We start from the raw sequence: 230,686 nt of genomic DNA, 5'->3' as shown, positions 1-230,686 counted from the left end.
AAACTTGTACAAAATTTGTTGACTGTTTGTGCATATAAAAGTCTTCAACTTTCTCAAAGGATTCAACATACCAGTTCTAAATCTATACGTGGGAGATTAATGTCCTATTTTTCAGAATGTGTAAAACAATTTGGAGGGAATTCTTTTCTCATTCCATATAATCGCCAACAGCTGGCTGATTATTTGAATGTTGACCGTAGTACCATGTGCAACGAACTTTCCAAAATGCAAAAAGATGGACTCATTGAATATAATAAGAATCAGTTTTTATTAAAAGACAGATTAATGCTTTGAATGGATGTCGTAAGTGCTTAGTATGGCTGGTTATTCAAAGAAAGTTGAAAATATTTGACAAGGGGTTATTATATGAACATTAGAAAAGCAAGCAGAGAAGATTTATCAAGAATTGGAGAAATCTATGTCTTTAATAATCGTGCAAATTATTATCCGGTATTTAAAGACAAAATTTATTCATTTAGTAAGTTGCAAGTTATTTCAATAATTGATGAGTATTTTAAATTTGATGAAGTCTTAGAAAGTATTTATGTTTTTGATGATGGTTTGGTAAGTGCATTTATGGAAATAAAAGAGACAGAAATTTGCAAATTATATGTTGATCCTTTTTTTCAAAATAGCGGAATAGGCTCAGAATTAATTGAATTTGCAATTAAAGAATTAAAGACCAATCATTTATGGGTACTTCAAGAAAATGATAAGGCAATTTCTTTTTATCAAAAACATGGATTTCATTTGACAAACACTACGATGGATATAGAAAATACTAACAAAAAAATCGTAGAAATGAAAAGATGATGGTATAAAAAGATTATTTTCGATGTTGTATTAAGGTTGACGGGCAGTATACTGCCCGTCAGATGACTATCCTTTTAGTTTATTATCCTATCATGTGTCAATATTTTATACCCTTGCCGGATGCTGGGTGCACTGTCGCCGTAGATTTGATGAAGCCTTAAAGCTGATCCCAAAATCCTATCAAAAGGAATCCAATACATTTCTTCTGATGAAACAGATTCAGGCGATCTATCGGGAAGAAGGGAAACTGAATGCCCTTTCTTCTGATGAACGGATTAAACAGCGGCAGGCGGTTATCAAACCTCTTGTGGATGCTTTTTTTTTCGTACCTGAAAACCATAAATGTGTCTAAAAAGGACAAATTTGGTGATGCCGTAAGATATGCACTAAATCAGGAAAAATATCTCCGGGTATTTCTTACAGACGGAGATGTTCCGATTGATAATAATGCATCCGAAAGGGCAATCCGAGGCTTTTGTATTGGAAAAAAGAATTGGCAGATGATCGATACGATTCATGGAGCCAAATCTTCCGCAATCATTTACAGTATTGTAGAAACTGCAAAAGCCAATAATCTGAAACCTTTTGATTATGTGCAGCATCTCTTGGAAGAGATTCCGAAACACATGAATGATAAGGATTGTTCTTTTCTGGAAGATCTTCTGCCCTGGTCAGAAAAACTTCCGGCAGGGATCCGCAAAGCTTAAATATCGGTGGCTGCAAAGCAGCCGCCTAAAAATGTCAAGGTACTCGCTATTTTGCGTTTACGATGTATTGAAATGGGAGAAAAGACCAACGCGGCGATGGTAAAACCGGCGATAAACTACAACATGAGATATATTTAATCATATTGAATAGAAAGAGCATGTAGGATGTTTTATTAAGGAGCGTCACGAGCCTCGTGGGGAATAGAGAAAATATTTTAAAACGAAAAATAATATACAAAGAAAAAAAGTACAAGCTCTGATGGATTTGTAAAAACTGGTGTGATATGATTAAGTATATAAGGAGTGATAGCATGAAAAAAGGGCAGAGATTACTTTGTAGCGATGCGTTTATTAGTACAAGCAACGACAAGTTATTTTATAAAATTTTGTCCGTACAAAACAGTGTGGACAACAATATGGATTGTCAATGGAATTATACAAAGCATATCAAAAAGGGGCATTGAGCCGTTTGCTATCTCATTTGTAATCATGTTAATGCCATATATTGTGCAAGCGATTATTAAAGGACTAGATGGATTAGATGATAGGTGGAGAGTAAAGCAGTGCCTGGAAAAGAAAGAAAAAGAGAAATATTCAAAAGTATATAGAAGATTACCTACAGAAAAACTTGAAGAAAAGGTAACAAAGAAAAATAGGGGGTACACGAAAGATGAGTGATAGCATTACCTTACATGAAATTTTAAGTCAATATCGGAAGAGCGATCTGGTGGAGATTGCAAAGCTTCATCATTTACATGGATATTCGCAATATAAAAAGGCGCAGATGGTTGAATTTTTGTGTCGTGCACTTCTTGATGCAGATGTGATGAGGAAATATTTTATGTATTTGAACGAAGCGGAGCTAGAATTATTGGATTCCGGCGAGAGTCAGGTTTGGATTGAATCAAACGAACATCAGTATGATTATTTGGCGGAAGGCGCCTATATCGGAATCGGTTATGACTGGGATGGAGGAGTTGTTTGTGTACCGGAAGAGGTGCGGAAGGCATATTTGAAAAATTGTGATACGATCTGGAAGCAAAGTCTTAACACGGATAAAAAGCTGTTAATGTATTTGAATGTATTGTCGGAACTATATGGTATGTGCTCAATTGAACAAGTGATAAATTTGTATGTGAGAGATGGCGGAAGTAAGAAGGAACTATTTGAAGTTATTTCTTTTTGTGAAGCGATACCGGAGAATAAAAAGTATTTTGAATTAAGAGGAGAGAAGTTGATTTTAAAACTTTGGACCGACGGAAATATGTATAAGGAGCTTCAAAAAAGACAAGGAGGCTGTCCGTTTTATGAGCCGACGAAGGAAGAAATTGAACATTTGGGGACGAAAGGCTATCTTCCATTTAACAAATATATGCTGGAACTGAAGGATTTCTTTATAAAAGAAGGACATGAAGAAGAGCGCGAGGCAGAATTGCTTTGTAAAACCATTCAGATGATTATCCGCACCGGTGGTACATATGAGCATATTCGGGATGTGCTGGAAGTAGGATTTATGGACTTTGATTATGTTTCAACGAATGAAAAGCTGCGGAGACAGCTATTGCAGAGAATCGACAATGTATGGGAGCATACGAATACCGTGATGAGGCGTGGGCATATGATAAAAGAAATGGTTGCGGAAGAACCGAAGAGTAATATTATTGTATTTCCGGGCAAGCGGTAAGAGAGAGGTAGATGTTTATGGCAAGTGTTGTGAAGAAAATGGAATGTTATAACATTCGAAAAAGTGTAAAGGATTTGGGGGAGGATTTAAAAGAAAAAATCAAAGCAGAGCGGGTGTGTGACGATTACAAAGTATTGGGGAATGCATTTGTAATGCTACTAAGTTTTGAGAGATATTATTGGAGAAATGGAAGCTATGCGAGTTTGACAGTGATGCTGACGGATGACGGGCAGATGCAGACGGCGGATATCGTTGGTTCCGGTGGTGGCGAAGGACTGTGGAATTTTAGTTATGGAGCAAATGCAGAGTTCGCAGATATGGCAGTAGAAGTTCTGCAGGAATATGGTTTTCAGGAGAAAAATAATGAGTGTAATAGAAATTGAGCACCTCTCGCGTGACTTTGGAGGAGGAAAGGGAATTTTTGATGTATCTTTTCAGGTTGGAGAGGGCGAAGTGTTCGGCTTTCTTGGACCGAATGGCGCCGGGAAGACAACCACGATTCGACATCTTATGGGATTTTTGAAAGCAAAATCAGGAAGCTGCACGATCAATGGTCTGGATTGTTGGAAGGAAAGTGACAAGATCCAAAAGCAGCTTGGTTACATAGCCGGAGAAATCAGTTTTTTTGAGGATATGACTGGGACGGAATTTCTTAAATTTATGCAGAAATATCGCAAACTTGGTTTCGAGAATCGCCAAAAGGAGCTTTTGGAGCGATTTGAGGTAAACCCGCGGGGAAAGATCAAAAAGATGAGCAAGGGAATGAAGCAAAAAATCGGGATTGTCGCAGCGTTTATGCACGATCCGACGATTCTTATCTTGGATGAGCCGACAAGCGGACTGGATCCATTGATGCAAAGTCGGTTTGTGGAGCTGATAGAAGAAGAGAAGAAACGTGGAAAGACGATTTTGCTGTCTAGTCATATGTTTGAGGAAGTGGAGAAGACTTGCCAGCAGATTGGGATTATACGCAATGGGAAGCTGATGGCGGTCGATTCGGTGGATGAACTTCGCAAATGTCATGTGCATTCTTATACGATTACACTAGATAATGTGGAGATGGCGAAACAGTTTGCCAATGATTTTGACGGAATTCGTGATGGACAGAACGTGACAGTTTTCACCAAACCAAGTTTGGAGCAAATCTTTATGCATTATTATGGAGGTGAGAGCGATGATTAGTCTTCTGTTGTACAAACGAGAAATGAAAGGCAGTATCAAGGTGTTACTCATTTTTGCGGCAGTGATCACGCTCTATGTCACTGTGATTATTCGGATGTATGATCCAGAGATGATGAAAACATTGGATGATTTTGTGAAGGTGATGCCGGAACTGATGGCGGCAGTCGGAATACATGCGGGAGCTACGAGCCTGATTGGATTTATGATATCATATTTATATGGATTTATTTTGATTGTATTCCCGATGGTATTCTGTATTCTGCGAGGAAATGGTCTGATTGCCAAATATGTTGACCGAGGTTCTGTGGTTTCTCTTGTGGCGGCGCCGGTAAAACGGCAGAAGATTGCGTGTACACAGGCGAGCGTACTTATCAGTGGAGTGATTCAGTTACTTGGCTATGAGACAGTATTGGAAATCGTGGTGGCACAGGGGAGCTTTCCGAATGAATTGGAGATCGCAGAACTTTTGAAACTGAACTCTGGATTGTTTTGCCTGTTGTTATTTATTGCAGGAATCTGCTTTTTGGCATCGTGTCTGTTCTCGGATACGAGATACAGTATTGGGTTAGGTGCAGGAATTCCTGCATTGATGTATGTTCTGCAGATGCTTGCAAATGCAGGGGAAGATGCAGAGAAAGCGAAATATTTTACGTTTTTTACATTGTTTCAGCCGGAAAATCTTGTGGCTGGAAAGAGCAGTGCGCTGATGGGAGTTACTATTTTACTTATCGGTGGAATTGCGCTGTTTGCAGCAGGAATTTTCCTGTTTTGCAAGAAAGATTTATATATCTAAAAAGAGACACTGATGACGGATTTCCGTCATTTCAGTGTCTCGCTGTGATTTAAGACCGATGTACTGTAGAGAAACAGGACATCCTGATTTTTAAAATCAATCAGTGATGGCAGCGAATAGCTTGAAAGATAGCGTACATCCAGCAGTGTAATCTTTTGGTATCCGGTGGCAAGCAGAGGTGCAATGGCACTGCCGAAGGAATCGCGGAAAATAACAAGTTCAAGGTCTGTCTGTACGGCAGGATTTTCAATTGTGATATAGGACAAAGAGCCGGACAAAAAGAGCTCGTAAGGGTCTTTTCCGTCGCCTTTTACAAAATCATACATGGAAATTTGACGGTCGTTTTGGTGGTCGAATACAGTGCACTGTTCTATTGCAGGACTTGTCAGGAACCAAAGTGGTTCGCCGGAAAGATTCTGAGCCGCCTGCCCTGCATAAGCGCCACGAAAATCGTTTGTAAATACCTGCTCTTGGAAATCATCTGAGACAAAAGTACCCATGGAGTCTGCGAGATGATTTGCAACATCGATGATTTTTTCCTGCCGCCAGTGGGGATCGGTCTGATAATAGTCGGTTAACTCCAAAAGCGGTGCAATATCGATATAATGCATCTGCGGATTTGCATCTTGCATCGTCTGGAAGAAATCATCATAGTCCATTGTCAGTGCAGAGTCATCGTCCTGTAAAAAATAGTTCTTATCCGGAATGATGGAAAGATAGATATTTTCCGCATTCCCTTTTAGACAGGTCTCATAAATTCTTTGAAACACTTTCGAGGCGTGCTTCAAAGAGTCCTCGTGCATCGGATATTCCATTGCGATTGCCATATCATCTTTTAAGTACAGTCCTTCTATATCTGATTTTCCAAGTAAATCGAGAGAAACAGTTGAATACAGGTGGCGGAATGCTTCTCGCATCGGAAACTGATCGACCGCATATTTATCAAATTTTTCCATAAAGCTTCCGGAGAGCAAGCTTCCTGTATCCGGCGAAGGAAACTGTGTGAGCGGGCGCCTTTCGCTGAGGGAAACCTCATCGGACGGCTTCAGAAGACAGGCGATGGAAAAAGAAAATAAGAGAATACCTGTGGTAACAATTACGATTCTGTTTTTCCATTGATCTGACATTGAAAATACCTCCTTCTAAAAGCGAAAATATAAAAACGGGTTATAAGAATCCTGAATAAGATAAGCAGTCACAGTAAGCATTAAAACAATCAGGACAGCCGGCTCTAAAATATTGAGGAGCTGTTTCGCCGTTTTCTTTGTACGGAATCTTTCAATCAGCTGCGCAGCAAAGGGGGTGGCGCCGACCACAGAAACGGTGAGGATAACACCATAGCTTTTGAGATAGTATAAGAATTCTTTTGAAACAAGTGGCAAAGAGCCGCCGCTAAACATGACCTTGAGCGTTTCGAGAGCATCTTTGGTGGAGACTGCATTGAAAATGACAAAGCTTACGGTCACTGCGAGCAGGACATACATATGGGAAAATAAAGAATGTTTTTGCAAAAATGCAGAAAATCCTTGCTTTTCTAATACAAGCAGAACCGCAAAGAACATTCCCCACAGGACAAAATTCCAAGATGCACCGTGCCACAGTCCGGTCAGAAACCACACGACTGCGATGTTAAAAAACCAGCGGCTTTTTTTCACGCGGTTGCCGCCCATCGGGATATAGACATAGTCACGGAACCATGACCCCAGTGTAATGTGCCAACGTCTCCAGAATTCCGTGACACTTCTTGACAAATACGGGTAATGAAAATTATCCGGAAAATGGAACCCGAAAATATTGCCGAGACCGACAGCCATATCACTATAACCGGAAAAATCAAAATAAATCTGCAGCGCAAAGGAAAATGCATACAGCCAATAATAGAGAACAGAACGGTCTGTGGAGGTTTGGAAGGTACTGCAAAGCGCGCCGAGAGAGTTCGCAAGAAGTACTTTTTTGGATAATCCCAATATGAATTTTCGGATGCCAAGTGCTGCTTTCTCAACAGAATGTTTCCGCACTTCAAGCTGTGCTGCAATGTCTTTGTACCGCACGATCGGTCCTGCGATCAACTGCGGGAACATCGACACATATGCTCCAAAAGAAATCAGATTTGTCTGCGCCGTACAGTCTTTTCGATACACATCGATGAGATAACTCAAAATTTGAAAGGTGTAGAAGCTGATACCGATTGGCAGAGCAATGTGGAAAAGCGGTATAGACAATCCAATTGCATTCAGGTTTCCAATCAAAAAATCAATGTATTTAAAATACATTAAAAGTCCAAGATGAATGCAGCAGGCGCCTGCCAGAATCAGTCGGGAATGCTTCTTTCTCTCGATGAGGATACCTTCGATATAACCCAGTAAGATGGAGAGAACCATCAAAAAAATATATCGTGGTTCTCCCCAGGAATAAAATATGAGACTGAAGAAAAGCAGAATGAAATTCTTCCATCGAAAAGGCACGCAAAAGTAGCAGACTAAAACAAGCGGTAAAAAGTAGTATAAAAAAGGAATGCTTGAAAATAACATACTATAGGTTCTCTTCCGTCAAGATGACTGCAGATGGATATTGGTCTGTCAACTGTGTTTTGAAATAGTTGATCAAGTCTGTATTTCCAAAAGCAGAGACAACATAATCATCGCCAATTTGAGCGAGAAGCAATACTTCCGGGAATCCACACATCCACTGGTTGCCAAGTATAGATTCTTTTAAAGAATCGGCAAAGGTATTGAGCGTTTTGGGGTCAGACAGATGAAATGCAGATCCCGTAAATGTATTCGCATTCATTGCATGAATCAGGCTTGCTGCATCGTCGATCAGACCTGCTGAATCCTCAGGCACAATCAGCAGAGAGCGTAAACTTTCCGTGTCGCTGACATCGAATTTCCCGGGCTTATTGTCGGTCATATTGTTGTAGTCACCGCCCATAGCCTGAAATTTGTTGTCGTCCGAGTATGAGGACCAGACAGTTGTGAGAATCTCCAAGGCATCTTTTGGTGAGGTGTCTTCTTTTGAAGATTGTTTTTTTGTACAGCCTGCCAGTGAGAATGTTAAAAGGAAGGCTAATAGAATTGATAAAAATTTTTTCATAAGATCTCCTTTTTCTTGAATTTATTTTGTGGCTATATTGTATCAGAGTCCGGGCAGAATAGCTAGGAGGAGAGACACAAAATTTCTCAATTGCAAGTTCGGTACAGAAATGATATAAATAAAGACAAAGGGAGGCGTTTAGCATGGATTTTGAGCAGGCAAAACAGGCTTTTGAATTGTACCTTAACGGGTATGACAGAAAGGATGAAAAAGTTTATTTAAAAATTGTACATACATATGGTGTTGTAGACTGCAGTGAGGAGATCGCAAGGAGGATGGGATTGGGAGAAGAAGATATTTTTCTTGCGAAAATCATTGCCCTGCTGCATGATATAGGAAGATTTGAGCAACTTAAATTATATGATTCATTTGAACCGGGCATTTTTGACCATGCACAGTATGGTGCAGATATTTTGTTTCGGGAGGGGCGGATCAGAGAATTTCTTCCGGAGACAACGTGGGATGAGACAATCGAGACGGCAATCCGTTATCACAGTGCATTTCAGCTTCCAAAGATTTCGGATTCAAGAACTTTATTGCATGCCGAACTGATTCGGGATGCGGATAAGCTGGATAACTGCCGTGTGAAATTAGAGGAGCGGGTGGAGGTTCTGCTTGGAGGAGCGAGTGCGAAAGAAGCAGGAGCGCAGGAAATCAGCCAGAGAGTCTGGGAGGCATGTCTCAATGAACGCTCCGTATTGTCTGAGGATAGAAAGACAAATCTGGATTACTGGGTATCTTATATAGCATATTTTTTCGATATTTATTTTACGGAAACGCTGCAGATTATTCAGGAACACTCTTATGTGGAAAAGATTGTGGACAGGATCCCGTGTGAAAATCTTATCAGTAACGAACGGATGCAGGAGTTGAAAAACCATGTCATAAAATATATAATGAATCGTGTAACGAAAGCGAGCAAAAAATAATAGGAGGAAATGCGAAATGAAGGTTACGAACGACATTATTTATGTAGGAGTCAATGACCATCAGACCGATTTGTTTGAAGGGCAATATGCGGTACCGAATGGAATGGCTTATAATTCTTACGTAATCAGAGATGAAAAGGTCGCAGTTGTAGATACTGTAGATGTAAAATTTGCACATGAGTGGCTGGACAATGTTGGAGCCGCACTTGGAGGAACAAAGCCGGATTACCTGATCATTCAACATATGGAGCCGGATCATTCTGCGAATATTTATAACTTTATGAAAATTTATCCGGATACAACAATCGTAGGAAATGCAAAGACATTTACGATGATTGCGAATTTCTTCCGTGATATGGATTTAGATGAGAAAAAGCTGGAAGTAAAAAATGGAGATACATTGACACTTGGAAAGCATGAACTGCAATTTCTGTTTGCCCCGATGGTGCATTGGCCGGAAGTGATGCTGACTTATGATTCTTATGAAAAAGTGTTGTTTTCAGCAGATGCATTTGGAAAATTCGGCGCACTTGATGTGGAGGAAGATTGGGACGATGAGGCACGTCGCTACTATATCGGTATTGTCGGAAAATACGGAATGCAGGTGCAGAACGTGCTGAAGGCGGCACAGAATTTGGATACTCAGATGATTTGTCCGCTGCATGGACCTGTTTTGAAAGAAAATCTTTCACATTATATCGGAAAATACAATACATGGTCTTCGTATGAGGTGGAATCAGAGGGCGTGATGATTGCCTACACATCGATTTATGGAAATACAAAAAAATCGGTGGAAGTGTTGGAGAGTAAACTGCGCGAGAAAGGATGCCCTGAAGTAGTTGTATGTGACCTTGCCCGTGAGGATATGTCAAAAGCAGTGGAAAATGCATTCCGTTACGGAAAACTTGTGCTGGCGACAACGACATACAATGCTGATATCTTTCCGTTTATGAAGACATTTATTGAGCATTTGACAGAGCGGAATTACCAAAATCGCACAATCGGACTGATCGAAAATGGAAGCTGGGCGCCACTCGCCGCAAAAGTGATGAAGGAAATGTTTGAAAAGAGTAAAAACATTTCCTGGCTTGAGCATAATGTGAAGATCATGTCTTCGCTTAATAGTGATAATATGGATCAGCTCGAAGGTATGGCGGAGGAATTGTGTAAAGAATATGTTGCACAGTCTGACACAAAAGCGAATAAAAATGATCTGACAGCATTGTTTAAGATAGGATATGGACTTTATGTTGTGACTTCCAATGACGGGGAGAAAGATAACGGACTGATCGTCAATACAGTGACACAGCTTACAGATAATCCGAACCGTGTGGCAGTGAATATCAACAAAGCAAATTACTCACACCATGTCATCAAAAAGACGGGCGTGATGAATGTGAACTGTCTTTCTGTGGAAGCACCATTTGAAGTATTCAAGACATTTGGATTTCAGAGTGGTCGTCTGGTCGACAAATTTGCAGGATACCAGACACTTCGCTCAGACAATGGATTAGTATTTCTTCCGAAATACATCAATGCATTTATGTCCTTGAAAGTGGAGCAGTATGTGGATCTCGATACACACGGCATGTTCATCTGTACGGTGACAGAGGCGCGGGTGATGAGCGATAAAGAGACGATGACATATACGTATTATCAGAAAAATGTAAAACCAAAACCACAGACAGAAGGAAAGAAAGGATTTGTCTGTGTCGTTTGCGGATACATCTACGAAGGAGATGTCTTGCCGGATGACTTTATCTGTCCGCTTTGCAAACATGGAGTGGCGGATTTTGAGCCGATATCGTGAGAAGGAGGAGTCGAAGAAATTCGGCTCCCTTTTTATGTCTGAACATTCTTATTTTATTTCATAATCAAATGATAGTTGCTATTGTAATACAATCCGAGATCATCGCAGATTCTTTTATTTATCGCTGTGAGTGCATCGTGGTATTCTTTATATTTTGGCGAAAGCGCAATCATATTTGGGATAAAAATATCGTTGTACCCTTGATTTTGGAGTTCTCGCATAAATCGGCGTTGCGAGATGAACGCAGGGTGATATTTGCAAAAGAAGCTGTTGCGAAGTTTTACATTTTTTCGGGTCTGCTCTAAAAGTCTCTGATACTCCTCGTCTGTAGGATTTAAGTACTGATAAGAGACTGACCTGTTTTGCCACTTCGCTTAATAACATAAACGGTATGCTCCTTTCCTTGTGATGGGTATATTATAAGGGGGTACGCAGCGTACAGGTCAAGGAAAATCAGAAAATATATCAACTTTTTTCTTGTGTGGGTAAAAGAGTTATCGTATGATTGGTATAGACAGGTTACAGAAATGGGAAGAAAGAGTGAGAAAAACAAATGAGGATTTTAAATATTACAGCTCAGAAACCGCACAGCACGGGAAGTGGAATTTATCTGACGGAGTTGGTAAAGAACTGGAATGCCCTTGGATATGAGCAGGCAGTTCTTGCGGGAGTTTATGAGGAGGACAGTGTAAATTTCCCAGAGGGAGTTATATTTTATCCGGTGAAATATTTGTCGGAGGAACTGCCGTTTCCAATTGCAGGAATGTCGGATGAGATGCCATATAAGAGTACGAGATATAAGGACTTTACAGAAGAGATGTTTCAAGCGTACCGGAGTGCATTTCAAATGGTGGTGCGAAAAGCGGTCGAGGAGTTTTGCCCGGATTTGATTGTGTGTCATCACCTGTATCTTCTGACTGCGTTGGTGCGGGAATGGTATCCGAAGAAGAAAGTCATTGGAATTTGTCATGGCTCTGATTTGCGTCAGATTTGTAAAAATCCATTACAGATGGAATACATTCAGAAGTGGATTCCGCAGTTGGATGGCATTGTGGCATTGCATGACGGACAGAAGAAAGAGATTATCCGGATTTTTAATTGCGGCGAGAAGCTTGTGCACACTGTCGGGGTTGGCTACAATCAAAACCTTTTTTATCGGAAGAAAACAGAAGAAAAACCTTATAGACAGTTGGCATTTGCGGGGAAAGTGACAGAGAAGAAGGGGATTTTCAGTCTGCTTCGGGCATTGGAGATGCTTTCGGTCAAACCGGAAAATCTGGTTGTGAAGATTGCAGGAGGGCATGGCAGCAGAGAAGAGTATGAAGAAATTTGCAGGCTTGCCAGAGAATGCAGATATCCGGTGATATTTTTAGGCAGTTTGCAGCAGGAAGCTTTAGCAGAGGTATTTCGGCAAAGCGATGTGTTTGCTCTCCCGTCATTTTTTGAAGGATTGCCACTGGTGACAATGGAGGCAATGGCATGTGGATGTAAGGTGGTCTGTTCGCAGATTCCTGGGATGGAAGAGTGGTTAGATGAGCATGTGCCGGGGCAACAGGTGGAGTTTGTTCCGTTGCCTGAGATGACTCGGGTAGATGAGCCGAAAGAAGAAAAATTGCCAGAGTTTGAAAAGAAATTGGCGGAGGCAATAGAGAAGAAATTAGAACAACAACAAGAAGAATGTCCCGATTTGAACGGTGTCTCATGGGAAGGCATCAGTCGGACTGTTCTGGAAATGATAACGTAGAAAAGAGGAAAAAACATGTTTATAGATATGCACATGCACGAATCGACATTTTCAAAAGATAGCTTTTTAAAATTGGATGAGATGGTGGAGCTTGCAAAGGAGCGGGGACTTGGAGCAATCTGCATTACAGATCACGATGATATGGGATTGAAAGAGTACGCAAAAGAATATTCGGAAAAAACCGGTTTTCCGATTTTTGTGGGAATTGAATTTTTTTCTCTGCAGGGGGATATCGTGGCTTTAGGAATCGAGGAATACCCGAAAGAGCGGGTGGATGCACAGAAGTTTATCGATATTGTGAAAGAGCAGGGTGGAATCTGTTTTAGTGCACATCCGTTTCGCAATAATAACCGGGGATTGGAAGAAAATCTGAGAATTGTAAAGGGACTGGACGGTGTTGAGGTGCTCAACGGAAGTACACTTCCTGAGGCAAACAAAAAAGCGGCAGATTATGCAAGAGAACTTGGACTGGTCACTGTTGGCTCAAGCGACTGTCATATACCGGGAAAGATCGGCTTTTTTGCAACTTATTTTCCGGAGGAGGTGCGCACGATGGAAGACCTGATTCGTGTGTTTAAAAGTGGTAAGTGTAAGCCGGCTTACTACTGGAATGGAGAATACAAAATATGGGATATGGAAACACCGATTCACAAACCATTTGAGATTGAAAGATAAGAGGGAACTATGACATTACAACAGTTGAGATATGTGGCGATGGTGGCGGAGAAGGGAACGATGACCGAAGCTGCAACAGAATTATATATATCACAGCCAAGTCTCACCAAATCAATTCGAGAGCTGGAAAAAGAGCTGGAAATTGTAATTTTTGAGCGAACAAACAAAGGGATTGTTGTCTCACATGAGGGGGAGCAGTTCTTGGCATATGCAAGACAGGTGATTGAACAGGCAGATCTTTTGGAAGAAAAGTATATGCATAAATCCGGCAGAAAGCAGCAGTTTTGTGTCTCCACACAGCACTATTCGTTTGCGGTGAATGCGTTTGTGGACTTGATCAAGGAGCATGGAACCGCCCAATATGATTTTTCTCTTCGGGAAACACAGACATATGAGATTATAGAAGATGTCGCGGCGATGAAAAGTGAGATAGGGATTCTGTATCTGAATGATTTTAATGAAAAAGTGCTGCGAAAAATTATGAAGGTAAAGGAACTTGTGTTTACAGAACTGTTTGTTGCAAAGCCGCATATTTTTATAAGCAACAGACATCCGCTGGCGAGTCGAAAATCTGTGACAATGGAAGAGCTTCATGAGTATCCATATCTTTCGTTTGAACAGGGAGAACATAATTCCTTTTACTATTCGGAGGAGATTTTCAGTACAGTACAGAGGATAAAAAATATCCGGGTGCGTGACAGAGCGACACTGTTTAACCTGCTGATTGGGTTGGACGGATATACTGTCTGCAGCGGAGTGATCGATTCGGAGCTGAACGGGGGAAATATTGTTGCAGTGCCGCTTGAAAAAGAGGGGGATATGCATATCGGATATGTGAGCCATCAGAAGTCACATTTCAGCCGTTTAGGAATAGCATATATAGATGCACTCAAACGAAATATCGGCGAAAATACAGAGTTGATATAACTAAAAGTTATAGCTAACAGATATTTTTGGATATTTTACGTATTTATTGTGTCCCGATATAATACCTTCATAGATTACCGGAGGGTAAGACAAAAGTATTTGGAGGTAGAAGATATGAGTAAGAATGCACCGTTTCGATATGATTTTGTAGGAAGTTTTTTAAGACCTGCACAGTTAAAGCAGGCGAGAGCAGATTTTGAGAGTGGAAAAATATCGGAGAAACAATTGGAAGAAGTTGAGAATGAGGCGATTCGTGATCTGGTAGAAAAACAAAAGGCAGCAGGATATCATGTGATCACCGATGGAGAATTTCGCAGAAGCTACTGGCATTTGGATTTTATGTGGGGATTAAATGGAGTTGAGCATATTGAGCTGGATCATGGATATTTCTTCCATGGAGAAGAGACTACGCACGGCTCCGTTGCTGTGAGCGGAAAGATCAGTGGAGAGGGTCACCCGTTTGTAGAACATTTTAAATTTGTGAAACAATTTGAAGATGAAAACACAGTGGCAAGACAGACGATTCCTGCCCCGGCGCAGCTGCTGGCAGAGCTATTTCGAGAAGAAAATGGAAAAAATACAGTGAAATTTTATCCAGATGAGGAAGTGCTCATTCAGGATATTGCGAAAGCATATCGCACTGTGATCAAAGAACTTTATGAAGCAGGCTGCAGAAATATTCAATTTGACGATTGCACATGGGGTATGTTTTGTGATAAAAAATATTGGGAGGCAAGACAGCAGGATTGTGTTACAATAGAAAGCGAGGCAGAAAAATATCTTCGCCTGAACAACCTTGCGATTGAGGGAAGACCAGAGGATCTTGTGATTACAACTCATGTATGCCGGGGAAACTACCATTCTACCTGGGCATCATCAGGCGGGTATGAGCCAGTGGCAAAATATCTGTTTGCAAATGAGAACGTGGACGCATATTATCTGGAGTTTGACGATGAGCGCTCGGGAGGATTTGAGCCGCTTAGATTTGTTTCAGATGATAAAAAAGTTGTTCTTGGGCTTATTACAACAAAATCACCGGTTCTTGAGAGCGAAGAGCTAATCAAAGAAAGAATTCGGCAGGCGGCTGAGTATGTACCGCTGGAACGTCTGTACCTCAGTCCTCAGTGTGGATTTGCATCGTGTGAGATCGGAAATAAACTGACCGAGGAGGAGCAGTGGGCAAAGCTTGCGCTTGTTAAGAAGATTGCCTCAGCAACTTGGAAAGAATAGAAAATTGAAAGAAGTGGTACTGTGAAACGATCAAGACAAATGTCGGAGTCCATTCGGCTTGGAATTATACTTGCGCTTTCGGGAGGGTTTATGGATGCCTATTCCTATATGTGCAGAGGAAAGGTATTTGCGAATGCCCAGACGGGAAATATCTTATTATTTGGTATCTATATGTCGGAAAGACAGTGGGATATGGCAATCAGGTATTTAATTCCGGTCATTGCATTTGTGACCGGAATCGGAGTTGCAGATCTTGTCCGAATGAAGATTAAAGAAAAAAGTATTTTCCACTGGAGACAGCTGTCGGTGTTAAGTGAAGCAGTTGTATTATTTGTAGTCTGTTTCATACCGCAAAAGTTCAATCTTCCGGCAAATAGTCTGACGTCACTTGCCTGTGGGATACAGGTTGAGAGTTTCCGGAAGATACATGGAAATGGAATTGCGACGACGATGTGTATTGGAAACCTGCGCAGCGCGACACAGCAGATGTGTGAGTATTTGGGCTCGAAAAGAAAAGAGCATCTCAAAAAAGGGTTTTTATATTACGGAATTATTTTTTGTTTTGTAATTGGGGCAGTTTTGGGGAATATCTGTGTGAAATACTTGTCTGAAAAAGCATTGATAGTCTGTGTGGTGATGTTAGGTATGGCGTTTGTCATGATGTTCATAGATGGAGAAAAGCAATAAAAATGCCGGCGTTTGCCGGCGTCTTTATTTTACATGTCTTTTAATCGCTTCAAAGCTTTCTGCACTGATCACGTGTTCCATACGGCAGGCGTCTTCGTTCGCTGTCTCTTCCGACACGCCGAGGCGAATCAACCAATCGGACAAAAGACGGTGCCGTTCATAGATCATCTCTGCTATTTCACGTCCGGATTCTGTTAGATATATAAATCCGGCATCTGTGACTGTAATATGATTCTTTTCACGCAGGTTTTTCATTGCAACGCTTACACTTGATTTTTTAAAATCCAATTCGTTTGCGATATCTACAGAACGGACAACCGGTAACTTTTTGCTCAACATTAAAATCGTCTCGAGATAATTCTCAGCGGATTCATTTACAAAAGGTTTCATAGGCTTCCCTCCTTCACTCTATTATGCATAGACATAATGCCTAACAGCATTATATCATATCCCTGTAAAGATTGCCATAATGGAAAAAAAATAGAGAAATTATATTGACATCTAATAAACGTTAGAGTATACTAACCATGTGAAATGAAATTGTTTATCATTATCAGAAAGAAGAGGTGTGTATGATGCCGTTAACGATGGTGAATCCAGGAGAAGAAAATGTAATTAAAAAAGTCGGTGGAAAAGAAGAGACAAGACGATTTTTAGAAAATCTTGGCTTTGTTACCGGCGGAGTAGTTACCGTAATCTCTGAAATCGGAGGTAACATGATTGTGAATGTGAAAGATTCCAGAGTTGCGATTGGGAAAGATATGGCAAACAAGATTATGGTTTAGTGATGAAAGAGGGCGAAAAGAGATGAAAACGTTAAAGGAGGTAGCCTGCGGTAAGACCGTCAAGGTAAAGAAACTGACTGGTGAGGGACCGGTGAAGCGAAGAATCATGGATATGGGGATCACAAAAGGAGTAGAGATTTTTGTGAGAAAAGTAGCGCCGCTTGGTGATCCGGTGGAAGTAACAGTAAGAGGATATGAATTGTCGTTGAGAAAAGCAGATGCTGAGATGATAGAGGTAGAATAATTTTTTTTAGCAAATGGTTAGTTAAAACTAATAAAAACAAGATTCGACAAACATAAAAAAGGAGAGAGAAGATGTCAGTAAAGATAGCACTAGCAGGTAACCCAAACTGCGGAAAAACAACGTTGTTCAATGCTCTGACTGGTTCAAACCAATTTGTAGGAAACTGGCCTGGAGTAACAGTAGAAAAAAAAGAAGGAAAACTGAAAGGTCATAAAGATGTTATTATCATGGACCTTCCGGGAATTTATTCTTTGTCACCATATACATTAGAGGAAGTAGTGGCGAGAAACTATTTGATTGGCGAGAGACCTGACGCCATTATTAATATCGTAGATGGTACAAATATTGAGCGAAACTTATATTTGTCCACACAATTGATGGAACTTGGCATTCCGGTAATTATGGCAGTCAACATGGTAGATGTACTGCAAAAGAACGGAGACAAGATCTATACAGATAAGCTGAGCAAAGAGCTTGGCTGTGAAGTTGTCGAGATTTCAGCATTAAAAGGAACAGGAATTCAGAAAGCTGCGGAGAAGGCAGTAGGGCTTGCGCAGAAGAAAAAAGCGATGACGCCGGTACATGCATTCTCAGAAGATGCTGAAAATACGATTAAGACAGTTGAAAACATGCTGACGGGAACTGTTCCGGAAGAACAGAAGAGATTCTTTGCAATCAAGCTGTTGGAAAAAGATGATAAAATTCAGGCACAGATGAAATCTGTTCCGGATGTATCCGCAGAGATTCAAAAAATGGAAGAATTGTTTGACGATGACACAGAAAGTATCATTACAAATGAGAGATACGTATATATTTCTTCTATTATTCATGACTGTGTCAAGAAGAATAAACAGAATAAGATGACAACATCAGATAAGATCGACCATATCGTGACGAACAGATGGCTTGCGCTTCCGATCTTTGCGGCGGTTATGTTCCTTGTATATTATATTTCGGTCACAACGGTTGGAACTTGGGTGACAGATTGGACTAATGATGTATTGTTCGGAGAAATCATTCCGCCTGCGATTGAAAAATTCCTGGTCGGTATCGGCTGTGCAGGATGGCTTCAGGGATTGATTCTTGACGGTATTGTGGCTGGTGTAGGAGCAGTTCTTGGTTTTGTACCTCAGATGCTTGTGTTATTCTTGTTTCTTGCATTTTTGGAAGCGTGTGGATATATGGCGAGAGTTGCGTTTATCATGGATAGAATTTTCCGCAAATTTGGACTTTCCGGAAAATCATTTATCCCGATGCTGATCGGAAGCGGATGTGGTGTTCCGGGTATCATGGCGTCGAGAACGATTGAAAATGACCGTGACCGTAAGATGACAATCATGACAACAACATTTATTCCATGTGGAGCAAAACTTCCGATCATTGCATTGATTGCGGGAGCGTTGTTCGATGGCGCATGGTGGGTTGCACCAAGTGCTTACTTTGTTGGAATCGCAGCAATCATCTGTTCCGGTATCATTTTAAAGAAAACAAAGATGTTTGCGGGAGATCCGGCACCGTTTGTAATGGAACTTCCGGCGTATCACTGGCCAACAGTTGGAAACGTACTTAGAAGTATGTGGGAAAGAGGCTGGTCATTTATCAAAAAAGCAGGTACAATTATTCTGTTATCTACAATTGTATTGTGGTTCTTGATGAACTTTGGATGGGGTGACGGTACATTTGGTATGTTGGAGGCAGAACAATTGAACGACAGTATTTTAGCTCACATCGGAAGTGTGATTGCACCGATCTTTGTACCTCTTGGATGGGGCGACTGGAAAATGGCAGTTGCGGCAGTTACAGGATTGATTGCTAAAGAAAATGTAGTTGGTACATTTGGTATTTTATTTGGATTTGCGGAGGTAAATGCAGACAACGGTATCGAGATCTGGGGACAGCTTGCAGGAAGTATGACAGCGGTTGCGGCTTACTCATTCTTAGTGTTCAACCTTCTTTGTGCGCCTTGCTTTGCGGCGATGGGAGCGATTAAAAGAGAGATGAATAATGCAAAATGGTTCTGGTTTGCAATCGGATACCAGACAGGTCTTGCATACATTGTTTCACTTTGCATCTACCAGATTGGAACATTGATCAGCACCGGAACATTCGGCGCTGGAACTGTAGTAGCGTTTATATTAGTAATTGGGTTTATTTATCTGCTTGTCAGACCATACAAAGAAAGCAAGACATTAAATGTCAATATGAAAGGTATGGTAGGAGCAAGATAATTGATAGACCGATTGATTTTGAAATGGAGGCGGTAATATGGGAACAGCAGTTGTTGGCATTGCGTTAGCTGGAATCGTAGCACTGATTATCAGAAAAATGATTCGAGATAAGAAGAACGGAAAATCAATTCAATGTGGTGGAGACTGTAAACACTGTGGAGGACATTGTCACTAAAGATGAGGAGTGAGACTGGATGCAGAAGGAGGCTATCATTCAAAAACTGAAAGAACGAGGATGCAGAATTACAAAGCAGAGATTGATGTTGCTTGATATTATTATGGAGGAAGATTATTCCTGCTGTAAGGAAATCTATTACCGCGCATCGCAGTTAGATCCTCAGATTGGGATTGCGACGATATACAGAATGGTAAATACATTAGAGGAGATCGGAGCGATCAGCAGAAAAAACATGTATAGGATTTCGGATGTATGTGAGTGTGACGGTCAGAATGGATGTGTGATTGAGTTTGAAGATCATTCTGTGTGCCGGCTGTCATCAAACAAGCTTCAGTCGGTGATGCTTGCGGGACTGAAGGCATGCGGTTATGTGAATGAACAGAAAATTAAACACATTGCCTTGCAGCCATGCCCACATATGTAGGAGAAAAGGAGAATGACACAGTCTTGGAGTACTGGACGGTGGCATTCTCCTTTTTGCTGTAGAGAAAATAAATGATAAAATTTATCGATAGTGTAAAAAAAACTGGAATTTGTCGAATCATGGGAATATAATCAATGGATAAAATTATTCTAGGAGGTATTTATGATGTTAGATTGTTTAAAAGGTATCAATTTTAAGAAAACAGGTATTTTTGCAGCAGGTGTGTTATTTGGGACAGCAGGAATCAAGCTATTATCAAGCAAAGATGCAAAGAAACTTTATACAAATGGAACGGCAGCGGTGCTTAGAGCAAAAGAATGTGTCATGAAGACTGCAACTACTATTCAGGAGAATGCAGAAGACATCTACGAAGAGGCAAAAGCAATCAATGAAGAAAGAGCAGTAAAAGAAGAGCAGGAGTTTGAAGAGACACAGACAGAAGAAATTACGGAAGAAGCTGTGGAAGAGACAGTGGCAGAATAGAGGCGACAGCAAGTGAGATTTATCATAAAACATGAGATGAAAGGCAGAATGCGAATTCATCTTCTGCAAAACAGAATGACTTATGAGCAGGCAGATATTTTGCTGTATTTTTTAACCAACATGAAAACGGTTTCATCAGCGAAAGTGTATGAGCGCACGCAGGATGCTGTCATTCGCTATACCGGTGACCGAGAGGTCATTATAGAAGAAATGAAGAGATTTTCTTATGAAAAGACGGAGGTGCCGGCGGGACTTTTAGAAAATTCCGGCAGGGCGTTAAACGCTGCTTATCAGGAAAAGTTAATCAATAAAGTTTTGTTCCGGTATGCAAGAAAATGGTTTCTTCCATATCCGGTAAATGCCCTTTATACGGCGGCAATATCGTTAAAGTATATTTATAAGGGTTTAAAGGTGTTGTGTAAAGGAAAGATTGAAGTTCCGGTTCTTGACGCAACAGCGATTGGGGTTTCCATTTTACGAAATGATATTGATACGGCAGGTTCGGTCATGTTCCTGCTGGGAATCGGAGAAATTTTAGAAGAATGGACACATAAAAAATCAGTGGATGATCTTGCGAGAACAATGTCGTTGAATGTGGGGAAAGTATGGCTTAAACAGGGGGAACAAGACATTCTTGTTCCGGTGTCTGATATTCAGGCAGGAGATCAGGTTGTTGTACATATGGGAAATGTCATTCCGTTTGACGGCACAGTGGCAGATGGTGAGGCGATGGTCAATCAGGCGTCTCTTACCGGAGAATCTCTACCGGTAAGAAAAGTACAAGGAAGTTCTGCGTATGCAGGAACCGTGGTGGAAGAAGGCGAAGTGACGATTACGGTCAAAGCAGTGGGCGGCTCCAGCCGATTTGAAAAAATAGTCACAATGATCGAGGAGTCGGAGAAGCTGAAATCTGCATTGGAAGGCAAGGCGGAGCATCTGGCGGATAAACTTGTGCCGTATACACTTGCGGGCACAGCGCTGACCTATCTTTTGACACGTAATATCACGAAAGCACTGTCCATATTGATGGTCGATTTTTCCTGTGCATTAAAGCTTGCGATGCCGATTTCTGTCCTTTCAGCGATTCGAGAAGCAGGCGTGCATAATATTACAGTAAAAGGCGGTAAGTTTTTAGAGGCAGCGGCAGAGGCGGATACGATTGTGTTCGACAAGACAGGAACACTCACAAAAGCAAAGCCTACTGTAGTGGATGTCGTTTCGTTCAATGGAGAAGATCCGGATGAACTACTTCGGATTGCAGCATGCATGGAAGAACATTTTCCGCATTCTATGGCAAAAGCAGTCGTGAACGCTGCCAAGAAGAAAAAATTGGATCATGAGGAAATGCATTCGAAAGTGGAATACATGGTTGCACACGGAATTTCCACGATGATCAATGAGAAAAAGGCAATTATCGGAAGCTATCATTTTGTCTTTGAGGATGAAAAATGTATGATCCCAGAGGGGAAAGAAGCGCTTTTTGCATCACTTCCGGTGGAATACTCTCATCTGTATCTTGCGATTGAAAAAGAATTGGCAGCAGTCATCTGCATTGAAGACCCTCTCCGAGAGGAGGCGGCAGATGTCATTGAAATACTGCGAGAATCAGGCATTTCAAAGATCGTGATGATGACAGGGGACAGCGAGCACACTGCGGCAGCGATTGCAAGAAGAGTCGGTGTAGATGAATATTATTCAGAAGTACTTCCGGAAGATAAGGCTGATTTTGTGGAAAAAGAAAAGGCAAAAGGCAGAAAAGTCATCATGATCGGAGATGGCATCAACGACTCACCGGCGCTTTCGGCTGCTGATGTAGGAGTCGCAATCAGTGACGGAGCAGAGCTTGCAAGAGAAATTGCGGACATTATGATTGGTGCAGAAAACTTATATGAACTTGTAATATTAAAGCAGTTGAGCGATGGACTGATGAAACGAATCAAAAGAAATTACCGATTTATTGTTACTTTTAATGCAGGACTGATTTTACTTGGGGTGAGTGGAATCTTACAGCCGACTACGTCAGCATTGTTCCATAATATGTCAACACTTGGAATCAGCCTGAAGAGTATGCAGGATTTGCTGTAGTCACATACCAGGAGGCGAAAAGATATGAAAAAACATAGATTTTGGGCATGGGCAATGATAGGATGCCTTTTTATGACACTGTACACAGGATATAAACACAAATAGTGGTGCAAGGGGGCTGTCGGTTAATCAATGTCAATAAGTTAAGATAATCTTGAAAGAGTGGGTAATACAAAAATGTATGCTCACTCTTTTTTTGTAATAAAATAGAAAAAACGCTTGACAAATCTTCAAAAATTTGCGGCGAAGCCACTTGAATATATTTTTTATTTAAGGAGGTTCCCGTATGTTTTATGACTCACCTACTATGTTAAAACAGAATCTGCTTCGCACAATCTCGAATATGCAGGAAGTATCTCAACTGTTTGTAAAGCAGCCCGAAAAAGACTTTTCTAGGAAACGGAAGATTTCTTTTGCAGACACGATCCGTTTTCTTTTGTCTATGAATGGAAACACGGTTCCAAAAGAATGGATGGATTATTGGGATTTTTATCCTGATATGCCCTCTGTTTCTGCCTTTTCACAGCAACGACAAAAGCTGCTCCCTGATGCAATGGATTTTCTATTCCATACTTTTACGGATTCCTTCTCAACTCTGAGTACTTACCGGGGATTTCGTTTAATTGCCTGTGACGGTTCAGACCTTGCCATCGCCTGCAATCCGAAAGACAAAGAGACCCATAGACGGCATAATTCTATCGAGCGAGGTGAAAAGGGGTATAACCAACTTCATTTAAATGCACTGTATGATCTGAAAAACCGCATTTATATAGATGCTGTCATACAACCCGGCCGTCATCCAAACGAGGCACAGGCGCTTATTGAAATGCTGAAACGCTCTAAGGTGCAGGAGCCGGTTCTGCTGATTGCAGACAGAGGATATGAAAGTTATAACATCATGGCTAACGCACAGGAAAAAGGGTGGAAATTTCTGATCCGTGCAAAAGATCTGGGAAGCCGCGGTATTCTTACACATTTACCGATACCGGAAGATGGAACTTTTGATTGTACTTTGTCCTTAATCCTTACCAGGAAGCAAACAAAAGAAATAAAAAGCCAGCCCCATAAATATCGCTTCCTCACAAACAAAACTGTATGTGATTTTCTGGATCCAATCGAAAATCCCTTTTATACACTTCATTTTCGTGTCTTACGGTTTCCGATTACAGAAAGTACGATGGAATGTATCATTACGAATCTAGAGGAAGAAGATTTTCCAATGAAAGAAATCAAAAAACTGTATGAATGGAGATGGGGAATTGAGCGTTCTTTTCGAGAATTGAAATATACGATTGGATTAACGAATTTCCATGCAAAAAAGGTGGAGTATATCTTGCAGGAAATTTTTGCCCGACTGATCATCTACAACTTTTGTGAAAGGATTATCACAAAGATCGTAATCCAACAGAAAAACAGGAAGTATATTTATCAGGCCAACTTCACTGTTGCGGTGCTGATATGCCGGGAATTTTTTTCGGGCAGGGTTCCTCCACCAAATTTAGAAGCACTTATTCAAAAGAATATCCTGCCTGTAAGAGAAGGGCGTAAGGCTCCTCGGAAAATCCGTCCTAACTCAGCAGTGAGCTTCTTATATAGAATAGCATAGAAAGAATAAAAAAATATATATAATCTTACAGCCCATGGGACTGTTTTATTTGCTATGCGCAAAAATAGCCAAAAGCAGAAATATCTGCTCTTAGCTATTTGATCATTCATAATGAAGTTGTTGGGACAATCCTTAACTTATTGACATTGATTTCCCGACAGCCCCTTCTACTCATTTACTCGTTACAAGTATCGTTTTTCATGCTACCAGCATTCATCGAAATAACCCTGTTAAAGCTACGGTTTTCAGAATAATCACCATGAGAAGCTACTATAATGTAAGCGCAAAATAGTATTCTTTTCATAGGCAGTGGTCTCTTTCTGTATTGGCTTGCCTAAGTCGTATAACTTCAAAAGCCTATATCTTGGAATTTATTGGAAATGATAGACGAATTGAAAAACAGTAACTTATTAACTATAGCTGAGCTACGCTCAGTTTAAAGCGGAACAGCACTCCGTTCTATTGGAACGTATGTGCAGTTCTTGCAGAATATGCATTCTTATCGGAAACACTTTGTTTCTGATAGGTTCATTATAACTTATATATATAATTTCAATAGTGTTTTGAGCAAAAGAAATGAGGTGTCGTTTTTTACTAACACCTCAATTTTCTTAACTTATTCAGTTTTGTTTCATTTCTTAAATCGTATACTTTCACAAATCATAACCATTGGATAACTAACTATTACTTTTCCTCAATTTCCACCATTTGTTCCTCAGACTCTATGTTTACAAGCGAAAAGGATAAATACCCTGCTGCATCGATAAACAATTCAATTTTCTGCTTTCGAAGTAAAAGTATATTTTTAGTCAATACATGAAGAATACCTTTATCAATGTTTCTTACCTCATCTCCAAACGAAGCAACGATCTCCGACACAGCTTGAATAAATACATCCTTTTGTTTATCTGGAAAGTTATCAACTCTACTTAATAAATCATCCCACATCAAATACATTCTCTGTTTAGAAACACTATCTTTCTTTGATGCTTCTAATGACATGTAATCAATCACATCTTTAGTAACAGACATTAAGCAACCTTCATCCAGTAAAGATTGCAAGTACCCAATTAATCTCGAATCATCCATTTGCTGTCTAACCAACCAATCTGAAACTGAAATAACATTTAGATTGACTAACTCATTTTGTGACAAAGATGCTAATATTGCTTCAATTATTACCAAAGAATACTCTTCATTATGTTGAACAAATGCTATAGCATCATAATCACAAATCCCGAATAATTCCTTGCTATCAAATTCCCCAAAAAACTCTCCGGATAAATCCTGATCACTCTTGACGGTAGGTATAGCTTCACAATACTTTTTAAAACCTCCGGCTTCTTTTAGCCAATAATCTTTACCGGCCTCATCTACTTGATTAATAAAAAGCTTCTCGTCCATAACCCCTAAAAAAGCTACAGTATCTCTATTATATTCTTTAATGACCTCTGCAACATCTGAATCAGCTTGTACCAATGTGGATTCCATAATGGTTCCGCCAGATTCACCTATTTTATCTGCCGGATATCCCGTTTTATACAAAGCAACTAACGCCGAAAAGGAAATTACATATTTCTCTGCTGGTTTAGATGCATGAATCATCTGCCTAACAAAATAGTCATGAGATGAAAGAATCACATCTACAAACTGAAAATATGTAAGACGTGTAAATCTTTTATACGTATACAGTGGTAACGGAACATCTTGAATGTTATTATACTGTTCAAGCCAATCAACTGACTGTCTTTCATCAGGGATGATTTGAGAAATCATTTCTGTAAAAGCAGAAGAATCCATTTTTCCATTCTGTACTGGAATAGATAGTTCCTTAGCAAATCCATTCTGAGTCATTTTCGCTGTACATGTTCTAAATAAGTAACAATCTAACGGCACTATGTCTGTAATTACATATAAATCATTATCTATAGTAATTTGATTACCGGTATGCTTTCTTAAAAAGCCTAGCCTAGCAGCATCATCAATATGCATATGATAATCATTATTCCAAACATATGGAGATGTTGGGAGAATACAATCCTTATATACACATAACCAACGTTGACTACCATTATTTTTTTTACAGCATGCCGCAGTATCGGCCTCGATTCCTGTTATTGTTATTACTTCATTACTGTGTATGGATGTCGAAATTGCTATATATTGTCCAAACGCAGGATTATAGCTTTCTCCGGACATTAAAATAGCACGTATATTTTCACTCTTCGCTCTTGATATGTCGCCCTCATTCAAATAGCAGGCAGCCGCAAGCATATGTAGTCGTGATGTATCTGTCTTTATTGCTGCATTTAATACCTCTTTACTGACTTTTCGCTTGTTCATCAGTGATAATGTTATCAATGAATCTATAACCAATTCATCGGTGCTATTATCTTCAAACGCTGCTCTATACCACTTCAAAGCTTCTACATCATTCTTTTTACCTTGAAGGATAATCGCTTTATATTTTTTTATTCTAAAACCTTTTTCACCTATTTTTTCATGTTTTTTCACATACAATTCAGCAAGATCATATTCATGAAAATTGAGTAAACGCTCAATTATAAGATAAGCTGAATGGTTAAACAAGCATGTCATTTTACCATCACGACACGCTTCAACAAACGCCTTCTGATTTTCCTCTAAATCTGACAAATTCAACAGTTCATTCCAATATTCATATACATTACTTAATCCATCGCTATGTTTTTTTAATTGAAATTCACGTTCATCATTGAGCCCCAAAACCTTCAACGCACCTTGATACATGAAAAACAGCGACCAATCTTTTTCAAAGATTTCCTCATGTTCCCTACAAAAGTCTATTATTTCCTTTTCGTTTTTACTTGATACAAAATAATTGTTTAGCAACCAATATGCTTCATTTCATACCGAATAACCGTAAATCTCATTTAACCCTACTTCCCTTTTCTCAATTTTTATGGCATAAACATAATCAGAAAGGGGACGTTCCTGCATCAAATCCTTGGGAACATACTTTTCTGCTACGTCAATTTTATCCATTAACAAATATGCTTTTACTAACACAGCATAGTAAAAGTTTCGTTTTTTTTTGCATAATCCGTCATAGATCTCCTTATACTGCAGTATTTGAGTTATTACAGTGGTTAATTCTTGCGAATTATCATCTGCATTATCGCTTATTAAATCCTCTATCCTCTTATCCGCTATTAAGATATCCGTGAACCGAGTTCCCTTTCCTTTTCCTACCTCTTCCATGGCAAAATGAATATTTCTTATCGGCTTCTCATATAAAGATAAAATGACAATCAACTTTATTAGTCTTTCTTCCTCATAGACCAACTTTTTATTGAGCGTAAAATTGTGAATTTCAAGACCGCCATCAAGAGTAATCTCTTCTGAAAAGATTCTTTCATTATTGCCACTTATCAAACTATCTACAATATTCCGCAGTGATTCCACAGTTGTGGCTTCCATCAGTCCATCTATAGCTTCGTCTCTAAACAGAAGTAAAGGAAGCACTGTTCTAACTGCGTTATCCCTAATTCTCGCATCAGAAATATCAGCTATTCTTTTGACCGCGTCTGCACATCTCTCTGAACGTAGGATTTGAGACAAACAGTCGTAGAAAACCGACAAATCATCAGATTTATCTTTTACCGCAATTGCAAGATCACCAAATTCCTGAATCCGTCCTTCGTACAGCTCCTTCGATAACAAATCGGCTATCAATGCCGCTTTTGTATTGCTAAGTTTTCCTCCCTCTTTTATTGCATTAAGAATTTCTCTATGCTCTTTGCAATCTTCTTTATGATTAGCATTTACTGCTTCTTCTAATTCCGCAAATTGATTCAGGCATATAGACACCATATGTCGCTGTTCAACAGACAGACTATTACGATAATAAGTACCTACCCTATCCATTATTAAGTGATATAAGTCTTTTATCACACGCTCTTCACTGTTTGCAAACATAACACCTTCTGCGACTGCTATTTCTCTCGCTTTTTTAATCTCATCTCTAAGGAATTCTTTATTTCCCTTTTCAAGTTTGGTTGCAATCGACCGCTCGATTACCTTGTTCAAAAAATCTGTATTACGAATGAAGTAATCAAAAGCACTCGAATCAATATACATGCTCTCATTTTTCTCGCAAAACTTACTAATATCTTTTCTAAGCATCTTGAGAAAACGTTTCAAGTGATACCTGTCTAGCCGCTTCTTTATGACGGAAGTAGTAATATCATATATTAAGTTCTCCAACATAGTCGACAATAATTCTGTCATAACCTCTTCAGATCCTTTCTCTCTCCAATACCCTAAATACTGCATCCCCCGGAGAATTGTATAATATAATCTAGAATGTCACAAACGTACCATCCATGTAAAACAACACACTTCTAGTCACTTGTTCTTTTTGATAATTTACTATTTTTTCCAGTTGATGTAAGCTCATAACTTAATGTTATGAGTTTCTGAATCTCATCCCTCGACACCGATCCATCCAGAAGGATACTAATCCAATTTTCTTTATTCATATGATAAGCCGGAAAATATCCTGTCCTATTTCTCAAAGAACCAACTAATGCCGGATCACATTTTATATTCACAACATCTGTCATTCTTTCATCAGATAATCCCAATTTTTTTGTATTCACTTCCAAAATGACAGCATACCATTTTTGATTCTCTGAATGACGCAATACTGCATTCCAATCCTTCCACGGATAATCTGGCTTCGTTCCATAGACTTCTTTTACCCAGCAAAACAATTCATTTCGTTCCAATTCTGCATCTCTCCTGCTACATTTATTTACCTGTAATAATAATCCATATCAATATTATAAAATTCTGAAAAGCACTGCACAATAATTTTTTATTATTTTTCTATCTTACCTTGTATTTTATATTCCCGCAAATTCTATAAGTGAGAGGGTTTGAATCTTCAAGAGCAAGATCCACTCATGTTAAACAGTATAGCCTTTTCAGGCATCTGTTTATCTTCTGAGTTTTATCTTGATGGGGATTTCGTTTTCCCCATACCCTCGATATCAGACGTATTCTACGTCAACCGGCTTCCACCAAATGGTGTACGCATCAATAATTCAAATATCGGAAGGGACAGCCGATATTCATTAGTGGCATCACTATGTGATGAAAAATCAATGCGAAAGGAGGAATATGAACGCAAGTAAAAAACAATCAGAGCTGCTTCATCCACATTTTGTGGCTGTACGATTATCGGATATTGAAATAGAACTTTTAGATCAGAACGCTTCCATTTTGGGTGTCTCCCGGTCAGAGTATCTTCGCAAACTTTTAATAGAAAAAGAAATTTGTAATCGTATAGAAATTGTTGCAGATATAAAAATACTTCGCAAGCTAGTCAGCGAATATGGCAAGATTGGTTCTAACCTGAATCAGATTGCCCGGTATTTTAACAGTGGCGGAGACCGTTCTCGTGCTGTCGAAGAAGAAATCCATCAATGTATTTCCGCTCTTTTTCTCCTGAGAAAAAAAGTGTTGAGAATGGCAGGTGAAACAAATGGCAATCTTAAAACATATTAAAAGCCGAAATGCAAATTACACAGATGCAATTGATTATCTGCTCTTTCAGCACGGTGAAAACACAGGGAAAAAGATCAGGGATGAGTTAGGCAGAAGTATTCTTAGAGAACACTATTATATGGACGGCATCAACTGTGATCCCATGTCTTTTGATAAGGAATGTGAAATAACAAATTCAAAATTCCATAAAAATAAAAAAAGTTCCGATATCAAAAGCCATCACTACATCATCAGTTTTGATCCTGCCGATGTAACAGAATGCGGGCTGACCGGGAAAAAGACACAATCCTTATGTTTGGAACTTGCCAGAAAAATATTTCCCGGATACCAGGCCCTTGTGGCACGCACACGGATGGACACAATCAATCCGGAAATATTCATACACACATCGTAATAAACAGTGTCCGGAAATATTCCGCTGACCGGGAACCTTATATGACGCAACCTCATGATCATGAAGCAGGATATAAACACCGTTCCACCGACAAGTTTTTGGAACATTTCAAAAAAGAAGTTATGGATATGTGTCTTCAGGAAGGCCTGCATCAGATCGATCTGCTGTCACCGGCAGAGAAAAAGATCACACAGAAAGAATATATGGCTCAGCAGTCCGGACAGGAAAAACTGGAAAAGACAAATAAGAAAATTCTCGCAGATGGACTGGAGCCATCGTCATCCGTTTTCCAAACGCAAAAGCAGGAATTACGGACTGCCATCAAAGCCTGTGCTGCACAATCCAAAAACTTTGAAGAGTTTCAAGTCAGGCTTTTGGACGAATACCATATTTCTGTGATTGAACAAAGAGGCCGATACAGTTACCTCCATCCAGATCGTGATAAAAGGATTACGGAACGTTCTCTTGGAACCCGTTATGGGAAAGAACGACTGGAACAGATCTTTTTACATAAGGATCCTTTCCTGATTTTCCGTATCCAATCTCATCTACGGCTGGTTGTAGATCGCCAGACAAATGTAAAAGCAATGCAAAGTCAGGCTTATGCTCATCGAATAAAGATTACCAATCTGCAACAGATGGCAAATACGATCATCTATATTCAGGAACATGGATATAACTCGCAGCAAGATCTGAAAAAACAACTTTCCCAAATGACCAACGAACTTGAAAAAACGGAAAATCTGCTCAAACAATATACAGCAGAATTAGAAACCGTAAACCTTCAGATCCGCTATACCGGACAATACTTTGCCCACAAAGAGCTTTATTCCCAATTTTTAAAAAGCAAGAATAAAGGAAAATTCCGTAAAGAGCATTCTACAGACATTCAGGCATATGAAGATGCAAGAGACTGGCTGAAATCATTTTATCCGGATGGAAAAATGCATTCCATGAATATTATGAAATCTCAGAAAAAAATATTGTTGGACAAGATACAGTCTCAAAAAATCTCCGTTCAATTTTTAAAGGAAAAGCAAAAAGAACTGGAAACTGCAGATAAAAACGTAGATGCAATTCTTCAGATGCAGGTTCCAAAAGTACAATCCTGCATGATGGAATCGGTCATAGAAAGATCCAGATACCAAAACTGTACGATATAATCCCAGGTACTCTTAGGAAGGGAAAAAGGGTCGGGATAAAATTTAAGAAACTCGGATACGAAAGTATCCTGATAGGCGGAGTGTCCGCCGATATTAACAGGTAACATAAAAATCGCCTCCAGTCGATTGAAATAAACTATAATCAATCGGCTTCGCCGCAAATTTTTGACGATTTGTCAAGCGTTTTTGTAAAAAAAGTGGGTGATTTTTTGAAACAGGGGTCTGGAAGCCTTGTAAAATCAGGGCTGAAGATTCCGAGAAGTTATGCATTAGTAAAGGAGGAACAGGCCTATGGATCACATTGAAACAGAAATCTTAAACTGCATTGCCATCCGGGAAGCAGAGCAACATATGGTCTTTACTGCAAGACTGACGCAGCATGGACATACCATTCGTGACATGAAAGACCTGTTAAAACTCTATCAGAAATCATTCAGTAATGAAACGCTGAAAAACATTGCACCCCTTCCGCATCCTACGGTACAGAAATTTACTGTATTCACGGTTGCTGTAGTAGGTGCCAGCAGACGTTTTCTGACACAGATAACCAGACACTAAAATGAAGTAAAATATATGAGCGCTTCTTTACAGTACAGTAATTATTCCGGAAAGGCAATGTTCGCAGTGCCATATGAAATTTTAATAGCAGGAAAAGAAATCAAAGATTTGTATATGAAAAGCTGCCAGTCTGATCTGAGTTGTTATGAACAGCTCTGTAACACAGGAATCAGCCATGATGCTGCCGCATATGCTACTCCCCAGGGATTAAGGAATGTTTTAGTCATCAGTGCAACTCCTTATCAGTGGAAGCATATGATCGGACAGCGCACCTGCAGGAGAAATACAGATGAGACCAGAATCGTCATGTTAAATATCTGGCAAAAACTTTACGAACTCAGTCCTGCTTTATTTGCTCCAAATCTTACCAGTCCATTTTGTCAAAAGGGAGCTTGTAGAGAAGGCAAAATGTCCTGTGGACATCCGATCCCATCCTTATGGTTTCCGATCGATATTTTAAAAGTAGATTATCCGATTCTTTCAGAAAGGGGAACGCTCTCATGAAAATAAAATTGATTGATTTTGGATTGAAAAAAGATCATTTTCCATTCCGTCCACATGCCAAGGATGCCGGCGCTGATGCTTTCATGCCTTATGATCATACATTAAATCCCGGTGAAATTATTCGGATACCCCTTGGATTTGGGCTTATCATTTCGGACGGATTTGCAGGATATGTGTTTCCGCGAAGTAGCATGGCAGCCAAAGGCCTGGTATGCGAACTTCTGCCAATCGCTTCCGGATATCGCGGAGAAATCCATGCCATTATCAGCAACGTAGGAACAGAACCACAAATACTGCGCAAAGATAGCCGCATAGGCCAATTAATCATTACCCCTATCCTAATTGCAGATTTTGTTTCAGAACTTGGAGAAACTAGAAATAAAGATTCCTTTGGAAGTACTGGTCAATAGCGAAAATATCAAAACCGGTGTCTTTTTTATCACTTGACACCGGTTCACTTCATTAGCAAATGAAACGATAAAAATACTATGATTATATTTGGAAAGAAATATCCAAATGATATAAGTATAATTCCATGTAATCGTTTTTATAACCGTTCTATAGTCAACGATTGAAATGCTGCTATATTACCTTAAGCTCACCAGTTAGCCACTACAAATTGGAAGATTTTGCAAATTATCAAATAGTAAATAAACTTATTCCTTATTTTTCTTGTATTCTCAATCGGTTCGCGCAATATTGTCCAACTTTTTTTGTATTTATCATTATTTATTCATTTATAATATACTATTCTGTTAAATATATAGTTTTTTTAACATTTATACCAAAAATTGTCCATCAATACATTGATATTTTAGGAATAAAATTATATACTATTTATAAATAAGAATTGCAATTCTATCTGTAAAACATGAAAATAATAATATTTAAGCCTACAAATAAAAAGTCATGGCTAAATTGATGAACATTGAAAACTTTATACAGGTTGAAAATCAGGCAGCAAAATAAAACTTTCACACTTATGCCGGTTAAGGAAACTGCTATACAGCTGTTCAAATTCTAGAAATAATAAAAAGATATCCTTTTACACAATACCATATAATCTGCAAAATTACGGTTATGTAAACGTAAAAAGGCATATTTTAGACTCGTTTCCCATCGAAAAACTGTTAAATAGGATTATCCTGAGGCATTGTTTCACTCAAAACATCCATTTTTTCATAAAATCTAGATTCATCTATATCAATATATTATAATCATAGCTTTTATGGATGAAACGCTCCCCCCCCCTAATTGCAGCCATTAATTGCTAATCAAACAAAGGAATCTTTCATCATATAACAATAGGGTGTGGGGAAAGTTTTAAAGCAGTTTTATTCATGAGTGCGTGTACTGACAGACTCCACGATTGCAGAATATTTATTGAGTTTGATTACAGCTTAATTGGTAATGGGTGTTTACTGCTATCCTTTTGAAATACGAAAATTTGATTAATGGATATGTACTAGATTTATTCATTGCCTATTCAAGCTCCTGTGGTGTGATAAGAATACGCTTACGACAATTCAACCTGCATAAAACGAACGCTGCAAATGAAGAGTTGGTTATTAGTCTTTTTTTACAGGCATGAAGTTCAAGAAAGAAAGCCGACATACCTATTACTCTATCATTATACAGCTCAAGCAACAAGATGGGAATTTTCTTATTGGCTGCAAGAAATATTAACCATCAATATATTGTAGAAAGGAGCATTTATGAGGGAAAAAACAAAAAAATTATCAAGCATTCTTTTATGTTTAGTATTTTGCTTTTCTTTTTCTACAGCTGTATATGCCGCATCATATATATATTATGATGGAGGTTTGAAAAGTGCAACTGTAGATGTAGAAAATCGACTTTCAAATTCTAGTGTTTACAAGAATAGTGTAAGTGCTTGGAATAGCACAAATACACCAGTAAATATTAAAACTGTACCTGGATCTGGCCATAGTTATGTTATTGATGGTGTCTACAATGATACTTGGTATGGTCTATATACTCCCAAAAATCGTCAATGGATTATTTCAGGACGTGCTGGTAAGTTTACTATTGAATTAAATCGAAAAGAATTAGTAAGCGAATCAGATAATTTTTGGCAAAGTGTTTTGGTTCATGAATTAGGTCATGCTTTCTGTTTAGATGATAATCCATCTAGTGGTAATTCTTCAATCATGAATTATGATAGGAATAGAAACACTCTGATTAAACCTACAAGTAATGATATTGCGGGTGTCAATAGTGCTTATTAATGGATTTAAGGAGGTGAGTTTATGAAAAAAATATATAATAAAAAAATCATAATCTGTTGTACTATATTTTGTTTAGCACTTACCTTTGGAATTGTAGGGCATTTTGCATCGTCCCCAAAAGTTCTTGAAGCAGACTATCCATATTATCCAGAAGTTAGTAATATCACAGAAGCTGCTGATGTAATTGTTGTAGGCAAAGTTCTTGAAGCAGAAGATGTACAAAACCTTAATATAAATACTGATCCTCAAACTCGAAATAGTACAGATTCTATACCATATACCATTTCTAAAATTGAGGTAACTAATGTAATTAAGGGAAATGTTGAAATTGGTGATATTTTAGAAGTGAAACAATTAGGAGACTTCGAAAACATGCCAGAAGCATTTTTAGCCGAAACCGATGGGTATTTTAACACAAATGATTCCGAATTGCTATTTTTAGCATCATTTGAAGGTACTCCATACTCTCCACTAAACCCAACGCAAGGAGCTGTGAAAGTTTTGGAGGATCAAACATTATACTCTGCAAGTAAATATTCTTTATTTGGATATGAAGCAAAAACTCGTTCTACTCCTCAAACTTTGGATGATGCAATAGCTGAAATTTCTAAATACGTTCAATAATAAAAAAATCAGGCGGCTGTCGGGAAATAGATAGTTCCAAACAGGGGCAGCTTTGACTCGCATGAGTCAAAGCTGCCCCTGAAATTTTTCCGTAAAAAGAGAAAAAGATGGCTAACGACAACCATCTCTTCTCCGTTACATGTTATAATGTAACTATGCAAAAACAAGATTATTATAACGAATTTTTTGAATTAGGGCAACAGAAAATTAACTTTAGTTTCTTTGAATTGAGTTTACCTGATGACGATCCAGTCTATACCCTGAAAAAAGTGATGGAGGAGTTAGATTTTTCTGGCTTGTTAGCCAATTGTTCAGATAAGGGAAGAATCGGGTACAATCCAATTATGATGTATGCTGTAGTTACTTACGCAAATATGCGTGGGGTAAGAGCTGTTGACCGTATCGTAGAATTATGTGAAAGAGACCTTGCTTTTATCTGGCTTACCAAAGGCCAAAAACCGAAAAGGGATGCTTTTTATGAATTTAAAAACAAAAAACTAACCGCTGATGTATTGGATGAACTGAACTATCAGTTTCTTCGTCGTCTGCAAAAAGAAGGATTCATCACGTTAAAATCTCTATTTATTGATGGAACAAAAATTGAAGCCAATGCAAACCGCTATACGTTTGTATGGAGAGGAACACTGAACTACCACCTTGCAGGATTATTAGATACCGTTGATTCGGTATATCAAAAGTATAATGCTCTGATTGACGAAAATGAATATGGCATCAAATATGACCTTCCCCATGCTCATATGTTTGTGATAGAAGGAATGGAAAAAGTAAGAGATGTCATTGAAAAGAACCGGACAAGGAAACTGACAAAACATAAAAAGTTATCAAATAATACAATCATCGAAATTGACAACTGTTCTCCGCTGGAGATTCTGAAACTTCAGAAAAATCTAATGCAGATCGCAGAGCAGGAACACATTACGTTTGTTTATGGAAAAGGAAAGAGAAAATCGGAAATCCAGCAGCTATATGAGGAACTGGAAAGCTGCGGTGAACGTCTCATGGGATATAAAGAGTGTTTTGAAATCATGGGAAAGGATCGGAACAGTTATTCCAAAACAGATTTAGAGGCCACCTTTATGCGGATGAAAGAGGACCATATGAAGAACGGACAGTTAAAGGCCGCATATAATGTCCAGATTGCAGTAGAGAATTATTTCATTGTCCAGACTTATGTAAGCAATGACCGGACAGATTATAATACATTGATTCCTGTGTTAGAAAAGCACAAAAATGCGTTTGGAGAAATTTTGGAGGAAGTAACTGCCGACAGCGGTTATTGTAGTGAAAAGAATCTTCTGTACTTAAAGAAACATAAAATCTCCAGTTATATCAAGCTGCAGAATCATGAAAAACGGAAAACACGTGCATACACGGAAGAGATTGGAAAGTATTACAACATGAAAACGCAGATATTTGAGGATGAACTTTATTATATCTGCCATGATGGAAGAGAACTTCATCATATCAGGACAGAGAAAAAAGAACAGGCTGGTTATACACAAAACCTTTGAGGTGTATGGATGTTCCGATTGCAGCGGCTGCAGACATAAAGAAAAATGTCTCTATAAATATGATGCCGAAAAAGATGCAGAGAAAAATAAGGTCATGAAGATCAATGAACAATGGGAAGCTTTAAAGGAAGAATCCCATGCGAACATCCAGAGTGAGAAGGGAATATTAAACCGTCAGATCCGTTCTATTCAGACAGAAGGACATTTCGGAGATATCAAAGAAAATGATAACTTTCGAAGATTCAACTGCCGAACAGCAGAGAAGGTTTATAAAGAATTCATGCTGTATGCGATTGGAAGAAATATCAATAAATATCATCGTTTTCTTCATGAAGAGATCAAAAAATTTGAAGGAAAAACTAAGGAAAAGACTGCTTAGAAAAAGAGTGTTTTCGAAAATGCAGTTGAGGGGTTTTTGCGTGTATTTGCAGAGAAACTCCCGGATAAATGGAATAGCCAGATTGGAGAAAATGGATGTGAGCTATCAGGCGGAGAATGCCAGTGAATGAGAATTTGATTCACCTGCATTGTTACGTTTGATTCAAGATAAAACGGTTCTTGTAATTGTTCAAGAGTATTCATGTTTTTACGTTCTGCCGATAGTGGTTTAAAGCATAGAACAGCCACCATTGCGGAAGGCTGTTCTCTTTGTATTTATGAGTTACAGAATCGATTAAAGTGTTCGATAGAATATTTACAACACTTCATCTAAATCTTTTTGCATTCGCAATCCTTCATGAATCAAACAACCGAAAATGATAATTAGAATTCCCAGTGTTAGATTTATACCATCGATCAGAACAAAACTTCCATAGCTAAAAATCTCAATTCCAGAAGAATGATAACCTGGAAGACGCGGAAACAAAACGGAAGATGCCAGGAACAGCCAACCAATCATCTGAACACAGAGGCCCAACGATTTGTATAATGCCGACTGTGGAAATAAGTCCGGTCATGAATAGCGCAAGGAATAAAAGAATACGCATGCGTGTTGAAAATGTTTTCGAATGTTTATAAGAAATATTTGTATCAAAATCATTTGGTTTCATCTTTCGGTTCTCCTCCCTGTGTTTTGTCATCTTTTATAAATTCCAATATGCCACCGGGCTGGCAGTCTAATACGTCACAAATCGCATTGAGTGTAGAGAAGCGTATTGCACTGATCTTCCCGGTTTTTATTTTTGAAAGATTTAAAATTCTTGACATGAAATAAAAGTTAGCATATACTAATCCATGTATTTTAAATGAAAATGCTTATCAATATCAAAAATGGAGAACGAAATGGTGGACATAAATAAGAAGAGAGAAAAGGAAAAGAAAACGCTACGTGTGATGATTGGGGTGTATTGTCGCGGAAAACACAAGCACAAGGGAGAACTCTGTCCGGAATGTCAGAAACTGTTGGACTATGCGTTGCTCCGAACGGAAAAATGTCCGTTCATGGAGACAAAGACATTTTGCAGTGCCTGCAAAGTGCATTGTTATTCAAAAGAGATGCAGGAAAAGATCAAAGAAGTTATGAAGTATGCAGGACCGAGAATGTTGTTTTATCATCCGCTTCAGGCGCTGGATCATATGTGGGTGACAATGAAAGGAAAAATGAAAAAGAGATAGGAGAAGAAAAATGAATAAGAAGAAAATTATTGATAAGTTGTTGATTGTTTCGATTGTAGTGATGGCGGTCAGCGGTTTTTTGATAAGACCGACAGGAGAGATGATGGCAGTCATTGTTATGCATAAGCTTTCGGCGGTTATTTTTTGCGTATTGGGGATAGCCCATGCTGTGCAATATAAGACTAAGAAAAGGAGGGGAAAGCAATATGTTTCATAAGAGGTTGATCAAAGAATTTAGAGAAAATCAGAAAAACATTTGGGGGATGGTTCTTACACAGTGGGTCATGCTCATTGCAAATGTTGTGCTGATGCTCCAGACAGCTACATTTATAGCTGGAATGGTTCGTGGAGAAAATCTGCAAAACCAAAGTATCAGGCTGCTTGTGACGTTGGCAGTTGTTGGGGTTGTACGAAGCTTGATGTCGCTGCTCAACAGCAAGCTGTCATTTGAGGCATCGAAGCAGGTGAAAGCGAGACTTCGAACGATGGTGTATGAGAAAATGATGCGGCTTGGGAGCAGTTATAAAGAATATTTTCAGACATCTGAGGTGGTGCAGATCACCACGGAAGGTGTGGAACAGTTGGAAATTTATTTTGGAAAATACATGCCACAGTTTTTCTACAGCATGCTTGCACCGGTCACACTATTTGTCATTGTAGGAACGATGAGCCTGAAAGTGGCGGTCGTGCTTTTAATCTGTGTTCCGTTGATTCCGCTTTCAATTGTAGCAGTTCAGAAATTTGCGAAAAAGATGCTTGCAAAATATTGGGGAACATACACGGAGATGGGAGATTCCTTTTTGGAGTGCCTTCAGGGACTTACGACATTGAAAATTTATCAGGCAGATGAGCGTTATGCAAAAAGAATGGATGAGGAAGCGGAAAAATTTCGTAAAGTAACGATGCGCGTGCTCATCATGCAGTTAAATTCCATCAGTATTATGGATTTGGTAGCCTACGGTGGGGCAGCAGTCGGTATCATCTTGAGTATTTTAGAGTATCAAAAAGGTGTAATCGGACTGGCGCAATGTTTCTTCATTATTATGATCTCAGCCGAGTTTTTCCTGCCGCTTCGTTTGCTTGGTTCCTTCTTCCACATTGCGATGAATGGAAATGCTGCAGCGGATAAGATTTTCCGGTTGGTAGATTTGGAAGAAGATCAAGGAGAAAAATCTGCCCAAATGGAAGGAGAATCTGATGAGATTGCGTTTTCAAATGTAAGTTTTTCCTATGAGGCAAAGAAAAAGGTGCTGGAAGGTATCAGCTTCCGGGCAGGTCATGGATTGACTGCATTGGTCGGGGAATCCGGTTGCGGAAAGAGTACCACTACGCTGCTTTTAATGGGAGACAGAAGGGCAGATGAGGGACAGATTTTTATCGGAGATATGCCAATTGACAAAATGGACTTGAAAGCACTTCGAAGAAAGATTACCCGTATCCGACATGACAGTTATCTGTTTGCAGGAACAATTCGGGAAAACCTTCTCATGGGAAAAGAAGATGCGACAGAAACACAGATGAAAGAGGCGCTTCGCGAGGTGAATCTGTCGGATTTTGTGGAAAAAAGCGGAGGGCTGGATTTTGTTCTCCTTGAGAAAGCGTCTAATCTTTCGGGCGGGCAGAAGCAAAGGCTGTCTCTTGCAAGGGCGCTTTTGCATGACACGCCAATCTACATATTTGATGAGGCAACTTCTAATGTAGATGTGGAAAGTGAAAATGATATTATGGCGGTCGTGAGAAAACTGGCAAAAACAAAAACAGTTCTTTTGATCTCACACAGACTTGCGAATGTTGTGTCTGCGGATCAGATATATGTACTAAAAGACGGAATGATTGTGGAAAAAGGACAGCACGAAGTGCTTTGCAAAGAAGATGGATACTATCACAGATTATTCAGACAGCAGAGCGCATTGGAGCAATTTGGAAAGGGGGCGGTTGCCAATGAATAAAAACAGAAATGGATTTCAGGTGATGCTTGGTCTGATTGGTATGATCAAACCCCTTCTCGGAGTGATGTGTATTGCGATCATCATGGGATGTATCGGAAATTTGATGGCGATTTTTATTACGATTCTCGGAGGAGCGGCAATTGGAAATCTGCTTGGAGAAGTGACTAGCATTTCCATGAAAATGATATTCGTGCTGCTTGTTGTATTTGCGGTATTGCGAGGAGTACTTCGCTATGCGGAACAGGCAAGCAACCATTATATTGCATTTAAATTACTTGCCAGAATCCGTCATCAGATATTTGCCTCTTTGAGAAAATTGGCTCCGGCAAAGCTGGATGGCAAAGAAAAGGGGAATCTGATTTCGATTATCACAAGCGATATTGAACTTTTGGAAGTGTTCTATGCACACACGATTTCACCGATTGCAATTGCGGCGATCACGTCGCTTGTGATGGTTGTATTTATCGGACAGTTCCATGTGGGACTGGGAGTATTGGCGGCGGTGTTCTATCTGCTTGTCGGAGTGGTTGTTCCGGTGGTGAACAGTAAAGCAGGACAGAAACACGGGCAAAAATACCGCAGTATTTATGGAAAATTAAATACAACTGTTTTGGATAATCTGTATGGATTAGACGAAATTTTACAGTATGAAAAGCAGAAAGAACGTCAGGAAAAAATGGATGCGTTCACGGAGCATCTGGAGCAGGTGAATGCAACTTTGAAAAAACAGGAGGCAGTACAGAGAATCAGTACAGATACGGTTATTCTTGTCGCAGGAGTGTGCATGACATTATATAGCGGTCTTTTGGCATCGAACGGGGTGATCATCACCGGAAATGCAATTATCTGTATCATCGCCATGATGAGTTCATTTGGACCGACAGCGGCATTGTCCGCACTTTCAAACAACCTGAACCAGACGCTTGCAAGTGGAAATCGTGTATTGAACCTGCTTGCCGAGGAACCGGTTGTGATGGATGTGGAAAGTAATGTGGGAGTTCCGGATGAAGATATTCGTATTTCAAATGTGACGTTCACATACCCGGAAGACAAAAAAGAAGAGAAACCAATTTTGAAAAATTTCTCATTGGATATCCGCAAAAATACGATTCATGGTATTCTCGGAAGAAGCGGATGTGGAAAATCAACGTTGTTAAAGCTGCTTATGCGGTTTTATGAGACAGATTCCGGCAGTGTCAGCTATGGAACGCGCAACGTAAACGAGATTGACACAGGGCATTTGCGAAATCATATTTCCTATGTGACGCAGGAAACCTTCTTGTTCCAGGACACAATTGAAAATAATATCAAGGTGACGAAGGCGGATGCGACAAGAGAAGAGGTGATTGAGGCTGCGAAAAAGGCAGCAATTCATGATTTTATCGATTCCCTGCCACAGGGGTATGATACAAAGCTTGGGGAACTCGGAGATTCGGTATCGGGAGGAGAACGCCAGAGAATCGGAATTGCGAGGGCATTTCTTCATGATGCCAAGACTATTCTGCTGGATGAGCCTACAAGCAATATTGACAGCCTGAATGAAGGAATTATCTTGAAAAGCTTGTTGGAAGAGCGGAAAGATAAGACAATTGTACTTGTGTCTCATCGCAAATCGACAATGTCGATTGTGGACGAAGTGACACAGATGTAAAAAAGATTGCGCAGTAGCGCAATCTTTTTTAATACCTAGACTTGTGATTCGCTCTTTATAATTTTCTTGAAATTAATATAAAACAACGTGGCAGTTGTGAGAATTGCAATGGCATCTGCAATTGGTTCCGCCAAAAAGACTGCTTTGACATTGTCCTCCATGAATGCCGGCAAAATATAAATAAGTGGAATCAGCACAAGTATCTTTCGGAATACGGCAAGGAATGCACTGATTTTAGAATTTCCGAATGCGATAAATGTTTGCTGGCAGGAAACCTGAACGCCCATAAGGAAGATACATGCCAGATAAATGCGAAGCGCCCATTGTGACAATTCTGCCAACTGCGGATCGCTTGTGAATATAGATACAAATATCGACGGCGCAAACTCGGCAATGAGCCAAATGATTGTGGCATAGACAACACACGAGATGGTCTGCAGTTTGAATGCCTGCTTGATTCGGTCTATTTTTTTCGCACCATAATTATAGCTGATAATCGGTTGACCACCCTGAGTGATTCCCTGCAGTGGAAGCATTGCAAACTGCATGATGCTTGATAGAATCGTCATGGCGCCGACTGCCAGGTCACCTCCGTATTTCAGCAGAGAAGAATTAAAGCAAAGAACAAGCACACTTTCAGTAGCCTGCATTGCAAATGGAGCAATTCCGAGTGCTGCGCAAGGTAAAAAGACAGAAGCTTTTATTTTTAAATTTTTCTTCTTGATACGAAGAATCGTGTTTTTGCCACATAAGAATTTCAGCGCCCAGACAGCACTTAACGCCTGTGAGAGAACGGTGGCGACAGCAGCGCCTTGTACACCCATGTTGAAACCGAAGATGAAAATAGGGTCCAAAATAATATTTGTGACAGCGCCGATAATGACTGTCATCATACTAATCGTAGAAAATCCCTGTGCGGAGATAAAGGCATTCATTCCTAAAGTAAGCTGTACAAAAATCGTACCGATAGCATAGATTGTCATATAACTTTTGGCGTAGGAAATTGTATTTTTACTGGCGCCAAATAAATAAAGCAGCGGTTCTTGAAAAACCAGCACAGTGACCGTTAGAATAATGGAGGCAATGACCAGCGCCGAAAAACTGTTTCCCAAAATCTTTTCGGCAGTGTCATTGTCTTTTTTTCCCATGTAGATACTGGCTCTTGGCGCACCGCCCATTCCCATCAGATAAGCGAATGCGGAGATGATCATAATAATCGGGAAACAGACACCGACCCCTGTAAGTGCAGTGGAACCAACTTCCGGAATGTGTCCGATATACATACGGTCAACCATATTGTAAAGTGCGTTGACTACTTGGGAAGTAATAGCCGGAACTGCCAGAACAAGTAAAAGATGTCGGACCGGTTCATTCCCTAAGTCTACTTCTCTAGACATTGTTTTTTTCATGTTGTGTTTCATTCCTTTCTTTAAAACGTGTCAAAATTTTCGTCATTGTAGTTTCAACCTGTTGAAGTTCTTCTTTGGAAATACCTTGTAAAACTTCATTGTTCATCTTTGTGAGTTCCTCGTTCAGCTTTTGAATGACAGGAGCTGCCTGAGGAGAAAATGAAAGTCGCTGGATACGTTTATCAGCGTCATCTTTTGCACAAATAATGTATCCTTTCTCAACTAATGCATCAATACTCCTGCTGATCAGCCCTTTGGATACGCCGAGAATCGTACATAACTGACTGCTTGTATTGATGGAGGGATTATTGGAAAGAAGAATCAGGATGGAAATTTCATTTGGAGAAAAATTCTCATTTGTAAATTTCAAATTCAATTCATTTGCATATACTCGGCGAATTTGATTAAAGTATCCGAGCATCTCTTCCACGGTTTGTCTCATATCCACCTCCGATTTCAAAATAGTTTACTTGTAAACAAAATATAGTATAGAACTGAATGCAAAACGTGTCAATGCGTTATTGAACAATTTTATTGATAATTTGTCTTGACTTATAGGATAAAATTAGATATTATAAACACAGGTTAGAAATAACTAACTCAAGGAGGAAATATGAGCAGAGAAATATTTGAAATCGTTCAGGGAATGGATTTGAAAAATATCGAGACGCAATTGGCATTACAATGTGCGCCGCTTATCACAGGATTAAAAATTTCTAATATGTTGATTGTTTCAAATGAAGATGAAAAATTAGTGCGGGCAATTTTAAAAAGAACAGGTATTTCTTGCTATCGTCTTTTACAGAATGAAAAGAAGATCACGCTTCTTTTGTTCCGCAGAAATCAATTGGAGAAATTTTTGGAGAGAGAGGATGTAAGCGAGGTACTCCGCGAAGAAGGGTATGTCGAAATCCAGCTTGGAAGAATCCTCAGTATTTTTCAGATGCGCTATCGGGCATATATGAATGGTTCAAAAATATTTCCGCATGAGATGGGGCTGCTTTTAGGGTATCCGGTGGAAGATGTGACTGGTTTTATGGTGCATGGAGGAAAGAATTCTCTGTATTCCGGATATTGGAAAGTTTATGCAGACGTCGCAAAAAAACTTGAGATTTTCAAGCAGTTTGAGATGGCAAAAGAGATGCTCATCCGGCTTGTTTCAAGCGGTGTCAGTATGGAAGAAATTATAGGATATTATAATGAAAATATACTGCAGACAGCGGTGGTATAGGAGGTATGAAAGATGAGCAGAATCAATGTTGTATATTGGTCACAGACAGGTAACACAGAAGAGATGGCTGAGGCAATCGGAAAAGGAATCACACAGGCAGGAGGAGAAGCAGTTGTATCTGAAGTTAGCGCAATTTCTCCGGATGCTTTGAAAGATGAGAAGGTGTTCGCTCTTGGCTGCCCGGCAATGGGAGCAGAAGTGCTTGAGGAAGCTGAGATGGAACCGTTTGTCGAAGCAGTAGAAAGCTTTGCGGCAGGCAAGAAAATCGCGTTGTTTGGTTCCTACGGCTGGGGAGACGGAGAATGGATGCGTGACTGGGTAGAGCGTATGCAGAATGCAGGAGCAGAGATTGTAAACGGAGAAGGTTTGATCTGTCAGGAAGCACCGGATGATGAAGTGCTTGCCGCGTGTGAAGAACTTGGAAAGCAGCTTGTGCAATAGAGGGAAAACAGGGCGTCGCAAGAGGTGACGACGTCCTCTTCTGAAAAGAAAGGAGATTTCTATGAGTGTTGTGATTGTTGGCGGACATGACCGTATGGTCTGTCAGTATAAAAAAATATGTAAAGGGTATAAATGCAAAGCGAAAATATTTACGCAGATGTCGGCAAACTTAAGTGAGCAGATCGGAAGTCCGGATTTACTGATTCTGTTTACCAACACAGTGTCGCACAAGATGGTAAAATGCGCGATTACCGAGGCGGAAAAATGTAATGCAGAAATCGTGCGCTGCCATACAAGCAGCAAAAGTGCGTTGAATGAAATTCTTCAAAATGCATGCGTGGGATAATGAAAATCTAACATGAGAGAGTTGTTAGTTGAGTGAATGAAAATGCTCGGACGAGGTGAAACGGTCCGGGCATTTTGCTGTACTTAAGGTAGAAAAATTTACAACGTTATGGTAATATTGGGGTGACTGGTTTTAATGAAAAATAGAGGTGCAGATATGGAAGAAACAGGAATTGACGGAGAAGTTTTGAGAGAAATTTGTGATTTGGCAGAGAAATATCATATTCAAAAAGTGATTTTGTTTGGTTCACGAGCAAGAGGCGACTTTAAGAGAACAAGTGATATTGATTTGGCGGTAGAAGGTGGCGAAGTGGAAAGTTTTGCGAATTGAAAAGAGAAGTGGAAACAAGATGGCTTTAGATTACACATATTTTTCCGGCGTAGAAGATGGCATCTCATCTGCATTTGAAAAGTTAGCAGAAGTTTTTGAATATCAGGTGTTTGAGCTGTGTGTCGGTGAAGAGTATCTGATTCCTTATATGATGAATGACGCGGTGGAGAATTATTTGATTTTAAAAGGCTGTCAGATGACAGGAAGCTATCTGCGCGATGATGCGCTTGAAGTGAGTGGAAAACTTGCAATCGAGGAAGACAGGTATGTCTTGAGTGTGAGGCAAGGGGAGGAAAATGCATTCACGCTCTGTTTTCAGGAACTTGAAGAAAAGATACAGTGTTTTCAGTATCACAGGATTGGTCATTTCTGGGTAGAGGGGCAGGAGCATTGGAGACAGCTTGTCTATATCATTGGGACAATTTATGAGAAATACAGTTATCTGGGAGAGCGCTATTGCAATGAAGGAGAGAAAGCACTGATGCGGCTTGTTGAATTTCCGCCGTTTCGAATGTGGTCACCAGTTCACGAATCATTGGAGGATAAATATCCGGCGACTTATGAGGGGATTGACTGTATGGAGCGGCTTGCAAGAAAAGCGGATGACCGTGGATATATAAAGTGGATTCGTCTTTACCGGAGATTTCCGAGTCGAGTACTCGAGAGGCTGCTCGGGAGGAGGCTTTTGAGCCCGAAGAGGCAGAAACTATATGAGACCATTTGTCAGGAAGTGCAAGCGGCATCGGAAATTTATCCGCAGCGGGATTACGGTGAGGAGTTGAATTGTAGGATTCAAAAGAAGAGAACAGAAATTCATGCGAAAATGCTTGAAGATGGATTTGAGGGAATGTATCCGGAATACTATAAGAAACAGATGCAGATTACTGTCACGGAAGAACATCCATTTACCGTATCGATGTTGGAATTTGAAGATTTTGTATTTCGTGTGCAATTCATGGTATCAAAATGTGGAAAACATGTTAAAATAGGAAAAAACTGTGGATTTTTTCGCGGATTAGGAAGAATAGGACAGATTGAAAGGGAAGAAACATGAGAAAAAAGGAATTAGCCTTGGAAGTAATAGAACGTTTGAAAAAGGAATATCCGGATGCAGACTGCACACTTGACTATGATGAAGCGTGGAAGCTGCTTGTCGGTGTCAGGCTGGCAGCGCAGTGTACCGATGAGAGAGTTAATATCGTTGTGGGAAAATTATACGAGAAATACCCGGATGTGAACGCATTGGCGGCTGCAGATGTGGATAAGATTGAAGAAATTGTAAGACCGTGTGGATTAGGCAAGAGCAAAGCGCGGGATATCAGTGCGTGTATGAAGATTTTGCGCGATGAATATGATGGAGGAATTCCGAATACGTTTGAAGAGTTATTAAAATTGCCGGGCGTCGGAAGAAAAAGCGCGAACCTGATTATGGGTGACGTATTCGGGGAGCCGGCGATTGTGACAGACACACATTGTATTCGTCTTGTAAATCGCATCGGGCTTGTCAAAGATTTGAAAGAACCGAAAAAAGTAGAGATGGAATTGTGGAAAATTATTCCGCCGCAGGAGGGGAGCGATTTCTGCCACAGACTTGTCTATCACGGGCGTGATGTCTGTACCGCAAGGACGAAGCCGCACTGCGAGAGATGCTGTCTGGAAGATATTTGTAAAAAAGCAGGGGTAAAGTAGCAGGGTGTCTTGCAAAGAATGAGTGAAATATAGTATCATCAGAGAAAAGCGGTTTAGCAGCCGATAATTATGAAAATAAGGAGAAAATAATATGAGTCAGGAAGTTTTAGCAGTAGTAGCAGGAGAAGAGATTACACAGGCAGAGTTTGATGCGTTTTTACAGGGGGTGCCAAGAGAGCAGCAACCGTATCTTTCCAACCCACAGTTCAGAGAACAGTGCTTGGAACAATTGATTGCATTACATATGTTTGCGAAAAATGGCGAAGAGATGAAGTTAGAGGAAACGGAAGAGTTCAAAAAACTGGTGGAAAATGCAAGAAGAGATATTCTTGCACAGATGGCTATGAGAGAGACTTTGAAAGATGTTGTGGTATCGGAAGAAGAAATCGAAGCTTACTATGAGGCAAACAAACAACACTTCACAAAAGGAGACACTGTCAGTGCAAAACATATTTTGACAGATTCTGAGGAAAAATGTAACTCTATTTTAGAATCCATCACAACCGGCGAGAAAGAATTTGAGACAGCAGCGAAAGAATTTTCAACATGTCCATCAGGAGCGAAAGGCGGAGACCTTGGAGAATTCGGACGAGGACAGATGGTAAAAGAATTCGAAGATGCGGCATTTGCAGCGGAAATCGGACATGTAGTCGGACCGGTAAAGACACAGTTTGGATACCATTTGATTAAAGTGGAGAAGAAAAATGAAGCTGCGGTTGCGCCACTTGAGGAAGTGAAAGAGACAATTAGAAGAACTTTGCTTCAGCAAAAACAAAATGAAGCATACAATGCAAAAGTAGAAGAGATGAAGAAAAAATATGTAAAATAGCAGATATTGCTGTTTGGGGTTGGGACGTAGTAAAATTGAATTTTATTACGTCCTAATTTATTGTAATTAAGCATTATTTGTATTATAATAAATAATACTTAATTTGACATAAGAGAGGTGATTATATGATTTTGTCATTGGACATGGGAAGCGAGGTTCCAATCTATGTGCAGCTGCGGAATCAGATTGTAACAGGGATTGGGAAGGGAGAACTGGCAGTAGGGGAGCGGCTTCCGACAGTCCGTCAGCTTGCGCAGGATGCAGGAGTGAACGTGATGACAGTCAATAAGACTTATCAGTTGTTAAAGCTAGAAGGATTTATCGAGATTGACCGGAGAAAGGGTGCGACTGTTTGCCCGATAAGGGAGACTCAGGATTACTTTCGGGAGAAATTGGAGTCTGAGTTAGAACTACTTTCGGCAGAAGCAAGTATAAAAGGAATGAGTGAGGATGAGTTTCTTAAGGTTTGCAAGAAAATGTTTCAGATGATGCATCCGGTACTGATGGAGGAGGTATGATTATGGAAGTGGCAATTATCATGTTAGTTATTTTCCTGTTTATGGACATCATGGTCGTCGGGATTGGTATGCTTGCATATGCGGGAAAAGAAGAGTATAGTGAGGGAATGCTTTTTGGTGTGCATATTCCAAAAGAAAAAGTGGACGAGAAAACAGTGCGGGACATGGCGGAGATATATAAAAAGAAGTACAAAAAATTTCAGCACTGGAACATGATTTTGGGGATATTGGTGTGTGGGTTAGCATTTGCCGGTATAGGGATTTTTGTGATTGTCTGGACTGTCTGGCTTACGGAATATATTGTCGGTCTCTATTGGATTGTCTATGGGACACATCGGAGAATGTATAATCTGAAAGTGCAGAATGGATGGGTTATGGAATCGGCAAAACAGATTATTTATGTGGATACGGAAGTGTCTGCTCATGTAGACAAAATGCCGTTGCCGAAAAAGTGGTATCTTGTATTCTTTTTCCTGACTTGTGCAGTCATGCCGTTTCCTGAGATGAAAGCATATCTGAGAGAGGAGAACATCGCTTGGGTGTTGTTTGGGAGTGCAATAGCTGTGAATCTGTGTTTCTTTGTCTTGCACTGGTGGATTGAGTGCAGACCCACTGTTGTATACAGCAAAAATAGTCAGGTGAATATGACACTGAATCAGTTGATAAAACGGACTTGGACAATATGCCTGCTTGTGTGCACCGCAGTAAATACGGCAGCATGGCTGTATGTTTCTGTCCGTATGATGCAAAATCAATGGTTGACATCGGCTGATTTTTGCATATACATCTTGCTGCAAGTAACTGCCGGTGCAATTTTACTGGGAGGTTTATGTTGGATTTTACAGAAGAAGAAAGAAATAATGTCAATCGATACCGAAATAATTGAGACGGATGACGATGTGTATTGGAAAAATGGCTGGTACAGCAACCCGCATGACAAAAGGTTGTTTGTTCAGGATCGTATGTGTGGTATGAATTATTCGATGAATATGGCGAAGAACTCGGCAAAAATTTTCACAGCGGTAATTAGCGCTGTACTTATAGGGTGTGTTATATGGGTTGCGGCTATTTTAGTAGAGTTTGCTACTACGGAGGTGACAGTCCGCATGGCAGGTGGTAAGATGGATATACGGGCAGCCTCCTATGACTGCCAGATTCAATCGGAGCAAATTCTTTCTGTAAAACTGCTTGATGAGATGCCGGAAGATAATTTTTACAGAAGCAATGGAGGAGATACAGAAAAATTTCTAATAGGGCATTTCAGAGGAAAAGAAACCGGAAAATGTATGATGTTTTTATATAAGGAAGAAACTCCGATTATAGAGATTCAATTAGAAGATATGACCGTATTTTTAAATAGTGAAAATAAAGAAGAGACAGAGGAGTGGTATGATTATGCGAGAAACAGTATTGTTGATTAATTTTCAAGATGAAAAGCAGTTACGTGATTTAAAAATGATTTTATTTACGTTGAAAATTCGAATGAAGAAGGTAGAAAAGAAAGAGTATTTGCAGCAGATAGGATGTCTTGCAGGGCTGAAGGACATGGAAGCGACAACAGAGTGTTATGAGGGAGAAGAACTGCAAAAAGAGATGATGGTATTTGCGGGAATTCCAAATCAAAAGCTGGATCAGATACTTTTCATGATGAGAAAAAATGGTGTGAAGCGAGTAGATTATAAGGCGATTCTGACAGAGACAAATAAAACATGGACGATTCCGGAGCTTTATGAGGAAATTTCAAAAGAGCATGAGCAGATGCACAAACAATCATAAGCAGCACAAAAGGCAGCCTATTCGGCTGCCTCTTCCGTTTCTGATGTGACATCTGCATTTACACGTGGTTCTGTCACAGTGACAACAGTGGAATCTAAATCTGTCATCAAATCTATATTCTGATCTTTGGCGATTTCGAGATCTTTTACTCGAATGGTATCCCCGACTTTTAAGTCACCAACATCAAGTTCAATTTTTTCAACTAAAGATGCAGGCAGGGCTTTGTAATTGATTTCATGAAGCATCTGTTGTGGAATTCCTGCGACAAGCTTACTTTCGTTGATGAGATGAATTTCAGCAGAAGAATGTACCTTTTCAGAGCTTACAAGTGCCTGAAAATCGATTTCTTCCACGAAACCTTTCAGTGGATTGTAATCTACTTCTTTAATGAGGGCATCATAAGTTTTGCCTTCCAGTTGAAGTAGGACTCTTCCACCTTTCCCTTCGGATTTCAGGAGACGTTCGACTTCGCCTTTTTCCATTTTCAAAGGAATGGATTCTTTCAGTTCACGGCCGAAAATACATCCGGTCACAAATCCTTCTTTTCTAAGTGCTTTGGCTTTGATTGACATGTTACGTGTTTCAGCTTTTAAAGTATTCATTTACCTTTTCCTCCAATCACTGAATCGTACTTAGCAAGCCTTCAACTTTGTAGTTCATATTGCAAAGAGGTTTTGTTAAGTGTATTTCCTTGTTACAGTTTCAGTATACACCTCTTGTCAAGAGGAAGAGAAAAAACATAGTGATAGTTGATGATAAAATTGCTGAAAGTATTTTGAGGTTTGGTTGAAAAATACGAAAAATTGTTGTGTTGGAATTGACATGAGTGGTGGAAATAGACTATAATCATAAAATGTATCTATTGACATTAGTACATGTTATACCAAAATATGAAAAGGAGAAATGTTATGAAGAAGAAACAAGTGCAAAGACTGGCTGCTTTTTCAATGGCAACAATGATGGCGCTGCAGGGATTTCCTGTAAATGCATCAGGACAAGTTCAAGTTCGCACAGATTCGGACACACAGATGAGCTCAGACAAAGAAGTTGTGTATGTCAATACATATGACACGTCAAAAAGAGTTCATGATTTTGATGCGAACTGGAAGTTCTATTTAGGTGATGCGGAAGGCGCAGAACAGACTAATTTTGATGATTCTTCCTGGAAGACAGTATCAGTTCCGCATGACTACAGTATTGAGCAGGAGTATACACAGTCAGGAGAGGCTGAAAGTGGATATCTTCCGGGTGGTACAGGTTGGTATCGGAAACATTTTACATTGACAGAAGATATGAAAGACAAAGAAATCCGGCTTGATTTCGGCGGCGTTTATATGAACGCAACTGTGTGGGTGAATGGAACACAGGTTGGAACGCATCCATATGGATATACTCCATTCTCATTTGATATTACAGAGCATGTAAAAGCGGGAGAAGAAAATGTTATTACAGTAAAAGTTGATCATCAGACACCATCCAGTCGTTGGTATTCAGGAAGTGGTATTTATCGAAGTGTTGATCTTACTGTAATGGATAAAGTTCATGTGGATTTAAATGGGACAAAAGTTACAACACCAAACCTTGCGAAAGAAAAAGACGGCAATGTGAATATGGATGTTGTGACAACGGTTGCAAACGAAGGACAAGATACAAAAGAGGTTACACTTGTACATACTTTGCGTGAAAAAGGTGGAAAAGATGCAGTGGCAACAGTTACTACAGAAAAACAATCTGTAGAAGCTGGAAAAACAGCAGACATTTCTGCAAAATTGCAAGTAAACAAACCAAAACTGTGGGGTCTGGGTGAGAAAAACGCACATTTATACACAGTAACAACAGAAGTTAAAGTAGACAATAAAGTAGTGGATACTTATGAAACAGATTATGGTTTCCGCTATACAGAACTTGATACAAAGACAGGATTTTCTCTGAATGGAGAAAAGGTGAAATTAAAAGGTGTATGTATGCATCATGATCAAGGAGCTCTTGGTGCAGAAGCACAGCGTCGTGCAATTGAACGTCAAGTAGAGATTTTGCAGGAAATGGGATGTAATTCTATCCGTGTAACACATAACCCAGCTGCAAAAGAATTGATTGAAATATGCAATGAAAAAGGTGTGTTAGTAATCAATGAATTATTTGATGGATGGCATAAAGCGAAGAATGGTAATGTAAATGATTACGCAAAATGGTTCAATCAACAGATTGGAGCAGAAAATCAAATTGTTGATGGCAAAGCAAATATGACATGGGCTGAGTTTGATTTGAAATCAACAATCGATCAAGGGAAAAATGATCCATCTATTATTATGTGGTCACTTGGTAATGAAATTAGTGAAGGCGCCAGTGAAGGTGGTTACTATGATATTTCCAAAAATCTTATTAAATGGGCACGAGAAGTAGATACTTCAAAACCTTTGACAATCGGAAGTAACAGAGTAAAAGGTGTTATTGGACAAAGTAATAATGAGCACATTAAGATTGCAAATGATTTAACAGCTGTTGGAGGAATGTCAGGAACAAACTATTCAGGTGGCAACAATTATGATGCGTTGCATCAGGCATATCCTGATTGGTTCTTGTATGGTTCAGAGACAGCATCAGCAGTAAACAGTCGAGGTGTATATACAACGAAAGCCAATGCGTCTCTTGATAAGGACAAACAGCTTACATCTTATGATAAATCGAAAGTAAACTGGGGAGCCTTGGCGAGTGAAGCTTGGTATGATGTTATTAAAAGAGACTTTGTTGCTGGTGAATATGTATGGACTGGATTTGATTATATCGGAGAGCCAACACCGGCTAACAAAATCAATGCAGGAGCTGCAACATCATGGCCATCACCAAAGAACTCTTACTTTGGTATTGTAGATACAGCAGGTCTTCCAAAAGACAGCTATTACTTCTATCAGAGCCAGTGGAATGATGATGTGAAAACATTACATATTTTACCAACATGGAATGAAGACAGTCTTGTAAAAGATAATCAAGGTAACGTGGAAGTTGTTGTATATTCAGATGCGGCAAAAGTAAAACTTTACTTGAATGATAAGTTGATTCAAGAACAGACATTTGAAGAACATACAACAGGTGCTGGTTATAAATATCAGACAGTTAAGGGCGGAAATGGACATCAAAGTATGTATATGACATTTAATGTTCCTTATAAAGCTGGAACGTTAAGAGCAGAAGCATATGACAAAGATGGCAGAAAGATTGAGAACACAAAAGGTCGTTCTTCAGTAACTACGACAGGTACAGCGGCTAAATTGGATGCAACTGTAGATCGCAACAGTATTACGGCAGATGGAAAAGATTTATCGTACATCACGGTAGATGTGAAAGATGCAAATGGAAACATCGTTCCGACAGCAAACAATAATGTAAGATTTACAGTAGAAGGTGCTGGTACATTAGTTGGTGTGGACAATGGAAAACAGGCAGATCATCAGTCATATCTTGATGACAACAGAAATGCATACAATGGTTCACTTGTTGCAATTGTACAGTCAACAAAAGATGCCGGAAAGATTACAGTAAAAGCAGAATCTGAAGGTTTGACATTAGACACTGTTGAGATTACAACAACAGAAGTGAAAGATGAAACAGTAGATAAAACTCAAGTTGACAGCTTCTATATGTCAAAACACTATTATGTAAAAGCAGGAAACAAAGTAGAGCTTCCGGCAACGATTAAAACTCGTTTCAAAAACGGGACAGAACAAGATCTTTCTGTGAAATGGGATGAGGTTACAGAGACAACGGGAAGCTTTGTTGTGAACGGTGTAGTAGACGGAAAATATAAAGTGTCTGTTACAGTAAATGTCATTGATCAATTAGGTGGATTGATGAACTATTCTGCAACAACACCGAAAGGAACAGAACCAAAACTTCCAACAGCAAGACCTGCAATTGCACAGGATGGAACAGTTCTGAACGTTTCTTTCCCTGTTACATGGGAGACAGTGGACAAAGCAAAATATAATGAAGTTGGCATTGTTACAGTAAATGGTACATCGAATGTTTTAGGAACAGCGATGAAAGTAACAGCATCTATCCGCGTTCAGGAAGAAACTTATGAAATTGTGGGTTCTGTAGATAATCCTTCTAAATTAACGCAGGATATTGAAGAGGGAAAACAATCCGATACATTGGAAGCGGTTTGGGATGGAAAAACAGAGATTGCAGATAATACAAATGGTGGACCAAATCCAACTGCATGGACAAACTATGCAAACTCTCAAGCTGGAGATACTACAGCAGAAATTACATTCCAGTATGCAACACAGCAAGTAATCGGAGAAGTAACAGTTCACTTCTTTAAAGACAATGCATCTGCACGTTATCCAAAAGCGAACACAACAAAACTTTATGTGAAAGCAAATGACGGTGATGACTGGCAGGAAGTTGTGGCAGAAGAAACAATTGGAAATGAGAACGGACGCGTCAAACCGTATACATATAAGTTTAATCCGGTGGGAGCAACATTATTTAAAGTTGCAGTTACAAACAGTGATGAAGTATTGACAACAGGGCATAAGCCATGTACAGGTATTACTGAAATCGAAATTAAAAAAGCGGTTGGTTCTTATAAAACAAATGCAACTGCAAAATTTGCTTCACTTGAAGTAAATGGAAAAGCGTTATCAGCAAAAGAACTTGAAGCAAATGCATACTACACATTAGATGAAACAGCTACAGTAAAAGCGGTTGGGGCAGATAATGCGGCAGTAACAGTATTGCCAGTAAACAACAAACAGATTCCTATTTTAATAGAATCAGAAGACCATAGAACAAGAAATACCTTTGTTATTTATTTGGGACAGGAAAAACCATTATTACCAGATGATGACAGTAAAGATTATCCAGTTGAGAAATTGACAGCAATTTCAGGAAGTCAATATTTGCCAGGAACTGCAAATGAAGGTCCGGATGATTTCATATTAGATGGAAGAGCAGACACACACTGGCATACAAATTGGAGCACAACAGAAGGACAGGATATTAATAAACGTTGGGTTGGAGTAAGCTTGAAAGAAGCGGCAGAAGTAAGTGCTGTTCGTTATTTACCAAGAAGTGGAAATGGTGCTGTTACAGAGTACAAAGTGCAGTATCGTGCAACGGATGATGGTGAGTGGAAAGATTTGGCGAACGGCAGATGGGATAATCCAACAACAGGCTGGAAATTAGTAACATTCCCAGCGGTAAAAGCAAAACAAGTTCGTCTGATTGGTGTCCATACTGCAGCGGATAGTGGTGCTGACGCTCATATGGCAACAGCGGAATTCCGTGTCGTTGCAACTGGAGAAGTAACTCCTCCAGAACCAGAAAAACCAGAAGTGAAACCGGGAGAAGATTATCCGGTAGCAAATATTACAGAAACAGCCGGAAGTACACAGGTTGGAAACGAAGTAGAAAAAGCATTTGACGGAAAAACAAATACATGGTGGCATACATCATGGAATCCGGCTTCTACAGCAGATCAATTGTGGTTTACAATGGAATTAAAAGAAGCAGCTACATTGGATCAGCTTCGTTACTACCCAAGATATGAGGGTGAAGATTTATTGCAAGGACAGCAGAATGGATTTATCAGCAAATACAAAGTAGAAGTCAGCATGAATAACAAAGAGTGGACAAAAGTTGCTGAAGGTACATGGGAAGCGAAAAATGGCTGGTTAACAGCTGACTTTAAGAAACCTACAGAGGCAAAATATGTTCGTATTACAGGTGTTGAAACATTGTCAAACGGCGAAGCAAAGACATCTGATATGGCGATTGCGGAACTTCGTGTTCGCGTAGCGAAAGGCGAGGAGCCTGAAAAAGTAGATAAGACAGCGTTAAATGAAGCAATCAAAGCAGCGGGAAGCTTGGAAGAATCTAACTTTACTCCAAATAGCTGGAAAGAATTCAAAAAGGCATTTGATGCAGCGAAAGCAGTTGCTGACAATAAAGATGCTACACAGACGGAAGTAAATGAAAAGCTGGCAGCTCTGAATGCAGCAAAAGAAGCACTTGTGAAGAAGGCAGATAAAGCAGAGCTTAACAAAGCAGTTGAAGAAGCTGGAAAATTAAAAGAAGCTGACTACACATCAAGCAGTTGGAAGGCTTTCAAAGAAGCATTAGAAGTTGCTAAAACAGTACAAAAAGATGAAAATGTATCTCAAGATTCTGTGAAAGCAGCGGTGGATGGATTGAAAGCGGCAAAAGAAGCACTTGTGAAGAAAGCTGATAAGACAGTGCTTAATAAAGCGATTGAAGAAGCTGAGTCATTGAAGGAAGCTGATTATACAGTAGAAAGCTGGAAAGCTTTTGCACAAGAATTGGCAGATGCGTATAGTGTAAGCAGAAACGATGATGCGACACAGGCAGAAGTGGATGAAGCATACAAAGCATTGACAGAGGCACAGAGTGCCTTAGTTGAAAAAGAAGAACCATCTGTTCCGGAAGATGTTAATAAAGATGAAGCACAAAAATATTATGATGCTTGTCTTGGACATTATGTGAAAGATGAGTACACAGCGGAAAGCTGGAAGGTTTATGCAAATGCTATGGAAGGTTTAAAAGCAGCGCTTGCTGATGAGAATATTTCAAAAGAAGATCTTCAGGCAGCAGTTGATGCGGTGGAAAAAGCGGTGAAAGGATTGGAAAAAGTTGGAACACCAACACCAGAACCAACACCGGATAAGAAACCTGGACAAAAACCACAGCAGAAACCAGAACAAAAACCTGCAAAGACAGGTGATAACATGTCAACAGGTGCAATTGTAGGAATCGTTGTTGTGGCAGTTCTTGCAATCGGAGTAATTGTTGGAGTAATTATCAACAAGAAACGAAAAAAATAGAATATTAAAAAAATATTAAAAAAAGAGTGGTAAGCACAATGGAGTGTTTGCCATTCTTTTTTATTGTGGCTATATTGATGGAGAAGGCGAAGAACGATAGGTAAATTGGATAAAATATGAAAAAATATTCTTGTTAAATTGACATAAATAGTGAAATGATACTATAATGAAAAAAGATACAAATTCATATTCGTATATTATTACAAAAAAGGAAAGGAAGTAGGCTATGAAAAAGAAAAAAGTGACAAGTATTGGTGCGGTCGCTATGGCAACGATGCTCGCTGTTCAAGGTATGGGGCTTCCAAGTTCAGTACTTGCAGCAGACAAGCCGGTTGTTATGAGTTCAGACTCGAACACACAGATGAGTTCTGAGAAAGAGATTGTTCATGTGAACCAATATGGAAGCAAAACAGAACGTTCTCAAAACTTTGACAGTAACTGGAGGTTTTATTTGGGCGATGCTTCGGGAGCAGAACAACCAACATTTGATGACTCGCAGTGGAGACAATTATCATTACCTCATGATTATAGTATTGAGCAGGAATACACACAGGCAGGAGAAGCTGAGAGTGCTTATCTCTTAGGTGGAACAGGCTGGTATCGCAAGAACTTTACGCTCGATAAAGCAATGGAAGGAAAAGAGGTAAGACTTGATTTTGATGGTGTTTACATGAATGCGACAGTTTATGTGAATGGTCACAAAGTAGGTACACATCCTTATGGATACACAGCATTTTCTTTTGATATTACAGATTATGTCAAAGTTGGAGAAGTGAATACAATTGCGGTAAAAGTAGATCACAAAACTCCATCTAGCCGTTGGTATTCAGGAAGTGGTATTTACAGAAGTGTGCATTTGACAACGATGGACAAAGTACATGTGGATTTGAACGGAGTAAAAGTTGAGACTCCAAAATTAGCTGAAGGAAACCAAAACACAAACATTAAAACGAAAGTTTTGAACGAGTCTGGTGAAGAAAAGGCTGTTACTGTGACTCACACAATGTTTGAAAAAGGAACGGATAAGAGCGTTGGAACAGTAACTACAGACAGCAAGACGGTTGCAGCAGGACAAAGTGTTGATGTTGAAGCCACGATGAATGTAACTGGTGCAAAATTATGGAGTACAGAATCTCCAAATCTCTATACAGTTCGCACAGAAGTGAAAGTGGGAGATGCGGTAGTAGATACATACGAGACAGATTATGGATTCCGATATTTTGCGTTTGATACAGAGACAGGATTCTCTTTGAACGGCAAAAAGGTAAAACTGAAAGGTGTATGTATGCACCATGATCAGGGAGCATTAGGTGCGGAAGCCAATAGACGTGCTATTGAACGTCAGGTTGAGATTCTTCAAGAAATGGGATGTAACTCAATTCGTGTGACACATAACCCAGCGGCATCTGCTTTGATCGATGTTTGTAATGAAAAGGGAATCATTGTAATCGATGAGTTCTTTGATGGCTGGATGTTCCACAAAAATACGAACTCCAACGATTATGCGACATGGTTTAATCAAGCGATTGAAGAAGGAAATGAAATTCTTGGTGCAGAAGATGGAATGACATGGGCTGAATTTGACTTGAAAGCAACAGTTGGAAGAGGACAGAATGCGCCTTCTATCATTATGTGGTCTCTCGGAAATGAAATTCAAGAAGGAGCCGGTGGAAGTGGATACGATGAAAAAGCGGCAGAATTGATTCAATGGGCGAAAGAAGTTGATGATACAAGAATTCTTACAATTGGAAGTAACGCTGTAAAGAACGGTGGTTATGAGCATGTTCAGATTGCAAACCAGTTGACAGAAGTAGGCGGTGCATCTGGAACAAACTATTCTGGAGGAGCTAGTTATGATAACTTGCATAGACTATATCCAAAGTGGAATTTATACGGCTCTGAGACAGCATCTTCGGTAAACAGCCGTGGTGTGTACACAACGAAACGGAATAATACTTTAGATTCAGACAAGCAGTTGACTTCTTATGATAAATCAAAAGTTGGCTGGGGAGCATTGGCAAGTGAAGCTTGGTATGATGTTATTACAAGAGACTTCGTTGCCGGTGAATATGTATGGACCGGATTTGACTATCTCGGAGAGCCAACACCTGCAAATGGTACAGGACCGGGAGCGGTAGGTTCTTGGCCATCTCCAAAGAACTCATATTTCGGTATTGTAGATACAGCAGGGCTTCCAAAAGACAGCTACTATTTCTATCAGAGTCAGTGGAACGATGATGTGAATACATTGCATGTACTTCCTACATGGAATGAAGATAGCTTGATAAAAGATGTAAGTGGAAAAGTTGAAGTCGTTGTATATTCTGATGCTGCTAAAGTTGAGTTGAAACTGAATGGAAAAGTAGTTGGAACGCAGGAATTTGAAAAGACAACAACTGATGCTGGATACACTTATCAGACTGTAAATGGCAAGAGTGGACATAATAATATGTATATGACATTCCAAGTTCCATATGAAGCAGGAACATTGGAAGCAGTTGCTTACAATGAAAAAGGCGAAGTAATTAAAAATACAAAAGGACGTTCTGTTGTAAAAACAGCTGGAGAAGCGAAAAAATTGCAAGCAGCAGCTGACAGAAAAGAAATTTCTGCAGACGGAAAAGATCTTGTGTATGTTACAGTGGATGTGACAGATAAAGATGGAAACATTGTTCCAAAAGCAAAGAACAATGTGAAATTTGATGTAAAAGGCGGTACATTAGTAGGTGTTGACAATGGTAAACAGGCTGATCACCAGTCATATCAGGATGATAACCGCAATGCTTACAATGGTTCTTTAGTTGCAATCGTTCAGTCAGACAAAAAAGCGGGAGAAATCTCAGTGACTGCAAGTGCGGAGGGATTAGATCCTGCAACTGTAAAAGTGAATGAAAAGGCATCTGCAGAAACAGAAAAATATATTGAAAGTTTTGAATATGCAAAAGCATATTATGTAAAGACAGGTAAAAAACCGGTTCTTCCAGCTAAGGTTAAAGCAAATTACTCTGATGGAACATCGGCAGAAGTTGATGTGAAATGGGGAGAAGTGACAGATGAACAGGTAAGTAAAGCAGGAAGCTTTGTTGTAAGCGGAACAGCAGAAGGTTGTACGGTCTCAGTTGTAGTGAATATGATTGATGAAGTTGCGGCACTGTTGAACTACTCAACAACAACTGTTCAGAATACAAAACCGACACTTCCGGCTTCAAGACAGGCGGTTATGGCAGATGGAACAATCCTTTCAGCAGCATTCCCAGTAACTTGGGAAGATAAGGAAGCATCTGCATATGCAAACAAAGGAGAAGTTGTTACTGTAAACGGAACTGCAGATGTATTTGGAACAGAGCTAAATGTAACAGCATCTGTACGTGTGGCTGAAGAGACAATTGAGATTGGAGACAGTGTATCCGGAGCAGCAAAATTAACACAGGATATTGCACAGGAAGACCAATCTGATACATTAGATGCAATCAAGAACGGAAGCACAACAATCGGTAATAACAGTGATGGCGGTCCGAATGAAGACTGTTGGAGTAACTGGGCAAACAGTACTCAAAAAGGTGATAAAGATGCGGAAATCACATTTGAATATGATACACAGCAGAGAATCGGACAGATTGTGATTCATTTCTCAAGAGACAATGGAGCAATGAAATTCCCAGCAGCCGGAACAACAGAGATCTATGTTTCTGAGACAGGAAAAGAAGAAAGCTGGACGAAAGTAACAGCTACTGAAACAATTGGTGCAGAAAATAATCGTGTGAAAGCATATACATATGAGATTGCACCTACAACAGCAACATTTGTGAAATTCAAAGTAGTAAGTCCGGCAGATAATCAGTGTGTTGGTATTACAGAAATTGAATTAAAGAAAGCGGTTGGTGCATTTACAACAAACACAACTGCAAAACTTGCAGAAGTGAAAATTGCTGGAAAAGCAATTCCGGAAGCTGCACTTGCGTTGAGCAGCTACTCTACACCAGAGACAGATGCAAAGAAAGTGGAAGCGAAGACAGCAGACAATGCAGCATTGACTGTATTGCCGGTACAAGATAACGTAATCCGTATGATTATAGAATCAGAAGATCATAATGTAAGAAACAGATTTGAAGTAAGACTTGGCGAAGCAGAGTCAATTCTTCCGGGAGATGACAGTCGTGATTATCCAGTGGCACAGATGGCAGTAACAGCTGCAAGTGCATTGGAACCGGCAGTGGGAAATGAAGGACCAGCAAGATTTGTATTAGATAATAATACAGCTACATACTGGCATACAAATTGGAATACAACAGAAGCAACAGATGTTGCAAAACGTGCCATTACATTAGAGATGCAGCCAAAGAGCAAAGGAGACTATCCAACTGTAGATGCACTTCGTTATTTGAGAAGACAAGGAAATTCTCAAAACGGTGCTGTTACAGAGTACAAAGTAGAATGCAGTATGGATGGAAATGCGTGGGAAGTTGTTTCTACAGGCAACTGGGACAAAGATAATGCGGATTGGCAGCTTGCATTATTTAACAAACCGGTAAAAGCAAGATATGTACGTCTGACAGGTGTTCATACATATGCAGATAGTGGAAATGATGCGCATATGTCTGCATCAGAACTTCGTGTCAGAACAACAGGTGTAGCAGTAGATCCAGAACCACAGCCAGGAAAGACAGAAATTTATGATCCAAGCAAAACAACTGCAACAGCAGGAAGTACACAGGCAAACTTTGGACCTGAAAAAGCGTTGGATAATAACATGGGAACATGGTGGCACTCATCATGGAATCCAGAAGGTGGAAGCCTTGCTGAAAATCTTCGTTGGTTCCAATTAGAACTCGAAGAACAACAGACAGTAACAAAATTAATCTATACTCCAAAAAACGGTAATACTCAGGACGGTGGAGAAAAGAATGGAACAGTAACAAAATACCGTGTAGAGTGCAGTGATGACGGAGAGACATGGAAGTCTGTTTCGGAAGGCGAGTGGCCGGTAGAAGACGGAGCAAAAGAGGCAGTATTAAAAACTCCTACAACAACGAAATTTATCCGTTTGGTAGGTGTAGAAACATATGGCGTTGGAAACCAGACAAATAAATTTATGAGTGCAGCTGAGGTTCGAGTAGAAGTTCAGACAGCTGAGACACCGGATCCGACACCGAAGGAATTCTCGGTAACATTTAATATTGACGGAACAACTCAGGTTGTGAAAGTAGAGGAAGGAAAAGCAATTGGTGATAAACTTCCGGCAGACCCAACAAAAGAAGGTTACACATTTGCAGGATGGAATACAAAAGCAGACGGAACAGGCGAAGCAGTGACAAAGGATACTGTAGTGAGTGAAGATATGACAGTATACGCGGTATTCAAAGAAAATGCAGCACAGTTCACAGTTACATTCAATGTAGATGGAACAACACAGGAAGCTGTAGTGGAAGAGGGAAGCGCAATCGGGGATAAACTTCCGGCAGATCCGACAAAAGACGGATACACATTCGTAGGCTGGAATACAAAAGCAGACGGAACAGGCGATGCAGTGACAAAAGATACAGTCGTAAACGCAAATATGACAGTATACGCAGTGTTTGAGAAAAACGAAGAGCCTGAAAAAACAGACAAATCAAACTTGACTGCATTGATTGAATACGCAAACAGCCAAAAAGAACAAGAAAAGTACCAGTGGGTTGTTAAAGCTGTAAAAGAAGCGTTTGAAAAAGCGCTTGCAGATGCTGAGGCAGTCAATGCAGATGAAGCTGCAACACAGGAACAGGTAGATGCAGCTTACGAATTACTTCTTAGCAGAGTACATCTCCTTGGATTTATCGGCAACCCGACAAATCTTAAAGTGACACTGGATCTTGCGAAAAAGACTTCGACAGAAGGAAAGACAGAGGAATCTGTAGCAGTATTGAATGCGGCAATCGAAAAAGCAGAGGAACTGCTTGCATCAGGAAATGCACTTCAGGAAGAATTAGACGCAATGGTTGCAGAACTGAAGGCGGCAATTGAAGGTTTGAAGGATGAAGCTGTAGTGGAAGTTGATAAAGCGAAGCTTCTCGAAATGATTAAAAAGGCAGAAGGCTATGACCTTACAAAGTATACACCTGTCACAGTAGAAGGATTGAAAGCAGCCCTCGCAGGAGCGAAGACAGTATACGACAATCCGAAAGCGACTCAAAAAGAAGTGGACAGCGCGTATACAAGCTTGCAGCAGGCAATCTTTGCTTTGAGACTGATTCCGAATAAGGATGCTTTGGAAGACTTGCTGAAAGAGACAGAAAAACTTGATTTCTCATTGTATACAGCAGAAAGTGCAGAGGCAGTGCAAAAAGCATACGACAAAGCATTGGCAGTATTTAACGATGAGAATGCAGATCAGGCGGCAGTAGATAAAGCGGCAAAAGATTTGAAGGTTGCAAAGGATAACTTGAAAGCGAAAGCCGAGCCGGACAAAAAGCCTTCAGAGGATAAAAAATCAGATCAGAAGGCTGCAAAAACAGGAGATAACATGTCAACAGGAGCAGTTGTAGGAATCGTTGTTGTAGCAGTTCTTGCAATCGGTGCAATTGTTGGTGTGATTATCAGCAAAAAGAGAAAAAAATAAAAAATAAATCGGCATATTGAGAAAATCGATATAAAAAAATAAGACTTGACGCCCATTCGCTGGTATGGTACACTGTACTAGCGAATGGAAGTAGGTCTTTTTTTTATGCCTAAAATTGGGCAGTCTCGCAAACTGCCATGTAACACGTAAAAGAAATAAATAAAGCGAGGTGGAAGTTGTGCGCACAAGAATCACATTGGAATGTACAGAATGTAAACAGCGTAACTACAATATGACAAAGGATAAGAAAACTCATCCGGAACGTATGGAAACAAAAAAATATTGTAAGTTCTGCAAATCACACACAATGCACAAAGAAACAAAATAGTTTGTGGAAAGGAAGTGAACGGAATGGCTGAAAAAAAAGAGAAAGCCAAAAAGACAAGCTGGTTCAAAGGTCTTAAAGCAGAATTTAAAAAGATCATTTGGCCGGATAAAAAAACACTTGCTAAGCAGACTGTGGCAGTTACGGCGTGCTCGATAGTATTAGGAGCAATTATTGCGGTTGTTGATGTCATTGTAAAATATGGTGTCGACTTCTTAGTGAAGTAATGGCTGCCAGCAATTATGAAAGGTGATTTTATGTCAGAAGCAAAATGGTATGTAGTTCATACTTATTCTGGGTATGAAAACAAAGTAAAAGCAAACATTGATAAGACAATTGAAAACAGACACCTTGAGGATCAGATCTTAGAAGTAAGAGTTCCTATGCTGGAAGTTGTTGAGATGAAAAACGGAACGCAGAAAGCAGCTCAGAAAAAAATGTTCCCTGGATACGTGATGATTCATATGATTATGAATGATGACACCTGGTATGTTGTAAGAAATACCAGAGGGGTAACGGGATTTGTAGGTCCGGGGTCTAAACCGGTTCCGCTTACAGAGGCTGAGATTGATGCTCTTGGAATTATGGATGCAGATATTGTTGTAGACTTTGAGATTGGTGAGGTTGTAAAAGTTACCAAGGGAGCATGGAAAGATACGGTTGGAGTAATCCAGGAAGTGAATGCTCAAAAACAAAGTCTTGTAATCAATGTAGAATTGTTTGGTCGTGAAACGCCAGTAGAAATAAGTTTCTCAGAAGTGAAAAAAATGTAACAAGTAAAAGTGGGAGGGAAATCCCCGCGAATACCACAAGGAGGTACACAAAATGGCAAAAAAAGTACAAGGTTATATTAAATTACAGATTCCAGCTGGAAAGGCAACTCCAGCACCACCGGTTGGTCCAGCGCTTGGTCAACATGGTGTAAACATTGTTGAATTTACAAAACAATTCAATGCTAAAACTGCAGATCAAGGTGATTTGATCATCCCTGTAGTTATCACAGTTTACAATGATAGAAGCTTCAGCTTCATCACAAAGACACCACCGGCAGCAGTTTTGATTAAAAAAGCATGTGGTTTAAAATCGGGTTCAGGAGTTCCGAACAAAACAAAAGTAGCTACAATCACAAAAGCTCAGTTACAGGAAATCGCTGAATTAAAAATGCCAGACTTAAATGCTGCAACAGTAGAAGCTGCTATGAGCATGATCGCAGGAACATGCAGAAGTATGGGTGTAACAGTAGAAGAGTAAAATTGTAAACATGTAACGTGGGAGGGGCTCTCCCGATATTACCACTAGGAGGTTATTGAATATGAAACGAGGAAAGAAATACGTAGAAGCTGCGAAATTGATCGAAAGAGGAAATCTTTACGACAAAGAAGAAGCAGTTGCATTAGTTAAAAAATCTGCAGTAGCAAAATTCGATGAGACAATTGAAGCTCATATCAGAACAGGTTGTGACGGACGTCATGCAGACCAGCAGATCCGTGGTGCTGTTGTATTGCCACACGGAACAGGTAAAAAAGTTCGTATCTTAGTATTTGCAAAAGATGCTAAAGCTGAAGAAGCAAAAGCAGCAGGAGCAGATTACGTAGGAGCAGAAGACTTAATTCCGAAGATTCAGAACGAAGGATGGTTTGAATTTGATGTTGTAGTTGCTACACCAGATATGATGGGTGTTGTTGGACGTCTTGGTCGTGTACTTGGACCAAAAGGTTTAATGCCAAACCCAAAAGCTGGTACAGTAACAATGGACGTTACAAAAGCTGTTAACGATATCAAAGCTGGTAAGATCGAATACAGATTAGACAAGACAAACATTATCCATGTGCCACTTGGAAAAGCTTCTTTCACAGAAGAACAATTAGCGGACAACTTCCAGACGCTTATTGATGCAATTATGAAAGCGAAACCAGCAGCTGTTAAAGGACAGTACTTAAAGAGCGTTACTTTAACATCTACAATGGGACCGGGTGTGAAAATTAACCCAGCTAAATTAGTATAATTGATATTCAAAAATATACAAAAAGAATTATTGCCTTACTAAATTTTAGTTTGGCAATAATTCTTTCTATTTTACAGCCATTCGGTTGAATCAGAGGAAATCCCTCGAAATTACCATTGGAAAATTACAAAAATAGCTTGACATATAGAAAAAAATATGATAACTTATATTAGAAAACTGCCGAAGACAGTAGGTGCCGTAAGGCATAAGTAGTGAAACGCCTACCGAGGAGATTTGAATTCGATGAATTATGTGAATTTACTGTCCTCTTGTCGTGTGGCGAGAGGATTTTTTATCTTTATTCGAACGGCGGTACACAATAATCTATAAGGAGGTGCACCATTCGTGGCAAAAGTTGAATTAAAACAACCAATCGTTGCAGCAATCGCTGAGGACGTAAAAGATGCAGCATCAGTTGTATTAGTTGATTATCGTGGATTAACTGTAGCTCAGGATACAGAATTACGTAAACAATTAAGAGAAGCAGGAATCATCTACAAAGTTTGCAAAAACACAATGATGAAAAGAGCGTTCGAAGGAACTGATTTTGCAGGATTGAACGAATACTTAGAAGGACCAAGTGCTATTGCTATTTCTAAAGATGACGCTACAGCACCAGCTAGAATTATTTGCAAATTTGCAAAAGGAGCTGAAAAATTAGAAGTAAAAGCAGGTGTGGTTGAAGGAACAGTATATGATGTTGCTGGAGTTCAGGAATTATCAAAAATCCCTTCAAGAGAAGAATTACTTTCCAAATTCCTTGGAAGCATTCAGTCACCTATTACAAACTTCGCTCGTGTTCTTAATCAAATCGCTGAAAAAGGTGGAGAGGCAGCAGAAGCTCCAGCTGAAGCAGCAGAAGAAGTAACAGCTGAGTAATTGTAAGACTCAGAGAGGATTCTAAAAGAATCATACAGGATACAGTCCTGAAAATCAAAGCATTTAAAACAATGGAGGTAAATAAAATGGCAAAATTAACAACAGCTGAAATGATCGAAGCGATCAAAGAATTATCAGTATTAGAATTAAATGAATTAGTAAAAGCATGTGAAGAAGAATTTGGTGTATCTGCAGCAGCAGGTGTTGTAGTTGCAGCAGCAGGTGGAGACGCAGCTGGAGCAGCTGAAGAAAAAGATGAATTCAACGTAGAATTAACATCTGCAGGAGCATCTAAAGTTAAAGTAATCAAAGTTGTTCGTGAAATCACAGGACTTGGATTAAAAGAAGCTAAAGAAGTTGTAGACGGAGCTCCTAAAGTAATCAAAGAAGGTGTTTCTAAAGCAGAAGCTGAAGAAATCAAAGCTAAATTAGAAGCAGAAGGTGCATCTGTAGAATTAAAATAATTCATAGAGAGCATTTAAAAGCCGAGAGAGTTATCTCTCGGCTTTTTTGCGATGAAAAGAATTGGATGTTATAAGCATAGAAAATAGGCAGGATGTGCATACGTGCATCCTGCCTATTTGCACAATATATACATTTTTTTGTACAAAAAACCGTAAATGCGAAAAGTGTATTGCCAAAAATTGGTGATTTGGTATAATCAAATATGAAATTCAATATAACTGGTTGTGAAAACGACCAATTGAAAGACAGGAGGTAAAACATGAAGAAGAAAATGGTCTTAAGACTATTGAGTCTGGCTATGGTTGCATCTATGACAGGTACAATGCTTCCGTCTAATCTTCAGCTTGTATCAGCAGAGGAATCTGTTGCTACAGAAGAAAAGACAGAAAAAGCAGAAGAGACAGCAGTACTGGAAGATGGAATCAATGATGCTTGGACTCTGGAAAACGAAGCTGGCGAAGACGCAGTATGTGCAGTAGAAAACGGATGGCTTAATTTAAAATCAGGAGCACAGAATGACAATACTCCTAACAGTGGAAAACAATTGATGGTTGTGAACCCAAACAAATTTGATTTTACAAAAGCGGGATATTTCTCATTCACAATGAAATCAAACAATGCAAATACAAGTCAGGATAATAGTGACAGATTTGGTGTATATCTTGGATATAATACTGCAAAGAACGGTATGTTTATCGGATATGATAACCAAGGATGGTTCTGGCAGAAATATAAAGATGGTAATGGAGCTTATTTTACAGGCGGAAGAACAGCTGCGCCAAAAGACAATGCGGAAGTGAATGTACGCATTGAGTGGACAGCAGATCAGAAGATGACATTGAAATTAAATGATCAGGCTGTATTTACAAATGAAGAGTTTGGTTCTATCAAAGATGTTCTTGGAACTCAGATTGCATTCAAGTGTACAAGCTGGTCAGGGCATGTGTCTGATGTCCTTATCAAAGACATTCACTACACAGGACAAAAAGAAGCAGCTACATATGCAGTAACAGGAACAGTAACTGACGCAGATAACAAAGTTTTGGAAGGTGCTACAGTCAAAGTTGGTGATAAAACAGCAACAACAGATAAGTCAGGTGCATATTCTTTGGAATTGGCAGCTGGAACATATGATATGACAGTTGCAAAAACAGGATATCAGACAGCAACAAAATCTGTGACAGTAGCAGATGAAGATTTGAAAGTTGAGACTGTAAAATTAGAAAAAGTTGCAGAAGTAGAGACAGAAGTACTTTCTACAGATTATATGGATGTTCATGTAGCAAAGAACTTCCCAAGCGTTGTGAGATACGAGATGAAAAAAGGTGATCTGAAAGGAAAGACATTCTATGGACAGACTTCAGAGATCAACACAATCCGTATCAACGGAACAGACATCAAACTTTCTAAAGATGATGTGAAAGCAACGTTTAAAGACAACAAAGCTACTTATGAGCTGACTGTAAAATCAGGTGATACAATTGATGCAGTTCTTACAGCAGAGTTAGTTGCAAAAGATGATACAGTTTCATTTGAGATTACAAAAGTAAAAAATAATTTGGATGAAACAAAAATAGTAGATAAAAGACATGTGTATGCAATACAGAGCATTGAGATCCCAAATCACAGCTTGATTTCTGTAAATAGCACACAGGAAAATGCAAACTTAAAAGGCGCATTAATGTCTTCTAATACAACAATCAGCGGTGATGAGTATCATGAGATTACAGCTAACACAGAACTTTCACAGGATTATATGTATGCATTTATCTCAAACAGCGAGATGAGCGCCGGATTATGGAGCAACTCTGAGAATGAAGGTTCTGCAAAAGCGGTTGGCGTATCTGGAGGAAGCCATAACACAAGAGTCATGGCAACTACAGAAGAAAAAGACGGTTATGTATCTTTGGGGCTTGGAAGTACAAAATGGTACTGGCACAGAGAAGAACAAGATTCGAAAGGAACATGGCATCTTGTAGATGAGACAGATACTCCACAGGCAAAAGTTACAATCGCCGGAAATGTGAACGGTGATGAAGAGATTGACTGGCAGGATGGTGCGGTAGCATTCCGTGACATTATGCACAATCCATATAAGAGTGAAGAAGTGCCGGAATTAGTTGCATATCGTATTGCAATGAACTTTGGTGGACAGGCCCAGAACCCATTCCTTACAACATTGGATAACGTAAAACGTGTGTCAATGCATACAGATGGACTTGGACAGTCCGTATTATTAAAAGGATATGGTAATGAAGGTCATGATTCAGGACATCCTGATTACGCAGACATCGGAGAGAGAATCGGTGGAGCAGAGGATATGAACACACTGATGACAAAAGGTGCTGAGTATGGAGCAAAATTTGGTATCCATGTCAATGCAGGTGAGATGTATCCAGAAGCAAAAGCATTTAGTGAAGACTTAGTAAGACGTGATGCAAACGGGAACCTTCGTTATGGATGGAACTGGATTGACCAAGGTATCGGAATCGACAGTGTATACGATCTTGGAATGGGACTTCGTGAAAAACGTTTTGATGAGTTAGAAGAAAAAGTCGGACAGAACTTAGACTTCGTATATGTAGATATTTGGGGAAATAAGACAGGTGGAAGCGATGACTCTTGGCAGACACGTAAGTTATCAAAAGAGATCAATGATAATGGATGGCGTATGGCTACAGAGTGGGGATCAGCGAATGAATATGATTCCACATTCCAGCACTGGGCAACAGACCTTACATATGGTGGATATAAATTAAAAGGTGAGAACAGCGAGGTAATGCGTTTCTTACGTAACCATCAGAAAGATTCATGGGTAGGTGATTATCCATCATACGGCGGAGCTGCAATGGCACCACTCCTTGGTGGATACAACATGAAAGACTTCGAAGGATGGCAAGGACGTAATGATTACGATGCTTACATCAAGAACCTTTATACACATGATCTGACAACAAAATTTATTCAGCACTATGAAATCACAGACTGGGAAGATTCTGAAAACTCATTTACCAAGAATGATCCGGATGGAAAAGCTTACACATGGACACCGGAGATGAAGATCACATTAAAAGATGGTGACGATACACTTGTTCTTGAAAGAGGATCTGACAATCCGGATGAAGCGGCATACCGTGACAGAACAATGACATTGAACGGTAAGGTAATCGCAACAGGTGCTGTTGCAAGAGGCGATAACGGAGAAGGCGGAACAGAAAAATATCTGCTTCCATGGATCTGGGATTCTGAGACTGGTGATGAAGTAGATGCAAAAGATGAAAAATTATATCACTGGAATACAAAAGGTGGATCAAGCGAATGGGAACTCCCAGACAGCTGGTCAGGTCTGAAGGATGTCAAAGTATACAAATTGACAGACCTTGGTAAGACGGATGAAAAGACTGTTAAAGTGGTAGATGGAAAAATTACTTTAGAGGCAGACGCTGAAACTCCATATGTAGTATGTAAAGGTGATGAAGCAAACCTTGAGATTACATGGAGTGAAGGAATGCACATCGTAGATGCAGGATTTAACAGTGGTAACTTTGATGCTTGGAAACAAGACGGAGAAGGAAAAGCTGAGATTGCAAAGAGTCAGTATAGCAACCCAATGATGAAATTATCCGGAAAAGTATCTATGACACAGGAACTGACAGACTTAGAGGCTGGAAAACAGTATGCAGTTTTAGTTGGTGTAGATAACAGAAGTGATGCAAAAGCATCTATGACTGTAAAAGCAGGCGATAAAGTATTGGCAACAAACTATACGACTCGCTCAATTGCAAAGAACTATGTAAAAGCATATACACACAGTAACTCTAGCGCAACAGTAGATGGAAGCAGTTACTTCCAGAACATGTATGTATTCTTTACAGCGCCAGAAAGCGGTAAAGTAACACTTACACTTTCAAAGGCAGCAGGTGAGGGAGATACATATTTCGATGATGTACGTATCGTTGAAAATGACTCTAAGAACATTACAACAAACGAAAAAGGTGAAGTTGTAAAATTCGAGCAGGATTTCGAAAAGAGCGTACAGGGACTTTATCCATTTGTAGTAGCTGGTATTGAAGGTGTTGAGGATAACAGAATTCACTTATCAGAATTACATGCTCCATATACACAGGCAGGCTGGGATGTGAAGAAGATGGATGATGTTTTGGACGGAAAATGGTCAGTGAAGATCAACGGATTGACACAGAGATCTACATTGGCATACCAGACGATTCCACAGAACTTCCGTTTTGAACCAGGTGTGACATACAAAGTAAGCTTTGATTATCAGGCAGGAACAGATGGAATCTATGCAGCAGCAGTGGGAATCGGTGAGTACAATGGTAATGTACAACTTGAAGAGCTTCCGATGGCAATGGGCAAAGATGCTGATGGTCACTATACTACTCAGATCACAGGTGACTCTACAGGACAGACATGGTTCGGTATCTATTCTACAGATAAAGCAGCAGATCTTCAGGGAACATCTGGATCAGCAGCAAACTTTGGTGGATACCAAGAGCTTGTTCTTGATAATCTTGTAATTGAAAGAGTAGATGAAGAAGTTACAGCAGATACGTTGAAGGCATTGATCGAAGACGCAAAAACAAAATATAGCGAAGACGATTATACAGCAGAAGTATGGAACAACTTCCAAAAAGAAATCGCAAAAGCACAGGTTGCTCTTGACAAAGATAACTCAACACAGGAAGATATCGAAAAAGCATACTATGCATTAAAAGGTGCGATGGTTACAATGGATAATTCCAAAGGTCTTGATGCAACAGATGACTCAAGAGATATCTCTACAGAGGGTATGACTGCGACTGCAGGAAGCCAGCAGGGAACAACAGGAAGCGAAGGACCAGCAAGTAATGTATTAGATGGAGATGCGAATACAATCTGGCATACACAGTATTCACCATCTGTAGATAGTTTTGATAAACAATGGATTGATATTGCAACTGCAGAACCGACAACAGTAGGTGGAGTGAGACTTCAGCAGAGATCTGGTAAAAACGGTGTGATTAAAGAAGCAGAAATCTGGGTTAAAACGACGGATGCGGATTATGTGAAAGTAGCAGATGCAAGTTTTGGAGGAAGCGGATGGCAGGTAGTTACATTTGAAAATATTGAGAATGTAACAAATGTTAAGATTGTGCCAAAAGCTACATTAGGAGATCAACCGAACAAGTTCTCAGCAGCAGCAGAAATTCGTCTGATGGGAGCAAAACAAGACGTTACAATCGAAGTTGACAAATCTGGATTACAGACAGCGATTGATGCAGCAAAAGCATTAAAGGCAGAAAATTATACAGCAGAGACATGGGAAGTATTAACTACAAAACTTGCGGCAGCAGAGAAAGTTTATGCTGATCCAGAAGCAACAGATTATGAAGTACTTCTTGCAATAGCGAACCTGACAGAGGCTATCGAGGGCTTAGAAGCAGTAGAGACACCAGAAGCAGGTGACAAAACAGAATTAAATAACTTGATCACACAGTACAGTGGATTAAATGAAAAAGATTACACAGCAGAAAGCTGGAAAGTATTTGCAAATGCATTAGAAAATGCAAAAGCAGTTTCAGCAAAAGAAAATGCAAGTCAGGCTGAGATTGATCAGGCAATTGCGGCATTAACGTCTGCACGTGCAGGTCTTGTGAAAGCAACAGATCAGACAACACAAGCGGATAAGTCTAAACTTCAGAAATTCTATGATGAATGTGTTGGATTCTACAAAGAAGCAAATCATTCAAAAGAAAACTGGAAAGCATATCAGGAGGCACTTGTTGCAGCGAAAGCAGTGTTAAATGATAAAGATGCAACTCAGGAGGAAGTAGACAATGCGTTGAGCAAATTAATCAGTATTACAGCTAAGATGAATGCTGAGTTAAAAGATGTGTCAAATGCACCGAAAAATCCAGTGACAGGTAAAGATAATGTCATTAAAACTGGCGACACAACATCTCCAATCGGATGGGGTGCGGCAGGAATGGCAGCGGTTCTTGCGGTAGTTGCAGCATTTTTGGCAAGAAGAAAAAAGCGCTAAAAATACAGTAAAATAGACTGTGACGGAGAAGGGGCACGTAAGTGCCTCTTCTTTTTTGCTTTCCATATAGGTCAATTAGTGGTATAATAGGATTTGAAACTTTAGGATTTTGAGGGCAAAGAGATGAAAAAAGACGTACATTTGAAAGGAATGCTGAGGCTGTATATGCAGTGGCCGGCAGTGATGTCAATTTTATTGATTGCAATGAACCTGTGGATATATTCTGTGGACAAACGTGCAGGGGTAATTATGAGTTTGTTTGTTGCGGTGTATATTGTAATAGTCGGGGTGTTATATTTCTATAATAAGTCGATTATTTTTTCAGATCTGGTTGATTTTGCGGCGCAATATGGATCGGTACAGAATGTATTGTTAAAGGAATTGCAGTTTCCGTATGCCATTCTTTTGGAAGATGGACAGATTATATGGAATAATACCTGTTTTTCAGAAGTGTTTGGGAGCGAAGCGAAGACGGGAACCTATCTTAGCAAATACATTCAGGAGCTGAATCGAAGCGTATTTCCAAAAGAGAAAGACAAGCCAATTGAAAAAGAAGTAAGCTATAATGGAAGAGATTACCGTGCGATTCTGTCTAAAGTACCTGTGCAAGATTTGCAGGAGGCAGAGAATATCTTACAGATGAGAAAAGGCAGAGAATATTTTGTGACAGTTACTTTGAGTGATGTTACAGAGATGAACGAGTATATTCGTGCAAATGAAGAGCAGAAGCTTGTTGCAGGGTTAATTTACATCGATAACTATGATGAAGTTATGGAAAGTGTTGAGGAAGTTCGACAGTCTCTTTTGGTTGCGTTGATTGACAGAAAGATCAATCAATATATGTCAGTCAATGACGGTATTGTGAAAAAGCTTGAAAAAGATAAATACTTTTTCGTGATCAAAAAGTCCTATTATAAAGAGATGGAGAAGAATAAGTTCGCGGTGCTTGATGAGGCGAAAAGTGTTAATATCGGGAATACAATGCCAGCCACACTGAGTATCGGTATAGGGATTGCAACAGATACATACGCGCAAAGTTATAACTATGCCCGTGTGGCGATTGACCTGGCACTTGCCCGCGGCGGAGATCAGGCGGTTGTGAAGAGCAACAGTGGAATTACTTATTTTGGTGGTAAGAGAGAACAGACATCGAAGAACACAAGGGTTAAAGCCAGAGTCAAGGCTGAGGCTCTTCGGGAGTTTATCACGGCGAAAGACCAGGTTATTGTCATGGGACATAAGATTGCAGATGTGGATTCATTTGGCGCGGCAGTTGGAATTTACCGTGCAGCGTTGACGATGGAAAAGAAGGCTTACATTGTGCTGAATGATATTACATCTTCCGTTCGTCCGCTGTATCAGTCGTTTTGTGAAAGTCCACTGTATCCGGACGATATGTTTATCAGATCGGAGGATGTGGATGAGATCATTAATGACAGTACGGTGGCGGTTGTTGTTGATACGAATAAGCCGGAGATGACGGAATGTCCGGATCTGCTTAAGATGACAAAGACAATCGTGGTGTTTGACCACCACAGGCAGAGCAGCAATATGATTGAGAACACGGTGCTTTCCTACATTGAACCTTATGCGTCATCTTCGTGTGAGATGGTATCAGAAGTATTGCAGTATATTACAGATGATGTGAGAATTACAAATGTGGAAGCAAACAGTATGTATGCCGGAATTGTGATCGACACGAACAATTTTATGAACCGTACAGGAGTGAGAACATTTGAGGCGGCCGCATTTTTGAGAAGATGCGGAGCGGATATTACCTATGTGCGGAAGATTTTCCGTGATAATATGGAATCTTACCGTGCAAAAGCGGAGATTGTAAGTAGTGCAGAGGTGTTCTGTGATGAGTATGCAATCGCAAGATATGAGAATGCGGAAATAGACAGTCCAACGATCATCGGTGCACAGGCGGCGAATGAACTTCTGAACATTGATGGAATTAAAGCGTCGTTTGTATTGACCAAGTATAACGGAAAAATCTATGTCAGTGCGCGTGCGATTGATGAAGTGAATGTTCAGATTATCATGGAACGTGTCGGCGGAGGCGGACATATGAATACTGCCGGAGCCCAATTCCAGCACACCAATATGGAAGAGGCAATTGAGACGTTGAAAGAGACGATCTATACAATGAAAGAAGAAGGAGATATTTAGTTATGAAAGTAATTTTGTTAGAAGATGTAAAAGCGCTTGGTAAAAAAGGACAGATTGTGAATGTGAATGACGGATATGCAAGGAATTTTATTTTACCTAAAAAATTGGGAGTGGAAGCAAACAACAAAAATCTGAATGATCTGAAACTGAAAAAGGCAAATGATGAAAAGATTGCACAGGAACAGCTGGAAGAAGCGCAGGAACTTGGAAAGAAGATTGAGGCAGGAAAAGTGGAGCTTGCAATTAAAGTAGGAGAAGGCGGAAGAACATTTGGCTCGGTGTCTACAAAAGAAATTGCAGCAGCTGTAAAAGAGCAGATGGGATATGATATTGATAAGAAAAAGATACAGTTAAAAGAAGCGATCAAGACGCTTGGAACACACAATGTACCTGTAAAACTTCACACGAAAGTAACAGCAGAATTAAAAGTGGTTGTGAAGGAAGCGTAGGAGGCAGACAATGGAAGAAGCACTCATAAAACGAGTTCTCCCACACAGCATTGAGGCGGAGCAGGCAGTTATCGGAGCTATGCTGATGGACAAAGAAGCAATCTTGACCTCGTCAGAGATTATCAGCGGTGAGGATTTCTATCAGTCAGCTTATGGAATTCTGTTTGAGACTATAGTGGAATTGTTCAATGAAGGAAAACCGGTTGATCTGATCACATTGCAGAATCGTCTGCGGGAAAAGGATGTCCCGGCAGAGGTCAGCAGTCTGGAATTTGCAAGGGATCTGTTAAGCGCGGTACAGACATCTGCGAATGTAAAATATTACGCAGAGATTGTATCAGAGAAAGCGATGCTGCGTCGACTGATTAAGTTAAATGAAGAGATTGCCAATATCTGTTATCTTGGAAAAGAGCCGTTGGAGGCGGTGCTTGAGACAACGGAAAAGAAAGTATTTGAACTTGTTCAGCGGAGAAATACCGGAGACTATGTGCCGATAAAAGATGTTGTGCTGAGCGCGCTGGAAAAGATTGAGAAGGCATCGAAAACGAATGGAAGTGTCACCGGAATCCCGACAGGTTTTTTGGATCTGGATTATAAGATGTCAGGACTTCAGCCTTCTGATTTGATTCTTGTGGCGGCGAGACCGTCCATGGGAAAGACGGCGTTTGTGTTGAATATTGCGCAGAATGTGGCGTTTAAAGAAAATAAAACAACTGCTATTTTTAGTTTGGAGATGTCAAAAGAGCAGTTGGTAAACCGTCTGTTTTCTTTGGAGTCGCAGGTAGATTCTCAGTCGCTTCGTACAGGTAATTTGAAGGATTCGGATTGGGAAAAGCTGATTGAAAGTGCGGGAATTATCGGGAAGTCCAATCTGATCATCGATGATACACCGGGTATTTCGATTTCGGAACTGCGTTCAAAATGTAGAAAGTACAAGCTGGAACATAATTTGGAATTGATTATTATCGACTATTTGCAGTTGATGACAGGGCGTGTCGGAGGAAGAAGTGAGTCCAGACAGCAGGAAATTTCGGATATTTCGAGATCGTTAAAAGGTCTGGCGAGAGAGCTGAATGTGCCGGTGATCGCATTGTCGCAGTTGAGCCGTGCGGTAGAACAAAGACCGGAGCACAGACCGATGCTTTCGGATTTACGTGAATCAGGGGCAATCGAGCAGGATGCCGATGTGGTAATGTTTATTTACCGTGATGACTATTACAATAAAGATACAGAATTGAAAAATGTAGCAGAGATTATTATTGCAAAACAGAGAAATGGTTCGATTGGAACAGTCAATTTGACATGGCTGCCGAACTATACAAAGTTTGCAAATTATCTGAAACAGGATTGATGAATCTGGAATGTGGTATAAGCAGATACTGCATTCTGGATTTTTTATTGCATAAAAATTATGACCTATGCAGTAAGAAGTGCGCTGCAAGGATCGAACTGCTGCGAATAGTTATTTTTGAGAAAAAAGCAAAAAAAATAGTGTTTCTTTTGGAAAAATATGCTAATATAAAAAACGGGAGAAAGGTACAAAACAAAAAATAATATGCGTTTGTACGGAAAAAGAAAGGAGAAATATGAAAAAGTTTATGAAAAAACTTTCGGCAATTATGTTAGTTGCTGCCATGGTGTGTACGACATTTTTGAGTTATATGCCATCGTTAGATGTATTGGCAGCTCCGAAGATGATGGCACATCTGAAAGCCGGAAGTGGGAATGCAAACGAGCACTTTGGCGGTGCAAAGCCGGAGGCATTTGTCTTATCCAGCCAAAAGTTTACGGGAGAGGATTTAAGTGCTACGGTTCAGCTTGTAAGTGAGAGTAAAGACACGAGGTTTCGTTTTGTAACGAAATATGTGGATGATACTCATTGGAGTTATATCGCTTACGATACAGGAAAATGGCTTTATGAATTTAAAAATGGAGATGGGTCTTATGCAGCGTTATCAGGATTGCCAGAAGTCAACAAAGATGATGAGATTACGATTTCAACATCTTATAAGGACAATGGCTTGAATGTGACAGTTGAAAATAAGACAATAAACAAAAGTGGTTCAGCAGTTGTAGCTAATGAAAAATTTAATGAGCTGAAAACAGAATCAGGAGAGATTGGATTTGGTGCAGGTACTTTTGGAGAAGCTTACACAGAAATTTATTTCTCAGATGTAAAAGCTGGTGAGACAGCTTATAGCGACTACAGTGGCTGGCATGTATACAAGACTCTTTCAGGACAGGTTTGGGAACCATCTGTGGAAGTACCGGATGGAGGAGACACAGATCCGGAAAATCCTTCTGAAAACGGAAGAGCTTGGATTGAGTTAAAGGGTGGAAGCAACAATGGTGGTGGACACTCCTATGGCAATGCAAATGCAAAAGCGCCAGTACTGCTTCTTGATGATGACAAGAAGATGGAAGAGTCAGGAGAACTTTCTCTTGCTGTGAAGCCAAGCAATAACTGGGGTGTATTTTATACTTATGTGAATGACAATAACTGGTTATATGTAGGTCATGATACGAGCAGTGGCTGGTACTATCAGTATAACTTGAATGGAAGTGGATCTTATCCGAAAATCTCAGGACTTCCGGATCCGGTTGAAGGGGAAGAACTTCAGATGTCTATCTCATTGAACAGAGAGACATTGTCTGTGACAGTAAACGGAGTAACTTCGCGTGTGACAAATCAGGCATTGATCGATTTCAGTGAGGAGAATGCAGGTAAAGGCCGTTTCGGTGTGAAAACAAACAGTGCAACAACGATTTCTTTTGCGGATGTGATGTACGGAAAAGATAACTGTATGGAAGATGACTGGGTATTTTGTGCAGACCGTGACGGACAGTCGTTTAAAAAGACATATTCAAAACTTGTGCCGCTTACAGGTACAGTTACGGAAAAAGGAGAAGGCGGATTGGCAGATGCGACAGTTCGCGTTGGAAACAAGTCTGCAAAAACAGATGGAAATGGTAAATATCAGTTTGATGCGTTGGAACTTGGGACCTATACTATGGCTGTTTCCAAACCGGGATATCAGGCATTCTCAGGTGAAGTGACAATTGAAGATAAAAAAGATAATGTCAAAGATATAACACTGGAATTAAAAGCTCCATTGGATTTGTCAAAATACGATTCTATTTCATCTGATGAAATGAAAGTATATATCGGAAAAGAATTTCCGGTTGTGGCAAGATACCAGATGCTTGCGAATGGACAGGAGATTACAGATACATATTTCCGCGGAAATGAAACAGAACTTGATGAAGTTGCAATCAATGGTGTCGCTATAAAACCGGAAGTGGAAGTGACAGAGACAAAAGCAGACTCAAGAACATATGCAATGCATGTGGAGAAAGATGACATCAATCTGGATATGGATGTCAAAGTCAGTGTAAAAGAAAATGAACTGACATGGGAAGTAACAAAATTAGAAAAAGCAGAAGGTTGTGCAGATATTGCAACAATCGATGTTCCTGGATTGAACCTTCTGACTGTGGATGCAGTGGAGACAGGAGCCAATTTCGCAGGAGCAAAGGCTTCGACAACAACAACATCTTCCGGAGATGTATTTATTGATTTTGAAGATGGATTTGTACCATCTGAGACAGACGGATACCTGTATGGATTCCTGACAAATGGGAAATTAAGCGCAGGTCTTTACAGCAATTCCGAGGTGGAAGGAGACAAACGTGTCATTCGCAATAATGGGGCGGATACAATGAGTCTCACAAGTGCTGCATGGTACTACGAGTTGGGAGATGCAAACGGACAGAAGAATGCTTCAAAGTATGATGATTATCCGGTGAGTGAACTTCCATGTACAAAAGTGGCAATCGCAGCAGATGCAAATGGCGATGAGACAATCGACTGGAATGACGGTGCGCTTGCATTCCGTGATATTATGAACATTCCATACGGTTCTGAAAATATCAAAGATTTAGTAAACTATCGTATTGTTATGAACTTTGCAAGTATGGCATCAAATCCATACCATACAACAGCAGACAACATTAAAAAAGTGTATCTTGCAACAGATGGTCTTCCACAGGCGGTTATGCTCAAAGGATACGGTAACGAAGGACATGACTCTGCAAACTCTGAGTATGCTGATATTGCAGAAAGAGAAGGAGGAGTAGAAGATTTCCAGGAATTGATTAAGATTGCACATGACTATAACACAGAGATTGGTATTCACGTCAATGCACAGGAAGCTTATCCGGAAGCGGCATCTTTCAATGAAGAGATGCTTCAGAAACCATTTTCAAACGGATGGGGATGGCTTGACCAGTCACAGGTTATCGACAAACTTTGGGATTTGTCAAGTCAGGCAAGATGGAAACGTTTTGTACAGCTGTATGACAGAATCAACGGAACGGATTTCTATAGCAGAAAATGGCCGGATGCAGTTGAAAATTCTTTGGGTGAAGTAAACGCTACAAAAGAAGAAATCAAAAAAGATGCAGAATCCCGTGAAGATAATATGGATTTCATTTATCTTGACGTATGGTATCAGGATGCATGGGAGACAAGACAGATTGCGGATGAGATCAATTCTTTGGGATGGAGATTCTCTACAGAGTTCAGTGCGGAGGGTGAATATGACTCTACATGGCAGCACTGGTCTACAGATGCCGCATATGGCGGGGCAACATCAAAAGGATATAACAGTGATATTATCCGTTTCATCAGAAATGACCAGAGAGATTCTCAGGTATTGAACTATCCACAGTTCGGTGGAACAGCAGACAATCCGTTACTTGGAGGATACCGTCTGTACGGATTTGAAGGATGGGGTGGAGACAAAGATTATGACAACTACATTCTTCAGACATTCAATCAGAACTTACCTACAAAATTCTTACAGCACTACTATGTGACAGATTGGGAGAATTATGAAGAGGGAGAGTCTCCGGTTGGAAACCATGAAAAACAAATCACATTGAGAAATGACAGCGGTGATGAAGTTGTTGTCACAAGAAACGAAGAACAGCGCAGCGATGATAACATTGAGCGCACAATTACATTAAATGGGAAGAAAGTATTAGATAATGTCACATATCTGCTTCCATGGACAGATAATCAGGATGGCAGTGAAAAACTGTATCACTGGAATCTGGACGGTGGACAGACAACATGGGAACTTCCAAATGGATGGGAAGGTCTTGCGAATGTTGTGATGTATGAACTTTCTGATCAGGGTCGTATCAACGAGACAAGTGTTGCTGTGTCTGGAAATTCAGTGACATTAGATGCAAAGGCTGCTACAGCCTATGTGTTGGTGAAAGGTGATGCGGCAGGCGTAAAAGAACTTGCAAATGACTTTGGTGAGTATGACTATGTGACAGATCCGGGATTCAACGGATATGCCGCAGGGGAAAAACTATCTGCAGATGAATGGTCTGGCGATATCAACGATGATGCAGTTGTAGTAGAAAAAGCAGATACAGGAGATCAAAGACTTGCATTCAACAGTCCTCTTGACGGTGTGTCAGTGACAACTACAATCAAAGGTTTGACAAAAGGAACAGACTACGTAGCAGAAGTTTATGTGGAAAACAATAGTGATGCAAAAGCTTCTATTGAAGTGAATGCAGGAGAAAAGAAAGTTTCTAATTATACAGAGCGTTCGATTCTCAATAACTACGTAAAGAGTGACCAGAAAAACGGAAGCAAGATGCAGCGTATGCAGGTTTCATTTACAGCAGAGAGTGAGACTGCACAGCTAACACTTTCAAGAGGCTACGGCGATGGTTCTACTTATATGGACGATATCCGTATCGTTGAGAAATCTTTGAATAACTTCCAGGAAGATGGTGTGTTCAAACAAGATTTCGAGACAGTAGTACAGGGCTTGTATCCATTTGTGTTAAGCTCTGCACAGGGTATTTCTGACCCGGCTACACATTTATCGCAGCTGAACGCACCATATACACAGGCTGGATGGAATGGAAGAGTCATCGATGATGTTATCGATGGAAACTGGTCATTAAAGCATCACGATGGAAATACAGGAATTATTTATCAGACAATTCCTCAAAACTTCCGTTTTGAACCTGGGAAAGCGTATACAGTAGAGTTTGACTACCAGTCAGGACCGGATAAAGCGTATGCGATGGTAGTTGGTGATGGAACAACTTACACTACTCCTTCAGATGATGAGTATCTGGCTCAGGCACGTGGTGAAGATGAGAAAAAACATGTAAAAATGCAGGTAGTTGGTTCGGGAAGCGGACAGACATGGATTGGTCTGTACGAAAACGGAAGCAAAGCCGGAACAGGAAGCATGGGACAAAGAGACTTCGTTCTCGACAATCTTGTGATCACAGAGGAGAAAGATGCAACATCTGTGACATTGGAATCTACAGAGCTTTACAAAGGTGAAACTGCAAAAATTTATGGAAATAATCTGGATCAGATTACATGGGAAACAAGCAATGATAAAGTTGCAGTAGTGGACAAAGAAGCAGGAGTTGTAAAAGCACTTGCAGCAGGAACAGCAACTTTGACAGCGACGCTTTCAAAAGATGAGAAGATTACATTTGAGATCACGGTTACAGACGGTGTAGTGACAGAGATTCCAAGAGAGGAATTTGATGGAATCACATCTTCTGCAAACACAGAACAATCCTCCGGAGAACCGGCAGGAAGCGGTGTTGCATCAGCAGCAACAGACGGTGACTCTTCCACATACTGGCATTCACAGTGGAGTGGATTTACTGTGAGCAAAGAAAATCCTGCAATTCTCACAGTCGATCTTGGAAAAGAAATGTCAATTGGAGGATTCAAATTCCAGCAGAGACCGGGAACGAATAATGGTATTGTTTACAAATATCACTATGAAGCCTTTGATGCAGCAGGAGAGAAAGTTGCTTCCAGCGATACAATTTCTGTTGATAATGCGCAGAGAGCAGGTGGACAGTGGATTACATCTCTGTTTGAAAATGTAGCAAATGTAAAAACAATTAAGATTTATGTAGAAGAAGGAAAAGGAAACTTTGCGGCAATCGCAGAAGTAGTTCCGCTTCGCATACAGAAGGTTGCAGATTCGGCGACATTAGATGATGTTACAATAAAAGTCGGTGAAAAAGTCAGATTGGAAGCTAAACACGATGAGGACACCATTTTGACAGGAATCGTATGGAGTTCTTCTGATAAAGAAGTTGTAAAGGTAAATCAGAATGGAGTCGTAACAGGTTTGAAAACCGGAACAGCGACTATCACGATTAAAAATGCGATCGGGAAACTGGCATCATGTACAGTGACAGTAACAAAAGACGAAGTGATACTGGATAAAGAGGATCTGCAAAAGGCGATTGACAAAGCAGAAACATTAGACTTGGATAAGTACAAAGACGGTGTGGAAAAAGATGCATTTAAGGCAGCTTTAAGTCAAGCGAAAGACGTTTTGGCGAATGCTAAGACACAAGATGAGATTGACAAAGCGACAAGCGAATTAAATGCAGCGATAAATGCATTAAAAGAGGTGGAAAAACCAGTAGAGCCATCTGCAGATAAATCAAAATTAGAGAAATTCTACAAAGACTGTCTTGCTTACTACAAAGAGACAAATCATTCAAAAGAAAACTGGCAGAAATATCAGACAGTACTTGCTTATGTGAAAGCAGTACTTGAGAATGAAAATGCAACACAGGACGAAGTTGACAATGCATTGAAAGTATTAGTTGAGATTACAGGTATTTTGAACAAAGAGCTGGAAGATGCAGGCAAAGAGCCGACAACACCGCCAACACCAACAACGCCTAACGGAGAAGGAAATAATGGTGGAAATGGCAATGTGACAACTGGAGATATGACAACATGGGGAATGACAGCAGTTGTAATGTTATTGGCAGTCGGCGCGGTAGTAGTTGTAATAAGAAGAAAAAGAGAAACAAGATAAGAGATAAGCTTACTAAAAAGGCACAAATCCATTTGGGTTTGTGCCTTTTTGCAAGTTTACATATAAAAAATGGGAAAATATATGCAAAAAGAATGAGAAATATGGTATAGTAAGAATGTATATGTGCGAAATGTTTAAAAGAAAAGGAGGATAGAAAGAAATATTAGTAAAAATATAAAAAGGAAAGGGAAATTATGAAAAGAAAACATTTAAAACGTGTAGTGGCAGGTGCGTTTGCAGCAGTGATGGCAACATCTGGAATATCATTTCCACAGGCAAATGTGCATGCAGAAGAAAAAGGGAATGAATTAAGGCTTTGGTACGATGAGCCAACATCGCAAGGCACGAATATTCTTGGTGCCGGTTCTGGGTATGATACAGACGAAAAAAACAGATGGCAGCAACATACATTGCCGATTGGTAATGGTGATATGGGAGCGAATGTCTACGGAGAAATTGCAAGTGAACATTTGACATTCAATGAGAAGACACTTTGGACAGGCGGTCCGAGTGAAAGCCGAAAAGACTATATGGGTGGAAACTCAACAGAAAAAGGGCAGGACGGAGCGTCACTGAAAAATATCCAGAAATTATTTGCGGAAGGAAAAACTTCTGAAGCGACTGCGGCATGTAATAATCTGCTGGTTGGAATAAGTAACGGATACGGCGCTTATCAGCCGTGGGGCGATATTTATTTTGATTACAAAGATATCACAGAGAAAAATGCGACAGAATATCAGAGAGATCTGGATCTTAAGACAGCAATCTCGACTGTTTCGTTCAAAGAAGACGGTACACAGTACACAAGAGAATTTTTTATGAGCCATGACGATGATGTCTTAGTTGCACGTTTGGAAGCAAAAGGCTCAGAAAAATTGAATTTGGATGTACGTTTTCCTTCAAAGCAAGGCGGAAAGACCGTGGCGGAAGGAAATGATACATTAAAATTATGCGGAGCACTGACAGACAATCAGATGAAATATGCATCTTATCTGACGGTGAAAGCGGATAATGGTTCTGTGACAGGTTCAGGGGACAAATTGACGGTAAAAGATGCAAGTGCAGTTACTGTGTATTTGTCAGCAGCTACGGATTACAAGAATGCATTTTATAATGAAGACAAGACAGAAGATTACTATTACCGCACAGGTGAGACGGATGAAGCGTTAGCAAAACGTGTAAAAGAAACTGTGGATAAAGCAGTAGAAAAGGGATACAAAGAAGTAAAAGCAACACATTTAGAAGATTATCAGGAACTGTTCAACCGCGTATCTTTAAATATTGGACAGACAGTGTCTGAAAAGACAACAGATGACTTATTGAAGACATACAAGGACGGAAGTGCCAGCGAGCCGGAAAAACGCCAGTTGGAGAATATGTTATTCCAGTACGGCAGATATTTGACAATTGCCTCTTCAAGAGAAGATTCACAGCTTCCATCCAATCTACAGGGAGTATGGAATAGTCTGACAAATCCACCATGGAGCTCAGATTATCATATGAATGTAAACCTTCAGATGAACTACTGGCCTACATATTCTACAAATCTTTCAGAATGTGCATTGCCATTGATTGACTATGTGGATGCTTTAAGAGAGCCTGGACGTGTAACGGCAAAGGTTTATACAGGAGTGGAAAGTAAAGAAGGAGAAGCCAATGGTTTTATGGCACATACACAGAACACACCATTTGGATGGACTTGTCCGGGATGGGCATTTAGCTGGGGATGGTCTCCGGCGGCAGTGCCATGGATTCTTCAAAACTGTTGGGAATACTATGAGTTCACAGGCGATACTGAATTTATGGAAGAAAATATTTACCCAATGCTAAAAGAAGAAGCTACATTCTATAATCAGATTTTGACAGAAGATAAAGATGGCAAATTAGTATCTTCTCCATCTTACTCACCGGAACACGGACCATATACTGCAGGTAATACATATGAGCATACATTGATTTGGCAGTTGTATGAAGATGCTGCAAAAGCGGCTGAGGTACTTGGACAAGATACAGAGCTTGCAGCAAAATGGAAAGAGAATCAGTCAAAATTAAAAGGACCAATTGAAATCGGTGACGACGGACAGATTAAAGAATGGTATGAAGAGACAACGTTGGATAGTATGAAGCCACAAGGAGCTGATCCGGCAGGACACAGACATTTATCACATATGTTAGGACTCTTCCCGGGAGATTTGATTGCACAGAAAGAAGAATGGGTGCAGGCAGCAAAAGTTTCGATGGACTATCGTACAGACAACAGTACAGGCTGGGGGATGGGACAGCGCATCAATACATGGGCAAGACTTGTAGAAGGTAATAAAGCACATGAATTGATCCAGAACCTGTTCAAAGGTGGAATTTATCCAAACCTTTGGGATACACATGCACCATTCCAGATTGATGGTAACTTCGGATACACATCAGGTGTGTCTGAGATGCTGCTGCAGAGCAATATGGGATATCTCAATCTTCTTCCGGCAATTCCGGATGTATGGGCAGATGGAAGTGTAGACGGACTGATTGCACGTGGCAATTTTGAAGTGGATATGGATTGGGCAAAGACAAGCCTGACAAAAGCTGAAATTCTTTCTAAAAATGGTGGAGAATGTGAGATTGGATATCCTAGCATCGCGAAGGCGAAAATTGTAGACAGTAAAGGTGCAGAAGTAACAGTTGAAAAAGTAAGTGAGGACCGTATTAAATTCAATACGACAAAGGGCGAGACTTACACAATGACTGAGATTCCGGAAAGACCGGTAAAAGCTCCGGCAAATGCATCTGCGATTTATAAAGATAACACAGCAATCGTGACATTTGATGCAGTGGCAAACGCAGAAAAATATGTTGTATATGCATCAACAGACGGAACAACATACAACAAGGTCGGCGAAGTGGACGGGACAGAATACAAAGCAGAAGATTTCGCAGAAGGAACAACTTATAAAGTAGCAGCAGTGGTAGAAGGAAAAGAAGGAGAGAAGACTTCGAAAATCACACCAGAGCAGTTGGCTGTAACCAATAAGATTGATGATCGTGACAGCAGAATCGAGTATTCTTCCGGCTGGGGCAACTGGGGACCACAGGAAGGTCAGTATGAAAAAACAGAGAAATACTCTAATACAGTAGGCGATACAGCAGAACTTTATTTCTATGGAACAGGAGTTCGTGTGATCGGTATGAAAAATACAGACTGCCGGACATTTGATTTATATGTAGATGGAGAGTTGAAGAAAAAGGATGTGAGCACAACCTCTAGTACATGCCAGAGACAGCAAGTACTTACTGAAATAACTGGTTTGGACAAAGGGATTCACAAAGTAAAATTAGTTGTAAAACAGGGGAAGATTTCTCTGGATGCATTTGAATTTGATGCGGCGGTGGAAGCAACAGGATTACAAATTACAGGTGCTGACTCTTTGAATATGAATGCATCGAAGACATTACAGCTGGAAGCAGTGTATACACCAGAAGGTGCAGCAGGTGCAGGAGTGGATTGGTCTGTAGATAAACAAGAGGTTGCGACAATCGATGCAAATGGTCTTCTGACAGCAGTGAAGGCTGGAACAGTCGTTGTGACAGCAACAGACAAAGAAAATGAAAAACTGACGGCGACAAAGACAATCACAATCACAAAAGAAGCGACAACTGTAAAATATGATGACCGTGATTCTAGCATCAAATATGATGCGAACTGGACAAAGTGGGATGAAGAAAAACATTACAATGGCACAGAGACTGAGACTACAACAGATGGTGCAAGCTTCTCATTTGAATTCAACGGGACAGGCATTGGCTTGTATGTGATGAAATTAGAAAAATCCGGAAATACAGGAGGAGCGCAGCTTAAGATTGAAATTGACGGTCAGGAAGCTGGAAAAGTATCTACTTTCACGACCGTAGCAGGAAGTGAGCCACAACAGAAGGTATTTGAAAAATTAGATTTGACAGATGGAAAACATACTGTCAAAGTGACCGTAGATGGTCTGGCACAGGATGCAAAAGACGCCGGTGTTACAAGTCCGAAAGTATGCTTTGACTACTACGAAGTGACTGTAGGCGGAGAAGAAAAACCAGATTGTGAGCATAAGAACACAGAGGTTCGGAATCAAACAGATGCCACATGTACAGAGGCTGGTTACACAGGTGATACAGTATGTAAAGACTGTGAAGTGATTGTGAAGGCAGGAACAGTTATAGAAGCAAAAGGTCATGATGCAGAAACACGCAATGCCAGAGAAGCTACATGTACAAAAGATGGTTATACTGGTGATGAGGTATGTAAAGTTTGTGATACCGTAGTAGAAAAAGGAACTGAAGTGAAAGCTTTAGGACACGATTTCACAGAGTGGACAGTAGAAAAAGAGCCAACTGAAACTGAGGAAGGCTTGGAAGTCCGGACATGTAAACGTGATGGCTGTGAAGTGAGAGAAGAACGAGCAATTCCGAAACTTCCGGTTACACCTGACAAAGTAGATAAATCCGCATTGGAAAAATACTATAACGAATGTCTGGAATACTACAAAGAGGCAAACTACACAGCTGACAGTTGGAAGGTATATCAAGCGGCTATGGATCAGGCAAAAGCAGTACTTGACAATGAAAAAGCAACTGAGAAGGACGTAAAAGATGCGGTCCTGGCAATCAAAGCTGCAACGGAACAGTTGAAAAAAGTTAGCAATAGTACACAGCCAGAAAATCCGGACAAAGATAATACGGATAATAAAGGTGATAACAAGAAACCGGTAACTGGCGATAACGTGAATGCGGCTGTTTGGTCAATTGTAGGAATTACTGCAATTTTTGCAGTGGCAGTTGCTGTGTTGAGAAAGAGACGCAGAGCATAAAGGCTGAATAAAACAAGAGCAAAAAAAGAGATGGAATCTGAATAAAAAAACAGATTTCCACTCTCTTTTTTTGTGCAGAACAATGTTTGGTTGTGAGAGAAAAATGTCAAAATATAACAATAAAGCATATTTTTTGGAAGAAAATTGTTGTATTTGACATATGAAGTGGCTATAATAGAAAGGAAAAAGAAAATTATATAAAAAGCATTATTTTTAGGAATGCGGAAAGTGAGAAAAGCATGATGAAATGGAAAAAACATGGGAAGACATGTGTCAAAAAAGTGCTTGGTGGGACGATGGCAGCAATGCTTGCAGTTTCCGGAGTAAATTTTCCTGATGCGACTGTTGCACAGGCGGCATCCACAAAGCCTGATCAGGATCCAATGAAGATTCGTTTTGGCGAGCCATTGTCAAAAGGAAAATTGACAGGATCTTCAGGTAATTTTACAAAACCAGGAAGTGATACAGACTGGTGGCAGCAGTTATCTCTTCCAATCGGAAACTCGTATATGGGAGCGAACATATATGGTGAAGTAGAAAAAGAGCACCTGACATTCAATCAGAAGACATTGTGGAATGGCGGACCTTCTGAGACACAACCTTATACAGGCGGAAATATCAGCACAGTGAATGGGCAGTCAATGTCTGATTATGTGAAATCCGTGCAGAATGCATTTTTGACTGGGGACAGCAATGCATCAAACATGTGTGAAAAATTAGTTGGTACAAGTTCAAGAGAATATGGCGCTTATCAGGGCTGGGGCGATATTTATCTGGATTTTGACAGAGAAGAACCTCAGGAAGAAGAAAAGATCATCAGTGATACAAGCGATGAGATCAAATATGAATCTATGTGGCATTCATATCCACAGCCTGATTGGGAAGGCGGTTCAGAACATTATACAAACGACCCGGGAAAATTCACTGTATCGTTTGAGGGAACCGGAATTCAGATGATCGGTGTAAAATACAATGAGATGGGGAATTTCAAAGCGACGGTAGATGGCAAAGAGGTTACCGGAAGTATGTATTCCGCTACGAAACAGACAGGAGTTGTTTTGTTTGAAATTTCAGGTTTGGAGCAGGGAACACATACACTAACATTTGAATCAATAAGAGATGATGCAGGCAGAGCGAAAACATCTTTTGATTATTTGAAAGTATTAGAAGGGGAGACAATTGACTGGAACCCGACAGTAGAAAGCGAAAAAGTAAAATTTGAAGGAAGCTGGGCGCGCTGGGATCGTGCGGCAAATAACGAAAATGATGCAGATTCCTGGTTTGGAAAAGACGAAGTATATGTAGATGCTGCCAATGCAGAAGGAGCAACTCTTACATGTAAGTTTACAGGAACAGGATTTGAACTCTTTGGAGCAAAGAGCAGCGGATTGGGCAAGTTCCAATACAAAGTAGACGATGCGAAGGAGTGGACAGAGGTAAACACACACGCATCTGCTTTTTCAAGAGCAAGTCTTGTGAATGTGGCAGGGCTGACAAAAGGTGAGCACACACTTACTATTAAGGGTGTAAAAGGCAATAAAGTCTCTTTTGACGGTATTGTAACTACAATGAAGGAAGAGGATCCTGATAAAGAGGAACATACAGAGACAACAAACTACGAGAGAGCATTGGACATCGATACAGCGCTTGCGACAGTGTCTTATGACAGAGATAATACACATTACTATCGTGAGTATTTTGCAAGTTATCCGGACAATGTGATTGCGATGAAACTGACAGCGGAGGAAATCAAAGGCTCTGAAGGCGAGATGCGTCCATTGGAATTTGAGGTAAGTTTCCCTGTAGATCAGCCGGGCGACAAATCTCTTGGAAAAGAAGTTACATATACAACAGAGGACGATTCGATTATTGTTGCAGGTAAGATGAAAGACAATGATTTGAAATTAAATGGGCGGTTGAAAGTTGTAACAAAAGACGGTGAGGTCACTCCGGTAGAAGGAAAAGAAGGAACACTTCTTGTCAGTGATGCGACAGAAGTATATATCTATGTCACAGCGGACACAGATTATGAGATGGTACATCCGGAATACCGTACTGGCCAGACAGATCAGCAACTTGCAGATGAAGTTAAAAAAGTGATGGATGATGCAACAAAACAAGGGTATGATCAAGTAAAAGAAAATGCTCAGGCTGATTATAAAAACATCTATGACAGAGTAAAAATTGATTTTGGTCAGGAGGCGTCAGATAAGACAATTGATGAATTGATCAAAGCATATAAAGATGGAAATGCAAGTACAGAAGAAAAAGCTTATTTGGAGACAATGATTTTCCAGTATGGACGTTATCTGCAGATTTCTTCTTCAAGAGAAGGGGATAAACTGCCGGCAAACTTGCAGGGAGTATGGCTGGATTGTACAGGTGCAGCGAATAGTCCGGTCGCATGGGGAAGTGACTATCATATGAATGTAAATCTTCAGATGAACTATTGGCCGACTTATGTGACAAATATGGCAGAGTGTGCAGAACCGTTGATTGACTACGTGGAAGGATTGCGTGAACCAGGACGTATCACTGCATCTACATATTTCGGAATTGATAATTCAGATGGTAAACAGAATGGCTTCATGGCAAATACACAGAACACACCATTTGGATGGACTTGTCCGGGATGGGCGTTTAGCTGGGGATGGTCTCCGGCAGCAGTTCCGTGGATTTTGCAGAATGTATATGAAGCGTATGAGTATTCAGGCGATGTGGAAAAATTAGAGTCTGAGATTTTCCCAATGATGGAAGAAGAAGCAAAATTCTACATGTCTATCTTAAAAGAAGTAACAGATGCAGATGGAACAAAACGTTATGTAACAGTTCCGGCATATTCACCGGAACATGGTCCATATACAGCAGGAAACGTATATGAAAACGTGCTTGTATGGCAGCTGTTTAACGATTGTATTGAGGCAGCAGAAGCTTTGAATGCAAATGAGGCAGGAACAGTTTCAAAAGAACAGATTGATGAATGGACAAAATACCGTGATGGATTAAAACCAATCGAAATCGGTGACAGCGGGCAGATTAAAGAGTGGTATGATGAGACCGAATTTGGTCAGACAGCAAACGGTGCAATTCCGTCATTTGACGCGAAACATCGTCATATGTCACATTTGCTTGGCGTATATCCAGGAGATTTAGTAACTGTAGATAATAAACAGTATATGGATGCGGCAAAAGTTTCTCTGACAGCGCGTGGAGATAATGCGACAGGATGGGGAATCGCACAAAGATTAAACACATGGGCAAGAACAGGTGATGGAAATCATTCTTATCAGATTATCAATCAGTTTATTAAAACGGGTATTTATTCAAACCTTTGGGATTCTCATGCACCATACCAGATTGACGGAAACTTTGGATTCACAAGTGGTGTGGCTGAGATGCTTTTACAGTCAAATGCAGGATATATCAATCTGCTTCCAGCTATGCCGGATGAACAATGGACAACAGGATCTGTAAGCGGGCTTGTTGCAAGAGGCAATTTTGAAGTGAGCGAGAGCTGGAAAGATGGAGCGCTGACAGAGGCTAAGATTGTTTCAAACAATGGCGGAACATGTACAGTACAGGCTGGAGATTGGAAATATGTCGATGTAAGAGACAGCAAAGGAAACAAAGTAGCTGTATCAGGTGTTGAAGGGAAAGACGGCCGCGTGACATTTGAGACGACAGAAGGTGAAAGCTATGTGCTTACAGAAACAGACAAACCATCCATTGTTGTAGATAAGACAGCATTGAAAGACAAGTTAGACGAAGTAAATGCTTTTACAGATGCTTTGACAGACACAGAGTATACAAAAGAGTCAATCGAAGCATACAAGGCAGCTTTGAACGATACACTTGAAGATGCAAAAGAAGTCTATGGAAATGAGAAAGCGACACAGGATGAAGTTGATAATGCTGTGAAGGCATTGAACAGTAAGTTTAAAGATGCGCAGAAACTTTTGGAGAAAGTAGCAGTAGACCCGGATCCAGAGGAAGTAGATAAGACAGCATTGAAAGACAAGCTGGCTGAGGTAGACAAGTTTACAGAAAGTCTGAAAGATACTGTTTATACAGAGAAGTCAATCGAGGCATATAAGGAAACATTAAAATCTATTCTGGAAGACGCACGGAGCGTATACAATGATGATAAGGCGACACAGGACGATGTAGATGGAGTTCTTTCTAATCTCACAAGTAAGTTCGAGGAAGCGAAAAAACTTTTGAAGAAAGTAGATACTCCGACACCAGGAAAACCGGAAACGGGAAAACCAGAAGCGGAAAAACCGGATAAAAATCAACCGGATAAAGAGACACCAGTAACAGGAGACAGCAGTACAGTTGTCTGGATGATGTTAGCTATGGTTGTAGCGGGATTTGGAATTGTAATAGTCAGAAGAAAAAGAAGATATTAAAATGAAGTGAGGCGGTTCAAGGATGAACCGCCTTTATTCACATTTCAAACAGTTTTCTTAATTTCCTGATAGGAGCGGAACGTGCAGATTCTTTGCGATAAGTCTGCTGTTGACGGATTAGATGATCAAGTTTTTTATAACGGTCCTCTTCCTGCCGGTCCTGAGCTTGAAACAGGTAATTCATTTCTTTGATAATTGCTTGAGAAATGGACTGGCTTACAGATTCTTCCAGAATCTTATTGTTTTCAAGCATCGCATGTTGAAAGATTTCTTCTATTTGCAGTTGAATCTTTTCTAATGATGCATTAGAAGCCATGTCCAGTTGCTCCTCGGAAACCGAATTTGAAACGGTTGGATCTTCTTTAGGTTCTTTTTGAAGTTTAAGTTTGTCTCTCGTTCGCAGCATATCAGGGATGAGTCCCTTTAACTCCTTTAACTGTATCCCTTGTTCTTTTAGTTCTTTGATACAGCAAAAAAGCTGTATGTCATCTTCTGTATAGTATCGATGTCCCATTTCTGTGCGCCCTATAGATAGTGAAAGTTCTTCTTCCCAATATCTTAAAACATGGGTTTCAACATTTACACGTTTGGCAGCTTCTGAAATCATATAATGAACTTCGCCCATACAATATTAACCCCCTATTAAATTAGAATGAATATGTAACATATATATCATACCATAAGATTGTCCATAAGCTGTAAAAAAACGCTCATCAAATTTCGACAGAACTTTTCATTGTATTTAAAGTATCGGTGTGCTATGATGTCAATAAGAATTCCTCTGTAGAAATGGAGGGAAATCTGGAGATGGTTTTAGGATTTCCGATTGCCCGCGTTGAAATTAGCAAGGAGAAGAGTGTTGTCTATCATCCGGAGTATAAAGGGGTGCGTCTTGACATTTATGCCCAGGATGAAGAACAGACATGCTATAATGTTGAGATGCAGGCGGCAAGCACACCGCATTTAGGAAAGCGAAGCAGATATTATCACGGTCAGATGGATATGGATTTGTTGCTTTCCGGAAGAGACTATGAGGATCTTCCGCCGGCGTATGTCATTTTTATCTGTGACTTTGATCCGTTTGGAGATAAAAAATATAAATATACGTTCTGCAATATCTGCGAGGAGGAGAGCGCGGTCGATCTTGGAGATGAGAGGTATACCATTTTCCTGAGTACACGTGGGGAGAATCCTCAGGAAGTATCTGAAAGTCTGGTCAACTTTTTGAAGTTCGTAAAAGCAGACTTGAAGGAGAGCAAAGAAGAGTCGGAAGATCCATTTGTAAGACAACTTCAAAAAACGATTGAAAAGATTAAAGTCAACCGGGAAATGGGGGAAAGATTTATGGTTTTTCAAGAGATGCTGAGCGAAGAAAGAGTTGTTGGAAGAAATGAAGGAAAGCAAGAAATGCAGAAAGAAACCATTGTGAGATTGTTGGGCAAACTCGGAAGTTTATCAGATTCTCTGCGGAAGCAGCTCGTGTTTTTGCCACAGTGAAACAATCATAGAACAGGTCTTTTATGGCAGATAATTTTTATCTGCCAGTCTGTTACAAATCTAAATCAAGTCAAATATTCGAGGCTAAAAATCATATAGTATTTTATATACAGAGGAATTCTTAAAAAACTTATTCAGGCATGAGTGTAATATAAAAAGTGCCACAGACTAAAAATCTGCGACACTTTTAAACTTTGTGATCACTTTTCGATTATTTATTATTCAGCAGAAATTGCTCCTGTTGGGCATTGTGCTGCACAAGCGCCACAGTCAACACATGCATCTTTATCGATTTCATAGTGGTCAGCACCCTGAGAAATAGCTCCTACAGGACATTCAGCTTCGCAAGCTCCACAGCTTACGCATTCATCACTAATTACGTGTGCCATAGTATGTATCCTCCTTTTTGTACATTTGATAGATATGAAATATATCTACCCTTTCATTTATTTTAATACAAACAGACTAAATATACAAGCGATTTTATGCTTTCAATTTAGTACATTTATAGGCAGACAAAATGATATTTTTTGCTGCTGCTGCCTCTTCCTTAGTTGCTTCCGGTGTATCTTTTAAAGGATAATCCATATTAAGATTTTCATATTTTACTTTTCCCATGGAATGATACGGAAGCACGTCCAGTGCATGGACATTGTTCAGTGTGCCAAGAAAATGTCCTAATTCTTCTAAATATTCTTTGTATAAAGTAATCCCTGGAACTACAACATGACGAATCCAGACTGGAATATGCTTTTCATCAAGATATTTTGCAAATGCAAGAATACGCTCATTCGAATGAGCGGTAAGCTCTTTATGTTTTTGAGGGTTAATGTGTTTGATGTCAAGCATGATTAAATCTGTCACTTCAAGAAGAGTATCCAGTTTATTCATAAATGTCTCATTATCTGGTTGAAACATAATGCCGGAAGAATCAATACAAGTGTGAATTCCATCTTTGTGAAGTTTGGTAAATAGTTCAATGAGAAAATCCATCTGCATCATAGGCTCTCCGCCGGTCACAGTAACACCACCGTTGTGATAGAATGGCATATTACTGTAGAAACCTTCTAACACTTCATCTACGGTCATCTGAGTGCCTTTGTTTGGTTCCCAAGTGTCTGGATTATGACAATAGAGACATCTCATAGGACAACCTTGGAAAAAGATTACATAACGGATTCCGGGACCATCTACTGTACCACAGCTCTCGATAGAATGAATATAACCTTTGGTCATAAAAAAGTCTCCTTTTGCAACTATGTTTGCTCATATACGTTCGTCCATCTCATTAGTAGAAAACCGGCCAGGTTTCCATGCGAGCATGACCCTGTCCGGCTTTTACTAATGTGTGAACTTTATCGCTTACATACCTTCGTGGAATGTACGTGAGATAACGTCGTCTTGCTGTTCTTTTGTCAATTTGATAAAGTTTACAGCGTATCCTGAAACACGAACAGTTAATTGTGGGTAGTTTTCAGGATGTTTTTGAGCGTCTAATAAAGTTTCTCTTGTAAATACGTTAACGTTTAAGTGGTGTCCACCTTGTTCTACGTATCCATCTAACATGTTTACTAAGTTATCTACTTGTTGTTGATTTACTGCCATCTTAAATTCCTCCTTCGATCTTATTCGTTGTCGATGCTTTCCATGATGTTTGGAATATTGCAAGCCTGGTTTCCGCATTCTTCGATTCTGTCAAGATCTAAGTCTCCAGCGAATACCTGGTCTTCTTTTCCAAGAGCACCCGGAATGATTGAGAATGTATTTGAAATACCGTCTTGTGCGTGTCTGAATGGAATCTTAGCAACAGAAGCAAGTGATGCTAAAGCACCGTGAGTATCACGTCCGTGCATTGGGTTAGCACCTGGAGCTAAAGGCTCTCCCATTTTTCTACCATCTGGTGTATTACCAGTTTTCTTACCATATACTACGTTAGAAGTAATTGTTAAGATAGAAGTTGTTGGCACACCTTGGCGGTATGTATGGTGTTTTCTTACTTTGTCCATGAATGAACGAACGATTTCAACTGCGATTTCGTCAACACGATCGTCGTTGTTACCGTATTTAGGGAATTCACCTTCTACTTTGTAGTCTACAACTAGTCCGTCTTCATCTCTTACTGGTGTTACTTTTGCGTATTTGATAGCGCTTAATGAGTCAGCTACAACAGAAAGTCCTGCAATACCTGTTGCGAAGTAACGTTTTACTTCTCTGTCATGAAGAGCCATCTGAAGTTTTTCGTAGCTGTATTTGTCATGCATGTAGTGGATGATGTTCAATGTATTTACATAAAGTCCTGCTAACCATTCCATCATGTCATCGAATTTTTCCATTACATCATCGTAATTAAGCACATCGCCTTCAACCGGACGGTATTTTGGTCCAACTTGAACTTTCAGTTTCTCGTCAACACCACCGTTGATTGCGTATAATAAACATTTTGCAAGGTTTGCACGAGCTCCGAAGAACTGCATCTCTTTACCAACTTTCATAGAAGATACACAGCAAGCAATTGCGTAGTCATCTCCGTGAGTCTGACGCATTAAATCATCATTTTCATATTGGATAGAAGATGATTTAATTGACATCTTAGCACAGTATTCTTTGAATGCTTTTGGTAAACGTGTTGACCAAAGTACTGTTAAGTTTGGTTCTGGAGCTGTACCTAAGTTATCTAATGTGTGAAGGTAACGGAAAGATGTCTTTGTAACAAGCGGACGTCCGTCAACACCAACACCACCGATAGACTCTGTTACCCATGTTGGGTCACCTGAGAATAATGCATTGTACTCTGGTGTACGAGCAAATTTAACAAGACGTAACTTCATGATGAAGTGGTCAATGTATTCCTGAGCCTGTTCTTCTGTGATCAATCCTCTGTCTAAGTCACGCTGGATATAGATATCAAGGAATGTAGAAGTACGTCCAAGACTCATTGCAGCACCGTTTTGCTCTTTAACAGCTGCAAGGTATCCAAAGTATAACCACTGGATAGCTTCTTTTGCGTTAGCAGCTGGTTTAGAAATGTCATATCCGTAGATCTGACCTAATTTTGCTAAATCTCCAAGTGCACGGATCTGTTCTGATAATTCTTCACGAAGACGGATATTTTCACCAGTCATTCTTACTAAAGAAGTAGCAAGCTGTTGTTTTTTGTCTTCGATCAACCAGTCTGTTCCGTATAATGCAACACGACGGTAGTCACCGATGATACGTCCACGTCCGTAAGCATCCGGAAGACCTGTGATGATAGCTGATTTTCTGGCTAATCTCATCTCTGGTGTGTAAGCATCAAATACACCCTGATTATGTGTCTTTCTATATTCAGTAAAGATTTTTACAACTTCAGGATCTACTTCGTATCCATTTTCATGGCATGCATTCTGAGCCATACGGATACCACCAAATGGCTGAAGAGAACGTTTGAAAGGTTTATCTGTCTGGAAACCAACGATCTGCTCTAAGTCTTTGTCTAAGTATCCCGGTCCGTGAGAAGTAATAGTAGATACGATCTTTGTATCCATATCTAATACTCCGCCAGCTTCACGCTCTTGTTTAGAAAGGTCCATAACCTGAGCCCAAAGTTTTGTAGTAGCTTCTGTAGGTCCTGCTAAGAAAGAGTCATCTCCTTCATATGGAGTGTAGTTCTCCTGAATAAAGTTGCGGACATTTACAGATGTACGGTTCCAACGTCCTGGTTTGAACCCGTCCCAATTAGAATTCCAATTTTTTTCCATTGGTAAAATCCTCCTGTTAGATATAATTTATTAAATAAAAAATGAATAGTATTTCAATCGAGCTTATTATAACATTAGATAATAATTTAACGCAAGGCATATATTGTACAAAAACGGATACAGTATACAATTTTTGATAAAAATTTATCAAAATATTGGGTTATGCAGAAAAATTTAAGAAATAATTTATCCCATTTTTGAAGATTTTGGTGTATAGTGATAAAGGATAAAATTAAGAATTGACTTAGGAGAACTATAAATATGAAGAAAAGATGGAAAATAATCGCAGTGATTCTTTGTATTACTTTAATGGGAACTGCGTGCTCAAAAAAAACAATAAACGACGGGGAAGAGCAGCAGACAACAGTGGATAAGACCGGGAAGGAAGAGAATGAGAATCAGAGTAAACTTGATGTGCTCCGCCCAATTGCATATTCCAATGTTGAGAATCTGAATTTAGAACCGGGATCATATATTTCTATTATAGGAAGAAACAGCAATGACAGTTATTGGAATGAAGTGAAAGAGGGAGCGGAAAGAGCAGTTGCGGACATCAATTCTATGCTTGGGTATAAAGGGGATGACAAAGTACGTCTGAATTACAGTGGGCCAAGCGAGAGCGACGATGTGGATGAACAGGTTAATATTTTGGATGAAGAGCTTGCCAGATACCCGGTTGCGGTTGGAATTTCAGTAGTAGATGCGACAGCATGCGAGGTACAATTTGATCTTGCGGCAGAAAATGATATTCCGATTGTTGCATTTGATTCGGGAAGTGAGTATCAGGGAGTGGTAGCGACATGTTCTACGAACAACCAAGAGGCTGCAAAGACGGCAGCGTCAAAACTTGCTTCTATTATGGATGAAAATGGGGAAGTGGCATTGATCATGCCGGATTCTCAGGCTATGAATACACAGGAAAGAGAAAAAGGGTTCCAGGATGAGATTGCAGCATCGTATCCGAATGTGCAGATCGTAGATGTGTATTACATGGATCAGTTAGAGGAGAAGGCAAAGGCAATTGCAGAAGAAAAGAATGCAGCTAAAGCAGAAGGAGAAGAAGAGATTCAGGCGGAATCACTGACACAGGAAGATGTTATAAAATATATTTTAGAGCAGCATCCGAATTTGAAAGGGATTTGTGCGATGAATCTGAGCGCGACAAAACTGGTGACAGATGTGTTGACTGAGGTGGATCGGGATGATCTGAGTGTGGTTGGATTTGATGGTGGAAACGATCAGATGAAGCTGTTAAAAGAAGGAAAGGTGAATGGGCTGATTGTACAGAATCCGTATGGAATGGGATATGCGACTGTTGTTGCAGCGGTAAGAGATGTGTTGGGGCTTGGCAATGAAGCGGTGATCGACAGTGGATATACATGGGTGACAAAAGATAATATGGATAAGAACGCAATAAAAAGGATGCTTTATTAAGGCATCCTTTTTTGTAATGAAAACGTAAATTCTGTCCCGACACCTTCCGTGCTCACAACGTTGATATTTTGTTTGTGAGCCTGAATGATTTCTTTTACAATGGAAAGCCCAAGTCCAGTTCCTTTTTTATCTTTTCCGCGGGATAAGTCTGTCTTGTAGAAACGTTCCCAAATTTTATTGAGACTTTTTTTCGGGATTCCAATTCCGTGATCCTTGACTGAAACAAATACTTTTTCATTGTGTTCGGTTGTCTCTATTATGATTTCAGAATCATTTGGACTGAATTTGATAGCGTTATCCAAAAGGTTGTATAAAACCTGTTGGATTTTTCGTTTGTCAGCTGAGACATTAAGTACTTTGGTGGCAAAGAGTAATTTGATAGAGATTCTCTTGCCAGTGCAGGTTCCTTCAAAAGTTGCAGCTGTATTTTTGATGACTTCATGGATGTCAAATGATGTTTTGTCCAAAAGCATATTCTTTGTATCAAATTGATTGAGTGTCAGAAGATCCTGAGTCAGATCGGTCAGACGCTCGGTTTCAAATAAAATAATCTTAAAATATTTGTCCTGCATTTCTACAGGAATGGTTCCATCTGCCATCGCTTCCAAGTACCCTTTGATAGAGGTGAGCGGAGAACGAAAGTCATGGGATACGTTTGCAATAAATTTTTTCTGATAGTCGTCCATATCTTTCAATTGTGTGGACATATAATTTAACGAAGCGGACAAATATCCAATCTCATCCTGTGTAGTGACTGGTATCTCATACTCCAGATTGCCGGAGGCATATTGCTTCGCCGCCTCTGTGATTTGCCGAAGAGGGCGATAGACGAAGAATTGAAATGCCGCCAAAATGGAAAATGACAGAAGATAGATGACAAAAGCAGTAATATACACCGGTAATAAAAGTGTCTTACATTCTTCATCCAAGTGGGAAACAGGCTTATGGATGAGTAAGTATCCCTTCACAAAATAGCTGTTTGTCACTGGTGTGATGATTGTGATCATATCTTCGTCAAAATAACCGTGATAATCACTGATCTGATAGGTACTGCTTCCGTTTTCCGCCGGATTAAACTCTTTGATCTTCTCAGGAGCAGAAGGTTGTCCGGATAAAATAGAAGACGTGATCAGTGTTCCGTCGGATTCCACGAACCACAAGTTTGCAGAAGTGTACTCCTGCATTCCATTCAGCTGCGCATGGATATCCGAAAGAGAGATGTCCTCCGAAAAATATCTTGGCAGATATTCGGAAGAGATCATAGTAGCATCTGTGTAAAGCTTTTTGGCGGTTGTGTTTTCCAAACGATACGAAAGCATCTGAGGTGCAATCGCAGATACGGAAAATAAAACCAAAAATCCAAAGGCAATGTAGACAATAAAAAATTTTAAATGCAATGTGCTTCGCATATTATTTTACCTCAAATTTATAACCGATTCCCCAGACGGTGGCAAGCCCCCAGGTGTCATGGTTCTTGATTTTTTCACGAATTCGCTTAATATGAACATCAACAGTACGGGTATCTCCGATGTATTCATATCCCCAGATCTGATCTAAAAGCTGTTCTCTTGTAAACACCTGATTTGGAGAAGATGCCAGAAAATATAATAGTTCCAATTCCTTTGGAGGCATCTCCACCTGTATATTGTCAACTACGACAGAGTAATTTGTCAGATTGATTGTAATTCCAGGATATGAGACACATTTTCCTTTATCATCTGAAGCAGAATCAGATTTTCCAGGCTGATATCTTCGAAGAACTGCTTTTACCCGTGCAATCAGTTCTTTTGCGTCAAACGGTTTGATGATATAATCATCTGCTCCCAGTTCTAATCCAAGTACCTTGTCAAATACTTCTCCTTTGGCAGAGAGCATGATAATCGGAGTGTTGGATCTGGAGCGAATATCCCGACAGACCTGATAGCCGTCAATTCCCGGAAGCATTAAATCTAATAGAATCAGATTCGGAGCATAGGTATCGAATGCAGACAGTGCATCTTCGCCATCATGTACCATCATTGTATCAAAGCATTCTTTTGTAAGATACAGTGAAATCAACTCTGCAATATTTTCATCATCATCAACGATCAATATTTTTTGTTTTGTTACCATTGGCTTTCTCCTTTAAATTTGTGAGTGAACATCTACTTGAATTCTACGATTGTAACACCGGCATCTCCTTCACCAAAAGCGCCGAGACGGTAGGATTTCACATGTTTTTGGCGTTTCAGGTAGCTGTGGATTCCGTTGCGAAGCGCTCCGGTTCCCTTTCCATGGACGATACGAACAGGACTCACATGTGCAATGTATGCATCATCCAGATATTTATCCAGTTCGGCGATAGCCTCATCCACAGTCTTTCCAAGGAGATTGATCTCCGGGCTTACTGCAAGCGATTTGCTCATCTTCATCTTGCCGGTGGAGGTACGTCGCATCTGTTTGGCTGTGATGGTCATCGGTTCCTCGATGATCTCTAAATCCGAAATGTTCACTTGCGAACGAAGGATTCCCATCTGTACAAAAAGATTTCCTTTGGCGTCTGGGAGGGAGCTTACCGTTCCGGTCAGATTCATGCTGAGAACTTTCACGGACTCCCCTAATCTGAAATCGCTTGGTTTGTGCTGTTTCTTTGGTTTTTTCTTTTCCAATGTCATGCCGGATTGTGTCTTTGCCATTTTTTTTCGTAAACGTTCCCGTTCTCGTTCCATATCGGCTGCAGAGATATTTTCTTTTCCGAATTTTCGGAACTGCTTCATCGTCTCATCGGCAACTTCTTTTGCTTCACGCAGGATGGCATTGGCTTTTTCGTTTGCTTCTTTTATAATACGTTCTTTTTGTTCGGTTAATTTCTCCTGTTTGGCATCAAGACTATGTTTTAGCTTTTCAATCTCGCGTTTGTAAGAGGCAATCTCAGCCTGCTCCTTTTCGATTGTGCGCCGGCTTGTCTCTAAATCGGCAAGTAAGTCTTCAAAAGATTCGTCTTGTTCAGACAGATGACTTTTCGCACTTTCAATAATGTAATCTGGAAGTCCAAGCTTGCTGGAAATGGCAAACGCATTACTTTTTCCCGGAATACCAATCAATAAATGGTAAGTCGGACGCAGCGTCTCTACATCAAATTCACAGCAGGCATTTTCGACACCTTTAGTGGAAAGTGCAAATACTTTTAACTCACTGTAGTGCGTTGTTGCCATTGTTCGGATTCCTCTTTCATGCAAATAAGAAAGGATTGCAATTGCAAGTGCGGCTCCTTCTGTTGGATCGGTTCCTGCACCGAGTTCATCAAAAAGTACAAGAGAACGGTCGTCCACATCCTGCAGGAAAGATACGATATTCGTCATGTGTGAAGAGAATGTACTGAGACTCTGCTCAATACTCTGCTCATCCCCGATATCGGCGTATACATTTTCGAATACAGAAAGCTTGGAGCGGTCAAGTGCAGGAATATGCAAACCTGCCTGCCCCATCAATGTGAATAATCCGACTGTTTTTAAGGAAACAGTCTTACCGCCCGTGTTCGGCCCGGTTACGATGAGGAGGTCAAATTCCTTGCCGAGCATAATCGTAATCGGTACGACTTTTTTCTTGCCCAAGAGTGGATGGCGCCCTTCGCGGATATGAATATATCCGTCTGTATTAAAAATTGGACGGCTTGCATTCATCGAAAGTGCCAGAGCACCTTTTGCAAAAATAAAATCCAGTTCTCCGAGAATTATGTAATTGCTGCGAAGTTCTTCGATGTATTCTGCAGCATCCACACTGAGTCTTGCCAGAATAATCTGAATTTCCTCCTGTTCCTTTCCGTAAAGTTCTTTTAAGTCATTGTTAAGTTTTACGACATCCATCGGTTCAATAAAAAGTGTGGAACCGGTAGAAGACTGATCGTGAATCATTCCGCTTACCTGACTGCGGTATTCCGCTTTCACCGGCAGGCAGTAACGGTCGCCCCGCATTGTAATGATTGGATCTTGTAAATAGGAACGAAGAGAACCATTGACAAGGGAGGTCAACGTGGAATGTACCTTATCGTTGATCATTCCGATACTTCTGCGGATATGTTTTAAATTGCTGCTTGCATCATCACTGATCTCATCTTCTTCGATAATGCATCTTCGTATCTCGGTTGTAAGTGGAGTAAGCGGAGTTAACTGCTCGAAATAGCTGTCGAGGCAGTCGGCAAGTTCGTCCACGGTATCATGACGTCCGTAAGATTTGGCACGCCCCGCAGTCTCTGCTAATTTGCAGATGCGAAGAAGTTCTGCGCTGCTAAGAGCGGCGCCGATCTCAAGGCGTTTCATAGAGTCTTCCACGGAGTAACATCCACTAAAAGAAGGCCGTCCTTTTTTCACGATTCGTGTAAATGCGGCGGCAGTCTGTTCTTCTGCTGTATTGATTTCTTCTAAGTCAGTCATAGGCAACAAAGTCTTGCAGCGTCTTTTTCCGCTGTCTGAAGATGCCTGATCTGCCAAAAGATTGATTATTTTGTCATATTCTAATTTTAATAATGTTTTTTGATTCATTTTTCTCACCCTGAGTATATTTTAACCTATTTGAGTTGCAAAGGAAAGAAGAAATATTGTATACTATAAAAAGGATTAGAAATAAGGAGAAATGAGTATGTCTATGGAAACGGATCACGGACCAGATCAGGAGCCGGAGAAATATTCTTTTTTACAAGAAAAAATCAAGGATGAAGCATTTAGCAGGAAAAAGGTGTTATATAAGATATCTTGGTTGGTTGGAAAAGGACTTCTCTTTGGAGTTGCTGCCAGCATTGGTTTTTTTGCGTTAAAACCATGGGCAGAATCAACATTTCAAAAGAATCCAGATAAGATAGAAATTCCGAAAGATGAAGATACCCAGAATACGCCATCAGAAGATACCCAGACAACGCAGGAAGAATTTACGATCGAAAAGTACAAAGAATTGAATTCACTTCTTACGCAGACCGCTCTGGAAGCGAAAAAGAGCGTTGTGGAAGTGAGTGCGGTTCATGAAAATGGAAATTTACTTGAGGAAGATAGGGGCGCTGATCATAAAGTATCGGGAGTGATTGTTGCAGATAACGGACAGGAGCTCCTCATATTGACAGAGATGGATGCGCTGTCAGATGTATCAGAATTGCAAGTGAAATTTGTAGATAATACAACGTGTACGGCGACAGTGAAAAAGAAGGATGCAAATATTGGCATGGCGATTGTCGGAGTGGACAGGAGTCTGATAAAAGATACAACATGGGACAGAATCAAGGTCGCCGAACTTGGAAATTCCAATGTGCTGAGTCAGGGGAAAACGGTAATCGCACTTGGCAATCCGTTTGGATATAGTGATGGAATGGGAATTGGAATCGCAAGTTCCGTTCAGGAAAGCGTTATGCTTGCGGACGGAGAATACAAAGTGATTGTGACAGATATGCCCAAATCAGCAGAAAGCAGCGGAATATTGTTTAATATTGATGGCGCCGTTGTCGGAATTATTGCACCAGATTTGGGGGCAGACACAGGTGTGCTGTCTGCGTATGGAATTTCGTCGATCAAGAGCGAGATTGAACTGATGTCGAATGCGAAAGAAGTTCCGTATATCGGAATAGTTGGCACGATGATTACAGAGGATATCGCGACAGCTCAGAATATTCCGGAAGGATTTTGCGTGACAGAGGTGGAGGCGGACTCACCGGCAATGAAAGCGGGAATCCAGAATGGAGATATTATCACTCATATAGATAAAAAGAAAATAGAGTCTGTCATTGGGTATCACAGTACCATGATCACACAGGATGTGGGCACGGAAGTTACGCTGACAGGGCAGCGCCGAGGTGCTGAAGAATATGTGGAGATTCATTTTACTGTTACAATCGGAATAAAAGAATAGAAAGAGGAAAGATATGAGATTTATTAATACATTACATGAGGGAGAGACAATCAGAGGAATCTATTTGTGCAAGACAAAACGTACAGCGGAGACAAGAAATGGGAAACCATATGATAATCTGCTGCTTCAGGATAAGACAGGAACTTTAGATGGGAAGATTTGGGATCCGAATTCAGGTGGGATCGCTGACTATGATGAGATGGATTTTGTGGAAGTGCTCGGTGAGGTAATCAGTTATAACAATAATTTACAGTTGAACATCAAGCAGCTTCGTAAACCATATGAAGATGAGTACAATCCAGCAGACTATATGCCGACGACGGAAAAAAGCGTAGATGGCATGTATGAAGAACTGTTATCTTATATTGGGAAAGTAGAGAATACATACCTGCATCAATTGCTTGAATATTATTTTGTAAAAGATGAGGCGTTTATCAAACGTTTCAAAAATCACTCGGCAGCAAAGAGCGTGCATCATGGATTTGCAGGCGGACTTTTGGAGCATACGCTGAGCATCCTGAAAATGTGTGAGTATTATGTCAGCGCATACGAGATTTTGAATAAGGATTTATTATATACGGCAGCAATTTTTCACGATATTGGGAAGACAAAAGAGCTGTCAACATTTCCGGAGAATGATTATACAGACGACGGGCAGTTGCTGGGACACATTGTGATCGGTGTTGAGATGATCGGCGAAGGTGTGCGTACGATTGAGGGATTTCCGGAGAAACTTGCGAGCGAGTTGAAACATTGTGTAATTGCACATCATGGCGAACTGGAATACGGTTCTCCGAAAAAACCGGCGCTTGCCGAGGCGGTTGCATTGCACTATGCAGATGCGACAGATGCGAAATTGCAGACATTGACGGAGATCTTTAAAGAAAAAGAAGGAAATAAAGATTGGCTTGGATATAATCGGTTGTTTGAGTCAAATTTAAGACGGAGTAGTATTTAATTTATTTATTTGGGGACGTAGTAAAATTCAATTTTACTACGTCCCCAAATTGAAGTTGAAGGGAGAAAATATGAAGAAAAACGAGCTGATAACGTTGAAAATAGAGGATATTGGAGTAAATGGTGAGGGAATTGGAAAAGTAGATGGCTACACTTTATTTGTCAAAGATGCGTTGATTGGGGACAGGGCTGAAGTGAAGATTACGAAAGCGAAAAAGAACTATGGTTATGCGAGGTTGATGCAGGTGTTGGAGCCGTCTTGTGACCGTGTGGAGGCGAAATGTCCGGTTGCAAGGCAGTGTGGTGGATGCCAGATTCAGGAACTTTCTTATGAAAAGCAATTGGAGTTCAAGGAAAAGAAGGTGCGTGGCAATCTGGAGCGAATTGGAGGATTTGCACCAGAAGAATTAGATGAGGTGATGGAGCCAATTTGCGGAATGGAAGAGCCGTTCTATTATCGTAACAAGGCGCAGTTTCCGTTTGGAACAGACAAACAAGGGCATATTGTGACAGGATTCTATGCAGGACGGACCCATCAGATTATTCCAAACACAGAGTGTGCTCTTGGCGTAAAACAGAACAGAGAAATTTTGGAAATGATTGTGGATTTCATGAACATACATCACATTACAACATATGACGAGACTACCGGAGAAGGACTTCTTCGCCATGTGCTGATCCGCTATGGATTTCGGACTGGGGAAATCATGGTCTGCCTCATCATAAATGGGGATAACTTCCCAAAATCAGAAAAATTGGTGGATAATTTGCGTGAGATTCCGGGCATGACAAGTATCACATTAAATGTGAACCGCGAGCGCACGAATGTGATTCTTGGGCGGGAGATAAAGGTGCTTTGGGGACAGGCGTATATTACCGATTACATCGGCAATGTAAAATACCAGATTTCGCCGCTTTCATTTTATCAGGTCAACCCGGTACAGACAGAAAATTTATATGGACAGGCTTTGGAGTACGCAGGACTTCACGGAAATGAGACTGTCTGGGATTTATATTGTGGAATCGGCACGATTTCCCTCTTCCTCGCACAGAAAGCAAAACAGGTGTATGGCGTGGAGATTATCCCGCAGGCAATAGAGGATGCAAAAAGAAATGCAGCGTTGAATGGTATTGAAAACGCGCAATTTTTTGTAGGGAAATCAGAAGAAGTGCTTCCGCAGTATTATGAAAACTATGTAAAAGAGCATGGTGGTGAGAAGGCTTATGCAGATGTGATTGTTGTGGATCCACCGCGAAAAGGATGCGACGAGACGCTGCTTGAGACGATGATACAGATGCAGCCTGAACGGATCGTGTATGTGAGCTGCGATTCAGCGACATTGGCAAGAGATCTGAAGTATCTGTGTGAGAATGGGTATGAGCTGAAGAGAGTCAGGGCGGTGGATATGTTTGCGAATACGGTACACGTCGAGACGGTTGTTCTTTTGTCCCAACAAAAACCAGATGACACGATAGAGATCGACTTAGACCTGGACGAGCTGGATGCCACCAGTGCCGAGTTGAAAGCAACCTATCAGGAAATCAAAGATTATGTGCTGAAAGAATTTGGCTTGAAGGTTTCAAGTTTATATATTTCTCAGGTAAAACGCAAATGTGGAATTGAAGTGGGAGAAAACTATAATCTTCCAAAATCAGAAAATGCAAGAGTTCCACAATGCCCGAAAGAGAAAGAAGATGCTATCAAGGCTGCCCTGAAATATTTTGCGATGATCTAAGGACATCGCTGATTTCAAGGAGGAATAACACATGAAAAGCACATTTGAAAAAATGGGTGGAACCTACACACTTGGCGCAGACGGAATTTACTATCCGAATCTTGTCAGTACAGATGAAGAACCGCATTATGGAAAATATGGAATGCTACGGAGAACATATCTGAAAGAGCATCGTCCGGTAATGTATTCACTGTATATGTTGGAAGACAGACTGACAGAACATCTGAATACTGTGGACGATGAAGCACAGGAGAGAATGGATATTCTGGTGTGTCAGATGATGGAGAGGCAGGGCATTACGGAAGAATTGAAAGCTTGTGACCAGATGGAATGGGTCAGAGCGGTAAATAATATCCGGAATGCTGCAGAAGAGATTGTGTTGAAAGAATTAGTGTATATTTAAAGCGTGGAAAGCTCCTTCGGGAGCTTTTTGCTGTTTATAAGATAAATTCTGTCGGAGATTTTGACTTAATGATTTGATTTATAAAACTGGCAATGATACAATTAGCGTAATTTGTAAGAAAGCAGAGAAAATATGAGTGAAAAGTTACTGATTGTTGAAGATGACAAAAAATTAAATGATGGAATCCGTCTGGCTTTAAAGAATGATGCTTATTTCTTTTATCAGTGCAGAACTTTGCAGGAAGCTAGAGAAATCTTGAAAAAGGAAGATATCACATTGGTTTTATTAGATGTGAATTTGCCGGATGGGAATGGGATTGATTTTGTAAGAGAAATAAGGAAAAATAGTCAGGTGCCGATTATTCTGCTTACAGTAAATAACATGGAAGTAGATATTGTAACAGGATTGGAAGCTGGGGCAAATGATTATATTACGAAACCGTTTAGCTTGATGGTTTTGCGTGCAAGAGTGTCTGTGCAGCTTAGAAATAAAGAGGTAGCAGCTAAGAATTCTATGGAGCTTGATGGATTTGAGTTCTATTTCGATAAAATGGAATTTTTCAAAGATGGAGAACCTATTGAACTTAGTAAGACAGAACAAAAGCTCCTTAGAGTGCTGTGTGAAAACAGAGGAAAAGTATTGAAACGGGAATATCTGATTGACGAGGTATGGCAGGAAGATACAGAGTTTGTGGATGCCCATGCCTTGACTGTTGCTATCAAACGCCTCAGAGACAAATTAGAAGATGATACGCAGAAACCTGAATATATCAAGACGGTTTATGGAATTGGTTATACATGGGCGGTGAATGGATGATAGAAACAATTATGTTGATTGTAGTTATATTTGTCCTGAGCGGAGTTTTTTGGTACAGCTTTTTTTATCAGAAAGAAAAAAAGCTTTTGAACCGGTTGCAGCAAATGTTGGATTGTGCAATAGATGGAGAACTGGAACGGACAGAAATATCAGAAGAAAAGTATTCTGCTCTTGAAAACAGCATGAAACAATATATAGACAGTAGCTTTCTGGCAGGAAAAAATCAACAGGAACAGAAAGAAGTGATACAAAAACTTATTTCAGATATTGTGCATCAGACACTGACTCCTATTTCAAATCTGAAAATCTATGGAGAAATACTCTCTGAAGTGAGTAATGAAAATCAGGAGGAGATAGCTACCATTTTGGAGCAAACAGAGAAATTAGATTTTTTGATACAATCATTGGTCAAATTATCACGGATGGAGAGTGGAATTATCGCAGTACATTCGGAGGATACTACTATTAAGCAGATGCTTGAATCTATACAGCAGCAGTTTAATGTAAAAGTAAGGGAGAAGAATATTACTCTGAGCCTATGTGACACGGATTTGCATATTCGATGTGATTCAAAATGGACCGTGGAGGCACTCGGAAATATTGTAGACAATGCGATTAAATACACAGCATGTGGGGGAAATGTTCAGATAAAAGTCGAGCAGTATTCTTTTTTTGTAAAGATTGATATCATTGATGATGGCATTGGAATAGAAAAAGAAGAAATACCAAAGATATTTGGAAGGTTTTATCGGAGTCTGTCAGTGGCAGACCAGCCAGGAGTAGGAATTGGCTTATTCCTTGCAAGAGAGATCATTCAGGCACAAAAGGGGTATATAAAAGTGACATCAAAGAGAGGAAAGGGTTCTACATTTTCTGTGTTTCTCCCGATATCAAAAAAGGAATAGTATCAAAACTGTGATATTTCAGAAACCAGATGGAGACATTGTTATGATAAAGTCTGTATTGTAAAGATCAATACAGACTTTTTTGATGGGAGGATGGCATGAATATATTAAAAGCAGTGAATTTAAGAAAAATATATGGACAAGGAGAAACAGAAGTCAAAGCCCTTGATGGTGTAAATTTAGAAGTGGAAAAGGGGGAGTTTGTAGCGATTGTTGGAACTTCTGGGAGCGGAAAGTCTACGATGCTTCATATGATTGGAGGATTAGATAATCCAACATCTGGGCAGGTAATTGTGGATGGACAGAACTTAAGCCATATGACAGATGAAGAGCTTACCATTTTCCGACGTAGGAATATTGGTTTCGTATTTCAACAGTATAACTTGGTTCCGATGTTGAATGTATGGGAAAATATTATTCTTCCTGTGAAACTGGATGGAAAAAAGGTAGAAAAAGGTTATGTAGATAAAATTATTGATACACTGGGTATTCGGACAAAATTGGAAAACCTGCCAAGCGCTCTATCCGGTGGACAGCAACAGAGAGTGGCAATTGCAAGAGCCTTAGTTGCAAAACCTGCCATTTTGCTCGCTGACGAGCCGACTGGAAATTTGGATTCGAAAACAAGTCAGGATGTATTAGGGCTTCTGAAAGTAACCAGTAAGCGTTTTCACCAAACCATCGTTATGATTACCCATAATGAAGAGATTGCCCAGATGGCAGACCGGATTTTACAGATAGAAGACGGAAAAATTGTTTCAGACAGTGGTTTGGTATAGTGAGGACGATTATATGGTAAAAGTAGAGAATAAAGAAACGTTACGATTATTGACGAAACGTTTTATGAAAATGAACCGAGCAAGAAATATTATTGCTGTTATTGCAATCATGTTGACATCACTGTTATTTACAAGCCTATTTGTGGGGAGCGTATCCATGATACTTTCCAAAAGAGCAACAGAAATTAAGCAATTTATGGATTCATCCCATGCTATTGCGCAGAATTTGTCAGAAGAAGATGCGGAGAGATTGCAAAAAACAATAGAACAGGATGAAGATGTGGAACGATATGGTTCCGGTATTTTTCTGGGAGCTGGAATGGACGAGCGGTTTGGATTTTCCGTAGAGGTCCGATATGCAGATGAAAATATGGCAGAAAGTTTTAATTGTCTGCCGACTACAGGAAGATTGCCGGAGAAAAAGAATGAGGTAGCGCTTAGTAGCATGGTACTGGAAGCTATGGGTGTTACACCAAAGATTGGGGAAGAAGTAACGCTGACCTGGGAAGTAAATCCCATGCTGAAACAATATAAGACAGATACGTTTCAGATATGTGGATTCTGGCAGGGTGATAAGGCTGTTTTAGGACAGATGATCTGGGTATCCGAATCCTATGCAAAGGAAAATCGTTATCACGTTACACAGGATGAGTTACAAAATGGTATCTATAATGGCTGTAAAGAATATTCGGTCTGGTATAAGAATCTTTGGAATCTGGAAAAGAAAACAGAAAATATATCTAAGACAGCAGAATTTACGAAAGCAGGGACAGGATTGGAGGTCAATCCGGCATATAATCTTTTTGAAGAGGATTCATTTTCATTCACTTCCCTTATAGTAATGGTACTGTTTGTGATATTGGCTGGTTACTTAATTATTTATAATATTTTTAATATATCCGTGAAAACGGATATCAGAGCCTACGGATTATTGAAGAACGTGGGAACAACAGGAAAACAATTGAAAAAAATTGTGCGTATGCAAGCGTGGCGATTGTCTGTCATTGGCATTCCACTCGGTCTGTTTTGTGGTTATCTTGCAGGTCTTTTAATGGCTCCATCATTGACAGCAGATAATGAAATCACCGAACAGGCTGGGCAGACGGCTCTGACTGTAGTATCAGCAAATCCTTTGATTTTTATTGTTGCAGCACTTTTTACACTTTTGACGGTGTATCTTTCAAGTTTGCAGGCTTGTAGAATGGTTGAACGAGTATCTCCTGTGGAAGCTCTGCATTTGGCAGAAGGAGAGCAGTCAAGACGAAAAATGAAAAAAAATACTTCCGTAACATGGTGGGGGCTGGCAGCTCAAAATGTATTCCGGAACTGGAAAAAAGGATTAATTGTTATGCTTTCCATCGCTCTTTCTATGGTAGTGGTTAACTGTATTGTAATGCTGGTGCAGGGATATGACCTAGATTCATACAGGAAGATTCTTTTGCCAACCGATTTTAAATTAGATCAGATGACAGGTAATCTGTTAAATACGAATTTTAATGGTATTACACCTGAAATCAAAGAGATTCTGAATAAGTGTCCGGAAAGTGAGAAAACAGGATATGTGTATTATTCGGAAGAAAGACATAAGATGGAACCGGCACTTATGAAAACGTGGGAGACATTGGCAGAAAAAAACAAAGAAAACTGGACAGATTATGAAAAACAAATCTGGGAGAAAACAAAAGCGGATAATACTGTAAAGGTTCATTTCCTCGGAATTAGTGAAGCGGTGTTTGATATGTTAGAATGGAAAGGGGAAAAATGTTCCTGGGATACGTTTAAAAGTGGGGATTATGTGATTGTGGACTATAGTGATAAATATACAGAACAACCAGTTTCTTATTATCAGTCTGGCAAAACTTTTAAAATGGAGTACGGAAACGGAAAGCAGAAAGATTATGGGGTGATCGGAGAAGCTATGATGCCATATTCCCTGGATTATCCGTATGCAGATACTGTTTATATTACAGTAATGATCCCAGAAGAAGAGTATATCACCCAGACAGGAAATCAATCAGCAATGTATGCTGCTATTGATGCCAAGAAGGGAGAGGATAAGCAAGTAAAAGAATACATTGATAAAAATGTTTTGAAAGAAAATGATATGATAAATGTTTCTTCTGTATTGGATATGAAGGCGAGCTTTAGGCGGTTTGTCGGAAAATATTATATGATCGGTGGTTTCCTTGTTGTTATTTTAGCTTTTATAGGTATTATGAATTTCTTTAATACAACAACAACTTCTGTGATTAGCAGGAAAAAGGAGCTGGCACTTTTGGAGGTTGTAGGAATGACGAAAAAGCAGATATCAAAAATGCTGATTGCAGAAGGATTCATATATTTGGGAGGTGCATTTGTTATTGCAATCATACTGGTTGTGTTTGGTGCAGAAAAGATTTTATCAAATACGTTTGCTACGGCATTTTTCTTTCAACTGCATCTTACAATCGTGCCGTGCCTGCTTATGGTTCCGATATTAAGTGGAATTGCATATGCGATTCCAAAGTATCAGTTTAAAAAGATGAGTCAGGAAAGTGTAGTTGAAAGAATTCGTAAGGAATAATAACAATATATAAATTAGGCGTATGGATTTGCTGATCCATGCGCCTCTTTTTAAAGGAAATTATAATTCCATATCATGTGACTTTTTCTTAGATCGAGCAGGCTGATTTCGTTGCATCTCCTGTTTCCTTTGATATTCAAGTTTCCAGGCACGATGGGAAAAAACATCAGGATCTTCCACATTGAGATAATCTACCTCATTAGCGGCAATATCACGACGGTGATAGTCATAATACTTACCAAAAGTACCTTTGAGCTGCTCGATCAGCTTATCCCGGAAATCAGGACGTATCTGGATTCTGGTATCCAGTAATTCGGTATATTGTTCTGGTTCAGGACGAAATTTTTCTTCCCGGAAAGCGGCGGCGTCTTTTTCAAGCTGTTTTTGGAGCGAGATGTCCTGAGAATCCAGGACATCCAGATTTTTATTCATCTGGTCGTATTTCTTGGATAGATTCATCATATCTTTATCGGTAGTGCATTGTGCCTGGAAGATTAGCTGTTCTTTCCGTGATTTCAGTTCTTCAATTTCTTCGGTAACAGTGGTAAGCTGTTGATTCAATTTTATATGCTGGATGGGATTCAAAATACTGGTTTTCTCCTTTTGCACATTCAGTTCTTTCCGTTCCGCAACTTTCGCTTTGAGTTTCTTCTTAACAGCATTATATTTATTCAGTATTGGATTAAAATGATTCATCCAATCATGAATTACTTCTTTTTGCATCTCATTATGAAGTAAATGATACTGTGTAAAGATCATATGATTGCGGATTGCTTCCAATGTTTCTGCAATTATCGGAATAGACTTTTCTACAGCTTCCGCCAGTTTTGCTACCTGAACTTTCAATTCCCGGAGCATTTTGTTATCCGCACGAATTTGACGGTTGATTTCACAGCGGTCTGCTATCATGCCTTTCTTTTCCATATTCTGGGCAATGTAGCCTTCATGGATGGTTGGCTGTTCGGTGATTCCCTGATCTGCAAAGCTGCGGTGATCAATGGTAGCATTTATCTGATTACGTGCAAGCATTTCATTTACGGCATCTGCCCAGTTTGCCCGCCAGATGCAAAGTTGTTCATCACTGTTCCATTGTTCGGAAATAGGATTCTGTCTGCCATATCGGCTGCTCTTGGGGTGTTTATCAATCCGTTCATATCCTTTTTCCTGTGCAACAGAGGAAGTCAGATATTCTTTCTTTTTCCCAACTTTATAGCGATATTGCTTTTCCCATCCCTGTTTCTGAGCAGTTTTAAATTCAGAAGCAGTGAATCCTTTTTCTTCCCCATCTTTGATACAGAGATATTCTTTTTCGGTTTTATACTGCCATGTTCCATTTTCATTTAGTGGTCGGACAGTAAGAAGAATGTGTGCATGGGGATTGTGACCATCTGTATCGTGAATGGCAAAATCAGCACACATCCCCATATCTACAAAATTCTTTTTAATAAAATCTTGAAGAAGAGAAATATTGCTGTCTTTATCCAATTCAACAGGGAGTGCGACAACAAATTCTCTTGCCAGTCGACTGTCTTTGGTCTTTTCGGTTTCTTCCACAGCATTCCAGAGTTGTTCCCGGTCATTCCATTCCGATGGAGCCATTGGTGGAAGCATCACTTCCTGATAGATTAGCCCATGCTTTCTGGTATAGTCATGCTGGATACCATCATAATCATTGTACATCCGGCTACAGCTCATATAAGCAGAAGCAGCAACAGCAGACCGACCGGAACCACGGCTGACGACTTTGGCTTGCATATGATAAATTGCCATATCTGGCACCTCCTTTCGATGTTGCCTGCAACAGCGGATAAAGCCCTCGGCAGAGCGCACGAGCCCCGAAGGGGATACCACTGCCTGATTTATCAGGTGGTGAGTAAGTGCGCCCTTCGGGAGTAGAACTTGTGCGTTTACATTCCCCGTAGCCGGATCATCAGCTCCCGTTTCAGGGAATCTAAATCCATTTCTTTAATATGGGGAACAATACTTTCCAGAATGGCTCCTTCCTGGACTAATCGGTGTGTTCTGGCAACACGTTCTTTTTTGCGATTTCTTGCTTCGGCTTCTTCCTGGCGGTGTCTTGCCTGTAAAAGTGCTTTTTCTTCCGGTGTCATGATTCTTTTATCTGCCATATCTGGCACCTCCTTTTTATGCCCGTATCCGGGCAGTTTTGGTTTTAAAATCTTTTGGTTTGGTACTATGGTTTTAGATAACTGACAGTGGCATATTTCTGGTAATAAATGAGGAAAGAAAGTAGTACCACTGTCAGTGAAAAGTAATCATTGTGTTATACTTCTTCGAGTCAATTCTGGTTCGGAGCATGATTGTTCAACAGGATTTTTTTCGCCTGTTTTAAATTAGCTGTTGCATTGTCCTGACGAATATTCCGGTTATTGATACGGACAGGAATACATCTCTCCAGAATACGGTCATAAATTCGTTTGTGTGCGATATCAGCGGCGTTATTCAGCTCTGATAAAGTGAGATTGGTCGTTATGATCAGAGGCTTTTTACTGCGGTAACGACTGTCGATCACATTGAATACCTGTTCCAGTGCAAAGTCAGAGTTCCGCTCAATTCCGAGATCATCAATAATCAGAAGACTGTAGCGGTTTAAGCTGTTGATGAACTGGTTTCTGTCTTCAAAATGCATTCCGGTAAGGGTATTCAGAATCCGGGAAAAGTTGGTCATCAGTACAGGAACACCTTTTTCCAGAAGGGCATTGGCAATGCAGCCTGCAAAAAAAGATTTTCCAGTACCGACATCACCCCAGATAAGAAGTCCGGAAGCGTTTGCTTTCATCTCTTCCCAGTTGCTTACATAATTGTGTGCCAGTTTTATTTCTGGATTGATACCGTTATCCCTGGCAAAAGTGTAGTCATAGAGTGCTTTGTCCTGTAAGCCGCTGGTTTTAAGATGCTCTATTTCCATTTGTTTTTCATGAAGTTTTCTCTGGGCTTCTTCCTGCTCAAAGATTTCCTGCTGGCATTTACAGCGGATGGAAGGAATAAGAACCTTTCCCTGTAATTCATGCCGGCATTGTCTTGGCGTATTGCATTTGGAACAGTAGATCAGGTGGTCTGTTTCGTTAAAATATTCATCAGGCTGAAGCTCTCTGTTTGGTGTTATAGCGGTTGCTTTTTCTGTAAATCTTGTCATAGTGTTTCGTATTCCTCACTTTCGTAATTTCTTTGCTGGGAAGCAGGATGATCCTGTCTTGCCCAACTGATGATGGTAGCTGCATGGTTCTGATATTGCTTTCCGGTAGAAGCCATATAACCGGATAAGCGTTCAATATAATCCTTCCAGTCAGGGATTGTCTGCCGGATATCTTCAAGTTCTTTTTCTGACAGAAAAACATTTTGAAATTTTCCATAGGGTGAGAGTGGCTCCTTACTCCCTCTTATTGCTAAATGGTTCTTTTTTATCTCTTTCTTATTACCAGACAGTTTTCTGTCTGTATCGGGGAAAGAATCCTGTCTGTCAATAGGACAGTTTTCTGTCTGTCTTAGGGAAAGAAATCTGTCTGTATAGTGGATGGTTTCTTTTGGAAGTTTTACATAAATCCGATTGGGCTGTCCGGGTCCCTGCCGTTTTCGGAAGATAAGCTCCTGTTTTTCCAGTACTGCCAGAGCAGTTTTAACCGTCATCTGGCTTTTGTGGAGAACTTCTGCCAATGCTTCAATTGTAAAGTAAATGAACACATGACCAGCGATATCTGACCAGCCCTCATTTTTCTGGGAAAGCCTTGCCCGGTCGAGCAGGATAATATAAAGCATTTTGGCAGTTTCGTTTATTTCCATGTCCAGAAGAAAACGGGGAAACATCATATAAGATGGCAGGTTGGTGTCTGCTGTCAGAAAGTCCGTCATGTGTTCACCTCCAATCAGTTATTCGCCAAGAAAATCCCAGTCTACATCACTATCTGGCTGTGAATTTTCAGGTGTTGGAAAGGAAGCCCTGATTTGGGGCTCCCTTTGCGCCATGCCTGCAGTCAGTCCGAAAAGAAAAAGTGGCAATGCCTGTTTCAGACTGTTTTCCACTGCATCTACAATCTGTTTCACAAAAAGTTCTTCCCGTTCTCTTGTTTCCAGATAAGGATCAGCCCGTGTGCGGTAGTAGCGGTCAAAATAATCTACCAGTGCAAGAGAGATTACCTGACTGTAAGATTTAAAATCCTGCCTGTCCATTGTCTGTAAATATTCCCAAGCTCTCCGCTGCTGTTCTTTGTCCAGATTAAAACGCAGGTTTGTGTTGCGGATATTGTTCTGCATGGTTTATCCCCTCCTTTTCAGGCTCATATAAGCCAGAGATTCGTAACCTTTAGCAGTGGCGCAGATGTCATCAATGATGGTGACTTGTGATTTGTCATACGTTCCGAAGTTACGGATCAGGCATCCACCGCCGCCAACCACATACAGGCGCATCAGGTCAGGATTGTATTCATATTTGCGGAGCGTGGAAAAAAGTTCTGCCACATACTGTCTGACAATAGAACTGATACAATCCAGATATGGTGCTGAAATGTCAGCTGTTCCAAACCGCAGAATCTGTTCTACTGTGGATTCTTCAATTTTCACTCCGAATTTGTCCAGAACAGCGTTCTTTGCAGCAATCATGCATTGGTTTACACCAAGTTTTTCTGTCCAGCATCGGCTCTCCTGCGCTTTCTTATTGTTGATATACAGAATGTTCATGGTTCCGTTTCCGATATCTGCAAGGAGATTGGTTCCCTTGAAATCTCCAAGTTGGTTTACGATAGCCGGATACCCCTGTGGGTAAAGGCTGCATCCCACAAAGTGGAGATGATACTCTTTGCCGTTAAAAAGGTAACGGACTTCTGGATTCTGGAGCAGATAGGAACGAAAAGCTTCTCTTTGAGTTCTGATCCATGTCAGAGGAAGTCCGGCAGCCAGATGAACATCTGCTTCACGGATGGAAAAAACATTCAGTTCCCTTGCAATAGCCATTAGCGTCAGAAGATAATATTCTTCGTCCATAGCTTTATCCGGGATAAATTCTTTGTGTCCTTCGCCAATCCGGTAGTAAATGCCGTTATATTCCAGAATATTTCCGGTGAAGATTGGTTCGGTTTCATAGGCTTTGATGCCGGTTGGTGTGACGGTGTTTGCTGTTTTCATATTGCCGTAGCCATGATCTACAGCAATGATTTTTGTGTTTCTGAGTTCTCGCATAAAAAATACCTCCGTTTTCGTATTGATTGATTCAGCAGGTCGTACCGGTGTGGTACTGCTTTGCTGTGGGATAAGCATACGAAAATCGGAGGAAAAAGGCATTGAGGGGAAATTGAGAGAAAATTGAGAAAAGAAAATCTTGCGAAAAGAAACGGCAGCTCTGAAATTCAAAGCTGCCGTTTCAAATAGACGTATCAAATGGCTGTAACTTTCCGCGCCTTTGATAGAAAGACAACGCAAAGGGCGGAAAACAGAATGCCACAAACGATATATGCCCAATTAAAGAATAAAATATTGATTATATATCGAGCAGATGGCTGTGTAAAGAGGTTTACAAACGGCTCTCGGCTTGTGGCTGTTTTCATAACTCCGGCAATATTTGCAGGATCAATCCCGCAAAGAAACGCACCAATTAAGTACAAGGCTACTTTCTCAACGATGGATGGAATAAGTAACCCCAGCATATAGACCGATATTTTTTGCGATTTGCCGCATTTTCCAAGATACAGCATCTCCAAAAGACCCGGTATCACCGCAAGGCAAACGCCTAATATTGTTGGATTCAAAGTAAACCCTATGAGGATAAAGACAAATCGTATAATCAGGTATGAACTCAAAACGACCAACCAACCGCCGAGCAATACAGCTAAAGTATTTTTCTTGCTATGTGACTGCATTTTTTCACCTCCCTAAAGGACGATCCACTTTAGGAAACGTCAAAATTACGGTTGTACCGCCATTAGTATTTGAATGAATATCTATTTTTATTGTTAAGTCACTCGCCATTTGCTGCACAAGATATAGACCCATTCCCGTAGAACGGCTCAAATAGCTGCCTACGTCCCCGGTAAAGCCCTTGTCAAAGACAAACGGGAGATCAGACGCAGGAATACCTGTGCCGTTATCGCAGATGGATAGAACAATCTGCCCAATTTCTTTATTGTCGCTTACCGAGAAATGAATAGCAGGAATGGCATCATTCGTGGCATACTTTACGCTGTTGCTGATAATCTGCCCCAAGATAAACATGAAGCCTTTTTTATCAGAAATTGCGGTGCAGTTGTTTCCAGAATATGTGACTGAAAAATGGGCTTCTTCGAGCAAAGATAAATTGTCCTCGACTGCTTCCTTGCAAGTTTCTAAGATAGGAAGCGGTTCAAAATAATAGTCTTTGTGAGTTGCCCCCAGCCGTGAAAAATACAAAATCTGTTCTACATTTTGTCGTGTATGGTCGCGCACATATAGCATACGGGTATGCACCAGCGGTGACATTTCATCCTTTCGGTTATCCAAAAGAAGCGTCATAAGAGATAGCGGTTTCTTGATTTCATGCACCCAATTTTCAATGTAACTCTCGTATTCGGTAATCTTTAATTGCTGTTCGTTCACATATTCCAGTTGCGTTCTCAAATGATGGGCTAACTCATGGATATATGGGTGCATTGATGCAGGTGTGCTTTCGCACAGCAGATACTCATTTGTGTCGTCTGGCTCTAACAGGAAGCGGCGAAAAGCGGTATCTATTTTACTGCGTCTATGGATTGTACAGGCAAAAGGAATAACAAGCGCGACAAATGATACAAACATCATTAGCCCCACAAGATTCAAGAAATCTCCAGGATAAGCCACCCATGCCAGAAATACAAAGAACAGATCCAAGCAGACGAGAGTAATCAGCCAAACACGATTAGATGATATATAAGTCAAGAGCGTATGCAATTTTTTCATAATTCCACCTGCTCTTTCAGACGGTAGCCTTGTCCGCGCACCGTTTCAATGCGATCATCAAGCCCAACTTCACGCAGCGTTTTCCGCAGTCGTGTAAAATTGACTTGCAGCACATTTTCGTCTATAAACTCCTCTGTTCCCCAAAGCACATGAAACAGGTCGCTCTTTGAGACAAGGTTCGGGCTGCTTTTCAAAAGGGTGAGAAGTATTTTTCCCTCATTCTGCGGAAGAACATAAGATTTCTTTCCTGCATAGAGCGTAAAAGTGTTTGGATCAAGCAAGAAGCCGCCCCCGTTAAGTAATCCCTGTTGTATCTGTTCTTCCTTACGGCGCAAGAGGTTTTTAATGCGGGCAAGAAGCCGTTCCGTGTTGCATGGCTTTGTCAGGTAATCGTCCGCCCCTAATCCTAAGGCATGAAGCTCGTCCTGTAATTTATCTCTTGCAGTTAATATCAGCACAGTCCCAAGTTGCTTGGCCTTTATCTCTTTGCAGACTTCAAAGCCAGAGTGAAAAGGAAGATTGATGTCGAGCAATATCAAATCCGGTGAAAGAGCCAATATTTGTGATATGGCATTTTCAAAGTTAAGCAAAGGAACAGCGTTATATCCCGCTTTTTTCAAGACATCAATCAATTCTTCACGCATATATACATCATCTTCAACCACAACTATTTGCGCCAATATGAACACCTCCTTTCCTGAGTACGCTTATTAAGAATTTGGTTTCCAATTTAATTTGCTGATTTCACGGTTTGCTGTCCGCGCAATAGCCACACCGTACAATGCAAGCATACAAACAACGACAAGCGCCATAGCAAGTAGCATAGGATAAGACTGTTGCAGCTTTGCCGTATCTGAGTATAGGTAATGCTGCATTGCGCAAATTCCGACTGTGCCGCTGATACACGCAGGAATCAACGGGAGCAGGAAATACCATAGCACCTGCTGATTTATGGAACGCTTCATTTGCTCGCGCCGTGCTCCCAAAATAGAAAGTGTTGCATACCTTGCTTTTGTTTCCCGCATTTGTGTCAGAAATTGAAGGGCAAGCAGAGCGCAAGCGATAATTAGAAGCATAAAGCCCATGTATAAGGTCGTGTAACTTCCAGAAATCACATAAAATAGCTGCCGTCCAAAATTATCCAAATAGCTTTCGTAGTACAGGCCAGAGGGTTTTAACAGATCACGAGCCTCCATAATTGACGCCATCAGGCCGTTGGCTTCCACAGTTTCGCTCGGAATACAGAAATTGTGATAAACAGTAACGGTATCTGGATTTACATATTTGGAATATACTTCATCGGGAACAATCAATGCAGTTACGATGTTTACATTTTCATCCGCAGTCAAGCCTTTCATCGGTACTGACGGGATAAGCGTAATTGGCAGTCCGTTAATAGAAATCAAAACTTTGCCATTAGCCTGTGCGTCTTCTGCAATCTGGTTCAACATGGCGGTGTTTTCTTCTTTTGTACTCCCAAAAAAATCCGGGTTAAGATAGAATACAGCTTCGCCACTTCCAAGAACGATAGCTTTTTCTCCGGCTGCTTCCAGCAATTCGTTATATGAAGATACTGGAATTAAAAATGGCAAAGTACCCATAGTATCAATACACCCTAAAAGGTTAAGCGCGGCCGGTTGATTGGAACTGAACTCATAGCTTGTAGCTCCTTGTGTGGCGGGATCCTCTACTTCTGGCGGCAGATTCAAAACAACCTGTTCACGCAGCCCGGACCAATCTATGAAAGAGTTCGCTTCCACGGAAGTTGGGTGTTTCATTGTTCCTGTTTCCATGCGACTCAAATCCGCTACATAGGGCTGCATTTGCTTACCCGAAAGATATTTTTCAACAGTCGCTTCATTGCCCGTGACAGTAAAATCGTAAACAGAAGATCCTCGCGTCGTTTGGTTCCCATACGACATAATGCGGGTTGATCCGTCTGCAATGAGCATGATAGTAAGCATAATCAAAATAGATGCAACGCCGATTGAAATATACTTGTGGACTATATTTTCGTGTAACTGTCGCAGTGTGAAAATATATAGACCGTGTGTTGTGTTGCGCTTCACAGAAGCCGCCGCTGCGCTCAACAAGCCTGCAAGCCCACGGATAAAAAGCATTGTTCCCACAATACCTAATATCATGGCAACAATTATCATCATACCGCCAGCAACCATGAAATACTTTAGGATGACCCAATATGCAAGCGTCAAAATTATCGCTCCGAGAATGAGGGAAAATAAGTTCCCACCCATTTTTCCGACTTGCTGTTTCTTCGCCATTTCTCCATAAAGGAGTTGATGGATTTCTTTGTTGAATAGTTTTCCACAAAGGATGAACAACGCGACAACTTGAATCATTAGAAATCCAAGCGTTGTCAAGAGAACAGCACTCACAGAAAAACTTGACTGATGTGCAATTATGCCACGACCTACAAGCCGCGCCGTAGCAAGGCTGATTACCTCTGATAAAAAGCCGCCGCAGATTAGGCCACCCAAAAGGGCCAGCAGGGATGTGATTAGCCCCTCTGCCATGATTTGAATAAACAAGTGTCGCTTTGTCATTCCAAACATCAGGTAAAGCCCTAATTCCCGGCTCCTACATTCAAGCTGATATTTGTTTGCAAAAATGACAAGAAAAAATACAAACAGTAGCGAAAAAAGATAAACTGTCGGCATTAGCATTGTCAGGAGTCGATTAACAGCGTCACTTTCGATTTCCTCCAAGAAGCGCATCACGTCCTGGTTTCCAAGGGAGAGAACGATATAAAATGTGGCTACAGCCGTAACCATAGTAAGAAAATAAATCAGGTTCTCACTACGGTTTCGTTTGGAGTTTCGCCACGCAAGGTTAAAGAACATTTGCGCTCCCTCCTCCCATCTGTGCCATTACCTGTAAGATACGCGCATAAAATTCCTCTCGTGTTTCAGTCGGAATTTTCCGACGCAGCTCATGGAAAATCACACCGTCCTGTATGAATAGGATTCTGGAACAAAAACTTGCAGCGTTCGGGTCGTGTGTTACCATCAAAATTGTGCGTCCGCGACCTTGATTAATCTCGTACAGTTTTTCCATAAGCAATCGCGCTGCCTTGGTATCCAATGCCCCAGTTGGCTCGTCCGCCAAAATAATATCGGGGTCGGAAATCAAACTGCGGGCGGCAGCGACGCGCTGTTTTTGGCCACCTGACATCTGCGCTGGAAATTTGGAAAGCACATCCGTGATTCCAAGAAGTCCTGCAATGTCATTCAACTTCTTCTCCGCAGCAGATATATCTACATTATGGATAGAAAGTGGCAGCAGGATATTTTCTCTGCCAGTCAAGTTGTCAAGCAAAGCAAAATCCTGAAACAGATAGCCTATTTTATTGCCTCGATACTCAGCCAGTTTTTCGCTATCAAAGGAACTCACATTTGCGCCGGAAAGCAGGACTTGCCCGGAGGTCGGTTTAATAACTGTAGCAATGCAATTTAGCAGGGTCGTTTTCCCTGATCCGCTTGCACCCATGATCCCTAAAAATTCGCCATCAAGAACATCGAAGGTAATGCCATTGAGGGCTTTTGTAGGAACGCCCTCTTTCGTATATACCTTGTGTATATCTCGGACTTCCAATAGTTTTTCTTTGCAATTCATATTATCACCTTTCGCCTTTTTACTTTTTGGTTAGTTGCTGATTATATTTTACTGCATGGCAGGAAGATAAAACACTTACAGTTGATGTAAGGTTTCTATGAAGAATAACGGCGGGCAATATGTCCGCCGTAAAATTATGTTTATTCCGTTAAAAATTTGATATTTGTTGTCCAAGAAAGAAACCAACTTGTGGATATAATTCCTGTATTTCCTGGCATTTTTTCTCAATCATTTCCGGTTCATCAGCCCAGATTTTTTCATAAATCTTGAAAGCTCTTTTAAAATGTGTTTTAGCCTGCGGAAGATTGGCGGTCATTAGGTAGATGATTCCCAAGGTTTCTTGCACTGTAGCATAATCAAGATTACAATCAGAGTTATATTCCTTGATGATTTTTGATACTTTTTGCAGGACAGATATTCCTTTTTCTGGTGACTGCTGTTCTGTCAGTAACATAGCATAGTTGGTAATCTGAGGAATACTGTCATTGGTATAAAGTAAATTGTACTGTTCAAGCAGAAAAAGACCTTTTTCCATATGTTCCCTTGCAAGAGCCGGATAACCGTTCATGCGGTAAAGGCCTCCGAGATTTGAATGGAGATTGGAAACAAGATGAGCATTCTCTTCTGTAATTTCTTTAATCAGTGCAAGGGCATCCTTTTCCAGTTTTATTGCTTTTTCTGGCTTGGTTTCAAGAGTAGCCTGAAAATCCAGTAATAATGCCCGGTCAGAATCGGTGCCAATACCTTTTGATTTTAAAAGGCATTTTAGTTCTTGAAGTAATGCTTTCATGCCTTTTTTATAATCATATTTTTGCATATATGGAAAAGCATTTTCCAGAAAAAGTAGATATTTTGGCATGTCATCCTTTTGAATCAATTCTATGACATTTTCTATTGTCTGAAACAGCTTCTTGTAATAATCAACCTCAATCCCATGCATTAAACATATTTGCTGTAAAGAATTCAGTAATGTGTGGCAACTGCTTACAGATGGCTTTGTTTCTGAAAGGGCAATTTCCTGGATCATCGGATGCAGGGAAATAGTGTGGCGAGTATTAGTCTGTATAAAGCCAGTTTCTATCAGATCATTGATTTCATTCAAATTTGATAAGTGCATCCAGTTTGCAAAAATTCTTGCTGACAGACCAGAAGATGGAAGAAAGCACATATTTGACATCAGATTTTGCTGAAATTCCGAAAGTGTATAAAGGGAGAACAGTGTGTGAATATGATGATAATAGGTTGCTTTGCTGCTTTGGCCGTCTTTAATAATCCGAATGTCATCTTCACTTTCTAATGCTGTTTTTTCTTCCTGTAATTTTTTTAATAACTGAGCTGGTGACAGAATTCCATTGTTCAGAAGTTTGGCAGCCAGTTCCACTGCAAATGTATGGCAGTGTACGGTTTCAATAATTTCTTCCACAACAGATTTATATTCGGACGCTTCTGGATAAAAGGAAGAAACCAGTTCAAATAGTGCTGAAGAATCCGATAGCTCAGATAATGGAAACAGGGCATAACCAGTAAGATTGCTTCTGGTCGTAAATAAAATCCGACAGTGATATTTCATGACAACAGAAAGAAAATTGTCCTGTGTGGCAGTCACATTGAAATTGTCAATGATAAGCAGGGTATCTTCTCTCAGGGAGCGAAGGTAGCGGTTGTGATTATGAAAACGCTTTTCTTCGCTGATACCTGGCATATCATCTGTAAAGTCCATCTCCGTAACAGACTGATGCAGATCTCCAGTGTATTCAATATAAAGGATGTTGGTATAGTATTTTTTATACTTTCTGGCATATGCTTTAGCTAATTCACTTTTTCCAATGCCTGGTATGCCATAAAGAAATACTTTGGAATTGTTTTCCAGACATTCATGAAGATTTTCTATTTCGGATTCTCTGCCAACAAAATGACGGCAGGGTTTTGGAACTTCACTGTCAGCAATATAGCCAAGAACAACAGGAGACAAGGAGCCTCCGGCAAGAAGCTTTTGGTTCTTTGTATCACGCTTGACAAAGGTACGTTCCATTCCAAAGCAGAGGATCTGTGAAAGAAACAGAGTTTGTGTGTCTGCTGAAAGATACAAAGATGAAATCTGTTCTTTCTTTTTATCAGAGATACTTGGGTCTTGTATAAAAAGCAGATATACATCGGATAAAGCCTTATCCGGATCAAACATCATAGACAGAATCATCTGTTCCAGAGTATTTGAAAGTTTTAGCTGAGAACTTTTGGCAGAATAGTAGTTGATAAGTTTGGGACTGACTTTTGCCTGTCCGCTCATCCAACGGCATACAAGTCCATTATCAAAAGAAAAATCTGCACCTTCCGGACTGGAAAGAAAGTCATCAAATACTTCATATAAAAATTCAGACTGATTCAACTGATTGTTTTCCCGCACGTAGCTTCGTAAAATTGTCATAATAGAACTAAAATCACATCGATCCAATAGGCATTTCCTCTTTTCCGTAAAATATAACTGGTGAATAAGTTTTCTTGAATAAAGATATCATACCATGAACATACATTCGATTCAAGAAAATGAAATATGTTTTATTAGTGTTTTTCTCAATTTGGAGTCAATTTCGATTCAATGCTGTTTGAGGGTATGTTCTGTAAAATAAGCTCAGATCAAAACAATGACAGGAGGAGCTTATGCAACAGAATATTGAATTTGAGCGGTGCATTGATTTTCTGGTACGGATGATTGATAAGTACGGCGATGAAGTCCTCCGGGAGTTGGAGGAAGAAAAACAGAATAAAGAAGAAAAAGAAGCGGCAGTTTCCTGAAATACAAAATGTAAATCAGACTGTCGCTTTTTTGTGAAATTACTCGGCTGCGTTATCTTTTACTTCTGCAAGCATAATCTGCTCAAGTCGGTCAATATCTGGAAATACAACTTTTTTGCCTTTGGAATGAAGCTGACGAATTTTCTTCATACGTGTTGTTACTTCTTTGTGAAGGGAATGCTTAACAGGAACCGGATTATTATTTCGAGTATGTATGTGGTCAAGATAGTAATCTCTGATTGGAAACATATTCTGGAGAAGAAAAGCAGCTTCTTTTCCATCAAATTCGCCTAAAACAATCGTTAGGCACTTTCCGTATTTAGCCACCTGTTTATCGTGTATTGCTTTAAATTTTTTTACACGCGAACTGAGCGGAACCATCCATAACAGAGAAGTTTTACTGTCACGCAGACAGTAAAAAGTAGGACGATATGTACCGCCCTCTTTGTTCTGCATTAAGTTGGAATCCTGTACTTTTTCAAAGTATTCATCTTTAATATGGTAAACGTATCCTTCTTGGTATATCATGTTCATCACCTATAAAATAAGCCCTGCCATGCGGCAGGGCCGAAATTTTCGAGCCGGACATTTATTAGACGCTTCCGGTGAGCGAACAATATTTTCGAGCCGATCACTTATAAGCCGCCAACGGTGGGCGAACAATATTTTCGATGACAGAAATCCTGTCTCTATCATTATTATATGGTTGTAACGAAAATATGTCAATAAAAAATAAAAAGAAGTATTGAAAATAGTTGGAACAAGTACTAAAATTAAGTTGGGACAACAAAACAGAGTTATACTGCGAGGAAGATTATGAAGAATAAAAAGATTAAATGCGATATATATACCAGAGTATCCACAACCATGCAGGTGGATGGCTACAGTCTGGATGCTCAGAAAGAAAAACTGAAGAGATATGCGGAATTTCAGAATATGGAAATCGTAAATGAGTATTCCGATGAAGGTAAGTCTGGAAAAAGCGTAGAGGGCAGACCGGAATTTCAGAGAATGTTGGATAATATTGAGAATGGAACAGATGAGGTACAGTTTGTACTGGTGTTCAAGCTTTCCAGATTTGGTCGTAATGCGGCAGATGTATTAAACTCTCTGCAAAGAATGCAGGACTTTGGGGTAAATCTGATCTGTGTTGAAGATGGAATTGACAGTTCCAAAGATAGCGGAAAGCTGATGATTTCTGTTTTATCTGCGGTGGCAGAGATTGAACGAGAAAATATCCTTGTTCAAACAATGGAAGGACGTAAGCAGAAAGCCAGGGAAGGAAAATGGAACGGTGGGTTTGCTCCATATGGCTATGAGCTGGTAAATGGAGAATTGCAGATTGCAGAGGACGAAGCAGAGATTATTCGTCTGATTTATGATAAATTTATTCATACCAATATGGGAATCTCTGCGATTGCTGCATGGCTGAACCAGCATGGATATAAAAAGAAAAAACGACAGAATAATACATTGGACGCATTTGCCTCTTCCTTTATAAAAGGCGTTCTGGATAATCCGGTATACTGTGGAAAGTTGGCTTATGGGCGAAGGAAGAACGAGAAAGTTTCTGGAACAAGAAATGAATATCGCATTGTAAAGCAGGAAAATTATATGCTGCACGATGGTATCCATGAAGGGATTATTTCAGAAACAGACTGGGAGCTGGCTCATCAAAAACGAGAAAAAACAGGTGTGAAATATGAAAAGACACATAGTCTCGATCATGAGCATATCTTATCTGGAATATTGAGATGCCCGCTATGTGGAAGCGGTATGTATGGGAACGTGAATCGAAAGAAAAAGAAAGACGGAACTTTATATAAGGATTATTTCTATTATGCCTGCAAACATCGTCGCCTGGTAGACGGTCATAAATGTGGATATCGTAAACAATGGAGTGAGGAGAAGATTAACAATGCAGTAGAAGAAGTTATTCGGAAGCTGGTGAAGAATCCAAAGTTTGAGGAAGCAATACTGAATAAAATCGGTTCAAGAATAGATACAGAAGAAATAGAAAAAGAGATTGAAGGATTGGAAAAGCAGCACAGGCAGCTGACCGGAGCAAAAGCAAGACTTGGACAGCAGATGGACAGTCTGGATATTATGGATAAATTTTATGAGAAGAAATATCAGGATATGGAGACAAGGTTATACCGTTTGTATGATGAGATTGAAGGCGTGGAGAACAGTATAGAGGAAGTAAAGAATCGCCTGCTGAATATTCAGCAACAGAAAATATCAGAAGAAAACGTCTATCAATTTCTTTTATATTTTGATAAACTATATGATAAGTTCACCGACCTAGAGAAGAAAGAATTTCTTAACAGCTTTGTAGAACAGGTGGACATTTACGAGCAGGAGCAGCCAGATGGCAGATTCCTGAAGCACATAAAGTTCCGTTTTCCGGTGTATTTTGGAGACAGGGAAACACAGGAACTTTGTTGGGACAACGAAAGTACCGTTGAGACTTGTGTGTTGCTACAACGAAGAGCTATGTAGAAATCCTTAATTTTAGGCACTTTGCGAAGCATTTCGTGTTTTCACCAGAGGGGAAAAATAGTCGCGATAAACACCTCAAAAACTATTTTGATGTTTCGGTGGTTGTTGCTATAGGGTGTGGGAACACAACAAATTAAATACTAATTTCAGGGATACTTGTTAAATATCCTACAGAATTTAATTGTCGAAAATATAGAGAGAATATTAAGTGCGAATGTCTAGTAAACATAGATTTTCTATGGGATTCGCACCAAAAAATAGTTCATATTTAGGTTGAATATGAAATTGATAGTGTGATAGACTTGTAATTATAGAGAAAAATTAGTAGAATTAGCAGAAAGTTGAACGATTGTAACAGAAAAATTAGTCAACATTGCTGTCGCTCCCTTCACGGGGAGCGTGGATTGAAATAGATTCATTCGCACAATCATGTTATCTGTAATGTGTCGCTCCCTTCACGGGGAGCGTGGATTGAAATTTATGTGAATACAGGGATTGAAGAATTGATACCCGTCGCTCCCTTCACGGGGAGCGTGGATTGAAATGTCACCTAGCACAGTTACATCAAGAGCAACTGTGTCGCTCCCTTCACGGGGAGCGTGGATTGAAATCAAGAACACGACAGCACTTACAAAGGACACAATTGTCGCTCCCTTCACGGGGAGCGTGGATTGAAATCTTTGTAGTCAGAGCTCCTGATGCCGCCAAAACCTGTCGCTCCCTTGACGGGGAGCGTGGATTGAAATGTAGGTGTCGCTCCACTTGTAAACCAAAACGGATGTCGCTCCCTTCACGGGGATGAGGTGTTTAAATATTTGAAGATATATAGAGACAGTCTGTCAGACGAAACGGAGATCAAAGACGTAGAAGAATTGTTAAAGTATTATATCAATAATAGAGAAGGTCTGATAGCGTATCAGTCACAAGGATTAAACTTACCGGAACATCCGGATGGATTGGAATACAGAAACATGGGAACTATGGAAAACCACATCTGGAGCGTGATTGCAAAACGAATGAAGCACAGTCATACCTGCTGGAGTAAACGGGAAAATCATCTGGCAAAGATTCTTGCAAAGAAATGCGGTGGAAAGTTATACGAAGTAACAGAAAAGTCAAAGCATGCCATATTCAAGGAAGAGACCGTGGAAGAAATTCTGATGGCAGAGGAAGTGGCTAAAAAAGTAGGAAAAGGATACGAATACCCTACCATAGGTCACATGGTAGGATTGGAGGGTAAAATAATAGGTGAACGCAAGAAACTGTTTGCAATGTCAGGATTTTAGTAAACAACTGTCAGAGAGAATGATAAGAATAAAGTGACAATTGCGAGGCTTTCGTAAGGCGGTTGGTGCTAATTTCTGCCACCAAGCGAAGTGTTTGATCTGAAGGTGAGATTTCGCGAATGGTGGATAAGAGATGTACGAACCGCGTATAAAACGTAGTGTGTCGCAAATGTTGTCATTCATGCTGACAGTGTAAAGAGAATCTGTATGAAAAAAAGTGCCAACGATTACTTGACAGTAACACTTATGTGTTAAAATTGTAAAAAGAATTGACTTTTTGTAGAGGAGATGCTAAAGTTTAAGTAGGCCGTAGGGAGGCAAGGGTAATGCCCTAATCCAAATATCCTATTAGCGGGATTAAGAATGGTATATCCATTCTTTTTTTTTACCGAAAAGAGGTGATTTGATGGCAAATATAGAACCGCCAATAACACTTGAAGAACAAGTAATGCAAATGAAAAAATATGTTTCGTTTAGACAGCGTAAGAAAATGAGAGAGTTTCTTGAGTATGTAGGTTATTTTCGTGCGAGTAGATATGGAAAGTTTTTGCTGTCAAGAGTTGGTGTGACAGGTGCCAAATCAAAAGAGGATGCATTATTTGCTTTGTATAAGTTCGATGTGGAGCTTAGAAGAATATTGAATTTTTATTGTAATAGGACAGAGGTACGCTTTAAAAGTGCATTATCTAATGCCTGTTCAATAAAACTGAATAGTGGAACTTTTTATTTGGATAAACAGTCATATACTCCTTCACAAGGTGAAAAGGATGCGAAGAAAAGAAAGCAAAATATAGCGTTTTTTAATAATTATTTATCTAAAAATTTTATATCTGATTTTTGATTATCCGCATAAACACTATACTTTCAAGCATTTTGAAATATAGGAAAGCACTCATTTTACCACGAATTTACCACGATTGAATGAGCCTTGATATGACGTAAGAATTTGAAAAGGACACCGTATAGTTTGGTGTCCTTTTACATGAAAATCATTAGTCGCTATTGATTGTTATTATACATTTTGTTAATTGTTCTTATTTCTTTTACGTTTTTTACCGAATAAAACAGCTAATACACCGGTTGAACCAGCAAACATAGAAGTAAACAATCCTACGTTTGTCATATCACCTGTTTTTACAGGGTTCTTTTGTCCGCTAGGCTTTGTTGGAGTAGTTGGCTTGCTCGGTTTCTGTGGCTGTTGTGGACTTACAGGTTTATTTGTTGCTTTTTCTTTTACGGTAACTGTAATTGTTTTTTCAGTAATTGCACCATTTTTATCTACTACACGGAAAGTTACATGATAAGTGCCAGCCTTAGAAGTATCTACATCATTTGCAATAATGTTATCTTTTGTTAAAATAATCGTTCCGTCCTCTTTATCTGTTGCCGTCACATTTGCCAATGGGTCGAACGTATCGCCTACATTCAATGTAACATCATTTGCTGAAATGATTGGAGCAGAGTTAAGGTCGCCTGTATTTTGTTTCACAGTTACAGTAATCGTTTTTTTAGCAGAAGCTCCGTTTTTATCTGTTACTTTATAAGTCACATGGTAAGTACCAGCCTTAGAAGTATCTACATCATTTGCAACAATATTATCTTTTGTCAAAGTGATAGTTCCGTCCTCTTTATCTGTTGCTGTTACATTTGCCAATGGGTCGAAAGTATCGCCTACATTCAATGTAACATCATTTGCTGAAATAGTTGGTGCTGTATTGTCTTCTCCTTGTGAGTTTAACGATAATTCCACTTTTAAAACGACGTTTCCGTCTTTATAAGTACCGCAATCATACTCATAAGTAACTGGTTTTTTTACATCATCTACCGTTATAATTCCTGTATCTTTATCTAAAGTTCCATTTGCAGTAACTTTTACTTTTGAAATATCTATTCCTTGTTCAACATCTTTTTTTAAGTCGATTTTATTCCCTTTAATATCAATATAACCGTTGCCTACAAAAGCATGATTATTTTCAAGAACTTTATTCTCTCCGACATTTAACCAGTATAAATCATCGCAAATTAATTTTTTAATTTTTGTGTTTTTACTTATATCAAGACCTCTTATCCCTTGTTCAAAAATTTCACCGCAACGTAGCATTTCAAGTTCTAAATTATTGCTTAAATCTAATTTTTTAATAGTTGTATCATGACAAAAAAGGCGTGTCAGTTTTGTGTTTTTTGTTACATCTAATTCAGCTATATTTGTCATATAACATGATAGTTGTTTCAAATTAGGGTTCTTACTTATATCAAGTGTTTTTACTTTTGTATCTCCTATATCTAAAGTGACTAATTGCGGATTATGTGTGACATCAAGTTCCATTAATCCTGTATTGCTACAAGATAGTTGTTCTAAGTTAGGATTGTTTGTTACATCTAAATTGGAAATAGAGGTACTATCTGCAAATAACGTATTCAATTTTTCATTCTTAGATACATCAAGACTGTTAATTGATGTATTATCGCAAACGAAAGCTTCCAAATTCGGATAACGTGTTAAATCAACGCTTCTTACTTTTGAAGAACGACAATCTAATCTTTTTAAAGATGAGTTTTTAACCGGACTTAAGTCTGAAACAGAAGTCGTAGAAACATCTAAAGACTGCAAATTTGTTAGATATTGAATACCCTCTAATGAAGATATCGTTTTCATATCATGCAAGTTTAAGAATTGGGCTTTTGATATTTCATCAACAGATAACACACTATCGCCGTCTTTATCAAATTCTGCAATGATTTGTTCTCTAAATACTTTGTCTGGAAAATGTGCTTCATCAATAGCAATGCTTCCAGCTTTTACTTCTGTATTTTTGCTTGCTTCAACGGTCTTATCTTCGGTAACCACTTCTTTTTCTGGTGTTGCAGGTGTTTCCTGTTTTGTACTTTCTTCTTTTAAAGTTTCTGCATTTTCAGCAGTTTCTTCCTGTTCCTTGTCTGTTATATTCTCTTGTACTTCTGCGTTTTCTGTTTTCTGTTCCACAGGAACTTGCTCTGTCTTGTTTTCTTCTACAACGGCTTCCTGCACAACTTCTGTGTTTTCCTGTGCCATGACAGGAGTAGGAAGCCCTGTAAGTGCAGTTGTTGTTCCAATCATCAATGCGGAACTTACTGCAAGGACTTGTTTTTTCTTCATAGTTTGTTCACTCCTTATTTTTCATAAATTCTTTGCATAGAAAAACGCACAAACTCCCCCTTATAACTGGATAATCTGTGCGTTCTGTTTATTATTGATAGAATTGAAAAAAGGGCAGAATTTACTTGTCTGTCTGTCGCAAGCGTAACAATGTGTGAACATGACTGTCAACCCTTTCTTTCAAAAAAATTCAATCCTTGCTTCTATACAAAAAACATTATACTGGAAACAAACACCTCTTTCAATCTTTTTATGCGTGCAAGATAAAAAAATTGAGACATCACACTTTTCCTTTTTTCCTCTTGAGTACCCACAACAGAAAAGAAAAAGCCCTGTCAAGAGCTTGCCACCATTGGTGGTGCTTTGCACTCTTGATCGGGCTTTTTGTTTGCTGTATCTTCTCGCAAGAGGAAAAAGATTACTCGTCCTCATCATCAAAATGGTTATTCCTTAATACTTCCCGTAACAGTTCCATATCCTCTTTTGAGTTCGGATTTATCATTTTCACGACTTGATAAGGTGTCCTATATTTATGTCCCTCTATGCTTTCCCCAAACATATCCATACTGTATAAATCATCATAGCGGTCTAGTAATTTTTGAAACTTCAAATGCTGGATAAATTCTTTGATTGGGTAAAGGTCGGACGCTTCAATGCTTTTCCCGTTGATATAGTCTGTAATGTATTCCCGTAACTTTTCCAACTCATATTCCAGCCATTCTTCCTCGCTGTCAAAGAAGTTATCATAGTGTCCGTGTTTCAGTTCTGCATTTAGACGTTCTTCTGTTCTTAAAAACTGACAGACTTCTTTTTCAGACTGATTGACATACTTCCATTCTCCCGATAATAATTCATTCGGCGTTACGTCCAGCACTTCCATTATCTTTTCCAGCGTTTCATAAGCAGGATAGTTCAACCCTCTTTCAATCTTGGAAAGGCTCTGCATATTGATACCGATTTTGTCCGCAAGTTCCTGTTGTTTCATTCCCCTAAATTTTCTTATGGTCTGTATATTATTTCCTAAATGGCTTATTTTCATTGCACAACCCTCCATATCTCGTTATATCTTCACTGTTATAAGTCTATCATGCTTAATATGATTTGTAAAGACAAAAAAAGATATTGACAAATAAGCATATAAGAATTGCTATGCTATTGTGAGTGAATAAGCACAATAGCATGAAATACAAAAACATTCAAAAAGAAATACCCATCTGATTAAACCCGTAGATATGAATATTGGTTGAAATGGAACTTGTTAGAAAAGGCAAAACAGGACTTGCTGACAAAGTATTTCTGACACGGTGGCGGAAGCCTCTCAGGCTTACCTCCATGACACCTTGTGTCAAGGGGAAGAAATGCTTTGTCGGCTGGCGAGCCTGCGAGCCTTGACTGTGCCCCCGTTATCTAACAGGGGGGCACTATTTCACAAAAGACAAGTCAAAAACCATACAACCCCAAACCTGTGAGTAGTAATGAGAAGTTTTAAGAAGATAGTAATTTCACATTCTTTTGAATAGTGGTTTACAGGTATTTCAAGGCTGTTGTGGGATTGGAGGAATACAATGAACAATTTAGAATTTGCACTTGAAATGAAGAACAAACGTCTTGCAAGCGGTCTTTCACAAGGAGAACTTGCAAGTCTTACCCATGTATCAAGATATAGTATCAACCGCTTTGAGAACGGAAAAGCCAACGCAAGTAAAGAAACACAGAACATTATCCTGCGTTGTCTGAATTACTATGTCTGTGATAAGCCTTTTTATCTGCTCGTTGATTATCTGTCTGTCCGTTTTCCAACGACTGACGCATTAGAAGTTATCCGAAAGGTGCTTGGCATGAAAGCGGACTATTTTATCCATTATGACTATGGGTATTATGGCTATAAGGAGCATTATGCCTACGGGGAAATCAAGGTCATGGCTTCTGATGATGAACACATGGGTGTATTTTTAGAATTAAAAGGGGCAGGCTCACGCAACATGGAATATGTCTTACAGGCACAGAACAGGGATTGGTATTCATTTTTAAACCGCTGTCTTGACTGTGGCGGTGTTATCCGACGTTTTGACTTGGCAATCAATGATATGTGCGGTCTGCTGGATATTCCCGTTTTGTCTGAAAAATACAAAAATGGCGGTGCGGATTGTCGCTGTAAAAACTATGAAAATGTACAAGGTGGAAAACTAAGTGGAAAAAACCGTAATTTAGCAAGTACCCTTTATATCGGCTCAAAGGCAAGCACAAAATATTTCTGCCTGTATGAAAAACAAAAGGAACAGGCAACCAAAAAGAAACATACGGATATTATCAACCGTTTTGAAATTCGTCTGCGTGATAAAAAGGCAGTACAGGCAGTTGAGGAATTGTTATTGACATATAACCCTCATGGGTTGGTGTTTTACCTTATTACTGATTTTGTGCAATTTCCCGATTATCCGCTGTGGGAGATATTCATTTCCCATGACAGTTTACCTTTTGAAATGAACCCCGTACCTGTCAATATGGAACGCACTCTGCAATGGCTGGAAAGACAGGTCATGCCGTCAATCGTGATGATAGAGGAAATCGACAGGCTGACAGGCTCAAACTACATGAAAATGATTGATGAATGTACCAACCTTTCCGAAAAACAGGAAATGCTTGTAGAACAGATGTGTACGGATATAGCAGATGTAATCGAAAGTGAGGGGGTGTTTTATGAGTAATGCACAGGATATTCCCGTATGGGAAAAATATACCCTTACCATTGAAGAAGCGTCAAAGTATTTCCGTATCGGAGAAAACAAGTTAAGACGCTTAGCAGAGGAAAACAAGGACGCTGGCTGGCTCATTATGAATGGCAACCGCATACAGATTAAACGCCGACAGTTTGAACAGGTTATTGACAAATTGGACACGACAAACGCATGAATGAATAAATTATGAACACCCTGTCCGGATTTTTTGATATAATCAAAGAAAAAAGGATGGGGTGTTCCTATGAAAGAGATTTTAGACTATGCAGGTACGGTGATGGACATAAGACAGGAGAAGAAAGTTTTGCATAAGATGGCGGATATTATCCTGCTTGTATTTTTTGCTACGCTTGCAAATGCAGATGATTGGGTAGAGATTGAGATGTTTGGAAAAGAACATGAAGATTTTTTGCAAAATTATCTGGAACTTCCAAATGGAATCCCTTCCCATGATACACTCCAAAGAGTTTTTGCAATGGTGCCCACTGAATTTCTGGAAAGTTTTCAGCAAAAGTGGAATGAAATGTTAAGCAGCGATGAGGGGGAGAAAGTAAAGCGCCTGCTTGCGATTGACGGAAAAACCCAGAGAGGGAACGGAAATAAGAACCAGAGACCGAATCATATTGTCAGTGCTGTAGATGAAAGAGGCTTTTGCCTGGGACAGAAACGAGTAGAAGAAAAAACAAATGAGATCAAAGCAATCCCAGAACTGTTGGACCATCTGAATATAAAAGGGACAATCATAACAACAGATGCCATGGGAACCCAGGTGGCTATTGTAAAGAAAATCCGCCAAAAGCGTGCGGATTATGTTCTGGCATTAAAGGCAAACCAGGGGAGTCTTCTGGAAGATGTGAGGGAATATTTTGCAGATAAAGAACTTCGTGAGAAATGCGCTTATAAAAACCGGATAGAAAAGGCCAGGGGGAACCTTGAGAAACGGGAATACTGGCAGACAGAAGACATCAGCTGGTTAAGCCGGAAGAAAGAATGGGCAGGATTAAAAAGCATTATCATGACTCGTAATACAATAGCAGGGACAGATGGCAGTACAACAGTAGAAGAAAGATATTTCATAAGCAGCCTGTCGACCAATATAGAAGAAGCAGAGCGAGCTGTGCGTGGTCATTGGATGATAGAAAGCTATCATTGGCATTTAGATGTAACCTTTCGAGAAGATGGGAATCACACATTAGAAAAGCAGGCATCCTATAATCTGAACATTATAAGAAAACTGGCTTTGAATATGTTAAAAATTTTAGAGGTAGGAAGCCGTCCGTTAAGCATGAAAAAGAAACGGTATGTGATTGGAACAAATCCAGAAAAGCATTTAGAGAAGATTATGTCTTTATAATTTTTGAATTTAGTATATGGTGTGGTTGAGGAGCACATTCATGCGTTTGGCTTGACAAATTGGACGCAATCTAATGCAAATGAGCCTTGTATGTGTTATGATGAACACAAGTCATATCAAGGCTCTTTCCAACAAGGAAAGGAGCAGACACCATGAAAGAAAAAAGACGGGATAGTAAAGGACGTATCCTGCATACTGGAGAGAGCCAACGAACAGACGGGAAATACTTATATAAATATGTAGACGCATTTGGAAACACAAAATATGTGTATGCTTGGAGATTGACACCCACAGACCCGACACCAAAGGAAAAACGGGAAAAACCCTCACTTCGTGAACTGGAACAGCAGATAAGACGGGATATTGAGGACGGTATCGACAGCACAGGCAAGAAAATGACACTTTGCCAACTTTATGCCAAACAGAACGCACAGAGAGCAAATGTGAAGAAAAGTACACAGAAACAACGGGAACAACTCATGCGGTTATTGAAAGAGGACAAGTTGGGTGCTAGGAGCATTGATACGATAAAACCCTCTGACGCTAAGGAATGGGCGTTACGCATGAAAGATAAAGGCTTTTCCTATAACACCATTAACAACCATAAACGCTCGTTAAAAGCGTCATTCTATATCGCCATACAAGACGATTGTGTAAGGAAGAACCCTTTTGATTTTAAGTTAAGTGAAGTCCTAGAAAATGATACCAAAGAGAAAGTCGCATTGACAGAGGAACAGGAACAAGCCTTACTCTCATTTATCAAGACAGACAATGTGTATCACAAGCATTATGATGATGTGCTGATACTGTTAAAGACTGGACTTCGTATCTCGGAACTGTGCGGACTGACAGTAGCTGATATTGATTTCAAGAATGAAGTTGTAATTATCGACCACCAGTTACTAAAGAGCAAGGAACAGGGCTATTATATTGAAACGCCTAAGACGAAAAGCGGAATAAGACAAGTGCCATTAAGTAGAGAAACAATACAGGCATTTCAACGGGTTATGAAGAAACGCCCAAAGGCAGAACCATTTGTGATAGACGGACAGAGCAATTTCTTATTTGTCAATCATAAAGGCAAGCCCAAAGTTGCGATTGATTACAACGCCTTATTTGTCCGTATGGTAAAGAAATATAACAAGCACCACAAGGACAATCCCTTGCCACATATCACACCGCATACGCTACGCCATACATTCTGCACAAGACTGGCAAGCAAGAACATGAACCCAAAAGATTTACAGTATATCATGGGACATTCAAACATTAATATCACAATGAACTGGTACGCTCATGCGTCCATAGATACCGCAAAATCAGAGGTTCAGCGTCTAATCGCATAGAAGTATTTACCACGATTTTAACCACGCTTGATAGCGAAAATATAAGAAGATAGACCTAGATATGTGAGGTTTACCACAAAAGCAAAATGCCCGTAGAGCCTATAAAATAAGGCTTTGCGGACATTTAAGGAGATATAAAAAGATAGTCAAAAAGACATATATAATTTTTGTATGTTTTCAGTTACTCAACACAAAATAAATCAAGTGTCTATATAATATAAAGATTGTAAAAAAATTGACAAAAGCAGGGAAAAAACTGTTGACAAAGCACAAAAATAGTCATACTATTTCCATATAAATACTGCATAGTGCACAATGCAAAAGACAAGGAGGGCTTCAATGAGGAGAAAAGTTGTAGCAGGGATGTTGACATTTGCAATGTTTGGAATGTCACTAAGTAGTTTTTCGCCGACACAGGTATGTGCGGCAGATGATTTGGGAAAAGTAGAAGTGCATGTATCTGCAAAAGAAGGAGGATATGATCAGACACTTCCTGATCTGCAGTTTGAGAAAGCAGATACAGCACAGAGTAGCGGATATGTAAAAGTATATCCGGACGAAAAAAGACAGACGTTTCTTGGTGTGGGAGGGGCGATGACGGAGTCGGCGGCCTATAATCTGCAGAAGTTAAGCAAGGAACAGCAAGAAGAGGTATATGAAGCATATTTTGGAGAGAGTGGTGCGAAGTATTCTGTTTTGCGTTCGACGATTGGCTCAGCCGATTTTTCGACCAGATCTTACAGTTATAATGACACGGAAGAACCGGATCCAGACCTTAAGAATTTCAGTATAGAAAAGGATTGGGATTACATTATTCCGGCAATTCAAAAAGCACAGTCATACAGACCGGACATCAAATTCTTTGCAGCACCTTGGGCGCCGCCGGCATGGATGAAAAACAGTGGAGTCAGAAGAGGGCAGACGGGGACAGCAGGACTTAATTTTGTTGATAACTCTGTGAAACCGGAATATTATAAGAGTTACGCCAATTATCTTGTGAAGTACATTCAGGAATATGAAAAAGTAGGAATTGATGTATATTCGTTGTCTATGCAGAATGAAGCGCAGAACAATCCGAAATGGGAGGCGGCTACCTGGTCTACCGATGCGGTGATTGATTTTGTTGGAAATTATCTTGGACCGGCGCTTGAGGAGAATCAATTAGATCCACAGCTTTTGATTTGGGATTGGGACAAAGGCAATGACCCGATGCACCATGACGGATTTGTTGATTTCAATACAAAGGTATTGAGTGATGCGAATGCAAGAAAGTATATTGATGGAATTGCTTTTCACTGGTATGCAGGGGATTTGTGGCATGAGATGCAGGGCGTTCCAATGTGGTCGGAAGATTTTTATAGTTTGGACGAAGTGAAAGCGAAGTTCCCGGATATTCATCTTTATGCAACAGAGGGATGTCAGGAGAAGGGACCTTGGTTTGGAAGTTATGATCCTGCGGATCGCTATATTTATGATATTTTAAATGATTTTGAACATGGAACGGAAGCATGGATTGACTGGAACCTTGTTCTTGACAGAGATGGAGGTCCTACACAGGGGGTTGTGAACCAGTGTCATGCACCGATCATGCTGGATGAGAACAACAATGTTTGCTATCAGCCATCTTACTATATTCTGAAGCAGATCAGCCGTACTGTACAGCCTGGAACAGTCAGCATCAAGAGTGCGACAGACATGGATATTGTCAAGACAGCAGTGTTGGATGAGGAAGGTATGATTTCGGTAATGCTTGGAAATGTTACGGACGAGGAGAAGACAGTTACGGTTGTAGATGCAGATAGAAGTGTAGATGTGACATTAAAGCCGCATTCACTGACAACAGTGAAATACGATAGTAACTATCAGCCGGATGACAGTATAGACAGTTCACTTCCAGATGTGTTGGTAAAACCAATTGCAGCAGAGGCAAGCAGTTACGAAAAAAATCCAATCTATAATTATCAGGCGGAGTCTGCTATTGATGATAGCATGAGAACGAGATGGGCAAGCGATTGGACAAATCAGGAGTATATAACATTTGAACTTTCATCGAGGGCAACGGTTTCCGGAATACAGTTGAAGTTTGAAAATGGATATGACGCACTGTATGATATTCAGGTATCGGATGATGGAAAGAATTTTAAGACAGTCAAAACGGTGATGATAGAAGAGATGAATGCACCGGAGGTTACTGTGAAGTTTGATCCTGTGAAAGCAAGATATGTCAGATTCCAAGGAATTCAACGTAATAATAGGTATGGATATTCGATTTATGATGCAAATATTTTAGTAAAACAGTAATGTTGTTATAATATTTCAGTACAAAGAAACACCTGAACTACAGTGACTTGTAATTCAGGTGTTTTCTCTTATATTATCTCATAAACTCATTTATGACATGCAGCACCCCATCTTCATCATTGGATTTCGTAATATAATCTGCTGTCTTTTTCAAGATAGGCTGTGCGTTTTCCATCGCAACGCCAAGACCTGCGTATTCAATCATAGTGAGGTCATTAAATCCGTCGCCACAGCAGATCATCTGATCAGCGGACATCCCAAGATAGTTCAGAAGTTTCTGGAGGGAGTGTGCCTTGTCAATATTTTGAGGCATCACTTCCAGGAAAAATGGCTCTGAGCGGTAAATGTTCAAGAGACTGTGGAATTTCTCTTTTAACAGCGTCTCAATTTTTTCTGTGAGTGCAGCTTCTCCGGTAATCAAAAATTTGTTGACCGGGAAGGTAACCGCTTCAGGGAAGTTCTCAACCCGCACGATTGGCATGTTGTTGATCTTGGATTCCAGCTCAGTATATTGATTCGGCTTGATACCTGAGAGTATTTCATGCTCTGTATAGGTGAGCAGATCCACATCGTATTGGCTTGCAATCTCATAGACGGCAGAAGTAACCTCAGACGGAAGTATTTTGTTGTAAATCGCCTCTCCTGTGGAGCAGTTGATGATTTTCCCGCCATTGAATGAGAGAATATAGCTTCCGTAGTCGCCGAGGTGAAGCTCCTTGGCAAGCGATACCACGCCGGGTGTAGGTCTGCCGGAGGCAAGAACTACCTTTTTCCCATTCTGCTGAATTTCGATAAGAGCCTCTCGTGTGGGAGGGGTAATTTTCTTTTCGGAGTTGGTCAGTGTTCCGTCCAAATCCAGTACAAGTATATCATAGGTCATGGTTTTGCCCTTTCTGTGTTCCGTGTATTATTTAAGCGTAAGCTCCTGAAGGCGTGTCACAATTTCAGGAAATTCCATTCCGTGTGAGGCTTTCACAAGGATCGTGTCGTCTTTGTGTAACAGTTCGTTCATCTTTGTAAAAAAGTCTGCTTTTGTATCAAAATGAACTACTTGATTTCCGGCGGAGAGTTCCTCTGCTCCGGCTGCGGTTGCTTTTGATAGTTCACCGATACAGATGACAAGATCGATCCCTTTTTCGGATGCATGTACACCGACTTGGCGGTGGAGCTCTTTTTCATCCTCGCCAAGCTCAAACATATCTCCGAGAATGGCAACTTTGCGGGTCTCGGCTCCGGAGAGCACGTCGATGGACGCCTTTGTGGACACCGGATTGGCATTGTAGCAGTCATCGATGATAAGAAGAGAATCCGTAAGAATCATATTGTTTCGTCCGGATACCGGAGTCAGACTTTCGATTCCTTTTTTGATCTCTTCAGCGGTAAGCCCGAGTTCACGTCCAACCAAAGCGCCAGCCAGCGCGTTGTACACCATATGGTTTCCCGGAATCGGAATCATTGTGTCGATGCAGTTATCCCCAAGGTGAAGTGTACAAGACACCCCTTTTAGGGAGTGTGTGTGGATATTATCGGCAAAAGCGTCAAGCTCTGTGGATAACCCAAAGAACATTGGCGTTTGTCCTTTTACATCTGTGACTGTGATCAGTTTGTCATCATCGCCGTTTAAGATGATCTTGGCGTCAGGCTGCATAAAGTCGAACATCTCTGTTTTTGCTTTCAAAATGCCGTCTCGGTCGATGAGATTTTCCAGATGGCAGAGTCCGATATTGGTGATGACGCAGATATCCGGGCGAGCCATTTTCGCAAGGCGGTGCATCTCACCGAAATGGTTGATACCCATCTCAAGCACTGCAATCTCGTGTTCATCTCGAATATTGAAGATTGTCAGCGGAAGCCCGATTTCGTTGTTAAAGTTTCCAGCCGTTTTAAGAACATGATATTTTTGCTCCAAAACCGAGGCGATCATCTCTTTTGTACTTGTCTTTCCGACACTTCCGGTGATACCGACCACTTTGATGTCAAGTGCCTTGCGGTAATGTTCTGCAATATCTTTGAGCGCCTGCTCACAGGAGTCAACAAGAATGTATGGGTGAGATACATTCTCTAAGACCACTTCGGAAAGTGTGCAGAGTGCACCTTTTTCCATCACCTGTGGGATAAAAGAGTGTCCGTCTACTCGTGCGCCTTTTATTGGAATAAACAACCAGTCTTTTTCGATTTTTCGGCTGTCGATGGCAACACCGGCCACTTCGATATGTGATACTGCTTCGCCCCCAAAATATTGTCCGTGGCATGCAGCAGTAATTTCCTGTAAAGACATATGTTTCATCGTCTGTTCCTCCGTCTATGCGTTGTAACGCGCGAGTGATTTTTGGATGATCAGTTCACAGAGGTCTCCGTATGTGATTCCGGCAGCGCGTGCCTCTTTCGGAAGAAGGCTGGCAGCGGTCATACCAGGGAGGCTGTTTACTTCGAGACAGTAAATGTCGTTGTTCTCATCTAATAAAAAGTCAGCGCGTGAGTAAATATCTAATTTCAGTGCTTTGAAAGCGAGCTCTGCAGCTCTTTGCATTCTTTCTGTCACTTCTTCATCGATATTTGCAGGACAGATTTCTTCTGTGCATCCATCCTGATATTTGTTGGCGTAATCAAAGAATCCGGTTTTTGGTATGATCTCAATTACCGGAAGCGCTTTTCCGTCGATGATGCCGACTGCGAATTCACGTCCTTTGATGTAAGGCTCGATTACAATCTCGTCCTCATAGCGGAAGGAATTCTCAACCGCTTCTTTGTATGCGTCCATCGTATCGACGATATATACGCCGATGCTGGAACCACCGGAACACGGTTTTACAACGACCGGAAGAGTAAGACCAAGATCAGAAAGAGCTGTATCTTTTCGGTCTTTTGTGAGATTGGTTCCAAGCGGTGTCGGAACGCCTGCCATCGTGAAAATCTGTTTTGTAACCCCTTTGTCCATGGCAAGCGCACTTCCGAGATAGTTTGGACCGGTGTATTTAATTCCGAGAATATCAAATGTTGCCTGTAATTTTCCATTTTCTCCGACATCACCATGAAGCCCCATAAATACAATATCTGCAAGGCGGCAGATATCGATGACATTCGGTCCCAAAAAGCAGTCGGACTGGTCTTCACGGGACGCTTTGATTGCCGCAAGATCCGGTTCTGTTGTTTTGATTCCGTCTGCAATCTCCAAGCCTGCGTTTGGAAGAGTGAATACTTCTTCTAATTTGTCGGAATCATATGGAAATCCTAAAAATACATCTAATAAAAAAGCCTGATGCCCGTTTTCTCTCAAAGTTCTGCAGATGCCGGCTCCGGAAGTGAGTGAAACGTCACGTTCTGTGCTGAGCCCTCCTGCCAATACTACAATTTTCATACTGTTTATACTCCTTTATCATCGTCTAATCGGCAATACTCATCTGGTTCAGTAATGCCTGTTTTTCATCATATAATTTGCGGGACAGATCCACATATACTTTGTGTGGATTGAAGAGACGTTTTGTCTCGTCCCAAAGTGTTTTCTTTTCTTCTGCACAGTAGGCAGCAATCTCCATGACAGACGGAGAATCATATACACATGCGCCGTTAATAAATACCGGTTTTAAAATCTCACGCATAGTGTAAGAGCCGCCGGCAAATTTTGTCTTTTTCCAGGTGGCTGTCGGATCAAATAACAATAGATCTTCATCTGTGTCATAAGTCTCGTCTGCAAAGCAGATCAAATCTGCACGCATCTTTCCGGTCGCCTTGTCATAGATACGGTAAACGGTCTTATTGCCAGGGTTTGTAATCTTTTCTGTGTTCTCAGAAAGTTTAATCTTGGAATGAAATTTTCCATCTTCTTTTTGGATTGCAGCAAGTTTGTATACCCCTCCGAAGGAAGGACAGTCTTTGGACGTAATCAGATTTGTTCCGACTCCCCATGAGGTGATAGCTGCACCCTGGATCTTTAAGTCGTGGATCAAATATTCGTCAAGATCGTTGGAAGCGGAGATAAATGCATCTTCAAATCCGGCTTCGTCTAACATCTTACGTGCCTTTTTAGAAAGATATGCAAGGTCACCGCTGTCGAGGCGGATTCCGTAGTTGTGAAGTTCAATTCCGGATTCACGCATCTCGGTGAACACTTTGATCGCATTTGGCACACCGGATTTTAAGGTGTCGTATGTGTCAACCAACAGACAGCATGCGTCAGGATATAATTTTGCGTATGTCTTAAATGCAGTGTATTCATCTGCAAAACTCATAATCCAGCTGTGTGCATGAGTCCCTTTTACCGGGACGTCAAACATCTGTCCGGCAAGAACATTGGATGTGCCGATACATCCGCCGATCATAGCGGCCCTTGCACCGTAGAGTCCCGCGTCAGGACCTTGCGCCCGCCGCAGACCGAATTCCATCACACCGTCTCCTGCAGCAGCAAAGACAACTCTGGCTGTCTTTGTCGCAATGAGAGACTGATGGTTGATGATATTTAAGATGGCTGTCTCCACAAGCTGTGCTTCCATGATCGGTGCGACAACTTTCAAGAGCGGCTCTTTTGGAAAGACAACAGTTCCTTCCGGAATTGCATAGATATCGCCGCTAAAGTGAAAACCACTCAGATAATGAAGAAAATCTTCGCTGAACATGTTCAGATTTCGAAGATAATCGACGTCATCGTATGAGAAGTTCAAGTCTTTAATATAGTCAATTACCTGTTCCAGACCGGCTGCAATAGAATAGCCAGAACCACAAGGATTCGAACGGAAAAAGACATCGAATACAACGGTCTCATTTTCCTGACGCTCAAAGTAGCCTTGCATCATTGTAAGCTCGTACAAATCTGTTAACAGGGTAAGATTTCTGCTGTTCATCTTGTTTGCTCCTTTATTTTCTGCATACATGCATTTCTTTTTGTACACCTGATTTTTAGGATATACTTATTTTATTATATCACTAGCGTATGACAATGTAAAAAGAAAATTTATGATATGAGCCATAAGATCTGACAGAACAGAAAAACGCAGCCTATGATAGCAAGGCTGCATTTTTTTGAATGGTCTCTTGGATGATATTCTGACAGTAAGCACCGAGATGCTTCTGTGTCTCTTTATCCAGTTCTTTTGGATAGATTGGTTCCCCATATTCAATGACCACGTGTGTTTTCTTGATACGTGGAAACTGGTTTTCAAAGATGGCTGCGGTATTGTTCATACTGATTGGAACAATCGGGCATCCGGTCTTCGTGGAGATTTTTAAGGCGCCGTCCTTAAACGGCAGCATACTTAATTCTTCGCCCTTGTTTCGCGTGCCCTCCGGGAAGATGCAGATTGAGATTCCTTTTTTTACATACTCAATTGCCTGAAGAATCGTCTTCAATCCTTCCTTTGGATTTTCACGGTTCAAAAACAGGCAGTAAAGATATCGCATCCAGGTTGAGAGGAGCGGAATCTTTTCCATAGAGTCTTTTGCTACATAACCGGTCAGACGTTTGCAGCGGGAGTATGTCAGCAGAATATCGAAAAAACTTCTGTGATTTCCGATAAAAAGAACGGGTTCATCAGGAACATTCTCTTCCCCGATCACCGTCACTTTCACACCGGTAATCTTTAAAATTATTTTGAATCCCCATTGCACAATCCGAAGTGAGCTGTAATCTCTTGCATTTCGGTTACATTTTCCGATTAGCCACTCTATGAAAAAGACCGGAATGGACAAAATCAGATAAGTAATCAGAAAAATTACTACAAAAATAAAACGTATCATAAAATCTAAGTTCCCTTCTATTAATTATCGTCCATATAGACGAGTCACAGAACAAAGCGCTTCGGCGAGACTGTCCGACAACGCCTCTTTTTGGTAACGCCATGCCCAATTTCCATCTGCCACACCCGGACAGTTCATACGACCCTCTTTTCCAACGCCGAGAACATCTTGTAATGGAAAGACCGCATAAGCTGCAATCGAGCCAAGGCAGGTGCGGATAAAGTCAAAATGGATACTGCTTGCGTCCGTGTTCATATAGCGGCGGACTTTGTCTCTGGAATATTCGCTTGCAGTCTGATACCAGCCTGCGCTGGTGTCGTTGTCGTGTGTCCCTGTATAGCACACACAGTTTGTTGTAGTGAACTGATGAGGAAGAAATGTACTTTCCTCAGTCGATTCGAAGGCAAACTGTAGGACTTTCATACCAGGAAAATGGAATTGATCACGGAGTTTTTCGACTTCAGGTGTGATGACACCAAGATCTTCGGCAATGATCGGAAGATTTTTTCCAAGCGCCTTTTCTATGGCGAGGAAGAGATCTTCTTTCGGGCCGTGCTTCCAGGTACCGTTGATTGCGGTCTCCTCTCCGAAGGGAACTGCCCAATAAGCTTCAAACCCACGGAAATGATCGATTCTTAAGTAATCTAAAAGATCCAGTTGGTTGCGGATTCTGGAAATCCACCATTTGTAGCCCTCTTTTTTATGGGCATCCCAGTTGTAGAGCGGATTGCCCCAAAGCTGTCCGGTTGTCGAAAAATAATCCGGCGGGACACCGGCGACTGAAGTCGGATAACCTTTTGAATCCAGTTGGAACAAATGTTGATTTGCCCAGGCATCGGCGCTGTCCAAAGAGACAAAAATTGGGATGTCGCCGATGATCTGTATATCCTTTTCGTTTGCATATTTTTTTAGTGCATACCATTCTTTAAAAAATAGAAATTGAACAAAGTAATGGTATTGTATCTCGTTAGAAAGCTGCTTTTTCAGTTCTTTCTTCAGACTGTCGGTCGGTCTGCGGTATGCTTCTTCCCAGGAAAGCCAGTCCTTTCCGTCATGCATTGCTTTGCAAGCCATGAAAAGTGCATAGTCATCAAGCCAAAACTGGTTGGCATTATAAAACGCATCGTATTCTTCCAATAACATCTTGTCGGAGGTATGGAGAAAACGTGAAAATGCAGATGCTAAAATCTTGAATTTCCAAGGGATGATCGTCCCATAGTCAACATGGTGTCCGTCTCCGCGCGGGCAGTCGGAAAGTTCTGCTTCCTCTAAGAGTCCGAGTTCTTTTAAATGTGCAGGACTGATCAGCAACGGCTGTCCTGCAAATGCTGAAAAGCTTTGATACGGCGAATCCCCAAAACCGGTCGGCGTAAGTGGGAGGATCTGCCATAGGTGTTGTCCTGATTTTTCAAGAAAATCCACAAAATCATAGGCATCCTGTCCCAAATCTCCGATTCCATATGGAGATGGGCAAGATGTGGGATGAAGCAAAATCCCGGACAGACGATGTGGCTTTTCATAAGTCACTTCAGCAGTTTCAAAATTCATAGTGATGTCCCCTTTTTTATTGATTCCTGTTTTTCTCATTATACTAAAGTGCAGAAATAAAGGCAATATTTTTGAAAAAAACAGTCATTTTTGAAGACGTTCAGGTGTATGTATATAGGGAGAAGATAGACGAGGGATGCATGTGAGAAAATTAGCATCAGTTATGTTATGTGTCTGCCTGCTTATGTTATGTCAGGGCTGTTCTGTAAAGAAGATGAATACGGAAAAAATCAGAGATGTAGAGATCACTGTACTGGAAGAAGAAAAAATTCCGGAGGAGTTTCTGACACAGATTGAAGAAAAAAAGTCCGGACCGTTTAAGATTACGTATGCGGACAAAGATGCACTCTATATTGCACGGGGGTATGGAGAACAGAAGACGAGCGGTTACAGCATTGAGGTGAAAGAATGTTATGAGACAGAGAATGCCATTTATATACATACGAATCTGATCGGACCGTCAAAGGAAGAAAAAATTGTGGAGGCAAAGACATTTCCGTATGTGGCAGTGAAAATGCAATTTATCGACAAAAATGTGGTGTTTGAGTAAAGGAGAGAGGCAATGGAATTAGTAAAAAAACAAATTCATGCAAATCAGGTCGGCAAAAAAATGGTGGATCAATTTCTGGTAGACGATGATTTTAATGTGCCGGATACAAAAAATGATGTGCAGCGAGTCGTTGCGGGAGAGGGCACGGTGAAAATCGAGGATGTAAGACCGGTGGAAAATTACGTCAGAGTTACGGGAAAACTGTATTTTCAGATACTGTATGTGACAGAAGGAGCAGAACCGTCACTGACATCCATGGAAGGAAAAATTCCGTTTGAGGAGATGGTGTATGCGGATGAGGGGACAGACGGAGAATTTGTTGTTCAAAATACAAGGGTAGATTTTACTGCAACAATGATTCATTCGAGAAAATTGAATATCAAAGCAATGATTGAGCTTTTAATCAGTCCTCAAATGCAGGTTGATGAGGACATTACAGTCGATGTGGAAAGTGAAATGCCACTTTATAAAAAGAAAAAAGCAATGGAACTTTTAACTCTTCATACGTCAAAGAAAGATACATACCGGATTAAAGAAGAACTGACGCTTCCGGGAACGAAAGAGACGATTGGGACAGTGCTTTGGACAGATATTTCGAACCGAAAACTAGATACGAAACTTGGGGCGGACGAATTGCTGCTTTCCGGAGAACTGCTGGCATTTTGTTTCTATGAATCGCCGGATGGGAAAATAGACTGGATTGGGCAGACGATCCCGTATGAGGGAAGAGTGGAGTGCTATGGAGTCGATGAAGCGATGTATCATCATCTGAACGCGAATCTGGAAGATATCAACGTGGATATCCGGATGGATGAAGACGGAGAGATGCGCACGCTTGGAATTGAGGGGACGTTAGAGTTAAAAATTGCCATTTATCAGGAAGAAAACATAGATTTTTTGGAAGATGTATATTCTTTGGAGCAACATTGCAGACTAGAGACAAAAGAAGCTTCCTATGAAGAGCTGCTGATGCAGAATCACTCGAAATGTAAGATAGCAGAGCAGCTGTCTTTGCCGGAGTTAAAAGATGATATTCTACAGATTTGTCATAGCAGCGGAAGGGTGCAGATTGACCGCACAGAGGTGACTGAGGAAGGGGTTCAGATTGACGGTGTACTCCATGTCAGCTTTTTATTTGTGAAGCCAGACGACGAAGTTCCATTCGACACGTGGCAGGGAATGGTTCCGTTTTCTTATTTAGTTGAGAGCAATGAATCGGAAATGGATATGCACTGCGACATTACAAGTGCACTGGAGCAGCTGAGTGTTTCTCTTATGGGAGGCGACAGTGTGGAGGTGAAAGCAGTGCTTGCGTTTCACAGTTTTTTGCGAAAATCAGTGAAGGCTGATGTCATCACGGATTTGAAAATGGAAAAAATTTCGATGGAAGAGCTGGAAAAGAGACCGGGGATTGTTGGTTATATTGTAAAAGAAGGAGATGACCTTTGGACACTCGCAAAACGTTATAGCACGACAAAAGAAGGCATTATGGAAGTGAACGAGATGACCGATGAAATGATAAAACCGGGAGACCGGATATTGATTTTCAAAGAAAATATGAGTATACTATAGGTATTATGTATACAAAAAACACTGTCCCGGTGGAAACTCTGCCGGGATGGGAAGTGAGATGTGAAAGGAGAACGTGATGGGGAATATACAACAGCTAAAAGCTCTTGCAAAAATCAATCTGGGGCTGGATGTACTTGGAAGAAGAGAGAATGGGTATCATGATGTCCGCATGGTGATGCAGACAATTTATCTGTATGATAATATTACGATACAACGAACAGAGACACCGGGAATTACGCTGGAATCCAACTTGTATTTTCTGCCGAATGATGAGGGGAATATTGCATATAAAGCGGCAAAGATGCTGATGGACGAGTTTGAGATCCGGGATGGTGTCCATATTACATTGGACAAGCATATCCCGGTGGCAGCAGGACTTGCAGGGGGGAGCTCGAACGCGGCGGCGGTTCTTGTCGGAATGAACCGTATGTTTTCACTTGGACTCAGTGAAATGGATTTGATGGAACGAGGTGTAAAATTAGGGGCAGATGTTCCGTACTGTATTATGCGCGGAACGGTGCTTGCAGAAGGAATCGGAGAAGAACTCACACGACTTTCACCGCTGCCAAAGTGCTATATTTTGATCGCAAAGCCTGGAATCAGTGTGTCAACCCGCACGGTCTATGAGAAATTAGATGCACTTACGATCACAGATCATCCAGATATAGACGGTCTAATTACCGGACTTGAAAACCAGGATTTGAGAGCAGTCGCATCATCGATGGGGAATGTGCTCGAACAAGTTACGGTAGATGCCTATCCGGTGATCGACAGGATTAAAAACGTGATGAAGGAACAGGGGGCGCTTAACGCCATGATGAGCGGCAGCGGACCGACGGTGTTTGGAATTTTTGAAGACCGGCAGACAGCAAAGAAAGCGCAGAGGAAGATCAAAGAGCTGCAGATTGCAAAGCAGGTCTATTTGGCAAATGTACACAATACAAAAAGGAGATAAAAAGATGGATACAAATTTTGAAGTGAATATGAATGAATATTTACCGCTTCGCGATGTTGTATTTAATACACTGCGTCAGGCGATTTTGCGTGGAGAATTGAAACCGGGAGAGCGCCTGATGGAGATTCAGCTTGCAAACAAATTAGGGGTGAGCCGTACTCCGATTCGGGAGGCAATCCGAAAGCTGGAACTTGAGGGGCTTGTGCTGATGATTCCAAGAAAAGGGGCAGAGGTGGCGGATATTACCGAAAAGAGCCTGCGGGATGTTTTGGAAGTGAGAGAGGCGCTGGAAGAGCTGGCGGTAAGACTTGCGTGCGACAAGATCAAAGAAGAGGAGATTGAAGAATTAAAAAAAGCGGCGCAGGAATTTAAAGAGACATTGGACTGTGAGGATGTTACGAGATTTGCGGAAGCCGATGTGAAATTCCATGATATCATTTACCGGACAACAGACAACGAGAGACTGATTCAGCTTTTATATAATTTGAGAGAGCAGATGTACCGTTATCGTGTGGAATACTTAAAAAGAGAAGATGCGCATGAGACTCTTCTTGCAGAACATGAGAGAATTATCGAGACAATTGAAAAGCGTGACAAAGAAGAGGCGATGAAAGCGGTGAGCCGCCACATAGACAATCAAGTGGCAGCTGTGATTGATACGATTCGCACAAAAAAATAGAATATTTGTATAATCTCAGAAAAATATGTGAAAACTCCGATTATCAAACAGGAGGTACATATTTATGAGATGGATATATGAGAAAAAGAAGATGATTTGTGCAGCGGCAGCGATTGTGCTTGCAGTTCTTGTGACAGGAGTAACCGCAGAGAAGAAGGGAATGCTTGCACAGGCAAAGATTGCAAGTGTTCAAAAGAGGATGGCGAAAGAAGTATTTCGTTTCCATGTGCTTGCAAATAGCGACAGCGAGGAAGATCAAGAACTGAAGATGAAAGTAAAAGGAGAAATCATTGCATATATGAAAGAAGATCTGCCATATTCGGATGGTGTGGAGACGACGAAGGCGTGGGCGAGAACACATACGGATGAGATTGAAGAAGTGGCTGCACGGACCATTGAAGAAGCCGGATATGACTATCCGGTAAAGGCAAAGGTTACGACCTGCTATTTCCCGGATAAGACATACGGAGATGTGACATTCCCACAGGGGGAATATGAAGCACTCCGAATTGAGATCGGGGAGGCAAAAGGACAGAACTGGTGGTGTGTGCTTTACCCGAATCTCTGTTTTATCGATGCGGTAAATGCGGTTGTGCCGGAAGAGGGAAAAGAAGAATTGAAAGAAGTACTGGATGAAGAAGAATATGAGATGGTGACCGCCGGCACAAAATTCAAGATTAAATGGTTCTTCTTTCAATGATAGGCAAAGTTGTGATTGGAGGAATTCATGACTGAATTTTTAGTAAAACATTTTGTGAAGGATTATGAAAAGACAGAAAAGGTGTCTGTGCGTACTGGCTATGGAATTCTGGCGAGTATGGTAGGCATCTTTTGCAACGTTTTATTGTTTTTGATGAAGATAACAATTGGGATGATGATACATAGTATCTCTGTTATCGCAGATGCATTTAACAACTTATCTGATGCAGGTTCATCGATCATCAGCTTTATCGGAGTCAAGATTGCGAGTAAGCCGGCAGACAAGGAGCATCCGTTCGGACATGGAAGGATGGAGTATATTGCGGCTTTGGTTGTCGCGTTTTTGGTGTTGCAGGTTGGGTTTACTTTTTTTAAAGATGCAGTTGGAAAGATAAAACATCCACAGGAGATAGAATTTAATCTGGTATCTGTCATTGTTTTATTGTTGTCCATCGGGATTAAGCTTTGGCTTGGGATGTTCAATAAGAAGCTTGGAACGAGGATTCATTCAAATGTGATGCTTGCAACGGCAGCGGATGCGATGGGCGATGTGATCACAACATCTGCGACGGTTGTCTCATTGCTGGTATTTCAGTTTTCGGGCTGGAATATTGATGGGATTGTAGGAATCGGCGTGTCTCTTGTTGTTATGTGGGCAGGAGTAGGGATCGCAAAAGATACGTTGGAGCCATTGCTTGGTCAGGCAGTTCCAAAAGATGTGTATGAAGAGATAACAAAATTTGTGGAATCCCATGAAGGAATCCTTGGGACACATGATTTGATTGTACATAATTATGGTCCGGGAAGAAGTATGGCTTCGCTGCATGCCGAGGTGGCAAATGATGTGGATATCGAAGTCTCTCATGAGATCATCGACCGTATTGAGAGGGAAGCTACAAAAGAGCTTGGTGTGTTTTTGGTCATTCATATGGATCCGATTGAGATGAAAGACGAGCGTGTTTTATATGCAAAAAGGAAATTGGAAGAGGCGGTGAGAGCAATCGATCCGCAGGTGAGTATCCATGATTTTCGTATGGTGGATGGAGATGAGCAGGTGAATTTGATCTTTGATATGCTCGTTCCATTTCAGTATGATAAAGAAAAGCAAAAGGAAATCTGCAGGACACTTCGAAAAAAGGTAAGGGAGATTGACCAAAGATACCGTTGCGTCATTGTGACGGAGACAAGTTACATAGCGGAGGAAAAATAGATGTATAAGTTAGAAGGACAGATCAGATTCAGTGAGTGTGATACGAGCAAGAGAATAACGCTTCCGGGAATCATCAATTATTTTCAAGATTGCAGCAGCGCACAGTCTGAGCAGATCGGACATGGGATTGACTATCTGAAAGAGAAGAAGAAAGCCTGGATACTTTCCGCGTGGCAGATTATTGTGGAACGTTATCCGGAACTTGGAGAGGCGATTGAGGCTGGCACGTGGGCAACTGATTTTAAGGGACTGTATGCGACGAGGAATTTTTCGATGAAGACAAAATCAGGGGAAATGCTGGCATATGCCAATTCTATCTGGGTGTTCATGGACCTCGCTGCCGGAAGACCAACAAAACCGGGAAAGGAAGAGGTGGAAGCATATGGGATGGAATCGGCGCTTGAGATGGAATATGCTCCGAGAAAAATAAAACTGTCGGAAAAAGCGATTTTGGTTGACACGTTCCCGGTACGCAAGTATCATATTGATACAAACAATCATGTAAATAATTGCCAATATGTGCAGATGGCGATGGAAGTGCTGCGGGAAGACATGAGGATCAGACAGGTACGAGTAGAGTATAAAAAATCAGCGGTTTATGGAGATGTTATTTTGCCGAAGATTGCCGAAGAAACAAGCCGTACCGTGGTGGAACTTTGCGATATGGAGGAAAGACCATACGCTGTGGTAGAATTTGTAGGAGAGAAAAAATAAATGATGAGATTAGGGAAAAAACAAGTACTGACAATTGTAAAAAAAGTAGAGTTTGGAGTGTATCTGGGCAGTGACGAGGATCGTGTGCTTCTGCCAAAAAGACAGGTTCCGGAAGGGGTTGAGATAGGAGATCCTGTGGAAGTGTTTTTGTATAAGGATTCCGATGACAGACTGATAGCAACGACTCATGAGCCAAAGATAGAGTTAGGAGAACTGGCGGTGCTTGAAGTGGCAGATACAGGAAAATTTGGAGCATTTTTAGACTGGGGATTGGAAAAGGATCTGTTTTTGCCTTTCAAAGAGCAGACTGTAAAAGTGGCAAAGGGAGATCAATGTCTTGTGGCGCTTTATATTGATAAAAGTGAGCGTCTCTGCGCAACGATGAAAGTGTATGATATGTTGAAGAAAGATTCGCCGTATCAGAAGGATGATATGGTGGAAGGGATTATTTATGACACAAGTGATAACTTTGGATTGTTTGTCGCAGTCGATAATCAGTATTCCGCTTTGATTCCGAAAAAAGAGGTATATGGAAGACTTCGCATTGGACAGACAGTAAAAGCGAGAGTTACGGCGGTGAAGAAAGACGGAAAGCTGGATCTGAGTGTCAGAGATAAGATTCCGATGCAGATGGACAAAGATGCTGAGAGTGTTTTGAAAGAAATTGAACGGCGCGGTGGAAAACTGCCGTTTACAGATAAGGCAGACCCTGAAGTGATTAAGCAAGAATTTCAGATGAGTAAGAATGCATTTAAGCGTGCAGTAGGACGGCTTCTGAAAGAAGAGAAGATTGAGATTAAGGAACATGCAATTGTCATGTACAGAAAATAGGGGATAGCGTCTACGAAAGCTGGCGAAAGGAGTTGTGTATAATGAAGGTGCAAAATATTACGGACATAGATAAGTTTTTTGAAGTGGTGGACAGATGTTCCGGGAAAGTAGAATTGGTAACAGGTGAAGGAGATCGATTAAATTTGAAATCTAAGCTTTCACAGTACGTTTCAATCGCAAATATTTTCTCGAACAGTGAGATTCCGGAACTGGAGATTGTCGCTTATGAACCGGACGATATAGAACGATTGACAGAGTTTATGCTGAAAGGTGAATAAAAGATATTAAAAATGAGGATACGGCGAAGGCGGTATCCTTATTTGCGTTTTAAGATAAACTTTTTATATTGAGAGGGCGTTGTTCCAATGATGTTATAAAATAATTTTGAAAAGTGCTGTGAATCTTTCAGCCCAATCATTCCGGAAATTTCGGTAAAAGTAAGAGTAGTCGTATCCATCAACTCAATGGCACGGTTGATGCGGTATACATTGATATAATTTCCGAGAGAAATATTCATATATTGCGAAAATAACTTGCTGAGATATCGGGTAGAGATATTCAGCTCCTTTGCGATATCCGGAATTAGAATTTTATCCATATAATGATGTTCTATATAGTTCAGTGTAAATGAAATATAGTTCCCCTGTATTTTTTCTGGAAACTGCGCCTTTGATAATGTCTTATAGGACTGCATGATGAGCAGAACCAGCTGTAAAATATATAGATTGATGTTGGCAGATACCGTAGAATCCTGACTGGTGTTATATAATCGGATGATTGCGAGAATCAGCTCTTTTAGTTCTTTCGTTGTTTTTTGCTGATGAAATGGAGCGCAGCAAAAAATTAAGGAGTGCATCAAATTGACAGATGAGTCCTCTTCTAAGGTGATATGTGATAGAAATTCAGGGAAAAAGTGAATATGATAAAAGCTGCATTCATTTTCATCTGTTAAATAAAAAGAGTGCACGACATTTGGCGGAATCATAATAAAATCATCAGGTTTACATTCAATCGTGGTATTGCCAATTGTCATAACACAGGTACCGGATTTAATCAAATAGATTTCGACACTTGTATGAAGATGTTTTGAAAAGTGATAATGATTTTTCCGGTGTTGAATGGCAGCACCTGAAATTGAGTTTTTGCAAAGAGAAAAGTAAGTTGTGTCCCGATTCATATCTGTTGTCCTTTCAGAGGTCTGTAATTGAAATATTAAAATCGGCGGTCTAGATGACCGCCGAAAAAATTATATCCCTTTTTCACCTGAAAAATCAAGTGTTTTCAAAATATTTTGTGATTAGACCGTTTTGCGTTTTTTGAAAATTGCAACTGCTGCAATTCCGGAGAGGATGCATGCTACAGTTGTTGCACCAGCCATATCAGCATCGCCGGTTTTTACCGGTTTGTCTTTGCTGTTATTTTTATCTTTATCTTTATCTTTGTCTTTGTCTTTGTCAGGTGTTGTTGGTGTTACCGGTTTTGAAGTAAGTTTTGCAATTGTCTGTGTTTCGTGAGCATCACATGATTTACAAACTCTTTCTTTCAAACCTTCTGCATCTGTTGTTGGTTCTTTTGTTGTTTCCCAATCGCCCCAAGTATGTCCGGTAGCTTTGATTTCTCTTGTCTCTGTCTCGCCGCATTCGCAGGTTCTGCTTTCTTCACCAGGTGTTGTACAAGTAGGTTTTTTTGTTACCGTCCACTCACCCCATGTATGTGTGTGTTCTTCTGTTGCTTTTGTTGTGAATGTTACGTTTCCGGCATCTGATTTGTTGCCGGCTTCATCTAGTGCATATACAGAAAGTGTATATTCTGTTGCAGCTTTTAAATCAGCGACTGTGAAAGAAGTCTCTGTTGCATCAAATGTTGCAATTTCTTTGTCGCCATTCATCAACTGATATTCTACGATATCTTTATCAGCTTCAGCAGGTACCCAAGAGATTTTAGCAGTTGTATCTGTCACATCTGTTGCTGTCGCAGTTGGAGCGACAGGAGCAGTTGTATCGTTGTACACTCTTGTACCGGTTAAACGAATTTCAGCAGCTGTAGCGAAGTCTCTTACAGATTCTACAGCAAGAAGTTTGATGTATTTTGCTTTTACAGGTTCCTTAAATGTAACGGTTTTTACCTTTTTGTCTTGAGCCCATGAACCAGAAGCAGCTTCTTCCCATGTCTCATTATCGTTGCTTGTGTAGATGGTATATTTTGTAATTGTACCATTTGAAGCGCCGTCGCCACTTCCATCCTGACGTGGTGTGTACACATATCCGCTTACTTCATAGTCATTAGCAAGTTCGATTGTGACATAACGATCTTCAGGATTTGAACCATTCCAAGATGTATGCCAAATTGTTCCAAGATTATTGTCCAGAACATTTTTTACACCATTGTTATCCTGAGCAGTTTCTTCAGAACCAGCAGTTGCTGTCATGTCTGCTACCGGAATTTCATTTGTAACTTCACTTGTCACAGTAACTACTGTGTATGTTACAGATTCGCCGTTGCAAGATACTGTAAGTGTATCACCTTTTGCAAGTCTTACACCGCCTGTCAATGTGGAAGAACCACGTTTCAGTTCAACAGTAACACCGTCTTCTGTCATTAAGCTGTCTAATAAATCTTTTGCAGTCACTTTATCGACTGTGTCGATCGTGATTTCTTTCTTAGCCTGATCAATTGCAAATCTGTCAGATGATATTGTCAAGCTAACTGTTCCGGTCTCGTGAGCACCAATATCAGGAATACCGGATACTTTGTTGCCGAAGAAGTCTTTTTCTACTTTGTAGCCGTTGTTATCTACAATAATCTTACCTGCATTGATTGCCGGTGAGTTTTGAACTAATTTGTAACCGTCAAATACTGTCTCAGCAGATGGATCTTCGTGGCGTCTGGCCTGTTTATCATCTGCGACTGTGCTTGGACCTGAACCGGCATTTTCTGTAACCTTTGTTCCGGCATCTACTTTTACTGCGTTGGCATCCTCTGGATAAGTGCTTACATTATAGAATAAGTTGTTGCTGTATGTCTTGTTTCCGTTTGGATTCCAGTTTTCTACAGTTGCCGGAGTCTCACCTGCAAAGTAGAAGATATTGTTCTCAAGATTAATCGGTCCGGCATTGCCATGTGAAGTATGCCAAATATTGTTTAATCCTTCTTTGATATAGAATGTGTTGTTGTAAACCTGAGTATTTCCGGCATTTCCGGCAGGATCTAAAGGTCCCATATCTTCATTCTGGCTAATATTGTAGCGGAATGTGTTGTTTACTGACTGATAACCACAGAACATGATTGTACTTGCGGTGTTTCCGTGGCTGTAGTTGTACTGATAATTTGTGCCGTCGCCGTAGTCAGCATCCCAAGGTTGTCCGTCTCCGTTACCGTTTGAAGCGTTTAATGTACGGAAACATTCGTTGTATTGGAATACAGCATTTTTACATTTCCAAGGCCAGATACCGGCAGCAACGCGTCCTGCTCCAACACCCTGATATTGTCCGGTAGGTTCTCCGGTTACTTTATCTAAAACCGGCTGTGGTTTGGAGTAATCCGTTTTGTTGATCTGTTTGGAGCTATTTTCAGATACATTGTATTGAATCAACGGCTCATCAGCATACATAGTTGTGATTGCGTCACCACCTACATTATTTAAATAGTTGTTTTCAATAACGACGTTAGTAGCGCCGTATTTTTCCATCACTTCATCACTGAGTTCTGCTGTCTGGAATTTATCCCAGTTGTATGTATAACCAACAGCGATTCCCCAGCGGTTGACAGTGTCTAACTGACAATTTTTAATCTGTACATCATCGTATTTTGCGATACCTGTTTTGTTTTCATCGGTAGGCTTTTCCACGATAAAGTAGATACCACCGTTTGTCATGTGTTTGTTGTATACGTTTCCGTCAACATCGTGAATATATAAATCATCTAATACGATATGGTCTAATGTTCCTTTGTCTTTTGCGACTCCGGCAACACCGGTTCTGTCCATACAGTCCGCATCATTATAGGCTTTATCACCTTCAGGATCATTTTTTGTTCCACGATCATTTGTGATTTCAAGACCTTCGATCTCAATGTACTCAACATCTTTTAATAAGATAGAAGAGGACACCGTACCGTGCCATTTGTGGTTTGTGTTATCAAGGTGCTTTCCGTAATTTAACTCCCATAATCCTTGACCATTTGTGAGAATCTGTGGGCGGTTACCTTCTCCGTATGTAGAAACTTTAATAGGTGCTTCTGCACTTCCGCTTCCTTTTAGGTGAAGATACTGATCGTTAAAAACAGAACCTTTTTCCAAGAGAACCTGATCACCTGGCTTTAATGTAAGCTTGTTGATCTTCTCTAACGTTTTGAACGGTTTTGATTCAGAAGTTCCGTCGTTGCTGTCGTCTCCTTTGGAAGAACTTACATAATAAGTAGTTCCTTGAGTTGTCTCTTTTTCTGCATGCACTGTGTAGGCAGGCATCATCGTTGTGATAGTTGTGCTGGCAAGTGTGAGCGAAAGTGCTGCACTTATCCATTTCTTTTTCATAATAATATTACTCCTTCCTTACATGAAATTTATATATTCTTCAAGGTGAACTGGCTCATAGACTCCATATTCCCAGACACCTGTGAATTCTCAGCATTTTTTTCGATGATAGCGTCGTATTTTTCTTCGCGGAGTTCTCGTATGACTGCGACACGTGCAGTCTCCAAATCCGCTTTCTCGGCATTCTCACCAAAAATCCAATCCCGGCTATTATAGTGTTCAACAATTTCCTCCTCTGTCAGATCCATTCCTTCGCGTGTCTTATCATTACAATATTGTTCTTTGATGGAACTCATCTCATATTGAAGGTACAGATCATAAGAGTATTCTTTCAGACCATAGATAACATCATTTTTTGCAAGTTTCTCTTTACGGGTGTTGTTTTCCTGCTCCAACCGTTTTTTTAATCCTTCGTAGCTTCCGTCATCTACATACCCGTTTTCTACGGCGAGATCGTAGACGGCGTGGATATATTTTAAGGATTCTAAAGTGTTTTCAGCTAAAATCTCATATCCGTATTTTTTACCATACTTTTTCTTCCAAAAATCATCGTCGTAGTCTACATCATATTGTTGTTGAATTTGCATCTTTGTGTCATACATCACAGACTGCATACATGCAAGATATTCTTCAGAACTGATCTGATGAGTGCCAATTGTCAGCTGCAGTTGATTCTTTTTCTGAAATGCAATGACACAGAATGTGATCACGGCAATCAAAGAAACAATAGCAATTATTCCGATGAGAAAAAATATTTTTTTTCGTTTATTCATAAATTATGTCTCTCCTAAAATGATGAATCAAAATACTGTTAGTTGTTTTGTATAAATAGCAAAGCATGTTTTAAAGATATTATAACACTTTCACAAATAAAGTGCTTGTTAAAATGTATTCTCTTTTGTAGAAAATTTATATAATTCGGAACAAAATAAAATTTATGATTGATTTTAGAAAGATATTTGTCTCAATCTATAAAACTGTGTTATGATAAAAGACAGCTAAAGTGTAGAAAAAGAATCAAGAGGAAAAATAGTATGAGTTTTGCACATTTACACGTCCATACGGAATACAGTCTGTTGGACGGTTCCAATAAGATAAAAGAATATGTTGCCAGAGTCAAAGAACTTGGGATGAACAGTGCGGCGATCACAGACCACGGGGTGATGTTTGGCGTGATCGATTTCTATCGTGCTGCGAAAGCGGCCGGAATCAAGCCGATTTTGGGATGTGAGGTTTATGTGGCTCCGGGTTCCCGATTTGACAAAAGTTCGGGGGCAAGTGAAGACCGATATTATCATCTCGTGCTGCTTGCGGAGAATCAGAAAGGGTATGAGAATCTGACAAAAATTGTGTCGAGGGGATTTGTGGAAGGCTATTATTACAAGCCGCGTGTAGATATGGAACTTTTGGAAGAGTTCCATGAGGGAATTATCGCACTGAGCGCATGTCTTGCGGGAGAGGTGCAGAAGAATCTTCACAGAGGTATGTATGAGGAGGCGAAGGCGGCAGCGTTCCGCTACGAGAAGATTTTCGGGAAAGGGAATTTCTTTTTGGAACTTCAGGATCATGGTATGCAGGAACAGGCGAATGTTAATCAGCAGCTTTTGCGTCTGTCGCAGGACACAGGAATTGAACTGGTTGCGACAAACGACGTACATTATACCTATGCGGAAGATGAAAAGCCTCACGATATCCTGCTCTGTATTCAGACGGGAAAGAAACTTGCCGATGAAGACCGAATGCGCTATGAGGGCGGTCAGTATTATGTGAAATCAGAAGAGCAGATGAAAGCATTATTTCCATATGCTTTGCAGGCAATTGAGAACACGCAGAAGATTGCAGACCGCTGTCATGTGGAGATTGAATTTGGAGTGACAAAGCTTCCGAAATACGATGTACCGGATGGATACACGTCGTGGGAATATTTGAATAAGCTTTGTTATGAGGGATTAGAGAAAAACTATGAGAATCCAAAGAAGGAACTTCGAGAACGATTAGAGTATGAGCTGAATGTTATCAAGACGATGGGGTATGTAGATTATTTCCTGATCGTGTGGGATTTCATCAAATACGCAAGAGACCACGACATTATGGTGGGACCGGGGCGTGGTTCTGCGGCGGGAAGTATCGTATCTTACTGCCTTGGAATCACCAATATCGATCCGATCAAATATCAGCTTTTATTTGAGCGATTTCTGAATCCGGAGCGTGTGTCGATGCCTGATATCGATATTGACTTCTGTTTTGAGAGAAGGCAGGAGGTTATCGATTATGTTGTGCGCAAATACGGTTCTGACCGTGTGGTACAGATTGTCACATTCGGTACGATGGCGGCACGCGGTGTGATCCGTGACGTAGGACGAGTGATGAATCTGCCGTATGCGTTTGTGGACAGTATCTCGAAGATGATACCGACTGAGCTCAACATGACGCTGGATCGAGCTCTGACGATGAACAGCGAACTGCGCGATTTATATGAAAATGATGAGCAGGTAAAGAATCTGATCGATATGTCAAAGCGTCTGGAAGGACTGCCACGGCATACATCCATGCATGCCGCCGGTGTTGTGATCAGCCAGAAATCAGTGGATGAGTATGTCCCGCTGTCGCTTGGCTCAGACGGCTCTGTGACGACACAGTTTACGATGACCACGTTGGAAGAACTTGGACTTCTGAAGATGGATTTCCTTGGTCTGCGGACATTGACAGTTATTCAGAATGCAGTGCGTCTGGCAGAAAAAAGCACAGGTAAGACAATCGATATTGATCATATTGATTATGACGATAAGGCGGTACTGGATTCCATCGGAACAGGAAGGACAGATGGTATATTCCAGCTGGAAAGCGCAGGAATGAAAAGCTTTATGAAAGAATTAAAGCCGCAGAGTCTGGAGGATATTATTGCGGGAATTTCGTTGTATCGTCCGGGACCGATGGATTTTATCCCACAGTATATCAAAGGGAAAAATGATGTGAATGCGATCACCTATGATTGTCCACAACTGAAACCGATTCTGGAACCTACGTATGGATGTATTGTGTATCAGGAGCAGGTTATGCAGATTGTGCGGGATCTGGCTGGGTATACACTTGGACGAAGCGACTTGGTGCGCCGTGCGATGTCCAAGAAAAAGGGCGATGTGATGCAAAAAGAGCGCCAAAACTTTGTATATGGAAATGAGGCGGAAGGGGTTCCGGGATGTATTGCGAACGGAATCAGTGAACAGGTTGCAAATAAGATTTATGATGAGATGATTGATTTTGCAAAATATGCATTTAACAAGTCTCATGCGGCGGCCTATGCGGTTGTCGCTTATCAGACTGCATATCTGAAATATTACTATCCGGTAGAATTTATGGCGGCGCTTATGACGTCGGTTATTGACAATCCGGGAAAAGTGGCAGAATATATTTATTCCTGCCGGCAGATGGGAATAGAAATTCTTCCGCCGGACATCAATAAAGGAGAAGGAAAGTTCTCTGTGGACAATGGCAATATCCGCTATGGGCTTGCAGCAATCAAAAGTATTGGAAAGCCTGTGATCGAGGCAATCATCGCCGAGCGGGAGAAAAACGGTCTGTTTAAGAATCTGAAAGATTTTATTGAACGGCTCTCCGGCAAGGAAGTGAATAAGCGGACAATCGAAAGCTTTATCAAATCGGGGGCGTTTGACAGCCTTCATGGAACACGAAAGCAGTTCATGGTCATCTATGTGAAGATTTTAGATCAGGTGAATCAGGAGCGAAAATATTCGATGACCGGGCAGATGTCACTTTTTGATATTGTGGATGAGGAGCAGAAAAAAGAATTCGATATTCAACTTCCGAATGTGGGGGAATACGAAAAAGAGACGATGCTTGCATTCGAAAAAGAAGTGCTTGGAATCTATATCAGTGGACATCCGATGCAGGAATATGAAGAAAAATGGCGTAAAAATATCAGCGCCACGACAATGGATTTCCAGTATGATGAGGAGAGCGGGCATACCAAAGTACGTGAAGGCGCAAAAGAAATCATTGGAGGTATTATTACCAACAAGACGATCAAGCATACCAAGACGAATAAGACAATGGCATTTTTGACGATTGAGGACTTAGTCGGAACGGTGGAAGTGGTTGTATTTCCACGAGACTATGAGAAAAATCGGATGTATCTGGAGGAAGATTACAAAGTATTTGTAAAGGGAAGGGTGTCGGAGGAAGATGAAAGTGCAAGTAAACTGATCTGCGAGGCGATTATCCCGTTTGAAAATACGACATGTGAACTGTGGATTCAGTTTCCGGACAAGGAGACGTTTCTTGCGGAGGAAAAAAAGGTCTATGAGATGCTTCGGACATCAGAAGGAAATGACAGTGTTGTCATTTATTGCGCGAAAGAAAAAGCGATCAAAAGGCTTCCAGCAAACTGGAATATTCGTGTAGATAAAGAAATTCTCGGCAATATGACAAATTATTTTGGCGAAAAAAGAATAAAAGTAGTAGAAAAATACATTGAAAACATTTGAAAAATGGTATAGAATTGTATAAAAATGAAAACAATTCAAATAATACATACATGGAATGATGGAGGATTAACAATGAACGATACAATTCAGACAATCGGAATCTTAACAAGTGGCGGTGATGCACCGGGAATGAATGCTGCAATTCGTGCAGTTGTAAGAACAGCTTTAGGAAGAGGAATTCGTGTCAGAGGAATCAGACGTGGTTACCACGGATTATTACAGGAAGAGATCATCGATATGACAGCAAGAGACGTATCTGATATTATCCAAAGAGGTGGTACAATCCTGCAGACAGCAAGATGTAAAGAGATGCGCACAGAGGAAGGTCAGCAGAAAGCGGCAGCAATCTGTAAAAAATATGGAATTCAGGGTCTTGTTGTAATCGGTGGAGACGGTTCTTTCGCCGGAGCGCAGAAATTGTCAAATCTTGGAATCAACACAATCGGGATTCCGGGAACAATTGACTTGGATATTGCATGTACAGAATACACAATCGGTTTTGACACAGCTGTAAATACAGCGATGGAAGCAATCGATAAAGTACGTGACACATCAACTTCACATGAAAGATGCAGCGTGATCGAGGTTATGGGACGTGATGCAGGATATCTTGCATTATGGTGTGGTATTGCGAATGGAGCAGAACGCATCCTTATGCCGGAAGAACATGACTATGATGAAGAAAAGATTATCGCTGATATTATTGGAAACAGAAAACGTGGTAAACAACACTATATCATTATCAACGCAGAAGGTATTGGTGATTCCATGAATATGGCAAAGAGAATTGAAGAGGCAACAGGTATGGAGACAAGAGCGACAATTCTTGGACACATGCAGCGCGGAGGAAGCCCGACATGTAAAGACAGAGTATATGCATCTATCATGGGAGCAAAAGCTGTTGACTTATTGTTAGAAGGAAAGACAAACCGTGTCGTTGGTTATCAGCACGGCGAGTTTGTTGATTATGATATCAATGAAGCATTGCAGATGCACAAAGAGATTCCGGAATACGCATATCGAGTTTCTAAAGATCTTGCACTTTAATCAGAAAAATTTTCAAAAAGAACTTTTGGATTTCCAAAGGTTCTTTTTTTCCACTTGAAAAGAATGACAAGAGAGGGTAAAATGAAAAGATGATATAGTATAAAAGGAGAATATCGTTTTGAGTATAGATAATAAAAATGCAGCACCAGTAGGGGTATTTGATTCCGGAGTAGGTGGTCTTACTGTTGCAAGGGAAATCATGCGTCAGCTTCCGAATGAGAATCTGGTATATTTTGGGGATACCGCACGTGTGCCGTACGGAAGTAAATCGAGAGACAATATCATTCGCTATTCCAGACAGATTATCCATTTCCTGAAGACAAAAGGGGTGAAGGCGATCGTGATCGCATGCAATACGGCGAGTGCACTGGCTTTGGATGTCGTTCGAGAGGAAAGTGATATTCCAATTATCGGGGTGGTAGAGCCGGGAGCAAGAGCGGCGCTTCAGATTACACAGACGAAAAAGATCGGGGTGATCGGAACGGAAGCGACTGTGCAGAGTGCGATGTACGGAAAGATCATCAAAGGATTAGATCCGACTGTTTCCGTTATTGGGAAAGCCTGCCCATTGTTTGTACCTTTGGTGGAGGAAGGATTTGCAAAGCATAAGGTTACGGAAGAGATCATTGATTATTATCTCGCGTCGATGAAAGAGTCCGATATAGATTCTCTAATTCTTGGGTGCACCCATTATCCGCTCCTTCGTTCGAGAATCCGCGCGTATCTGGGAGATAAGATTCAGCTTGTGAATCCGGCCTATGAGACTGCGATGGATTTAAAATATATTTTGAAAGAAAGCGGTATGGAGAACGCCGGAAAAGAAGGGGAGCATGCGACATATTCCTTCTATGTAAGCGATGCTGCGGACAAGTTCAAACAATTTGCGAACTCAATTCTCCCATATGATATTGAGACGACACAACAGATTAATATAGAAGAATATTAGGTGATGAGATGACAAAAGATGTACTGATAAATATTTCAGGATTACAGGTAGACGTAAATGAGATGGAGAATAATGATGAACCAATTGAGACGATTAGTACTGGTAATTACTTCTTTAAAAATGGGAAACACTATCTCTTATTTGAGGAGGTATCAGAGGGTGTGCCGGGAGTTACGAAGACTCAGATCAAAATAAAAGGAGAAGATAGTCTTGAAGTGCTCAAACGAGGCGTTTCCAATGCACATATGATTTTTGATACAAAGCGAAAGAACCGCTCTTATTATGAGACACCGTATGGCCAGTTGAATCTTGGGATTTTTACAAGAAATATTAAGATTGATGAAAAGGAAGACAACATTAACATCAAGGTGGAGTATGCGTTGGATGTGAATTATGAACCACTTGCGGAATGCACGATACGAATCAATGTAAAACCGAAAGGGTCAAAAGAGTTTTCTATATACGAACAGATGAAATTTTAAAAGGAACTGCGCATGCAGTTCCTTTTAAATGCTATTTTTTAAATCTTGCAAAAAGTCCTTTTTTCTTTTTGACCGGAGTCTCAAGAGGACCTCTAAGTCCCTTTACACCTGTAATGTAGATTCCGCTTACAACGGCTCTTACTTCTTTTTTCACAGGGATAAGTGGAAATACTTTTTCGTCACACATTAAAGTCATTACTTTTGGACCGACCTTCGCTTTTACGACAGCAACTTTTGCTCTGCGAAGATACTTCGGTGTGTTATCGATTACAACAGCTGGAAAACCGGCTTCTTTTAGTTTCATACGCTTTTTGTCAATGACAAGCATAGTCACATTCTGTGCGGCTGCTTCGAGCTGCTGTTGCTGTTCTGCCTGTTTCTTCTCCGCTTTTTTTCCGAAGAAATACAATACGGCTAAAACAATAATCAGAACTACTAAAATAACGAGCAGTGTTATGGTAATTGGACTCACGACAAACCTCCCAATATGTAATTCTATGTAAATAATCCGCTTTTACACAAATAATATTGTATCATTGTTTGGAAAGAAGTGCAAGTGAAAGTGTAAAGAGCACAGGGAGAAAAACAGAGGATAATTACGATTTATAGTGAAAAATGTGTGAAAAATTTGTGAAATAGTAATAGAAAGTCTTTTCAACAAATGGCAAATGTGCTATCTTTAATAAGATACTGAAAACAAACAAATAGGAGAGAGTCATGAAAAAGAAAATTATAGCAGCATTGGTTGGAATATGCACAGTGGTAGTAATGACCGGATGTGGGAATAAAGGAATTTCTAACGACAAGATTACAATTAAACAATATAAAGGATTGGAAGTAGAAAAAGTGGATCCGGTAGAGGTTACGGACACAGATGTGGAAGACAGCATTAATTCTACGCTTCAGACAAAGAGTACACAGAATGATATTACAGACCGCCCGGCACAGGAGGGTGACGTGGTTACTATCGATTATGAAGGAAAGAAAGACGGCGTTGCATTCGATGGAGGAACAGCACAGGATCAACAGCTTGAGCTTGGTTCAGGATCATTTATTGACGGGTTTGAAGATGGCATTGTCGGACACAATATCGGAGAGACATTTGATCTGAATCTGACATTCCCAGAGGATTATAAAAGTGAAGACTTGGCTGGACAGGCAGTTGTATTTACCGTTACATTGGACAAGATTTCAGAAGTGATTGTTCCGGAGTTGACAGATGAATTGGTAGCAGAGCTTTCTGAATCCGCAAAGACAATTGAAGATTACAAAAAAGAAGTAAAAGAAGATTTGGAGACTTCCAATAAGCAGGCAGCAGAGTCTGAGCAACAGCAGAACGTATGGGATGCTTTGATGGAACAGTGTACAGTTGAAAAATATCCAAAAGACAAAAAGCAGGAGACAATCGATAATATTACAACACAGTACGGTTCGATTGCTTCTATGTATGGAATGGATGATGTTGATACATTCTTAGAGCAGGCATTTGGTGTTACTTCTGAGGTGATGGCAGAGAACATTATCAAACAGGAATATGCAGTGGATTTGATTGCAGAGAAAGAAAATTTAAAAGTTTCTGATGAAGAGTACAAAAAAGGTTTGGAAGAATACGCAACACAGTATGGTTATACAGATTCCGCAGAGCTTGAAGATGCTGTTGGAAAGAAAGAAGTGAAACGAGCACTGTTACAGGATAAAGTGACAGACTGGCTTGTAGACAATTGTAAATTAGTAGAAAAAGATTCAAAAGATTCTTAAAAAATGAAGGGATTGTGGAGACACAATTCCTTTTGATTTTCGCCATTTTCTTGAGTAACTGATGGATATCAGTTAAAATAAAGTTTAGAAAGTGACAACATAAATCCACTTGGCGAGGTAGACGTCTGGGATAACTTGATGCGTATCAAAAATCATCAGGTGGCAACAAAACTTTTTATGACAAAATGAGAAAACCTTGTAGATATGAAAGGGAGATTAAAAATGAATTTGAAAAAAATACATCATGTTGCAATTATTGTTTCGGATTATAAAAAATCAAGAGAATTTTATGTAGAAAAGTTAGGATTTCGAGTTATAAGAGAAAATTATCGACCGGAGCGGGAAGATTATAAATTGGATCTAGAGTTAGATGGATGTGAACTTGAGATTTTTTCAGGGAAAGGGAATCCGCCTCGTGTCAATTATCCGGAGGCATGTGGTCTTAGGCATCTTGCATTTTATGTGGAAGATATGGAAAAAGTCATTGAAGAATTTCACGAGAAAGGAATTGAAACAGAACCAATTCGAGAAGATCCTTTTACAGAAAAAAGAATGACATTTTTCCATGATCCAGACGGTTTGCCACTTGAATTACATGAATAATTAAAATGACTTTTAGTGAATCAAGAGTGTTCGGTTAAAAAATTTACTTGAACAAAGAGAGGTGCAGAAGCCGGAAGGCTGAAATATCAAGACATACCAAAAGAATCCTTTGCATACACTGTAACAACAGTAATTGCAGGGGAAGTATATGAAAGATTATATCGAGGAGCGAGCAGTAGAAATCGCATATTATATTATTGAGAACCAGGCGACAGTGCGGCAGACCGCAAAAAAATTTGGAGTAAGTAAGAGCACCATACATATAGATGTAACAAAATAGGCGGTTGTGTGAAGATTTTGTATGTGGTGAGGTGAAGATAGGAAAATAGGGGAGAGAAAGGTCGCAGAAATGCGGTCTTTTTCTTTTTGGTGATTTTATTGTGCTATGGGTGGAAATCGGTTAAAATAGACTATAGAAAGCAGGTGGAAGAATCATGGCTAAAACTTTTTTATGGATAGAAGATCGGAAAGGAAAAGCAAGTTACATATTTTGGGGAAATTTCATGAAACAACTCTATCCGGATGTAATAGTTGAAAGTAAAAAGAATAATAGTGAGTTAGTGAAATCGGTAAAGACGTTACAAGATGAAGAGAATAAATATATCATTGTTTTTGATAATTCTTTTGATAATCTACAGGTTGTAATGGAACAGAAGCGTTTGAAGAAATACGCGAATGAAAAGAAGAATGTGTGTCTGTTAGATATCATTTGCTTCGAGTATATTCTCTTAGAATTTACAGAATTAATTGAATGGATTTATGCTTCGGAAGATGATTTTTTGAAAAAAAGAGCCGGGATGATTGAGGCAAGACATAAGCTGGTAGAAACCTTGCAGGATGATGATTTTGACTATAAAGGGATTCGTGAAATTGTAGACTATGATAAACGTATTGAAGAACATAACATTGAGCAATTATCAGCGAAGTTACTATTCGATTTGACAAGAAATACCGGGTTTGAAGTATCAAAAGGAACGCTTGGAGAATGTTGGATAAAGTCATGTTGTGAATGGGGAAATCGGCAGGAAGACGATATTTGCGGATTGGATCATAACAGACTGGCTGTGTTTGATAAAATGAAACGGATCTATGATGGAAGTTCATTGAAGTTACAGTTTCCGAAAGTTGGATTGGAGGTAGTGGCATGATAACGATTTTTAAAAACAAGAAGGATATACCCCTGAATAAAGAATATATAGAACTGAATGATATATTTTTTAATCAAAATACGGCAACGAGACTGGATGATAAGGCGGCAAAGTATATTCAACTGATAGATGCTTCGGAACTTATCAGCAAATATAAAATTCGATCACGTTTTGAAGATATTACGTTGAATACCGACCAGCTTTCGACAGGATGTAAAACTGTATTGAATGTATTGTATTTTCCGGACAAGGTGTTTTGTTTAAAAGAATGTGGAAATAATGCTTTGGAAATATTATATGGTTTCGAAGAGGGATATGTATATAGTGAATATGCAATGATTCCTTTTAATATGGAACGTGTGAAGGTTCGGACTGGTAGAGAATGTAAAGTGATCGAGGATTACGAAGAACTAAAGGAGTGGTGGGAAAATGAAGAGTAAACCGGTTGTAATGGAACATTTTTCAACAGTGCATACCTCGTTTGTGGTGGACTTTACATTTACCAATAATATAACAATCTTAATGGGAGATTCAGGAACAGGAAAGACAGCAACATTTTCATTTATCAGAGAATGTATGGCAGTTAATCCTCAAATTTTGTGTTTGGATAATTATGATTATCAGAAAGATATAAAAGAAATAATCCGCCAGACAGAGGGGAAACTGGTTGTCATTGATAATGCAGATATTTTATTAGATGACGATACAAGGAAACATATTTCGTTAGATGATAAAAATCAGTATCTGATTATCGGAAGAAATCCTAAGAATCTGTTCGCAACGAAAGAAAATCTATTTGAATTGGCAAGTGAAAAGGTCGGAGAGCAGACGGTGTTTACGATGGAGCCGTATATATAACTCGAACAGCAGATAGGAAGGAATGACTGGAGGATAAAGCAAATGAAATCATGGAAAGATTTGTTTCGCACACATATATTGGAACGTGGACTAAATTATTATGAAGAAGGTTATGTTACTTCTTTGGAACAGAATTTGACAGGATATACAGCAGTAGTAGTAGGAACAGAAAATTATGATGTAGAGATAGAGATTCTGGATAATCGAGTTTATGATATGACATGTACATGCCCATATGCAGCAGAGGGAAATTATTGCAAACATATGGCGGCGGTTTTGTATGAGATAGAAGAAGGAGAACCAGATACAAAAATACCGGGAAATTATCTTCAAAAGGTTCAGGAACAAAATAAAGAATTGCAAGAGATTATTGCCGGAATTCCAATAGATGAATTACAGGAAATCGTATTTTCTCAGGCAAATTCGGATGAGTTTCTATATAATAGGATCATGACAAAGTATGCGCCGATAACACCGTGTCATATGATCAGATTGAAACAACAGGTAAATGATATCGGCTATCATTATTCTGACAGAGGCGGGTTTGTAGATTATTATCATGCAACAGATTATACAGATGCATTGAATACGCTTTTAGATGAAAATGTTCCGCTGTTATTGGAGAAAAATTATAGAATGGAAGCATTTGAATTAGTAAATTGTATCTTTTATGAGATTGGGAATCGAGATATAGATGATTCAGATGGAGGCACATCATTTGTAGCGGATAATTGTTACGAGTATTGGCAAACAATACTGCAAGAATGTAATGATAAAGAAAAAGAAAATATGTTTCAATGGTTTCAAGATCATCAGGAAAATTATGTAATTGATTATTTGGAAGATTATATTAGTGATTTTTTGCTGAATGAATTTCATGATGAAGAACTACTTCAGAAGAAACTTCATATGTTGGATGAAAAAATCGTTAAGTTTCAAAAAGAAAACTATAGTGGCGATTCGTATTCCGCATATTACGGTATGGTCAATAACATAATTACAAGGATATGTTTGATGGAAGAATTGAGTTATTCTAAGCAGGAAATAAAAGAATATCGGCAGAAATATAGGAATTTTTCTGAAATTCGGAAGATGGAAATACAGGAATATTTATCTGATAAAAAGTATGAAGAAGCCATTGCAGTATTGAAGGAAAGTAAAAAATTGGATGCGGACAAAGCCGGATTGGTAGCAGAATATAGTCAGCAATTAATTCAAATTTACGAAAAAAGAAATATGCAGAACGAATACGTGCAGGAACTGCAATATCAGGTGTTTGAATGTATGCAGCGTGATTTGGAATACATTGTCAAATTGAAAAAGCTGTGTAGTGAAACGGAATGGGAGGAGCAAAGAGAAAAATTTTTACAGGGGAAAACTTCTTATTGGATACGATATGAATTTTTAGTGGAAGAAGAATTATTTGAAAGATTGCTTCAGGAAATTCAAAAGAACCAGTCTGTTCACGTATTAGATCAATATGAAAAAGTATTGAAAAAGCATTTACCGAATGAAGTCAGGGATATGTATGTGCAATATGTGAAAAAGGAATCAACTCGAACATCAGATAGAAAGTCATATAAGTATTTAATATCCTACCTAAAAAAGATTACAAAATATCCGGATGGCAAAAAGATAGCACGTGATATTGCAGAGTGTTGGAAGCAAGATTACAAAAGAAGACCGGCTATGATGGATGAGCTTCGAAAAGCCGGATTTTGATGTGTGATAAATAAAGTGAAGGAAAATTGTTAAGGAAGATAGGTAGTATGGGGAATTGCAGAAGTGAGTGTATTTTCAGTAGTTGTAAAATAATAGGAGGGTTTGTATGAGCGAAAAGAAAAAGAAAATAGGTTTTACTGTTGCGTGTATAAATGAATTTGCACAACATTATAATCTCAGCATACAAGAAGCATTCCGTTACCTTTTTCAATTTAAAGGGATTGCGTTTATAAAAGAAAACTATGAAGTTGAACATACTTTAGATTTTGGAACAATAGTAGAAGACTTAGGAATATTGTGCCGAAAAAACGGAGGCGCGTTATGAGATTATATCACGGAAGTAATATTGTAATTGATAGTATAAATTTGGCAATGTGCAGACCATATAAGGATTTTGGAAAAGGGTTCTATTTGACAGACATAAAAGAACAGGCAGAAAAAATGGCCGTAAGAGTGTCAAAGATTTATGGTGGTTCTCCCGTTGTCAATACTTTTGAAATACAAGATGATTTCAGAAAAATAGAGGATATCAAGGTTAAGGATTTCGGTTTAGAAACAACGGAAGAATGGGCAAAATTTGTCATGAATAATAGAAATCGAACATTTACAAATGTGAAAGATATTTTGTGTAATAAGGACAATAAATATGACATTGTTATAGGACCTGTTGCGGATGATAATATGGCATTATTATTTCGTCAGTATGAAAATGAAATTATTGATTTTGAAACTTTATTGAGAGGAATGATATATAAGCAGACATCGTCGCAGTATTCTTTTCATACAGAAAAAAGTATAAAACTTTTGCGAAAGGTAGGAAACTAATATGGGTAAGCAAGAACAGTTGATTGAATATATAGTTCAGGATATTGTTGATATGTTCTCTTCAGATCAGGACATAGAATATGATGAGGCTATGAATAAGTTTTATAACTCAAAAGTCTTTGAAAAACTTCAGGATAAAGAAACTGGTTTATATATGGAAAGTTCAGAATATGTGTATGACCTTTTTAAAGATGAGATAAATTTTGGACGTATTGTTCAAGCAGAAATCTAAGGTTTTATAGATGTGACTTTATATTATCGTAATGAGAGATATAATATACAGGAGATAAAAAAGCGAAAGAACGAAACCAAGGAAAGAGAGAAAAGATTAGCTGTCACTTTGAGATTATATCAGAGTGACAGCTATTAAGATGCTAAAAATAATTTTTTACTATATCATCCAGTGATTCTGCAATTCTTGAAAAATCTTGATTTAAATTTAGTGTACGTACAGAAATCTGGTTTCCGCTCATTTGGTAGGTATTATTGGGAATAATATCTTCATCGGTCTGTGCATAAAGAAGCATTCCGGAGACAGTATGTTCACAGTTTTTCAATTCGAACTCCTTGTTTTTCACATATGTAAAAATTTGATAGAGATTATTGGAATGCAAGGTATTTGTTCCGTATTGTCGCTGAGTCATGTGTGAATAATATTTTGCATCGATAATAAGTATATTGTTCTCTTGAGACAGCATGATATCGGTTTGCATTTTAGGAAGCAATTGGTTTTCGGAATCATCAAGTTGCCATGTAATCTGTGATGCATTGGCAGATAGTTTTGGATGTTCTTTTCGATAATATTCAAGCAAAAATTTTTCATATAAACGGCACATACGTTGTTCGTCAAAAAAATCCATTATTTTCGTGGTGCCGTCAGTTTGTGTTTGCAGAAGTCCGTTATAAACCAGATAACAGATTCCGATTAGCATTTGATAACTTTGGTTGGAACGATTATAATGCTGGTTCCAGTTTACAAAACGTAAATCAATTTCACTAACATCAGAAAAAAATAACAACAGATTCCGTAGACTCTTTTTGCGTGTATTTGTAATATTGGCTTTAAGTAGTAATAACATTGTAGATTTGATAATCTGGTTAAATTGTGTATTAGTTGAAAATTCATCGTATGTACAAATTATTTGTTTTTTCAGCAGAGCTTGAGTTTTAATGGATTCGGAAATATTAAGTTTTCCTTGGAGTGTAGAAAGCGATTCTGATTTTGGGACATAATCTCTTCCTAAGCCACGTTTTAATTGTATGCTAATGCCTTTATCAAGAATGGCTGCACATAATTCAGCGGTGTTATGCAATTTTTCTGTAGCAAGATTTTTGTAATTCTGTGCTTGTAATGATTGGAAAGCGTAGGATAGCATATAGTAAATATTTTGTACAGGAATCATTTAACAGCACTCCTTAACCGATCTGACCAATCTATGATTTTGGCTGGTTCATCAAACCAATATTCTTTTAAAAGCGGAATCAATTCGTATTCTACAATGGATGCCAGTGTTTGGGTGTTGATTGTTTCCGGAGTTAAACCACAAAAATAGCTATGACCAATACAGAATCCTTCACCTAGAGAAATGTCTTCTGCTATTTTTGAATTGAGTTGTTTAACACAAGAAATTAACTTGTTAAAAGCATCACTCTTTAAAGAATCCTGATAAGCTTGAAAACCAAGTGTGTTAAATCCTGGTTTCATAGTAAAAAATGAAAAACGTCGTCTTAAAGCATAGTCTAACATGGCAAGACTACGATCAGCAGTATTCATCATACCAATGATATACACATTTGCAGGTACAGAAAAATTTTCATCAGAATACAATAACTGTAGTTCGATACCACGCTTGTCTTTTTCGATTAGCATAAATAATTCGCCGAATATTTTACTTAAATTACCACGATTGATTTCATCAATAATAAAAAAATAATCATTTTCATCATCTTCTTCAGCTAGTTTGCAGAATTTGTAAAAAGAGCCTTTTTTTATTGTAAATCCATTTTCGGTTGGTCGGTATCCTTCGATAAAATCTTCATATGAGTAGCTCTGGTGAAACTGAATCATTTGAACGCGGTCTGGATTTTTTGCACCGATAATGGAATAGGCAAGTCGCTTGGCAGTAAATGTTTTTCCAACTCCAGGTGCACCCTGTAAAATAATGTTTTTCTTCATTTTTAAGACATTTACCAGTGTTTTATAATCTTGTTCATTCATATACACATCTGTGAGGAAATCCGTAGAAGAATAAATAGGATAGTCGATTTCTGGTTGTGTATCTACATCATCCAATTCATCTAGAGCAAAGATGGCAGTAAGTTTTTCAATATAATCTGTGTATGGAGTGATATCAGTTAGGCGTTTGGCAACAGCATTACCAGGATGTTCCCATTCGCCAACTTGTAGCCACTTTACAGCGCGGATGCTTTTATATTCTTGACGAAGATCATCAAAGACATAATCTCCAGTGACAATACCTTTACCAACAAGGGTATTACTACGTTTCGCATAAATCACGTCATTAACTGATATGCTATTTGCAAAATTCCATGCCATCAAAGCCTGATTTTTTCGGGAAGTACTGCTGTCATACACATTTATCAGTTCTTGACGAAGAGCTTCTTTAGAAGCGTATTGGGAATAATCGCCGATGTCATCCATACCAAGAACCATGATTTCTTTTTGCTGACATTCAATCCAGCTATTATCGTCAAAAATTGTATACATCCAGTAGTGAATTTTATGCTTTTTATCGGAAAGAGTATTTGTGTCAGAATCATCAGAGTCATTGGTATATCCCACATTCTTTCCATAAATATGGGCAAAAACAACTCCGGGAACATTGCATTTTCTTACATATAATGAAATTTGTCCCATGCGAATGAAAGGAATATCGCTTGGTTTTTGATTTAGAAAATGTAATACTCTCAGCTGAATATCTTGTCCGTAAAATGGTGCAAACAATGTGGGAAAGAGTATTTGATAATATTTCATTCGCCATACCATATTGATTCCTGAGATATGTCCCAGTTGCTTGTAAAGCTGTTCATAATCTTCTTCAGAATTTAAAGGGCCAAAAGAAGAGATTATTTCCGCACCTTCTATCAGGTCATTACGGATTTCTTCTGCTTTTTGTATTGCTTCTTCTTCAGTAAGATGTATAGGTCTTAATGGTGATCCGCAAGTCCAACTCTGATTTTTTTTATGATAAAAGAGTCCAAATTTATATGCAGATCCACCAGAAATACCTCCGAATACTTCACGAATATCTTTGTCCATTTCAAGCATATAGCAGAGGTTGGTTTTATTTCCTTCGTCGTTATAGAATAAAGAAGTTAACAAATTCCTTCCGGAAAGAGATTTTAAGCGTTCTATTCCAAAGAGATTTATAAAATTTTCTCGTAGTTCATCAGCCTTGTGAGCAAATGCAATCCATTCGGGAGTCTGAGATTCGGTATAAAACCATTCGGGAGAATATTTCCCCGATTCATTTTCTGTTATCTGAATGTTAGACATAATATACCTCCAAAATTATAAGTTAAAATTAGTATATCATTTAATTGTAGTACTGTCATAGATTATTGGAAAATAGGGTTATATTTGGATTTAAAAGAGAAGAGCTGAATCTATAGGACTATTTATTCAGAAGAATTCATAAACATGGACAAAGAGTGCAGGAAGGGAGGTAGTTTGTTTATCGTGGCAAGAAAAAAAATAAACTATCGGTTTCATAATCCGAATACGGTAGAAACTACCGCCGATTACATATTGAAGGTTTTTATGGAAGTGAATGAAAAAAGGTGGAGCGGGCGATGCAGGAGGCGGCCGAGAATATTTTGGAAGAAAATTACTATGGCGAAAAACGAGAGATTTTGGACTAGAAGTCCACTTGTGCTGTTGGAAAAAACAAGGTAAAATTAGGTACAGATACTGATATGAAAGTCATGGTTACATTTTTAAATAGGATGGTGATTTATTGTGAGAAAAGAATTTGATATTTCACGGTTCGATAAATATAGAGAAGATAACAGAAGAGAAGTGAAGAAAGCGAATGGAGGATTACCGGTTTCATTATGGGACACATATTCTTCTTTTGCAAACTGTTATGGCGGTGTCATTATTTTAGGGATTAAAGAATCAGGAAAGAGACGGATAAAATTACTTTTGCAAATCCAGGCTATGTCCGAACCGGTAAAAAACAGATGCGTTTGGGCGGAGAATCTGATCCACGAAATAAATCTCTCATGAAAATGTTTAACTTGATTAATATAGGTGAACGTGCCGGAAGTGGAGTACCGAATATTTTCAATGTATGGAATGAAGAAGGATTTGTAGAGCCAGAGATTGAAGAAAGATTTGATCCGGACAGAACGATTTTGACGCTTTCTTTTATAAAAAAGTGACGAAAAAAGACAAGAACAATATGAAAAAATTCTTACCTTTATGCAGCCTGATGTATGGTACAAAGCAAGTGATTTAATGAATGTGTTAGGAGTGAGAGAAACAAGAACGAAAGAATTGCTGCGAGCATTGATTACTGATGAAAAGCTTGTAGATGATGGGGCAACAAAAGGAAAGCGATATAAGAAAGCCGATGAACTATAATCGGAAAGATACAAAGTGGGTGAAAGTTTTGAATATAGAGGCATAAGGGAAAATTATCAATCGGAGCCGGAAGGCTGAAATATCAAGACATACCAAAAGAATCCTTTGCATACACTGTAACAACAGTAATTGCAGGGGAAGTATATGAAAGATTATATCGAGGAGCGAGCAGTAGAAATCGCATATTATATTATTGAGAACCAGGCGACAGTGCGGCAGACCGCAAAAAAATTTGGAGTAAGTAAGAGTACCATACATAAAGATGTAACGGAACGGCTTTTGCAGATTAATCCAGGGCTTGCCAATCAGGCACGAAAGATCTTAGATCAAAATAAGTCAGAAAGACATATCAGGGGAGGTATGGCAACAAGAGAAAAGTATTTGCATCAGCATTAGAAGAATACGAATAGTAAGAGAAAATGCGGTTTAGAACACAGGGGGAACAAAAGATGAGGCGTTTTGTATATTTATTTGAATTGGATTCAGTGCGAAATTCGAAGAAAGAGATCCAAAGAGGTCAGCAGGCACTTTTTGAGGAGATTGTCAAAAAGGGGAATACGGTTGTGCTTTCGTTTAACCAATTGACGGACTCAGAAGCTTTTTTGTGTGCGATTAGAGATGAAAAAGCATACGAACAGATGGTGCAGTTGTTTGCGCTTGGGGCAATTAAAATTTCAAGATATGGAGATGTCAGAACTCCGTCGCAATATATACAGAACGCAATTGACAAATGCAACGATTCGAGCAAGGAAGAGTTTTTGTTTTCGGGTCTGCCTGTGCGCTGTGCAGAGAAAGATTTACTTGAGAAGATGAAGCATGCGCTTCAGTATAGTGATACAACTGTTTTGGAAGAGTTAATGGAGAATGAAAAAGAGGAAGAGAAGAAGAAAGATCTTGAGTATGTAATTCGATTTGTGCGAATGATTCTGATGATGAGTCTGGAGAAAATTTCAGGGCAGCCGGCAAATACCGGAGAAAAGAGAAATTTTATGCAGTTTTATGAAGAAATTGTGGAGATACTTCGAAAGCCTAAGTCTTTGTTTTCAGGGGAGTCTGGCAGGGAATTGGAAGAAGGATTGCCGAAAGCGATAGAGATTCTGGAGCGAACAAAAAAAGAATTGTACCGTGAAGATAGAACAAAAAAATTGATGAACAATAGGACGAATTGGATAAAAAAACTTGTATCAGAGGAAAAAACAGCACTTGAGTCACAGCAGCTGCTTGCAAAGGCAGTGGTCGATCTTTGCTATAACTATACAGTAGAAGAAAGTATTTATCAGGTGTCGAAGCATTACGAGAAGGAAGGAGACACCTTTGAGAGGGATTTGACCCAAAGACTCATGTTATATTGGAAGGAATGTAAAGAGAGAGGACAACAGTCTGAGGAGATAGAGCTTCCTCCATGGGACACAGCCGTTCGTGTAGTAGAGGAGGAGCGAAAGCGTGACAGGGGTTTACAGACCAAAGAGTGCATAGGAAAACGCTATGAAGAAGATTGCGAGAAGGAGAAGAGGAGATGGAACCTGCGGATTGCATATCAAATGTTTGCAAGACTGCGTACAGCGCTTTTGTACATTGTGATTTTCTGTGGAGTAGATTACTTTATGGGATTTGTGGAAGACCAGGTGATGGGATTGTTTTTTGATGTGACAGGAAATGAGTGGATGCGTATGCTGTGGTCGATGGTTTGCTCTACCATTATGTTCGGAATAGTAGGCTCTGTTGTTGCAAATGTGTTTCAACTGCCGGATATTTTAGAAAGTGTACGAAGTATTGGTGTGGGGATGAAAGATTTGTATCGAATCGGAATGGCAAAGAGCGGCATTTCCTATCAGAATCCAGATAAGGAGAGAAACAATGAAAGAAAAATATAGTGATGGAATAGAATGGAACACATATGAAAAATTGCGGAAGGAACGTCCGGAGTTGTTTGCAGAGTCAACGCAGATTCCGATTGTGACGGATAAAGAGACGGTAGATACATTTGTGAGAGAGACCGGGCAAAAAGTAGGTGTGATGTATAGCAGTGAATACCATTATCTGCTTGTGGATCTGATTCGGAATCCAGATGGAAAGTTATATACATATGAAAGAATACTGCCGGTTGTGCCAAGTGGAGCAGCAGTGGCGGTGACGATTCAAAACGGATTGTTTGTGCTCCTGCGGCAATATCGGCACGCGATTCGAACGAGTCAGTATAGTTTTCCACGTGGATTTGGAGAAAAGGAACTCTCACCGTACGAAAATGTCAAAAAGGAAGTGCACGAAGAAATCGGTGCGACGGTTATCAAATGTGAATATTTGGGAGAGGTTGTCGCAGACAGTGGACTTTTAGCGAATAAAGTGGCGGTATTTGCGTGTCAGGTGGAAGGTGTTCAGAGGCGGTATGCCTACGAAGGAATTGAGGATGTGGTGTTTCTTTCAGCAGAAGAATTACGGAAATGGATTGCGGAGGGAAAGATTACGGATGGTTTTACACTGTCGGCATATAGCTTGTATTGTGCAAAGAATCCAAATGTGTGAACTGTGACTATGTAAAAATTTACTTTTGGAAAATATTGACAAAAAAACTTGCAATCTTGTAGAGAATATCATATGATAATAACGATTATATGGATTGTTACTATTAGATTAGGCGAGACCAGGGAAAGAGTTTTAGATAGCTCCTGTAAAGTGGGGGACTATTTAGAATGTCCTTGGTCTTTTCTTTTTTAACAGGACAGATTCAGGAAAGGATGAAAGAGGAATGAAAAAGATTGCAAAACAAATGTTGACAGGATTACTGGCGATTGCAATGGTTTTAACAATGGGAACGCCGGCAATTCCAAAGGTTTATGCACAGGACAACACTCAGGTGGAATACGAGATTTATCCGAATCCACATGACATGTCCTACCAAGAGGGAGAATATGTTATTCGCCCGGAAGTGAATGTAGTTTTTGAAGAGAAAATTGATGAAGCTACACAGAACAGAATGAATGAAGTTCTGGAAGCGAAAGACAAGAATATCACTGTGACAGCAGAAAAAGCAGAAGGTAAGACAAACATTTTAGTTGGTACCTACAATTCAAAAGGTTATGTAGACAACTATGTGAAGGAGAACTACAACGTAGATGCAAGCTTGTTTGAGCATTATGGTTCTTATTTTCTGGCATCCAACAATGATGAGATCGTCATTTTAGGTGTGGATACAGATGCAGCATTCTACGGAATTACATCATTAAAACATATCTTTAATCAGATGGACGGGTCTACAATCCGCAATTTCGAGATGAGAGATTATGCAGATGTAAATATTCGTGGATTTATCGAAGGCTATTATGGAATTCCATGGTCTAATGAAGACCGCATGTCTTTGATGAGATTTGGTGGAGACTTCAAGATGACTTCTTATATCTTTGCGCCGAAGGATGACCCATATCATTCTGCAAAATGGCGTGAGCCATACCCGGCAGATAAATTGGAAGAAATCAAAGAGATGACAGAAGTCGGAAATGCATCAAAATGTCGTTTTGTATGGACAATCCATCCATTTATGAACGGTGGTATCACAGAGGCAACATATGACGCAGATATCCAAAAGATTAAAGATAAATTTAATCAGTTGTACAATGTCGGAGTGCGTCAATTTGGTGTACTGGGAGATGATGCAGGAAATCTTCCTAGAAAAGTTGTAATTAGAGTTATGAATGACTTGCAGAAATGGGCAGATGAAAAAGGCGATGTATATGATCTCGTATTTTGTCCGCAAGGCTACAACCATTCATGGCAGGGAAATTATTCTGAATTAAATGAATTAGATGAAGGTTTCCCGGAAGATGTTCGTATTTTTTGGACAGGTGAAGCAGTGTGTCAGCCAATCGAGCAGAAGACACTGGATCACTTTAGAAGGCATAATTTACCGGAGGGCAAGACAGAACGTCGTGCACCGTTATTCTGGTTAAACTGGCCTGTAAATGATATCAATCATGGACGTATGCTGATGGGAAAAGGTGTGCAGCTTCACACAGATATCAATGTAAATGATATTTACGGAGCAGTGACAAACCCAATGCAGGAGTCAGAGGCTTCTAAGGTTGCGATTTTTGCAGTTGCAGATTATGCATGGAATGTAAAAGGATTCGAGGTAGATAAGAGCTGGGAGGATTCTTTCAAATACATTGAAGCAGATGCGACAGAAGAATTACACACACTGGCAAAACATATGTCGAATCCACAGCCAAACGGACACGGTTTGGTGTTGCCGGAATCAGAAGAATTACAGCCGTTGTTGAACGAATTTAAGACAAAACTGGACAACAATGAATCTGTAAAAGAAGTTGGAGCAAGATTGATGCAGGAAATGGATGTCATCATCGACGCTTGTGATGGTTTTCATGCAAAAAGCAAAAATGAAGCGCTCAAAGCGGAGTTACTGCCATTTACAAATTCACTGAAAGAATTATGTAAATCAATCCGCTCATTTGTAGAAGCGCAGATTGCAATTGAAAATGATGATATGTATGCAGCGTTTAACAGCTACACAGCAGGAAGCTCAAGCTTTAAGACATCAAAGACATTTACAAAGCCAATGATCAATGGAAACCCACAGGTAGTATCACCAGGTTCTACACACTTGATTCCATTAGCAGAAAAATTAGAAAAGAAACTATCCGGCCCAATCAATGATTATGTATCCGGTGAGGGAGAAAATCCGCTGGTGATCACAGCAGAGTCAAGCTTTGATACATGGTATTCCGGAAATATTAACAATATTATCGATGGCGATGAAAATACACATGCATGGCACAATGGCGAAGAAGCGGCAGGACAGTACTACCAGGTAAATTTCAGTAAACCAAGTACAGTTTACGGTGTCCATATTTTAAATGGTGCAAATCAAAGCGGAAAAGCTCAGGATACATTTGGAAAGGCAAAAGTAAAATACAAAGTATCCGGAGAAGACACATGGAAAGACTTAACAGATAAAGAATACGGTCCATATGCAGAGCGTGTAGATGTATCCGGTATCGAGATTGAGAATGTTGTGGCAGTACGTTATGAATGTACACAAAAAGGCTCAGGCAATAAATGGCCATCTATGAGAGAATTCAAAGTATCCACAACACCGGAGACAGGAGTTGAGTTTACGAAAGAAGTCATCCGTACACAGGACGGATGGGCTCCATATCAAGGAGAAGAAAGTAACTTGATTGACGAAAATACACAGACATCAATCTGGTATAATGTAAGACAGAATGGAAATCCGGCAAATACTACAATCAAAGGTGACTATGTCGGAGTGAAATTATCACAGCCAATCACGTTAGGTAAAATTGATATTTTACAGGGTAAGAATGACAATGATGGTGATTACTTCAAGAATGTAAAATTGCAGTATTCAGTAAATGGAACAGACTGGAAGGATATTCCGGGTGTAGAGCCGTTTAAAAATACAAGACATATTCAGGTAGATCTTTCGGACAAAAACATCGAGGCACAGTATGTTCGTCTGGAAAATCAGGAAAATCAGGAGAGCTGGATTGCTTTCAGAGAATTTGATGTAGATGCAAAAGTATTTTACAATGCGAAAGCATATACAAACGTAGATGCATATAAAGATTTTGGGGCAAACGTATTTGCAGATTCAGCAGAGCTGGCTCCACAAAATGACATTGCGTTGGAGAAAGATCAATATATTGGTCTGAAATTAGATCGTGTACATGAGATTACAACGATTGAGAAGCAGTTAAAAGATGCAGACGGTATTACATTAGAAGTATCGAAAAACGGATACGAATGGACTGAGTATGCAGCTGGAAAGAATGTAGATGCACGTTATGTACGTCTCATCAACAAGACAGATGCGAAGAAAACATTCGATATTCAGAAGCTGTCATTGAAGACATTTGAGATTTATGAAAAATCACTTGTAGCTGATCAGACAACGTTTGCAATCGGTGAGGCGGCAAGCAATCCGGCGACAAACCTGTTTGACGGAGACCGCACGACACAGGTTATCTATCAGGGAAGCCAGAATCAGGGCGCAAAATTTGTCTATGATCTGGGACAGACAATTGACCTGAAGACATTGAAAGTAGTATGTAGAGACAGTGAGATTGATTTCCCACGTCACGCAAAGATTTCAGTATCAACAGATGGTCAAAAGTGGACAGATGTGATGACAATCGGTAATCAGGATAAAGAAAATGAAGGCGAAGCTTCAAACGAAGATAATATCAATGATGTACTTCCGTTACATGAGACTTCCTACAATGCAAAATTGGAAGAAAATATCAACCAGAAAGCTCGTTTTATCAAGTTTGAGATTACAAGAACAAAAGTAGGTTCAGATAAATGGGTGAGATTCCAGGAATTTGAGATCAATGGCGGTGAGTATATGCCGACAGTGAACGACCCGACATTTGAAAGTGACTGTCTGGATACAAGAAACGGAAAATATGCATACATGGTAGATGCTGATCTGTCTACAGCATTTGTTCCGGCAAAAGAAACAGGAACATTGAACTATACAGTTTCTGACAATAACAATGTCAATGTGATTAAGATCATTCAGGGAGCAGACGCAATTTCCAATGCGACTGTAAAAGCCCGTACATTGAAAAATCCGGATAAATGGATTACACTTGGAACGCTTGCACAGACAGTAAATGAGTTCGTATTAGAAAAAGATACCGTTCTCTTAGATGTGAAATTAGAGTGGAAAAATGTGACACCATCTATCACAGAATTAGTATTTGCAAAAACAGATACTGTGAATGTGGACAAAGCAGAACTGAAAAAGCTGTTAGACAACAAAGAAGATACTTCTTCTTGGACAACAGACAGTAAGCAGGCATATGATGCGGCAATTGCAGCAGGTCAGAAAGTATATGACAGCGAACATGCAAGCAAAGGAAGCGTTGACAGCGCAGTACTTGCAATTAAAAATGCAGTGGCAGACAAAGAGTTGAAAGGCGATATGTCAAAATTGCAGGCAGCATTGGACAAGGCGCTGAAAGATTCTGAGAACTACACAGCAAGAACATGGCGTGTATACAGCAACGCAGTAAGTGCGATTGAAACAGCAATGGAAAATGCGGATAATACATCAGTAGCAGATGTAGAAAAATTACTTGCAGATTTAGAGGCGGCAAAATCAGCGCTTGTATACAATCCGTCTGCAATGGAAGAATGTATGCTCGCAGTGCAGGCAGAAAATGACTTTATCAATGCAACAGATAAATCTATCTATACAGAAGAGTCTTGGAATAATTTTGTTGCGGCAAAAGAAGCAGTGGAACAGCTGATTGAAAAGAACAAGACAACACCGGTACACCCATCAGAATTTAAAGATGCATTGAAAGCGTTGAAAGATGCAAAAGAGGGATTGACTTTTGTACCGGTAGCACCTGTATCAAAAGAAGTGTTGTCTGGATTGATTAAAACAGCGGAAGGTTTAGATGCACAGCTTTATACAAAAGACAGCTATCAGGCATTGACAGAAGCACTTAACGCTGCAAAAGCAGAATTTGACAGAACAGACAGTACAGAGGAGTCTGTAAAAGCGGCTGTTGACAAATTAGATGCAGCGATCAAAGCGCTTGTGACAAGAGCAAATGGTGAGGAAGTGAAAGCTTATATCAATGGTATTGAGTTGAAAGATGCCTCAAAATACACAGAGGAATCTTACAAGGTATATAAAGATGCATATCAGAAACTTTGTGGAGTATTAGATCGTCTTGACAATGTTTCACAGGAAGAATATCTGAAACTGAGAAATGCATTTGAGACAGCGGAAGCAAATCTTGTGGAGAAAGATGCTGCTAAGCCAGAACAACCAAAACCAGATAAACCACAGCAGGATCAGAAACCAGATTCGGATGACAAGCATGAAGTTCACACAGGTGACACAACAGAAAGTAGTCTGCCAATGGCATGGTTGCTTGCAAGTGTTGTCGCAGTGGGCGGAATATTGATCAGCAAAAAGAAAAGAGTAAAATAGTGAATTCTAACGAGGGAGAGCGGTATGCTCTCCCTTTTCAGATGCTGAAATGTATGTTAGAATAGGGCAAAGCATTGACAGAAGACAGGAGTGTGTAGATATGGACCAAAAGTGGGATATGGAGATTTTGTCAGTTGAAAAGTTTGCGGAAAGATACGAGGAATTATTTCATAGAAGTTTTGAGTCAAGCAAACTGCATTACATTCGTTTCTGCAAGGCGGAAAATTGGAGTCAGGCAGTGGAGGGGACGTTTGCAATTCCGCAAAAAGAACATTTACGAGGAGAAAAAACAGCATTTGGATACTGTGTATTACCGAACCGATTTATTTTTATTGAGTACGAGACAAAGATAGAACCGATGCTGAGAGAGATGAAGGACTATCCGAATATAGATGCGGCATCTCCGTTGCAGTTTCTGTTCAAATTTATGGAATATCTGCTGGAAGATGATATGATTTTTTTGCAAGGATATGAAGATAATTTGGAGGATCTCGAGGATGAACTGTTAAATAACAATCTGGAAGATTTTAACCGCACGATTCTGGCTATCAGAAAAGAACTTTCTGTGCTGAGTTCCTATTATGAACAATTATCCGATATGGGAGAGACGCTAAAGCAGAATGCGGCCGAGCAGGGGGCTGAGAAAGAAGAGTTATTATTTTCTTTGTTATGTGAAAGGGCGGGACGGTTTTATTCGACTGTCCAGGAATTGAAGGAGTACTCCATGCAGCTTCGGGAGATGCATCAGACACAGGTGGATATCAGACAGAATGAGATTATGAAATTTCTCACGATCGTGACAACCATATTTATGCCACTGACACTCATTGCAGGATGGTATGGTATGAATTTTGTCCATATGCCGGAGCTTTCATTGCGGTATGGATATGTGGTTATTTGCGGCATCTGTCTGCTGATTGTGTTGATTGAGATATGGTTCTTTAAAAAGAAAAAATGGTTTTAGAAAATAAGGAGAAAAAGATGGGAATAGAAATACAATTTTTAGACTGGCTACAGACGTTACATAGTCCAATAGTTGATAAAATGATGCTTGGGATCACGCACCTTGGAGATGCGGGAATTTTTTGGGTCGTGTTGGCGGTCATTCTGCTTTTGATCCCGAAAACGAGAAAGAGCGGATTGATCGTGGCAGCGGCATTATGCATTGATGTCATTGTGTGCAATGGAATTTTAAAAAATCTGTTTGCCAGAACGAGACCGTTTGATGTCAATGAGGCAGTGCAGCTTTTGATTACAGCGCCAAAAGATTTTTCGTTTCCGTCAGGACATACGGCTGCATCTTTTGCGGCGGTTGCGGCGCTTTATTTTGCGGGGAAGAAAAAGCTTTGGAAGGTCTCGCTTGTGCTTGCTGTTTTGATTGCATTTTCACGAATGTATCTGTATGTGCACTATCCGACAGATATTTTAGGCGGAGTGCTTGTCGGGCTTGGAGCCGGAGCGGCGGGTTATTATCTTGTTATCACATTGCAAGAACGAATTGGAAGGAGGAAGAAAAATGGCTCAGACGAACTGTGAGAGTTGTATGAATTACGAGTATGATGAAGAATATGATTACTATGTATGTATGAAAAATCTGGATGAAGATGAGATGTATCGGTTTGTTCGGGGAGAATTTCGGGATTGCCCGTACTATCAGTTCGGAGACGAATATCAGATTGTGAGAAAACAGATGTAAAAAGGCTGTGTGCAGTGACACAGCCTGACACATTCTGAGACTTATAATTCATCAATCATTTTTTGAAGACCTTCATAGAATCTGCCAATATGAACGCCGTCGATTATGCGGTGATTGACTTCCACGGACATTCCGAGTGTCTCACGACCGTTTTGGGCCATGATCTTTCCCCAGGTGATTCTTGGAATCATATCATCGATATCCAGATTACGTTCATGGGTACATCCGGTAAGGTCAAGCCACGGAAGACAGGACATATAGATCAGCTCGTCGCCTTCTTCGGTCTGGTCAATAAACGTCGTCTGTGTATGACTTTTTTCTTTTGCAATACGGCAGAATTTTTCCATGGAATCCTGGCAGCGGACAGTGACAATATAGAACTGTTCACTGTCTTTTTTTATGTCTGTAAAACTTGGAATCCGCTCTTCTAAAAGTGCAACTTTTCCATCATGGATTGTATAGCGGAAATTTTCCACTTGATTTATCGCTTTTGTAACCAGGTAGGTCAGTGCATAATAGAAAGAAATACCATGGCTTTTGGTGTATTTGTGAAGCTGCGTGACATCCACACGGAAAGTTGTACTGTAAAATGGATGATCCACAGTAGAAAAAAGTCAAATAATTCTGCTCGTGACCAAATTAATTTGTCAATATATTTCATAACAACTCCTCCTGAAAATATTTATTATATTATAAAACAACAAAAAAGAATGTTCGATAAATAAATTTATTGTCAAAGTTGACAATGTATAATAGCGGTAGTATCATCGAAAGAGGAAAGAATAGAAAAAAGAAGCTAAGATGAAGGAGAGGTTATGGTGAAAAAAGGAATCAAACAGTTTCTTGCAGGGATGTGCGCAGTGTTGGTCATGCCGACCGGAACTGTACAGAATGTGCTTGCAAAAGAGTCGGAACAGGCATTGCCGGTATCCGCGGAAAAGTCGATCAATCAAGAATTGAAATTATGGTATACTTCGCCGGCTAAGATCGACACAGCAGAAACAAATGGCGGCGAGTGGATGCAGCAGTCCCTGCCTTTGGGCAATGGAAATCTGGGAAATCTGATTTTTGGAGGGATTGCAAAGGAAAGGATTCATTTTAATGAAAAGACGCTTTGGACAGGTGGACCTTCATCAAGTCGTCCAAATTATCAGTTCGGGAATAAGGCAACAGCGTATACCGATACGGAGATTGAGGAGTATCGAAAGCTTTTAGATGACAAATCTACAAATGTATTCAACGATGACAAAAGTCTTGGCGGTTACGGAATGGGGGCAAAGATTAAGTTCCCGGGAGAGAATAATCTGAACAAAGGAAGTTATCAGGATTTCGGAGATATCTGGCTTGATTTTTCCAAGATGGGAATCAATGATAACAATGTAAAGGGCTACCGCAGAGAGCTGGATATTCAGACCGGAATTGCGGCGACAGAGTTTTCTTGCAAAGACGTGACATATAAGCGGGAACATTTTGTGAGTAATCCGGATCAGGTGATGGTGACAGAGCTTTCTGCATCTGAAAAAGGAAAACTTGATTTGAATGTAAAAATGGAGCTTAATAATAGTGGTTTAGAAGGGAAGACCACTTTTGATGAAAAGAATCAGACATGTACGATCGAAGGAAAGGTAAAGGACAATGATCTGAAGTTTTGCACAACGATGAAGCTCGTTCTGACAGGTGGAAAACTGAGCGCAGATGAAAAGAATCAAGTCTATCAGATTCAGGATGCAGATTGCGTGATGATCGTGATGGCGGCAGAGACGGATTATAAGAATGATTATCCGACATATCGGGATAAGAACAAAGATTTGAAAAAAGTAGTCGCTGACCGTGTGAACAATGGAACGAAGAAATCCTATGATGAGTTGAAGGAAACACATATCGCAGACCATCAGGGATTATTTGACAGAGTAAGTCTGGATTTGGGAGAACAGCGCACATCAGTACCGACGAACCAGCTTGTGGATGAATATCGAAATGGAAATTATTCGCATTATCTGGAAGTGCTGGCATTTCAATATGGACGTTATCTGACAATCGCAGGTTCAAGAGGAACACTTCCAAGTAATTTAGTTGGATTGTGGACAGTTGGCAACTCTGCGTGGACAGGAGACTACCATTTCAATGTGAATGTACAAATGAATTACTGGCCGGTTTATGCAACGAATCTTGCAGAATGTGGGACAACGTTTGTAGATTATATGGATAAGTTAAGAGAGCCGGGACGCCTGACTGCGGAGAGAGTGCACGGAATTGAAGGAGCAGTGAAAAATCATACCGGATTTACCGTACATACAGAGAACAATCCGTTTGGTATGACAGCGCCGACAAATGCACAGGAATACGGATGGAATCCGACAGGGGCTGCATGGGCAATCCAAAATCTTTGGTGGCATTATGAGTTTACACAGGATGAGGCATATCTGAAGAATACGATTTATCCGATTATGAAAGAGGCAGCTCTGTTTTGGGATTCATATCTCTGGACATCGGAGTATCAGAAAATTAACGATGAGAACTCGCCATATAACGGCCAGAACAGACTTGTAGTTGCACCAAGTTTTTCAGAGGAACAGGGACCGACAGCAGTTGGAACAACTTATGACCAGTCGCTTGTGTGGGAGTTGTACAATGAATGTATCAAGGCAGGAAAAATTGTCGGAGAAGACGAAGCACTTTTGAAATCATGGGAAGAAAAGATGCAAAAACTGGATCCGATTGAGATCAATGATACAAATGGAATCAAGGAGTGGTATGAGGAGACACGTGTCGGACAGAAGAACGGTCATAACCAGTCTTATGCACAGGCAGGAGATCTTGCAGAAATCGAAGTTCCAAACAGCGGATGGAATATCGGACATCTGGGAGAACAAAGACATGCATCTCATTTGGTAGGTCTGTTCCCGGGAACATTGATCAACAAAGACAATGAAGAGTATATGAATGCGGCAATCCAGTCTTTAACAGAGCGTGGAGAATACTCTACCGGCTGGTCAAAGGCAAATAAGATTAACCTTTGGGCAAGGACAGAGAATGGAGAGAAAGCATATACACTTTTGAATCATCTGATTGGAGGAAATTCTTCCGGGCTTCAGTACAATCTATTTGATTCTCATGGTTCCGGCGGTGGAGACACTATGATGAATGGAACTCCGGTATGGCAGATTGACGGTAACTTTGGCCTGACATCCGGTGTGGCAGAGATGCTTGTACAGTCACAGTCCGGATATACACAGTTTCTTCCGGCAATTCCAAGCGCATGGGAAGAAGGAAGCGTACAGGGACTGAAAGCAAGAGGCAACTTTACAATTGGAGAAAAGTGGGCAAACGGCGTGGCAGAGACATTTACGGTATGCTATGACGGAGACAAAGAAAGCAGTACATTTACAGGATCTTATGAGGATATCACCTCTGCAAAAGTATATGCTGATGGAAAAGAAATTGAAGTGACAAAAGAAGAAGAAACAGGTCGTATTTCTTTTGAAGCGAAAGCAGGAAAGACGTATACAATTGATATGTCTGAGACGAATGTGGAGGAATTGAAAGAGAAGGCAACAGCATTTTTAAAACAACTCCATCCGGATCTGATCAAGATTAAAGAAGAACTGCAGTCGGCGATTGACCGTTCTTCAAAAGAACTGGGAAGTATTCTGACAAAAGCAAAACAGATGGATCAATTATACCGCACATATCTGCAAGAAGCAGAGAACGTATATTATCTGACTGATCAGGAAGGGCTTGCCTACAATGAGATTGATACTATTTACAATCAGTTGAGAGAATTGCGCAATACGTTGCTGGAAAACACAGGGGATATGGAATACTATCAGAAGGCAGAAAGTCAGCTTACTGATACCGCGGCACAATTAGAAAAACAGATGGAGAACCGGGTGATTTCATTTAGTAAAGATTCCAGAATCATTGGGGAGGACCGGACGCTTACTTTGAGTAAGAGTGAGAATGCTAAAAATTATGAGATCCGCTATACAACAGATGGAAGTGTTCCGAGAAAGACATCAGAAAACTACGAGAAACCACTTCAGTTGAGTAATCAGGAGGACACTGTTGTCAGAGCAGCATTGTTCTATAAAGAGCAGAGAGTCAGTCCGGTATATACAAAGAAATATATGACAGAAGGTATTTCCGTTAAAGATTTGGTAGTATCCCATGAAAACCATTGGGGAGATACTTATGCAAAAGAGAAGATGATTGACGGAAATCCGGCGACAAGATGGGCATCAAAAGGTGTAGATACTTCCAAACCGATGGAGCTCACATTGACATTTGCAAAAGCAGAGCTACTCAGCCAGATGAAATTTGACCTCTTTGTGTCAAGAAATAATGCGATTGGTGCATTTGAAATTCAAGCGCTTGTGGATGGAACCTACCAGACAGTGTACGAAGGTACAAAGATGGGGGATATCAATGATAAGGTGGGAGATGTAGATGGAAACAGCGAAGGGTATCATGCATATTACTTAGCGGAATTTCCGGAGATCAATACGGATTCTGTAAAAGTGATACTGAAAGCAGGATTCTTAGGCGAACCATCTCTGTATGAGGTGACACCACTTTGTGCAGGTGTTCCGGCAGATAAAGCTGGTGACGCAGCAGAATTGGAGAGCATGATTGGATTGGCAGAGGAAGCAGACCGTACATCAGACTATTATGTAAATGCACCGCAGGAACTAAAAGATGCATTTGAAGAAAGCATTTCAGATGGAAAAGAAATGTTGAAAGCATCACAGGATTTGATGGATTCCAGAACCGAATTTTTATCAAATAGATATGACCGTCTTGGCTTTGGGGAGACAGATAAATCGGCGCTGGAGACATTGATTGCACGGGCAGAAGAAGCGCTGAAAGGCGAGTATACAAATGAGTCTTTGTACCAGTTAAAGAAAGTGCTTGCAGAAGCAAAAGAAGTTTTGGCTGATGAGAGTGCAAAACAGCCTACAGTCGATCAGACAGCGCAGAAACTGCAAAAAGCATTAGATAATTTGGAACAGGGAGGATTTGAAGAGATACAGGTTCCTTCAGGAGAGCTGCAAGGCTCTGATAAATGGATTCAGGCAGGTAAATTCAAGGCGACAGCAGATGACAATGCGGGACCGTTGACGTATGAATTTACCGGACATTTCATACAGGTTCCGACTGTAAAAGGAGATGACCACGGAGTCATTCGGGTGACGCTTCAGGATCAATCCGGAAAACAAATTTATCAGGAAGAGATTGATACATATGCGCAAAACCGAGTGGAAGGAACAGAGCTGATGCAGGAGGAATTTGCAGAAGGCTCGTATACGATTCAGTTTGAGCGAGTGGGAAAAAGCACACAGGCACAGGATAAAAGAGGCTGGGTTGAGGTTGGCGCACTGACGATTCGGAAAGAAAAGAAAGAAATGGTGGATAGATGCAAGCTTGAAGAAGAATTGAAGCTTTGTGAGGGTCTGAATGAAAAAGAGTATACAACAGAAAGCTGGACTGCGCTTCAAGAAGTTGTAAAAAGTGCAACAGAACTTTTGAAAAAACCAGATGAAGAGACCTGTACATCTGAGATGAACGATAAAGCAGCGGAAGTAGAAGCGGCAAGGGCAAATCTCCAGAAAGTGACGGTAGATATATCGGAACTGAAAGAGGTCATTAAGACAGCGAAAGCAATTTCTTCGGAGGGATACACAAAAGAAAGTTTTGAGGCACTGCAGCAGGGTATCAGAGAAGCAGAGGTATTGTTAAATGGCACATATACACAGGATGAGGTAAATGAAAAGACGGCCATTTTGAAACAGCGAATCAGCGGACTGCGTGCGGATAAGACTGCACTTCAAGAAAAGTATGATAAGATTAAAGATATGACACAAGGTCAGGCGACGGATGAGTCATGGAAAGAGTTTACAGGACTTAGAGAACAGGCGAAAAATGTATTGGACAATCCAAATGCAACACCGAATGAGGTATCTGAAATCTTAGAAAAGCTGAACAAATTTGAATTTACATACAAGGATAAAGAGAGCGGAGAAGAAGATAAAAAGGATCCGAATCCGGGCACTTCGGGAGATTCCGAACAACAGGGAACTTCTGATACATCTCACAAAAAGGAGAGTGTAAAAACGGGAGACACTACAGCCATTGCTGTTCCAGTCGCAGGAATTGTGGGAGTAGCAGTATTGTTGTATGTGATGAGAAAAAGACGAAAAATAGAATCATAATATGTAAAGCGGCTATGAGGCAAACTCACAGCCGCTTTCATTATACGTTATATCTGATAGCAATACGCTCCATTTTCTTTGACTCCATAAAAATCGGCAAAGGAAAGATGGAAAATATCTTGTTCTTTTCCGGATAAATCAATCTGATTTTTGATTAAATACTGATAAATACCGGAATAGTCAATTTTTCCCTGTAGTAAGATGCTGTCAAGCTTTCCATCTCTGATGATGGCACGTCTGTAATTGTGAGCATCTTCCTCCTCAAGCACGATATCGCCTTCCTCGGCAACACCGCGACCGAGGGAGAGTGTGACGAGCCCGTAGAAGTTCATTGTGTTTTTCATGGCGTAGCGGTCTGTGTATTCCGCCTGTATTCCGCACATATTGAGCGCAGCAATCTGTCCCTGCTTCATTGCATTTGGCCAGATTCCGGAAAGACCGGTTACATCTCCTGCCGCATAAATATTCGGGCAGTTTGTTTCCATGGTATCAGAAACCTGAATAAAGCGGTCTACATGAATTGGAGTATCAAGGGCACATTCCACGGCAGGGCGGACACCGGCTGCAACGATCACCAGGTCGCAGTCAATTTTCGTTCCATCATCAAGGAGAACAAAATCAATTGCGCCGGCTTCGTTCATATGTGTCTCTGATGCTTTTTTGCCGAGAAGAAATTTGCAGCCATGTGATTCGAATAAAGTTCTGTACGCATTGCCGGCGGTCTCATTCAGCTGGATCGGAAGAATGCGGTCTGCCATCTCTACAACGGTTACATCTTTCCCCCGCTCTAAAAATGCGTATGCAGCGTCCATGCCGACCAATCCGGAACCAACTACAAGGATACGGTTCGCCTGATCAGCAAGAGACCGGATTGCCTGCGCATCAGACAGGTGACGAAGGCCAAAGACATTATTAGCTTCCCGAAACTGTCCGACCGGAGGAATAAAGCTGTTTGCTCCGGTTGCAATCAGCAGACGGTCATAGGAACAGCAGGTGTTATCATTGAGAACAACGACCTGTTCTGCGGTGTCGATGGTGCGGACAGAGACACCGTTTCTCCATTGAATCCGATAAGTCTCAAAAAAGTCCGGCTCTACAAAGGACAACGTATCCTCATTACGCTCATGACTCAGATAGCGGTGGAGCATACAGCGGGAATGTACATGCTCATCCGTTGAAATCATTGTGATAGCAGCATCCGGGTCATTTTCACGGATTGTTTTTGCGGCGGTGATACCGGCAGCGCCGACTCCGATAATTACATGAATCATAAAGACACCTCCTCAACATAGATTGCTTTCTTTGGACAGGATTTCACGCAGTTTGGCTTTGCATCGTCCTTCATACAAAAATCACATTTGACGACTTTTGTATGGGTTGCGGTGTCTGCTTTTAAAACGCCGTAAGGACAGTTCATGACACACATAAAGCAAGAGCCGCATTTTTTTTCGTCGTAAGAGACAATTCCCGTTTCCGGATCTTTGGAGAGGGCGCCGCTCATGCAGGACATGACACACTCCGGTAGATCACAGTGTCTGCAGAAAATCGGGCGGTAACTGCCGTCCGGCATTTTTTCAATGTGATTGCGAGATTCATTGTGAATATCCGTAAGGTCTAAGTCATAGACGGTTCCAGGGGTATCCCTGTGTGCCTGCATACAGGCGACGGTGCAGTTTTTACAGCCGTCACAGAGAGAGGCATTGATCATAATTCTTCTCATAGCAGCACCTCCTATATCTGTAAGCCCTGACGTTTTTCTAAAATGATCTGTTCCAAAATATCGGCAGAGGCTTTTGCGTCATCGTTGATAATCACCTGTCCGCCGGTCAGTTCTTTCATATCCTCTGTCAGAACCTTCACGGCAGTCTTGCTTCCGGTTACAAATGGAGGAAGTCCAAGGTGAAGCGGAAGACCGAGAGCCAATCCGAAACATCCGTCAGCCAGTGCCTGCTCTTCCAGCCATTGAGCGGCAGACAGAACGAGCGGGAGCTGAGGAAGGTCAACACCAAGTTCTGCGGCAATCTCTGTCGCAACAATTTCAAGACGTCCGATTGCAAGGCAAGGACCAAAATTCAAAACAGGCGGAATATTCAGTTTCTGACAGACTGCACGCAGGCGAGGTCCGGCTAATTCGGCAGCCTCCGGTGTCATCAGGCCACAGTTTTCGATTCCTCCTGAAGAACATCCGGCTGTCAGAACAAGAATATCGCGCGAAATCAATTCTTTTGTAAGTTCCACGCTTAAGACATCGTGTCCGCCGGCTGTTAAGTTTGAGCAGCCTACGACACCGGCAATTCCCTTAATCTCACCTGCTGCGAGCAGTTCAATGAGAGGAGTCCATTTCCCACCGAGGAAGGATTTTAAGGAGCCTTCGCTTACACCGGTTAACGTATGGTCATTTCCATGCTCTTCCATCAGATTGAGCGGAACGCATCCTCGTCTTTCTTTGTAAGCTTCCACAATTTTATCGATGATGAGATCACTTTGTTCTGCGCGGTGTTCAAATTCAAATGGCATCAGTTCTGCATTTGCTTTTTTCGCTACATCATCCAGACAAATCTGTTTGATCTTCAGCTCGTCACAGATTGGCTCGATACCCGGAAGTGTACAGTTGAATTCGGACAAAACTGCATCAATTGCTCCGGTTGCGAGAATTGCTTCGCTTGTGTAGTTATTACCGGCATGTCCGTCGAATACTTCTGTATAATGAGCGCCACGGAGTTGTAGATCCTGTCCCACACAGGTACATCCAACCAACTTGAACCCTTTTGCGCCGGCTGCCAAAGCTTTCTTTTTTGCCTCTTCGGAGATGAGTTTTTCCTGCAGATCGACAAAAATCGTATGCTGATGTCCGGTGATCATGATATTGATGTAATCCGGATCAATGACACGAAGTCCGACCGGAGCAAGACGAAGTTCTGGCTGACCAAGAAGTACGTCATTGAGAAGGTTGGTCAGTGTCAGTCCGTATACGCCTGTTGAAATTCCAAGTTTTAGACAGTCAGTGAGCATATCGACAGGGTCAGAGTTTAAGTTTGTGGAACATTTAACCACACCTTTGAAAACTTCTGCTTTTGCACCGCCTGGCATGATACCGAGTTCTTTCCAGCGCTTGATGCGCGGAGCATATGCGATTTTTTCAATCAATTCAGCGGATACATATTCAGGCTTATATAAATCAGCAAGAACGGAGTCGGCGACTTTCTCAGCTTTCACATAGATATCCTCATCTGTGATACCGAATAATTCAGCAAGATGATCCAAAGATTTCAATCCTTTTAATTCACCGCGGATCTGAGCTGTTTTTTTCAAATTCAATGCGGTATTTTCAACAATATGTATATAACATCCGCTGCCGGAAGCGACTGCTCTTAAAAAGTTTCGGGTGACGATCGTGTCTGCGTTGGCGCCGCAGATACCTCTTGGAGCCTCCGGAGTGATACGGCAAGGCCCGTTAGAGCAGAGACGGCAACAGACACCTTGAAGACCAAAGCCACATTTGGTACTCTGACCCTCCACACGGTGATGAGAAGTTTCCACTGGGAGCGAACGGATAAATCCTTCTAAAGGTTTATCGGCGCTTTTGCAAGTTGTACATCCATAACATTGATTCATGATAAAATCCTCCTTTTAAACTTGACTAAAATAGTAAAGATTAGGCCTGAAAAATATGCCTGGCACATTTTTCGAGTATACAAATTATCCGAAAAATAATTCAGATAAAGATTTCTGACGCATCTCCTGCAAAAGCATGGATTGCAGGCGGCAGAATTCCCGATGTACCAGACATGGTTTTTGCTGATTGTTCATAGAACAGTGATAGCCGTCTTTCATACACTCTAAAAGCAGAATGTCAGGGTCTACGGCGGCACAGATGTCATAGAGAGAAATCTCAGATAATGTCCGGTTCAGACAATATCCGCCATTTGTGCCGCGGCAACTTTTTAAAAGACCCTGTTTTTCCAGTTTTCTGGTAATTTTGTATGTCATTGCAGAAGGAAGCTGCTCTGCTGCACAGATATTGGAGACACTGACAAGTTCTCCGTCTGAGAGCGCTCTCATAATTCGGATCGCATAATCACATTCTTTTGTAAACAGCATAAAATACATACCTCCTGAGTCATTTCGCCCAATCCTGTTCGGGTTGTATTTACTATATAATACTGGATAAAAATGGTCAAGTATATAGAGACTACTTGTAAAAAAACGGTAATATAGACAAAAACAGGAGGCATTTGTCTATGTTTTAACAAATAAAATTATACAACATTAACAAAACAAACCATTGTGTGTTACAAGAATCTTCGAAGTGGAATGGTTATCACACGCAGTATGGCATAGAAGATCTTTTTTCCAAAACTCAAATCTTTGGAGTGATAGTTTTCACCGTAATCATATTCTCCGTCATTTCCCATTGTTTTGCTGTATGTTTTGTCGCGTTCCATTTCAGTTTGGATGATGGAATTTAACTCCGGGCAGTCCACTGCAAGCATCAGTTCGGTGTCCTGATAGGTGCTTCGCATATCCATATTATAAGAGCCGACAATGCTCATGCGGTCATCAATCAAAACAGCTTTTGTGTGACAGGAATGAGCTCCCATAAATTCATAGACGCGGGCGCCGGTTTCCCAGATGTTTTTTTTCTGGTTCAGATAATCTGTGCATCCCCAAGGATTTGCACCGCTTGCCACATCATTTGTGATGATCTCCACCGGAATGTTCTTTTCGTGAAGTTCTGTCAGATCCTGATACATTTCTTTTCCGCAAATAATATAAGGAGTGTAGATACGCACCTGTTCGCCTTGCATCATGAGCTGATGAAGAGAATACCACATCCACGGCTCTTTGTTTTCGGACTTGATTGGATTGGAGAGCAAAGATACTTTATTTGTGTGCAGTGTGAGTGCTTCATAGTCCCATGTACTGTAAGCGTCCGGATATTTTTCTTTTAGAGAAGTGTACCGATTTTCTAGTTTTGCTTTACAGCTTTGAATCTTTTTGGTCATTTTTTTGCATGTATATTCTTTGCTGTCAGAAAGAGCCCAGACAGATTCAAAATAGTCAGTGAGCTGGCGAATGGAGGAAGAGTCGTTTTCTGCCGTCTCATAGACAAATAATTCACGATCAATATTTTTGGACCTGGAGTAGTCGCCGAGAAATAAATTTGTCGTATTTCTTCCGCCGAGCAGATACATTTTCTGGTCGACAATGACGTATTTGTCATGCATCCTTGCCTGTAAGTTCCAAGGTTTTAAAAGATTTATAGGATTGTAAATGCGAATGGATACGTTTTCGTGCGAGGCAAGTGCCTGAAACCAGGAATTTCGTTTTACATCTAAAAATCCGCTGATCCCGTCAACGAGAATGCGAACCGAGACGCCACGGTCAGCAGCGTGCAGCAGAGATGCCATCATATCCTGCCCTGATTTGTCCGCATTAAAATCAAAAGTAGAGAGGATGATTTCGTCTTTTGCCTCGTCAAGCATATGTAATCGGTACAATAAGGCATCTGTGTTGTCATTGATATATGCAACCCGTTCCGTACCGGCAGTATCACTGTAAAATGACTGTTTTGCGAACTTTTTCTGATAAGATACAGAGACATTCTTGTGTTGAATATATGGAATGGCAAGCAGCGCAATATAAATTAGCAAAAAGAGAAGTAAAATCTTTCCGATTGGTAAGCTTCTGAGTGAAAATAAGTGTTTCTTTTCCATAATAAAATCCCTCCTGTATGCTAGTATAAATCGAAATATACCTTTTGTGTTGGATTTGAAATATTAAATTTTTAGAAAGCGAGCTAACTTTTATAGGGCAGAGTGGGAACAGTGAGAAAAAATAAATTGACATTTCCCGATGAAGAACTTATAATGTAGGCATATTGGGTGTGTAACTGTACGGCAGGCATTAACCTTACATGAACGTTATTTTGGATGTTTTTGTAGGTTAATGCTTTTTTGTTGCATAAATACATGTAAAACTCCAAAGTATCTTCATAAGAGCCAAACGAGTCAACAAGAAAGGGGAAAAGAAAGGTGAAGGACAAGATTTTTGGTATTTTACAGAGAATCGGAAGATCTTTTATGCTTCCGATTGCAATTCTTCCGGTGGCGGGTCTGCTGCTTGGAATCGGAAGTTCGTTTACAAATGAGACAACAATTGCCACATACGGACTTCAGAAAATATTAGGAGACGGGACAGTGCTCCATGCACTGCTTACGATCATGAATAAGGTCGGAAGTGCGGTGTTTGATAATCTGCCATTGATTTTTGCGGTTGGTGTTGCAATTGGAATGGCAAAAAAAGAAAAAGAGGTTGCGGCATTATCTGCATTAATTGCATATTTTGTTATGAATGTGGCAATCAATGGTATGCTGGTAGTAACAGGGGAAATTACAGCGGATGGGCAGATTGCCAAAGATGTGCTGGAAGGAACAATCGCATCTGTATGTGGAATACAGTCTCTTCAGATGGGTGTATTTGGGGGTATCATTGTCGGACTTGGTGTTGCGGCGCTCCATAACCGTTTCCACAAAATCGCACTTCCGAATGCATTGTCATTTTTTGGAGGTTCCAGATTTGTTCCGATTATCTCTACAATTGTATATATGTTTGTTGGAATTGGTATGTATTTTGTGTGGCCGCCGGTTCAGAATGGCATCTATGCGCTTGGAGGGCTGGTTACAGGAAGCGGATATGCGGGAACTTTGATTTTTGGTATTATTAAGCGTGCCTTGATTCCGTTTGGACTGCATCATGTGTTTTATATGCCGTTTTGGCAGACAGGTGTCGGCGGAAGTATGGAGGTGGCTGGACAGGTTGTGCAGGGAGGTCAGAATATCTTCTTTGCCCAATTGGCGGATTCGGCGAATATCGCACACTTCAGTGCAGATGCAACCAGATATTTCTCAGGTGAATTTATATTTATGATCTTTGGACTTCCGGGCGCTGCGCTTGCGATGTACCGCTGTGCAAAACCGGAAAAAAGAAAAGCGGCAGGCGGATTACTGCTCTCAGCAGCATTGGCATGTATGCTGACGGGTATCACAGAGCCGTTGGAATTTTCATTCTTATTCGTGGCGCCGGCGTTGTTCGTTGTTCAGGTCATCCTGGCAGGTTCTGCGTATATGGTGGCGCATATGCTGAATATTGCGGTAGGACTTACATTTTCAGGAGGATTCCTTGATTTCTTCCTGTTTGGAATTTTACAGGGAAATGAAAAGACAAGCTGGATGAGAGTCATTCCGGTTGGAATTATTTACTTTATTTTATACTATGCGATTTTCACGTTTATGATCAAGAAGTTCAACTTTAAGACACCGGGACGTGAAGATGAGGATGCAGAGACAAAACTGTACACAAAAGCAGATGTAAATGCAAGAAAAGAAGGGAATCAGACGACATCAAATGAGGCACATATGGATCCGGTGAGTGCACTTATCACAAAGGGACTTGGTGGAAAGGCTAATATCAGTGATGTGGATTGCTGTGCGACAAGACTTCGTATTACAGTCGAAGATGCAGGAAAAGTAAATGAGGATATTTTAAAACAGAGTGGTTCCAGAGGAATCGTAAAAAAAGGTCAGGGAGTGCAGATCATTTATGGACCACAGGTGACTGTGATCAAGGCGAATCTGGAAGATTATCTGGAAACAGCGGATGATAGCTTGGAAGAGACAGAAGAGGTGATTGAGAGATCTTCTTCCGAGGAGAACGCTGTGACAGAGAAAACAGTCAAAGACGAAGGAAAAGTGACAGAGACAATCATCATATCAAGTCCGATTACCGGGAAAGCGGTGGAAGTAGCAGAGATACCGGACGAAGGATTTGCAGGAAAGATGATGGGAGACGGTGCAGGTGTGACCCCGACAGAGGCAGAAATCGTGGCGCCGGAAGATGGTGTGGTTGCATTTGTATTTGAAACAAAACATGCGCTTGGATTCCAGACGGACTCAGGTCTTGAGATGCTTTTGCATATCGGAATCGATACGGTTGCACTGAATGGACAGGGATTTGAAGTGTTTGTTGAAAATGGTCAGAGTGTGAAAAAAGGAGATCTGTTGATGAAAATAGATGTCTCATATCTGACAGAGCATGCACCGTCTCTTTGCTCGCCGGTTCTTTGCACAGATCTGAAAGAAAACCAGAAAGTGAGACTGCTTGCCGAGGGTGAGGTGAAAGCAGGAGAGCCATTGTTTGCAGTGGATTGTTACGAAAAATAGTGAACAGTAACGGAAATAAAAAGTTTCAAGCGGACCGGAAAGGTCCGCTTTACTTTTTTCGTGGATTTTGTTACCCTAGTATCAGAAGAAAAAATCTGGGGGAATATCATGTACAGAGTGAGCAAAGTCTTAAATAATAACGGTGTGATAGCGATTAATATGGAAGAAAATATAGAATATGTACTGTTGGGAAAAGGGATTGGCTTTGGAAAGAAAATCAGTGAGAGGTTCGAAGCGCCAGACGGATGTGCGAGGTATTCTCTGAGAGAGGATACAGAACGTGGCAGCGCGAAAGAGCTGGCAAAAAGTATCGCTCCAGAGTATTTGGAAATTGCCAATGCGATTCTTGTAGAAGCAGAAGAAAAATTCGGACGTATCGACAGAAGAATCTTGTTCCCGCTGGCAGACCATATTTCTTTTGCGGTAGAGCGAATCAGACATGGAGAGCAGATCAGCAATCCATTGACAGAAGATATCCGAGCGCTGTTTGGCAGCGAATATCAGGTTGCCTCCAAGTTAAAAGAGATTCTCAAGGAACGGCTTTCTGTGGAGATTGATAGTCATGAGATCGGTTACGTAGCGCTCCATATCCATTCGGCGATTGAAGATGAGAATGTGTCGATGGCAATGCAGATGGCAAGAGCAGTTCGGGAATGTGTCAAAATATTGGAGCAGGAGACCGGAAAGCAGATTGACGTGAGATCACTTTCTTATAACAGGCTGATGAATCATGTAAAATACATGATCATACGGGCAATCAAGAAAGAAAGCATCAAACTGGATCTGAACGATTATATGCAACAGAACCATCCGGAAGCATTTCGCTTAGGCAGGTTAGTCTGTCAGGATATTGAAAAAGAGTGCGCGATTCGACTGGAGAAGATGGAAGTAGGATATCTTGCGATGCATATCGAGAGAGTATACTCTGGGATATCTGAGTAAGATGTGAAGAAGGGAAGGTGGATTTTATGCGCATTTTAATCGCGGAAGATGAGAGAGATCTGAATCAAATTATCACAGAACGTCTGAAAAAAGAGCACTACAGTGTAGATTCGTGCTTTGACGGAGAGGAGGCGCTTGACTATCTTGCAGCAGCACCTTATGATGCAGTAATTTTGGATATTATGATGCCAAAGTTAGACGGACTGTCAGTCCTAAGAAAGATGCGAAACAAAAATGAAAATACACCGGTTTTGCTTTTGACGGCGAAAGACAGTGTGGAAGATCGGGTAAAAGGGTTAGATGCAGGGGCGAATGATTACCTTGTGAAACCATTTGCGTTTGAAGAATTATTGGCAAGAGTCCGTGTGCTTGTGCGAAAAACCGCTGCTGTGCAGAAGACCTGCTATGAAGTCGGCGGTCTGGAAGTGCATGTGGATACGCATCAGGTACTGCGAAACGGAAAAGAGATTGCACTTTCCAGTAAGGAATTTGCATTGCTTAGATATATGGTACAGAATGAAGGAATCGTGCTTTCCAGAGAAAAATTGGAGCAACATCTTTGGAATTATGATTATATGGGCAGCTCTAACGTGGTGGATGTATATATCCGGTATCTGCGCAAGAAGATTGATGAAGGATTTGAACCAAAACTGATCCATACCGTGCGGGGAGCAGGATATGTGCTGAGGGTGAATGGATGAAAAAAGTATCATTAAAAGTAAAATTAACACTTTTGTATACCGCTTGTATGGTTTTTGTCATTGGATTCATCTTTGCGGTTTTGTTTTCAATCAGTAACCGGGAGGTGTTGGCATCTACACAGATGAAACTGAAGAACCGGGTTCAGGAGAGTATGGATGAAGTCGAGTGGGAAGATGGACAATTGGAAGTGGATTCGGATTTTTATCAGATAGAGGATAATGTGTATTTGGCATTATACGATGAAAATGCGTATTTTTTATATGGAAAGCGGCCGTCAGGATTTACGGAGCAGATTGATTTCTCAAATGGAGAGGTGCAAAAAGTCAAAGATGGGAAGCGCGAGTGGTATGTCTATGATCTCAAGCTTCAAATGAAAGAAAACACTGTCTATATTCGTGGACTTACGTCAGTTACCGATGCGGAGGAAAGCTTTCTTATCACAATTCGGGTTGCGGTGATTCTGCTTCCGTTGACGGCTCTGCTGGTCGGAATTTTAGTATACCGGATGACGAGACGAACGTTGCTTCCGGTGAAAACGATCACAGAGACTGTGCAGGAAATCCGTCACGATGCAGATTTGTCAAGACGAGTTGGATTATATAAAGAAGATGGAAGAAAGAATCGGGATGAGATTGCATATTTGGCACAGACATTTGATGAGATGTTGGAGGAACTGGAGAAGGTATTCCAAAGGGAAAAACAATTTACATCTGATGTGTCACATGAGCTGCGAACACCTGTCAGCGTTATTTTGGCACAGTGTGAGTCGTGTCTGGAAGAAGAAAGCTTTAACGAAAAACAGCGGGGACAGATTATGGTCATACAGAAAAAGGCGCGGACAATCGCAGAGCTGATCTCACATCTGCTGATGCTTTCAAGAGCAGATCAGGGAAGGCTAAAACTTCATTTGGAAGAAGTGAATGTAAGCGAACTTGTGGAGATGATCGTGGAGGAACAACAGATACTCGCAACAGAACGTGATATCACGATTCAGACGAAGATCGAACCGGAATTATATGCAAAGCTGGATGAGACACTTTATATCCGAATGATGGACAATTTACTCTCCAATGCGACGGCATATGGAAAAGAGGGAGGGACTATCGAAGTGACGCTGACACGAGGCGCAGAAGGCTTGTGTGGAACCGTGAAAGATGATGGAATCGGGATTGCAAAGGAGCATCTTTCACACATTTGGGAGCGGTTTTACCGCGTGGATGCAGCGCGCACAGGCGGGAACCATTCAGGACTTGGTCTTGCTATGGTGAAGTGGATCGTGGAAGTACATGGCGGAAACATACAGGTGGAAAGTGTGCCTGGAGAGGGAACAACATTTACGTATGTGTTCCCTGAAAGGTGAAAAATATAAATATTTTTGAATGAATTGCAGAAATTTTAATCTTTCTTTAATCTTTTGTGGGTATACTAACCATATCGAAGCAAGATGGAAAAAGAAAGGAGACATGACTTATGAAGAAAAGATATATTGGAATGATTGCAGGAGGAACGGCGGCAGTTTTGTTGATTGGAGGAATATCGGCATATGCAGTATGGAATCAAAAAGATATCGGAGCAGGTGAGGCCAAGAAAATTGCATATGAGGATGCGGGAATTTCGGAGAGTGATGTAGAACGGGTACATGTGTTAAAAGACAGGGACGATGGAAGACTTGTATATGAAATCGGTTTTGTGGAGGCGGATTATCAGTATAATTATGAGATTGCAGCCTCAAATGGAAAAATTCTGGACAAAGAGATTGAACAAAATAACAATGTTCAAAATACACAGTCCGCTGCAGTGCAGGATGATACGCAGACAGGTTCAGAAAAGACAACAGAGATCAGCATAGAGCAGGCAAAGCAGTTGGTGCTTGACCGTGTACAAGGGGCGACGGACAGCAATATTCGAATTGAGCAGGAGTATGATGACGGCGTTTATAAATATGAAGGAGAATTGAGCTATGAAGGAATGGAATATGATTTTGAAATAGATGCTAATTCGGGAACATTTTTGGAATGGACAGAAGAAAAACAGGATGGAATATTGGATTGACAAATAAGTGAAAATTTGTTATTCTCTAAACGGTTAGTTAAAACTAATTATTGGTAGAAAATAGAAACTGTGTAGAGAAAGGAATTTATCATGAGAAAGAATCCAATCAAAATTCTTTGGCTTGTAATCGGTTTTTTAGCAATGGGGATTGGAATGATCGGAGTGGCACTTCCGGTACTTCCGACAACCCCATTTCTTTTATTGGCATCTTTTTGTCTGGCAAAAGGTTCTGAACGATTTCACAAGTGGTTTACCGGAACAAAACTGTATCAGAAGCATTTAGACAGTTTTGTAAAAAATCGTGCCATGACTTTGAAAACAAAATTTTGTATTCTGCTTCCGGCATCAGCAATGCTGATTTTAGCAATGATTGCGATGAGCAATCTTTATGGAAGAATATTTATTGTGTTCCTTATTATTTTTAAATATGTCTACTTCTTTACGAAAATAGAGACAGTTCGTGATACAACATTGGTAGGGGAATAATTGCATGAACATATTAAAAGTAAAAACTTTGATCTGTTTTCAAAATCAAAAAGAACAGTGGAACGTGACGAACCTTGCGGTGACGCTTGGAGAGGAAAAGTATGCAGTCAGCCGTGTGCTGACTGTTTTGGAAAAGGAAGGTTTAATTGATAAAAGTAATCGGAGAAAACCGATACTTACGAAAAAGGGAAAGATGGCGGCGGAAGCGTACAGTCAGAAAGTAGAACTTGTTATCGGTCATCTGCTGAGTACCGGGGTTTCGCAGGAGGTGGCGAGGGAAGATGCTGTGACGATTGCGTCCTACTGCAAAGAGGAGACGTTGGAAGCTCTGAAAAAAGAAGAAATTGCAAAGCGGGTAAAATACGGATTTCGGGAAGGAATGGAATTTGACGGAGAGAGGCTCAGCAGACGATATCCGGATGGAAATTATCCGATTCCGTTTACCATTTTTCAGAAGGAGCTGCATCGGGAGCATGAAGTCTCAGTGTGGAATGAGCGGTTTGAAAATCCTTGTATTTTAAATATACAGAATAAAAATGGAAAATTGTATCTGCGGATGCTGGAGGAGTATCGGGAATATGAGTTTGCATATTGGGATGGACAAGCATGGTGTGAGATGGAAAGACAGGGGAAATTGCTGGCTTTTCGGGCAGACAAAATCCGGTTTCAGAGCATTGCAGGCGAAAAAGGAAGGATGCTTTCAGGAAGAATCTGGATTCAGATTTTTGATGGGGACGATGCGAAAGAGCTTTTGTTTGCCGTATATATTGCGTAAAAAAGTTGCGAGTTGCAACAAAAAAGAAATTATGATTTAAAGTAAAAAAAAGGAAGAAGAACGCGGTTTGTTGCGCAGTGCAACAAAAAAAGATTTTTCTTTCGAAAAGAAGTGTGATATAGTCAGTTCAGCAATTTAAGTTGCTTTTTTTAATGCCTACTGGTTAGTTTAATCTAATAAATGATAGTTGAAGGCAACATAATAAAAAGGAGGATATGAAAAATGAAGCATAAGACCATGAAATCAATGGTGAGAAGAATGGCCGCGCTTGCGATGGCTGCGGTGTGTACATTTAGTTTGACACAAGTAAATACGGTAAAAGCTGCTGAAAAACTAGAGGCAGGAGATTATGTGGTGCCGATTACATCGCTCAAGAGCAAAGCGCCGATTGCTGCGGTAAATGAGGCGTTCAACAAAGCGTTTGGAGAGAGTGCCAAGGTGACTGTAGACGGGGAAGGAAATATGACAGCAACTGTTGAAAACAATCACATGGTAATCAACATGATGGGAGAATATCATGCGAATGTTTTGACTGTAGAGGGTGCGGAATATCTCTCTTACAAGACAGAGCAGTCTTCTACAACATTTGGAAATCCGGCAGCAATTACAAACATAGAAGTGCCGGAAAAAATGCAATTTCCGATTACACCTTCTGACGATGGTGTGTGTGAATTGAAGATTACAGTAGATTTTATGAACAATTTGATGGGTGGAGGGAATCCATATCCGACGGTTGTGACACTGACATTGGATTTTGCGAATGCACAGGTGGATACAAGTGCACTGAGTGATCTCTTGAAATCTTATGAAGATCTTGTGAAAGAAGATTATACAGAAGATTCATGGAGCGCGTTTGAGGCGAAAATGAAGGAAGCAGAAGGATTGCTTGCAAATGGCGGAGCATCGGCAGCAGAAGTCAATGAGATGATTGCTTCTTTAAAAGATTTAAAAGGGAAATTGCAGTTGGTAAGTGATCTTCCGGAAGCAGATTACAGCAAAGTGGATGCAGCGATTGCGTCAATTCCGAAAGACTTGACAAAATATACAGACGGAACTGTGAAGGCGCTTCAAAATGCATTGCAGACAGTCGTGCGCGGTCTGAAACAAAATGAGCAGAATAAAGTAGATCAGATGGCAGCGGACATTGAGGTGGCAGTCAAAGGCTTGAAAGAAAAGACAACCTCAGACAATAACAGTGGTAATAACAATAACAACACAAACAATAACACGAATAATAATACAAACGATAACACAAGCAATAACACGAGTCAAAATGCAGGAAGCACAACGCTGGATAAAGACAATTTGAAAGATGGTATTTATGAAGTTCCTGTATGGCTGTGGCATGCGACAAAAGATCAGGCGTCTATGGCGGCGCAGTCTTTGAACAGCACCGCAAGAATCGTTGTGAAAAATGGCGTGAAGACAATGTATATTTACACAAAATCCATGACATATGGAAACATTGAAGCGAGCCTTCAGGAATTAAAAGTGGCTGATGCCAACGGAAATTATACGAGTGCTACTGTGGAGGAGAAAAATGCTTCTGGAAATCCGACTTGTTTCTCATTTGTACTTCCTCATACACAGGAATATCTGAATGTAAAAGTGAATCCGCATGTGGCGATCATGGGACACCAGGATATTGAAGCAAGACTTCGCATTGATTACTCAGCGCTGAAATTAGTTTCTGAAGATGCGAATGACACTACTGTTAAGGTGACAACTCCTGCATCTGGAAGCAGCTATGGAGCGTCAAGTGCACCAAAGACAGGAGACTATGATAATTATGCGGCAATTCCGGTTGTTATGCTTATAGCAGCAGCCGCCGGTGTGATGACAATGGTTTACAGAAAGAGACAGGCGAAATAAGATGAAACGATTAAAGCAAATTGTTTTGGGATTGGGAATGGCAGCTGCGATTGCGGCTGCCCCTGTTCCTGTTTATGCGATGGAAGATGGAGCTTATACGGTAGGGAGAACAACATCCTATGCAAATCCGGAGACGGGACAGACCGTAGATGGCGGGACGAACATTGCGCTTGGAGACAGTATGTGTGAGAGTATTGTGGAGGACAGTGCGCTGGTAGAACAGTCTCAGGGGAAAACGTATGTTACGCTTGGAATTGGTCTGATGTCAAATGTGAGTGATGTACGTATGCAGATACAGGAAACAGACGGAACTTATCGAGATGTGGAAATTACACAGACCGGAAGTTGTGAAAGAGATGGAGATACGTGCAATCACTATCGGTTTGAGGTGGATTCGGCAGATAATTATATCAGTCCAATCTTGTATGTAGAACCGATGGGAAGAGACGTACAGTTCTTTGTGAAACTGGATATGGCATCTGCACAGGCAGGGACAGGAAAGTTTGTAAGTGAGATGATATCGGCAGAAGAGCCGCAGACTGAAGAAGAGCCACAGACTGAAGAAGAGCCGCAGGTGGCAGATGAAGAGCAGACTACAGATGAAGAACAGGTGACAGAAAAAACAAATACAAATAAAGTGCCGGTTGGACAGATTGCAGTCGGAGCTGTCATTGTGCTTGTGATAGGTTCTTTGGTTGTGTTCGTAAAGAAAAGGAAATAAGAAATGAAAAAGATAAAGTTGATTGCAGCCTTGTTATCCGCACTGTTTTTGACCGGATGTGTGGATCAGTCAGGAAATCAAAGTGCAGACAATGATACAAAAGAAAAGCGGATTGTGGCGACTTCGGTGGCGACTTGTGAGATTCTTGACAAACTGGAAGTAGAAGGCGTTGTCGGAGTTCCGAAAACGGACAGTTATTCTATTCCGAAACGCTATGAAAATGCAGAAAGCGTCGGTTCTCCGATGGCTCCCGATATGGAAATCATAAAGTCGTTAAAACCGGATATCGTTTTAAGTCCGAATTCTCTGGAAGGAGAATTAAAGTCCCAGTATGAAAATATAGGAGTTGAAAGTTATTTTTTGGATCTGAAAAGTACAGAAGGAATGTATGAATCGATTCTTGCATTAGGAAAGATGCTGGGAAAAGAAGAAGAGGCAGAGAAGCTTCATCAGGAATTCGAGGATTTTAAGAACGATTTCGCACAAAAGCATAATGAGCAGGAGGCTCCTACGGTGCTCATATTGATGGGGCTGCCGGGATCTTATGTGGTGGCAACAGAAAGCAGTTATGTCGGAAGTCTTGTAAAGCTTGCCGGAGGTGTCAATGTATACGGAGATGGCAACGGGCAGGATTTTCTGAATATCAATCCGGAAGATATGGTAGAGAAAGCACCTGATATCATCCTTCGGACTTCTCATGCGCTTCCGGAGCAGGTGAAAAAAATGTTTGCGGAAGAGTTTGCGACGAATGATATTTGGAAACATTTTGAGGCGGTGCAAAATGCGAGAGTATATGACCTGGATAATGAAAAGTTTGGGATGAGTGCAAATTTCCAATATGAGGAGGCGCTAAAAGAACTGGAAACATTTTTGTATCAGGAGGGAACAAATTGATTAGCATAAAAAGAAAAATAATTTCATTTCTGATTACGGGAGCAGCATTGATTGTGCTGTTCCTTGTTGCTGTTAATACGGGAAGCTTAAAAGCATCTCCGGAACAGATTTTGAGAGGATTGTTTGTAGCGTATGATGAGACAGTCGCTACGATATATTCACTGCGATTTCCGAGAATTTTGATTGCGATGCTCGCCGGCGCGTCGGTAGCTGTATCAGGTGTCATGCTTCAGGCGGTAATGAAAAATCCGCTGGCAGATCCGGGAATCATGGGAATTAGCTCCGGCGCAGGAATGGCGGCAGTGCTTGTGACGGCATTTGCGCCATCACTGTATCTGGCGGTTCCTGTATTTGCGTTTTTAGGAGGTGTCTTTGCGTGTGGACTTGTGTATCTGCTTTCCTGGAAGGGGGATTTGAGTCCTCTCAGGGTGATTTTGACCGGTGTGGCGGTGAATGCATTTTTTACTGGGCTGATGTCCGCCGGAGAAAGCATGATGGGAGCGAATTATAGTGGGGCAGCTAGTATCGTGAACGGGAATATTACGATGAAAACATGGGAGGATTTTCGGATGCTTTTCATCTATGCAGTGATTGGGCTTGTTTTGGCTGTCTTTTTAGCGTTAAAATGCGATATTCTTGGATTGGAAGATCAGACAATCCGCTCACTTGGAATTCGAGTCAATGCGGTGCGTCTTATAGTGTCTGCAGCAGCTGTACTTTTGGCATCAATCAGTACTGCGGTAGTTGGAAGCATCAGTTTTCTGGGACTTTTAGTGCCACATATTGCAAGGCTGCTGGTCGGAAACAGTCATAAGGTACTCATTCCTTACACGATGCTTCTCGGGGCATTTACGCTATTGCTCGCCGACACGATCGGGCGTACGATTGCGTATCCATACGAGATTAATGCGGCGGTAGTTATGGCAGTGATTGGAGGACCAAGTTTTATTTTATTATTAAGGAGGTCAAAGACAGAACTATGAATGAGCAGAAATTGATTTATGAAGTGCAGAATCTTTCTTTTTCTTATGGAGAGCATCAGGTACTTCAGGAAATGTCATTTTCACTGCAGAAGGGGAAGATCACAACTCTGATCGGTGCGAATGGCTGTGGAAAATCTACATTGTTCCAACTGCTGACAAGGAATTTAAAGCCTGATCAAGGGGAAATTTGTCTTTATGGTGAAAATCTTCGGAATATGAAACTTAAGGATCTGGCAAAAAAAGCTGCGATTGTGCACCAGTATCATACGGCACCGGCAGATTTGAGCGTGGAGAAGCTGATCGGCTACGGGAGAATTCCCCATCGAAGAACCGGAAGCTTTAAGATGAGCGAAAAAGACGTGGAAAGAGTAGAATGGGCGATGGAGGTGACACGCACAGAAAAATATCGAAACCGTCCGGTCTCAAAGCTGTCTGGGGGACAAAGGCAGCGGGTGTGGATTGCGATGGCACTCGCACAGGATACAGAGCTTCTGCTTTTAGATGAGCCGACGACCTATTTGGATGTGCGGTATCAGATACAGATATTACAATTGGTGCGCAGACTGAATGAGGAATATGGGCTTACCATTGTCATGGTGCTGCATGATATCAATCAGGCATTGTATTATAGCGATGAGATACTTGCGATGAAAGAAGGAAAAATGATTGGACAGGGAGTTCCGGAGGAAATTTTGACGGAAGAACTGTTAGAAGAAATCTATGGCGTCAGACTGCCGGTTTTTACGGTGGAAAAAAAGCCGTTTATATTGGCGGTGTAAGATTTGCATGAGTGAAAAAGATGGTGTATTCTAATGTTATCTGAAAAGTGAATTGGAGATGAAAAATGATGACAAAAATATTTGCACATAGAGGAGCCAGCGGATATGCGCCGGAGAATACATTGGAGGCATTTGCTCTTGCGATGGAGATGGGAGCAGATGGAATTGAGTTGGATGTACAGCTGACAAAAGACGGAGAAGTCGTTGTAATCCACGATGAGGTGATTGATCGTGTAAGTAATGGGAAGGGCCTGGTAAAAGATTACACACTGGTTCAATTGAGGAAGTTTTCGTTCGATAATCATATGGAGGGATATGAGAATATTTCAATCCCTACACTGAAAGAAGTGCTGGAATTGGTAAAAGCAAGCAAAATGGAAGTGAATATTGAATTGAAAACGGGAATCTATTGGTATTTAGGCTTAGAAGAAAAGGTACTTGAGATTGTGAAAAACCGCGAGATGCACAAGCGGGTAATTTATTCTTCGTTTAACCATTATAGTGTACAGAAAATAAAGGAATTGGATCAAAAGGCAGAAACTGCATATTTGTACAGCGATGTAATTCTGAATGTGGAAAATTACGCAAAAGGAACTGGGGTTTGTGGATTACATCCGGCGGTGTATCATTTGAAAATGGCTGATTTTATGGAAAGGTATAAAGAAAGTGGGTGTAAGATCCGTGTGTGGACAGTAAACGATGCGCAAGATATGCGTTTTTTTATTCAGAATGAACTGGAGGCAGTCATTACGAATTATCCAGATGAGGCTTTGAAAATCCGTGATGACATGCAAAAGAAAGAACGTAAATAAAAAAATTTCAAAAATCCAAAAAAATAACTAGAAGTATCAGAAAGAGTCGTATACAATAAAAATGAAAAAAGAGTGAAAATGTATGCGGTTGCTTTTGAATGATACAAAAGCATGAAAAGGGAATCCGGTGAAAAACCGGAGCAGTCACCTCTACTGTAACGCGGACGATGAGACAATAGGCCATTGACAGAATAATGTTGAGAAGGTGTTTTCAAAGAAAGATGCGAAGCCAGGAGACCTGCCGTATATAGGAAAGAATGTTTTTAGGTTGGAAAGAATGTTTCTTTTGGTGATTGCATAGGCATAATTATGTGCAGATTTGGAATCACTGTATGTGAGTAAAAAAGCAGTCTTTCAGAACAGAAAGGCTGCTTTTATGTACAAAGAAGGGACGAGACAAAAAGAAAAGGAGGGCAGAAAGAAGAAAACATTCATCTGAAAAAAAGAGATAGGAGAATGGAAAATGATAAGAAACAGAAAAAAATGGCACAATAAAGTTGTGAGCATTATGCTTGCGATGTTGATGGTTGTCTCTGTAGTTGTTCAATATCCGTTGAACAGTATTGCAGAGAATGTGCAGACAGGCAGTGAAGAATATTTAGGTGTTCAGACAGAGGCAAAGGTCTATGATGATTTTGAGAATGACATCTGGCTGCAATATCAGCAAAAAGAAATGCAGGTTGGGGATACCACAAATTTACGGCCTTGGAGAGTAGAACAGATTATCTCCAATGCAGTTGCAAATGACGTTCAGAGACCGGTATTTCATTTTGAGATCATCAAAGGCGACAGCATTTCGCTGGATACAGAAAGTTCCACTGAAAAAGCAGTTGTGACAGCGGAAAAACCAGGGACGTCAGTAGTGAAGGTAACCTATGATGCAGTTGAATATGGTGGAAAAACATGGGGAGCAATCTCGCCTGTGAACACAGCATATGCGGTATTTACAGTGGGAGAGACAGGGACAGCTACGATTAACTGCAGTGAAAAGCTGCAGAATTGGCGTCATTATGATACCATTTATTATAATGAAGGCGATACGGTTCCGTTTACTTTTGAGGTATCGGCAGACGGCGCTGAATCTTTAAAAGTGACATTGAATGGTTTGGAAATCCAAGGAGATGGAAATACATATACTGCAAACTTAGAAAACCGGAGTAATATCATCGGGATTGAAGCGACAGATGCGGATGGTAATGTAAAATCGCTGTATCGTGTCGTTGATGCAAGATTTATTGAGATCAATGTAGAGAATAAGACGAATCCAGATGCGGCATTAGAGCCTGGTGACACAGCAAATATCAGTTTCCGCGGTGTGACAATGCCAGTGTATAAGCTGGCTACGATTTATAATCCGGTCTGGACATCGAACAGTGCATGGGGAAAATCCGATGCAACATATCTTTCTTACAGCAATGAGACATTAGGCGAGTTTAAAGGTCAGTGTCAACAGTGGGATCTTGCGACGAACAATGATTTTGATGTAACCTTCGAGGAAGCAGGAGAGTATACATTCACAAGTCAAAACGGAATTTTTTCTGAATGGTGGGGAAGTCCTCTCGGAGCAGATATTACTGCAAATGGCTCAGGGGAACCAAACTTAAATGCACCTGTATTGAAAGACTGGTTTTCGACACTGCCAAGCTTTACTGTGTCGGTTAAAAAAGATGTTCCGGTTGAAAACATTACGTTAGATCAGGAAACATTAGAGCTACAGGTTGGAGATGTATCATCTCTGCAGGCTACTGTGACACCGGCGGATGCAACAAATCAGACAGTGGAGTGGAGCAGTGATCATACAGATGTTGTCATAGTAGATCAAGATGGCGTGCTAAATGCAGTGAGCGCAGGAAAAGCTGTTATCACAGCAAAAGCGGGGGAAAAGACAGCAACTTGTGAAGTGACAGTGAAAGAAAAGAGTGAACAGCCGGAAAAAACACCGGTTGGAACAGTGACAGTAAGCATTCAGGATATGATTCCGACACCGGATGGGGAAGACTGGCCGGAAGCAAAAGGTGTGATTTTGAAAAATACGAATGTGTCTATCTATGAAGATGATTCGATGATGGATGCGATCGTGCGTGCGTGCGAAGAAAATGGAATCAAGATTTCTTTGAATGCGTCAAAGACATACATTACGGCTGTGGATGGCCTGGAGGAGTTTGACCGCGGAGCGGCAAGCGGTTGGATGGGAACTTTAAACGGTTGGTTTACAGACAAAGGGTTTGCATCATTTACAGTGGCAGACGGGACATTTGCAGATGGAGATGTCATTACGTTGGAATATACAACGAACTATGGAAGTGATTTGACAGATACAACAGATGTAACAGGAGAACTAAAATCACTTGGAAACAACACAGGGGATTTATCGCCGGAATATAAGCGGGATGTATACAAATATACTTTGACAGTTCCGAAGGATACAACGGAGGTCTCGTTCCGACCGGAGAGCTTTAACAGATATAATAACGTTGCGATTCGTGTGGGGGACAAATCATACCGCTATGGAGACGCCATTCCGGTATCAGAGGGAACTGAAATTAAAATCACATCAACACCGACGAGCTTTATGAGCTTGTTGGGGCTAAAAGATGGAGTTACATATACAATTACGGTAAAATCTTTAGAAGAGCCGGAAAAAACACCGGTTGGGACTGTGACAGTAAGTGTTCAGGACATGGTTTCGACTCCGGAAGGAAAAGACTGGCCGGAAGCAAAAGGTGTGATTTTAGACAATGTAAAAGTGTCTATTTATGAAGACGATACAATGCTTGATGCGATCGAGCGTGCATGTGTGGAAAATAATATCGAAATTTCATTTGATTCGAACAAAACATATGTGACCGGAATTGATGGCTTGGAACAGCTTGAGCGTGGTGAAAAGAGTGGCTGGTTTGTAACATTAAACGGATGGTTCACAGATGATGGGGCAGGTAACTTTACGGTTGCAAACGGAAAATTTGCAGATGGGGATATCGTTACAATGGAATATTCCCTCGACTATGGAAACGATTTGACAGACACAACGGATGTTACAGGAGAATTAAAATCACTTGGAATTAATACAGGTGAACTTGCTCCACAATACAGCAGAGATGTATATGAATATACACTGACAATTCCGAAAGATACAAAGCAAGTGTCATTTGCACCGGAAAGCTTTAACCGCTATGACAAAATCACAATCCAGTCAAATGGAAACGAATACCGTTATGGAGCAGCGATTCCGGTAGAAGAAGGGACTATTGTAAACATCACTTCGGTTCCGGTAAGCTACACGACACCAGTGGAACCGGATGCAAAAGTGACATATCAGGTGACTGTAAAGTACGAGGACGATTCACAGAATCCAGATCCGGAAAAACCAGACCCACAAGAGCCTGAAAAAGAAGAAATTACACTCACAGATACACAGTATGGAGTGAGTCTTACAGGAAAAGAATTGACAAAAGACATGCAGCTTGTTGTCTCCAAATTGACAAAAGACGATGCGGCGGTAGATGAGATTCGAAAAGCCATTCCGTCAAGCAAAGGAGTATTTGCACTGTATCATGTAGAACTTCGTCAGGATGGAAAAGAAGTTGCGTTATCGGATACAGCGAAGCTGAGTCTTCCGGTCGGTAAAAAATATAATGGAAATACAATGGATGTATTACTATATACCGGCGGAGAAGTGAAGAAACTTAGCGGAACTGTTACAGATGGTTATATTGCTGTGAAAGTGACACAATTAGGCGATTTTGGTGTTGTGACGGATATGGCAGGAGACGGAACAAGTACAACAGACAAATTAAGTTCAGCAGATGGCTCCGGCAACAGCCAGACAGGAACTGTAAAAACCGGTGACAGTGTAAAGATAGAGTACCTGGTATACCTGATTGCAGCATGCGCGGTTGTGATTACTGCAGTTGTTGTAGTCAAAAAGAAAAGACAAGGAAAATAAAAATGAAAAAAAGAAATGTTAGAATAATAGCATTGATGCTTGCTGCGGTGATTGCAGCAGGCAGCCCAATGCCTGTTCGTGCAGCGGATTTTGAAATCGAAGAAGAAGTTATTCTAGGAGGAACCGGGGGAGAATCAACGGCGCTGTATGAAAAAGAGTCGGAGGAGACTCTTTTTCAGGGGACAGTGGAAGTTTCAGAAAATGAAATTGCAGACCAAGATATGCAAGCAAGTCTTGACAAAGCAGCAAATTATCTGAAGACTCATGTGACGAACCCGGTCGTTAACACTTTGGGCGGAGAATGGTCTGTGCTTGCAATGGCAAGGTATGGGAATCTGCCGGAGGAGACAAAAAAGAATTATCTGGCAAATTTGTATCGGACATTGGAGGAAAACCAAGGTGTTCTGGACAAACGAAAATATACAGAATATTCGAGAGTAGTGCTGGCGCTTACGGCAATCGGGGTGGATCCTTCGGATGTCAACGGATATAACATGCTGTATCCGCTTGCAAACTTCAAACAGGTAAACTGGCAGGGAGTCAACGGTACGATTTATGCGTTGCTTGCGCTGGATTCGAAGAACTATGAGATTCCAAAGCTTACAGAAGAAGATTTGGGAAAAGGGCTGGAGCAGACGACAAGGGAAAAGCTGATTCAACAGATACTGGATAAACAGTTGAGTGATGGAGGATGGGCGTTAAGTGGAACGAAGTCTGATCCGGATATGACTGCGATGGCAATTCAGGCGCTTGCTCCATATTATGAGAAAAACAGCGGGGTTGAAACCGCGGTTGAAAAAGCGCTTCAGACATTGAGTACGATGCAGGACGAAAATGGCGGATTTGCAAGTTTTGGAACTGAGAATCTGGAAAGTGCAGCCCAAACTGTAATCGCACTTTCAACATTGAATGTAGAACTTTTATCGGATGAAGCATTTATAAAAAATGGTAAATCTGTATTAGATTATCTCCTGAGCTATCAGTTAAGTGACGGTGCGTTCAAGCATACTCCACAGGAGAATACAGCAGATGCGATGTCTACAGATCAGGGCACGATGGCACTTGTCGCATATAACCGGGCTGTAAACGGAAAAAATACATTATATGATATGACTGATGTGCAAAACGGCGGCGACGAGGAGGAAGAGACTGCGGAAAATATTGCACGTTTTCGGGCAAAACTTGAGGTGCTTCCGGCACAAATCAGAATCAAAGATCAGCAGACAGTGTATGCATTGATCAGCGAATTGGATCAGATGAAAAAGTTTGCAGAAAAAGAGGAATTTCGCGGCCGATTGCAAGAGAAACTAGAGGAAATCTCGGAGCAGATAAAGGTAGTAGAGAGTCTCGATGAACAGATATGGAATGAAATCAATCCACTGGCAGTTACCTTAAAAGATGCTGAAAAAATTGCAGAACTACTGAAAATATACGAGAGTATCCCAAAAGAGAATCTTGAATATGTAGAACACAGAGCGGATTTGCTGCAGGCAGATACAATCGTAAAAAAATTGCAGAATGGAATTTTGGCAAAAGAGATTTTTACAAATGTGAAAGACTCTAGTATCGATTATGTATATGAGACCTGGAATTATACACTCACACTGAGAGGTGCGAACAATTATGAACCTGCGGATATGAAAGCCGGAGTGACAAGCGAAAAGAAAGATGGGAAATACTTTTTTACAACTGAGGAGAGCGGAACACTTCCGGGAAATATCGACCTAAGTATCAAGTGCAGCGGATTTACGAGCAAAGATTATGTGCTTTATAAACAGGAGAATGGAAAGTCTGTTAAAGCAGGAACCGCAACTGTCTTGGGAGGCTATCTCACCTGCAGTATTTCAGAGGGCGGGACTTATTATATTCAAAGTGAGCCGGAGAATGCAGGAACAATCGAGCCTGTGTTTACAGGAACCAAAAATCTTCAGGAAATAGCAGAGCAGGTAAAGGAGACGTCGAATAAAAAGACGACTGCAAAAGCACAGGCGACATCCAAGAAAGATGACAGTAAAACTGTAAAAGCAGAAGTGAAAGACAATGTTGTTGCAAAGTCAGAACTTGCCCGTGTCAAAGATCAGGATAAGAACCTTCAGATGGAAGGAAAAATGACCGATGGAACGACGTACACATTCACATTGAATGGAAAAGATATCAAGGAAGAGAAAGAGATCAATATTGAACTGAAACGTACAAGTCCATATGATGATGAGATCAAACAGCTCTCGGAACATCCGGCTGTGCTGTATTTTGAACAATCAGGAACATTTCCTGGAGTTATACAGGTGGAAGTGCCGGTAGAAAAAGAAGACGGAGAGTATTTACTTTTGTATTATAATCCAAAGGAACAGAAGGCGGAGTATGTGCAGAAGGTGGAAGTAAAAGATGGACAGACAAAATTTCTGATTGAAAAAGGCGGAGCGTATTTCATCGATAAGAGGGCGAGTACAAAGTCACTGAAGGATGATACAAAAGAAAAAGACAATTTTATTGATGCCGATACAGATGAGATTATTCTTCAGGGGACAAAAGAAGAGACGAAATCCTTGTCTGTGCCATATATTGTCGGGGCGCTCATTGCATGCGCAGTGGTTGTATCGGGACTTGGATATTCGTTCACTCTAAAAAAGAGACGTAGAAGGGACAGAGATGGTGATGAAGCATAAAGTGAAAAGGGTCATAGGGCTGCTTTTGATCGCTGTGTTGATGAGCAGTGTAGCGACAGGCTGTGGAAAGACAACGCTTACTAATACAGTGCAGAATGAAAATAAGCAGAAGGATTCAGATGCATGGATGGAGGATGATGCCTCCGGTCAAAAGGATACGGATAAAAGTGAGACTTCTAAGGAAGAAGAATACTATGACGTAGACAAGATACAAGGCGGGGAAGTTGACTATTCCAAATATGAGGAGAAAAAATCATCCAGAGCAGCAAGCGGAAATAGCAACAGCAATGTTACATACAGCGATGGGACCGGAAGTGGACAGGATCAATATCAGACAAATCCTGTTCCGGAAGGAATGCAAAATCCGGTGGAACCAGGAGAAATCACAATTGACAAAAGCAAGAAACAGACCTGCTATCTCACCATTTCCTGTGCAACGATTCTTGACAATATGGAAAATCTGACAGAAGGGAAAGAAAAACTGATCCCTTCTGACGGAGTGATCTATGCGACAAGAAAAGTGACGTTTTATGAAGGAGAGAGTGTCTTTGATGTCCTTCTCCGTGAAACGAAAAATAACCGTGTGCATATGGAATATTCCTTCAATCCGCTGTTCAACAGTAATTATATAGAAGCGATCAATAATCTGTATGAGTTTGACTGCGGCCAGAATTCCGGCTGGATGTACAATGTCAATGGGTGGTATCCAAACTATGGCTGCAGCAGATATATAGTTCAGGAAGGAGATGAAATCCAGTGGAATTATACCTGTGATTTGGGAAGCGATCTGGGGACAAGCTGGATGGATCAAAATGGGGAAAGATAACTTTGGTACGTATCATCCGATAATTAATTTTGTTTATTTTGTATTTGTGATAGGGTGCTCCATGTTTTTGAGGCACCCTGTTTTTCTAGGGATTTCCTGTGTGAGTGGTTTTATTTACTATATTTATCTTAAAGGAAAGAAAGCATTCAAAACAGCTCTATGGCTCATGATTCCTGTATTCTTGATCTCAGCACTTGTAAATCCTCTTTTTAATCATGAGGGAGTGACACTTTTGTTCTACTTTCGAACGGGCAATCCCCTGACGTTAGAATCCATTGTATATGGACTGGCGTCCGGTGTGATGCTTGTGTCGGTATTAAACTGGTTTTCCTGCTATCAGGTCATTATGACCTCGGATAAATTCATTTATCTGTTTGGGAAACTAATTCCGGCGATGTCATTGATTTTATCTATGGTGCTTCGCTTTGTTCCGAAGTTTAAAAATCAGATTGAAAAAGTGTCCGATGCGCAGAAGTGTATTGGGAGAGATGTGACAAATGGAAATACACTTGCAAAGGCAAAACACGGCATGAAAATTCTTTCAATCATGACGACGTGGGCATTGGAAAATTCAGTGGAGACAGCAGATTCCATGAAGTCGAGAGGATATGGACTGCGTGGCAGAACTATTTTTTCCATCTATCGTTTTGATACGAGAGACAAAAGGATATTTTCGGTGATGGCTGTAGCAGGCCTGATTGTGCTTGGCGGAATTGTAACAAAAAAAGTATATTTTTTATATTTCCCGATGATGGAGGGAAATCCGTTAAACTGGGAAACACTTTTGATCTATGTCATTTATGGGGGAATGTGTATGCTTCCTATGGTGATTAATATTGTGGAGGATATAAAATGGCACTATTTGAAATCAGAAATCTGACATTTACTTACCCAGAGGCAAAGACACCGGCTTTGCAGGAGGTGAATGTTGCAATTGAACAGGGAGAATTTATTGTCATCTGTGGAAAATCTGGCTGCGGAAAGACGACATTGCTTCGGCATTTTAAAACTGCACTGACACCATATGGGACAAGAAGTGGAGAAATTCGATTTTTGGGGGACGCTTTGGAGCAGGTATCTGTCAGAACACAGGCAAGTGAGATCGGATATGTTCTTCAGAGTCCGGACAATCAGATTGTGACAGATAAAGTGTGGCATGAAATGGCATTTGGACTTGAGAATCTCGGATATGATCAACAGACGATTCGGCTTCGAGTAGCTGAGATGGCGAGCTTTTTTGGCATTCAGAACTGGTTTGCGAAAAATGTGGAGGAACTGTCGGGAGGACAGAAACAACTTTTAAATCTGGCTTCTGTGATGGCAATGCAGCCGAAGGTGCTTGTGCTTGATGAGCCGACTTCACAGCTTGACCCGATTGCGGCGAGTGAATTCCTTGCAACGATACGGAAAATTAATCTGGAACTTGGGACGACGGTGATCATCATCGAGCACCGTTTGGAAGAAGTGTTTCCGATGGCAGATAAAGTGCTTGTTCTGGAGGAGGGACGACAAATCTTGTATGATGAGCCAAGGCAGGTAGGAAAGGCGCTTGCCGGAAATGATCTGTTTCTTGCAATGCCAAGTCCGGTACAGATTTATGATGGAACGGGACAGGTCGGAACATGCCCTTTGACGGTCTGCGAGGGGAGAAACTGGCTGAAGGCACATTTTGAAAAAGAGCAATCTGGATTCTGTGAGACAGAGAACGAAAAGAGTACAAAAGGAAAAGATGAGGTTGTCATCGAGGCAAAGGAAGTGTGGTTCCGATACGAAAAAGAGATGCCGGATGTCGTGAAAGATCTGTCCCTGCAGGTAAAAAAGGGCGAACTTTTCTGCATGTTAGGCGGAAATGGAACTGGGAAAAGTACGACATTATCACTTTTATCCGGAATTCGAAGACCTTATCGAGGGAAAATCCTGCTGAAAGGAAAGGATATTCGCAAGCGAAAGGAAAAAGAATTGTTTCATGGTTTGATAGGGGTGCTTCCGCAGAACCCGCAAAGTCTTTTTGTGGGAAACACAGTCCGTGAGGACTTGTGGGAAATGTTTTCTGGATTTCATATCCAGCGAAAAAAGGAATATGAAAAGCAAATGGAGCGTGTGATTGAAGATACACAAATCGGTCATCTGCTTGATATGCATCCGTACGACCTAAGCGGCGGCGAGCAGCAAAGGGCGGCTCTGGCAAAGGTGCTTCTCCTGGAACCTGAGATTTTGCTTTTGGATGAGCCGACAAAAGGTCTTGATGGTTTTTACAAACAAAAACTTGCGGATATTTTTGAGCGTCTGAAAAAGAGAGGTGTCACAATTCTGATGGTGTCGCATGACATTGAATTTTGTGCTTCTTATGGAGATACGTGTGCAATGTTTTTTGATGGAAGTGTTATAACTTCGCAAAGTGCAAAAGCATTTTTTGTCGGAAATAGTTTTTATACAACAGCGGCAAACCGGATGGCGAGACAGTTATATCCGGATGCAGTAACAGTAAAGGAAGTGATAGAAGCATGCAGCAAAAACAGGCGACAGGAGTAGATACAAAGGCGATGCTGCCGATTTTTTCTTGTGGATTTATGGTTGTTGCTGAACTGTTTCTGCCGTGGTTTTCCATGCCGGTCTTGAAATACTCAAAACTTCAGACTTCATATACGTTGTGGAATGTGTCAGAATGTGTGGATAATATACAGAAAAGTATCCGTGGAGGAGGAAAACTTTCCATGGAACTGTTGACGGCGGAGGAAATAAAAACGATTGGGCAGTGGAGTATTGCCTTGCAGGTCTTTGCAATTATTTTGACAGTTCTCCTGATTGGTGCTGCGATTGCAGCATATAGGTGGAAGAAAAAAAGTGTAGTATATATTCGTCTCACCTTTTTGGTAGCGGCAATTTTGCCGGCACTGGCATTTGCGGCAAACATGCAGGGAAACCTGTTTCTAAATGAAAAGATTGGACGAGAGAGTCATTTTATCAATTTGACGATACACAGCTATCTTCAGCTGACAGCATTTCCATATGCACAGTTGATTCTTGCTTTAGTGATGATTGCAGCGGTCGGAAAGCTTTTGGATACGCAGTTTGAGTATGAGGCGATCATGTATATACAGAGAAGTGTGCGTGAGGATAAAAAAATCGGAAAGCGAACCAAAGTCTCCATTTTTTTGATTTTGTTTGCGATTCCGTGTTTGATTTTTTTCGGAATCTTTTTCCTGAATGACAGAAGCGCATCTTTCATTGCTTTGTGTATTATTGGGCTTGCAATGATACCGTTTTGCATGATTTTTGAAGATCGGAAACCACAGGCAAGGGAAGTGCTTTTGATTGCGGTTATGGCTGCGATTGCAGTTGTTGGGCGTATGGCATTTTTTATGCTGCCACAGTTTAAGCCGGTGACAGCCATAGTGATCATAACCGGAATCAGTCTCGGCGCAGAAGCAGGTTTTTTGACAGGTGCGGTTGCGGGATTTGTCTCTAATTTCTTTTTCGGTCAGGGACCGTGGACACCTTGGCAAATGTTTGCGTTTGGCATTATTGGGTTTCTTGCAGGCTTATTGTTCCGTGGAAAACGGGAAAAATATAAGAAAAGCAAGTTGATTTTATGCCTGTATGGGGGAATTGCAACACTTGTAATCTATGGCTTTTTGATGGATACGTCTTCCATTACTATGTTTGGCACCGGATTTTCGTGGAAGGCGCTTGCGGCAATGTATGCAAGTGGTCTGCCGTTTAATATCGTGCATGGGATTTCCACAATGGTGTTCCTGTTCTTTCTGGCGGGACCGATGGATCGAAAATTAGAGCGCATCAAGAAAAAATATGGAATTTTATAAGGAAATAGTTCAGAACCTTCCGTTTTGAGAAACAAACACTTGGCGGTTTTTTTGATTTGCGTTATAATCGTACTATCAAAGTAGGATGAAATCACATTTACAGGAGATGATACAGATGATAAAAGTACAGGAATACAGAGGACATATCCGCAATTGGGAAGAACTCTGTGAGCGGCTTGGGATTTCTCTTTTGCTGCCGCGCAAAGAACGGGAAGAAGAGATTTTGGTGAAAGCATATGAGACATGGGGATATGAGATGGCAGATCACATGCACGGCATGTTTGCATTTGCCTTGTGGGATGAGGAGAACAATCAGTTGTTCTGTCTGAGAGACCCGTTTGGAACAAAACCGTTTTACTATTATGAGACAGAAGATGGGACACTTCTTTATGGCACAACAATCCGAAAGATCATGGAGCAGCCGGGATTCAAAAAAGAATTGAATGAGGAGATGCTTCAGCTGTATTTGAGCCTGACATATGTTGCGGGTGAGAATACGTTTTTCCGCGGATTAAAAAAATTGATGCCGGGACGGTACTTGATCTGGAAAGATGGAGTATTGAAGATTGAGCGCTACTGGAGTCCGCAGTTTCATCCAGATGAAAGTAAATCATTGGAAGACTGGGCAGATGAGATCCATACGACACTTCAGGAAATCATGCCGGAAGTGAAGGCAAAGGATGAGACAGTAGAATCGTTCTTATCCGGCGGCGTGGATTCTTCCTATGTGCTTGCAATGTCTGAGGCGAAAGTAGCAGATTGCTGTGGATATGAGGAAGAGAGATTTGACGAATCAAGGATGGCAGAAGAGACAGCAAACCTTCTTGGACGAACATTTTCCAGACGCGTTATCACGCCGGAGGAGTATTTTGAGACAGTACCTTATGTCATGTACAATATGGAGCAGCCACTTGGGGATGCGTCAGCAATTGTTTTTGCAATCGGATGTAAAGCGACAGCAGAGCATACGAAGATCTGCTACTCAGGTGAAGGAGCAGATGAGTTCTTTGGAGGATATAATATGTATCGCAATGCAGAGCGATACGGTGAGAATCTGAAGGATTTTTATGTTGGAAACACGAACATCATGAAAGAAGATGAGAAACAAAAGATTTTGAAGCATTATGATCCAGATGTGCTGCCGATTGAAGTTGCGGCTCCGATTTATGAAGAGATGGAAGGGTTAGACCCACTTTCGAAAATGTCCAATGTCGATATTCAGATTTGGCTGGAAGGAGATATTTACCTTAATGTCGATAAGATGAGCGAGGCGGCGGGATTGGAGATCCGTATGCCACTGACAGACCGGAGAATTTTTGATATTGCATCGAGAATGCCGTCTAAATATAAAGTCAATGATGAACAGAACAAGGTGGCATTTCGTACTGCAGCCGCGAAGGTTCTTCCTGAGGAGATTGCTTTCCGTAAGAAACTTGGATTTATTGTGCCGATTCGAATTTGGATGGCAGATGATCGTTACAATCAAGATGTGCGTGCGAAGTTCCAAAGTGAGATGGCAGAGAAATTCTTCAATGTGGACGAGATTAACGCAATTTTTGATGAGTATGTAAATGGAAACTCTGACAATTGGAGAAAAGTGTGGACAATTTATACCTTCCTTGTATGGTATGAGGAATATTTTGTGAAACGCTGATAAAGCGTTAATTTTCAGGGAGATAAGTAATTATCTCTCTGTTTTTGTGTATTTAAGAATGCGTACTACACATTTTTGTATAGAAGAAGTTAAATATCCGTAAATGGGTGTAAGAATACATAAAAAAAGACCGGCACCAATGTGCCAGCCTGAGAAAGGAGAAAAATATATGTAAACGTTTTAAAACGTAATTGTTAGGCGAAGTCCAACAGCCATAAATAAGGTTTTAAATACAACCGTTGTCTTCTTTGATTTGATAAGTTCATTATAAAGGATATTTGTGAGTAAAATATGTCGAAAGAAGAAAAGAATTATGAAATTTCTAAAGAAAATCCTAAGGGATTCTTTCTCGCTGGTTAATAAATATTCCGATAAGTTAACCGACCTTCAATTGTGCATAGCGATTCTGTTTGCTATGATATAAATAAGCAAAGGCCCTTGCAAATAAAAAATGGAGGATGAGGATTTATGCAAATTGGAACGGTAATCAGAAAGTATCGAAAAGAAAAGAATATGACACAGGAAGAGATGGCATCTTATCTCGGCGTGACAGCACCTGCGGTGAATAAGTGGGAGAATGGAAATGCATGCCCGGATATTATGCTTTTAGCTCCAATTGCAAGACTTTTGGGAATTAGCACGGATACATTGTTATCGTATCGCGAAGAATTGACAAAGCAGGAGATCGCCAATATTTCAAATGAAATCGGGAAGCGTCTGATGAAAGAGCCTTACGAGGATGTATTTCGAAGTGCGATGCAGAAAATACAGGAGTATCCGAACTGTGGAAAGTTGGCGTTTGTCTTGGCGCAGATTTTGGATAGTTATTTCGGGATAGAGGATGTGCGTGGAAAAGAGCAGTATAAGAAAGAGATTCTCGCTATTTATGACAGGGCTTTGGAGAGTGAGGAGGAAGAAATCAGGCAGGGAGCAATTATTGCATTGTATAATGAATGTTTGCGAACTGGGCAGTATGAGTTGGCACAAAGTTATCTTGATAGAATACCGAAGAAATGGATAAATTTGGATAGGCTTCAGGCAATGCTTTATAGAAAGGCCGGAAAGCGACAGGAAGCATATGAACTTTTGGAGCGGATTCTCTTTCAGAGCTGTTCGGAAATCAATGTTTGCTTTCAAGGACTTTATTTATTGGAGATGGAGAAAAATGATGTTGCAAGAGCAGAAAAACTGATGGAAAAGGCGGAGGAAATTTCACGTATTTTAGAGATGAGCGACTATATGATTCTTTCTCCGAGATTCAATATGGCATTGGATAGAAAGGATAAAGAGGAGTGTCTTATACTTTTAGAGCAACAGATTGCCAGCATAGAAACGATAGATTCTTTCAAAAAAGCGGATTTGTACAGACATATGCAATTTGCGGAGACGAGTGACAGGTCTATGGTAAAAGCAATGCTGAGAAAAGCATTGGAAAACGATGAGGAGATAGAATTTTTACGGGGGGATGAACGATTTCGGAAATTGATAAAAAGGCTTAGTTGAAAAGAGAGAAAATGAAAGCACAATTCAAATAAAAAAACAGTAGAACATAGAGTCCCAAAATGTTATAATAGCGGATATGTGAAAAAAAGAAAAGAGGGAAGAAATGAATCAATTGACAAAAAAGAATACAATATTAGTGGGACTTACATTGTTCTCCATGTTTTTTGGAGCGGGAAATTTGATTTTCCCGCCGTTTTTAGGAAATCAAGCAGGCGTAAATGTATGGATAGCCATGGCGGGATTTGCCGTTACAGCGATAGGTTTTCCGATTTTTGGTGTGGCAGCAGTCGCAAAATCAGGAGGGTTGGATGTGCTGGCAAAAAGAGTTCATCCTGTTTTTGCATCTATATTTACCCTTTTAATCTATGTGTCGATTGGGCCGGGACTTGCAATTCCGAGAACGGCAAGCACTTCTTTTGAGATGGCAGTGCTGCCTTTTATTCCGACGGGTATCGATGCAGGGAAAGTACAGCTGATCTATTCAGCGGCGTTCTTTTTCGTGGCATTTTTGATTGCTTTGAAACCGGAAAAATTGACAGAATGTTTGGGAAAATTTTTAACTCCATGTCTGCTTGCGTTGATTTTTATCGTATTTGTGCGGGCGCTGTTTTTTAAATCAGGAAGCTTTGGGGCGTCGACAGAGGCATATCAGGCAGGAAGCTTTGTAAAAGGATTTCTAGAAGGTTATCAGACGATGGACACGATTGCAGCATTGAACTTTGGAATCGTAATCGCACTCGGAATTCGTGCCAAAGGAGTGACTGAGGAGCGGGCAGTTGTCAAGGAGACGATGAAGGCAGGTCTGATTGCAGGTGGACTCCTGCTTGCAATATACAGCGCGCTTTGCTATATCGGAGCGATGGTGAGTGGAACGTATCAGAACGGGGAAAATGGTGCGCAGGTTCTGACATATGTTGTGCAGAAAATATTTGGACAGGCAGGACTTGTTCTGCTCGGAGTTATTTTTCTGATTGCATGTCTAAATACATGTGTCGGTTTATTGTGCTGCTGCAGTGAATATTTCAAAGAACTGATTCCAAAGGTTCCGTATATTGTATGGAGCGCTGTCTTTGCCGGAATAAGTTTTCTGGTATCCAATCTTGGACTGAGTAATATTTTGAAAGTATCAGTTCCGATTTTGCAGACGATTTATCCGATGGCAATCGTATTGATTGTATTGGCATTTTTGCATCCGTGGATCGCAAAATGGAGATTTGTCTATCCGGTTACGATTCTGATGACAGGACTGACAAGCGTTTTCTATATATTAGGAACGCTTGGGGTAAAAATGGGCGTGATTACAACTGTTTTAAAG

183 protein-coding genes, 8 pseudogenes, 1 CRISPR repeat array, 1 riboswitch and 1 other annotated feature (2 of these 194 only partly in view) are annotated in these 230,686 nt (G+C 40.4%); of the genes and pseudogenes, 137 read left to right on the top strand and 54 right to left on the bottom strand.

Going from position 1 to position 230,686, the window contains the following annotated elements; genetic code table 11:
• The 8 genes and pseudogenes from BQ5364_RS14785 to BQ5364_RS14750 all read left to right on the top strand — a co-directional run.
• Positions 1-294, top strand: the end of a protein-coding gene (locus BQ5364_RS14785) for a Crp/Fnr family transcriptional regulator (protein WP_022238937.1). Its footprint begins 366 nt before the window's first position; the window shows 294 of its 660 coding nt (coding positions 367-660); the start codon falls outside the window, past its left edge; it ends in the stop codon at positions 292-294.
• A 72-nt stretch (positions 295-366) separates the two neighbouring features.
• Positions 367-813, top strand: coding sequence for a GNAT family N-acetyltransferase (locus BQ5364_RS14780; protein WP_022238938.1), 447 nt, complete (start codon positions 367-369; stop codon positions 811-813).
• A 109-nt stretch (positions 814-922) separates the two neighbouring features.
• A pseudogene (locus tag BQ5364_RS18870) lies at positions 923-1,520 on the top strand (IS66 family transposase); the annotation flags it as partial.
• 342 nt (positions 1,521-1,862) lie between these two features.
• Positions 1,863-2,198 carry a hypothetical protein gene (locus BQ5364_RS14770; protein ID WP_071144541.1) on the top strand — a complete coding sequence of 112 codons (336 nt, stop codon included), beginning with the start codon at positions 1,863-1,865 and terminating at the stop codon, positions 2,196-2,198.
• The gene (locus tag BQ5364_RS14765) at positions 2,191-3,204 is read left to right on the top strand and encodes a hypothetical protein (RefSeq protein ID WP_071144540.1); all 1,014 of its coding nucleotides are present in this window, start codon (positions 2,191-2,193) and stop codon (positions 3,202-3,204) included. Before BQ5364_RS14770 ends, BQ5364_RS14765 begins: the two co-directional genes overlap by 8 nt.
• A gap of 11 nt (positions 3,205-3,215) precedes the next feature.
• Positions 3,216-3,587, top strand: coding sequence for a DUF6054 family protein (locus BQ5364_RS14760; protein WP_004612894.1), 372 nt, complete (start codon positions 3,216-3,218; stop codon positions 3,585-3,587).
• Positions 3,568-4,386 carry an ABC transporter ATP-binding protein gene (locus BQ5364_RS14755; RefSeq protein WP_004612893.1) on the top strand — a complete coding sequence of 273 codons (819 nt, stop codon included), beginning with the start codon at positions 3,568-3,570 and terminating at the stop codon, positions 4,384-4,386. The genes BQ5364_RS14760 and BQ5364_RS14755 overlap by 20 nt, the downstream gene beginning before the upstream one ends.
• On the top strand, positions 4,379-5,179 hold the full coding sequence (locus BQ5364_RS14750) for a hypothetical protein (RefSeq protein ID WP_004612892.1): 801 nt from the start codon (positions 4,379-4,381) through the stop codon (positions 5,177-5,179). The genes BQ5364_RS14755 and BQ5364_RS14750 overlap by 8 nt, the downstream gene beginning before the upstream one ends.
• Positions 5,180-5,205: 26 nt before the next feature.
• Here BQ5364_RS14750 and BQ5364_RS14745 read toward each other — a convergent pair whose 3' ends face one another.
• Genes BQ5364_RS14745 through BQ5364_RS14735 form a run of 3 tightly spaced genes read right to left on the bottom strand, consistent with a single transcriptional unit; the run spans position 5,206 to position 8,272 of the window.
• A complete protein-coding gene (locus BQ5364_RS14745) occupies positions 5,206-6,306 on the bottom strand; it encodes an alginate O-acetyltransferase AlgX-related protein (protein ID WP_022250744.1) in 1,101 nt (366 codons plus the stop codon).
• A 15-nt stretch (positions 6,307-6,321) separates the two neighbouring features.
• On the bottom strand, positions 6,322-7,710 hold the full coding sequence (locus tag BQ5364_RS14740; RefSeq protein WP_044987280.1) for an MBOAT family O-acyltransferase: 1,389 nt from the start codon (positions 7,708-7,710) through the stop codon (positions 6,322-6,324).
• A gap of 1 nt (position 7,711) precedes the next feature.
• Positions 7,712-8,272: a hypothetical protein gene (locus BQ5364_RS14735; RefSeq protein WP_004612889.1), complete on the bottom strand. Its 561-nt coding sequence runs from the start codon at positions 8,270-8,272 to the stop codon at positions 7,712-7,714.
• Between the two features lie 143 nt (positions 8,273-8,415).
• Here BQ5364_RS14735 and BQ5364_RS14730 point away from each other — a divergent pair, with 143 nt between their 5' ends.
• Positions 8,416-9,201, top strand: coding sequence for an HD domain-containing protein (locus BQ5364_RS14730; protein ID WP_004612888.1), 786 nt, complete (start codon positions 8,416-8,418; stop codon positions 9,199-9,201).
• Positions 9,202-9,217: 16 nt separating this feature from the next.
• A complete protein-coding gene (locus BQ5364_RS14725) occupies positions 9,218-11,011 on the top strand; it encodes a flavin reductase (RefSeq protein WP_004612887.1) in 1,794 nt (597 codons plus the stop codon).
• Positions 11,012-11,064: 53 nt separating this feature from the next.
• On the opposite strand, the gene BQ5364_RS17980 is transcribed toward BQ5364_RS14725, so the two are convergent.
• Positions 11,065-11,232, bottom strand: coding sequence for a hypothetical protein (locus tag BQ5364_RS17980; protein ID WP_159431695.1), 168 nt, complete (start codon positions 11,230-11,232; stop codon positions 11,065-11,067).
• 332 nt (positions 11,233-11,564) lie between these two features.
• Between BQ5364_RS17980 and BQ5364_RS14720 the strand changes: the two genes are divergently transcribed.
• The 5 genes from BQ5364_RS14720 (at position 11,565) to BQ5364_RS14700 (ending at position 16,274) form a co-directional block, all read left to right on the top strand.
• Positions 11,565-12,755: a glycosyltransferase family 4 protein gene (locus tag BQ5364_RS14720; protein ID WP_004612885.1), complete on the top strand. Its 1,191-nt coding sequence runs from the start codon at positions 11,565-11,567 to the stop codon at positions 12,753-12,755.
• 15 nt (positions 12,756-12,770) lie between these two features.
• On the top strand, positions 12,771-13,430 hold the full coding sequence (locus BQ5364_RS14715) for a PHP domain-containing protein (protein WP_004612884.1): 660 nt from the start codon (positions 12,771-12,773) through the stop codon (positions 13,428-13,430).
• 9 nt (positions 13,431-13,439) lie between these two features.
• Complete coding sequence (locus BQ5364_RS14710) at positions 13,440-14,357, top strand: LysR family transcriptional regulator (RefSeq protein WP_004612883.1); 918 nt, start codon at positions 13,440-13,442, stop codon at positions 14,355-14,357.
• A 114-nt stretch (positions 14,358-14,471) separates the two neighbouring features.
• A complete protein-coding gene (locus BQ5364_RS14705) occupies positions 14,472-15,587 on the top strand; it encodes a 5-methyltetrahydropteroyltriglutamate--homocysteine S-methyltransferase (RefSeq protein ID WP_022250741.1) in 1,116 nt (371 codons plus the stop codon).
• Between the two features lie 21 nt (positions 15,588-15,608).
• Complete coding sequence (locus tag BQ5364_RS14700; RefSeq protein ID WP_071144539.1) at positions 15,609-16,274, top strand: YoaK family protein; 666 nt, start codon at positions 15,609-15,611, stop codon at positions 16,272-16,274.
• 24 nt (positions 16,275-16,298) lie between these two features.
• Here the strand turns inward: BQ5364_RS14700 and BQ5364_RS14695 are convergent, their stop codons facing one another.
• Positions 16,299-16,664 carry a metal-dependent transcriptional regulator gene (locus BQ5364_RS14695; RefSeq protein WP_004612880.1) on the bottom strand — a complete coding sequence of 122 codons (366 nt, stop codon included), beginning with the start codon at positions 16,662-16,664 and terminating at the stop codon, positions 16,299-16,301.
• Between the two features lie 182 nt (positions 16,665-16,846).
• Here BQ5364_RS14695 and BQ5364_RS14690 point away from each other — a divergent pair, with 182 nt between their 5' ends.
• From BQ5364_RS14690 to BQ5364_RS14660, 8 genes are all read left to right on the top strand, one after another.
• Positions 16,847-17,059: a FeoA family protein gene (locus BQ5364_RS14690; RefSeq protein WP_004612879.1), complete on the top strand. Its 213-nt coding sequence runs from the start codon at positions 16,847-16,849 to the stop codon at positions 17,057-17,059.
• A gap of 22 nt (positions 17,060-17,081) precedes the next feature.
• A complete protein-coding gene (locus tag BQ5364_RS14685; RefSeq protein WP_004612878.1) occupies positions 17,082-17,303 on the top strand; it encodes a FeoA family protein in 222 nt (73 codons plus the stop codon).
• Between the two features lie 71 nt (positions 17,304-17,374).
• Positions 17,375-19,531 (top strand): ferrous iron transport protein B, encoded by a 2,157-nt coding sequence (feoB, locus tag BQ5364_RS14680; protein ID WP_004612877.1) that lies wholly within the window; start codon positions 17,375-17,377, stop codon positions 19,529-19,531.
• A gap of 37 nt (positions 19,532-19,568) precedes the next feature.
• Positions 19,569-19,706 (top strand): FeoB-associated Cys-rich membrane protein, encoded by a 138-nt coding sequence (locus BQ5364_RS17535; RefSeq protein WP_004612876.1) that lies wholly within the window; start codon positions 19,569-19,571, stop codon positions 19,704-19,706.
• Between the two features lie 19 nt (positions 19,707-19,725).
• Positions 19,726-20,133: a Fur family transcriptional regulator gene (locus BQ5364_RS14675; protein ID WP_004612875.1), complete on the top strand. Its 408-nt coding sequence runs from the start codon at positions 19,726-19,728 to the stop codon at positions 20,131-20,133.
• Positions 20,134-20,298: 165 nt separating this feature from the next.
• Positions 20,299-20,616 carry a DUF6110 family protein gene (locus BQ5364_RS14670; protein WP_044987274.1) on the top strand — a complete coding sequence of 106 codons (318 nt, stop codon included), beginning with the start codon at positions 20,299-20,301 and terminating at the stop codon, positions 20,614-20,616.
• Positions 20,617-20,664: 48 nt separating this feature from the next.
• The gene (locus tag BQ5364_RS14665) at positions 20,665-22,701 is read left to right on the top strand and encodes a heavy metal translocating P-type ATPase (protein ID WP_044987410.1); all 2,037 of its coding nucleotides are present in this window, start codon (positions 20,665-20,667) and stop codon (positions 22,699-22,701) included.
• Between the two features lie 286 nt (positions 22,702-22,987).
• Positions 22,988-24,307 carry an IS4 family transposase gene (locus BQ5364_RS14660; protein WP_071144538.1) on the top strand — a complete coding sequence of 440 codons (1,320 nt, stop codon included), beginning with the start codon at positions 22,988-22,990 and terminating at the stop codon, positions 24,305-24,307.
• A gap of 684 nt (positions 24,308-24,991) precedes the next feature.
• Here the strand turns inward: BQ5364_RS14660 and BQ5364_RS14655 are convergent.
• The 3 genes from BQ5364_RS14655 to BQ5364_RS14645 form a co-directional block, all read right to left on the bottom strand.
• Positions 24,992-27,076 (bottom strand): hypothetical protein, encoded by a 2,085-nt coding sequence (locus BQ5364_RS14655; protein WP_136017833.1) that lies wholly within the window; start codon positions 27,074-27,076, stop codon positions 24,992-24,994.
• Positions 27,077-27,193: 117 nt separating this feature from the next.
• Positions 27,194-28,576: a hypothetical protein gene (locus BQ5364_RS14650; protein WP_071144536.1), complete on the bottom strand. Its 1,383-nt coding sequence runs from the start codon at positions 28,574-28,576 to the stop codon at positions 27,194-27,196.
• Between the two features lie 113 nt (positions 28,577-28,689).
• Positions 28,690-29,076, bottom strand: coding sequence for an MmcQ/YjbR family DNA-binding protein (locus BQ5364_RS14645; protein ID WP_022249850.1), 387 nt, complete (start codon positions 29,074-29,076; stop codon positions 28,690-28,692).
• 394 nt (positions 29,077-29,470) lie between these two features.
• Between BQ5364_RS14645 and BQ5364_RS14640 the strand changes: the two genes are divergently transcribed.
• The 7 genes and pseudogenes from BQ5364_RS14640 to BQ5364_RS14610 all read left to right on the top strand — a co-directional run bounded on the left by BQ5364_RS14640 (position 29,471) and on the right by BQ5364_RS14610 (position 37,260).
• Complete coding sequence (locus BQ5364_RS14640; RefSeq protein ID WP_022249849.1) at positions 29,471-29,857, top strand: plasmid mobilization protein; 387 nt, start codon at positions 29,471-29,473, stop codon at positions 29,855-29,857.
• Positions 29,835-31,414, top strand: a pseudogene (locus BQ5364_RS14635) (relaxase/mobilization nuclease domain-containing protein). Before BQ5364_RS14640 ends, BQ5364_RS14635 begins: the two are co-directional and overlap by 23 nt.
• Before the next feature lie 291 nt (positions 31,415-31,705).
• Positions 31,706-32,476: pseudogene (locus tag BQ5364_RS14630) on the top strand (FAD-dependent thymidylate synthase).
• Positions 32,473-32,886: a dUTP diphosphatase gene (locus BQ5364_RS14625; protein WP_022249845.1), complete on the top strand. Its 414-nt coding sequence runs from the start codon at positions 32,473-32,475 to the stop codon at positions 32,884-32,886. Before BQ5364_RS14630 ends, BQ5364_RS14625 begins: the two are co-directional and overlap by 4 nt.
• A 1,305-nt stretch (positions 32,887-34,191) precedes the next feature.
• Positions 34,192-34,725 (top strand): zinc metalloprotease, encoded by a 534-nt coding sequence (locus tag BQ5364_RS14620; RefSeq protein WP_004612870.1) that lies wholly within the window; start codon positions 34,192-34,194, stop codon positions 34,723-34,725.
• Between the two features lie 21 nt (positions 34,726-34,746).
• The gene (locus BQ5364_RS14615; protein WP_004612869.1) at positions 34,747-35,349 is read left to right on the top strand and encodes a hypothetical protein; all 603 of its coding nucleotides are present in this window, start codon (positions 34,747-34,749) and stop codon (positions 35,347-35,349) included.
• A gap of 155 nt (positions 35,350-35,504) precedes the next feature.
• Positions 35,505-37,260 (top strand): annotated as a pseudogene (locus tag BQ5364_RS14610) (IS1182 family transposase).
• Positions 37,261-37,705: 445 nt separating this feature from the next.
• Here BQ5364_RS14610 and BQ5364_RS14605 read toward each other — a convergent pair.
• The gene (locus BQ5364_RS14605; protein ID WP_022251049.1) at positions 37,706-37,930 is read right to left on the bottom strand and encodes a hypothetical protein; all 225 of its coding nucleotides are present in this window, start codon (positions 37,928-37,930) and stop codon (positions 37,706-37,708) included.
• Positions 37,917-38,075, bottom strand: a pseudogene (locus tag BQ5364_RS17525) (helix-turn-helix domain-containing protein); the annotation flags it as partial. The gene BQ5364_RS14605 and the pseudogene BQ5364_RS17525, both read right to left, overlap by 14 nt.
• Positions 38,076-38,150: 75 nt before the next feature.
• Here BQ5364_RS17525 and BQ5364_RS14600 point away from each other — a divergent pair.
• From BQ5364_RS14600 to BQ5364_RS14585, 4 genes are read left to right on the top strand one after another with little or no spacing between them, the layout of a single operon-like run.
• Positions 38,151-38,495: a nitrous oxide-stimulated promoter family protein gene (locus tag BQ5364_RS14600; protein ID WP_004612863.1), complete on the top strand. Its 345-nt coding sequence runs from the start codon at positions 38,151-38,153 to the stop codon at positions 38,493-38,495.
• Positions 38,496-38,505: 10 nt separating this feature from the next.
• Entirely contained in the window at positions 38,506-38,712 is a 207-nt protein-coding gene (locus tag BQ5364_RS14595; RefSeq protein ID WP_004612862.1) for a hypothetical protein, read from the top strand.
• The gene (locus BQ5364_RS14590; RefSeq protein WP_071144535.1) at positions 38,702-40,444 is read left to right on the top strand and encodes an ABC transporter ATP-binding protein/permease; all 1,743 of its coding nucleotides are present in this window, start codon (positions 38,702-38,704) and stop codon (positions 40,442-40,444) included. Before BQ5364_RS14595 ends, BQ5364_RS14590 begins: the two co-directional genes overlap by 11 nt.
• Entirely contained in the window at positions 40,437-42,095 is a 1,659-nt protein-coding gene (locus BQ5364_RS14585) for an amino acid ABC transporter ATP-binding/permease protein (RefSeq protein ID WP_071144534.1), read from the top strand. Before BQ5364_RS14590 ends, BQ5364_RS14585 begins: the two co-directional genes overlap by 8 nt.
• A 35-nt stretch (positions 42,096-42,130) precedes the next feature.
• Here the strand turns inward: BQ5364_RS14585 and BQ5364_RS14580 are convergent, their stop codons facing one another.
• Complete coding sequence (locus BQ5364_RS14580; RefSeq protein WP_071144533.1) at positions 42,131-43,504, bottom strand: MATE family efflux transporter; 1,374 nt, start codon at positions 43,502-43,504, stop codon at positions 42,131-42,133.
• Positions 43,485-43,946: a MarR family winged helix-turn-helix transcriptional regulator gene (locus BQ5364_RS14575; RefSeq protein ID WP_022251044.1), complete on the bottom strand. Its 462-nt coding sequence runs from the start codon at positions 43,944-43,946 to the stop codon at positions 43,485-43,487. The genes BQ5364_RS14580 and BQ5364_RS14575 overlap by 20 nt, the downstream gene beginning before the upstream one ends.
• 171 nt (positions 43,947-44,117) lie before the next feature.
• Here BQ5364_RS14575 and BQ5364_RS14570 point away from each other — a divergent pair, with 171 nt between their 5' ends.
• The 10 genes and pseudogenes from BQ5364_RS14570 (at position 44,118) to BQ5364_RS14525 (ending at position 50,664) form a co-directional block, all read left to right on the top strand.
• Positions 44,118-44,735, top strand: coding sequence for a DUF3793 family protein (locus BQ5364_RS14570; protein ID WP_022251043.1), 618 nt, complete (start codon positions 44,118-44,120; stop codon positions 44,733-44,735).
• Between the two features lie 12 nt (positions 44,736-44,747).
• Positions 44,748-45,176 carry a flavodoxin gene (locus BQ5364_RS14565; RefSeq protein ID WP_071144532.1) on the top strand — a complete coding sequence of 143 codons (429 nt, stop codon included), beginning with the start codon at positions 44,748-44,750 and terminating at the stop codon, positions 45,174-45,176.
• A 61-nt stretch (positions 45,177-45,237) separates the two neighbouring features.
• Positions 45,238-45,522: a DUF2325 domain-containing protein gene (locus tag BQ5364_RS14560; RefSeq protein ID WP_004612853.1), complete on the top strand. Its 285-nt coding sequence runs from the start codon at positions 45,238-45,240 to the stop codon at positions 45,520-45,522.
• 156 nt (positions 45,523-45,678) lie between these two features.
• Positions 45,679-45,846, top strand: a pseudogene (locus BQ5364_RS14555) (nucleotidyltransferase family protein); the annotation flags it as partial.
• Positions 45,824-46,906, top strand: coding sequence for a DUF3878 family protein (locus tag BQ5364_RS14550; protein WP_136017832.1), 1,083 nt, complete (start codon positions 45,824-45,826; stop codon positions 46,904-46,906). The pseudogene BQ5364_RS14555 and the gene BQ5364_RS14550, both read left to right, overlap by 23 nt.
• Positions 46,903-47,541, top strand: coding sequence for an endonuclease III domain-containing protein (locus BQ5364_RS14545; RefSeq protein ID WP_004612848.1), 639 nt, complete (start codon positions 46,903-46,905; stop codon positions 47,539-47,541). The genes BQ5364_RS14550 and BQ5364_RS14545 overlap by 4 nt, the downstream gene beginning before the upstream one ends.
• A 91-nt stretch (positions 47,542-47,632) precedes the next feature.
• Positions 47,633-48,370, top strand: a complete 738-nt coding sequence (locus BQ5364_RS14540) for a peptidylprolyl isomerase (RefSeq protein WP_071144531.1) — start codon at positions 47,633-47,635, stop codon at positions 48,368-48,370.
• A gap of 125 nt (positions 48,371-48,495) precedes the next feature.
• The gene (locus BQ5364_RS14535) at positions 48,496-48,888 is read left to right on the top strand and encodes a GntR family transcriptional regulator (RefSeq protein WP_071144530.1); all 393 of its coding nucleotides are present in this window, start codon (positions 48,496-48,498) and stop codon (positions 48,886-48,888) included.
• Positions 48,889-48,890: 2 nt separating this feature from the next.
• The gene (locus BQ5364_RS14530) at positions 48,891-50,309 is read left to right on the top strand and encodes a hypothetical protein (protein ID WP_071144529.1); all 1,419 of its coding nucleotides are present in this window, start codon (positions 48,891-48,893) and stop codon (positions 50,307-50,309) included.
• A complete protein-coding gene (locus BQ5364_RS14525) occupies positions 50,284-50,664 on the top strand; it encodes a DUF3783 domain-containing protein (protein WP_071144528.1) in 381 nt (126 codons plus the stop codon). The genes BQ5364_RS14530 and BQ5364_RS14525 overlap by 26 nt, the downstream gene beginning before the upstream one ends.
• 17 nt (positions 50,665-50,681) lie before the next feature.
• Here the strand turns inward: BQ5364_RS14525 and BQ5364_RS14520 are convergent, their stop codons facing one another.
• On the bottom strand, positions 50,682-51,266 hold the full coding sequence (locus tag BQ5364_RS14520; RefSeq protein ID WP_071144527.1) for a 50S ribosomal protein L25: 585 nt from the start codon (positions 51,264-51,266) through the stop codon (positions 50,682-50,684).
• Positions 51,267-51,572: 306 nt separating this feature from the next.
• On the opposite strand from BQ5364_RS14520, the gene BQ5364_RS14515 reads away from it, so the two are divergent.
• From BQ5364_RS14515 to BQ5364_RS14435, 16 genes are all read left to right on the top strand, one after another.
• Complete coding sequence (locus BQ5364_RS14515) at positions 51,573-57,509, top strand: discoidin domain-containing protein (RefSeq protein WP_235837179.1); 5,937 nt, start codon at positions 51,573-51,575, stop codon at positions 57,507-57,509.
• 226 nt (positions 57,510-57,735) lie between these two features.
• Positions 57,736-64,104, top strand: a complete 6,369-nt coding sequence (locus BQ5364_RS14510) for a discoidin domain-containing protein (RefSeq protein WP_071144525.1) — start codon at positions 57,736-57,738, stop codon at positions 64,102-64,104.
• 178 nt (positions 64,105-64,282) lie between these two features.
• Positions 64,283-64,432 (top strand): 50S ribosomal protein L33, encoded by a 150-nt coding sequence (rpmG, locus tag BQ5364_RS14505; protein ID WP_044987260.1) that lies wholly within the window; start codon positions 64,283-64,285, stop codon positions 64,430-64,432.
• A gap of 23 nt (positions 64,433-64,455) precedes the next feature.
• Positions 64,456-64,656 carry a preprotein translocase subunit SecE gene (secE, locus tag BQ5364_RS14500; protein ID WP_004612835.1) on the top strand — a complete coding sequence of 67 codons (201 nt, stop codon included), beginning with the start codon at positions 64,456-64,458 and terminating at the stop codon, positions 64,654-64,656.
• Between the two features lie 30 nt (positions 64,657-64,686).
• Complete coding sequence (gene nusG, locus BQ5364_RS14495) at positions 64,687-65,202, top strand: transcription termination/antitermination protein NusG (RefSeq protein WP_071144524.1); 516 nt, start codon at positions 64,687-64,689, stop codon at positions 65,200-65,202.
• Between the two features lie 52 nt (positions 65,203-65,254).
• Complete coding sequence (gene rplK, locus BQ5364_RS14490; protein ID WP_004612833.1) at positions 65,255-65,680, top strand: 50S ribosomal protein L11; 426 nt, start codon at positions 65,255-65,257, stop codon at positions 65,678-65,680.
• Between the two features lie 61 nt (positions 65,681-65,741).
• Entirely contained in the window at positions 65,742-66,434 is a 693-nt protein-coding gene (gene rplA, locus BQ5364_RS14485) for a 50S ribosomal protein L1 (RefSeq protein WP_004612832.1), read from the top strand.
• Positions 66,435-66,596: 162 nt separating this feature from the next.
• Positions 66,597-66,737 (top strand) — a sequence feature (ribosomal protein L10 leader region).
• A 42-nt stretch (positions 66,738-66,779) separates the two neighbouring features.
• Positions 66,780-67,313 (top strand): 50S ribosomal protein L10, encoded by a 534-nt coding sequence (gene rplJ / locus BQ5364_RS14480; RefSeq protein WP_004612830.1) that lies wholly within the window; start codon positions 66,780-66,782, stop codon positions 67,311-67,313.
• A gap of 86 nt (positions 67,314-67,399) precedes the next feature.
• The gene (rplL, locus tag BQ5364_RS14475) at positions 67,400-67,777 is read left to right on the top strand and encodes a 50S ribosomal protein L7/L12 (RefSeq protein ID WP_022250263.1); all 378 of its coding nucleotides are present in this window, start codon (positions 67,400-67,402) and stop codon (positions 67,775-67,777) included.
• Positions 67,778-68,037: 260 nt separating this feature from the next.
• A complete protein-coding gene (locus BQ5364_RS14470; RefSeq protein ID WP_071144523.1) occupies positions 68,038-73,821 on the top strand; it encodes an endo-alpha-N-acetylgalactosaminidase family protein in 5,784 nt (1,927 codons plus the stop codon).
• A gap of 123 nt (positions 73,822-73,944) precedes the next feature.
• Positions 73,945-75,993, top strand: coding sequence for a DHH family phosphoesterase (locus BQ5364_RS14465; protein ID WP_004612826.1), 2,049 nt, complete (start codon positions 73,945-73,947; stop codon positions 75,991-75,993).
• A 2-nt stretch (positions 75,994-75,995) separates the two neighbouring features.
• On the top strand, positions 75,996-76,442 hold the full coding sequence (gene rplI, locus BQ5364_RS14460; protein ID WP_004612825.1) for a 50S ribosomal protein L9: 447 nt from the start codon (positions 75,996-75,998) through the stop codon (positions 76,440-76,442).
• 10 nt (positions 76,443-76,452) lie between these two features.
• The gene (dnaB, locus tag BQ5364_RS14455) at positions 76,453-77,793 is read left to right on the top strand and encodes a replicative DNA helicase (protein WP_004612824.1); all 1,341 of its coding nucleotides are present in this window, start codon (positions 76,453-76,455) and stop codon (positions 77,791-77,793) included.
• 235 nt (positions 77,794-78,028) lie between these two features.
• Complete coding sequence (locus BQ5364_RS14445) at positions 78,029-84,343, top strand: endo-alpha-N-acetylgalactosaminidase family protein (RefSeq protein WP_071144522.1); 6,315 nt, start codon at positions 78,029-78,031, stop codon at positions 84,341-84,343.
• A gap of 194 nt (positions 84,344-84,537) precedes the next feature.
• Positions 84,538-89,187 (top strand): glycosyl hydrolase family 95 catalytic domain-containing protein, encoded by a 4,650-nt coding sequence (locus BQ5364_RS14440; protein WP_071144521.1) that lies wholly within the window; start codon positions 84,538-84,540, stop codon positions 89,185-89,187.
• Between the two features lie 239 nt (positions 89,188-89,426).
• Entirely contained in the window at positions 89,427-93,596 is a 4,170-nt protein-coding gene (locus BQ5364_RS14435; protein ID WP_071144520.1) for a glycosyl hydrolase family 95 catalytic domain-containing protein, read from the top strand.
• Positions 93,597-93,633: 37 nt separating this feature from the next.
• On the opposite strand, the gene BQ5364_RS14430 is transcribed toward BQ5364_RS14435, so the two are convergent.
• Positions 93,634-94,221 carry a helix-turn-helix domain-containing protein gene (locus BQ5364_RS14430; RefSeq protein WP_004612819.1) on the bottom strand — a complete coding sequence of 196 codons (588 nt, stop codon included), beginning with the start codon at positions 94,219-94,221 and terminating at the stop codon, positions 93,634-93,636.
• Positions 94,222-94,385: 164 nt separating this feature from the next.
• On the opposite strand from BQ5364_RS14430, the gene BQ5364_RS14425 reads away from it, so the two are divergent.
• Entirely contained in the window at positions 94,386-95,093 is a 708-nt protein-coding gene (locus BQ5364_RS14425) for an Rpn family recombination-promoting nuclease/putative transposase (protein WP_004612818.1), read from the top strand.
• 218 nt (positions 95,094-95,311) lie between these two features.
• Here the strand turns inward: BQ5364_RS14425 and BQ5364_RS14420 are convergent, their stop codons facing one another.
• From BQ5364_RS14420 to pflB, 4 genes are all read right to left on the bottom strand, one after another.
• On the bottom strand, positions 95,312-95,482 hold the full coding sequence (locus BQ5364_RS14420; RefSeq protein WP_004612817.1) for a 4Fe-4S ferredoxin: 171 nt from the start codon (positions 95,480-95,482) through the stop codon (positions 95,312-95,314).
• 94 nt (positions 95,483-95,576) lie between these two features.
• Positions 95,577-96,329: a pyruvate formate-lyase-activating protein gene (gene pflA, locus BQ5364_RS14415; protein WP_004612816.1), complete on the bottom strand. Its 753-nt coding sequence runs from the start codon at positions 96,327-96,329 to the stop codon at positions 95,577-95,579.
• A 126-nt stretch (positions 96,330-96,455) separates the two neighbouring features.
• The gene (gene grcA3 / locus BQ5364_RS18495) at positions 96,456-96,698 is read right to left on the bottom strand and encodes an autonomous glycyl radical cofactor GrcA3 (protein ID WP_004612815.1); all 243 of its coding nucleotides are present in this window, start codon (positions 96,696-96,698) and stop codon (positions 96,456-96,458) included.
• Between the two features lie 20 nt (positions 96,699-96,718).
• Positions 96,719-98,830, bottom strand: a complete 2,112-nt coding sequence (gene pflB, locus BQ5364_RS14405; RefSeq protein ID WP_071144519.1) for a formate C-acetyltransferase — start codon at positions 98,828-98,830, stop codon at positions 96,719-96,721.
• A gap of 261 nt (positions 98,831-99,091) precedes the next feature.
• Between pflB and BQ5364_RS14400 the strand changes: the two genes are divergently transcribed.
• Entirely contained in the window at positions 99,092-100,264 is a 1,173-nt protein-coding gene (locus BQ5364_RS14400) for a substrate-binding domain-containing protein (RefSeq protein WP_071144518.1), read from the top strand.
• Here BQ5364_RS14400 and BQ5364_RS14395 read toward each other — a convergent pair.
• Genes BQ5364_RS14395 through BQ5364_RS14385 form a run of 3 tightly spaced genes read right to left on the bottom strand, consistent with a single transcriptional unit; the run spans position 100,261 to position 104,784 of the window.
• A complete protein-coding gene (locus tag BQ5364_RS14395; protein WP_004612812.1) occupies positions 100,261-101,673 on the bottom strand; it encodes a sensor histidine kinase in 1,413 nt (470 codons plus the stop codon). The genes BQ5364_RS14400 and BQ5364_RS14395 overlap by 4 nt on opposite strands.
• Before the next feature lies 1 nt (position 101,674).
• Complete coding sequence (locus tag BQ5364_RS14390) at positions 101,675-102,376, bottom strand: response regulator (RefSeq protein ID WP_004612811.1); 702 nt, start codon at positions 102,374-102,376, stop codon at positions 101,675-101,677.
• A gap of 32 nt (positions 102,377-102,408) precedes the next feature.
• Positions 102,409-104,784 (bottom strand): endonuclease MutS2, encoded by a 2,376-nt coding sequence (locus BQ5364_RS14385; protein ID WP_071144517.1) that lies wholly within the window; start codon positions 104,782-104,784, stop codon positions 102,409-102,411.
• Positions 104,785-104,881: 97 nt separating this feature from the next.
• Here BQ5364_RS14385 and BQ5364_RS14380 point away from each other — a divergent pair, with 97 nt between their 5' ends.
• From BQ5364_RS14380 to BQ5364_RS14345, 8 genes are all read left to right on the top strand, one after another.
• A complete protein-coding gene (locus BQ5364_RS14380; protein ID WP_071144516.1) occupies positions 104,882-106,135 on the top strand; it encodes a S1C family serine protease in 1,254 nt (417 codons plus the stop codon).
• 13 nt (positions 106,136-106,148) lie between these two features.
• A complete protein-coding gene (locus BQ5364_RS14375; RefSeq protein ID WP_004612808.1) occupies positions 106,149-107,093 on the top strand; it encodes a 3'-5' exoribonuclease YhaM family protein in 945 nt (314 codons plus the stop codon).
• A 70-nt stretch (positions 107,094-107,163) separates the two neighbouring features.
• On the top strand, positions 107,164-108,828 hold the full coding sequence (rlmD, locus tag BQ5364_RS14370; RefSeq protein WP_071144515.1) for a 23S rRNA (uracil(1939)-C(5))-methyltransferase RlmD: 1,665 nt from the start codon (positions 107,164-107,166) through the stop codon (positions 108,826-108,828).
• A gap of 31 nt (positions 108,829-108,859) precedes the next feature.
• The gene (locus tag BQ5364_RS14365) at positions 108,860-109,231 is read left to right on the top strand and encodes a TnpV protein (RefSeq protein ID WP_071144514.1); all 372 of its coding nucleotides are present in this window, start codon (positions 108,860-108,862) and stop codon (positions 109,229-109,231) included.
• Positions 109,232-109,363: 132 nt separating this feature from the next.
• A complete protein-coding gene (locus BQ5364_RS14360) occupies positions 109,364-110,047 on the top strand; it encodes a response regulator transcription factor (protein ID WP_071144513.1) in 684 nt (227 codons plus the stop codon).
• Positions 110,044-110,952: a sensor histidine kinase gene (locus BQ5364_RS14355; RefSeq protein WP_071144774.1), complete on the top strand. Its 909-nt coding sequence runs from the start codon at positions 110,044-110,046 to the stop codon at positions 110,950-110,952. Before BQ5364_RS14360 ends, BQ5364_RS14355 begins: the two co-directional genes overlap by 4 nt.
• 98 nt (positions 110,953-111,050) lie before the next feature.
• Positions 111,051-111,731 (top strand): ABC transporter ATP-binding protein, encoded by a 681-nt coding sequence (locus tag BQ5364_RS14350; protein WP_071144512.1) that lies wholly within the window; start codon positions 111,051-111,053, stop codon positions 111,729-111,731.
• 13 nt (positions 111,732-111,744) lie between these two features.
• A complete protein-coding gene (locus BQ5364_RS14345) occupies positions 111,745-114,294 on the top strand; it encodes an ABC transporter permease (protein WP_071144773.1) in 2,550 nt (849 codons plus the stop codon).
• 60 nt (positions 114,295-114,354) lie between these two features.
• Here BQ5364_RS14345 and mobQ read toward each other — a convergent pair whose 3' ends face one another.
• From mobQ to BQ5364_RS14285, 12 genes are all read right to left on the bottom strand, one after another.
• Positions 114,355-116,064 (bottom strand): MobQ family relaxase, encoded by a 1,710-nt coding sequence (gene mobQ, locus BQ5364_RS14340; RefSeq protein WP_071144511.1) that lies wholly within the window; start codon positions 116,062-116,064, stop codon positions 114,355-114,357.
• A 137-nt stretch (positions 116,065-116,201) separates the two neighbouring features.
• On the bottom strand, positions 116,202-116,423 hold the full coding sequence (locus BQ5364_RS14335; RefSeq protein WP_071144510.1) for a DUF3847 domain-containing protein: 222 nt from the start codon (positions 116,421-116,423) through the stop codon (positions 116,202-116,204).
• A 170-nt stretch (positions 116,424-116,593) separates the two neighbouring features.
• Positions 116,594-117,451, bottom strand: a complete 858-nt coding sequence (locus BQ5364_RS14330; RefSeq protein WP_071144509.1) for an ATP-binding protein — start codon at positions 117,449-117,451, stop codon at positions 116,594-116,596.
• The gene (locus BQ5364_RS14325) at positions 117,448-118,164 is read right to left on the bottom strand and encodes a replication initiator protein A (protein ID WP_071144508.1); all 717 of its coding nucleotides are present in this window, start codon (positions 118,162-118,164) and stop codon (positions 117,448-117,450) included. Before BQ5364_RS14325 ends, BQ5364_RS14330 begins: the two co-directional genes overlap by 4 nt.
• A gap of 18 nt (positions 118,165-118,182) precedes the next feature.
• Positions 118,183-118,566: an adenylate cyclase gene (locus tag BQ5364_RS14320; RefSeq protein ID WP_071144507.1), complete on the bottom strand. Its 384-nt coding sequence runs from the start codon at positions 118,564-118,566 to the stop codon at positions 118,183-118,185.
• A gap of 3 nt (positions 118,567-118,569) precedes the next feature.
• A complete protein-coding gene (locus BQ5364_RS14315) occupies positions 118,570-119,487 on the bottom strand; it encodes a ParM/StbA family protein (protein ID WP_071144506.1) in 918 nt (305 codons plus the stop codon).
• 194 nt (positions 119,488-119,681) lie between these two features.
• Entirely contained in the window at positions 119,682-120,164 is a 483-nt protein-coding gene (locus BQ5364_RS14310; RefSeq protein WP_071144505.1) for a hypothetical protein, read from the bottom strand.
• Between the two features lie 4 nt (positions 120,165-120,168).
• Complete coding sequence (locus tag BQ5364_RS14305; protein ID WP_071144504.1) at positions 120,169-121,215, bottom strand: sensor histidine kinase; 1,047 nt, start codon at positions 121,213-121,215, stop codon at positions 120,169-120,171.
• Positions 121,212-121,895 carry a response regulator transcription factor gene (locus BQ5364_RS14300; RefSeq protein WP_071144503.1) on the bottom strand — a complete coding sequence of 228 codons (684 nt, stop codon included), beginning with the start codon at positions 121,893-121,895 and terminating at the stop codon, positions 121,212-121,214. Before BQ5364_RS14300 ends, BQ5364_RS14305 begins: the two co-directional genes overlap by 4 nt.
• 30 nt (positions 121,896-121,925) lie before the next feature.
• Positions 121,926-124,076, bottom strand: coding sequence for an ABC transporter permease (locus tag BQ5364_RS14295; protein ID WP_071144502.1), 2,151 nt, complete (start codon positions 124,074-124,076; stop codon positions 121,926-121,928).
• The gene (locus BQ5364_RS14290) at positions 124,066-124,848 is read right to left on the bottom strand and encodes an ABC transporter ATP-binding protein (RefSeq protein WP_071144501.1); all 783 of its coding nucleotides are present in this window, start codon (positions 124,846-124,848) and stop codon (positions 124,066-124,068) included. Before BQ5364_RS14290 ends, BQ5364_RS14295 begins: the two co-directional genes overlap by 11 nt.
• A gap of 148 nt (positions 124,849-124,996) precedes the next feature.
• Positions 124,997-127,234: a tetratricopeptide repeat protein gene (locus tag BQ5364_RS14285; RefSeq protein WP_071144772.1), complete on the bottom strand. Its 2,238-nt coding sequence runs from the start codon at positions 127,232-127,234 to the stop codon at positions 124,997-124,999.
• A gap of 272 nt (positions 127,235-127,506) precedes the next feature.
• Here BQ5364_RS14285 and BQ5364_RS18490 point away from each other — a divergent pair, with 272 nt between their 5' ends.
• Entirely contained in the window at positions 127,507-127,641 is a 135-nt protein-coding gene (locus BQ5364_RS18490) for a hypothetical protein (protein ID WP_255646893.1), read from the top strand.
• Between the two features lie 39 nt (positions 127,642-127,680).
• On the opposite strand, the gene cptIN is transcribed toward BQ5364_RS18490, so the two are convergent.
• Complete coding sequence (cptIN, locus tag BQ5364_RS14280) at positions 127,681-128,169, bottom strand: type III toxin-antitoxin system CptIN family toxin (protein ID WP_071144500.1); 489 nt, start codon at positions 128,167-128,169, stop codon at positions 127,681-127,683.
• Between the two features lie 288 nt (positions 128,170-128,457).
• Here cptIN and BQ5364_RS14275 point away from each other — a divergent pair, with 288 nt between their 5' ends.
• The 3 genes and pseudogenes from BQ5364_RS14275 (at position 128,458) to BQ5364_RS14270 (ending at position 132,270) form a co-directional block, all read left to right on the top strand.
• Complete coding sequence (locus tag BQ5364_RS14275) at positions 128,458-130,143, top strand: recombinase family protein (protein ID WP_071144499.1); 1,686 nt, start codon at positions 128,458-128,460, stop codon at positions 130,141-130,143.
• A gap of 378 nt (positions 130,144-130,521) precedes the next feature.
• Positions 130,522-130,889: a CRISPR direct-repeat array (repeat unit 33 nt; unit sequence GTCGCTCCCTTCACGGGGAGCGTGGATTGAAAT).
• A 54-nt stretch (positions 130,890-130,943) separates the two neighbouring features.
• Positions 130,944-131,429 (top strand): annotated as a pseudogene (locus BQ5364_RS17825) (ISLre2 family transposase); the annotation flags it as partial.
• A 406-nt stretch (positions 131,430-131,835) separates the two neighbouring features.
• Positions 131,836-132,270 carry an Abi family protein gene (locus BQ5364_RS14270; RefSeq protein WP_136017831.1) on the top strand — a complete coding sequence of 145 codons (435 nt, stop codon included), beginning with the start codon at positions 131,836-131,838 and terminating at the stop codon, positions 132,268-132,270.
• Between the two features lie 183 nt (positions 132,271-132,453).
• Here BQ5364_RS14270 and BQ5364_RS14265 read toward each other — a convergent pair whose 3' ends face one another.
• Both BQ5364_RS14265 and BQ5364_RS14260 read right to left on the bottom strand, forming a co-directional pair.
• Complete coding sequence (locus tag BQ5364_RS14265) at positions 132,454-134,565, bottom strand: immunoglobulin-like domain-containing protein (protein ID WP_004610982.1); 2,112 nt, start codon at positions 134,563-134,565, stop codon at positions 132,454-132,456.
• A 418-nt stretch (positions 134,566-134,983) separates the two neighbouring features.
• Complete coding sequence (locus tag BQ5364_RS14260; RefSeq protein WP_009242236.1) at positions 134,984-135,604, bottom strand: type II toxin-antitoxin system RelB family anti-toxin; 621 nt, start codon at positions 135,602-135,604, stop codon at positions 134,984-134,986.
• Positions 135,605-136,130: 526 nt separating this feature from the next.
• On the opposite strand from BQ5364_RS14260, the gene BQ5364_RS14255 reads away from it, so the two are divergent.
• From BQ5364_RS14255 to BQ5364_RS14235, 6 genes are all read left to right on the top strand, one after another.
• Entirely contained in the window at positions 136,131-137,273 is a 1,143-nt protein-coding gene (locus BQ5364_RS14255) for an XRE family transcriptional regulator (RefSeq protein ID WP_021361841.1), read from the top strand.
• Positions 137,266-137,478: an excisionase gene (locus BQ5364_RS14250; protein ID WP_071144498.1), complete on the top strand. Its 213-nt coding sequence runs from the start codon at positions 137,266-137,268 to the stop codon at positions 137,476-137,478. Before BQ5364_RS14255 ends, BQ5364_RS14250 begins: the two co-directional genes overlap by 8 nt.
• A gap of 69 nt (positions 137,479-137,547) precedes the next feature.
• The gene (locus BQ5364_RS14245) at positions 137,548-138,657 is read left to right on the top strand and encodes an ISAs1 family transposase (RefSeq protein ID WP_071143769.1); all 1,110 of its coding nucleotides are present in this window, start codon (positions 137,548-137,550) and stop codon (positions 138,655-138,657) included.
• A 3-nt stretch (positions 138,658-138,660) separates the two neighbouring features.
• Complete coding sequence (locus BQ5364_RS17975; protein ID WP_159431694.1) at positions 138,661-138,813, top strand: hypothetical protein; 153 nt, start codon at positions 138,661-138,663, stop codon at positions 138,811-138,813.
• Positions 138,810-140,003, top strand: a complete 1,194-nt coding sequence (locus BQ5364_RS14240; RefSeq protein WP_071144497.1) for a site-specific integrase — start codon at positions 138,810-138,812, stop codon at positions 140,001-140,003. Before BQ5364_RS17975 ends, BQ5364_RS14240 begins: the two co-directional genes overlap by 4 nt.
• A gap of 339 nt (positions 140,004-140,342) precedes the next feature.
• On the top strand, positions 140,343-142,304 hold the full coding sequence (locus BQ5364_RS14235) for a discoidin domain-containing protein (RefSeq protein WP_044987534.1): 1,962 nt from the start codon (positions 140,343-140,345) through the stop codon (positions 142,302-142,304).
• Positions 142,305-142,377: 73 nt separating this feature from the next.
• Here the strand turns inward: BQ5364_RS14235 and BQ5364_RS14230 are convergent, their stop codons facing one another.
• The 6 genes from BQ5364_RS14230 to malQ form a co-directional block, all read right to left on the bottom strand.
• Positions 142,378-143,184, bottom strand: coding sequence for a Cof-type HAD-IIB family hydrolase (locus BQ5364_RS14230; protein ID WP_022250235.1), 807 nt, complete (start codon positions 143,182-143,184; stop codon positions 142,378-142,380).
• 27 nt (positions 143,185-143,211) lie between these two features.
• Positions 143,212-144,591, bottom strand: coding sequence for a UDP-N-acetylmuramoyl-tripeptide--D-alanyl-D-alanine ligase (locus BQ5364_RS14225; protein ID WP_004613423.1), 1,380 nt, complete (start codon positions 144,589-144,591; stop codon positions 143,212-143,214).
• A gap of 15 nt (positions 144,592-144,606) precedes the next feature.
• The gene (locus BQ5364_RS14220) at positions 144,607-145,662 is read right to left on the bottom strand and encodes a D-alanine--D-alanine ligase family protein (protein ID WP_004613424.1); all 1,056 of its coding nucleotides are present in this window, start codon (positions 145,660-145,662) and stop codon (positions 144,607-144,609) included.
• A 25-nt stretch (positions 145,663-145,687) separates the two neighbouring features.
• The gene (locus BQ5364_RS14215; RefSeq protein WP_044987573.1) at positions 145,688-147,142 is read right to left on the bottom strand and encodes a nicotinate phosphoribosyltransferase; all 1,455 of its coding nucleotides are present in this window, start codon (positions 147,140-147,142) and stop codon (positions 145,688-145,690) included.
• Positions 147,143-147,296: 154 nt separating this feature from the next.
• Entirely contained in the window at positions 147,297-148,034 is a 738-nt protein-coding gene (locus BQ5364_RS14210; RefSeq protein ID WP_004613426.1) for a lysophospholipid acyltransferase family protein, read from the bottom strand.
• 24 nt (positions 148,035-148,058) lie between these two features.
• The gene (gene malQ / locus BQ5364_RS14205; protein WP_022250232.1) at positions 148,059-149,582 is read right to left on the bottom strand and encodes a 4-alpha-glucanotransferase; all 1,524 of its coding nucleotides are present in this window, start codon (positions 149,580-149,582) and stop codon (positions 148,059-148,061) included.
• A gap of 142 nt (positions 149,583-149,724) precedes the next feature.
• On the opposite strand from malQ, the gene BQ5364_RS14200 reads away from it, so the two are divergent.
• The 9 genes from BQ5364_RS14200 (at position 149,725) to BQ5364_RS14160 (ending at position 157,070) form a co-directional block, all read left to right on the top strand.
• Positions 149,725-150,132 (top strand): protease complex subunit PrcB family protein, encoded by a 408-nt coding sequence (locus BQ5364_RS14200; RefSeq protein ID WP_022250231.1) that lies wholly within the window; start codon positions 149,725-149,727, stop codon positions 150,130-150,132.
• A 12-nt stretch (positions 150,133-150,144) separates the two neighbouring features.
• The gene (locus tag BQ5364_RS14195; protein ID WP_004613429.1) at positions 150,145-151,704 is read left to right on the top strand and encodes a DUF3794 and LysM peptidoglycan-binding domain-containing protein; all 1,560 of its coding nucleotides are present in this window, start codon (positions 150,145-150,147) and stop codon (positions 151,702-151,704) included.
• Positions 151,705-151,780: 76 nt separating this feature from the next.
• Positions 151,781-152,659 (top strand): 4-(cytidine 5'-diphospho)-2-C-methyl-D-erythritol kinase, encoded by an 879-nt coding sequence (ispE, locus tag BQ5364_RS14190; RefSeq protein ID WP_071144495.1) that lies wholly within the window; start codon positions 151,781-151,783, stop codon positions 152,657-152,659.
• A gap of 4 nt (positions 152,660-152,663) precedes the next feature.
• The gene (locus tag BQ5364_RS14185; protein ID WP_022250230.1) at positions 152,664-153,338 is read left to right on the top strand and encodes a GntR family transcriptional regulator; all 675 of its coding nucleotides are present in this window, start codon (positions 152,664-152,666) and stop codon (positions 153,336-153,338) included.
• 64 nt (positions 153,339-153,402) lie between these two features.
• Complete coding sequence (gene spoIIR, locus BQ5364_RS14180; protein ID WP_004613432.1) at positions 153,403-154,038, top strand: stage II sporulation protein R; 636 nt, start codon at positions 153,403-153,405, stop codon at positions 154,036-154,038.
• A gap of 27 nt (positions 154,039-154,065) precedes the next feature.
• Entirely contained in the window at positions 154,066-155,247 is a 1,182-nt protein-coding gene (locus tag BQ5364_RS14175) for a cation diffusion facilitator family transporter (protein WP_004613433.1), read from the top strand.
• Positions 155,248-155,961: an acyl-[acyl-carrier-protein] thioesterase gene (locus tag BQ5364_RS14170; RefSeq protein WP_071144494.1), complete on the top strand. Its 714-nt coding sequence runs from the start codon at positions 155,248-155,250 to the stop codon at positions 155,959-155,961. It begins immediately after the preceding gene.
• A gap of 3 nt (positions 155,962-155,964) precedes the next feature.
• Positions 155,965-156,792 carry a CvfB family protein gene (locus tag BQ5364_RS14165; RefSeq protein WP_044987575.1) on the top strand — a complete coding sequence of 276 codons (828 nt, stop codon included), beginning with the start codon at positions 155,965-155,967 and terminating at the stop codon, positions 156,790-156,792.
• 41 nt (positions 156,793-156,833) lie between these two features.
• The gene (locus BQ5364_RS14160) at positions 156,834-157,070 is read left to right on the top strand and encodes a hypothetical protein (RefSeq protein WP_004613436.1); all 237 of its coding nucleotides are present in this window, start codon (positions 156,834-156,836) and stop codon (positions 157,068-157,070) included.
• A 38-nt stretch (positions 157,071-157,108) separates the two neighbouring features.
• On the opposite strand, the gene BQ5364_RS14155 is transcribed toward BQ5364_RS14160, so the two are convergent.
• The 3 genes from BQ5364_RS14155 to BQ5364_RS14145 form a co-directional block, all read right to left on the bottom strand.
• Entirely contained in the window at positions 157,109-157,969 is an 861-nt protein-coding gene (locus tag BQ5364_RS14155; protein WP_022250228.1) for an AraC family transcriptional regulator, read from the bottom strand.
• Between the two features lie 120 nt (positions 157,970-158,089).
• Positions 158,090-161,323 carry a discoidin domain-containing protein gene (locus tag BQ5364_RS14150; protein ID WP_004613439.1) on the bottom strand — a complete coding sequence of 1,078 codons (3,234 nt, stop codon included), beginning with the start codon at positions 161,321-161,323 and terminating at the stop codon, positions 158,090-158,092.
• Between the two features lie 29 nt (positions 161,324-161,352).
• Positions 161,353-162,096, bottom strand: coding sequence for a hypothetical protein (locus tag BQ5364_RS14145; protein ID WP_004613440.1), 744 nt, complete (start codon positions 162,094-162,096; stop codon positions 161,353-161,355).
• Positions 162,097-162,357: 261 nt separating this feature from the next.
• Here BQ5364_RS14145 and BQ5364_RS14140 point away from each other — a divergent pair, with 261 nt between their 5' ends.
• From BQ5364_RS14140 to BQ5364_RS14125, 4 genes are all read left to right on the top strand, one after another.
• Positions 162,358-165,828: a DNA polymerase III subunit alpha gene (locus BQ5364_RS14140; protein ID WP_004613441.1), complete on the top strand. Its 3,471-nt coding sequence runs from the start codon at positions 162,358-162,360 to the stop codon at positions 165,826-165,828.
• Between the two features lie 72 nt (positions 165,829-165,900).
• Entirely contained in the window at positions 165,901-166,875 is a 975-nt protein-coding gene (gene pfkA / locus BQ5364_RS14135) for a 6-phosphofructokinase (RefSeq protein ID WP_022250226.1), read from the top strand.
• Positions 166,876-166,993: 118 nt separating this feature from the next.
• Positions 166,994-167,821, top strand: a complete 828-nt coding sequence (gene murI / locus BQ5364_RS14130) for a glutamate racemase (RefSeq protein ID WP_004613443.1) — start codon at positions 166,994-166,996, stop codon at positions 167,819-167,821.
• 8 nt (positions 167,822-167,829) lie between these two features.
• Positions 167,830-168,303 (top strand): YwiB family protein, encoded by a 474-nt coding sequence (locus BQ5364_RS14125; RefSeq protein WP_004613444.1) that lies wholly within the window; start codon positions 167,830-167,832, stop codon positions 168,301-168,303.
• Between the two features lie 31 nt (positions 168,304-168,334).
• On the opposite strand, the gene BQ5364_RS14120 is transcribed toward BQ5364_RS14125, so the two are convergent.
• Positions 168,335-168,775, bottom strand: a complete 441-nt coding sequence (locus BQ5364_RS14120) for a hypothetical protein (RefSeq protein ID WP_004613445.1) — start codon at positions 168,773-168,775, stop codon at positions 168,335-168,337.
• 245 nt (positions 168,776-169,020) lie between these two features.
• Between BQ5364_RS14120 and tig the strand changes: the two genes are divergently transcribed.
• The 10 genes and pseudogenes from tig (at position 169,021) to BQ5364_RS14070 (ending at position 175,449) form a co-directional block, all read left to right on the top strand.
• Complete coding sequence (gene tig, locus BQ5364_RS14115; protein ID WP_004613446.1) at positions 169,021-170,061, top strand: trigger factor; 1,041 nt, start codon at positions 169,021-169,023, stop codon at positions 170,059-170,061.
• 222 nt (positions 170,062-170,283) lie between these two features.
• On the top strand, positions 170,284-170,664 hold the full coding sequence (gene gloA2, locus BQ5364_RS14110) for an SMU1112c/YaeR family gloxylase I-like metalloprotein (RefSeq protein WP_071144493.1): 381 nt from the start codon (positions 170,284-170,286) through the stop codon (positions 170,662-170,664).
• A 148-nt stretch (positions 170,665-170,812) separates the two neighbouring features.
• Positions 170,813-170,941, top strand: a pseudogene (locus BQ5364_RS14105) (sporulation transcriptional regulator SpoIIID); the annotation flags it as partial.
• 157 nt (positions 170,942-171,098) lie between these two features.
• Positions 171,099-171,812 carry a hypothetical protein gene (locus BQ5364_RS14100; protein ID WP_071144492.1) on the top strand — a complete coding sequence of 238 codons (714 nt, stop codon included), beginning with the start codon at positions 171,099-171,101 and terminating at the stop codon, positions 171,810-171,812.
• A complete protein-coding gene (locus BQ5364_RS14095) occupies positions 171,809-172,252 on the top strand; it encodes a DUF4869 domain-containing protein (protein WP_004613450.1) in 444 nt (147 codons plus the stop codon). Before BQ5364_RS14100 ends, BQ5364_RS14095 begins: the two co-directional genes overlap by 4 nt.
• On the top strand, positions 172,242-172,670 hold the full coding sequence (locus BQ5364_RS14090; RefSeq protein WP_071144491.1) for an ABC transporter ATP-binding protein: 429 nt from the start codon (positions 172,242-172,244) through the stop codon (positions 172,668-172,670). Before BQ5364_RS14095 ends, BQ5364_RS14090 begins: the two co-directional genes overlap by 11 nt.
• A gap of 42 nt (positions 172,671-172,712) precedes the next feature.
• Positions 172,713-174,392, top strand: a complete 1,680-nt coding sequence (locus tag BQ5364_RS14085; RefSeq protein WP_235837175.1) for an SWIM zinc finger family protein — start codon at positions 172,713-172,715, stop codon at positions 174,390-174,392.
• Positions 174,393-174,498: 106 nt separating this feature from the next.
• A complete protein-coding gene (locus BQ5364_RS14080) occupies positions 174,499-174,717 on the top strand; it encodes a DUF3791 domain-containing protein (RefSeq protein WP_004221472.1) in 219 nt (72 codons plus the stop codon).
• A complete protein-coding gene (locus BQ5364_RS14075) occupies positions 174,714-175,217 on the top strand; it encodes a DUF3990 domain-containing protein (protein ID WP_071144489.1) in 504 nt (167 codons plus the stop codon). The genes BQ5364_RS14080 and BQ5364_RS14075 overlap by 4 nt, the downstream gene beginning before the upstream one ends.
• 1 nt (position 175,218) lies before the next feature.
• Complete coding sequence (locus BQ5364_RS14070; protein ID WP_004613455.1) at positions 175,219-175,449, top strand: hypothetical protein; 231 nt, start codon at positions 175,219-175,221, stop codon at positions 175,447-175,449.
• 142 nt (positions 175,450-175,591) lie between these two features.
• Here the strand turns inward: BQ5364_RS14070 and mcrC are convergent, their stop codons facing one another.
• Both mcrC and BQ5364_RS14060 read right to left on the bottom strand, forming a co-directional pair.
• Positions 175,592-176,620, bottom strand: a complete 1,029-nt coding sequence (gene mcrC / locus BQ5364_RS14065) for a 5-methylcytosine-specific restriction endonuclease system specificity protein McrC (protein ID WP_004613457.1) — start codon at positions 176,618-176,620, stop codon at positions 175,592-175,594.
• The gene (locus BQ5364_RS14060; protein ID WP_004613458.1) at positions 176,617-178,734 is read right to left on the bottom strand and encodes an AAA family ATPase; all 2,118 of its coding nucleotides are present in this window, start codon (positions 178,732-178,734) and stop codon (positions 176,617-176,619) included. The genes mcrC and BQ5364_RS14060 overlap by 4 nt, the downstream gene beginning before the upstream one ends.
• 183 nt (positions 178,735-178,917) lie before the next feature.
• Here BQ5364_RS14060 and BQ5364_RS14055 point away from each other — a divergent pair, with 183 nt between their 5' ends.
• The 11 genes from BQ5364_RS14055 (at position 178,918) to BQ5364_RS14015 (ending at position 189,503) form a co-directional block, all read left to right on the top strand.
• Positions 178,918-179,133 carry a hypothetical protein gene (locus tag BQ5364_RS14055; protein WP_318261208.1) on the top strand — a complete coding sequence of 72 codons (216 nt, stop codon included), beginning with the start codon at positions 178,918-178,920 and terminating at the stop codon, positions 179,131-179,133.
• 63 nt (positions 179,134-179,196) lie between these two features.
• The gene (locus tag BQ5364_RS14050) at positions 179,197-179,466 is read left to right on the top strand and encodes an AlbA family DNA-binding domain-containing protein (RefSeq protein WP_004613460.1); all 270 of its coding nucleotides are present in this window, start codon (positions 179,197-179,199) and stop codon (positions 179,464-179,466) included.
• The gene (locus BQ5364_RS18185; RefSeq protein WP_235837174.1) at positions 179,421-179,621 is read left to right on the top strand and encodes an ATP-binding protein; all 201 of its coding nucleotides are present in this window, start codon (positions 179,421-179,423) and stop codon (positions 179,619-179,621) included. The genes BQ5364_RS14050 and BQ5364_RS18185 overlap by 46 nt, the downstream gene beginning before the upstream one ends.
• Positions 179,622-179,661: 40 nt before the next feature.
• The gene (locus BQ5364_RS17970; protein WP_004613462.1) at positions 179,662-179,823 is read left to right on the top strand and encodes a hypothetical protein; all 162 of its coding nucleotides are present in this window, start codon (positions 179,662-179,664) and stop codon (positions 179,821-179,823) included.
• 144 nt (positions 179,824-179,967) lie between these two features.
• A complete protein-coding gene (spoIIID, locus tag BQ5364_RS14045; RefSeq protein WP_022250990.1) occupies positions 179,968-180,219 on the top strand; it encodes a sporulation transcriptional regulator SpoIIID in 252 nt (83 codons plus the stop codon).
• Positions 180,220-180,272: 53 nt separating this feature from the next.
• Positions 180,273-181,697, top strand: a complete 1,425-nt coding sequence (locus tag BQ5364_RS14040; RefSeq protein WP_044987546.1) for a hypothetical protein — start codon at positions 180,273-180,275, stop codon at positions 181,695-181,697.
• Positions 181,681-182,346, top strand: coding sequence for an NUDIX hydrolase (locus tag BQ5364_RS14035; protein WP_004613465.1), 666 nt, complete (start codon positions 181,681-181,683; stop codon positions 182,344-182,346). Before BQ5364_RS14040 ends, BQ5364_RS14035 begins: the two co-directional genes overlap by 17 nt.
• Positions 182,347-182,569: 223 nt before the next feature.
• Complete coding sequence (locus BQ5364_RS14030; protein ID WP_004613466.1) at positions 182,570-187,807, top strand: glycoside hydrolase family 84 protein; 5,238 nt, start codon at positions 182,570-182,572, stop codon at positions 187,805-187,807.
• Between the two features lie 49 nt (positions 187,808-187,856).
• The gene (locus BQ5364_RS14025; protein WP_004613467.1) at positions 187,857-188,771 is read left to right on the top strand and encodes a magnesium transporter CorA family protein; all 915 of its coding nucleotides are present in this window, start codon (positions 187,857-187,859) and stop codon (positions 188,769-188,771) included.
• A gap of 17 nt (positions 188,772-188,788) precedes the next feature.
• Entirely contained in the window at positions 188,789-189,343 is a 555-nt protein-coding gene (locus BQ5364_RS14020; protein WP_071144488.1) for a phosphatase PAP2 family protein, read from the top strand.
• Positions 189,324-189,503 carry a DUF6472 family protein gene (locus BQ5364_RS14015; protein ID WP_022250995.1) on the top strand — a complete coding sequence of 60 codons (180 nt, stop codon included), beginning with the start codon at positions 189,324-189,326 and terminating at the stop codon, positions 189,501-189,503. The genes BQ5364_RS14020 and BQ5364_RS14015 overlap by 20 nt, the downstream gene beginning before the upstream one ends.
• A gap of 41 nt (positions 189,504-189,544) precedes the next feature.
• Here the strand turns inward: BQ5364_RS14015 and BQ5364_RS14010 are convergent, their stop codons facing one another.
• On the bottom strand, positions 189,545-190,105 hold the full coding sequence (locus BQ5364_RS14010; RefSeq protein ID WP_207646124.1) for a CatA-like O-acetyltransferase: 561 nt from the start codon (positions 190,103-190,105) through the stop codon (positions 189,545-189,547).
• A 213-nt stretch (positions 190,106-190,318) separates the two neighbouring features.
• Here BQ5364_RS14010 and BQ5364_RS14005 point away from each other — a divergent pair, with 213 nt between their 5' ends.
• Entirely contained in the window at positions 190,319-195,712 is a 5,394-nt protein-coding gene (locus tag BQ5364_RS14005) for a glycosyl hydrolase family 95 catalytic domain-containing protein (protein ID WP_207646123.1), read from the top strand.
• A gap of 47 nt (positions 195,713-195,759) precedes the next feature.
• Here BQ5364_RS14005 and BQ5364_RS14000 read toward each other — a convergent pair whose 3' ends face one another.
• The 5 genes from BQ5364_RS14000 to BQ5364_RS13980 all read right to left on the bottom strand — a co-directional run bounded on the left by BQ5364_RS14000 (position 195,760) and on the right by BQ5364_RS13980 (position 201,429).
• Positions 195,760-196,983, bottom strand: coding sequence for an NAD(P)/FAD-dependent oxidoreductase (locus BQ5364_RS14000; protein ID WP_004613472.1), 1,224 nt, complete (start codon positions 196,981-196,983; stop codon positions 195,760-195,762).
• Positions 196,980-197,432 carry a 4Fe-4S dicluster domain-containing protein gene (locus BQ5364_RS13995; RefSeq protein ID WP_022250998.1) on the bottom strand — a complete coding sequence of 151 codons (453 nt, stop codon included), beginning with the start codon at positions 197,430-197,432 and terminating at the stop codon, positions 196,980-196,982. The genes BQ5364_RS14000 and BQ5364_RS13995 overlap by 4 nt, the downstream gene beginning before the upstream one ends.
• A gap of 11 nt (positions 197,433-197,443) precedes the next feature.
• Positions 197,444-199,327 (bottom strand): anaerobic carbon-monoxide dehydrogenase catalytic subunit, encoded by a 1,884-nt coding sequence (gene cooS, locus BQ5364_RS13990; RefSeq protein ID WP_004613474.1) that lies wholly within the window; start codon positions 199,325-199,327, stop codon positions 197,444-197,446.
• A gap of 84 nt (positions 199,328-199,411) precedes the next feature.
• Complete coding sequence (locus BQ5364_RS13985; protein ID WP_022251000.1) at positions 199,412-199,813, bottom strand: RrF2 family transcriptional regulator; 402 nt, start codon at positions 199,811-199,813, stop codon at positions 199,412-199,414.
• A 191-nt stretch (positions 199,814-200,004) separates the two neighbouring features.
• Entirely contained in the window at positions 200,005-201,429 is a 1,425-nt protein-coding gene (locus BQ5364_RS13980; protein WP_071144487.1) for a phospholipase D family protein, read from the bottom strand.
• 318 nt (positions 201,430-201,747) lie between these two features.
• Between BQ5364_RS13980 and BQ5364_RS13975 the strand changes: the two genes are divergently transcribed.
• The 22 genes from BQ5364_RS13975 to brnQ form a co-directional block, all read left to right on the top strand.
• A complete protein-coding gene (locus BQ5364_RS13975) occupies positions 201,748-203,934 on the top strand; it encodes a PTS sugar transporter subunit IIABC (protein ID WP_004613477.1) in 2,187 nt (728 codons plus the stop codon).
• Between the two features lie 108 nt (positions 203,935-204,042).
• Positions 204,043-204,876 (top strand): PRD domain-containing protein, encoded by an 834-nt coding sequence (locus BQ5364_RS13970; RefSeq protein ID WP_022251003.1) that lies wholly within the window; start codon positions 204,043-204,045, stop codon positions 204,874-204,876.
• Between the two features lie 26 nt (positions 204,877-204,902).
• Positions 204,903-205,577, top strand: a complete 675-nt coding sequence (locus BQ5364_RS13965) for a response regulator transcription factor (protein ID WP_004613479.1) — start codon at positions 204,903-204,905, stop codon at positions 205,575-205,577.
• On the top strand, positions 205,574-206,938 hold the full coding sequence (locus BQ5364_RS13960) for a sensor histidine kinase (RefSeq protein ID WP_071144486.1): 1,365 nt from the start codon (positions 205,574-205,576) through the stop codon (positions 206,936-206,938). The genes BQ5364_RS13965 and BQ5364_RS13960 overlap by 4 nt, the downstream gene beginning before the upstream one ends.
• A gap of 110 nt (positions 206,939-207,048) precedes the next feature.
• Positions 207,049-207,630 carry a PepSY domain-containing protein gene (locus tag BQ5364_RS13955; RefSeq protein ID WP_004613481.1) on the top strand — a complete coding sequence of 194 codons (582 nt, stop codon included), beginning with the start codon at positions 207,049-207,051 and terminating at the stop codon, positions 207,628-207,630.
• Positions 207,631-207,720: 90 nt separating this feature from the next.
• On the top strand, positions 207,721-208,116 hold the full coding sequence (locus tag BQ5364_RS13950) for a YbaN family protein (protein ID WP_004613482.1): 396 nt from the start codon (positions 207,721-207,723) through the stop codon (positions 208,114-208,116).
• Positions 208,117-208,120: 4 nt separating this feature from the next.
• Complete coding sequence (locus BQ5364_RS13945; protein ID WP_004613483.1) at positions 208,121-208,891, top strand: MarR family transcriptional regulator; 771 nt, start codon at positions 208,121-208,123, stop codon at positions 208,889-208,891.
• 222 nt (positions 208,892-209,113) lie between these two features.
• Positions 209,114-210,763 carry an NEAT domain-containing protein gene (locus BQ5364_RS13940; protein WP_004613484.1) on the top strand — a complete coding sequence of 550 codons (1,650 nt, stop codon included), beginning with the start codon at positions 209,114-209,116 and terminating at the stop codon, positions 210,761-210,763.
• 1 nt (position 210,764) lies between these two features.
• Entirely contained in the window at positions 210,765-211,484 is a 720-nt protein-coding gene (locus BQ5364_RS13935) for a heme-binding Shp domain-containing protein (protein ID WP_004613485.1), read from the top strand.
• Between the two features lie 3 nt (positions 211,485-211,487).
• On the top strand, positions 211,488-212,378 hold the full coding sequence (gene isdE / locus BQ5364_RS13930; RefSeq protein ID WP_004613486.1) for a heme ABC transporter substrate-binding protein IsdE: 891 nt from the start codon (positions 211,488-211,490) through the stop codon (positions 212,376-212,378).
• Positions 212,375-213,361 carry a FecCD family ABC transporter permease gene (locus tag BQ5364_RS13925; RefSeq protein WP_022251006.1) on the top strand — a complete coding sequence of 329 codons (987 nt, stop codon included), beginning with the start codon at positions 212,375-212,377 and terminating at the stop codon, positions 213,359-213,361. Before isdE ends, BQ5364_RS13925 begins: the two co-directional genes overlap by 4 nt.
• Positions 213,358-214,140 carry an ABC transporter ATP-binding protein gene (locus BQ5364_RS13920; RefSeq protein WP_004613488.1) on the top strand — a complete coding sequence of 261 codons (783 nt, stop codon included), beginning with the start codon at positions 213,358-213,360 and terminating at the stop codon, positions 214,138-214,140. Before BQ5364_RS13925 ends, BQ5364_RS13920 begins: the two co-directional genes overlap by 4 nt.
• A 68-nt stretch (positions 214,141-214,208) precedes the next feature.
• Complete coding sequence (locus BQ5364_RS13915) at positions 214,209-214,952, top strand: glycerophosphodiester phosphodiesterase (RefSeq protein WP_044987585.1); 744 nt, start codon at positions 214,209-214,211, stop codon at positions 214,950-214,952.
• 68 nt (positions 214,953-215,020) lie between these two features.
• A riboswitch (cobalamin riboswitch) is annotated at positions 215,021-215,212 on the top strand.
• A 203-nt stretch (positions 215,213-215,415) separates the two neighbouring features.
• Entirely contained in the window at positions 215,416-218,898 is a 3,483-nt protein-coding gene (locus BQ5364_RS13910) for a DUF4430 domain-containing protein (protein ID WP_071144485.1), read from the top strand.
• A 2-nt stretch (positions 218,899-218,900) separates the two neighbouring features.
• Entirely contained in the window at positions 218,901-221,564 is a 2,664-nt protein-coding gene (locus BQ5364_RS13905; RefSeq protein WP_004613491.1) for a prenyltransferase/squalene oxidase repeat-containing protein, read from the top strand.
• Positions 221,548-222,390, top strand: a complete 843-nt coding sequence (locus BQ5364_RS13900; protein ID WP_071144484.1) for a DUF4430 domain-containing protein — start codon at positions 221,548-221,550, stop codon at positions 222,388-222,390. The genes BQ5364_RS13905 and BQ5364_RS13900 overlap by 17 nt, the downstream gene beginning before the upstream one ends.
• 166 nt (positions 222,391-222,556) lie before the next feature.
• A complete protein-coding gene (locus tag BQ5364_RS13895; protein ID WP_331463029.1) occupies positions 222,557-223,270 on the top strand; it encodes an energy-coupling factor transporter transmembrane component T in 714 nt (237 codons plus the stop codon).
• Positions 223,243-224,922, top strand: a complete 1,680-nt coding sequence (locus tag BQ5364_RS13890) for an ABC transporter ATP-binding protein (RefSeq protein WP_004613494.1) — start codon at positions 223,243-223,245, stop codon at positions 224,920-224,922. Before BQ5364_RS13895 ends, BQ5364_RS13890 begins: the two co-directional genes overlap by 28 nt.
• Entirely contained in the window at positions 224,895-226,214 is a 1,320-nt protein-coding gene (locus BQ5364_RS13885; protein ID WP_004613495.1) for an ECF transporter S component, read from the top strand. Before BQ5364_RS13890 ends, BQ5364_RS13885 begins: the two co-directional genes overlap by 28 nt.
• Positions 226,215-226,329: 115 nt before the next feature.
• Positions 226,330-227,868, top strand: coding sequence for an asparagine synthase (glutamine-hydrolyzing) (gene asnB, locus BQ5364_RS13880; RefSeq protein WP_044987555.1), 1,539 nt, complete (start codon positions 226,330-226,332; stop codon positions 227,866-227,868).
• Between the two features lie 468 nt (positions 227,869-228,336).
• On the top strand, positions 228,337-229,371 hold the full coding sequence (locus BQ5364_RS13875) for a helix-turn-helix domain-containing protein (RefSeq protein WP_071144482.1): 1,035 nt from the start codon (positions 228,337-228,339) through the stop codon (positions 229,369-229,371).
• 103 nt (positions 229,372-229,474) lie between these two features.
• A protein-coding gene (brnQ, locus tag BQ5364_RS13870) for a branched-chain amino acid transport system II carrier protein (RefSeq protein WP_071144481.1) crosses the window boundary here: on the top strand, positions 229,475-230,686 show its 5' portion. The gene runs 108 nt beyond the window's last position; the window shows 1,212 of its 1,320 coding nt (coding positions 1-1,212); its start codon is at positions 229,475-229,477; the stop codon falls past the right edge of the window.

It is taken from the genome of Coprococcus phoceensis (assembly GCF_900104635.1).
GTDB classification, from domain to species: Bacteria; Bacillota; Clostridia; order Lachnospirales; family Lachnospiraceae; genus Faecalimonas; species Faecalimonas phoceensis.
Note: the sequence above shows the minus strand (reverse complement) of the source record. Positions and strands in the feature narration are given on the sequence as shown.

Excerpts from the sequence above, each read along its gene's own strand:
- BQ5364_RS14780 (WP_022238938.1), top strand. The coding sequence starts at position 367 with ATGAACATTAGAAAAGCAAGCAGAGAAGATTTATCAAGAATTGGAGAA.
- BQ5364_RS14770 (WP_071144541.1), top strand. The coding sequence starts at position 1,863 with ATGCGTTTATTAGTACAAGCAACGACAAGTTATTTTATAAAATTTTGT.
- BQ5364_RS14765 (WP_071144540.1), top strand. The coding sequence starts at position 2,191 with ATGAGTGATAGCATTACCTTACATGAAATTTTAAGTCAATATCGGAAG.
- BQ5364_RS14760 (WP_004612894.1), top strand. The coding sequence starts at position 3,216 with ATGTTTATGGCAAGTGTTGTGAAGAAAATGGAATGTTATAACATTCGA.
- BQ5364_RS14755 (WP_004612893.1), top strand. The coding sequence starts at position 3,568 with ATGAGTGTAATAGAAATTGAGCACCTCTCGCGTGACTTTGGAGGAGGA.
- BQ5364_RS14750 (WP_004612892.1), top strand. The coding sequence starts at position 4,379 with ATGATTAGTCTTCTGTTGTACAAACGAGAAATGAAAGGCAGTATCAAG.
- BQ5364_RS14745 (WP_022250744.1), bottom strand. The coding sequence starts at position 6,306 with ATGTCAGATCAATGGAAAAACAGAATCGTAATTGTTACCACAGGTATT.
- BQ5364_RS14740 (WP_044987280.1), bottom strand. The coding sequence starts at position 7,710 with ATGTTATTTTCAAGCATTCCTTTTTTATACTACTTTTTACCGCTTGTT.
- BQ5364_RS14735 (WP_004612889.1), bottom strand. The coding sequence starts at position 8,272 with ATGAAAAAATTTTTATCAATTCTATTAGCCTTCCTTTTAACATTCTCA.
- BQ5364_RS14730 (WP_004612888.1), top strand. The coding sequence starts at position 8,416 with ATGGATTTTGAGCAGGCAAAACAGGCTTTTGAATTGTACCTTAACGGG.
- BQ5364_RS14725 (WP_004612887.1), top strand. The coding sequence starts at position 9,218 with ATGAAGGTTACGAACGACATTATTTATGTAGGAGTCAATGACCATCAG.
- BQ5364_RS17980 (WP_159431695.1), bottom strand. The coding sequence starts at position 11,232 with ATGCGAGAACTCCAAAATCAAGGGTACAACGATATTTTTATCCCAAAT.
- BQ5364_RS14720 (WP_004612885.1), top strand. The coding sequence starts at position 11,565 with ATGAGGATTTTAAATATTACAGCTCAGAAACCGCACAGCACGGGAAGT.
- BQ5364_RS14715 (WP_004612884.1), top strand. The coding sequence starts at position 12,771 with ATGTTTATAGATATGCACATGCACGAATCGACATTTTCAAAAGATAGC.
- BQ5364_RS14710 (WP_004612883.1), top strand. The coding sequence starts at position 13,440 with ATGACATTACAACAGTTGAGATATGTGGCGATGGTGGCGGAGAAGGGA.
- BQ5364_RS14705 (WP_022250741.1), top strand. The coding sequence starts at position 14,472 with ATGAGTAAGAATGCACCGTTTCGATATGATTTTGTAGGAAGTTTTTTA.
- BQ5364_RS14695 (WP_004612880.1), bottom strand. The coding sequence starts at position 16,664 with ATGAAACCTTTTGTAAATGAATCCGCTGAGAATTATCTCGAGACGATT.
- BQ5364_RS14690 (WP_004612879.1), top strand. The coding sequence starts at position 16,847 with ATGATGCCGTTAACGATGGTGAATCCAGGAGAAGAAAATGTAATTAAA.
- BQ5364_RS14685 (WP_004612878.1), top strand. The coding sequence starts at position 17,082 with ATGAAAACGTTAAAGGAGGTAGCCTGCGGTAAGACCGTCAAGGTAAAG.
- feoB (WP_004612877.1), top strand. The coding sequence starts at position 17,375 with ATGTCAGTAAAGATAGCACTAGCAGGTAACCCAAACTGCGGAAAAACA.
- BQ5364_RS17535 (WP_004612876.1), top strand. The coding sequence starts at position 19,569 with ATGGGAACAGCAGTTGTTGGCATTGCGTTAGCTGGAATCGTAGCACTG.
- BQ5364_RS14675 (WP_004612875.1), top strand. The coding sequence starts at position 19,726 with ATGCAGAAGGAGGCTATCATTCAAAAACTGAAAGAACGAGGATGCAGA.
- BQ5364_RS14670 (WP_044987274.1), top strand. The coding sequence starts at position 20,299 with ATGTTAGATTGTTTAAAAGGTATCAATTTTAAGAAAACAGGTATTTTT.
- BQ5364_RS14665 (WP_044987410.1), top strand. The coding sequence starts at position 20,665 with ATGCGAATTCATCTTCTGCAAAACAGAATGACTTATGAGCAGGCAGAT.
- BQ5364_RS14660 (WP_071144538.1), top strand. The coding sequence starts at position 22,988 with ATGTTTTATGACTCACCTACTATGTTAAAACAGAATCTGCTTCGCACA.
- BQ5364_RS14655 (WP_136017833.1), bottom strand. The coding sequence starts at position 27,076 with ATGTATCAAGGTGCGTTGAAGGTTTTGGGGCTCAATGATGAACGTGAA.
- BQ5364_RS14650 (WP_071144536.1), bottom strand. The coding sequence starts at position 28,576 with ATGACAGAATTATTGTCGACTATGTTGGAGAACTTAATATATGATATT.
- BQ5364_RS14640 (WP_022249849.1), top strand. The coding sequence starts at position 29,471 with ATGAACGCAAGTAAAAAACAATCAGAGCTGCTTCATCCACATTTTGTG.
- BQ5364_RS14625 (WP_022249845.1), top strand. The coding sequence starts at position 32,473 with ATGAAAATAAAATTGATTGATTTTGGATTGAAAAAAGATCATTTTCCA.
- BQ5364_RS14620 (WP_004612870.1), top strand. The coding sequence starts at position 34,192 with ATGAGGGAAAAAACAAAAAAATTATCAAGCATTCTTTTATGTTTAGTA.
- BQ5364_RS14615 (WP_004612869.1), top strand. The coding sequence starts at position 34,747 with ATGAAAAAAATATATAATAAAAAAATCATAATCTGTTGTACTATATTT.
- BQ5364_RS14605 (WP_022251049.1), bottom strand. The coding sequence starts at position 37,930 with ATGAAACCAAATGATTTTGATACAAATATTTCTTATAAACATTCGAAA.
- BQ5364_RS14600 (WP_004612863.1), top strand. The coding sequence starts at position 38,151 with ATGGAGAACGAAATGGTGGACATAAATAAGAAGAGAGAAAAGGAAAAG.
- BQ5364_RS14595 (WP_004612862.1), top strand. The coding sequence starts at position 38,506 with ATGAATAAGAAGAAAATTATTGATAAGTTGTTGATTGTTTCGATTGTA.
- BQ5364_RS14590 (WP_071144535.1), top strand. The coding sequence starts at position 38,702 with ATGTTTCATAAGAGGTTGATCAAAGAATTTAGAGAAAATCAGAAAAAC.
- BQ5364_RS14585 (WP_071144534.1), top strand. The coding sequence starts at position 40,437 with ATGAATAAAAACAGAAATGGATTTCAGGTGATGCTTGGTCTGATTGGT.
- BQ5364_RS14580 (WP_071144533.1), bottom strand. The coding sequence starts at position 43,504 with ATGAAAAAAACAATGTCTAGAGAAGTAGACTTAGGGAATGAACCGGTC.
- BQ5364_RS14575 (WP_022251044.1), bottom strand. The coding sequence starts at position 43,946 with ATGAGACAAACCGTGGAAGAGATGCTCGGATACTTTAATCAAATTCGC.
- BQ5364_RS14570 (WP_022251043.1), top strand. The coding sequence starts at position 44,118 with ATGAGCAGAGAAATATTTGAAATCGTTCAGGGAATGGATTTGAAAAAT.
- BQ5364_RS14565 (WP_071144532.1), top strand. The coding sequence starts at position 44,748 with ATGAGCAGAATCAATGTTGTATATTGGTCACAGACAGGTAACACAGAA.
- BQ5364_RS14560 (WP_004612853.1), top strand. The coding sequence starts at position 45,238 with ATGAGTGTTGTGATTGTTGGCGGACATGACCGTATGGTCTGTCAGTAT.
- BQ5364_RS14545 (WP_004612848.1), top strand. The coding sequence starts at position 46,903 with ATGAGAAAAAAGGAATTAGCCTTGGAAGTAATAGAACGTTTGAAAAAG.
- BQ5364_RS14540 (WP_071144531.1), top strand. The coding sequence starts at position 47,633 with ATGAGTCAGGAAGTTTTAGCAGTAGTAGCAGGAGAAGAGATTACACAG.
- BQ5364_RS14535 (WP_071144530.1), top strand. The coding sequence starts at position 48,496 with ATGATTTTGTCATTGGACATGGGAAGCGAGGTTCCAATCTATGTGCAG.
- BQ5364_RS14530 (WP_071144529.1), top strand. The coding sequence starts at position 48,891 with ATGGAAGTGGCAATTATCATGTTAGTTATTTTCCTGTTTATGGACATC.
- BQ5364_RS14525 (WP_071144528.1), top strand. The coding sequence starts at position 50,284 with ATGCGAGAAACAGTATTGTTGATTAATTTTCAAGATGAAAAGCAGTTA.
- BQ5364_RS14520 (WP_071144527.1), bottom strand. The coding sequence starts at position 51,266 with ATGAATACTTTAAAAGCTGAAACACGTAACATGTCAATCAAAGCCAAA.
- BQ5364_RS14515 (WP_235837179.1), top strand. The coding sequence starts at position 51,573 with ATGAAGAAGAAACAAGTGCAAAGACTGGCTGCTTTTTCAATGGCAACA.
- BQ5364_RS14510 (WP_071144525.1), top strand. The coding sequence starts at position 57,736 with ATGAAAAAGAAAAAAGTGACAAGTATTGGTGCGGTCGCTATGGCAACG.
- secE (WP_004612835.1), top strand. The coding sequence starts at position 64,456 with ATGGCTGAAAAAAAAGAGAAAGCCAAAAAGACAAGCTGGTTCAAAGGT.
- nusG (WP_071144524.1), top strand. The coding sequence starts at position 64,687 with ATGTCAGAAGCAAAATGGTATGTAGTTCATACTTATTCTGGGTATGAA.
- rplK (WP_004612833.1), top strand. The coding sequence starts at position 65,255 with ATGGCAAAAAAAGTACAAGGTTATATTAAATTACAGATTCCAGCTGGA.
- rplA (WP_004612832.1), top strand. The coding sequence starts at position 65,742 with ATGAAACGAGGAAAGAAATACGTAGAAGCTGCGAAATTGATCGAAAGA.
- rplL (WP_022250263.1), top strand. The coding sequence starts at position 67,400 with ATGGCAAAATTAACAACAGCTGAAATGATCGAAGCGATCAAAGAATTA.
- BQ5364_RS14470 (WP_071144523.1), top strand. The coding sequence starts at position 68,038 with ATGAAGAAGAAAATGGTCTTAAGACTATTGAGTCTGGCTATGGTTGCA.
- BQ5364_RS14465 (WP_004612826.1), top strand. The coding sequence starts at position 73,945 with ATGAAAAAAGACGTACATTTGAAAGGAATGCTGAGGCTGTATATGCAG.
- rplI (WP_004612825.1), top strand. The coding sequence starts at position 75,996 with ATGAAAGTAATTTTGTTAGAAGATGTAAAAGCGCTTGGTAAAAAAGGA.
- dnaB (WP_004612824.1), top strand. The coding sequence starts at position 76,453 with ATGGAAGAAGCACTCATAAAACGAGTTCTCCCACACAGCATTGAGGCG.
- BQ5364_RS14445 (WP_071144522.1), top strand. The coding sequence starts at position 78,029 with ATGAAAAAGTTTATGAAAAAACTTTCGGCAATTATGTTAGTTGCTGCC.
- BQ5364_RS14440 (WP_071144521.1), top strand. The coding sequence starts at position 84,538 with ATGAAAAGAAAACATTTAAAACGTGTAGTGGCAGGTGCGTTTGCAGCA.
- BQ5364_RS14435 (WP_071144520.1), top strand. The coding sequence starts at position 89,427 with ATGATGAAATGGAAAAAACATGGGAAGACATGTGTCAAAAAAGTGCTT.
- BQ5364_RS14430 (WP_004612819.1), bottom strand. The coding sequence starts at position 94,221 with ATGGGCGAAGTTCATTATATGATTTCAGAAGCTGCCAAACGTGTAAAT.
- BQ5364_RS14425 (WP_004612818.1), top strand. The coding sequence starts at position 94,386 with ATGGAGGGAAATCTGGAGATGGTTTTAGGATTTCCGATTGCCCGCGTT.
- BQ5364_RS14420 (WP_004612817.1), bottom strand. The coding sequence starts at position 95,482 with ATGGCACACGTAATTAGTGATGAATGCGTAAGCTGTGGAGCTTGCGAA.
- pflA (WP_004612816.1), bottom strand. The coding sequence starts at position 96,329 with ATGACCAAAGGTTATATTCATTCTATCGAGAGCTGTGGTACAGTAGAT.
- grcA3 (WP_004612815.1), bottom strand. The coding sequence starts at position 96,698 with ATGGCAGTAAATCAACAACAAGTAGATAACTTAGTAAACATGTTAGAT.
- pflB (WP_071144519.1), bottom strand. The coding sequence starts at position 98,830 with ATGGAAAAAAATTGGAATTCTAATTGGGACGGGTTCAAACCAGGACGT.
- BQ5364_RS14400 (WP_071144518.1), top strand. The coding sequence starts at position 99,092 with ATGAAGAAAAGATGGAAAATAATCGCAGTGATTCTTTGTATTACTTTA.
- BQ5364_RS14395 (WP_004612812.1), bottom strand. The coding sequence starts at position 101,673 with ATGCGAAGCACATTGCATTTAAAATTTTTTATTGTCTACATTGCCTTT.
- BQ5364_RS14390 (WP_004612811.1), bottom strand. The coding sequence starts at position 102,376 with ATGGTAACAAAACAAAAAATATTGATCGTTGATGATGATGAAAATATT.
- BQ5364_RS14385 (WP_071144517.1), bottom strand. The coding sequence starts at position 104,784 with ATGAATCAAAAAACATTATTAAAATTAGAATATGACAAAATAATCAAT.
- BQ5364_RS14380 (WP_071144516.1), top strand. The coding sequence starts at position 104,882 with ATGTCTATGGAAACGGATCACGGACCAGATCAGGAGCCGGAGAAATAT.
- BQ5364_RS14375 (WP_004612808.1), top strand. The coding sequence starts at position 106,149 with ATGAGATTTATTAATACATTACATGAGGGAGAGACAATCAGAGGAATC.
- rlmD (WP_071144515.1), top strand. The coding sequence starts at position 107,164 with ATGAAGAAAAACGAGCTGATAACGTTGAAAATAGAGGATATTGGAGTA.
- BQ5364_RS14365 (WP_071144514.1), top strand. The coding sequence starts at position 108,860 with ATGAAAAGCACATTTGAAAAAATGGGTGGAACCTACACACTTGGCGCA.
- BQ5364_RS14360 (WP_071144513.1), top strand. The coding sequence starts at position 109,364 with ATGAGTGAAAAGTTACTGATTGTTGAAGATGACAAAAAATTAAATGAT.
- BQ5364_RS14355 (WP_071144774.1), top strand. The coding sequence starts at position 110,044 with ATGATAGAAACAATTATGTTGATTGTAGTTATATTTGTCCTGAGCGGA.
- BQ5364_RS14350 (WP_071144512.1), top strand. The coding sequence starts at position 111,051 with ATGAATATATTAAAAGCAGTGAATTTAAGAAAAATATATGGACAAGGA.
- BQ5364_RS14345 (WP_071144773.1), top strand. The coding sequence starts at position 111,745 with ATGGTAAAAGTAGAGAATAAAGAAACGTTACGATTATTGACGAAACGT.
- mobQ (WP_071144511.1), bottom strand. The coding sequence starts at position 116,064 with ATGGCAATTTATCATATGCAAGCCAAAGTCGTCAGCCGTGGTTCCGGT.
- BQ5364_RS14335 (WP_071144510.1), bottom strand. The coding sequence starts at position 116,423 with ATGGCAGATAAAAGAATCATGACACCGGAAGAAAAAGCACTTTTACAG.
- BQ5364_RS14330 (WP_071144509.1), bottom strand. The coding sequence starts at position 117,451 with ATGACAAGATTTACAGAAAAAGCAACCGCTATAACACCAAACAGAGAG.
- BQ5364_RS14325 (WP_071144508.1), bottom strand. The coding sequence starts at position 118,164 with ATGACGGACTTTCTGACAGCAGACACCAACCTGCCATCTTATATGATG.
- BQ5364_RS14320 (WP_071144507.1), bottom strand. The coding sequence starts at position 118,566 with ATGCAGAACAATATCCGCAACACAAACCTGCGTTTTAATCTGGACAAA.
- BQ5364_RS14315 (WP_071144506.1), bottom strand. The coding sequence starts at position 119,487 with ATGCGAGAACTCAGAAACACAAAAATCATTGCTGTAGATCATGGCTAC.
- BQ5364_RS14310 (WP_071144505.1), bottom strand. The coding sequence starts at position 120,164 with ATGCAGTCACATAGCAAGAAAAATACTTTAGCTGTATTGCTCGGCGGT.
- BQ5364_RS14305 (WP_071144504.1), bottom strand. The coding sequence starts at position 121,215 with ATGAAAAAATTGCATACGCTCTTGACTTATATATCATCTAATCGTGTT.
- BQ5364_RS14295 (WP_071144502.1), bottom strand. The coding sequence starts at position 124,076 with ATGTTCTTTAACCTTGCGTGGCGAAACTCCAAACGAAACCGTAGTGAG.
- BQ5364_RS14290 (WP_071144501.1), bottom strand. The coding sequence starts at position 124,848 with ATGAATTGCAAAGAAAAACTATTGGAAGTCCGAGATATACACAAGGTA.
- BQ5364_RS18490 (WP_255646893.1), top strand. The coding sequence starts at position 127,507 with ATGCAACAGAATATTGAATTTGAGCGGTGCATTGATTTTCTGGTACGG.
- cptIN (WP_071144500.1), bottom strand. The coding sequence starts at position 128,169 with ATGATATACCAAGAAGGATACGTTTACCATATTAAAGATGAATACTTT.
- BQ5364_RS14275 (WP_071144499.1), top strand. The coding sequence starts at position 128,458 with ATGAAGAATAAAAAGATTAAATGCGATATATATACCAGAGTATCCACA.
- BQ5364_RS14270 (WP_136017831.1), top strand. The coding sequence starts at position 131,836 with ATGGCAAATATAGAACCGCCAATAACACTTGAAGAACAAGTAATGCAA.
- BQ5364_RS14265 (WP_004610982.1), bottom strand. The coding sequence starts at position 134,565 with ATGAAGAAAAAACAAGTCCTTGCAGTAAGTTCCGCATTGATGATTGGA.
- BQ5364_RS14260 (WP_009242236.1), bottom strand. The coding sequence starts at position 135,604 with ATGAAAATAAGCCATTTAGGAAATAATATACAGACCATAAGAAAATTT.
- BQ5364_RS14255 (WP_021361841.1), top strand. The coding sequence starts at position 136,131 with ATGAACAATTTAGAATTTGCACTTGAAATGAAGAACAAACGTCTTGCA.
- BQ5364_RS14250 (WP_071144498.1), top strand. The coding sequence starts at position 137,266 with ATGAGTAATGCACAGGATATTCCCGTATGGGAAAAATATACCCTTACC.
- BQ5364_RS14245 (WP_071143769.1), top strand. The coding sequence starts at position 137,548 with ATGAAAGAGATTTTAGACTATGCAGGTACGGTGATGGACATAAGACAG.
- BQ5364_RS14240 (WP_071144497.1), top strand. The coding sequence starts at position 138,810 with ATGAAAGAAAAAAGACGGGATAGTAAAGGACGTATCCTGCATACTGGA.
- BQ5364_RS14235 (WP_044987534.1), top strand. The coding sequence starts at position 140,343 with ATGAGGAGAAAAGTTGTAGCAGGGATGTTGACATTTGCAATGTTTGGA.
- BQ5364_RS14230 (WP_022250235.1), bottom strand. The coding sequence starts at position 143,184 with ATGACCTATGATATACTTGTACTGGATTTGGACGGAACACTGACCAAC.
- BQ5364_RS14225 (WP_004613423.1), bottom strand. The coding sequence starts at position 144,591 with ATGAAACATATGTCTTTACAGGAAATTACTGCTGCATGCCACGGACAA.
- BQ5364_RS14220 (WP_004613424.1), bottom strand. The coding sequence starts at position 145,662 with ATGAAAATTGTAGTATTGGCAGGAGGGCTCAGCACAGAACGTGACGTT.
- BQ5364_RS14215 (WP_044987573.1), bottom strand. The coding sequence starts at position 147,142 with ATGAACAGCAGAAATCTTACCCTGTTAACAGATTTGTACGAGCTTACA.
- BQ5364_RS14210 (WP_004613426.1), bottom strand. The coding sequence starts at position 148,034 with ATGATACGTTTTATTTTTGTAGTAATTTTTCTGATTACTTATCTGATT.
- malQ (WP_022250232.1), bottom strand. The coding sequence starts at position 149,582 with ATGAATTTTGAAACTGCTGAAGTGACTTATGAAAAGCCACATCGTCTG.
- BQ5364_RS14195 (WP_004613429.1), top strand. The coding sequence starts at position 150,145 with ATGGAATTAGTAAAAAAACAAATTCATGCAAATCAGGTCGGCAAAAAA.
- ispE (WP_071144495.1), top strand. The coding sequence starts at position 151,781 with ATGGGGAATATACAACAGCTAAAAGCTCTTGCAAAAATCAATCTGGGG.
- BQ5364_RS14185 (WP_022250230.1), top strand. The coding sequence starts at position 152,664 with ATGGATACAAATTTTGAAGTGAATATGAATGAATATTTACCGCTTCGC.
- spoIIR (WP_004613432.1), top strand. The coding sequence starts at position 153,403 with ATGAGATGGATATATGAGAAAAAGAAGATGATTTGTGCAGCGGCAGCG.
- BQ5364_RS14175 (WP_004613433.1), top strand. The coding sequence starts at position 154,066 with ATGACTGAATTTTTAGTAAAACATTTTGTGAAGGATTATGAAAAGACA.
- BQ5364_RS14170 (WP_071144494.1), top strand. The coding sequence starts at position 155,248 with ATGTATAAGTTAGAAGGACAGATCAGATTCAGTGAGTGTGATACGAGC.
- BQ5364_RS14165 (WP_044987575.1), top strand. The coding sequence starts at position 155,965 with ATGAGATTAGGGAAAAAACAAGTACTGACAATTGTAAAAAAAGTAGAG.
- BQ5364_RS14160 (WP_004613436.1), top strand. The coding sequence starts at position 156,834 with ATGAAGGTGCAAAATATTACGGACATAGATAAGTTTTTTGAAGTGGTG.
- BQ5364_RS14155 (WP_022250228.1), bottom strand. The coding sequence starts at position 157,969 with ATGAATCGGGACACAACTTACTTTTCTCTTTGCAAAAACTCAATTTCA.
- BQ5364_RS14150 (WP_004613439.1), bottom strand. The coding sequence starts at position 161,323 with ATGAAAAAGAAATGGATAAGTGCAGCACTTTCGCTCACACTTGCCAGC.
- BQ5364_RS14145 (WP_004613440.1), bottom strand. The coding sequence starts at position 162,096 with ATGAATAAACGAAAAAAAATATTTTTTCTCATCGGAATAATTGCTATT.
- BQ5364_RS14140 (WP_004613441.1), top strand. The coding sequence starts at position 162,358 with ATGAGTTTTGCACATTTACACGTCCATACGGAATACAGTCTGTTGGAC.
- pfkA (WP_022250226.1), top strand. The coding sequence starts at position 165,901 with ATGAACGATACAATTCAGACAATCGGAATCTTAACAAGTGGCGGTGAT.
- BQ5364_RS14125 (WP_004613444.1), top strand. The coding sequence starts at position 167,830 with ATGACAAAAGATGTACTGATAAATATTTCAGGATTACAGGTAGACGTA.
- tig (WP_004613446.1), top strand. The coding sequence starts at position 169,021 with ATGAAAAAGAAAATTATAGCAGCATTGGTTGGAATATGCACAGTGGTA.
- gloA2 (WP_071144493.1), top strand. The coding sequence starts at position 170,284 with ATGAATTTGAAAAAAATACATCATGTTGCAATTATTGTTTCGGATTAT.
- BQ5364_RS14100 (WP_071144492.1), top strand. The coding sequence starts at position 171,099 with ATGGCTAAAACTTTTTTATGGATAGAAGATCGGAAAGGAAAAGCAAGT.
- BQ5364_RS14095 (WP_004613450.1), top strand. The coding sequence starts at position 171,809 with ATGATAACGATTTTTAAAAACAAGAAGGATATACCCCTGAATAAAGAA.
- BQ5364_RS14090 (WP_071144491.1), top strand. The coding sequence starts at position 172,242 with ATGAAGAGTAAACCGGTTGTAATGGAACATTTTTCAACAGTGCATACC.
- BQ5364_RS14085 (WP_235837175.1), top strand. The coding sequence starts at position 172,713 with ATGAAATCATGGAAAGATTTGTTTCGCACACATATATTGGAACGTGGA.
- BQ5364_RS14080 (WP_004221472.1), top strand. The coding sequence starts at position 174,499 with ATGAGCGAAAAGAAAAAGAAAATAGGTTTTACTGTTGCGTGTATAAAT.
- BQ5364_RS14075 (WP_071144489.1), top strand. The coding sequence starts at position 174,714 with ATGAGATTATATCACGGAAGTAATATTGTAATTGATAGTATAAATTTG.
- BQ5364_RS14070 (WP_004613455.1), top strand. The coding sequence starts at position 175,219 with ATGGGTAAGCAAGAACAGTTGATTGAATATATAGTTCAGGATATTGTT.
- mcrC (WP_004613457.1), bottom strand. The coding sequence starts at position 176,620 with ATGATTCCTGTACAAAATATTTACTATATGCTATCCTACGCTTTCCAA.
- BQ5364_RS14060 (WP_004613458.1), bottom strand. The coding sequence starts at position 178,734 with ATGTCTAACATTCAGATAACAGAAAATGAATCGGGGAAATATTCTCCC.
- BQ5364_RS18185 (WP_235837174.1), top strand. The coding sequence starts at position 179,421 with ATGCGTTTGGGCGGAGAATCTGATCCACGAAATAAATCTCTCATGAAA.
- BQ5364_RS17970 (WP_004613462.1), top strand. The coding sequence starts at position 179,662 with ATGCAGCCTGATGTATGGTACAAAGCAAGTGATTTAATGAATGTGTTA.
- spoIIID (WP_022250990.1), top strand. The coding sequence starts at position 179,968 with ATGAAAGATTATATCGAGGAGCGAGCAGTAGAAATCGCATATTATATT.
- BQ5364_RS14040 (WP_044987546.1), top strand. The coding sequence starts at position 180,273 with ATGAGGCGTTTTGTATATTTATTTGAATTGGATTCAGTGCGAAATTCG.
- BQ5364_RS14035 (WP_004613465.1), top strand. The coding sequence starts at position 181,681 with ATGAAAGAAAAATATAGTGATGGAATAGAATGGAACACATATGAAAAA.
- BQ5364_RS14030 (WP_004613466.1), top strand. The coding sequence starts at position 182,570 with ATGAAAAAGATTGCAAAACAAATGTTGACAGGATTACTGGCGATTGCA.
- BQ5364_RS14025 (WP_004613467.1), top strand. The coding sequence starts at position 187,857 with ATGTATGTTAGAATAGGGCAAAGCATTGACAGAAGACAGGAGTGTGTA.
- BQ5364_RS14020 (WP_071144488.1), top strand. The coding sequence starts at position 188,789 with ATGGGAATAGAAATACAATTTTTAGACTGGCTACAGACGTTACATAGT.
- BQ5364_RS14015 (WP_022250995.1), top strand. The coding sequence starts at position 189,324 with ATGGCTCAGACGAACTGTGAGAGTTGTATGAATTACGAGTATGATGAA.
- BQ5364_RS14005 (WP_207646123.1), top strand. The coding sequence starts at position 190,319 with ATGGTGAAAAAAGGAATCAAACAGTTTCTTGCAGGGATGTGCGCAGTG.
- BQ5364_RS14000 (WP_004613472.1), bottom strand. The coding sequence starts at position 196,983 with ATGATTCATGTAATTATCGGAGTCGGCGCTGCCGGTATCACCGCCGCA.
- BQ5364_RS13995 (WP_022250998.1), bottom strand. The coding sequence starts at position 197,432 with ATGAGAAGAATTATGATCAATGCCTCTCTCTGTGACGGCTGTAAAAAC.
- cooS (WP_004613474.1), bottom strand. The coding sequence starts at position 199,327 with ATGAATCAATGTTATGGATGTACAACTTGCAAAAGCGCCGATAAACCT.
- BQ5364_RS13985 (WP_022251000.1), bottom strand. The coding sequence starts at position 199,813 with ATGCTGTTTACAAAAGAATGTGATTATGCGATCCGAATTATGAGAGCG.
- BQ5364_RS13980 (WP_071144487.1), bottom strand. The coding sequence starts at position 201,429 with ATGGAAAAGAAACACTTATTTTCACTCAGAAGCTTACCAATCGGAAAG.
- BQ5364_RS13970 (WP_022251003.1), top strand. The coding sequence starts at position 204,043 with ATGTACAGAGTGAGCAAAGTCTTAAATAATAACGGTGTGATAGCGATT.
- BQ5364_RS13965 (WP_004613479.1), top strand. The coding sequence starts at position 204,903 with ATGCGCATTTTAATCGCGGAAGATGAGAGAGATCTGAATCAAATTATC.
- BQ5364_RS13960 (WP_071144486.1), top strand. The coding sequence starts at position 205,574 with ATGAAAAAAGTATCATTAAAAGTAAAATTAACACTTTTGTATACCGCT.
- BQ5364_RS13955 (WP_004613481.1), top strand. The coding sequence starts at position 207,049 with ATGAAGAAAAGATATATTGGAATGATTGCAGGAGGAACGGCGGCAGTT.
- BQ5364_RS13950 (WP_004613482.1), top strand. The coding sequence starts at position 207,721 with ATGAGAAAGAATCCAATCAAAATTCTTTGGCTTGTAATCGGTTTTTTA.
- BQ5364_RS13945 (WP_004613483.1), top strand. The coding sequence starts at position 208,121 with ATGAACATATTAAAAGTAAAAACTTTGATCTGTTTTCAAAATCAAAAA.
- BQ5364_RS13940 (WP_004613484.1), top strand. The coding sequence starts at position 209,114 with ATGAAGCATAAGACCATGAAATCAATGGTGAGAAGAATGGCCGCGCTT.
- BQ5364_RS13935 (WP_004613485.1), top strand. The coding sequence starts at position 210,765 with ATGAAACGATTAAAGCAAATTGTTTTGGGATTGGGAATGGCAGCTGCG.
- isdE (WP_004613486.1), top strand. The coding sequence starts at position 211,488 with ATGAAAAAGATAAAGTTGATTGCAGCCTTGTTATCCGCACTGTTTTTG.
- BQ5364_RS13920 (WP_004613488.1), top strand. The coding sequence starts at position 213,358 with ATGAATGAGCAGAAATTGATTTATGAAGTGCAGAATCTTTCTTTTTCT.
- BQ5364_RS13915 (WP_044987585.1), top strand. The coding sequence starts at position 214,209 with ATGACAAAAATATTTGCACATAGAGGAGCCAGCGGATATGCGCCGGAG.
- BQ5364_RS13910 (WP_071144485.1), top strand. The coding sequence starts at position 215,416 with ATGATAAGAAACAGAAAAAAATGGCACAATAAAGTTGTGAGCATTATG.
- BQ5364_RS13905 (WP_004613491.1), top strand. The coding sequence starts at position 218,901 with ATGAAAAAAAGAAATGTTAGAATAATAGCATTGATGCTTGCTGCGGTG.
- BQ5364_RS13900 (WP_071144484.1), top strand. The coding sequence starts at position 221,548 with ATGGTGATGAAGCATAAAGTGAAAAGGGTCATAGGGCTGCTTTTGATC.
- BQ5364_RS13895 (WP_331463029.1), top strand. The coding sequence starts at position 222,557 with ATGATTCCTGTATTCTTGATCTCAGCACTTGTAAATCCTCTTTTTAAT.
- BQ5364_RS13890 (WP_004613494.1), top strand. The coding sequence starts at position 223,243 with ATGGCACTATTTGAAATCAGAAATCTGACATTTACTTACCCAGAGGCA.
- BQ5364_RS13885 (WP_004613495.1), top strand. The coding sequence starts at position 224,895 with ATGCAGCAAAAACAGGCGACAGGAGTAGATACAAAGGCGATGCTGCCG.
- asnB (WP_044987555.1), top strand. The coding sequence starts at position 226,330 with ATGATAAAAGTACAGGAATACAGAGGACATATCCGCAATTGGGAAGAA.
- BQ5364_RS13875 (WP_071144482.1), top strand. The coding sequence starts at position 228,337 with ATGCAAATTGGAACGGTAATCAGAAAGTATCGAAAAGAAAAGAATATG.